The sequence below is a fragment of the Alpinimonas psychrophila genome (assembly GCF_014137865.1).
Lineage (GTDB): Bacteria > Actinomycetota > Actinomycetes > Actinomycetales > Microbacteriaceae > Alpinimonas > Alpinimonas psychrophila.
Window position 1 is genome coordinate 230,687 of sequence record NZ_JACGWU010000001.1, and the last position, 230,686, is coordinate 461,372.

Annotated in this window: 183 protein-coding genes, 2 tRNA genes, 3 rRNA genes and 2 riboswitches (2 of these 190 cut by a window edge); of the genes, 136 read left to right on the forward strand and 52 right to left on the reverse strand. The window is 58.6% G+C overall.

Annotation, left to right across the window (positions count from 1 at the left end):
• Both nadA and FB555_RS01140 read right to left on the reverse strand, forming a co-directional pair.
• Positions 1-1,129 carry the 5' portion of a quinolinate synthase NadA gene (gene nadA / locus FB555_RS01135; RefSeq protein WP_182483611.1) on the reverse strand. 164 nt of this gene lie to the left of the window's left edge, so only the first 1,129 of its 1,293 coding nucleotides appear in the window; the start codon lies at positions 1,127-1,129; its stop codon lies beyond the left edge, outside the window.
• Positions 1,126-1,896 carry an NrtR DNA-binding winged helix domain-containing protein gene (locus FB555_RS01140; RefSeq protein ID WP_182483612.1) on the reverse strand — a complete coding sequence of 257 codons (771 nt, stop codon included), beginning with the start codon at positions 1,894-1,896 and terminating at the stop codon, positions 1,126-1,128. Before FB555_RS01140 ends, nadA begins: the two co-directional genes overlap by 4 nt.
• Before the next feature lie 311 nt (positions 1,897-2,207).
• On the opposite strand from FB555_RS01140, the gene FB555_RS01145 reads away from it, so the two are divergent.
• The 4 genes from FB555_RS01145 to gcvP all read left to right on the forward strand — a co-directional run bounded on the left by FB555_RS01145 (position 2,208) and on the right by gcvP (position 8,756).
• Positions 2,208-3,968 carry an APC family permease gene (locus FB555_RS01145; protein ID WP_182483613.1) on the forward strand — a complete coding sequence of 587 codons (1,761 nt, stop codon included), beginning with the start codon at positions 2,208-2,210 and terminating at the stop codon, positions 3,966-3,968.
• Positions 3,969-4,015: 47 nt separating this feature from the next.
• Positions 4,016-4,104, forward strand: a riboswitch (glycine riboswitch).
• Positions 4,105-4,217: riboswitch (glycine riboswitch) on the forward strand.
• Between the two features lie 34 nt (positions 4,218-4,251).
• Complete coding sequence (gene gcvT, locus FB555_RS01150) at positions 4,252-5,403, forward strand: glycine cleavage system aminomethyltransferase GcvT (RefSeq protein WP_182483614.1); 1,152 nt, start codon at positions 4,252-4,254, stop codon at positions 5,401-5,403.
• A 2-nt stretch (positions 5,404-5,405) separates the two neighbouring features.
• Entirely contained in the window at positions 5,406-5,777 is a 372-nt protein-coding gene (gene gcvH / locus FB555_RS01155) for a glycine cleavage system protein GcvH (protein WP_182483615.1), read from the forward strand.
• Between the two features lie 54 nt (positions 5,778-5,831).
• Positions 5,832-8,756 carry an aminomethyl-transferring glycine dehydrogenase gene (gene gcvP / locus FB555_RS01160; RefSeq protein WP_182483616.1) on the forward strand — a complete coding sequence of 975 codons (2,925 nt, stop codon included), beginning with the start codon at positions 5,832-5,834 and terminating at the stop codon, positions 8,754-8,756.
• Here the strand turns inward: gcvP and FB555_RS01165 are convergent.
• The 6 genes from FB555_RS01165 to FB555_RS01190 all read right to left on the reverse strand — a co-directional run bounded on the left by FB555_RS01165 (position 8,753) and on the right by FB555_RS01190 (position 12,483).
• Complete coding sequence (locus tag FB555_RS01165; RefSeq protein WP_182483617.1) at positions 8,753-9,076, reverse strand: helix-turn-helix domain-containing protein; 324 nt, start codon at positions 9,074-9,076, stop codon at positions 8,753-8,755. The genes gcvP and FB555_RS01165 overlap by 4 nt on opposite strands.
• A 39-nt stretch (positions 9,077-9,115) precedes the next feature.
• Positions 9,116-9,445, reverse strand: coding sequence for a helix-turn-helix transcriptional regulator (locus FB555_RS01170; protein ID WP_220475728.1), 330 nt, complete (start codon positions 9,443-9,445; stop codon positions 9,116-9,118).
• Positions 9,446-9,565: 120 nt separating this feature from the next.
• Entirely contained in the window at positions 9,566-9,886 is a 321-nt protein-coding gene (locus tag FB555_RS01175; RefSeq protein WP_182483619.1) for a helix-turn-helix domain-containing protein, read from the reverse strand.
• A 105-nt stretch (positions 9,887-9,991) separates the two neighbouring features.
• A complete protein-coding gene (locus FB555_RS01180) occupies positions 9,992-10,573 on the reverse strand; it encodes a hypothetical protein (RefSeq protein WP_182483620.1) in 582 nt (193 codons plus the stop codon).
• Entirely contained in the window at positions 10,570-11,616 is a 1,047-nt protein-coding gene (locus FB555_RS01185; protein WP_182483621.1) for an NADPH:quinone reductase, read from the reverse strand. Before FB555_RS01185 ends, FB555_RS01180 begins: the two co-directional genes overlap by 4 nt.
• A gap of 60 nt (positions 11,617-11,676) precedes the next feature.
• Complete coding sequence (locus FB555_RS01190; RefSeq protein WP_425485589.1) at positions 11,677-12,483, reverse strand: CPBP family intramembrane glutamic endopeptidase; 807 nt, start codon at positions 12,481-12,483, stop codon at positions 11,677-11,679.
• 238 nt (positions 12,484-12,721) lie between these two features.
• On the opposite strand from FB555_RS01190, the gene FB555_RS01195 reads away from it, so the two are divergent.
• The 5 genes from FB555_RS01195 to typA all read left to right on the forward strand — a co-directional run bounded on the left by FB555_RS01195 (position 12,722) and on the right by typA (position 20,035).
• Positions 12,722-14,323 (forward strand): ABC transporter substrate-binding protein, encoded by a 1,602-nt coding sequence (locus FB555_RS01195; RefSeq protein ID WP_182483622.1) that lies wholly within the window; start codon positions 12,722-12,724, stop codon positions 14,321-14,323.
• Between the two features lie 72 nt (positions 14,324-14,395).
• A complete protein-coding gene (locus FB555_RS01200; protein ID WP_182483623.1) occupies positions 14,396-15,325 on the forward strand; it encodes an ABC transporter permease subunit in 930 nt (309 codons plus the stop codon).
• Positions 15,315-16,256: an ABC transporter permease gene (locus tag FB555_RS01205; protein WP_182483624.1), complete on the forward strand. Its 942-nt coding sequence runs from the start codon at positions 15,315-15,317 to the stop codon at positions 16,254-16,256. The genes FB555_RS01200 and FB555_RS01205 overlap by 11 nt, the downstream gene beginning before the upstream one ends.
• A complete protein-coding gene (locus FB555_RS01210; protein ID WP_182483625.1) occupies positions 16,253-18,055 on the forward strand; it encodes a dipeptide ABC transporter ATP-binding protein in 1,803 nt (600 codons plus the stop codon). Before FB555_RS01205 ends, FB555_RS01210 begins: the two co-directional genes overlap by 4 nt.
• Before the next feature lie 72 nt (positions 18,056-18,127).
• Positions 18,128-20,035, forward strand: a complete 1,908-nt coding sequence (typA, locus tag FB555_RS01215; RefSeq protein WP_182483626.1) for a translational GTPase TypA — start codon at positions 18,128-18,130, stop codon at positions 20,033-20,035.
• A 212-nt stretch (positions 20,036-20,247) separates the two neighbouring features.
• Here the strand turns inward: typA and efeU (FB555_RS01220) are convergent, their stop codons facing one another.
• From efeU (FB555_RS01220) to efeU (FB555_RS01235), 4 genes are all read right to left on the reverse strand, one after another.
• Positions 20,248-21,144, reverse strand: a complete 897-nt coding sequence (efeU, locus tag FB555_RS01220) for an iron uptake transporter permease EfeU (RefSeq protein ID WP_182483627.1) — start codon at positions 21,142-21,144, stop codon at positions 20,248-20,250.
• Between the two features lie 127 nt (positions 21,145-21,271).
• The gene (gene efeB, locus FB555_RS01225) at positions 21,272-22,564 is read right to left on the reverse strand and encodes an iron uptake transporter deferrochelatase/peroxidase subunit (RefSeq protein ID WP_182483628.1); all 1,293 of its coding nucleotides are present in this window, start codon (positions 22,562-22,564) and stop codon (positions 21,272-21,274) included.
• Positions 22,561-23,751 carry an iron uptake system protein EfeO gene (gene efeO / locus FB555_RS01230; protein ID WP_182483629.1) on the reverse strand — a complete coding sequence of 397 codons (1,191 nt, stop codon included), beginning with the start codon at positions 23,749-23,751 and terminating at the stop codon, positions 22,561-22,563. The genes efeB and efeO overlap by 4 nt, the downstream gene beginning before the upstream one ends.
• Entirely contained in the window at positions 23,748-24,626 is an 879-nt protein-coding gene (efeU, locus tag FB555_RS01235; RefSeq protein ID WP_182483630.1) for an iron uptake transporter permease EfeU, read from the reverse strand. Before efeU (FB555_RS01235) ends, efeO begins: the two co-directional genes overlap by 4 nt.
• Positions 24,627-24,727: 101 nt before the next feature.
• Here efeU (FB555_RS01235) and FB555_RS01240 point away from each other — a divergent pair, with 101 nt between their 5' ends.
• Genes FB555_RS01240 through dapC form a run of 3 tightly spaced genes read left to right on the forward strand, consistent with a single transcriptional unit; the run spans position 24,728 to position 26,610 of the window.
• Complete coding sequence (locus FB555_RS01240; RefSeq protein WP_182483631.1) at positions 24,728-25,141, forward strand: hypothetical protein; 414 nt, start codon at positions 24,728-24,730, stop codon at positions 25,139-25,141.
• A 39-nt stretch (positions 25,142-25,180) separates the two neighbouring features.
• The gene (fdxA, locus tag FB555_RS01245) at positions 25,181-25,498 is read left to right on the forward strand and encodes a ferredoxin (RefSeq protein ID WP_182483632.1); all 318 of its coding nucleotides are present in this window, start codon (positions 25,181-25,183) and stop codon (positions 25,496-25,498) included.
• 5 nt (positions 25,499-25,503) lie between these two features.
• Positions 25,504-26,610 carry a succinyldiaminopimelate transaminase gene (gene dapC / locus FB555_RS01250; RefSeq protein ID WP_343046364.1) on the forward strand — a complete coding sequence of 369 codons (1,107 nt, stop codon included), beginning with the start codon at positions 25,504-25,506 and terminating at the stop codon, positions 26,608-26,610.
• A gap of 33 nt (positions 26,611-26,643) precedes the next feature.
• Here dapC and FB555_RS01255 read toward each other — a convergent pair whose 3' ends face one another.
• Positions 26,644-27,990, reverse strand: a complete 1,347-nt coding sequence (locus FB555_RS01255) for a glycosyltransferase 87 family protein (RefSeq protein ID WP_182483633.1) — start codon at positions 27,988-27,990, stop codon at positions 26,644-26,646.
• Positions 27,991-28,178: 188 nt separating this feature from the next.
• Between FB555_RS01255 and FB555_RS01260 the strand changes: the two genes are divergently transcribed.
• Positions 28,179-29,489 carry a citrate synthase gene (locus FB555_RS01260; protein WP_182483634.1) on the forward strand — a complete coding sequence of 437 codons (1,311 nt, stop codon included), beginning with the start codon at positions 28,179-28,181 and terminating at the stop codon, positions 29,487-29,489.
• Positions 29,490-29,497: 8 nt separating this feature from the next.
• On the opposite strand, the gene dapD is transcribed toward FB555_RS01260, so the two are convergent.
• Entirely contained in the window at positions 29,498-30,445 is a 948-nt protein-coding gene (gene dapD, locus FB555_RS01265) for a 2,3,4,5-tetrahydropyridine-2,6-dicarboxylate N-succinyltransferase (RefSeq protein ID WP_182483635.1), read from the reverse strand.
• Positions 30,446-30,504: 59 nt separating this feature from the next.
• Between dapD and dapE the strand changes: the two genes are divergently transcribed.
• From dapE to FB555_RS01280, 3 genes are all read left to right on the forward strand, one after another.
• The gene (gene dapE / locus FB555_RS01270; RefSeq protein WP_182483636.1) at positions 30,505-31,596 is read left to right on the forward strand and encodes a succinyl-diaminopimelate desuccinylase; all 1,092 of its coding nucleotides are present in this window, start codon (positions 30,505-30,507) and stop codon (positions 31,594-31,596) included.
• A 37-nt stretch (positions 31,597-31,633) separates the two neighbouring features.
• Positions 31,634-32,818, forward strand: coding sequence for a hypothetical protein (locus FB555_RS01275; RefSeq protein ID WP_343046365.1), 1,185 nt, complete (start codon positions 31,634-31,636; stop codon positions 32,816-32,818).
• 121 nt (positions 32,819-32,939) lie between these two features.
• Positions 32,940-33,119 (forward strand): DUF3117 domain-containing protein, encoded by a 180-nt coding sequence (locus FB555_RS01280; protein ID WP_182483637.1) that lies wholly within the window; start codon positions 32,940-32,942, stop codon positions 33,117-33,119.
• A 142-nt stretch (positions 33,120-33,261) separates the two neighbouring features.
• Here FB555_RS01280 and FB555_RS01285 read toward each other — a convergent pair whose 3' ends face one another.
• Complete coding sequence (locus FB555_RS01285) at positions 33,262-33,891, reverse strand: O-methyltransferase (RefSeq protein ID WP_182483638.1); 630 nt, start codon at positions 33,889-33,891, stop codon at positions 33,262-33,264.
• A 62-nt stretch (positions 33,892-33,953) separates the two neighbouring features.
• Between FB555_RS01285 and FB555_RS01290 the strand changes: the two genes are divergently transcribed.
• Positions 33,954-34,355 carry a twin-arginine translocase TatA/TatE family subunit gene (locus tag FB555_RS01290; protein WP_182483639.1) on the forward strand — a complete coding sequence of 134 codons (402 nt, stop codon included), beginning with the start codon at positions 33,954-33,956 and terminating at the stop codon, positions 34,353-34,355.
• A gap of 52 nt (positions 34,356-34,407) precedes the next feature.
• On the opposite strand, the gene FB555_RS01295 is transcribed toward FB555_RS01290, so the two are convergent.
• From FB555_RS01295 to FB555_RS01320, 6 genes are all read right to left on the reverse strand, one after another.
• Entirely contained in the window at positions 34,408-35,589 is a 1,182-nt protein-coding gene (locus FB555_RS01295) for an Mrp/NBP35 family ATP-binding protein (RefSeq protein ID WP_182483640.1), read from the reverse strand.
• Complete coding sequence (locus FB555_RS01300) at positions 35,555-36,073, reverse strand: DUF1003 domain-containing protein (RefSeq protein WP_182483641.1); 519 nt, start codon at positions 36,071-36,073, stop codon at positions 35,555-35,557. Before FB555_RS01300 ends, FB555_RS01295 begins: the two co-directional genes overlap by 35 nt.
• Positions 36,060-37,397, reverse strand: a complete 1,338-nt coding sequence (locus FB555_RS01305) for a magnesium transporter MgtE N-terminal domain-containing protein (protein WP_182483642.1) — start codon at positions 37,395-37,397, stop codon at positions 36,060-36,062. Before FB555_RS01305 ends, FB555_RS01300 begins: the two co-directional genes overlap by 14 nt.
• A 48-nt stretch (positions 37,398-37,445) precedes the next feature.
• The gene (locus FB555_RS01310) at positions 37,446-40,886 is read right to left on the reverse strand and encodes a bifunctional proline dehydrogenase/L-glutamate gamma-semialdehyde dehydrogenase (RefSeq protein ID WP_182483643.1); all 3,441 of its coding nucleotides are present in this window, start codon (positions 40,884-40,886) and stop codon (positions 37,446-37,448) included.
• 13 nt (positions 40,887-40,899) lie between these two features.
• Positions 40,900-42,348, reverse strand: coding sequence for an aminopeptidase P family protein (locus FB555_RS01315; RefSeq protein ID WP_182483644.1), 1,449 nt, complete (start codon positions 42,346-42,348; stop codon positions 40,900-40,902).
• Positions 42,349-42,443: 95 nt separating this feature from the next.
• A complete protein-coding gene (locus FB555_RS01320; RefSeq protein ID WP_182483645.1) occupies positions 42,444-43,481 on the reverse strand; it encodes an endonuclease/exonuclease/phosphatase family protein in 1,038 nt (345 codons plus the stop codon).
• Positions 43,482-43,500: 19 nt separating this feature from the next.
• Between FB555_RS01320 and FB555_RS01325 the strand changes: the two genes are divergently transcribed.
• The gene (locus tag FB555_RS01325; protein ID WP_182483646.1) at positions 43,501-44,373 is read left to right on the forward strand and encodes a PHP domain-containing protein; all 873 of its coding nucleotides are present in this window, start codon (positions 43,501-43,503) and stop codon (positions 44,371-44,373) included.
• Between the two features lie 12 nt (positions 44,374-44,385).
• On the opposite strand, the gene FB555_RS01330 is transcribed toward FB555_RS01325, so the two are convergent.
• Positions 44,386-45,849, reverse strand: a complete 1,464-nt coding sequence (locus tag FB555_RS01330) for a DEAD/DEAH box helicase (protein ID WP_182483647.1) — start codon at positions 45,847-45,849, stop codon at positions 44,386-44,388.
• Between the two features lie 123 nt (positions 45,850-45,972).
• On the opposite strand from FB555_RS01330, the gene FB555_RS01335 reads away from it, so the two are divergent.
• Entirely contained in the window at positions 45,973-46,692 is a 720-nt protein-coding gene (locus FB555_RS01335) for a ferritin-like fold-containing protein (RefSeq protein ID WP_343046366.1), read from the forward strand.
• 68 nt (positions 46,693-46,760) lie between these two features.
• Here the strand turns inward: FB555_RS01335 and FB555_RS01340 are convergent, their stop codons facing one another.
• Both FB555_RS01340 and FB555_RS01345 read right to left on the reverse strand, forming a co-directional pair.
• A complete protein-coding gene (locus tag FB555_RS01340) occupies positions 46,761-47,063 on the reverse strand; it encodes a hypothetical protein (protein WP_182483648.1) in 303 nt (100 codons plus the stop codon).
• A 2-nt stretch (positions 47,064-47,065) separates the two neighbouring features.
• Positions 47,066-47,290, reverse strand: coding sequence for a DUF3107 family protein (locus FB555_RS01345; RefSeq protein ID WP_182483649.1), 225 nt, complete (start codon positions 47,288-47,290; stop codon positions 47,066-47,068).
• A gap of 135 nt (positions 47,291-47,425) precedes the next feature.
• Here FB555_RS01345 and FB555_RS01350 point away from each other — a divergent pair, with 135 nt between their 5' ends.
• Complete coding sequence (locus tag FB555_RS01350) at positions 47,426-50,758, forward strand: PD-(D/E)XK nuclease family protein (protein ID WP_182483650.1); 3,333 nt, start codon at positions 47,426-47,428, stop codon at positions 50,756-50,758.
• Positions 50,755-54,156 (forward strand): ATP-dependent DNA helicase, encoded by a 3,402-nt coding sequence (locus tag FB555_RS01355; RefSeq protein ID WP_182483651.1) that lies wholly within the window; start codon positions 50,755-50,757, stop codon positions 54,154-54,156. Before FB555_RS01350 ends, FB555_RS01355 begins: the two co-directional genes overlap by 4 nt.
• Here FB555_RS01355 and FB555_RS01360 read toward each other — a convergent pair.
• Complete coding sequence (locus FB555_RS01360) at positions 54,096-55,175, reverse strand: phosphotransferase (RefSeq protein ID WP_182483652.1); 1,080 nt, start codon at positions 55,173-55,175, stop codon at positions 54,096-54,098. The two genes, FB555_RS01355 and FB555_RS01360, sit on opposite strands and share 61 nt — an antisense overlap.
• Before the next feature lie 83 nt (positions 55,176-55,258).
• Between FB555_RS01360 and nudC the strand changes: the two genes are divergently transcribed.
• Both nudC and FB555_RS01370 read left to right on the forward strand, forming a co-directional pair.
• On the forward strand, positions 55,259-56,242 hold the full coding sequence (gene nudC / locus FB555_RS01365; protein ID WP_182483653.1) for an NAD(+) diphosphatase: 984 nt from the start codon (positions 55,259-55,261) through the stop codon (positions 56,240-56,242).
• A 56-nt stretch (positions 56,243-56,298) separates the two neighbouring features.
• Positions 56,299-58,038, forward strand: coding sequence for an ATP-dependent helicase (locus FB555_RS01370; protein WP_182483654.1), 1,740 nt, complete (start codon positions 56,299-56,301; stop codon positions 58,036-58,038).
• 786 nt (positions 58,039-58,824) lie between these two features.
• Here the strand turns inward: FB555_RS01370 and FB555_RS01375 are convergent.
• The gene (locus FB555_RS01375) at positions 58,825-60,168 is read right to left on the reverse strand and encodes a zinc-dependent metalloprotease (RefSeq protein ID WP_182483655.1); all 1,344 of its coding nucleotides are present in this window, start codon (positions 60,166-60,168) and stop codon (positions 58,825-58,827) included.
• A gap of 183 nt (positions 60,169-60,351) precedes the next feature.
• Here FB555_RS01375 and FB555_RS01380 point away from each other — a divergent pair, with 183 nt between their 5' ends.
• Positions 60,352-61,563, forward strand: a complete 1,212-nt coding sequence (locus FB555_RS01380; RefSeq protein ID WP_246323496.1) for a YlbL family protein — start codon at positions 60,352-60,354, stop codon at positions 61,561-61,563.
• Between the two features lie 35 nt (positions 61,564-61,598).
• On the forward strand, positions 61,599-64,457 hold the full coding sequence (locus tag FB555_RS01385; RefSeq protein ID WP_182483656.1) for a UPF0182 family protein: 2,859 nt from the start codon (positions 61,599-61,601) through the stop codon (positions 64,455-64,457).
• An 83-nt stretch (positions 64,458-64,540) separates the two neighbouring features.
• On the opposite strand, the gene FB555_RS01390 is transcribed toward FB555_RS01385, so the two are convergent.
• Together FB555_RS01390 and FB555_RS01395 are read right to left on the reverse strand one after the other, a co-directional pair.
• Positions 64,541-65,854 (reverse strand): ABC transporter permease, encoded by a 1,314-nt coding sequence (locus FB555_RS01390; RefSeq protein WP_182483657.1) that lies wholly within the window; start codon positions 65,852-65,854, stop codon positions 64,541-64,543.
• Positions 65,851-66,549 (reverse strand): ABC transporter ATP-binding protein, encoded by a 699-nt coding sequence (locus tag FB555_RS01395; RefSeq protein ID WP_182483658.1) that lies wholly within the window; start codon positions 66,547-66,549, stop codon positions 65,851-65,853. The genes FB555_RS01390 and FB555_RS01395 overlap by 4 nt, the downstream gene beginning before the upstream one ends.
• Before the next feature lie 259 nt (positions 66,550-66,808).
• On the opposite strand from FB555_RS01395, the gene FB555_RS01400 reads away from it, so the two are divergent.
• The 5 genes from FB555_RS01400 (at position 66,809) to FB555_RS01420 (ending at position 72,951) form a co-directional block, all read left to right on the forward strand.
• Positions 66,809-68,221, forward strand: coding sequence for a cytochrome ubiquinol oxidase subunit I (locus FB555_RS01400; RefSeq protein ID WP_182483659.1), 1,413 nt, complete (start codon positions 66,809-66,811; stop codon positions 68,219-68,221).
• 10 nt (positions 68,222-68,231) lie between these two features.
• Entirely contained in the window at positions 68,232-69,236 is a 1,005-nt protein-coding gene (cydB, locus tag FB555_RS01405) for a cytochrome d ubiquinol oxidase subunit II (protein WP_182483660.1), read from the forward strand.
• 10 nt (positions 69,237-69,246) lie between these two features.
• A complete protein-coding gene (gene cydD / locus FB555_RS01410) occupies positions 69,247-71,058 on the forward strand; it encodes a thiol reductant ABC exporter subunit CydD (RefSeq protein ID WP_182483661.1) in 1,812 nt (603 codons plus the stop codon).
• Entirely contained in the window at positions 71,055-72,824 is a 1,770-nt protein-coding gene (gene cydC, locus FB555_RS01415; protein ID WP_182483662.1) for a thiol reductant ABC exporter subunit CydC, read from the forward strand. The genes cydD and cydC overlap by 4 nt, the downstream gene beginning before the upstream one ends.
• Before the next feature lie 53 nt (positions 72,825-72,877).
• Positions 72,878-72,951, forward strand: a tRNA-Met gene (locus FB555_RS01420).
• A 211-nt stretch (positions 72,952-73,162) separates the two neighbouring features.
• On the opposite strand, the gene FB555_RS01425 is transcribed toward FB555_RS01420, so the two are convergent.
• The gene (locus tag FB555_RS01425; RefSeq protein ID WP_182483663.1) at positions 73,163-75,079 is read right to left on the reverse strand and encodes a DEAD/DEAH box helicase; all 1,917 of its coding nucleotides are present in this window, start codon (positions 75,077-75,079) and stop codon (positions 73,163-73,165) included.
• 46 nt (positions 75,080-75,125) lie between these two features.
• Entirely contained in the window at positions 75,126-75,725 is a 600-nt protein-coding gene (locus tag FB555_RS01430; RefSeq protein WP_182483664.1) for a hypothetical protein, read from the reverse strand.
• Positions 75,726-75,865: 140 nt separating this feature from the next.
• Between FB555_RS01430 and FB555_RS01435 the strand changes: the two genes are divergently transcribed.
• Both FB555_RS01435 and FB555_RS01440 read left to right on the forward strand, forming a co-directional pair.
• A complete protein-coding gene (locus FB555_RS01435) occupies positions 75,866-76,816 on the forward strand; it encodes an arginase family protein (protein ID WP_343046367.1) in 951 nt (316 codons plus the stop codon).
• 9 nt (positions 76,817-76,825) lie between these two features.
• Positions 76,826-77,449, forward strand: coding sequence for a DUF998 domain-containing protein (locus FB555_RS01440; RefSeq protein WP_182483665.1), 624 nt, complete (start codon positions 76,826-76,828; stop codon positions 77,447-77,449).
• A 19-nt stretch (positions 77,450-77,468) separates the two neighbouring features.
• Here the strand turns inward: FB555_RS01440 and hutI are convergent, their stop codons facing one another.
• The 3 genes from hutI to hutH all read right to left on the reverse strand — a co-directional run bounded on the left by hutI (position 77,469) and on the right by hutH (position 81,994).
• Positions 77,469-78,701 carry an imidazolonepropionase gene (gene hutI, locus FB555_RS01445; protein ID WP_182483666.1) on the reverse strand — a complete coding sequence of 411 codons (1,233 nt, stop codon included), beginning with the start codon at positions 78,699-78,701 and terminating at the stop codon, positions 77,469-77,471.
• Positions 78,702-78,710: 9 nt separating this feature from the next.
• Positions 78,711-80,378 (reverse strand): urocanate hydratase, encoded by a 1,668-nt coding sequence (hutU, locus tag FB555_RS01450; RefSeq protein WP_182484238.1) that lies wholly within the window; start codon positions 80,376-80,378, stop codon positions 78,711-78,713.
• A gap of 62 nt (positions 80,379-80,440) precedes the next feature.
• The gene (hutH, locus tag FB555_RS01455) at positions 80,441-81,994 is read right to left on the reverse strand and encodes a histidine ammonia-lyase (RefSeq protein ID WP_182483667.1); all 1,554 of its coding nucleotides are present in this window, start codon (positions 81,992-81,994) and stop codon (positions 80,441-80,443) included.
• A gap of 91 nt (positions 81,995-82,085) precedes the next feature.
• Between hutH and FB555_RS01460 the strand changes: the two genes are divergently transcribed.
• Together FB555_RS01460 and FB555_RS01465 are read left to right on the forward strand one after the other, a co-directional pair.
• A complete protein-coding gene (locus FB555_RS01460) occupies positions 82,086-82,886 on the forward strand; it encodes an IclR family transcriptional regulator (RefSeq protein WP_182483668.1) in 801 nt (266 codons plus the stop codon).
• Positions 82,887-82,936: 50 nt separating this feature from the next.
• Complete coding sequence (locus FB555_RS01465) at positions 82,937-83,266, forward strand: DMT family transporter (RefSeq protein ID WP_182483669.1); 330 nt, start codon at positions 82,937-82,939, stop codon at positions 83,264-83,266.
• A gap of 127 nt (positions 83,267-83,393) precedes the next feature.
• Here the strand turns inward: FB555_RS01465 and FB555_RS01470 are convergent, their stop codons facing one another.
• The gene (locus tag FB555_RS01470; protein ID WP_182483670.1) at positions 83,394-84,041 is read right to left on the reverse strand and encodes a DUF305 domain-containing protein; all 648 of its coding nucleotides are present in this window, start codon (positions 84,039-84,041) and stop codon (positions 83,394-83,396) included.
• Between the two features lie 277 nt (positions 84,042-84,318).
• Between FB555_RS01470 and FB555_RS01475 the strand changes: the two genes are divergently transcribed.
• The 10 genes from FB555_RS01475 to FB555_RS01520 all read left to right on the forward strand — a co-directional run bounded on the left by FB555_RS01475 (position 84,319) and on the right by FB555_RS01520 (position 102,092).
• Entirely contained in the window at positions 84,319-84,630 is a 312-nt protein-coding gene (locus tag FB555_RS01475) for a hypothetical protein (RefSeq protein ID WP_220475730.1), read from the forward strand.
• Between the two features lie 249 nt (positions 84,631-84,879).
• A complete protein-coding gene (locus FB555_RS01480; RefSeq protein ID WP_182483672.1) occupies positions 84,880-90,771 on the forward strand; it encodes an Ig-like domain-containing protein in 5,892 nt (1,963 codons plus the stop codon).
• Positions 90,772-90,825: 54 nt separating this feature from the next.
• Positions 90,826-91,440, forward strand: a complete 615-nt coding sequence (locus FB555_RS01485) for an SOS response-associated peptidase (RefSeq protein ID WP_343046402.1) — start codon at positions 90,826-90,828, stop codon at positions 91,438-91,440.
• Between the two features lie 360 nt (positions 91,441-91,800).
• Complete coding sequence (locus FB555_RS01490; protein ID WP_182483674.1) at positions 91,801-93,291, forward strand: SDR family oxidoreductase; 1,491 nt, start codon at positions 91,801-91,803, stop codon at positions 93,289-93,291.
• A 109-nt stretch (positions 93,292-93,400) separates the two neighbouring features.
• Positions 93,401-93,922 (forward strand): hypothetical protein, encoded by a 522-nt coding sequence (locus tag FB555_RS01495; RefSeq protein ID WP_182483675.1) that lies wholly within the window; start codon positions 93,401-93,403, stop codon positions 93,920-93,922.
• A 138-nt stretch (positions 93,923-94,060) separates the two neighbouring features.
• Positions 94,061-96,301, forward strand: coding sequence for a heavy metal translocating P-type ATPase (locus FB555_RS01500; RefSeq protein ID WP_246323497.1), 2,241 nt, complete (start codon positions 94,061-94,063; stop codon positions 96,299-96,301).
• Between the two features lie 137 nt (positions 96,302-96,438).
• Positions 96,439-97,539 (forward strand): fatty acid desaturase family protein, encoded by a 1,101-nt coding sequence (locus FB555_RS01505; RefSeq protein WP_182483676.1) that lies wholly within the window; start codon positions 96,439-96,441, stop codon positions 97,537-97,539.
• Between the two features lie 38 nt (positions 97,540-97,577).
• Positions 97,578-99,434, forward strand: coding sequence for a DUF2207 domain-containing protein (locus FB555_RS01510; RefSeq protein WP_182483677.1), 1,857 nt, complete (start codon positions 97,578-97,580; stop codon positions 99,432-99,434).
• 38 nt (positions 99,435-99,472) lie between these two features.
• Positions 99,473-99,829: a DUF6804 family protein gene (locus tag FB555_RS01515; protein WP_182483678.1), complete on the forward strand. Its 357-nt coding sequence runs from the start codon at positions 99,473-99,475 to the stop codon at positions 99,827-99,829.
• A gap of 139 nt (positions 99,830-99,968) precedes the next feature.
• The gene (locus FB555_RS01520; protein WP_182483679.1) at positions 99,969-102,092 is read left to right on the forward strand and encodes an SNF2-related protein; all 2,124 of its coding nucleotides are present in this window, start codon (positions 99,969-99,971) and stop codon (positions 102,090-102,092) included.
• Positions 102,093-102,140: 48 nt separating this feature from the next.
• Here FB555_RS01520 and FB555_RS01525 read toward each other — a convergent pair whose 3' ends face one another.
• The 6 genes from FB555_RS01525 to FB555_RS01550 all read right to left on the reverse strand — a co-directional run bounded on the left by FB555_RS01525 (position 102,141) and on the right by FB555_RS01550 (position 108,195).
• A complete protein-coding gene (locus FB555_RS01525; protein ID WP_182483680.1) occupies positions 102,141-103,070 on the reverse strand; it encodes an alpha/beta fold hydrolase in 930 nt (309 codons plus the stop codon).
• A 63-nt stretch (positions 103,071-103,133) separates the two neighbouring features.
• Complete coding sequence (locus FB555_RS01530) at positions 103,134-103,856, reverse strand: FadR/GntR family transcriptional regulator (protein ID WP_182483681.1); 723 nt, start codon at positions 103,854-103,856, stop codon at positions 103,134-103,136.
• 5 nt (positions 103,857-103,861) lie between these two features.
• The gene (locus FB555_RS01535) at positions 103,862-104,650 is read right to left on the reverse strand and encodes a 3-oxoacyl-ACP reductase (RefSeq protein WP_182483682.1); all 789 of its coding nucleotides are present in this window, start codon (positions 104,648-104,650) and stop codon (positions 103,862-103,864) included.
• Between the two features lie 29 nt (positions 104,651-104,679).
• The gene (locus FB555_RS01540) at positions 104,680-106,038 is read right to left on the reverse strand and encodes an aldehyde dehydrogenase family protein (protein WP_182483683.1); all 1,359 of its coding nucleotides are present in this window, start codon (positions 106,036-106,038) and stop codon (positions 104,680-104,682) included.
• Positions 106,035-106,826, reverse strand: a complete 792-nt coding sequence (locus FB555_RS01545) for a gamma-glutamyl-gamma-aminobutyrate hydrolase family protein (RefSeq protein ID WP_220475731.1) — start codon at positions 106,824-106,826, stop codon at positions 106,035-106,037. Before FB555_RS01545 ends, FB555_RS01540 begins: the two co-directional genes overlap by 4 nt.
• A gap of 1 nt (position 106,827) precedes the next feature.
• A complete protein-coding gene (locus tag FB555_RS01550) occupies positions 106,828-108,195 on the reverse strand; it encodes a glutamine synthetase family protein (RefSeq protein ID WP_182483684.1) in 1,368 nt (455 codons plus the stop codon).
• A gap of 226 nt (positions 108,196-108,421) precedes the next feature.
• On the opposite strand from FB555_RS01550, the gene FB555_RS01555 reads away from it, so the two are divergent.
• The 3 genes from FB555_RS01555 to FB555_RS01565 all read left to right on the forward strand — a co-directional run bounded on the left by FB555_RS01555 (position 108,422) and on the right by FB555_RS01565 (position 113,027).
• Entirely contained in the window at positions 108,422-109,963 is a 1,542-nt protein-coding gene (locus FB555_RS01555) for an amino acid permease (protein ID WP_182483685.1), read from the forward strand.
• Positions 109,964-110,065: 102 nt separating this feature from the next.
• Positions 110,066-111,472, forward strand: a complete 1,407-nt coding sequence (locus FB555_RS01560) for an aldehyde dehydrogenase family protein (RefSeq protein ID WP_182483686.1) — start codon at positions 110,066-110,068, stop codon at positions 111,470-111,472.
• A gap of 163 nt (positions 111,473-111,635) precedes the next feature.
• Positions 111,636-113,027 (forward strand): aspartate ammonia-lyase, encoded by a 1,392-nt coding sequence (locus FB555_RS01565; protein ID WP_343046368.1) that lies wholly within the window; start codon positions 111,636-111,638, stop codon positions 113,025-113,027.
• Positions 113,028-113,109: 82 nt separating this feature from the next.
• Here the strand turns inward: FB555_RS01565 and FB555_RS01570 are convergent, their stop codons facing one another.
• Both FB555_RS01570 and FB555_RS01575 read right to left on the reverse strand, forming a co-directional pair.
• Positions 113,110-114,015, reverse strand: a complete 906-nt coding sequence (locus tag FB555_RS01570) for a fumarylacetoacetate hydrolase family protein (protein ID WP_182483687.1) — start codon at positions 114,013-114,015, stop codon at positions 113,110-113,112.
• A 21-nt stretch (positions 114,016-114,036) separates the two neighbouring features.
• Entirely contained in the window at positions 114,037-114,537 is a 501-nt protein-coding gene (locus tag FB555_RS01575; protein ID WP_182483688.1) for a DUF6328 family protein, read from the reverse strand.
• Positions 114,538-114,737: 200 nt separating this feature from the next.
• On the opposite strand from FB555_RS01575, the gene FB555_RS01580 reads away from it, so the two are divergent.
• Positions 114,738-115,580 carry an aldo/keto reductase gene (locus FB555_RS01580; protein ID WP_182483689.1) on the forward strand — a complete coding sequence of 281 codons (843 nt, stop codon included), beginning with the start codon at positions 114,738-114,740 and terminating at the stop codon, positions 115,578-115,580.
• A gap of 39 nt (positions 115,581-115,619) precedes the next feature.
• Here FB555_RS01580 and FB555_RS01585 read toward each other — a convergent pair whose 3' ends face one another.
• Positions 115,620-116,927, reverse strand: coding sequence for an amino acid permease (locus FB555_RS01585; RefSeq protein WP_182483690.1), 1,308 nt, complete (start codon positions 116,925-116,927; stop codon positions 115,620-115,622).
• Between the two features lie 40 nt (positions 116,928-116,967).
• On the opposite strand from FB555_RS01585, the gene FB555_RS01590 reads away from it, so the two are divergent.
• From FB555_RS01590 to FB555_RS01690, 21 genes are all read left to right on the forward strand, one after another.
• On the forward strand, positions 116,968-117,342 hold the full coding sequence (locus FB555_RS01590; RefSeq protein WP_182483691.1) for an FKBP-type peptidyl-prolyl cis-trans isomerase: 375 nt from the start codon (positions 116,968-116,970) through the stop codon (positions 117,340-117,342).
• A 3-nt stretch (positions 117,343-117,345) separates the two neighbouring features.
• Positions 117,346-118,029 (forward strand): alpha/beta hydrolase, encoded by a 684-nt coding sequence (locus FB555_RS01595; RefSeq protein ID WP_182483692.1) that lies wholly within the window; start codon positions 117,346-117,348, stop codon positions 118,027-118,029.
• Positions 118,030-118,127: 98 nt separating this feature from the next.
• Entirely contained in the window at positions 118,128-118,364 is a 237-nt protein-coding gene (locus FB555_RS01600) for a hypothetical protein (protein ID WP_182483693.1), read from the forward strand.
• A complete protein-coding gene (locus tag FB555_RS01605; protein WP_182483694.1) occupies positions 118,357-118,734 on the forward strand; it encodes a type II toxin-antitoxin system PemK/MazF family toxin in 378 nt (125 codons plus the stop codon). Before FB555_RS01600 ends, FB555_RS01605 begins: the two co-directional genes overlap by 8 nt.
• Positions 118,735-118,745: 11 nt before the next feature.
• Positions 118,746-119,786, forward strand: a complete 1,041-nt coding sequence (gene pheS, locus FB555_RS01610; RefSeq protein ID WP_182483695.1) for a phenylalanine--tRNA ligase subunit alpha — start codon at positions 118,746-118,748, stop codon at positions 119,784-119,786.
• A complete protein-coding gene (gene pheT, locus FB555_RS01615; protein WP_182483696.1) occupies positions 119,786-122,371 on the forward strand; it encodes a phenylalanine--tRNA ligase subunit beta in 2,586 nt (861 codons plus the stop codon). The genes pheS and pheT overlap by 1 nt, the downstream gene beginning before the upstream one ends.
• 381 nt (positions 122,372-122,752) lie before the next feature.
• On the forward strand, positions 122,753-123,763 hold the full coding sequence (locus tag FB555_RS01620; protein ID WP_182484242.1) for an IS30 family transposase: 1,011 nt from the start codon (positions 122,753-122,755) through the stop codon (positions 123,761-123,763).
• 210 nt (positions 123,764-123,973) lie between these two features.
• The gene (locus tag FB555_RS01625) at positions 123,974-125,212 is read left to right on the forward strand and encodes an MFS transporter (protein WP_182483697.1); all 1,239 of its coding nucleotides are present in this window, start codon (positions 123,974-123,976) and stop codon (positions 125,210-125,212) included.
• A 19-nt stretch (positions 125,213-125,231) separates the two neighbouring features.
• A complete protein-coding gene (gene argC, locus FB555_RS01630; RefSeq protein ID WP_182483698.1) occupies positions 125,232-126,278 on the forward strand; it encodes an N-acetyl-gamma-glutamyl-phosphate reductase in 1,047 nt (348 codons plus the stop codon).
• Positions 126,279-126,309: 31 nt separating this feature from the next.
• On the forward strand, positions 126,310-127,518 hold the full coding sequence (gene argJ / locus FB555_RS01635; RefSeq protein ID WP_182483699.1) for a bifunctional glutamate N-acetyltransferase/amino-acid acetyltransferase ArgJ: 1,209 nt from the start codon (positions 126,310-126,312) through the stop codon (positions 127,516-127,518).
• Between the two features lie 28 nt (positions 127,519-127,546).
• Positions 127,547-128,446 carry an acetylglutamate kinase gene (gene argB, locus FB555_RS01640; protein ID WP_182483700.1) on the forward strand — a complete coding sequence of 300 codons (900 nt, stop codon included), beginning with the start codon at positions 127,547-127,549 and terminating at the stop codon, positions 128,444-128,446.
• Between the two features lie 48 nt (positions 128,447-128,494).
• Positions 128,495-129,421, forward strand: coding sequence for an ornithine carbamoyltransferase (gene argF / locus FB555_RS01645; protein ID WP_182483701.1), 927 nt, complete (start codon positions 128,495-128,497; stop codon positions 129,419-129,421).
• A 33-nt stretch (positions 129,422-129,454) separates the two neighbouring features.
• Positions 129,455-130,657 carry an argininosuccinate synthase gene (locus FB555_RS01650; protein WP_182483702.1) on the forward strand — a complete coding sequence of 401 codons (1,203 nt, stop codon included), beginning with the start codon at positions 129,455-129,457 and terminating at the stop codon, positions 130,655-130,657.
• A gap of 12 nt (positions 130,658-130,669) precedes the next feature.
• A complete protein-coding gene (gene argH, locus FB555_RS01655; protein WP_182483703.1) occupies positions 130,670-132,115 on the forward strand; it encodes an argininosuccinate lyase in 1,446 nt (481 codons plus the stop codon).
• A gap of 82 nt (positions 132,116-132,197) precedes the next feature.
• A complete protein-coding gene (gene tyrS, locus FB555_RS01660; protein WP_182483704.1) occupies positions 132,198-133,508 on the forward strand; it encodes a tyrosine--tRNA ligase in 1,311 nt (436 codons plus the stop codon).
• A 610-nt stretch (positions 133,509-134,118) separates the two neighbouring features.
• Positions 134,119-135,639, forward strand: a 16S ribosomal RNA gene (locus tag FB555_RS01665).
• 482 nt (positions 135,640-136,121) lie between these two features.
• Positions 136,122-139,235: ribosomal RNA gene (locus FB555_RS01670) — 23S ribosomal RNA — on the forward strand.
• A 142-nt stretch (positions 139,236-139,377) separates the two neighbouring features.
• Positions 139,378-139,494, forward strand: a 5S ribosomal RNA gene (rrf, locus tag FB555_RS01675).
• The 16S, 23S and 5S rRNA genes sit together here, the layout of an rRNA operon.
• Before the next feature lie 470 nt (positions 139,495-139,964).
• A complete protein-coding gene (locus tag FB555_RS01680; RefSeq protein WP_182483705.1) occupies positions 139,965-140,651 on the forward strand; it encodes a hypothetical protein in 687 nt (228 codons plus the stop codon).
• On the forward strand, positions 140,648-141,757 hold the full coding sequence (locus FB555_RS01685; RefSeq protein ID WP_182483706.1) for a hypothetical protein: 1,110 nt from the start codon (positions 140,648-140,650) through the stop codon (positions 141,755-141,757). The genes FB555_RS01680 and FB555_RS01685 overlap by 4 nt, the downstream gene beginning before the upstream one ends.
• The gene (locus tag FB555_RS01690; protein WP_182483707.1) at positions 141,754-142,794 is read left to right on the forward strand and encodes an HAD-IIA family hydrolase; all 1,041 of its coding nucleotides are present in this window, start codon (positions 141,754-141,756) and stop codon (positions 142,792-142,794) included. Before FB555_RS01685 ends, FB555_RS01690 begins: the two co-directional genes overlap by 4 nt.
• A gap of 88 nt (positions 142,795-142,882) precedes the next feature.
• Here the strand turns inward: FB555_RS01690 and FB555_RS01695 are convergent, their stop codons facing one another.
• From FB555_RS01695 to FB555_RS01705, 3 genes are read right to left on the reverse strand one after another with little or no spacing between them, the layout of a single operon-like run.
• Entirely contained in the window at positions 142,883-144,448 is a 1,566-nt protein-coding gene (locus FB555_RS01695) for a solute symporter family protein (protein WP_182484243.1), read from the reverse strand.
• Positions 144,449-144,507: 59 nt separating this feature from the next.
• On the reverse strand, positions 144,508-144,864 hold the full coding sequence (locus FB555_RS01700) for a DUF485 domain-containing protein (RefSeq protein WP_182483708.1): 357 nt from the start codon (positions 144,862-144,864) through the stop codon (positions 144,508-144,510).
• 46 nt (positions 144,865-144,910) lie between these two features.
• Positions 144,911-146,875 carry an AMP-binding protein gene (locus FB555_RS01705; protein ID WP_182483709.1) on the reverse strand — a complete coding sequence of 655 codons (1,965 nt, stop codon included), beginning with the start codon at positions 146,873-146,875 and terminating at the stop codon, positions 144,911-144,913.
• A gap of 163 nt (positions 146,876-147,038) precedes the next feature.
• Here FB555_RS01705 and FB555_RS01710 point away from each other — a divergent pair, with 163 nt between their 5' ends.
• The 52 genes from FB555_RS01710 to FB555_RS01960 all read left to right on the forward strand — a co-directional run bounded on the left by FB555_RS01710 (position 147,039) and on the right by FB555_RS01960 (position 205,582).
• The gene (locus tag FB555_RS01710) at positions 147,039-147,725 is read left to right on the forward strand and encodes a GntR family transcriptional regulator (protein ID WP_182483710.1); all 687 of its coding nucleotides are present in this window, start codon (positions 147,039-147,041) and stop codon (positions 147,723-147,725) included.
• A complete protein-coding gene (locus FB555_RS01715) occupies positions 147,722-149,245 on the forward strand; it encodes an MmgE/PrpD family protein (protein WP_182483711.1) in 1,524 nt (507 codons plus the stop codon). The genes FB555_RS01710 and FB555_RS01715 overlap by 4 nt, the downstream gene beginning before the upstream one ends.
• Entirely contained in the window at positions 149,245-150,159 is a 915-nt protein-coding gene (gene prpB, locus FB555_RS01720; RefSeq protein WP_182483712.1) for a methylisocitrate lyase, read from the forward strand. Before FB555_RS01715 ends, prpB begins: the two co-directional genes overlap by 1 nt.
• Positions 150,160-150,208: 49 nt before the next feature.
• The gene (locus FB555_RS01725) at positions 150,209-151,336 is read left to right on the forward strand and encodes a bifunctional 2-methylcitrate synthase/citrate synthase (protein ID WP_182483713.1); all 1,128 of its coding nucleotides are present in this window, start codon (positions 150,209-150,211) and stop codon (positions 151,334-151,336) included.
• 307 nt (positions 151,337-151,643) lie between these two features.
• A complete protein-coding gene (locus FB555_RS01730; RefSeq protein WP_182483714.1) occupies positions 151,644-152,450 on the forward strand; it encodes a tryptophan synthase subunit alpha in 807 nt (268 codons plus the stop codon).
• Positions 152,447-153,295 (forward strand): GntR family transcriptional regulator, encoded by an 849-nt coding sequence (locus tag FB555_RS01735; RefSeq protein ID WP_182483715.1) that lies wholly within the window; start codon positions 152,447-152,449, stop codon positions 153,293-153,295. The genes FB555_RS01730 and FB555_RS01735 overlap by 4 nt, the downstream gene beginning before the upstream one ends.
• 31 nt (positions 153,296-153,326) lie before the next feature.
• Complete coding sequence (locus FB555_RS01740) at positions 153,327-154,841, forward strand: sugar ABC transporter ATP-binding protein (RefSeq protein WP_182483716.1); 1,515 nt, start codon at positions 153,327-153,329, stop codon at positions 154,839-154,841.
• The gene (locus FB555_RS01745; protein WP_220475733.1) at positions 154,838-155,842 is read left to right on the forward strand and encodes an ABC transporter permease; all 1,005 of its coding nucleotides are present in this window, start codon (positions 154,838-154,840) and stop codon (positions 155,840-155,842) included. The genes FB555_RS01740 and FB555_RS01745 overlap by 4 nt, the downstream gene beginning before the upstream one ends.
• Entirely contained in the window at positions 155,839-157,311 is a 1,473-nt protein-coding gene (locus tag FB555_RS01750) for an FGGY family carbohydrate kinase (RefSeq protein WP_182483717.1), read from the forward strand. The genes FB555_RS01745 and FB555_RS01750 overlap by 4 nt, the downstream gene beginning before the upstream one ends.
• A gap of 43 nt (positions 157,312-157,354) precedes the next feature.
• Positions 157,355-158,287, forward strand: a complete 933-nt coding sequence (locus FB555_RS01755) for a sugar ABC transporter substrate-binding protein (protein WP_182483718.1) — start codon at positions 157,355-157,357, stop codon at positions 158,285-158,287.
• 290 nt (positions 158,288-158,577) lie between these two features.
• On the forward strand, positions 158,578-158,706 hold the full coding sequence (locus FB555_RS11000) for a hypothetical protein (RefSeq protein WP_281362531.1): 129 nt from the start codon (positions 158,578-158,580) through the stop codon (positions 158,704-158,706).
• Positions 158,707-158,719: 13 nt separating this feature from the next.
• Positions 158,720-159,547, forward strand: coding sequence for a TlyA family RNA methyltransferase (locus tag FB555_RS01760; protein WP_343046369.1), 828 nt, complete (start codon positions 158,720-158,722; stop codon positions 159,545-159,547).
• A gap of 2 nt (positions 159,548-159,549) precedes the next feature.
• Positions 159,550-160,479: an NAD kinase gene (locus tag FB555_RS01765; RefSeq protein WP_182483719.1), complete on the forward strand. Its 930-nt coding sequence runs from the start codon at positions 159,550-159,552 to the stop codon at positions 160,477-160,479.
• Positions 160,448-162,160, forward strand: coding sequence for a DNA repair protein RecN (gene recN, locus FB555_RS01770; RefSeq protein WP_220475734.1), 1,713 nt, complete (start codon positions 160,448-160,450; stop codon positions 162,158-162,160). The genes FB555_RS01765 and recN overlap by 32 nt, the downstream gene beginning before the upstream one ends.
• 14 nt (positions 162,161-162,174) lie before the next feature.
• Positions 162,175-163,851, forward strand: a complete 1,677-nt coding sequence (pyrG, locus tag FB555_RS01775; protein ID WP_343046370.1) for a CTP synthase — start codon at positions 162,175-162,177, stop codon at positions 163,849-163,851.
• Positions 163,852-163,860: 9 nt separating this feature from the next.
• A complete protein-coding gene (locus tag FB555_RS01780; RefSeq protein WP_182483720.1) occupies positions 163,861-164,529 on the forward strand; it encodes an NUDIX domain-containing protein in 669 nt (222 codons plus the stop codon).
• Positions 164,526-165,434, forward strand: a complete 909-nt coding sequence (xerD, locus tag FB555_RS01785) for a site-specific tyrosine recombinase XerD (RefSeq protein ID WP_182483721.1) — start codon at positions 164,526-164,528, stop codon at positions 165,432-165,434. Before FB555_RS01780 ends, xerD begins: the two co-directional genes overlap by 4 nt.
• Positions 165,435-165,517: 83 nt before the next feature.
• Positions 165,518-166,381 carry a ParA family protein gene (locus FB555_RS01790; protein WP_425485570.1) on the forward strand — a complete coding sequence of 288 codons (864 nt, stop codon included), beginning with the start codon at positions 165,518-165,520 and terminating at the stop codon, positions 166,379-166,381.
• Positions 166,365-167,210, forward strand: a complete 846-nt coding sequence (locus FB555_RS01795; RefSeq protein ID WP_343046371.1) for a segregation and condensation protein A — start codon at positions 166,365-166,367, stop codon at positions 167,208-167,210. Before FB555_RS01790 ends, FB555_RS01795 begins: the two co-directional genes overlap by 17 nt.
• Positions 167,211-167,229: 19 nt before the next feature.
• Entirely contained in the window at positions 167,230-167,823 is a 594-nt protein-coding gene (gene scpB / locus FB555_RS01800) for an SMC-Scp complex subunit ScpB (protein WP_246323544.1), read from the forward strand.
• A complete protein-coding gene (locus FB555_RS01805) occupies positions 167,807-168,754 on the forward strand; it encodes a pseudouridine synthase (protein ID WP_182483723.1) in 948 nt (315 codons plus the stop codon). Before scpB ends, FB555_RS01805 begins: the two co-directional genes overlap by 17 nt.
• A 1-nt stretch (position 168,755) precedes the next feature.
• Entirely contained in the window at positions 168,756-169,868 is a 1,113-nt protein-coding gene (locus FB555_RS01810; protein WP_343046372.1) for a prephenate dehydrogenase, read from the forward strand.
• On the forward strand, positions 169,865-170,530 hold the full coding sequence (cmk, locus tag FB555_RS01815) for a (d)CMP kinase (RefSeq protein ID WP_182483724.1): 666 nt from the start codon (positions 169,865-169,867) through the stop codon (positions 170,528-170,530). The genes FB555_RS01810 and cmk overlap by 4 nt, the downstream gene beginning before the upstream one ends.
• Before the next feature lie 21 nt (positions 170,531-170,551).
• Positions 170,552-172,081, forward strand: a complete 1,530-nt coding sequence (der, locus tag FB555_RS01820) for a ribosome biogenesis GTPase Der (RefSeq protein ID WP_182483725.1) — start codon at positions 170,552-170,554, stop codon at positions 172,079-172,081.
• Positions 172,081-172,566, forward strand: a complete 486-nt coding sequence (locus FB555_RS01825; protein ID WP_182483726.1) for an NUDIX domain-containing protein — start codon at positions 172,081-172,083, stop codon at positions 172,564-172,566. Before der ends, FB555_RS01825 begins: the two co-directional genes overlap by 1 nt.
• A gap of 40 nt (positions 172,567-172,606) precedes the next feature.
• Positions 172,607-172,683 (forward strand) — tRNA-Pro (locus tag FB555_RS01830).
• A gap of 498 nt (positions 172,684-173,181) precedes the next feature.
• Positions 173,182-173,382 (forward strand): helix-turn-helix domain-containing protein, encoded by a 201-nt coding sequence (locus FB555_RS01835; RefSeq protein WP_182483727.1) that lies wholly within the window; start codon positions 173,182-173,184, stop codon positions 173,380-173,382.
• A gap of 4 nt (positions 173,383-173,386) precedes the next feature.
• Positions 173,387-176,680 (forward strand): helicase-related protein, encoded by a 3,294-nt coding sequence (locus FB555_RS01840; protein WP_182483728.1) that lies wholly within the window; start codon positions 173,387-173,389, stop codon positions 176,678-176,680.
• Entirely contained in the window at positions 176,673-177,338 is a 666-nt protein-coding gene (locus FB555_RS01845) for a DUF4391 domain-containing protein (RefSeq protein ID WP_182483729.1), read from the forward strand. The genes FB555_RS01840 and FB555_RS01845 overlap by 8 nt, the downstream gene beginning before the upstream one ends.
• A gap of 18 nt (positions 177,339-177,356) precedes the next feature.
• Positions 177,357-179,336 (forward strand): site-specific DNA-methyltransferase, encoded by a 1,980-nt coding sequence (locus tag FB555_RS01850; RefSeq protein WP_220475737.1) that lies wholly within the window; start codon positions 177,357-177,359, stop codon positions 179,334-179,336.
• A gap of 5 nt (positions 179,337-179,341) precedes the next feature.
• Complete coding sequence (locus tag FB555_RS01855; RefSeq protein ID WP_182483731.1) at positions 179,342-182,422, forward strand: type III restriction-modification system endonuclease; 3,081 nt, start codon at positions 179,342-179,344, stop codon at positions 182,420-182,422.
• A 45-nt stretch (positions 182,423-182,467) separates the two neighbouring features.
• Positions 182,468-184,207, forward strand: a complete 1,740-nt coding sequence (locus FB555_RS01860; protein ID WP_220475738.1) for a DUF262 domain-containing protein — start codon at positions 182,468-182,470, stop codon at positions 184,205-184,207.
• A gap of 1 nt (position 184,208) precedes the next feature.
• Positions 184,209-185,054 (forward strand): hypothetical protein, encoded by an 846-nt coding sequence (locus FB555_RS01865; RefSeq protein WP_220475739.1) that lies wholly within the window; start codon positions 184,209-184,211, stop codon positions 185,052-185,054.
• A gap of 612 nt (positions 185,055-185,666) precedes the next feature.
• A complete protein-coding gene (locus tag FB555_RS01870; RefSeq protein ID WP_182483733.1) occupies positions 185,667-186,413 on the forward strand; it encodes a hypothetical protein in 747 nt (248 codons plus the stop codon).
• A gap of 2 nt (positions 186,414-186,415) precedes the next feature.
• The gene (locus tag FB555_RS01875) at positions 186,416-187,570 is read left to right on the forward strand and encodes an ImmA/IrrE family metallo-endopeptidase (protein ID WP_182483734.1); all 1,155 of its coding nucleotides are present in this window, start codon (positions 186,416-186,418) and stop codon (positions 187,568-187,570) included.
• A gap of 38 nt (positions 187,571-187,608) precedes the next feature.
• Entirely contained in the window at positions 187,609-187,848 is a 240-nt protein-coding gene (locus FB555_RS01880; RefSeq protein WP_182483735.1) for a DUF2188 domain-containing protein, read from the forward strand.
• A gap of 10 nt (positions 187,849-187,858) precedes the next feature.
• Positions 187,859-189,469, forward strand: coding sequence for a DUF6119 family protein (locus FB555_RS01885; RefSeq protein ID WP_182483736.1), 1,611 nt, complete (start codon positions 187,859-187,861; stop codon positions 189,467-189,469).
• Between the two features lie 330 nt (positions 189,470-189,799).
• Entirely contained in the window at positions 189,800-190,315 is a 516-nt protein-coding gene (locus FB555_RS01890) for a TIR domain-containing protein (protein WP_182483737.1), read from the forward strand.
• Entirely contained in the window at positions 190,315-191,154 is an 840-nt protein-coding gene (locus FB555_RS01895) for a macro domain-containing protein (protein WP_182483738.1), read from the forward strand. Before FB555_RS01890 ends, FB555_RS01895 begins: the two co-directional genes overlap by 1 nt.
• Positions 191,151-191,621 carry an HIT family protein gene (locus FB555_RS01900; RefSeq protein ID WP_182483739.1) on the forward strand — a complete coding sequence of 157 codons (471 nt, stop codon included), beginning with the start codon at positions 191,151-191,153 and terminating at the stop codon, positions 191,619-191,621. Before FB555_RS01895 ends, FB555_RS01900 begins: the two co-directional genes overlap by 4 nt.
• Positions 191,614-191,880 carry a hypothetical protein gene (locus FB555_RS01905; RefSeq protein WP_182483740.1) on the forward strand — a complete coding sequence of 89 codons (267 nt, stop codon included), beginning with the start codon at positions 191,614-191,616 and terminating at the stop codon, positions 191,878-191,880. Before FB555_RS01900 ends, FB555_RS01905 begins: the two co-directional genes overlap by 8 nt.
• Positions 191,877-193,244, forward strand: a complete 1,368-nt coding sequence (locus FB555_RS01910; protein WP_182483741.1) for a hypothetical protein — start codon at positions 191,877-191,879, stop codon at positions 193,242-193,244. Before FB555_RS01905 ends, FB555_RS01910 begins: the two co-directional genes overlap by 4 nt.
• Before the next feature lie 396 nt (positions 193,245-193,640).
• On the forward strand, positions 193,641-194,969 hold the full coding sequence (locus FB555_RS01915) for an MFS transporter (protein WP_182483742.1): 1,329 nt from the start codon (positions 193,641-193,643) through the stop codon (positions 194,967-194,969).
• Positions 194,970-195,577: 608 nt separating this feature from the next.
• Positions 195,578-195,790: a heavy-metal-associated domain-containing protein gene (locus FB555_RS01920; RefSeq protein WP_182483743.1), complete on the forward strand. Its 213-nt coding sequence runs from the start codon at positions 195,578-195,580 to the stop codon at positions 195,788-195,790.
• The gene (locus FB555_RS01925) at positions 195,787-196,743 is read left to right on the forward strand and encodes a heavy-metal-associated domain-containing protein (protein ID WP_182483744.1); all 957 of its coding nucleotides are present in this window, start codon (positions 195,787-195,789) and stop codon (positions 196,741-196,743) included. The genes FB555_RS01920 and FB555_RS01925 overlap by 4 nt, the downstream gene beginning before the upstream one ends.
• 56 nt (positions 196,744-196,799) lie before the next feature.
• Positions 196,800-199,064, forward strand: coding sequence for a heavy metal translocating P-type ATPase (locus FB555_RS01930; protein WP_182483745.1), 2,265 nt, complete (start codon positions 196,800-196,802; stop codon positions 199,062-199,064).
• Positions 199,065-199,117: 53 nt separating this feature from the next.
• Complete coding sequence (locus FB555_RS01935) at positions 199,118-199,393, forward strand: YHS domain-containing protein (protein ID WP_182483746.1); 276 nt, start codon at positions 199,118-199,120, stop codon at positions 199,391-199,393.
• A gap of 122 nt (positions 199,394-199,515) precedes the next feature.
• The gene (locus FB555_RS01940; RefSeq protein WP_182483747.1) at positions 199,516-199,827 is read left to right on the forward strand and encodes a metal-sensitive transcriptional regulator; all 312 of its coding nucleotides are present in this window, start codon (positions 199,516-199,518) and stop codon (positions 199,825-199,827) included.
• 54 nt (positions 199,828-199,881) lie between these two features.
• Complete coding sequence (locus FB555_RS01945; RefSeq protein WP_425485590.1) at positions 199,882-201,975, forward strand: heavy metal translocating P-type ATPase; 2,094 nt, start codon at positions 199,882-199,884, stop codon at positions 201,973-201,975.
• A gap of 18 nt (positions 201,976-201,993) precedes the next feature.
• The gene (locus tag FB555_RS01950; RefSeq protein ID WP_182483749.1) at positions 201,994-202,305 is read left to right on the forward strand and encodes a metal-sensitive transcriptional regulator; all 312 of its coding nucleotides are present in this window, start codon (positions 201,994-201,996) and stop codon (positions 202,303-202,305) included.
• 188 nt (positions 202,306-202,493) lie between these two features.
• Positions 202,494-204,473 (forward strand): aconitate hydratase, encoded by a 1,980-nt coding sequence (locus FB555_RS01955; protein ID WP_182483750.1) that lies wholly within the window; start codon positions 202,494-202,496, stop codon positions 204,471-204,473.
• 167 nt (positions 204,474-204,640) lie between these two features.
• Positions 204,641-205,582, forward strand: a complete 942-nt coding sequence (locus FB555_RS01960) for a DUF368 domain-containing protein (protein ID WP_182483751.1) — start codon at positions 204,641-204,643, stop codon at positions 205,580-205,582.
• Between the two features lie 77 nt (positions 205,583-205,659).
• Here FB555_RS01960 and FB555_RS01965 read toward each other — a convergent pair whose 3' ends face one another.
• Positions 205,660-206,460: a DUF1295 domain-containing protein gene (locus tag FB555_RS01965; protein ID WP_182483752.1), complete on the reverse strand. Its 801-nt coding sequence runs from the start codon at positions 206,458-206,460 to the stop codon at positions 205,660-205,662.
• A 104-nt stretch (positions 206,461-206,564) separates the two neighbouring features.
• On the opposite strand from FB555_RS01965, the gene FB555_RS01970 reads away from it, so the two are divergent.
• The 3 genes from FB555_RS01970 to FB555_RS01980 all read left to right on the forward strand — a co-directional run bounded on the left by FB555_RS01970 (position 206,565) and on the right by FB555_RS01980 (position 210,300).
• Entirely contained in the window at positions 206,565-206,966 is a 402-nt protein-coding gene (locus tag FB555_RS01970) for a RidA family protein (protein WP_182483753.1), read from the forward strand.
• A 15-nt stretch (positions 206,967-206,981) separates the two neighbouring features.
• Positions 206,982-207,989 carry a linear amide C-N hydrolase gene (locus FB555_RS01975; protein WP_182483754.1) on the forward strand — a complete coding sequence of 336 codons (1,008 nt, stop codon included), beginning with the start codon at positions 206,982-206,984 and terminating at the stop codon, positions 207,987-207,989.
• A 436-nt stretch (positions 207,990-208,425) separates the two neighbouring features.
• Positions 208,426-210,300, forward strand: coding sequence for an ABC transporter ATP-binding protein (locus FB555_RS01980; protein ID WP_182483755.1), 1,875 nt, complete (start codon positions 208,426-208,428; stop codon positions 210,298-210,300).
• A gap of 7 nt (positions 210,301-210,307) precedes the next feature.
• On the opposite strand, the gene FB555_RS01985 is transcribed toward FB555_RS01980, so the two are convergent.
• Entirely contained in the window at positions 210,308-211,207 is a 900-nt protein-coding gene (locus FB555_RS01985) for a LysR family transcriptional regulator (protein ID WP_182483756.1), read from the reverse strand.
• Between the two features lie 113 nt (positions 211,208-211,320).
• On the opposite strand from FB555_RS01985, the gene FB555_RS01990 reads away from it, so the two are divergent.
• The 3 genes from FB555_RS01990 (at position 211,321) to FB555_RS02000 (ending at position 214,886) form a co-directional block, all read left to right on the forward strand.
• Entirely contained in the window at positions 211,321-212,253 is a 933-nt protein-coding gene (locus FB555_RS01990) for an EamA family transporter (RefSeq protein WP_220475740.1), read from the forward strand.
• Between the two features lie 159 nt (positions 212,254-212,412).
• The gene (locus tag FB555_RS01995; RefSeq protein WP_182483757.1) at positions 212,413-213,873 is read left to right on the forward strand and encodes a glyceraldehyde-3-phosphate dehydrogenase; all 1,461 of its coding nucleotides are present in this window, start codon (positions 212,413-212,415) and stop codon (positions 213,871-213,873) included.
• Between the two features lie 50 nt (positions 213,874-213,923).
• Positions 213,924-214,886, forward strand: a complete 963-nt coding sequence (locus FB555_RS02000) for an EamA family transporter (protein ID WP_182483758.1) — start codon at positions 213,924-213,926, stop codon at positions 214,884-214,886.
• A gap of 160 nt (positions 214,887-215,046) precedes the next feature.
• On the opposite strand, the gene FB555_RS02005 is transcribed toward FB555_RS02000, so the two are convergent.
• Positions 215,047-216,669, reverse strand: a complete 1,623-nt coding sequence (locus FB555_RS02005) for a DEAD/DEAH box helicase (protein ID WP_182483759.1) — start codon at positions 216,667-216,669, stop codon at positions 215,047-215,049.
• Positions 216,670-216,936: 267 nt separating this feature from the next.
• Between FB555_RS02005 and FB555_RS02010 the strand changes: the two genes are divergently transcribed.
• The 3 genes from FB555_RS02010 to FB555_RS02020 all read left to right on the forward strand — a co-directional run bounded on the left by FB555_RS02010 (position 216,937) and on the right by FB555_RS02020 (position 218,887).
• Entirely contained in the window at positions 216,937-217,449 is a 513-nt protein-coding gene (locus FB555_RS02010; RefSeq protein ID WP_182483760.1) for an FHA domain-containing protein, read from the forward strand.
• On the forward strand, positions 217,450-218,148 hold the full coding sequence (gene ftsR, locus FB555_RS02015; protein WP_182483761.1) for a transcriptional regulator FtsR: 699 nt from the start codon (positions 217,450-217,452) through the stop codon (positions 218,146-218,148). It begins immediately after the preceding gene.
• Between the two features lie 193 nt (positions 218,149-218,341).
• On the forward strand, positions 218,342-218,887 hold the full coding sequence (locus tag FB555_RS02020) for a MerR family transcriptional regulator (RefSeq protein ID WP_182483762.1): 546 nt from the start codon (positions 218,342-218,344) through the stop codon (positions 218,885-218,887).
• A 54-nt stretch (positions 218,888-218,941) separates the two neighbouring features.
• Here the strand turns inward: FB555_RS02020 and FB555_RS02025 are convergent, their stop codons facing one another.
• On the reverse strand, positions 218,942-219,742 hold the full coding sequence (locus tag FB555_RS02025; protein WP_182483763.1) for an AAA family ATPase: 801 nt from the start codon (positions 219,740-219,742) through the stop codon (positions 218,942-218,944).
• Positions 219,743-219,817: 75 nt separating this feature from the next.
• Between FB555_RS02025 and FB555_RS02030 the strand changes: the two genes are divergently transcribed.
• From FB555_RS02030 to def, 3 genes are all read left to right on the forward strand, one after another.
• Positions 219,818-223,225, forward strand: coding sequence for a pyruvate carboxylase (locus tag FB555_RS02030; RefSeq protein ID WP_182483764.1), 3,408 nt, complete (start codon positions 219,818-219,820; stop codon positions 223,223-223,225).
• Positions 223,226-223,364: 139 nt separating this feature from the next.
• Positions 223,365-224,780 (forward strand): MinD/ParA family ATP-binding protein, encoded by a 1,416-nt coding sequence (locus FB555_RS02035; protein ID WP_343046374.1) that lies wholly within the window; start codon positions 223,365-223,367, stop codon positions 224,778-224,780.
• Positions 224,781-224,838: 58 nt separating this feature from the next.
• A complete protein-coding gene (gene def, locus FB555_RS02040; protein ID WP_182483765.1) occupies positions 224,839-225,330 on the forward strand; it encodes a peptide deformylase in 492 nt (163 codons plus the stop codon).
• Positions 225,331-225,376: 46 nt separating this feature from the next.
• Here def and FB555_RS02045 read toward each other — a convergent pair whose 3' ends face one another.
• Positions 225,377-227,185, reverse strand: coding sequence for an AMP-dependent synthetase/ligase (locus tag FB555_RS02045; RefSeq protein ID WP_182483766.1), 1,809 nt, complete (start codon positions 227,183-227,185; stop codon positions 225,377-225,379).
• A gap of 126 nt (positions 227,186-227,311) precedes the next feature.
• On the opposite strand from FB555_RS02045, the gene FB555_RS02050 reads away from it, so the two are divergent.
• The 3 genes from FB555_RS02050 (at position 227,312) to FB555_RS02060 (ending at position 230,444) form a co-directional block, all read left to right on the forward strand.
• Complete coding sequence (locus tag FB555_RS02050; RefSeq protein WP_182484254.1) at positions 227,312-228,259, forward strand: ROK family glucokinase; 948 nt, start codon at positions 227,312-227,314, stop codon at positions 228,257-228,259.
• 57 nt (positions 228,260-228,316) lie between these two features.
• Positions 228,317-229,006, forward strand: a complete 690-nt coding sequence (locus FB555_RS02055) for a lysophospholipid acyltransferase family protein (protein WP_182483767.1) — start codon at positions 228,317-228,319, stop codon at positions 229,004-229,006.
• A 106-nt stretch (positions 229,007-229,112) separates the two neighbouring features.
• On the forward strand, positions 229,113-230,444 hold the full coding sequence (locus tag FB555_RS02060; RefSeq protein WP_182484255.1) for a class II 3-deoxy-7-phosphoheptulonate synthase: 1,332 nt from the start codon (positions 229,113-229,115) through the stop codon (positions 230,442-230,444).
• 39 nt (positions 230,445-230,483) lie between these two features.
• Here the strand turns inward: FB555_RS02060 and pknB are convergent, their stop codons facing one another.
• A protein-coding gene (gene pknB, locus FB555_RS02065) for a Stk1 family PASTA domain-containing Ser/Thr kinase (RefSeq protein WP_343046375.1) crosses the window boundary here: on the reverse strand, positions 230,484-230,686 show its end. It continues 1,711 nt past the right edge of the window; 203 of the gene's 1,914 nt are visible here — the last part of the coding sequence; its start codon lies beyond the right edge, outside the window — the gene reads right to left on this strand; it ends in the stop codon at positions 230,484-230,486.

The following is a 230,686-nucleotide window of genomic DNA, read 5'->3' on the forward strand; positions in this document are numbered from 1 at the left end:
CCACGGGATCCAGGCAAAAAATGGTGTGCTGCGGGTACTGGGCGGCGAGCCGTTGCACCATGTTTATTTCGGTACCGATGGCAAACGTGGTGGGTTCAGTCGCTTCGGCTACAGCCTTGCGAATGTACTCAGTCGAACCATATTCGTCGGCGGCATCGACAACCGGCATGGGACATTCGGGATGCACAATCACGCGAACGCCCGGGTGATCCCTGCGGGCCTGTTCGATCTGGCCCACGTTGAATCTCTTGTGAACCGAGCAGAATCCGTTCCACAAAATAACCCGAGCCTCGGCCAATTCCACTGCAGTGTTGCCCCCGAGAGGCTTGCGCCCGTGCCATAGCGGCATTGCTTCCAGCGGCACGCCCATGGCTTTGGCCGTGTTGCGCCCTAGGTGCTGGTCAGGAAAAAACAGCACGCGCTGACCGCGTTCGAATGCCCACTTCAGAACGGTTTCGGCGTTGGAAGAGGTGCACACGATCCCCCCGTTTTCACCGCAGAAACCCTTGAGCGCGGCGGAGGAGTTCATGTAGGTCACCGGGATAATCGGAACGCGACCATCGGCATCCGGCTCGGTGCCGTAGAGCGCAGTGAGCTCTTCCCAGCACTGCGTGACCGAGTCAATGTCAGCCATGTCAGCCATGGAGCATCCGGCGGCAAGGTTCGGCAAAATCACGGCTTGATTCGCCGAGGACAAGATGTCGGCGGTCTCCGCCATGAAATGCACGCCACAAAAGATGATGGCTTCCGCTTCGGGGCGATTCTTTGCCTGCACGGCCAACTGGTAAGAGTCGCCCAGATAGTCGGCGTGACGCACTACCTCTTCGCGTTGGTAGAAGTGGCCTAGGATGACGACGCGTTCGCCGAGCGTTTCTTTGGCCACCCGGATGCGCTCGTGCAGTTCGTCGTTTGTTGCCGTCTTGTACTCGGTTGGCAGTCCCCCCTGCACGGGCGAACCCGTGGGGATGACGTCGCCCATCGAGGAGCCGGGCCCATAGCCGGGGGGTTGCGCGTCAAACTCCCACGGACCCTTGGCAAGATCAGGGCTACACGCGGCTACGCCAGCTTCAGCTGTTGCACCATTCACGATTAACTGGATGCGGTCGTTAACAGAGGCTGTTGGATTCATGCGGACACTCCTGAGGCAGATGCGTGGGTCGTGGTTCGGAAGCTTGTGGTGGAGGGATTCGCGGGCACCAGTGTGCAGGGCGCGGTGAGGTGTGAAAGCGGTCCCTGATCGGCAGGGTTGACGGATGTGTCGTACTTATAGAGCTGGGGTGGCCGGTGGCGCGTGCCCGAGAGCCGCTCACCTGTTGCAACGACTGCGCCGGAGCCCTCCATGGTGCGACGAAAATTGCCGGGATCAAGCGGTTTTTGGAGCACGGCTTCGTAGACCTCGCGCAACTGAGCGAGGGTGAACGTCTCTCCCAAAAATCCGTGTGCAATCTGGCTGTACTCGAGCTTGGTGCGCAGTCTCCACAGGGCGTATTCGACGATGAGCTTGTGATCGAAGGCCAGTTCGGGCAGTTCATCCGCAACAAACCAGCGCACGTTGTCGTTCTCAATAGTGCGTTCGGCTTCATCGCTGGCCACAAGGGCCCAATACACAATCGAAACAACGCGTTCGTCGGGGGAGCGGTCTAACTGTCCAAATGCGTAAAGCTGTTCAAGATACCGAGGTTGCAGACTCGTGGTCGCCAAGAGTGTGCGCGAAGCCGCTTGAGCCAAATCTTCGTGTGCGGTGAGCGGTCCACCGGGGAGCGCCCACCGGCCTTCATAGGGGGCACGAATACGACGCACCAAGGGCAACGCCAATTCGCTCGTACCGTCGGCGCCTGGGCGCAACCTAAAGATCACGGTGGAGACGGCCAAATTCGGCGACACAACCTCACTCACAGAATCACCTCCATCAATAAAAGAGTCAAAGCGACTCTAAGTAGATATATCTTAGTGTCAATGTGACTTGAACGCCACTGCGAAGAGCAAACCGGTGAAAGTATGAAGATTTTCAACCGTTTTCGTCGGAATTTCTATAAAAACAGGGAATATTATCCGTAAAAATGTTGCAAGAAAGAAACGTTTGAGCGCTAAAGTGATTCCTGCGAGTCAAGGTTTTTTCTGGGGGCATCAAAGATGATTGCCACCTGACGGGTAATTTCCGTCATCAGATTCTCTCGCGCATCACGGCATCGAACAGGAGCACATTCATGTCCGCTACGACCTCACCTTCAGGCCAAACTCAGCATGGACGGCAGCAACCAGGTGAGAAACAGGCGAGTAAGGGTCTCAAGACTGGCGCACTCGGACTTTTCTCTAGTGTCGTCGTCGGTATGGCCTCGACGGCACCAGCATATTCCTTGGCGGCAAGCCTCGGCTTCATCGTCGCCAGCGGCGGTGCATTATTGGCAGGTGTGAAGGCTCCGGGCATCATGTTGCTCGCGTTTATCCCTATGTATTTGATTGCCGTCGCGTACCAAGAACTCAACAAGGCCGAACCCGACTGTGGTACCACATTTACCTGGGCTACCCGCGCCTTCGGCTCGGTTACCGGTTGGATGGGAGGCTGGGGCATCATTGCTGCCGATGTCATTGTCATGGCCAACTTGGCCCAAATCGCCGGGTCCTACTCCTTTACCTTCATGGGAGAAATCGGCATTCCTGGGGTCTCCAACCTCTCGGGTGATGTCTTCTGGTCTACTCTTGCAGGCCTCATTTGGATCGCTCTGATGACATGGATTGCGTTCCGGGGTATCGAAGTTTCTGCCAAGTTGCAGTATGCATTGCTCGGAATCGAGGTTGTGATTCTTGTTGTTTTCGCTATCACGGCTTTGGTGCGCGTCTACTCTGGTTCCGCCGAAAGCTATTCGTTGGTGCCCACCCTCGACTGGTTCAACCCCTTCACTCTTGACTTTGGCAGTGTCATCGCGCCCTCGATTTTGGTCGCCATCTTCATTTACTGGGGCTGGGACACGGCCGTCTCCATTAACGAAGAAACAGCAGACCCCGAAAAAACGCCAGGTCGCGCCGCCATTATCAGTACCCTTCTCCTACTGGTAACGTACGCGCTAGTCGCCACCGCGGCCGTCGCTTTTGCGGGTGTCGGTACCGACGGCGTGGGGTTGGGTAACCCCGACAATGCCAGTGATATTTTCTCGGCCATAGGGCCGGCCCTGTTTGGTGACAGCCCCATTGGCAAGATCATGTTGCTTCTCTTAGCCGCATCCATTTTGACCTCGGCTGCTGCGTCGACACAGACGACCATTCTGCCGACCGCGCGCACTGCCCTCTCCATGGCTGTGTTCAAGGCTCTTCCCGAGAAGTTTGCCAAAATTCATCCCAAGTTTCTGACCCCCACCTGGGCCACGATCGGTATGGGCATTATCTCTGCGGCTTTCTATCTACTCTTCACTATGATCAGTCCCAACCTGCTGACCGCACTGATTGGATCAATCGGTCTCATGATTGCGTTCTATTACGGGCTCACCGGGTTTGCCGCCGTGTGGTTCTACCGCCGCACGCTTACTTCCTCGTTCCGTAACTTCATCATGCGAGGACTCTTCCCCTTCCTCGGCGGTGGAATGCTCTTCGCTGTCTTTTTCTACGGTCTGTTCCAGTTCGCCATGCCTAACTGGCTGACCGATGCTGACGGCAACAACGTCACCATCTTTGGCATGGGCGCCGTGGCCGTTGTCGGTATCGGTGCTCTCGTGTTGGGCTTCGTGCTCATGCTGGTCTGGCGCGGGATTAAGCCTGACTTCTTCAAGGGACAAACTCTGACGAAGCGAACGCACATGCTGGTGTTAGAGCGCCTTGGAGAAGCCGAGCCCACGTTTGGCTTGCCCGACTCTAATCTAGGAACCGACGTAATTGCACCAGATCTATCTAACCTGCCGACGGGCGCCATCGCGATCGATATCGTGACCGGCGAGAAGCTCAAAAAGCAGAAGAAGAGCCCACCGCGGCACTAGATTTCGACGGTATGCTGAAAGCAACAAATAACTGAACACGTGGCTAATTGCACGATGCGGGAGAGTTCGCGTTAGCGAACACCGAAGGAGCAATCCTCCCCGACAATCTCTCAGGTACTCGTACCGCATCGAACAGGCCGCTCTGAAAAGAAGACGATGTCTCTAGTCGTCTCGCCCAAGGTGAAAGTTGTGTCGCGCTGAGAGGTGCGAACGGTGAAACTCTCAGGCACAAATGACAGAGGGGGAGTTCCTACTCGTTGGTCTCGTACCGAACGGAGAACTCATGTCTGATTCCCCTCGCTATTCCCCGCTGAATGCCCTGCATGAAGAGTTGGGTGCCAGCTTCACTGATTTTGCCGGATGGCAGATGCCGGTGCGCTACGACAGTGACCTCGCTGAGCACCATGCCGTGCGAACATCCGCCGGTATTTTTGACATCTCGCACATGGCTGAGATTGCTGTCTATGGGCCCGCGGCTGGTGCGTTCCTCGACTATGCGCTCGCCGGCAAGCTCTCGGCGATTAGCCTCGGGCAAGCAAAGTACAGCCTGTTGCTCAACGAAGACGGCGGCATCATCGATGATCTCGTGGTCTACCGCCTCGGAGAGACCCGCTTTCTCGTCGTGGCCAACGCGGGCAATCGCTTTGCCGCGGTCGATGCTCTGATTGCACGCGTCGGTGATTTTGATGTCACTGTCATAGACGAATCGGATGCGACCTCGCTCATCGCGGTGCAAGGTCCCGCCTCGCTCCAGATTTTGCTCCACACCGTGGGGCTCTCTCTCGCCGAAGACGCCCACGCGCGCCCGGAGCCTACGCTTGAGACCCTCAAGTACTACGCCTCACTGCCCGCAGTATTTCTGGGGCATCCCGTTCTGATCGGTCGCACCGGGTATACCGGCGAAGACGGTTTTGAGCTCTACATTGACCAAAGCGAAGCGGCGGCCCTGTGGATTGCGCTGAGCGAAGCCGGGGAGGGCCGCGGGCTCGTGCCCACGGGCCTTGCCTGCCGGGACACCTTGCGTCTAGAGGCTGGAATGCCGCTATACGGTCACGAACTTGGTCTCGAAACTGCTCCCGTTCAGGCCGGCCTCGGTCGCGTTGTCGCGTTGACTAAAGAAGGCGACTTCGTTGGTCGCACCGCTATCGAGCGCGGTGTGTCTGCCGATGCTCCCGTGTTGGTCGGACTCGTGGGCGAAGGAAAGCGTGCCGCCCGTGCCAACTATGAGGTTTTCAGCGCCAATGCCAGCGCCGACACCCGCGTGGGCGTCATCACCTCGGGGGCCTTGTCTCCCACCCTGGGTTATCCGGTAGCCATGGCCTACGTGCATCCGTCAGTATCGGCTCTCGGCACTGTCGTCTTCGTTGATATTCGCGGAACACGACTTCCCTACACTGTCACTCAATTGCCCTTTTATCGCAGAGAGAAGAACTGATCATGGCTAACCCACAGGAACTGAAATACACCGAAGAACACGAGTGGCTGAAAGTCGACGGCGACAGTGCTGTCGTGGGCATCACGGCGTACGCCGCGGAGAAACTCGGCGACGTTGTCTATGTCGAGTTGCCCAAGGTCGGGGCCGCAGTCGTGGCCGGCACCGTCGTGGGCGAGATCGAGTCCACCAAGTCTGTCGGCGAGCTCTACGCCCCCGCCACAGGAACCGTCCTCGAGGTCAACGATGCTGTTGTCTCCAACCCCGAACTCGTCAACGACGACCCCTTCGGTGGCGGTTGGCTCATCAAAATCAGCATCACCGACTTGCCTGCCCTGCTGAACGCGGATGAGTACACCGCGCTCACGGGTGAGTAACCGGCGTTTCACCACCTATAACACCAATTAACACCAACAACGTTTAAGGAACACATGTCGAACGCGTTCGCCCAACGCCACATTGGAACAGACTCCGTCGCACAGGCCACAATGCTCGCGCACCTGGGATATGACAGCATCGAGCACCTCATCGAAGCAGCCATCCCGGAGTCCATCCACGTGGATCGCTTCCGCGCCCCCGGCACGACCCTCCTGCCGGCACCCGCCACCGAGCGGGAGGCGCTCGCCGAGTTGCGCGAGCTGGCAAGCCTCAACACTGTTCGCCGCTCGCTGATCGGCCAGGGGTACTACGACACGATCACTCCCGCGGTCATCAAGCGCAACGTGTTTGAAAACCCCAGCTGGTACACGGCCTACACGCCCTACCAACCTGAAATATCGCAGGGTCGTCTCGAAGCCATCATTAACTTTCAGACGATGGTCACGGATCTCACGGGACTCGCCACGGCGAACGGTTCCATGCTGGATGAGAGCACCGCAGTCGTCGAAGCGATGATGTTGGCTCGGCGCTCCTCGAAGTCTTCCTCGAACGTGTTTGTTGTCGACGCCGATACTTTTGCGCAGTCCAAGTCTCTGTTGGCTGGGCGCGTGCACGCCATGGGCATCGAACTCGTCGAAGTTGACTTTGCTGCTGCTGCTACTGCTGCCGGTGCTGAGGGTGTCGAGATTCCCGAGTGCTTTGGCCTTTTGGTGCAGTACCCCGGAGCGTCCGGTCGCATCTTTGACCCCACCGCCGTTATTGCCTCCGCCAAAGAAATGGGCGCTATCGCTATCGTGGCCGCCGACCTGCTCGCGCTCACCTTGATCACCTCGCCAGGAGAACTTGGCGCCGATGTTGCCGTGGGCACCAGCCAACGTTTTGGAGTTCCCATGGGCTTCGGCGGCCCGCACGCCGGGTACCTCGCGGTGCGTGCGGGGCTCGAGCGCAGCATGCCCGGTCGCCTCGTCGGTGTCTCGGTCGATGCTAACGGTGAGCCCGCGTATCGCCTCACGCTCCAGGCCCGTGAGCAGCACATCCGTCGCGACAAAGCCACCTCGAACATCTGCACGGCGCAGGTACTTCTCGCGGTCATGGCCGGCATGTACGCCGTCTATCACGGACCCCAAGGGCTCAAAGATATTGCCCAGGAGGTTCATTCCAAAGCCACCGCCCTCGACGCCCTCTTGCGGGCTGGCGGTTCTGAGCTCGCGCACGAGCAGTTCTTTGACACGCTCGAGGTGCGGGTTGCTGGTCGAGCATCCGTCATTTTTGACATTGCCAAGGATGCAGGATTCCTGCTCAATGTGGTCGACGATGACACCCTGCGCATCTCGCTCGATGAGACCACGACCCGCGGTGAGGTTGAGGCTGTCGCACGATTCTTCGGAGAGACCGACGAGTACCTTAACGCTCCGGATGCCCTGCCCACCGCCCTCGTGCGCACCAGTACTTACCTCACCCACGAGGTCTTCAACTCGTACCATTCTGAGACCGCCATGATGCGCTACCTCAAGCGTCTGGCCGACTATGACTACGCGCTGGACCGCGGCATGATTCCGTTGGGCTCCTGCACCATGAAGCTCAACGCTGCGAGCGAAATGGAGGCCGTCTCCTGGCCCGAATACGCGGGACTGCATCCTTTTGCTCCCGCAGGCGACGCCGCAGGTTACCTCGAGCTCATCGCGCAGCTCGAGAAGTGGCTCGTGGACGTCACCGGGTACGACACCGTTTCCCTGCAACCCAACGCCGGGAGCCAGGGCGAACTCGCGGGCTTGTTGGCCATCCGTGGCTTCCATCATGCCAACGGTCACGCCCAGCGCACCGTTTGTCTCATTCCCTCAAGTGCGCACGGCACGAACGCGGCCAGCGCTGTTCTGGCAGGCATGACGGTTGTCGTCGTGGCCTGTGATGAGGCCGGAAATGTCGACCTCGGCGATCTACGCGCCAAGATTGGTGCCGCGGGCGAGCACCTTGCCGCTCTCATGATCACGTATCCCTCCACACACGGGGTGTATGAGCACGAAGTTCTCGAGATCACGAACCTAGTGCACACCGCCGGTGGGCAGGTCTACGTGGATGGCGCCAACTTCAACGCCCTCACGGGTTTCGCCCGCTACGGTGACTTCGGCGGCGACGTCTCCCACCTCAATTTGCACAAAACCTTCTGCATCCCGCACGGTGGTGGCGGCCCTGGTGTGGGCCCTGTCGCTGCCAAGGCGCATCTCGCCCCCTTCCTGCCCGGACACTTCGCTATGCAGTCCTCGGATCACGTTCTCGTGTTGGATGGCGTCGTCTCCACAATCGAGCACGGCGGATACCAAATCTCGGCAGCACCCTACGGCAGCCCCAGTATTCTGCCGATATCGTGGGCGTACATTCGCATGATGGGTGAAGATGGCATTCGGGCCGCAACGGCCAGCGCCGTTCTGGCCGCGAACTACATGGCGCGCCGCCTCGGGGAGTATTACCCCGTGCTCTACACCGGCGACAGCGGCCTCGTGGCCCACGAGTGCATCCTCGATGTGCGACCCCTCACCGACGCCACGGGAATCACCGTGGACGATGTTGCCAAACGTCTCGTCGACTTCGGTTTCCACGCGCCCACCATGAGCTTCCCGGTTCCCGGCACCCTCATGATTGAGCCCACCGAAAGCGAAGACCTGATCGAGATTGAGCGCTTCATCGAGGCCATGATTACGATCAAGGCCGAAGCGGATGCGGTTGCCGCCGGATTCTGGCCAGCGGATGACAACCCCCTTGTGAACGCCCCGCACACGGCCGCAACGATCGCGGGGGAGTGGGAGCATCCGTACTCCCGCGAGACGGCCGTGTATCCCTTCGCTCCGGGCCTGGATGCCGTGGCGCGCACCACGCGCATTCGCAGCAAGTACTGGCCGCCCGTGCGCCGCGTGGACAACGCGTTTGGTGACCGCAACTTGGTGTGCTCCTGCCCACCGCCGGAGGCCTTCGAGAGCTAAGCGCGCGCGCTGTCCTCTTTCGAGGCAGACTTCGGTGAGACAGGATTGAGGAAGTCATCCCTGACCGTGGTGACTTTGCCTGTCACGACCGAGAAAATTTCATCGAACCCAATCTCGAGCGCGGTCGACAAACGCAACCACGTTTCCATTGACCCAGGGGACTTGCCGGTTTCGACGGCGACAATCGCGCGGCGACTGACACCGCTCAACTCAGCCAGCTGGTCGTACGTCAAATTCATCGCACTACGGCGCGAACTCAGGAATCGCCGGAGCACGTCGAGGTCGGGAAAAGGGATGGGTTTTTTGTCTACAGGGGGCACGAGTGCAGTCCACCACGGCGTTGCCGGGATTGTGAAATCCTAGGTCTCGTACGACGGGGTTTCGTTTTGCACGATATATTCTGCGAGCGGCATTTCGGGGTACAAATTCTTGGAATTTTCAAGAGGCGGGGGATTCTTTAGACCATGCAAGAAGGCGCCAAAATCGGTGTCCAGTGCGTTGTAGATGCGCATCCAACTGTCGAGCGATCCCCGGGAAGTACCGGTCTCAATCGAGATGAGAGTTCGCCGGCTCACGCCAGATTTTGTCGCCAAAGCATCGTACGTGAGGCCGCTATTGGCGCGTTTCATACTCATCTGCAACTGGAGAGCAGAGATATCTTGCTCGGAAAGTGCCCCGTGGCTTGCCATGCCATCAGTACATCATCTAGGACTGACAACGCGAGGTCATTAAGTTCCCGTGACGGTGAAGATTTTTGCACTAATTTCCTCAAACGAACTTGCACAAGCGTAGAGTTTTTCTTTGGTTCTTTAGAGCTCAGCGCTCTGCATAGTGCCGGCTACCGGTTCGGCAGGTTTCCCAATAAGGGGTACGTCTAGGGTGACGACGTGTGCGGCAGCAGAATCTTCCAAGAACTGGGAAAAGGTTGTTCCAAACGCGGCGCAGATGCGCATCCATGTTTCTACCGAGCCGCGTGAAGTGCCTCCCTCGATCGCCACGAGGGTTCGCCGGCTAACCCCGGAGGACTTCGCGAGGTCATCGTAGGTCAACCCCCGAAGATTTCGCTGAATACTCATCTCGAGGCGAATCGCCGAAAGATGTTGTTCTGCAAAGTGGGCGTAAAAAGACACAGCGCATCTTACCATATTTTTTAATTGACTTTCCTGAATCAATTTCTAAGAATTTTAGTTTAGTTTGAGCTAATAGTGCGGAAGCTTTAGTTTGACCATCAATTATTACTGCGATGACAGAGATGGTTTGGGAGTGTTCACAACCGCATCCGTGAGCATTTTCCTCGCAATGTCGCTGAGGGCATACGTGGTGGCTACCAACTGAGGTGTTGACGAGGCCCCGGCCGTAATGGCCGAACCCTCTATGAGGTCATTCTTGACCATGAGAACAATCGTGGTGTCGCCGTTATGAATTGTGAAGGACGTGCCGTCGTACGTGACCGTTCCCAGAGAGTCGCCGACGCTGTCGAGATACGTCTTCAACTTGTTCAGCGACAGGGCGGCAGGGGTGTCGTAATAGGCAACCGACTGGGTCGTGTTCATGCCCGCTACTTGCTTACCTTCGGGGGCCGCGGCGTCGTATACGAGAATGAACTTCGTGTCGCCGATCGTGTGTTGCTCGGTAACGCCCGCTTCCTGTTCCTTGGCAAGAGAAGCCGCGAGTACCTGATGCATGGCCGTGGTGGCGGCCACGCCGGATAACGCCTGCGAACCGACGATCGGGGCGGAACAGGCCGCCAAGGTCGCCGCAAGAACGCCGGCAGCAACAACCGCGAGAACCCGAGAAAAGCGTGGATGTGTGATCACGAAAACCTCTGAAATGTTGGGGACAAGGTAATAAGCACCTTGCCCACAATGTCGTTCTCCACGGCAGCATGAGCGGCGGCGGTCTCCTCAAGGGTGAAATGATGCAGGGGCAACCCAGCGCCCTCGCCAATCGGCAGAGCATCATCCAATAACGCCGCGGTGATGTCTTCGGCAGCAGCATCCAAAGCCGCCTGACCCACGGTATAAAGCAACAAGAATTGATACCGGATGTTCAGGCTAAAGTGACTCCGAATATCCAGAATCAGAGCATCCCCGCCATTATTGGCGTAGACCGCGATGGAGCCCCGATTGGCGATGACCGCAAGGTTGAGAGCAGAATTCTGCACCGGGCTGACCTCAACGATCAGGTCCACACCGTTGGGGGCAAGTGCTCTGATTTCGGTGGCCGCGTTGCCCTCGCGGTAGTTCACGACATGGTGGGCTCCCGCAGCAGTGGCGAGATCGGCCTTTGCGCTCGAACTAATCGTCGTAATGACGGTTGCTCCGGCCCACCTCGCCAACTGGATGGCGGCGTGCCCGACAGCTCCCGCGCCTCCGGCAACAAGGACGGTCTTGCCCGCCAAAGCGCCCGGCGCCAAGCGCGAGGGACCATCCTCGGAGACGGTCAAAGCGCGATGAGCGGTGACTGCGGGAACACCCAAGCTAGCGCCGAGCTCGAAACTTACGCCGTCGGGAAGGTGGCGAACGCGGTCAATCGAGACCACCGTGTGGTCTTGAGCCGTACCGCCGGATGCGCGTTGCCACGCCGCCAACATGAGCCAGACCCTGTCGCCCACGGCAAACTCGGTGACCCCTTCACCGATGGCATCGATGACCCCCGCGCCGTCCTGGTTGGGAACAACCTCGGCAAAGGGCAAGGCCTCGCCATCCTTGGACCCGCGCCGCGATTTCCAGTCCGTCGGGTTGACGCCTGAGACCATGACGCACACACGAACCTCGTCCGCGGCCGGAAACTGAATGTCGCGTTCCACCAGGTGAAGAACTTCGGGGGCGCCGGTCACGTTGTACACAATTTGTCTCATGTCAGGACTAACGCAGGAGTCGCCCAATTTGTTCCGTTGGTCGGCGCATCCGCCCGTCTCCTAGGTTCCCGGCAGGAAGCCAGGAACGAAGGCCTTCACCAATCCGTAACCGGTGAACGAGACGATATCCAGAATCCAGTGGGCAATCACCAGCGGCATGGTGCGGCCCCAGCGTTGGTAGGCCATGCCAAAAACTACGCCCATGACGACATTGCCAATGAACGGCCCGAAGCCTTGGTAGAGGTGATAGCTTCCGCGCAAAAGCGCGCTCACGCCAATAATCTGCCACGTGCGCCACCCCAACTCGCGCAGGCGCGTGAAGAGATAGCCGACGACGATGACTTCCTCAACGAGAGCAGCTCGCAGTGCCGACAGAACGAGAATCGGGAGCGTCCACCAGTAGGTGTCCAGCGCTGTCGGCACGATCGTGACCGTGATGCCGATGGCGTTGCCCACGAGATACAGCCCGAGCCCCGGAATGCCGATCAGGGCGGCGAGAGAAAACCCACGGCCGATGTCGCGCCAGGGTTGCGTCAGAGTAAAACCGAGTGCGGTGAAGGCGTTGGTGCCTGGCTTCGTGAGCAGGAACAACACCAGAACCACAGGAACGAGCCCGAAGAAAATGCCGAGTAGCTGGTAGATCAGGTCAAATATCGGCTCTGTGGCGAGCGGGGCATTCAGCGTCGCGGTCTGCGCGTTCAGTGCCTCGGTGGCGGCCAACCGCCTCAGCAGGGCCACAATTGAGTACACCGCTGAGGCGCCGAGGGACAGCGCCAGTACGATGGCAATTTCGAGCCACGCTCGTTTACGTTCGTAGGTCACGATCCACAGCCTAGAACCACGAGCCGCATCTAATCCGTGGGGGATCCCCGACATTGTGGTCGACATGAATGCTCAAATGTTGCGAATATGCGTTGCGTCTTGCGCGCGAAAATGTTGCTCAGGAGGGTATCGACAAAGGAAATCGGCGTTGTGGCAAGATTTGTGTAACGAACATGCATCGAAGGACCACTTAAACGCTGAGGCTGAATAGTCTCAAGTAACGCTATATTTGGGCCCCCCGTCATCTGCTTGGGGCTTCCAATGAAAATTCAGGAGGCAAAACGTGCGTATTTCACGACTTGGAACAGGGGTCATCGCTCTCGCAGCGGCAACGGCCCTCGTTCTCACAGGGTGTTCTGCCGGAGGTACAGCGGCAGGTAACTCCAACATCATCTCCGCCAACGGTTCCGAACCGCAGAACCCGCTTATTCCGACCAACACCAATGAGACCGGCGGCGGCAAGATCATCGACTCAGTCTTTGCAGGCCTGGTTTACTACGACGCGGTCGGGGCACCGGTCAACGAGGTTGCCAAGGCGATTACGACCACAGACAACACGACCTACAAGATTGAACTCAACGACGGCTGGAAATTCACCAACGGCGAAAAAGTGACGGCACAGTCCTTCGTCGATGCGTGGCAGTATGGAGCATTGCTCTCGAACGCCCAGCTCAATAGCTACTTCTTTGATGTCATTGAGGGCTTTAGCTACGACGTCGACCAGCCTCTGACGGGATTGACCGTTCAGGATGACCTCAACTTCACGGTGAAGCTCACATCAGCCCAGTCGGACTTCCCGTTGCGCCTCGGCTACACGGCGTTCTTCCCCCTGCCCAAGGTCGCTTATGACGATATCGCCGCATTCGGTGAGAACCCGATCGGCAACGGCCCCTACAAACTCGCTGAGGCTGGCGCGTGGAAGCACAACGTTGACATCAATCTCATCGCGAACTCCGAATACACTGGCGGTCGCAAGCCCGTCAACGGCGGCGTGAAGTTCGTCTTCTATGCGTCCCTTGATGCAGCTTATGCCGACCTCGTGAGCGAGAACCTCGACGTTCTGGATGCTATCCCGGACAGTGCGATGAAGAGCTACGCTGCTGACTTGGGGGACCGTGCGGTCAACCAGCCTGCGGCAATCTTCCAGTCCTTCACGATTGGCGAAAACCTTCCCCACTTCTCCGGTGCCGAGGGCCAGCTTCGTCGTCAGGCCCTTTCGTTGGCCATCAACCGCGATGAAATCACGAACGTGATCTTCGATGGAACGCGTACCCCTGCTCGTGACTTCACTTCTCCCGTTATCGACGGATGGTCGGGCTCACTGGATGGTTCTGATGTCCTCGACTTCAATGCCACGAAGTCCAAAGAGCTGTGGGCTCAGGCCAATGCCATTGCGCCCTGGACCGGCAGCTTCCAGATTGCCTATAACGCCGATGGCGGCCACCAGCCGTGGGTTGATGCGGTAACCAACAGCATCAAGAACACCCTCGGTATCGAGGCCTCGGGTGCGCCATTCCCGACGTTCAAGGAACTCCGCACCTTGATCACAAATCGCACGGTCACGACGGCATTCCGAACCGGATGGCAGGCAGACTACCCAGCCTTGGCCAACTTCTTGGAGCCTTTGTACCAGACAAAAGCTGGCGCTAACGATGGGGATTATTCCAACCCCGCGGTTGACGCTCTCTTCCTAAAGGGTAATGAGGCAACCTCGCTGGCCGATGCCAACAAGGCCTTCCAAGATGCGCAGGTCATCATGCTCAAAGATCTTCCGGCAGTGCCCCTGTGGTACGCCAACGTCAACGGCGGTTCTTCCACGCTGGTGAGCGACGTTGTCTTCGGTTGGAATTCCGTGCCCCTGTACTACTCGATTATGAAGAAGTAGGGATAGTCACCTAAAGGATCCGTGGGGTGACGATGCGCAAGCATCGTCACCCCACCCTCCTAGGCTCATATTGTGTTCGGATACATTCTTCGTCGCCTGCTCCAGGCCATCCCTGTCTTCTTTGGGACGACATTTCTGATTTACTTCATGGTCTTTGCCATGCCCGGAGACCCCGTTGTGGCTCTTTTCGGTCAACACGGTGTGAACGAGGCCGTGGCTGCTCAACTTCGTGCGCAATACCATCTGGACCAGCCGTTCATCATTCAGTACTTCATCTACATTGGCGGAATTTTTCGCGGCGATTTCGGCGTTTCGTTCTCCGGTCAACCTGTTTCAGAGATTTTGCTGTCAACGTTCCCCGTCACTTTGCGCCTGGCAACCATCGCTTTGTTTCTCGAGATGGTTCTCGGTATCACCATTGGTTTGATCTCCGGGCTTCGCAAGGGCAAGCTGTTTGACTCCTCGACGCTGGTCGTCAGCCTCATTTTGATTTCGCTGCCTATCTTCGTGATCGCCTTCGTAGCGCAACTCGTCATTGGGATCAACCTTGGCTGGGTGAGACCGACTGTTAGTGGCACGGCCCCGTGGAATGAACTCATTCTCCCCGGCATCGTGCTGGCCACTGTGAGCGTGGCCTACATCATCAGGCTCACCCGTGAATCCGTTATCGAAACACGCGGTCAGGACTTCGTGCGGACCGCCTATAGCAAGGGCCTCACCTCGGGGCGAATCGTGCGCGTGCACATTCTTCGCAACTCGCTTATTCCTGTTGTCACGTTTCTGGCGGTTGACTTTGGGGTACTCATGGTGGGGGCAACAGTCACTGAGGGTATCTTCAACATCCCCGGAGTGGGCCGAACCTTGTACCAGGCGATTATTCGCGGCGAGGGCCCCACGGTGGTGTCTTTTGTCACCGTCATGGTAATCATTTACCTCGTCGTCAATCTCTTAACTGACTTGCTCTACGCAGCGCTCGACCCAAGGATCCGTTATGGCAAATAGTTCGAACCATTACGTAGCGCCACTTGATGAGACGCCCCTAGCTGAAGTTGACTCGGTCAATATCTCAGCTCAGGCGAGCAACCTTTGGCTGGATGCATGGCGTGACATGCGTGGACGCCCCATGTTTTACATTTCCGGCTTCATCATTATTCTGGTCGCGCTCGTGGCGCTTTTTCCGGGATGGTTTACGCAGGTCCCACCCAACAACGACTGTTTGCTGGTTAACAGCAACGGGGCGCCGATCACCGGTCACCCCTTGGGCTTCACCAAGCAGGGCTGCGATGTCTATAGCCGCATTATTCATGGAACCTCCACCTCGCTGAGCGTGGGAATTATCGTCACGATTTTGACGGCAGGCCTCGGCGTCTTATTCGGTGCTTTTGCCGGTTTCTACGGCCGTTGGCTCGATGCCATCCTCTCGCGCGTCGGCGATATTTTCTTCGCGATTCCTTACATTTTGGCTGCTGTCGTGATCATGTCGGTCTTCTCTTCCTACCGAAACATCATCATCATTTCCCTCGCGATTGGCCTCTTCGCGTGGCCATCTACAGCGCGAGTTTTGCGAGCGGAGATTCTACGGGTCAAGAACGCGGACTTTGTGATGGCCTCCACCGCGATTGGCGTGAGCCGTTTTAAGATATTGATGCGCCACGTGTTGCCCAACTCGATTGCTCCCGTCATCGTCATCACGACGTTGTCGCTCGCCGCTGCCATTGTCGCTGAAGCCACTCTGTCGTTTCTGGGTGTTGGGCTCCCGACCAGTTTCATGTCGTGGGGCAACGACATCAGCCAGGCTCAAAGTGATCTCCGCAACGCGCCGCAGACTCTGATTTATCCTTCTCTCGCCTTGACCATCACGGCGCTGAGTTTCATCATGATGGGCGAAGTTATTCGAAACGCGCTCGACCCGAAAGCGAGGGCGAGACGATGAGCATTGCCACACCGACTTCTGCTGTAACCCCCGGATCTGGGGCGCGTTCAGCGATCACACCATTGCTGGAGATTCGTGGTCTCAAGGTTGAATTCTCGACCCAGCGAGATTCCGTGACCGCGGTCGATGGTATCGACCTCACGCTCATGCCGGGCCAAACTCTGGCCATCGTAGGCGAATCTGGTTCGGGCAAATCCACGCTCGCGCACTCCATCATCAACTTGTTGCCGGGCACCGGAGCCATCACGGCCGGAAGTATTCTTTTCGACGGCCAAGACCTCACGACCATCTCCGAAAAAGAGCTGCAGGGCATTCGAGGCCGTGACATTGGTTTCGTTCCCCAAGATCCTATGTCCAACCTCAACCCCGTGTGGAGCGTCGGGTTTCAAGTGGAAGAATCTGTTCGAGCCAACGGCGTCGCTGTCGGCCGCAAGGAAATTCGGGCTAAGGCCATCGAGGTGCTGCGCAAGGCCGGTCTTGATGACGCGGATGCACGCATGCGCCAATTCCCGCACCAGTTCTCGGGCGGAATGCGTCAGCGCGTGCTCATTGGTATGGCACTCTCGGCCAGCCCCAAGTTGCTCATTGCCGACGAGCCCACCTCCGCCCTCGATGTGACGGTGCAACGCACCATCCTCGACTATCTCGACTCGCTGACGCGCGACTCCGGCACGGCCGTCGTCTTGATCACGCACGACCTTGGCCTCGCCGCCGAGCGCGCGGAGCAGCTCGTCGTGATGTATCGCGGAAAGGTTGTGGAGGCCGGACCGAGCCTTGAAATCTTGCGCAACCCCCTGCATCCCTACACTCAGCGCCTCGTCGCCGCGGCGCCGAGCCTGGCCTCACGGCGTTTGACGGCGGCAGCAAAAGGTGTTGAGTCAACGTTGACGTCTCCCGTTGTTGCGGTGCCCGCCACCGCTGCGGCGTTCGACCTCGCCGCCATCGCGGACCGTCCGAGAGCGGGGATCGCCGAAAACACGGCCCTTCAGAACAATGCCCTTGCCGACAATGCGATTGTGGTCGACGGACTCACGAAGGTGTACTCGATTCGTGGTCGCGGATTCAAGACCGTGCCGTTCACCGCGGTGGACAACGTGTCGTTTAGCATTGCGCGCGGCACGACCATGGCCTTGGTGGGGGAGTCCGGTTCGGGCAAGTCGACGGTCGCAAAGATGCTGTTGGGGCTCGAGAAGCTCACGTCCGGCCGCATCGAAATCGACGGTGCTGACACAGGGGAGCTTTCGCCCAAAGAGCTTTTCAACCTTCGCCGACGCATGCAACCTGTCTTCCAAGACCCCTATGGTTCGCTGGACCCGCTACGCAACATCGAGAACACCATTGCTGAGCCACTGGATACCCACCGCGTTGGCACGAAAGCAGAGCGACGCAAGCGTGTCTATGAGCTTCTGGATCAGGTATCGCTTCCTCGAGCCATCGCCACCCGTTATCCCAACGAGCTCTCCGGAGGTCAGCGCCAACGTGTTGCTGTGGCGCGGGCGCTTGCGTTGAAGCCCGCCATTGTCATTCTGGATGAGGCCGTTTCGGCCTTGGACGTTCTCGTGCAGGCGCAGATTTTGCAGTTGCTGCATGAACTTCAGACCGAACTTTCGCTCACGTACCTGTTCATCACACATGATCTCGCCGTGGTTCGCGTCATCGCCGACAACGTCGCTGTCATGAACAAAGGGCGAATTGTCGAGGCCGCGACGACGAGTGAAGTCTTCGAGAATCCGAAGCAGGAGTATACTAAGAGACTGCTGGACGCTATTCCTGGGGCCAACATTCGTTTGGGTGCCTGAGGCCGTTTAAGTCTCAGCAAGTTATTATTCTGACCCAACGTCGACCGAGCTGGTCGCCGAGAGGATTTTTTCATGGCGCACGCCCTCCGCACGGACCGACGCAACGTAGCAATTGTCGCCCACGTTGACCACGGCAAGACTACGCTTGTTGACGCGATGCTCAAGCAGACCAACTCCTTCGACGCCCACTTTGCGGGCGAAGAGCGCATGATGGACTCGAACGACCTCGAACGCGAAAAGGGCATCACGATCCTCGCGAAGAACACCTCGGTGAGCTACGAGGGAATTCACGCGGTCGACGGCCCCATCATCATTAACGTGATTGACACCCCTGGCCACGCCGACTTCGGTGGCGAGGTTGAGCGCGGACTGTCCATGGTGGACGGCGTCGTCCTCCTCGTTGACGCTTCCGAGGGCCCACTGCCGCAGACTCGCTTTGTTTTGCGTAAGGCCCTTGAGGCTAACCTCCCCGTCATCCTTTTGGTCAACAAGACCGACCGTCCCGATGCTCGCATTGATGAGGTCGTCGGCGAAAGCCAAGACCTCCTGTTGGGTCTCGCATCCGACATGGCTGATGACTTTCCTGATCTCGACCTGGACGCCATCCTTGATGTGCCGATTGTCTACGCTTCCGGTCGTAACGGTGCGGCATCGTGGAACAAGCCCGAAAACGGATCTCTTCCCGATAACGATGACCTCGAGCCTTTGTTCGACGCCATCCTGAAGCATGTTCCGGCACCTTCCTACGATGACCAGCACCCGCTGCAGGCGCACGTCACCAACCTTGACGCATCGCCTTTCTTGGGTCGCCTCGCGCTCCTCCGCATCTTCAACGGCCACATCAAAAAGGGCCAGCAAGTTGCCTGGGTCAAGAACGATGGCACCGTCACCACCGTGAAAGTAACCGAGCTGCTGATCACGAAGGCACTCGACCGTTTCCCCACAGAAACTGCAGGCCCCGGCGACATCGTCGCTATCGCTGGTATCGACGAGATCACCATCGGTGAGACCATCGCTGACCCTCACGACGTTCGCCCATTGCCCACCATCACGGTGGACGACCCCGCGATCTCGATGACCATCGGCACCAACACCTCGCCCGTCATCGGCAAGGTCAAGGGCCACAAGCTCACCGCCCGTATGGTCAAGGACCGTCTGGACCGCGAGCTGGTAGGTAACGTCTCGATCAAGCTTGTTGACATCGGTCGCCCGGACGCGTGGGAGATCCAGGGTCGTGGAGAGCTTGCTCTGGCCATCCTCGTGGAGAACATGCGTCGCGAGGGCTTCGAGCTCACCGTGGGCAAGCCTCAGGTTGTCGTCAAGAAAGTGGATGGCAAGGTACACGAGCCATTCGAGCACCTCACCATTGATGCTCCCGAAGAGTACCTCGGTGGCATCACGCAACTCCTGGCCGCTCGCAAGGGCCGCATGGAGTCCATGAGCAACCACGGCACTGGCTGGGTCCGCATGGAGTTCATCGTTCCTTCGCGTGGCCTCATCGGTTTCCGCACCGAGTTTTTGACCATCACGCGTGGTTCCGGCATCGCGAACGCCGTCTCGCACGGCTATGAGGCCTGGGCGGGCGCCATCGTTACCCGCACCAACGGTTCCATCGTGGCTGACCGCGCCGGCGTGGCAACCCCCTTCGCCATGGTCGCTTTGCAGGAGCGCATGTCGTTCTTCGTGGAGCCCACGCAGGAGGTCTACGAAGGAATGGTGGTCGGCGAAAACTCCCGTGCCGACGACATGGACGTCAACATCACGAAAGAAAAGCAACTCACGAACATGCGCCAGTCCACTTCGGACAGCTTTGAGCGCATGACGCCTTCGCGCAAGCTCACACTCGAAGAGTGCCTCGAGTTCGCTCGTGAAGACGAGTGCGTTGAGGTCACTCCTGAATTCGTTCGCATCCGCAAGGTTGAGCTCGCTGCTGCCGCTCGAGCGCGCAACACGAGCCGTTTGAAGAAGCAGAACGAATAACCCTGACTGCAAGATTTAGGCAGCTTTTTTGCTGGCAAAATCCCTCACCCCCGTCAGGGGCGTGAGGGATTTTTGTTCACCGTTGGGCGTCTAATTTTTCTCGGCATTTACCGCCCACGATGAGTACGATTTGCGGTACAGACCAGACGGACGATTCGCGGACCTGGAGTGTGACAATAACGGTCAGAAACGCGGACCAGGCGCTTTTACTGCTATCTGCGTAGTGTCGCCGGTGACGACGTCGCAGTAGACATCGCAGTAGTCGTCGCCGTGGAAGAAGGTGCCGACGGAGAGGGTTTCGGGAGCGTCTTCTTGAGTGACATGCGCAGGAATAAGGTCAGCGTTGTGCCCACGAAGGCAACCCAAAGAATCACTTGACTCCAGTTCATGATGGCAGAGAACCCGAAGATTCCCTTGAGGAGCGAGCCGTACCAGCTCTCTTCCGGCACGGCGCCCGAGATATCGAACGCGAGAGCGTTGGCACCGGGAAAGACACCAACTTCTTGAAGGTCACCAAAACCATTGATGAGAACGCCGGCCGCCACAATGATGAGCAAGGCACCAGACCACGTAAAGAACTTTGCGAGGTTGAGGCGCACCATGCCCCGATAGATGAAGTAGCCCAAGGTGATGGAGATGCCCAATCCGATGACGGCTCCGAGAAGAGGGAGGACAGTGTCTTGGGTTGCTTGAGCGGCAGCCCAAATAAAGACGGCGGTCTCGATGCCCTCACGGCCAACGGCGAGGAAAGCAAGGAGGACGAGACCCCAGCCGGCGCCGGCCAAATTCTTGTCGATGTCGCTCTGCAGGTTGCCGCGTAAGTCGCGAGCTGTTCGGGCCATCCAGAAGATCATCCATGTCACAAGGCCCGTGGCCAGAATCGACATTGTTCCCGCGATGAGCGGTTCAACGTTCGGGGGCAACGTCGTTAGTCCGAAGGCGAGAAGAGCTCCGATGGCCAAAGAAACAGCAACCGCAACCGCTACGCCAACCCAAATCTTGGAAAGGACATCACGGCGATCAATTTTCACGACGTAAGCGATGAGAATGCCCACAATGAGTGATGCTTCTAAACCTTCGCGGAGGCCAATCAAGAGATTCGCGAGCATGGCACAACTTCTTTCACAAAACCTAAGAGTAAGGGTTGCCTTACTTAGGTAATCCTAACCCCTGGCATTCCAGCAGGGCCATCATTTCATTCCGTCGATTGGAAGGACGGGCGATATCGGCCTGACCTTACGTCAGGAAGAGGGAGGATCCGATAAAACTTCCTACAGGCGCTCCCGGCGGAATAGCAAAAATTCCCGACCCCACATGTTTGAGGTACTCGTTCAGAGCGTCGTTCTTGGCCAGATTTTTTTGAATCGTGACGAATTGCTCGGGCGATTTTTGAAAACTGATGAAGAAGAGCCCGGCGTTGAGTCGCCCGAGGGCATCGTTTCCATCGACAAAATTGTAGCCGCGCCGCAACAATTTTGCGCCGCCGTTGTGCGAGGCGTGTGCCTGCGCCACGTGCGATTGAGGGTCAATAGCGCGGGACCCATCCGCTGCGGTGGCGCTGAAGTCAGTCTCTGAGAATTCAGTACCACCGGAAAGGGGAGCGCCTTCCGCCTTCGTGCGACCGGTTACTCGCTCTTGCTCGCGGAGTGAGGCGCGATCCCACGTTTCGAGGGTCATGCGAATGCGTCGCGCCACGAGGTAGGTTCCGCCAGCCATCCAGGGAGAGCTTGGGGAGGAAGCCGTCCAAACGAAGTCAGCGACATCCGAGGCATTCTCGTTCTTGATGTTGGCCGTGCCATCTTTGAACCCGAACAGGTTGCGCTCGGTTTTCTGACTCGTGCTGGTGGAGGAGGTTCGGCCGTAGCCCAGTTGCGACCACTTCAGGACGGCCCGTCCAAAGGCGATTCGGGTGAGATTGCGGATCGCGTGCACCGCCACCTGGGGGTCGTTTGCGCAGGCCTGTATGCACAGGTCACCTCCGCTGGAGGCGGGATCGAGATCATCGGCCGCAAAATGCGGCAAGTTGACAAGCTCGGGGGGCTTGCGCGACAGCAGCCCGAATCGATCCTCGCCCGTAGAGGAAGAAAACAGCGTGGGGCCGAAGCCAATGGTGACCGTGAGGCCGGCAACAGGGAGTCCCACGGCCTCGCCGGTGTCTTCTGGCGGAGCGTCGTAGTTTGCGGAACCCGCCCCGAACTCCCCTAATTCCTTGCCCTGGGTCATCGCTGCTGCCGCAACGGTCCAATCTTGGAGGAGTTCAATCAGGTCCGCCCGGCTGGTCCCGGGAGCCACATCAAATGCGGCAAAATGGAGTCGATCTTGCGCGGGGGTCGTGATGCCGGCTTGGTGCGTGCCGTAAAAGTCATACCGCAGTCCGGGAGGATCGTTCGCGGCGTTCCGACTGGCAATCCCGCCGCCCGTCACACCGTCGACTCCCACCGCGATTCCGGCGCCGAGGCCCGCACCGGCTAATCCCACACCGGCTAAGCCAAGGAGACCCCGGCGGGAGAGCTTGAGGGGTTCTTTCATTTCAGTACCAGCGCGGCGGTTAGTTTATTGAGGGGCTCACCGAGGGCATTCACCTGGTCAGCAAGCGCTTTAACCTCCGCGACCCCAAGCTCCGTGTACAGGCGAAATCCGCTTTCCGTGCGTTGCCCGTCGAGGAGTCCCTGCAGAGTAGAGAACTCCGTGTCGAGTTGAGCGGCGAGCGCGGGGTCTTTTTGTAACAAAACCTCGCGAACGCCGCCAAAGAGAACGAGAGCTCCATCAACATTGGCCTGGAAGTCCCAGAGGTCCGTGTGCGACCAAGCTTCTTCTTCACCCGTTACTTTTCCGGTGGCAACCTCGTCGAGGAGCCCGATGGCTCCATTGGTGAGTTGAGGAAGTGTGAACGTGAGAGTGTGAACGTTGGTTTTCAGCGTGGCGGTGTCTGCGACGAGGAGACCAGCGAGGTGATCTCGTTTTGTCTGGTTATAGGCAATGAAGCCTGATTCGGCATTCTGCGGCCATAAGTCCTTCTCAATGGCATGCCATCCTGTCCACTCTTGGCCCTCCTCAAGGTCAGCTTCTCGCAGGTCGAGTTTGGGATCAAGGTCTCCGAATGATTCAGCCACGGTCTCGACGCGCTCCCAATGCATGCGGGTCGACGGGTAGAGAGTACGCGCCCCGTCAAAATCTCCGGATACGTAGGCCGCCGCGAAGGCATCCGTTCCCGCGACAAGGAGGTCAATTTCATTGCGCACGTACGAGGCATAGTTAGTGGCGGCAGTATCGATGAGGGCTTGAGTGTCAGCGCTGCGCACAATTTCCGTTCCCGAGTCAGTGACGGTAAAGGCTGCGTTGCCAATTCCGGTACCCACCATGCCGGGCTTGCACACCGTGTAGTAGGTGCCTGGCGACGCTTGAATGACGAGATCGCGGGTGGTTCCGGGGCCGACATTTTCCACCTCGCCCACGATGCGCAGGCCGTCGTTTGCCAAAATATAGAACTCGGTGACCTGACTGCCGGAATTGGTAATCACGAACTGAATATTGCCGCTCGGGGCGCTTGTGATCGAGAGCGAGCAGGCATCGGCAGAGCTGTCGACGGAGATGGGGCCGTTGCCCGCGTCGGTTTGCGTGCCCCTCAAGTTGGGTACGCAACCGGCCAACGAGAGGGCGAGGGCGGTAGCAGCAGTGGAGACGATCAACGTTTTGGCGAGGGAAGCGAAGTTCATGAGGCTATCTGGATGCTTTCGGTTGAAGTTTGGGCGGTCGAGGTGGGAGCGGTCGAGCTGAGGGCCACAGGCGTGGGAGGGCGCAGAGCGCGCCAGAACAGGAGTCCTACCGTGATGATGTATGCCCACCAGGTGAAGAATTCAAACCAGGTCGTGGCGGGCGAGAAGTTGAAGATGCCCTTGAGGAGCGTTCCGTACCAGCTGTCGGGAGGAATGGCCGTCGTTACGTTGAACGCCAGGGCATGGAGTCCGGGAAGCAGGCCCGCTTCTTGCAAGTCGTGCACTCCATAGGCGAGAACGCCAGCGGAGACCGTAATGAGGAGCAGACCGGTCCACCGAAAGAATGCGGTGAGATTGATTCTCAGCATTCCGCGGTAGATCAGGAAACCCAGCAGCACGGCGATTCCAATACCGATGATGGCACCCAATAGGGGCAGGGTCGTTTCACCGGATGCCTGCACTGCCGCCCAGATGAAAAGTGTCGTTTCGATTCCCTCGCGTCCCACGGCAAAAAAGGCCACGAGTGCAATCGACAACCCACCGGCAATGAGCCCTCGGTCGAGGCTGCTGTGGAGCTGTGCCTTGAGGCTTGCGGATGTCTTAGCGAGCCAAAAAATCATCCACGTAATGAGACCCACCGCAAGGATGGAAAGCAACCCTCCGATCATTTCTTGTGCCTGAAAGGACAGGCCGTACGCACCGAAAGTGAGCAGGGCGCCCAGGGCAAGGGACAGCACGATGGCTGCGATAACCCCCAGCCACAGTTTGGGGAGAACATCCCGACGCTGAACCCGAACAAGATACGTGATGAGTATGGACACGACGAGAGCAGCTTCGAGGCCTTCTCGGAGCCCTATCAACAGATTTGCAAACATGGAGACGCGTCAGCTTTCGGTTTGATTAATATAGGTAAGGCTTACCTAACTTAGGTAATCCTAACCACAAACTTTTCAACGGGCCTCGCTACAATTTCTAAGTGATGGAAAATTCAGTGAAGCCTGCTCGGTCTGCCTCGTCATTTTCATGGTCAAATATTGCATCCTGGGTCTTGGCGCTGCTTGTGGGAGCCCTTGTCGGATCCGTCACCACGGTTATTCACCAAAGCTCAATTTCGGTTCTGGGAATCGACATCCCGTGGGGGCTCGTCGCATCCCTGGGCACAGTTGCGGCGTATCTCCTTGGCCTGAGATTGGTTCGCGGCGAGCGGGTGAGCGTCATCTTTGGTGCGTTGGGCGTTCTTATCAGCGTCTACATTTTCAGCCAGCGCAGCACAGGTGGGTCTGTGCTGGTTCCCAATAACCTCGCCGGAAGTATTTGGGCCATTGCCCCCACGCTCATTGCAACCATCATCGTGGCTTGGCCGAAGTTGCCCGAGCGTCAAGCAAAGTAGACTGAAGGCTCGTAAAACCCAAGTAGCTAAGGAGCCCGCGTGACCTACGTCATTGCCCTGCCGTGTGTCGATGTTAAAGACCGCGCGTGCATTGACGAGTGCCCCGTGGACTGCATTTACGAGGGTGAACGCATGCTCTACATTCACCCCGATGAGTGCGTGGACTGCGGAGCGTGCGAGCCGGTGTGTCCTGTTGAAGCCATCTACTACGAGGATGACCTCCCCGAAGAGTGGGCCGACTACTACAAAGCCAACGTCGAGTTTTTCGAAGAGATTGGTTCGCCCGGGGGCGCCGCCAAAATCGGCGTCATCAAGAGCGACCATGCGGTCATCTTGGCGCTCCCTCCGCAGGTCTAGTTCCCGTGCTCGCGGAGCTTCCCGAATACCCTTGGGACGCCATGGCGCCCTATGCGGCGCAGGCACAGGCCCATCACGATGGCATCGTCGACGTGTCAATTGGGTCCCCGGTTGACCCCACACCCGCACTCATTCGTGCCGCTCTTTCTGAAGCCACGGATGCCCACGCGTACCCGACGACGGTGGGCACGCCCGCTCTTCGCGGCGCAATTGTTGAATGGTTTGAACGTCGCCGGGGTGTTTCTGGGCTGTGTGTCGATAACGTTCTTCCCACCATCGGGTCGAAAGAATTCGTGGCCTGGCTTGCCTTCATGTTGCGTTTGGGCCCTGGCGACGTGGTCGTTCACCCACGCGCTGCTTACCCGACTTATGCCATTGGTGCTGCCATTGCGGGAGCGACGCCGTGGGCTTCGGATGATCCGGACGACTGGCCGGCAGAGACCAAGCTGGTGTGGCTGAACAGTCCCGGGAATCCGGATGGACGTGTTCTTGATGTTGCGGCCCTCAAGGTACGGGTGGACCGAGCGCGAGTGCTGGGCGCTGTCATTGTCAACGACGAGTGTTACGCAGAGTTGGGCTGGGACGGTCGTTGGGCTGATGAGCGAATCCCCAGCATTGTCGACCCGCGCGTGACCGGTGGCTCGCTCAGCGGCATTCTCTGCGCCTATTCCCTCAGCAAGCAATCAAACCTCGCAGGTTATCGCGCAGCCTTTGTGGCGGGCGACAGCGGCCTTGTGGAGCAACTGCTGGTCATTCGCAAGCATGCCGGAATGATGCTGCCCGGCCCGGTTCAGGCCGCTATGGTGGTGGCGCTCGGCGACGACTCTCACGTCGCAGCGCAAAAGGAGCTATATCGCGCTCGTCGAGATGTTCTGTTGCCAGCGCTCATCGCGGCGGGATTTTCTCTGGATGCCAGCGAAGCGGGCCTGTACCTGTGGGTGACGGAGGGCAAAGACGCCTGGGTATCGATCGAACGTCTTGCGTCCTTAGGTATCTTGGCCGGCCCCGGCCACTTTTACGGGGACGTCTATCCCCAGCATGTTCGCCTTTCGCTCACCGCAACGGATGAGCGAATCGCTCAGGCTGCGGCGCGCCTGAGGGCATCCGCGTAAACCTCAAACGGCGGGCCTCACACGGCAGAGCGTCTAATGCGTCGTGGAAGAGACGGGGAAGTCCTTTTGCGAAAATTGTGCTTGCTGCACGGCTGTGAAATCACTCTTCTTCGAGGCCGACTGACCGAGCATCACGAGTCTCATGATGGTCCAGCCGAGGAGGATGACCAGCAGCGCGTTTCGTGACGTGAGGAGCACGGCGGCATAACGACTGCCGTTGACCAGCGGCATGTAGAAAATAGGAAAGACCATTGTGGTCATAATGCTGATGGCCATCATGAGATTCCCTGGCACACGCCAGGAGCGCGTATTCAGTGCAATCCCCACGACAACGATGGGCACCAGCCAGAGCATGTACTGGGGCGAACCAACCTTGTTGAAGACGACCATTGACGTTGCGAGGGCCAGTGACCCCACGAGGAGTAACTCCTGAGAGGGCGCCCCTCTTTTGCGGGCACGCCACAACAATCCCATGATGGCAACCACGGCGATTGCCATAAGTGGTGTCATGAGCTTGGCCACGAAAGCCGAGCCGGGGCCGGTGACCTCCCAGGTTTCCAGGCTTTCGCCGTAAAACCGAAGGAATCCGGGCTGTTCGGCGACGGACATCCACAGCCACGGAGCGGCGACGGGAGCCTCGAGTTGCAGATTGCGTGTTGACTGCATCGTGATGAAGCTAGAAATGTTGTCGCCGGCGCCGACCGCCAGAATGGCCGCAACGAAAGCGGCCGACGTGATGATGCCGGCCATGACAACAGCGAGCCAGTTTCGCGAGGTCGCAACGATGGCCAAAAATATTGCCGCCGGCCACACCTTGATCCAAGTCGCTGTCGCGAGAATAAAACCGGTTGCCAAAGGCCAACGCGCCAACAAGGCGAGGGCGATAACGACCATGGGGGCAGTTAAACCGTCGAGACGCAGGAGTGCCACGGGGCTAAGGACAAAAAGAATAGCAAGCCACCACCATGCGGCAATCATGCGTGAACGTGAGGTTCGTCGGCCCAGAAGAACGATAAAAGAGGCGATGTTCAGCACGGAAATCATGCACAGCCAGACGAAGAGGTAGAAGCCAAAACCCCACAACCCGGCAAAAACAATGGGCCCTAGTGCAATTTCGGGATAGACCCACGCGAAGTCGATGCCAGGCCAGGATCCGTGAACGAGTCCCTGAAAAGCCCAGTGACGATAAATCTGGAGGTCGCCTTGGACGTTTCCCGCCAGCATGGTTCCCGAGAGCCCGATAAAGAAGACGGCATGCGTGCCAAGGATGGCGAGCCACAGGTTTCTCTTTGCGAGGTACCAACGCTTTTTTGCGGGAACACCGAATCTGTCACCAAAGGTTCGGGGCACAACACCGAGATTGCGGTCACTAATGGTCACAAGGCTAATGATTGCCTGTCTTAGCTGAGAAACTCCTGACAGTACGACGTCTAGCGGAAGACAGTTAAATGGACTGCTCGGTCACTGAGGGCCGTTTTTGCCCATAAACTTAATGAAACCCCCGCTGTGCCAACACAAAAGGCATTCGGGTAGACCGCTCACCCAGGCAGTTAGTACTAGGAGTCTTCGTGGCCGACGCTGGCAACATTCCCATCACTGTGACCGACCGGGTTACCCTGACCTATAACGGGGTCAGTACCGATTTTCCGGTGTTGCGCAGCAGTCAAGGCGCCAACGCTATCGACCTGTCGACGCTCACCAAGCAGACCGGTTTGACCGCTCTTGACTATGGGTTTGTGAACACAGCTTCCACCAAGTCGAATATCACCTACATCGACGGCGATGCGGGAATCCTTCGGTATCGCGGGTATCCCATTGATCAGGTTGCCAAAAACCTTTCGTTCCTCGAGACCGCGTGGCTCCTCATCTATGGCGAGGTTCCCTCCGCCACTGAGCTCGAAGGGTTCGAAGAGAACATTCGCCGGCACACTCTGCTGCACGAAGACCTCAAGGATTTCTTCTCGGGATTTCCGCGCAATGCGCATCCCATGCCCGTACTCTCAGCGGGAGTTTCGGCGCTCTCCACGTACTACGAAGATTCTCTTGACCCGAATAACCCCGAGCACGTTGAGATTGCGACCTACCGCCTGCTCGCGAAGTTGCCCGTTATGGCAGCCTACGCTCACAAGAAGAGCATTGGTCAGGCATTCCTGTATCCCGATAACTCGCTCTCCTACGTCGAAAACTTTTTGCGACTCACATTCGGCAATCGTGCCGAAAACTATGAGATGAACCCCGTCGTCGTGAACGCCCTCGAACGGCTGCTCATTTTGCACGAGGACCACGAGCAGAACGCTTCGACCTCCACGGTTCGCTTAGTCGGTTCCACCGACGCCAATCTCTTTGCTTCGGTCTCTGCCGGCATAAATGCCCTTTTTGGTCCCCTTCACGGCGGCGCAAACGAGGCGGTTCTCACCATGCTGGGTGAAATCAAGAATTCGGGCGAGTCCGTTGCCAAGTACGTGGAGCGTGTGAAGAACAAAGAAGACGGTGTTCGTCTCATGGGCTTCGGGCACCGCGTCTACAAGAACTTCGACCCTCGGGCCGTTCTCGTCAAGGAGAGTGCCGACGAGGTTCTCGTGGCTTTGGGCGTCAAGAATGATCTCCTTGACATCGCCAAGGAACTTGAAGGCATCGCCTTAAACGACGACTATTTCCGCGAGCGCAAGCTCTATCCGAACGTGGACTTCTACACGGGCGTTATTTATAAGGCCATGGGCTTCCCTCCGCGCATGTTCACGGTATTATTCGCCATTGGGCGCCTCCCTGGCTGGATCGGCCACTGGCGTGAGATGAACGAAGACCCCCAGACCAAGATTGGTCGTCCCCAGCAGCTCTACACGGGCGAGGTTCAGCGCAACCTCCCCGGCTTGAGCTAGCAAGCCTCTTAGTGCAGGGCTGAGTTCAGGGTGATTCCCGCGCCCGTTCGCGAGAGGCACTCTACGGCGCCGGTTGCGGAGTTGCGGCGAAAGAGCAGCCCGGCCTTACCCGAAAGCTCAACGGCCTTGACCTCCACCGTTCCCTCGTCGCTGATGACAAGCACCTTGGTTCCAGCCGTGACATAGAGGCCGGCTTCGACGACGGTATCGTCACCGATCGAGATCCCGATGCCAGAATTCGCGCCGAGCAGCGCGCGCTGCCCGACGGAGACCCGCTGGGTTCCCCCGCCCGAGAGGGTTCCCATTATCGATGCGCCACCGCCGATGTCACTACCGTCGCCCACGACGACCCCCTGCGAGATGCGCCCTTCAACCATGGAAGTGCCGAGCGTGCCAGCATTGAAGTTGACGAACCCCTCGTGCATGACCACGGTTCCTGGAGCCAGGTGGGCGCCGAGGCGCACGCGCGAGGCATCCGCAATGCGCACGCGATCGGGGGTGACGTAATCGGTGAGACGGGGAAAGCGATCTATCCCCGAGGCCTGAATACCGGCCCGCAGGAGTTGTGGGCGCAGGCGAGTAAAGACATCTGGATGCACAGGGCCAGCGTTCGTCCACACCACGTTGTTCAGCTGCCCGAAGATGCCCTCCAGGTTGATCGTGTTGGGGGCAACGAGCAAGTGGGAGAGGAGGTGCAGGCGAAGGTAGGAATCGGAAGCACCGACGGGAGGCTCGCGAAGGTCAATCTCCACCGTGACAATCTCAATGGTCACCTCACGGCGGTTGTCTTCGCCGGCAAGGTTTTCGAGCGCTGCGGGAGCGATCCACTTCTCACGGCCCGCGGGCAGGGTGCCGAGCATTGGTTCAGGGAACCACGTGTCGAGAATGGTGCCGTCGCGCGAAATGGTTGCTAGGCCGTAGCCCCAAGCATGCGTATGAATGTCTGTCGAAGCCATGACTCAAGGTTACTGGCCAGGAGTTACCCGGCAGAAGTTCTCGGCGATAAAGTAGGGGCATGTCCGCGTCGCAAGTGCTTCTTGACCTCACCGCCGGAAGTGTCGCTTTAACCGCCGCCATCTGCGACATTGAGTCCGTTTCGGGTAACGAAGAGGCCCTTGCCAACGCCATTATGGATGCCCTTTCGACCTACTCGCACCTAGAGCTCACTCGCGCTGGCAACACGATTGTGGCCCGCACACATTTCGGACTCCCACAGCGGGTCATCATCGCGGGACACCTCGACACCGTTCCCCTCAACGACAATCTGCCGACCCACTGGGAGCAAGATTCCCTCGGGGACGACTGGTTGTGGGGCCGCGGCACCGTGGACATGAAGGCGGGCGTGGCCGTTCAATTGACGCTTGCCGTCGAACTGACGGCGCCGGCCTTCGATATCACCTGGATCTGGTACGACCTTGAAGAAGTCGATGCGGAGCGGAACGGACTCAGGCGACTCGCGCATACGCATCCGGAATTTTTTGTGGGGGACTTTGCGATCTTGGGCGAGCCCAGTAACTCCACGGTCGAAGGCGGCTGCAACGGCACTATTCGGGTGGATATTCGAGCACGTGGCTTGCGCGCTCACTCGGCTCGCGCCTGGGCAGGCGAGAACGCTATTCACAAGCTCGCGTCGGCGCTCGCCATCTTGAGTGCGTACGAACCGCGTCAGGTTGAGGTCGAGGGCCTTCTTTATCGCGAGGGTTTGAACGCCGTGGGCGTCAGTGGGGGAGTGGCTACCAATGTCATCCCCGACGAGGCCACCCTTCACGTGAATTACCGATTTGCCCCCAGTCGCTCGGCGGCCGAGGCGATTGTGCACATGCGCGAGATCTTTGCCGGCTTTGATGTAGTCGTCATCGATCAGGCGGAAGGTGCCCGTCCTGGATTGACGTCTCCGATTGCCCTCAACTTCGTGAACGCGGTGGGCGCCGCACCGACCCCCAAATACGGTTGGACCGACGTCGCGAGATTTTCGGCCATGGGGATTCCCGCCGTGAACTTTGGTCCAGGCGATGCGACGTTGGCTCACGCTGATGATGAACGTGTCGCCGTGCGCCAGATTACTGAGTGCGAAAACGCGCTTCGAACGTGGCTGTTGGGTGAATAACAGTCGCGAAGCCTCGCGAGGAACGGGGAGTGCGCGCGTGCGCCGACGCCCGACGCCCGGCCCCCGCGTTCCGTGGTGGCTTGCTGTCTTCCTCATTTTTGCCGGGGGGCGCATCGTCACCACCGTCATGTTGGCAATTTTGGCCAACAACCAGGCCGCTAACGCCTGGACCGGTGCCCAACCCTCCCTCCTAGATTTTTCGTCATTGTGGGACGGCCGGTGGTACAACATCATCGCCGTGTCGGGGTACCCGAGTGAACTTCCCATCACGGCCGAGGGCCACGTGGGTGAAAGTGCGTGGGCGTTCCTTCCTGCTTATCCGGCGATTGTTCGCGGGGTCATGGTGATCGGATCCGTACCCTGGAACGTCGCGGCCGTCGGAGTATCGCTGGTTTTTGCCCTTGCCGCCACACTTGTTTTCTATAAGCTTCTCGCGCGGGTCGTCCCCGTTCAGCAGGCACTTTTCGCTGTGGTGCTCTTCTCGATCGCGCCTGTTTCGCCGTTGTTCCAGTTGGCCTATGCGGAGTCGATGCAGCTTTTCCTGATTGCGGTGGCGCTCTATCTTCTGATGCTCCGGAGATACGGCTGGATGATTCCCGTCATCCTGGTGCTGTCGTTCACCCGCCCGGCGGCGTTGGCTCTGGCACTCGCGCTGGGGTTTCACTGGATTTATCGCTTTGGCAAACGCAGCCGTGGCCGTTTTCCGATGCGTGAGCGCGTTTTGGTGGCGGTTGTGGCCTTCATCGCGGCTGTCGGCGGTCTGTTGTGGTTGGTCATTGCCGGGGTCGTAACGGGTGTTCCGGATGCCTACCTCAGCACCGAGTTAGCATGGCGTTCGGCCTATATCGGCTATCAAGATTTGCTCCCGTTCATGCCGTGGGTGTTGTCATCGCAATGGTGGTTACCGGGACTGTGGGGCTACCTCGCGTTGGCCGGTATCGTTCTGGTCTTCATCGTGTTCATGCTGACGCCCGCCGTCAAAAAACTTGGTGTCGACGTCCGTTTTTGGCTCGCCAGCTATGGCCTGTACCTCATTGCTGTTTTCTTTCCGCAATCGAGCACGTTTCGGCTCTTGGCGCCACTGTTCCCCGCGCTGGGTGCTCTTGCGGCTCCGCGGTCGCGCGTGTACCGAATTGTGCTGGTCTTGGTGAGTTTGGCCCTGCAATGGGGCTGGCTGTTGATTTGTTGGCGTGTGGATGGATACGACTGGACGCCACCATAAACATGCACCTCGCTGCTCAAATGAGCACACATTCGTGTGCTGAGGGACGTCCGCTTGGTTATGAGAGGCCCCTTCCATCGGGGATAATAGAGACATACCAATATGTGAAAGGGGAAAACACATGGCTGCAATGAAGCCACGAACCGGAGACGGACCCATGGAGGCCGTCAAGGAGGGTCGCCTCATAATTGTGCGCGTGCCTCTCGAAGGTGGCGGACGCCTCGTAGTGTCGGTCAACCCTGACGAGGCAAAAGAGTTGCACGGCGTCCTCGACGCGGTCGTCAACCCGGCCGTTGCCTAGTCCTTCAGAAGTATTTTTGCTTTAACAACGTCGTCTTTTTTTGCCGCCAATGATTGCCGGACAACGTGAGCCGATTGCTTTAACGTATGAGAGCCCCGCTGCGTGCGGGGCTCTCATACGTTAAATGGCTCGCGCAACAGGGCTAAGCGATCTTGGTGACCTGCAAGAGTCCATCGCCGGCGGGGGAGAGCGCGGTAATGACCGCGTCAGAAGAATTAACTTCGTTCAGCACTGCGCGGAAAGCGCTGGCCAGGGCGTTCCTTTTGGCGGGGTCTGCGACCTCACCGCGCCAGAGCGCGTGCGGGAGTAAGACCGTCCCACCGATGCGCACGAGGCGCAGGGCGTGCTCGATATTCTCCAGGAGTTGCTTGGGATCCCCATCGATGACAACGATGTCGTAGGAGTTTTCATTCATGCGTGGCAGGACATCCAGCGCACGCCCGGTGATGAGGCGAACACGGGAGCTGGGGTAACCGGCCTCCGTGAAGAGGGTGCGGGCGAGTTCGTGATATTCAAATTCCTCATCAATGGACGTGAGGGTCGCCAGAGGGGCACCGCTTAAGAGCCACAGGCCCGAGACGCCAAGACCGGTACCTATTTCGACGATGTTGGTGGCACCCGTTGCCGCGGCGATGAGACCAAGCTGCGCGCCAATGGCCAGAGCCACGGGTTCGATTCCATGCTCCAGCGAGAGCGCCCGAGCCTTGGCTCCGACCTCGGATTCGGGCACGAACTCGTTCGCGAACATCCAATTCAATTCATTGTGTGACATAGCGCTCTCCTTGGCCTCCAGACTAGGGGCGGGCAGACAATTCGGGGCGGTAGTCTCGTAGTGTGTTTGGTTTGACGTTCGATAAACTCCTCGTGATCGGGGTCATAGCCGTCTTCTTGCTAGGCCCGGAACGCTTGCCGCATTACGCGTCGCAGCTGGCTCGGCTGGTCCGAAGCTTGCGCGACATGGCCACGGGAGCCAAAGCGCGCATGAAAGACGAGCTGGGTGATGACTTTGATGAAGTTGAGTGGCAAAAACTCGATCCCCGCCAATATGACCCTCGGCGGATCATTCGCGAGGCACTCCTAGACGTCGTTAATCCGGACGAGCCTGCCGCCACGGTGAAGTCCCCGTTGAAGGCACCCCCGATTTCGGAGTCGGCTTACGTCAAACGGCAGGAACGAAAGCTGCGCGATGAAGCGGATCGGGCGCTACCCACACCCTTTGACCTCGAATCGACTTAGCACCAAGCACAACTACACCGTAAAGCCAACTTTCCGTCGCCACGGTATGTCATTATTTTGGGCTGAGCCCGAGTGAGGTGCCCACGCGCGACGGACCGGCCGTCAAGATGATTCGGGCCAAAGCGACAATCGCCTGACTAGCAGGGTCAGTCGGGTGCGCCGCCACAACGGGGTCTCCGACGTCGCCACCGGCGCGCAGGGCGATGCTGAGCGGAATCTCGCCCAACACGGCAACGGGGGTGTCCTGCCCCGCGGAGAGGGCCTGGGCAACCTCGGCTGCACCACCGGAACCGAAGAGCTCGAGAACGGAGCCGTCCGGCAACGGAAGCCCCGCCATGTTCTCCACGACACCGAGAATCCGTTGGCCGGTTTGGCGAGCCACGACACCGGCGCGCACGGCAACATCTGCGGCCGCGGACTGCGGGGTGGTGACGACGAGCACCTCGGCGTTGGGTAGCAATTGCCCGACCGAAATAGCCACGTCACCGGTGCCGGGAGGAAGATCCAGCAGCAGGATATCGAGATCGCCGAAGTAAACATCCGTCAAAAACTGCGTGATCGTGCGATGCAACATGGGGCCACGCCACGCAACGGCAACGGAGGCATCTTCGACGAACATGCCAATTGAGATCACCTTCACATCGTGAGCGATGGGCGGAAGTATCATGTCATCGAGGCGGGTCGGTTTGACGGCGATGCCCGCGGGGGCGAGGCCCAGGAGTCCGGGGATGGAGAAGCCGTACACGTCCGCATCCAAAATACCGACCGACATGCCCTGGGCGGCGAGGGCCACCGCGAGGTTGGCGGTGAGCGTGGATTTTCCGACGCCCCCTTTGCCGCTGGTAACCGCAATAACGCGGGTCAAGGTTCCCGGGCCAAAGGGATTCTCCCGGCGGCCGCCGGGCTTGAGACGAGCGAGGAGGGCTGCCCGCTCATCCGGGGTCATGACCTGCACGTCAACCGTGGTGGTTTCGATTCCCACGATTCCCGTAGAGGCCGCTTCGACATCACGTTCGATGGAGCGCGCTGCTGGGCATCCGGCAATGGTGAGGCGAACCTGCACGGTCGCGGTCGTTCCTTCGACGCTGACCGGTCCGATCATTCCCAGCTCGGCAAGGCTTAAACGGAGTTCGGGATCACGAACGGCACCGACTGCGGCTGTCACGGCAGTTGTCAGCGCAATGGCGAGGGAGGATGTGCTATTCACGCGTGGGGGAAGCCGCGGGTTCGTCATCGGCTTCTAAATCTTCGAGGAGTGAGCGCAATTCCGAGCGGATAAAATCCTTGGTCGCGACGTCTTTGAGGGCGAGCCGCAGGGCGACAACTTCGCGAGCGAGGTACTCGGTATCGGCGAGGGTGCGCTCGGCACGCTGGCGGTCCTGTTCGAACTGAACGCGGTCCCGGTCGTCTTGGCGGTTCTGGGCGAGCAGAATCATGGGCGCAGCATAGGAAGCCTGGAGGGAGAGAATTAGTGTGAGGGCAGTGAAGCCGATGGCGGCAGAGTCAAAGCGCCATGCCTCGGGAGCAAAAGAGTTGAAAACGATCCAGGCGACCGCAAAAATAGACAGCCCAACGAGGAACCAGGGCGTTCCCATTCCGCGGGCGATGGACTCTGTCAACCGACCAAAACGGTCATTGCTCTGCCCGGGGCGAGACGAGAGGACGCGCAAGCCTTTGGGCGTGTCAAAGCGCTCATCGTAACGATTATTTCTTGCCACGGGAGCCCCTCCTCACGGTGATGCGGGCGGCCGCCGAGGTAAGGCGAGAAACCGGTATGGCGGCTGTGTCAGTTTTCACCGAGCCGCCGTCATCATGACTGCGCCAGTCGTTGGGCAGCAGGTAGTCGAGCACGTCATCCACCGTCACGACACCGACAAGGCGGTGGTTTTCGTCAATGACGGGTACAGAAACGAGATTGTAGCTCGCCAAAATTCGCGAAACCTCGGCGGCCGAAGTATTGACGGAGATGGGCTCCAGGCCGGTGTCCAGCAGGGTACCGATGCGCTCGTGGGGCGGGTAGCGCAACAGGCGCTGAAAATGAACCATGCCCAAGAAACGGCCGGTGGGGGCTTCAAAAGGAGGCAATGTAACGCAAATCGCCGCCGCCAACGTTGGGGCAGTTTCATGACGACGAATCAGCGCCAACGCCTCGGCGACGGTGGCATCAGCAGAGAGAATGATGGGTTCGGTGGTCATCAAACCACCGGCCGTGTCGGCGCCGAACATGAGCAGCATGCGCACGTCTTCTGCTTCTTCAGGTTCCATGAGCGCGAGAAGTTCTTCACCCCGTGAACCGGGCAGCTGGGCAATGAGGTCGGCGGCGTCGTCCGGCTCCATCTGATCAAGCACGTCGGCGGCGCGATCGTTGTCGAGCTGCGCCATGATTTCGATCTGGTCACTCTCGTCCATCTCCTCGAGCACGTCGGCAAGACGGTCATCGGGCAGCTCTTCGGCGACCTCGAGTCGACGTTCCTGAGGCAGGTCGAGGAGAGTGTTGGCGAGGTCAGCGGGTCGCAGTTCGGAGTAGCTGGCAATGAGCTGTTCTGCGGACTGAGCTTCACCCTCGGCTTGTACCTCCGTGATGAGATTCCATGGAACGAGAGCCGTTGCTCCCTTGGAGAGCGGGGCTGCACCGTTGCGTGGACGGCGGACGAAAAGCTGACTGATCGCCCATTCTCCGGGAGCCGTCTCTTCGATGGCCGAATCCTCGATGGTGGCCTCGCCACTACCGTCATTGAAGTCAACTTTGCGCCCCAAGAATTCGGCGAGCAGACGAACTTCGCCACCACGCTGCTCGAAACGCCGTGGGTTGATTTCGCCCGTGGTGATAACTTGGCCGTTGGCCATCGACTGCACGCGACCAATCGAGACGAAAACGCGGCGTTTCTTGCCGGAAATCTCAACAATCAAGCCCACAACGCGCGGCGCCATTTCGTTGCGGTACACGACCATGACGTCGCGAACTCGGCCCACCTTGTCTCCCGCGGGGTCAAAAACGCCACACCCGGCTAAACGGGCAACAAATACTCTCTGGCCACTCACACCTCTAACTTACCCGCCCAAGATGTTCGTGAGGTTGAGCACAGGGAGCTAAATCAGAGCATCCGTTAGATGGTTGGGAGAACCAAAACGATGCGCAGTGATGCTGATTGCTTGCTCCCGGAGGAAAATGAGTGATTCGATGCGGCCGGCCAGAACAACATTGCCCGCGTAGACGGCGATATCTGGTCGTCCTGCGGTGGCTCGCGTAACAGATTCCCCTGATCCGCCAATGAGTCGAATACGGGTACCTGAGAGCTCCCGTCCGCCTTCTTTGAGAACCGTGAGCCATGACTCATCGGATCGTTGATCCACACGGAGCGAGGAGGCATTCAGTGCCCACAAGATGCCATCGGGAAGTGTGGTTGGAGCGGATATTGTGAAGTCGGATCCGGCTCGCAGCCCGGCAAGCACAACCCGCATGAGTTCCACGGGGTTCCCCGTCTCGGTGAGTCGAATCTGCACGGGTAGGGGGCGATAACGGAAGACGTTGCGTTCCACTCCGAGCTGTGATACGTCTGTTGCTATGCCCAGTTCTGTCGACCAGGAATATTGATCAAGGCTCGCTGCCTGCCGAATCCAGGCCAGTTCGCCTCCGGATAGTAACCCCGACCGGTTGAGTGCATCGATGACGGTCAGCACGTGCTCGTGCACCGGAGCGACTCCGCCATCGGACGACGCGGCGATGCCCCAGGTTCCGAGGCCAAAAAGATAGTTGGGACCGCCCGCTTTACTGCCTGCGCCGACGGCAGATTTCTTCCAGCCTCCGAATGGTTGACGCTGAACGACGGCGCCGGTGGTCCCACGGTTGACGTAAAGGTTTCCCGCCTGGATCTCTTGCAACCAGAGTCCGATTTCTTGGCGATCGAGCGAGTGAATACCGGCAGTGAGACCAAACTCGACGGCGTTGGCCAGCCCGATAGCCTCGTCAAGCGTTGTGGCTGTCATGATGCCCAAAACCGGACCGAAGTACTCGGTTAGGTGAAAATGTGAACCGGCAGCGACGCCTTCACGTACTCCCGGTGTCCAGAGTGTGCCCGTGCCATCGAGTTGCTGTGGTGCGACCAACCATGTCTCACCCGTATCCAGGGTTGTGAGGGCATCCAAGAGTTTTCCGTGTGCCGGTTCGATGAGAGGCCCCATCTGCGCCAACGGATTGGTGGCATAGGCGACGGTCAAACTGGTCACGCCGTCGATGAGTTGGTGTCTAAAACGTTCGGAGGTGGCGACGGAGCCGACCAGAATCACCAAGGATGTAGCCGAGCACTTTTGACCCGCATGCCCAAACGCTGAAGAAATGACATCTTTGGCGGCCAAATCGAGGTCGGCGCTTGGCGTGACGATGATGGAGTTCTTGCCACTTGTCTCGGCGAGGAGCGGCAGATCTTCGCGAAGCGATCGGAAGTGTTCTGCGGTCTCGTACCCACCCGTGAGAATCACGCGTTCGACACGGGGGTCAGCTACGAGTGCGCTCGCAAGCTCTCGCGTGGTCACATTTACGAGTTGTAGGGCTGAGCGAGGAACGCCCGCTTCCCAGAGCGCCTCCACCATCACAGCCCCGCAGCGACGAGCCAGAGCGGCCGGTTTGATGATGACGGGGGATCCGGCAGCCAGGGCAGCCAGCGTAGATCCGGCGGGAATTGCGAGGGGGAAGTTCCACGGGGGAATAACCGCAATGAGCTTGGCGGGGGTAAAGTCTGCACCGGAGATGCGCCCCAATTTCTTCGCCTGCTCCGCGTAGTAGTGGGCAAAATCAATTGCCTCACTGACTTCTGGGTCTGATTGATCTAGGGTCTTTCCGGCCTCAGTAGCCATGACCTCCATCAAATCGGCTCTCCGTACCTCCAGAATCTCGCCCGCACGGTGCAAAATTTCTGCACGCGCCTCGGCGCTCAGCGCAGACCAGTGCGCTCCTTCCGATGTAGCGATAGCGAAAACTGCGTCTAACTGGTCGTGATCACGGACCATCGAGGTTTCGACCGTGTTAATGCCCAGAGTGGAGGCGCCCGCCCGGGCAAGAATTGCTCGCCCCCAGACACGATTCGCGGCGATTGCGGGATCGGTGTCGGCCGTGTTGTGAAAAGCGTTTGTGGGCATGGGTGCAGCTGGGAGGAAACGATTCTGTACGCGATGCGACGCTGGCACGACATCGTCTAGCGCCGCTAGAGAAGCTCGAAAACGGCCCTCTTCGCGTTGGAACAATGGTTCGTTGACGGCGAGCTCAAAAACAGCCGACATGAAGTTGTCCTGGCTTGCGCCCTCCTCTAACCGACGGATGAGGTAGGAGATTGCGACGTCAAACTCAGCCGGGTGGACAACGGGGGTGTACAACAGAAGGCCGCCCACATCCTTTTTAACAGCTTCGGCTTGGCCCTGAGCCATCCCCAACAACATTTCGAACTCGATCCCGTGCGTCACGCTCCTTTCTTGGGCGAGAAGCCATGCAAAGGCAATGTCAAAGAGATTCTGGCCAGCGACACCAACGCGCACGTTATCGATTCGATTGGGGTCAAGGGCGTAGTCGAGGACGCGCTTGTAGTTTGTGTCGGTCTCTTGCTTGCTGTGCATCGTAGCCAGCGGCCAATCGTGCAGGGTCGCTTCCGCACGCTCCATAGGGAGATTGGCGCCCTTGACAACACGCACCTTGATGCCTGCCCCGCCGTGGGTACGGCGAGCAGCAGAAAACGTTTGCAAGCGCATCATCGAGGCCAGAGCATCTGGCAGGTAGGCCTGCAGAACAATGCCGGCTTCCAGCCCCACAAGATGAGGGTGATTCAGGATGCGCATGAAAACCTCCAACGTGATGTCGAGGTCCTTGAATTCTTCCATGTCAAGGTTGATGAACTTGGGGGTGGCGCTGGCGGCGGCAAGTTCGTAGAGAGGGAGCAGGTGCCCCACGAGGTGTTCGACTGTTTCGTCGAAGGCCCACGGGGAATGTGGTGCCTCGGTGGAAGAGACTTTAAGAGAGACGTAATCGACATCATCGCGGCGAAGTAAAGTTCGTGTGCCCTCCAGACGTCGTGTCGCTTCGCGCTCGCCAAGAACCGCCTCCCCGAGGAGATTGATGTTGAGGCGGATGCCTTCACGACGCAGGGTTGAAATGGCGTCGCCGAGCTTGGCATCAGTTGCGTCCACAATGAGGTGGCCGACCATGTTGCGCAGTACTCGTCGAGACAAGGGGATGATGAGAGCGGGCATCAGTGGCGCGAGGAGACCACCCAAGCGCACCGCGGCACGCAAATACAAGGGCAAAAAAGACGGCACAGTGGGCGCCAGAATAGCGAGGTTTCGCGCTGCCACGTGAAGATCTTCGGGGCGCACGACGCCGTCAACGAAACCCACCGTAAAGGCAAGACCGTTGGGGTCCTTGAGCACTCCCGCCAGTTGTTTGGCCGAAGAATCCACGGGGTAGTTCTGGGCTTCAGCGAGCCATTTTCGCACTAAGACAACAGCGTCATTGGCGAGACGCGAGCTCAGGTTCTCCGAGATCATTTGCTCAGTATGCCTAGGCGTTCATGGGGCGAACCCACTTCTCGACCTCGTCGGCAGTTCGGGGTATTCCCGCGGAGAGGTTTTCGGCCCCGGTCGCGGTGACCAGAATGTCGTCTTCGATGCGCACGCCAATTCCACGAAATTCGGCCGGAACGGTGAGATCATCCGGCTGAAAATATAGCCCCGGCTCAATGGTGAAGATCATGCCCGGCTCAAGAATGCCATCCATGTACATGTCGCGCCGGGCCTGCGAGCAGTCGTGCACGTCAAGCCCCAGGTGGTGACTCGTGCCGTGCACCATGTAGCGACGGTGATGTTGGTTATCGGGCAATTTTGCTTCCTCGGCGCTCACGGGGAGCATGCCCCACGCGGCCGTTTTCTCGGCAATAACAGCCATCGCCGCGGCATGAATATCTTTAAACCGGATGCCCGGCTTCACAATCGCAAACGCCGCATCCGCGGCCGCTCGTACCGCTTCGTAGACGTCACGTTGCACGGGGCTGAACGTACCCGAGACGGGAATCGTGCGCGTGATGTCGGCCGTGTAGTAGCTGTCGAGTTCTACGCCGGCGTCGATGAGAATCAGGTCTCCATCGTTGACGGTGCCGTCATTGGTGGTCCAGTGCAAGATGCACGCGTGGGCCCCGCTTGCGGCGATGGTGTCGTAACCAACGCCGTTGCCTTCAAGCCGCGCACGGGAGGAAAAGGCACCCTCGACGAGGCGTTCTCCGCGAACGTTGCCGGCGATAGAGGGCAAAACCCTCGCGATATCAGCAAAGCCCAGCGCCGTCGCGGCGATTGCCTTGCGCATTTCTGCGATCTCCCACTCGTCTTTCACGAGGCGCATCTCACTGAGGTCACGGGCCAGGTCTTCGCTCAGGGGAAGCTCGGCGAGGGCGAGGTCCTCGGGAGAGAGTTCGGAAAGGTCGACGGTAGCGATCCCTAAGTCGGCAGCAACCTGCGCCAGGGAGGGGCGGGGGCCAATCCAGAATTCACCAATCGTGGAGTTCGCGTAGAACTCGTCGGAGTCGCGCCCGGCGCGCTCGCGGAAGTACAGGGTGGCTGTGTGACTCAGGCCGTCGATACCGGGGGTGTCAAGCGGCGCCATCACGAGCACGGCGTCGGGTTCACTATCGGAACCCCATCCGGTCAGCCAGCTGAAAGCGGTATGCGCCCGAAACGGATACTCGGTGTCGTTGCTGCGTTGCTTGAGCGCTCCGGCGGCAACGATTATGCGCTCACCCGCGTGGGTTGCACTGAGTTTCTCGCGGCGAGCGGCGGCAAACGGAGCCTGCTCGCGGAGGGCAGGAACGACCTCTTCGCGCTCCGCCCAGCCACTCGCAATGTACTGTCGAAAACGCTCGGAACTCGGTGTCGTTGATCGATTTGCGTCTTGGTCAGGGACAATGTTCGTGGCATCGGTGCGGGCATCGGTTGCGGGGGATGTGTCTTTGCCGGTCATAGCTCTAGTCTGTCACGGAGCCTGAGGTAAGGACCCTTCTGCGAGGGCATTCTTCCCCTTCAGAAACGCGGGGTAAGGCACCCACGTACCCACCGTCAGGGAGTGCGAGTGAGCGTGGAAACGACCGGCCGATGATCGGCACCCCCGGTGTCAACATCGGTGAGAACACGAAATGCCGAGACTGTCCACGACGGGGATGCCATCACGTGGTCAATGGGGGCGCCTAACCAGGCCGGCACCCACGAAGGCCAGGTGCCGACCCCCGCATTTTTCGTCGTCAATGCCGCGTCGACGCATGAACCGAGTTGCGTACCGGTCGTTCCAGGAGTTGTCATTCCGCTGAGGTTATCGACCGTTGCGTTCAGGTCCCCTGCCAGAATCACGTTGTCGCGCTCGCAGGCAGCCTTGAGCCAGTTAAGGTCGCTGCGCCACAGGCCCATCGAGAGCGCATTGGGCGAGACGGCATGCGCCGCCACAAGGGTTGGGCCCTGCCCGCTCACGGGTACAGCAATGATGCTGGGCGATATCGCCGTGTTGCCGACGCTGTCGTCGATCTCGTACTCGCCCAGAGAATCTGCAATGAGAATCACGGTCGAGTGGGCAATGTAGTCGCTGTCGAAGGCGATAGCGTGCTCCGTGACGGGAATGCCGCCCTGCCCAATGATGAGGGCCACGTTATGGGCCGTCTCTGCACTGGTCTCGACGAGCACGACAACGTTCGCCTGGTTTTCGAGGGCGAGGTTCGCGATGGCGAGCGCCGCAGGTTTGTCGCCCATTGTGTTCCAGGACAGCACCGTGACGTCACCCGGTTGGGCGTTCGAAGCACTCGCCGTTGTGGAGCCATTGTCGAATCCCAACCCGCGGTCGTATAACACCCATCCGGATGCGGCTATGAAGACCACCAACCAAAAACCGACGGGCTTGGTTAGGGTCCGAATTGGCCGGCCGAGTCTGCCCAGGAGGAGGAGCCCAATGGCCAGGAGTAGGGCGACGATCACGGCGGATCCGCGCAACGCGACGATCCCGGCCCACGGCCAGGTTCGTGAAAGTCCGACAAGTTCGGGCCAGAATGCGAGGCCAAGAAATGCCATGGAGGCCAGGCCGACAAGGGGGGCAAGAAAACGAGAGAACATCGACAACTAGCATGGCAGTATGGATGGCTTTATTCGGGCTCACGGGCCCATCGATCTTCATCTTCACAGCAATATCTCGGATGGCACCGGCACCCCCGCTCAGGTTGTGCGCGATGCCTTCGACGCGGGAGTTCGCACGATGGCGCTCACCGACCACGACACCGTTGATGGCTGGGATGAAGCGGCCAAGGAATGTCAGAGACTCGACATGACCTTCATTCCGGGCATGGAATTTTCCACCAGGGTTGGTGGCGGTAGCGTGCACATGTTGGCCTACCTATTTGACCCCAGCGACGAAGGGCTGCGGGTCGAGATGGCACGTCTGGTTCACGAACGTAGTGGGCGTCTAGAAGAGATGACCACACTTCTGGCGGAAGACTATGACATCACGTGGGATGACGTGTTGGCCCAGTCTCAGGATGGCAGCACTCTCGGCCGCCCGCACCTCGCGGACGCGCTCATCCAGAACTCTATTGTTCAGAGCCGTCAAGAAGCCTTTGCGACCATGCTCCACAGTAAGGAGCGGTATTACGTTCCCACGCCCGCCACGGATCCCGTTGCGGCAGTGAAACTCATTCGCGCAGCGGGAGGGGTTCCGATCATCGCGCATCCGGCAACGAATCGACACGGCGGTGTCGTTCCCCGCGAGTACTTCCTGCAGCTGCATGCTGCCGGGCTCGCGGGTTTTGAGTTGGGGCATCGCGAAAATGTTCCGACGGGAGTCGCCAAGTTGCAGGAGTTTGTTGATGAATTCGACCTCATCGCCACCGGTTCGAGCGACTATCACGGCACGGGAAAGCCCAATCAGCCGGGCGAAAGAGCCACCCTGCCCGAGATGCTGGTTCGCATCATCGAGCAGGGCGTGGGAGCCGACCCGGTTTATCCCGGGTAGTCCACTTCTTTCTTAGACGGCATTACCACCGGCAAGTCCTGGGCCGCGACGACGGTTGCGTGACCTCGGCCGGGGTGGGTTGTTGCCATCGTGATGCTCGTTACCGCCACCGTCGTGCGTTCCGCCGGCCGGCGCACCGTGGGTGCCTTCGGGGCTGACATGCTTGGGTGCATTGTTGACTCGGCGACGCGAGTTGGCGCCACCGTCACTACCCTGCTTGTTGTCGGAACCACGCTCTCTTCCGCCACGAATGCTGTCCGCACCCTTCATCGGTGGGGTCGACTTGAGGCGGCCCTTGGCGGTGGTGGGAATGTTGAGGTCGGTGAAGAAATGGGGGGAAGACGAATACGTTTCGGTGGGGTCGGGCTGGCCAAACTCCAAGGCTTTGTTGATGAGAGCCCACTTGTGCAGGTCTTCCCAATCGACGAAGGTCACGGCGATACCAGTCTTGCCGGCACGACCCGTGCGGCCTGCGCGGTGCAGGTACGTCTTGTCGTCATCTGGGATGGTGTGGTTGATCACGTGGGTGACGTCATCGACGTCGATACCGCGCGCCGCGACATCCGTGGCTACCAGGATCTCTTTCTTGCCTGCCTTGAACGCGGCCATTCCGCGCTCACGTTGTTCCTGGCTGAGGTCACCGTGAACAGCAACAGCGGGGAAACCGCGGTCGGTAAGCTCCTCGGTCAAACGCGAGGCAGCACGCTTGGTGCGCGTAAAGATAACGGTCTTACCGCGACCCTCAGCTTGCAGGATGCGTGCAATCACCTCGTCCTTATCGAGCGCGTGAGCCCGATAGACCAGGTGCTTGATGTTGGCCTGCATGAGACCCTCGTCGGGGTCGGTAGCGCGAATGTGCACGGGCTTGTTCATGAAGCGACGCGCCATGGCAACGATCGGGCCGGGCATTGTGGCAGAGAACAACATGGTGTGACGCGTGGCGGGAATCTGAGCGAAGATTTTCTCGATGTCGGCGAGGAAGCCCAAGTCGAGCATTTTGTCGGCCTCATCCAGAACTATTTCAGAGACATTAGCGAGGCTCAAGAGGCGCTGGCCGGCAAGGTCGAGAAGACGGCCGGGGGTACCGACCACAATCTGGGCGCCCGCTTTGAGCTGCTCAATCTGACCTTCGTACGACTTCCCACCGTAGATGGAGACAATTTTGGTCGCTCGATTGGAGGTGGCAATTTCGAGGTCTTCGGTGACCTGAATGCACAATTCGCGGGTTGGCACGACAACGAGGGCTTTGACGCCGGGCTCAGGGTTTAGGCCGAGGCGCTGGATGATGGGCAAGCCAAAGCCGAAGGTTTTTCCCGTGCCGGTCTTTGCCTGGCCGATGATGTCCTGGCCAGCTAAGGCGAGCGGGATGGTTTGGGTCTGGATGGGGAATGGTTCGAGGATGCCCTTTGCGGCAAGAGCCTCGGCAATATCTGCATCAATTGCAAGGTCAAGAAAAGTCACGGTACGCCTGTTCATAAAAAAGATCCACGCCGGTTCTTTTTAGTCTGCGGCGTAGGGTCAGCGGTCCAATGCCGGTGACAACTCTTCAACTCTACCCCGGCAACGCCGGATATGCCGGTAAAGGCATAGGCTATCAAGGTGTTTGAGTGGTTGAAAAAACGTCGCGCGTCTGCGACTGTCCCCGTTGTCCGACCGCGCTCGGAGGGCATCCCTCGGGGTACGCGCGTTGACTTGGCTGACATGTCTCCTGATCCCGTGGCGTACCTCGGCCAGGTTGCCTATTTTGAGCTGGCCGTCTTCGAGTCCCTGACGAGAGCCATTAATTCTGCGCCCGATCTCGCGGCGAAAGAGGGGCTGACCGCCGCTGCGGGAGAAGTTCTGGCCAAACACCAGGGGGTTGTGGCCGAATTGCGTGCGCTGGACGTCGATCCCGCCGTTGCCATGCAGCCCTTTGCTCCGGCTATCGACCAGTTTGAAAAACTTACTCATGGCCGGGACTGGTATGAAATGTTGCTCGGCGTGTATCTCACGGCCGGGTTCCTTGATGACTTCTTCATCCGCCTTTTGGCTGGTTTGCCGTCGGATATGGGCAAACGTCTCGAAGTCTTGTTGGAACCGGATAGATCGGCAGAGGTTATCGTGGCGGAACTTCGCGCCGGAATTCAAGCCGACGAGAAACTTTCCTCGCGGTTAGCCCTGTGGGGTCGTCGCCTCGTGGGTGATACGCAACTGGTTGCGCGGAGCGCCCTGCACGTTTCCGGCAATCGTGCCACCGACGAAGAGCGCATCGAACCGGTATTCACGGACCTCATTGCCGCCCACACGCGACGGATGGACGGCCTCGGTCTCACGGCGTAGGTCTCACGGCGTAAAACAGTTGCGCGAGTGAGCTCAGGTTCTTGGAGTCAGACCGTATGTTCCTAGGTTTAGGCCGTGCGGCCCGTCCTGGAGAGTTTTGAGAAGAATTCGTCGTCAGAGACGGTCCGGCGGCGACCGAGGATGACGCCCGCACCGAACGTGACGATGATCGTTATGCCAAAGGCGATTCCCCAAATGAGAAAGTCACCGTAGGCGAGGCCGGCCCAGGTCAGTCCCTCCCACAGAACGCTGATGAGCGCCGTGGCAAGGGCAGGGAGGAGAACCACACCCCGACGAACCTGGCCCGAGAGTGCGTAGTGAGCAATCAAGCCAATGATGGCGCCGCCGAGAGCGACGAACAACAACTCCATTACTAGCCGACGAAACCGACGCGGCGGGACTGGTCGTTGCCCAGTTCCACAAAGCCGATGGTCGCTGTGGGGATGATGTACATTTTGCCTTTGTCATCGGAGAGCTTCAGGTAAGGGGCCTTGCCGGCCAGAGCATCAGCGACGAGCGCTTCGATGTCGGCGGGCGACTGGGCGGTCTCAAACCCAATTTCACGAGGTGCGTTGACAATGCCGATGCGGATTTCCACGGAAGTTTCCCTTTCGATGACGATGCCTCAACCCTACACAGCTGAGGGGTCTTCCTCGCGGCGGTTCCGCCCAGAGCGGAGATGACGGCCCCGCCACCATCGCCCCTGTCAGTGGCAACCGCTACCGTTGGGAGCGTGGCAGAGACACGATTTATCCCAACGGCTCACGAGCAGCTCAGCGCGCACACTCTTGATGCATCCCAGCGTGCCGTCCTGGACGCCCCCTTGACGCAATCCGCTGTTGTTGTTGGTGCTCCTGGCTCAGGAAAAACATCCCTTGTGAAAGCGCTTATTGCTCATCGTGTGGAGGGCGGGCTCAGCCCCGACGACATCATCATCCTGACGCCCGGGCGTCAGGCGGCAAATCGCCTCCGAGACGTATTGGCGACCATTTTGCACAGCGCTACCAACGGTGCGATGGCGCGCACGCCCATGTCCCTTGCCTTTTCTCTCGCGGCCGAGAAGGCCGCCCGTGACGGGATGGAGGCACCGCGTCTGCTGACGGGCTCGGAACAAGATCAGATTCTGCGCGATCTTCTAGAAGGAGACATTGCCGATGGTACGGGCCCTCGGTGGCCCGAGAGCCTGTCACCCGAAGTGCGGGCGAGTCGTATTTTTCGAACCGAACTTCGTGAACTTTTTGCCCGCTGTGTTGACACGCAACGGTTGCCGGGCTCCGATGACCTCCCCACGCGACTGAGGGAGCTTGGTACTCGTGCCGGCCGCGAAGAGTGGGTGGCGGCTAGCGAGTTCTGGCGCACCTACATTGACACGATCTCCCAGGCAAAAACGCACTACTTTGATTCTTCAGAAATGGTGGCGATCGCCGCTCTCGCCCTCAGAGATCCCGCGACGATGCCCCAGACAAAACTAGTCGTGGTTGATGATGCCCAGGAACTCACCTACGGGGCGGCAAATATGCTGCGCGCTTTCGCCGATCGAGGCGTTCCCATACTCCTTTTTGGTGACCCCGATGTAGCTTCGACCACGTTTCGAGGTGCCGTTCCGAACTTGTTGGGCGAGGCCAGTACGTATTTGGGGGTGGCGGTCGCCACCCACGTGCTGAAAAACGTTCATCGTCATTCCACCACCATTCGAATGGCTGTGTCTGCCGTAACCGACCGCATAGGAACGGCTTCAGCGGGCACTCAACGCCAGGCCGCGGCGCTGACTCCTTCAGGGAGGGGCTTGGTAGCGGCACCGTCCTCGGCTGCCGCCGTCACCCTGCTCGAACGTGGTAGCCAGTCCACTGAATGGGCGGCCGTTGCCCGCATTCTTCGCGAACATCACATTTTTGGTGACATCCCCTACTCCAGAATGGTCGTCATCGTTCGAAATGGTGGCCTCGTTTCCCACGTGGCCCGGGCCCTAGCGGTCCATGAAGTTCCCAGCCGCACGTTGGTGTCCGATCGTTCGTTGCGCGATCAACCGATCGTGCGCGCCCTCATCTCGGTTGTCGATGTCGCTCTCAACCGGTCGCCCCTGACGTTGGCGCTGACAAATGAGTTGTTGCTGAGTTCGCTCGGCGGTCTGAGCATCCTTGATCTTCGCCGGTTGCGACTGTCACTGCGCCACGAAGAATTGCTGGCCGGAGGAACGAGGACCGGCGAGGAGCTACTTCCTGAGTCCATCGCTGCCGCAGGCCGTCTCGTGAGCATTGACTCGCGACCTGCGCGACGGGCCGCACGTTTCTCCCAGCTTCTGGCCGATACTGCTGCTCTTGGGGCAACGGGGGGTTCCATCGAAGAGTTGCTGTGGTGTGTCTGGGAGGGAAGCAAACTATCTGATCTCTGGGCAGCAGATGCGTTGGGTTCAGGTCTGGTTGCCGACGATGCTAATCGCAATCTCGATAGTGTCATGGCCCTGTTTACCTCCGCCAAGCGTTTCGTCGAGCGCGAACCGGATCGACCGGCGGCCGACTTTATCTCTGAGCTTCTTGCCGCCGATATTCCTGAAGACACCTTGGCACCCCAGTCGTTGGGGCAGTCCGTTCTCGTCTGCACGCCAACCGCTGTCGTGGGGGCCGAATACGACGTTGTCGTCGTGGCCTCACTCCAAGAGGGCATCTGGCCCAACCTCCGTCTGCGCGGCTCACTGCTCCACCCGCAAGACATTGTCGAGGCGCATTATGCCGAGAGTCCGCCGGTGGAGGATCCGCGCCGGCAGGTCGTGGAAGACGAACTGCGAATGTTTGCTCTGTCACTTTCCCGTGCCACGTGCCACGTCTTGGTCACTGCCACGCGCAACGAAGATGCCCAACCATCCCCCTTTTTTCGCCTACTGGCTTCCCTCGAAGCGAAGGCAAATCCCGACCTGCCGGCAGGGTTTCCTTCAGCACCGTCCACGGAATGGCGCCGCGATCTTCCCCAAGGCCGCGACGTTCCTCTGTCCCTGCGCGGCCTGGTCGGAGAACTGCGACGCTCCCTCGTTGAAGAGAGTGGTCGAGAGTCGGCGGATCGCGAAACAGAACCTGTGAGTGCAGCCCTCGTGGAGCTTGCTTTCGCCCAGGTTCCCGGGGCCAACCCCGACGGGTGGTACGGCCTCCGAGGGCCGTCCACGGATAAACCTCTGGTCGACTTTTTGGCAGAACCCGACCAGCTTGTCAACGTCTCACCTTCGAAGCTCGAAGCCTGGGAGAAAAATCAACTCGGATGGTTCATTTCCTCGACCGTCGGCAGTCAATCCAGCACGGCAATGGGGGTCGGTTCACTCTTTCACAGTGTGATCGAGGCTGTTGGCGACAAGAGAATGACCGCTCTTGCTCCTCAGGACCTCTGGCAGCCGATCCATGATCGGTGGCACGAATTGTCTTTCGAAGCGCCTTGGGAATCCGTTCGCGAACAACGGCGTGCCTTCAAAATGGTCGGGGCACTCTCCGCGTATCTTCAAGAATTCGAAGCGTCGGGCGCGCAGGTCGTTGCGGTTGAATGTGAATTTACGGTGCCAGTTGGGCAGGCTCGGCTGCATGGGTTTATCGACCGCGTTGAAAAAGACAGGGATGGCAACATTGTCATCGTCGATCTCAAGACCGGTGCCGTTCCGAGTGGAAAGAATGCCGAAGATCATCCGCAGCTGCTGTGCTACCAGTTTGCGCTTGTGCATGACGGAGTAGATAACGTTGAGCCTGGTTCCTCCTTGGGCGGGGCGCGGTTGCTCTACTTACGGGGCAAAGAGAAGACTGCTTCGGCGCAGGCGACCGAACGTGAGAAGAATCCCGAGGTTTCGGCTGATTCAGCCAGCGAGGTCCCTCCGTACACCTACAAAACACTTAATCAGTCGGCGTTGACCCATGAGCTCAACGTCGAAGGAATCGACCCCATTGTGAACATGGAAGAACGAATTAAAAAAGCTGCCACGGGAATGGCCGGCAGCTCCTTTACCTTTGTTGTCTACACGCGGGAGGAACGAGGCGAATACGACTCGAAGTATGAGAGCCGAATTCACGTTGTTAAGGCGGTATCGGCATGATTGGCGCGACCGAAAGTGATGCCGGAGTGAGCCAGTCGGGCACGAGAACTCCCAGAATTTCGGCCAAGGAAATAGCCGAGAAACTCCATTATCCGATGCCGACCAAAGAGCAAATTCGTATCATCGAGTCACCCCTCACCTCGAGCATTGTTATCGCGGCCGCGGGAAGCGGGAAGACGGAAACGATGGCAAACCGCGTGGTCTGGTTGGTGTCCAACGGCCTCGTCACCATCGATCAGGTTCTGGGCATGACCTTTACGCGCAAAGCGGCGGGAGAACTTGCCGAGCGCATCCGCCTTCGCCTGGCTGATCTCGCCGCGAACGGACTCCTGCCGTCAACCGATGATTTTGATGACATGTTTGGGGCGAGCGTCACCACCTACAACGCTTTCGCTAACCGTATTTTTATTGAGAACGCGCACCTGATCGGCCGCGATTCTGAAGCCCACGTCATGAGCGATGCTTCGGCTTGGCAGCTGGCCCGTCAGGTTGCTAGAGACGGTGCGGTCGACGAAATTACGGACCTTGATCAACGCCTCGACGACGTCACGAAAGCAATCCTTTCGCTGAGTCGGGCAATGAACGACAATTTGACATCGCCGCAACAGGTTTTGGAGCTTGCTGTGGAACTGCGCCGCGAACTTCCTGAAAATCTGCCTATTAGCGTGAATCCTAAGAGCCGTGCCAAGAATCCCAAAGACAGCTTCCTCAAGGGGCGACAGGTAAGTCAATCCCTTCCGGTTTTGGTGGCGTTGGCTCAGCGTTATGACAGCGAAAAGCGTCGCCGCGGCCTCATCGAGTTCAGTGACCAGGTTGCTCTGGCCTATCAAATTTGCACATCTTTCGAATCCGTAGCGAGTGCTTTTCGCGCGCAATACCGCGTTGTTTTGCTCGATGAATATCAAGACACTTCTGTCGTGCAGGCTCGGCTCCTCGCCAAGATTTTCCACTCGGTCGCTGTCACTGCTGTGGGGGACCCTAATCAGGCAATTTATGGCTGGCGTGGGGCGAGCGCCTCCAGCATGGACACTAAAAAGTTTTTTGGCGATTTTGGGTTTGGCGACGGCTCGAAGATTGTCTTTCCCCTGCCTCACAGCTGGCGCAACCCGCAGATTGTTCTCGATGCGGCCAACACGGTTGCCCGGGGTCTCGCGTCTCCGGCCGCGAAGGTTCAAGACCTCATTTTGGGAGATGACCGCAAAACGGGCACCTTGAGCGTGGAGTATCTGCCCACCATCGAGGCCGAGGCCGAGAGTGTGGCCCAGTGGTTTGCCGCTCAATTCGCAACATGGAAGGCCTGTCCGGGAGACAACGCACCGCGTCCCACGGCGGCGCTGCTGAGCCGACGCATCGCCGATCTCGAGCCGTTCAAACAAGCCCTTGATTCGGCGGGGATCCGTTTTCATGTCGTTGGCCTCGGCGGCCTCCTCGAGGAACCTCTCGTGGTAGATCTCGTCAGCGCCCTTCGAGTGATGCACGATGCCACGGCCGATTCTGAACTGATCCGACTGCTTTCGGGCGCACGGTGGCAAATTGCGCCCCGGGATCTCATGGGCCTCAAGCGCACAGCGGTCTGGCTCGCGGCGCGAGATTACTCGCAACACGTTCTGAGCGACGATGTCAAACAGGCTTTGCGTGATTCTGTCGTGCCCGAAGACGGTGCTTCTCTCGTTGACGCTGTCGATTACCTTGCTGAACGCGCGAAAATTCCCGCAACGGCTGTGGAACACATTAGCGAGGAGGGCCTTCGTCGCTTGAAGCTGGCGGGAGAGCAATTGGCTCGGCTTCGGCAGCGCTCCAGTAACGACCTGCGGGAGCTTGTCACCGTCGTCATTCAAGAGCTCGAACTTGATATTGAAACCGAAGCCAACGAAAGATCGACTTCCGGTCAGGCCAGTATCGATGCCTTCATGGATGCAGTGGCGACGTATCTCCAGGCTGACGAGGTGGCAACCCTCGGAGGTTTTCTTGGATGGCTCAAAGAAGCTGAGAAGCGCGAGCGCATGAGTCCTTCCAGCGCGAAGCCTGAGGGTGACGTCGTGCAGTTGATGACGGTTCATGGAGCCAAGGGCCTTGAGTGGCATCTTGTTGCCGTCGTTCGCCAGTATCAAGAACTACCGGGAGTGCAAAGCTCCAAAGCTCAGCCATGGTTGACGTTCGGAGCCCTTCCCGACGAACTACGGGGCGATTTTTCCGACCTGCAACCCCCCTGGAATTGGCGGGCGGCGGATAGCCAGGAGGATCTCGAAGAGTCCTATACCGCGTACAAAGGAGGCCTCCTTATGCGGTACCAGCTCGAGGCGAGGCGTTTGGCCTACGTGGCAATCACCCGCGCTAAGCAGCACCTTCTCCTCAGTGGTTCGTTCAAGTCGTCTGGTAAGACTCTCCTCGGCCCCAACGAATTTCTTCGCGAAATAGAGCACGCAGGATTCTGTGAGAAATTGCCAGCGATGCCCGTTGATGATGAGGTTTCGGCTGAACGTCTGGCATCCGCCAAAGGTGACGTTTCCGCCGGAGTCGAGGCACGCGACGCGGGGGACCAGCCGACGTGGCCCCTTCCCCCGCTCGGAACGCGACGGAAAAGCGTGGAGGGTGCCGCCCAGTGCGTTCGTGACGGCCTCGCTCGTCGACAGTCAGACGGCCTCTCTGGCCCCCTTGCCTATGCCCGCGAGATCGAGCTTCTCCTCGCCGAACGTGCTCGAACGGGAGAAGGAGTGGAAATAGCCTTACCCACTCGGATTCCTGCTTCACGGTTTAAGGACTTCGTCAGCGATCCTGAAGGGGTCGCCCGCCAACTTCGTCGTCCGCTTCCGCAAAAGCCATACCGGGCCACCCTTCTCGGAACTATTTTTCATTCGTGGGTAGAGAATAGGTCGGCCATGACGGGCATGAGCGACGTCCTCGATGCGCATCCGGGAGAACGTGATGTGGCAGAACATGGCGACGAAGGGGTATTCGCGGGCTCGCGGGGGCCTGTTGATGAGGCGAAATTGGCGGAGCTCACCTCAACCTTCCTCGCCTCGCCGTGGGGCCAACGAAAACCTACCGCGGTAGAAATCGAAATTTTGGTTCCGCTTGGGGGGAACACGATCGTCTGCAAGATCGACGCGGTTTACGAGATTGAGTCAAGTCGTAATGATCCGGCTGGACTGCGATACGAAATCGTCGACTGGAAGACGGGAAAAGCGCCGGCCTCTGCGCGCGATCTCGAACTCAAGCAATATCAGCTAGCGCTCTACCGGCTCGCCTATTCGCAGTGGGCCAATGTCGACCTTGAGCGAATTGACGCGTGCCTTTACTTTGTGGCCGAAGACAAAATCGTGCGCCCCGAACGGCTCTATTCCGAAAGCGAACTGGAAGACCGTTGGTTATCGGTCACGGGCGGCATTCCCCGGTAGTCACCTCGCGGGTCGGCACTCTGTGAACCACCGGGGGTGTCCTCTAGGAGCTCGACAACTTGCGTCACAGTGAGAGCCTCATCCAGACCCGGTGCAATGGGGCTCGACGTTTCGGCATGAACGCTGTCGACAAGGCGATCGAGCATGTTGATTGCGTCATCGACGATTTCAGGACTCTTTTGCTCGACACCGTGCAGCAACCAACGGGCAAGCTCAAGCTCGGAATAAAGCGTTGCGCGCTGGCGGAGTTTGGGATCTGCCGCGGATCGCCGTGCCGCCGAGTACGCCCCGAAAGCAATGTCCTGAGCGTCGAGATCAACGTTAATCATCCAGTGCAAGTCCCACGCTGGGTCTCCCACGCGAAGCGTTGCCCAGCCGAGCACCGCGGTCAAGGAGTCTTCGCCGACCAGGAAAGAATCTGCATTCAAAGATCCGTGTGTGACTGTCGGCTCGAACATCCACAGTGCGGCGTCATCAACCGCATTCTGCCAACGCGCCACCAAGGCGGCGGGAAGTAGGTTTGTCGCTCGGGCTTTGTCGACGAGCTCGCGAGTCTGTTTTTGCACCTCAGGCGCATAAAAAACCGGCAGGGAGGCATCGACGACGAAGCTCGTCGGTAACGCGTGGATGGCCGCTATTCCGCGCCCCACCGAAACGGGAACATCGCTGTCTTGGCGAAAGTCGGCCAACGAGACGGAGGTGCCTTTTAAGAAGTCAAAAATGAGCCCAAAGGTTTTGCCGATGGTGGCGCGGCCGATGACAGTAGGGACCTCAAAGGCGAGGCGTGAACGGATGCCGGCACTCATGTGTTCGAGGGCATAGAGTTCGCTGCTCAGCTGCGCTTCGGCTTCGGCGGAGTTCGGGACGCGCACGAGAAGTTCACGTCCGGCGGCGTTTTCAACCACGGCTGCAAAAAAATCTCCATGCTCGCCTGTGGAAAAACTTGCGGACCGAACGGGGTCGAAATCAGCTACGGCCGATGTCGCTAACGCCGCTAGAGTGAGATGAGATCTGGCCATGAATACAGGCTAGGTCGACTCGGCGCTTCAGTGGCCTAACGCCACGCCTTGAGGCGCTCCCCGTTCTCGATTGAGTGAGTGCCATGTCCCGCGATTTCAGTAGCCGCCTTGCTCTTTCGCGACACTCCACGGACCGCAACGGTGTGGCACGAACGCGGCCCGACCTGTTGGCCGAACTGTGGGCGGATGAGGCCACCCGCGTTATCGTGATGTGGAAGGGCCGGACGCGTCTGGCACAGGGGGCACTTGTCCTGCTGGCCCCGAGTGACATGGATTCCCTGGGCTTTGTTCTGCGCAGCGACGATGATTCGCTCCGTCTGTACCTTGGAGAATCCATCGAAGAGGCGCCCGGGGAAGCCGCGGGCACTTCTTTTATTGCGGTGATCCTGACCGACGAACAAGCGGCCATTTTGGGTGCGCCCGAGGAAGACTGGTCTGATCTACGCGTCGTGGCTCCCGTACTCACCGACCGCGATGCTGGGCTCTTCACGCAGGCTCTTGCCCTCGCAAACTGGCACGTCTCCTACGGTCATTCCCCTAAAACGGGGTCGAGAACCATTCCCGATCAGGCCGGCTGGATTCGAGCATCCACCGTCGATGGCGCCCAAGTTTTTCCCCGGACTGATCCGGCCGTGATTGTCATGATCACCGATCACGACGACCGCTTGCTGCTCGGAAACAATGCCCTGTGGGAAGCGAACCGCTACTCGCTGTTGGCTGGTTATGTTGAGCCCGGTGAGTCGCTTGAATCGGCCGTGATTCGCGAAGTTTTTGAAGAATCCGGTATTGACGTTGTCGACCCCGTCTATCTTGGGTCGCAGCCGTGGCCTTTTCCGGCGTCCCTCATGTTGGGCTTTCACGCCAAGCTTGCCCCGGGAGCCGACCCCGAGAAGCTGACCCCGGATGGCGAAGAAATTCTGGCCGTTCGGTGGTTCACGCGCGACGAATTGCGTGCCTCTACCGAGAGCATTATTTTGCCGGGACCCGTCTCAATCGCGCGGGCCATGATCGAACATTGGTTGGGCGAAACCCTTGATCAAGACGTCACGTGGTTGGGAACACGCTAGGTGACGCACCAGACTGACATGACCGCGATCGAGACTGAGACCGAGAGCGTGATGCAATGACGGGATCGCTCGTTCCCGCCACGCCGGAAGAACTTTTGGCCGCGCTCGACCCTGAACAACGTCAGGCTGCCGAAGAATTGCGGGGTCCCGTTCGTGTGCTCGCCGGGGCTGGAACCGGAAAGACTCGGGCCATCACACATCGGATTGCCTACGGCGTTGCCACGGGAACGTATTCTCCCGATCGCGTCTTGGCGCTCACCTTCACGGCCCGGGCCGCGGGCGAGATGCGCACCCGACTACGTCACCTTGGTGCGGGGCCGGTGCAGTCCGTCACCTTTCACTCGGCGGCGCTGAAGCAACTCGGCTATTTTTGGCCCCAGGTAGTCGGTGGGCAGACACCGAGAATCCTGGAGAAAAAGAGTCGAGCATTAGCCGAAGCAGCCAATGTGGCGGGCACGAAAGTTGATACCGCGACCATCCGTGACCTTGCGACGGAGGTCGAGTGGCGCAAGGTGAGCAACCTGACGCTTGCGGCGTACGAAGTTCGCGCTCATGGGCGATCCATGCCCGGCGGATTGGCGGTGTCCCAAGTTATGGCCATTCAGCAGGCCTACGAAAACCTCAAAGATGAGCGGGCCCAAATAGATTTTGAGGATGTTCTCCTGCTGACCGCCGGAATGATCGAGAGCGAACCAGCCGTTGCGATGGAGGTGCGCGAACGCTATCGATTCTTTGTCGTTGATGAGTACCAAGACGTTTCGCCCCTTCAGCATCATTTGTTGAATCTGTGGCTGGGCGACCGCCAAGACCTCTGTGTCGTGGGGGACGCCAGTCAAACAATTTATTCTTTTACCGGGGCCACCAGCGATTACCTTCTCGAATTTCCTTCGGCCTTTCCCGATGCGACTCTCGTGCGGTTAGAAACCAATTACCGGTCGACAGGACCCATTGTCACCGCGGCGAACGCTCTCATGCGTGATCGCGCGGGGGCTCTGCAACTCACTGCCCAAACGGCTAATGGTCCCGCTCCTGACGTGAGTACGTATCCTAATGATGCTGCCGAAGCACGAGGGGTGGCCGCCCGCATCGCGGGTGAAATTGCGTCGGGTACGAAACCCGAAGACATCGCGGTGCTCTATCGAATCAACGTTCAGGGTGCCGCGCTTGAGCAGGCCCTCTCGGATGAGGGAATTAACTACCTGGTCCACGGTGCGACACGGTTCTTCGACCTTCCCGAAGTGAAACAGGCCATTCTTGCCCTTCGGGGTGCCTCTGTTTCAATCTCGGGGGAGCCGCTATTTAAATCGGTCAGTGACGTGCTGCGGTCTCTCGGTTGGACGCAAACGGCTCCCGATACTCTGGGTGCCGTGCGCGCAAAATGGGAGGCGCTGAACGCCCTCATGGTCCTGGCGGATGAGGCGAGAACGGGAATGAGTTTTCGGGCCTTCACCGATGAGCTGATGGCTCGCCAAGAAGCCCGTCACGAGCCCACCATGCACGCTGTTACGCTGGCTTCGGTGCATTCGGCTAAGGGCCTGGAGTGGGAATCCGTGCACATCATTGGAATGTCTGAGGGTCTGATACCGATCAGTTATGCCACAGGTATCGAATCGATCGCCGAGGAACGACGACTGGTGTACGTTGCCGTTACGCGGGCGAGAAAACGCCTTTCAGTGTCCTGGTCGGAACAGGGGTCTCAGCGCGCCGGCTCGCGATCGGTGTCACGTTTTGTGGCAGAGCTTGGCATGCGCATTCCGGCCGGCGGCGGTAAGTCGCGCGTGTCGTCCGGCCAGTAGCGCCCTCCACGTGAACGACCTCACCACTGTTGAGACCGTCGCAAAGGTGGTGGCGATTACGGAGGCCTGTTGGCATTCCTGGGCCCGCTGCATTGTCAATCCATCGGGTAATCATGGCGGCCACCTCCAGGCTGGTGCGTGCTGTCTCAAGGTGGCTTCGACGATTCAATAATTGCGTGGCGAGAATGGGCCACGTGGTGTCTCGATCTGCGTGGTCAAGGTAGACGCAATGTAAACAGGGCCCCACCCCCGGCGTCACAAAAGGTCCGATTCGAACGAGTGTGTCTCCAAAGAGAACAGGGAGGTGGGCAACATCACGTCGAAGCCAGGCGCCGCTTTGGTCGGGGCGGAGGACGTGATGTCCGAAGATAATGGCGAGGTCTGGCTCCGCGGTCACAACGAGGTGTCCACTGGCAATCAACATTGATCTCACGTGATCGGCGGCACGGCCGCTGCCGTCGATGCTGACGCGCCAATAGGGAATCGCATCCACGTCATAGAGGGCAGGAGCAATCATCTCCAGCAACGTTTCGAGCGCATCCGGGTTCATCCCAGCGTCGCGGGCAATGGCGTGCAGTGAAACCTCACTCACCCCGGCGCTCAAAGCGGTGAGGACGCGTTCGGAGGCCGTCGTCATGACGGGAACGTGCGCCACCGCTTCGTCAGCGCCAAATTGCACGCTGGAGGGAGAGCGCCAGAGCATGATGTGGGATGGATCGAGCTTGAGCATGTGGCCATCGTGGCCCACCGGAGAGAAGTCGCGCGCGAATCCTCCACAGCCCGTGACTACGGTGTCGGTTCGTCGAAGTCTTTGCCGTTGAGGAGGTCTTCCAAAGCACGGTCCATCTCGTCTGGTTCCGCTACCTCACCGAGCGCCTGGGCCGTCAACCTCGCAACGAGGGCGCCGGGGTTATCAAGGTCCTCGGCGGTGGGCATCAAGTCCGGATGGGACCAGAGGGCATCCCGTGCCTGGGCTCCGATGGCCTCAGTGATGAGCTGCCACAAAACAGCTGCTTCTCGGAGACGACGGGGACGCAGTTCCAAACCCACAAGAGTGGCAAAGGCAGATTCGGCCGGTCCCCCTGAAGCTCGACGCCGCCGCACCGTTTCCGCCATGGCGCTCGCGCGGGGGAGCCTATTCGTGGCGGCTGAGGTCACGACATCTACCCACCCTTCAATGAGGGCCAACTGTGTCTCCAAGCGCGCGAGAGCGGCCAGTTGCGCCTCACTTTTTGGCGGGATCAGGGCACCATTTGCCATGGCGTCGCGAAGTTCTTCGGGGTTCGCTGGATCGAAGTTTCCGGCGAGTTCCTCGAGACGCGTCACGTCGATCGAAATACCGCGGGAAAAGTCGCTAATGGAAGAGATGAGGTTCAGGCGCAACCACCGTGCGTGGCGAAAGAGTCGAGCGTGGGCGAGCTCGCGCACCGCGAGGTAGAGGTGGACTTGGTCCATCGGGATATCAAGTCCCTCGCCAAACTCGGCCATGTTCTGGGGGACAAGAGCTGCTTGGCCGTCGTCGAAGAGAGGGATGCCGACGTCGCCACCGGAGACAACTTCGGTGGAGAGCTGGCCGACGACGTGACCCAATTGCATGGCAAAGAGGGTTCCGCCGATTTGTTTCATGAGCTGGGACGCTCCGGCAATCATGCCCTTCATTTCTTCGGGAGCCTGATCCGTGAGCACGTTGGTCAGAGCGTTCGCGATGCTGTTGGCAACGGGTTCAGCGAGCTGAATCCAGAGTGGCATCGTGGCGTCGATCCATTCCAGGCGAGTGATGAGACGCGGGGCTTGCACGAGGTCAGTCACGTCGGTGACGTCGGCCAACCAGAGTGAGGCAACGTGGAAGGCCTGATCAATTTCGGCACGTTGGATAGCGGTCACGCGCTCAACGCCCGTTTCGGCAATGGATTTCGCTTGGTCCGTTGCCTGCCCCCAATTGATCGCGTCACCCCCGGCGTTCATGGCGGCCTGAAGCTGGCTCATGAGGCGCGCCAAGCTTTCCGGGTCATTAGGCAACCCTGCGGCGCCTGCCAGCTTGCCAGCATCCACCCCTTCTTTACCTGACAGGATGTCACGCAACATGTCCCGAAATTCATCTTCGGGTGTCGGATTGTTGTCATCCGTCATGATGGGCATCCTTAAATAAAAAATGGAGGAATTGGGCAAAACGCCGATGTCATAACCAGCTGATTCTCAGGGCGTGAATCTACGCTAGCAATAGTGCCTGTGTAAGCCCCCTCTCCTTTAGGTTCTTTGCGTGCGCTACGCGCGAACATTGCCCACGACAAGAGATCAGTGAAAGGATCTGCGTTGACGCTGTTCCACACCGATGAAAATGGTGAACCCACGGCGTCGAATCAGACCCGGAGCACGCGAGAGGAACGTCGACGGTCGGCCGGAATCGGCTTGTTGGTGGGGTCGGTGATTGTCGCTTTGACTCTCGCCGTAGTGCCGTCCCCTTACGTAGTTGAACAGCCTGGTCCGGTCTTTGACACCCTGGGCGTGGTCACGGTTAATGCTCCCGTAGATGCTGCCACGAGCTCGCAAACAAGCGCCCAGACGGCTACCGGCGAGACGCAAAAGACAAAAATTCCTCTCATCACAATTTCGGGTGCCACAACGTTCTCCACTACGGGCGCGCTGGATTTGCTCACGGTTTCCGTGTTGGGCAACCCAGAGAACCTTCCGTCGTGGATGGAAATTATAGGCGCGTGGTTCGACCCGTCGAAGGCCGTCGTTCCCGCTAGTGCAATTTTCCCGTCGAACGAGTCTCAACAGGAACGCGACGCGGCCAACACCACGCTCATGACGGACTCGCAGCAGGATGCGATTGCCGCAGCTCTCACCCAGCTCGGCTACGACGTTGTCGCCGGAATCGAAGTCGATGGGTTCTCCGAGAATTCACCGGCGGAATCGGTGTTGCAATCTGGCGATGTTATTACGGCATTCGCGGGAACCACCGTCAGGAGTGTGCAAGGACTTCGTGATGCTGTGGCCGCTAGCGGCGCCGGCGTTCCAGCGACGCTGAACTTCATTCACCTCGGTGTGACAACCGAGGGCACAGTTACCCCCATTGATAACGGCGGTAACGCCATCATCGGTATCGGCGCCAAAGCAAAATATGATTTCCCGTTTGACGTCACCATCCGGTTAGATGATGTCGGCGGACCGAGCGCCGGCATGATGTTTGCCCTCGGAATCATCGACAAGTTGACCCCTCAAGACATTGCGGGAGGCGCGCATGTTGCCGGCACCGGCACCATCGATTCGATGGGAATAGTCGGCCCTATCGGTGGCATTCGGCAGAAACTTTACGGTGCGAGAGCCGCCGGAGCAACAGTTTTCTTGGCTCCGTCGTCAAACTGTGACGAAGTCGTCGGACATATTCCGAGCGGACTCGATGTCTATGCCGTCACCACTCTTCAAGATTCTCTCAATGTTCTGGCCTTCACTAACCAGTACGGCGATAAAGCCGGGGAGATGAACGCCAAGACAAGCACGCTGGCAACATGTCAGAATTGATCCACAACGATACGCGACACCATTAAGGGTTATACGTGACTAATTCCAACACTGTTCGGCGCAAGTCCTCGCGCACACCGCTCGCCATTACCATCGGTGTGTTGGTGGTGCTTCTGATTGCATTCTTTGTCTTTGCGAGTGTCTATTCCGAAGTGCTCTGGTTCGAGCAGCTCGGCTTCTTGAACGTGCTCTTGACGCAGTGGTTTGCCAGCGCGGGTTTCTTCGTCGCCGGATTCATCGCCATGGCCGTTCCGGTGTGGCTGAGCATCGAAATTGCCTACCGCCGCCGCCCTGTCTACGCGCGTTTGAGCTCTCAGCTCGACCGGTACCAAGAGATCATTGAGCCGCTTCGCCGGTTGCTCACCTTCGGCGTTCCGGCGCTTCTTGGGCTTTTTGCCGGAATTTCGACGGCGACCCGCTGGCAGACAACGATGCTGTACGTGAACAGCACGCCCACAGGAACCGTTGACCCACAATTCGGGCTTGACATCTCGTTCTTCCTCTTTGAGCTCCCCTTCTATCAGGCAGTGATTGGCTTGTTCTCGGCGATCATCTTGCTGAGCGCCATTGCGGCATTGCTCACGAGCTATGTCTATGGTTCAATTTCGGTTGCCAAGCGTGAACTTCGGGTGGCCAAGGCCGCGCGCATTCAACTGGCAATCTTGGGTGCCGTGTATATCGCGCTTCAAGGCGTGAGCATTTGGGTTGACCAGTTTGCTACTCTCACCAGCGCGAGTGGCTTGATGACCGGTGCTGATTACGCGGATGTGAATGCCAAGATCCCGGGCCTTCAAATTTTGTCGGTTGTGGCGATCCTTGTCGCCCTCCTGTTTGTGGTCACGGCATTTACCGGGCGGTGGCGACTGCCAGTCGTCGGAACGGCGCTCCTAGTCGTGACCGGCCTTGTTTTGAGCATGGGGTACCCCTGGGTCGTTCAGCGATTCGTGGTTGCCCCGAGCGAGCGAAGCCTCGAAGCCCCCTACATTGCCCGCAACATTGACATGACGCGTGAAGCGTATGGTGTGGCTAATGTTCAAGAGATCCCGTACAACGCGACGACAGATGCGACTCCCGGTGCATTGCGCGCGGATGCAGAAACAACCGCGAGTATCCGCATCATCGACCCTGCTCTCGTCACGGCATCATTTGCGCAGCTTGAGCAGTTCAAGCAGTACTACAGCTTCCCCGCTGAGTTGGATGTTGACCGCTACCAAATCGACGGCAAGAGTCAAGACTCCGTGGTCGCCGTCCGTGAGCTGAACCAAGCCGGTATTGGTTCCTCGCAGTCGTGGTACAACAACACCGTTGTCTACACCCACGGGTATGGCCTCGTAGCCGCCTACGGCACCGAGAACTCCACCGATGGACAACCGGTCTTCCTCGAAGCGGGAATCCCAACTTCCGGTTCACTTGGCACGTTTGAACCTCGTGTCTACTTTGGCGAGAAATCCCCTCAGTACTCAATTGTTGGCGGCGCTGCGGGCAGCAGTCCGGTTGAGCTGGATTACCCTGCAGCGGGAGACACGAACCAGCAGACGTATACGACTTTTGCTGGCGATGGCGGTCCCAAGCTCGACAACATCTTCAAGCGCCTCGTGTATGCCCTGAAGTTCCAGAGCGAAGAAATCATTCTCTCGGATGCTGTTTCCAACGACTCTCAGATCCTGTACGACCGCGATCCCCGTACCCGGGTAGCAAAGGTTGCCCCATATCTCACCCTCGACTCCGACCCCTATCCCTCGGTGGTAGACGGCAAGATGGTGTGGATTATTGACGGATACACCACGAGCCAGAACTACCCGTATTCTCGGGTGGAGAGCCTCTCCGCCGCAATTTCTGACAGTGCAACGACCTCGTCAACTTTTGCGATCGACAATGTGAACTACATCCGTAACTCGGTGAAGGCCACTGTCGATGCTTATGACGGCAAGGTCACGCTATACGCGTGGGATGAAAACGATGCCGTCTTGAAGACTTGGCAGAAGATTTATCCGGCCAACACAAAGCCCATGAGCGAGATGAGCGGTGACCTGCTCAGCCACGTTCGCTACCCAGCGGACCTGTTCAAGGCGCAGCGTGCGATTCTTGGTCAGTACCACGTGACCGATGCAGGCTCGTTCTACTCGCGTGATGACGCGTGGATCACGCCGAATAACCCGACAGCGGTCGATACGTCGGTCTTCCAGCCCCCGTATTACTTGACCATGCAGGCTCCCGGTCAAGATGCACCGGCCTACTCGATTTACTCCACCTTCATTCCGGATGCGACCGGTACCAATAGTCGTAACGTTTTGACGGGGTACTTGGTGGCAGATTCGGATGCTGGGTCAACGGCGGGCAAGCCTTCTGCGGGTTACGGCACGTTGAGGCTCTTGACGCTTCCCAAGGACGTCACGGTTCCGGGACCGGGCCAGGTGCAGAATAACTTCAACGCTGACCCGAACGTTTCGAAGGAGCTGAACCTGCTGAGCCAGGGGTCAACCAACGTGCTGAAGGGTAACCTTCTTACCCTTCCTGTCGGTGGCGGATTGCTGTACGTTCAGCCGGTCTACGTGCAGTCCACGGGTAATACGAGCTATCCTCTGCTGAAGAAAATCTTGGTCGCTTTCGGCGACAAGATTGCGTTCCAGGACACGTTGCCGCAGGCACTTGATGTTCTCTTCGGTGGGAATTCAGGAGTGGGCACGCCGACAAAAGCCACGGATACTCCCTCTACCGATACGGGCACCACAACGACGACACCCAACGCAGCACTTAACGCCGCATTGCAGGATGCCAAGTCGGCTATTGCCGACCGTGAAGCAGCGCGCATTGCGGGTGACTGGACGGCCTTTGGCGCGGCAGATGCTCGCCTGACCGCTGCCTTGGATCGGGCGTTGGCTGCCAGCATGTAATGCACGCCAGCCAATAACAGTCGAAGGCCCCCTCCCAGAACGGAGGGGGCCTTCGACTGTTATTGCCCGTGCCGGTGGGAACGTTACTCGTACCGGAGGGCCTCGATGGGATTCTGGCGGGCGGCTTTCGAGGCCGGCAGCGTGCCGGCGACAAAAGCGATGAACATGACGATTCCCATGATGGTAGCGATGGATGCCGGTGCAAACTGCAGGATGTTCAAGCCGGGAAGTCCTGACAGCACCGTTGTCGAGAGGAAGGAGCTCAGGGGCGTGCCGATACCGATGGCAACGAGGGCTCCGATGGCGCTGCCCAAGAAGCCAATAAAGACAGCTTCGAGGCTGAAGAGTGCGTAGATTGCTCCCGAGCCCATGCCCATTGCCTTCATGAGACCGATTTCGCGGGTGCGCTCCTGAACACTCATGAGCAGGGTGTTGATGATGCCGAACCCCGCGGCCAGTAGGGCGATTCCAGCAAAGGCATTCAGCACGCCGACAATGCCATCGATTACTGCCTGGAACGTGCCTATTTGGTCTGCCACCGTTTTTGCGCTGTAACCGGAATCGGCCAAAGTCTTCTGAAGGACCTGCACGTCGGTCGCACTCAGAGCTGGGTCAAAGTTTGCTGTTGCCGCCGAGTACCCTTCCGCAGTTGTAGCAGGCTTCCCCGAATTCTGGATGGAGTCAAGCTCGTTCAGGAGGGCCGTATTCAGCTCCGCACCGCTGCCCAATAATGTGTCATTCTGCACGCCCACTACGGTGGCTGTCACGGTGTGTGCCACGCGCTGGTAATCCTTGATCCCGATGGTCACCACAGACCCGGCGGCGCTGACGGCATCCGTATAGCCCAAGTTCTCAAGATAGGTATTGGGGATGAGCAATTGGTAATCGGCGGTGGAATTGTCGAGTTGCGCTCCAGCCGCCAGACTCGCCTTGGAAATCGCCGCATTGGTGTTGACCCGCAATTTGTAGGTTCCATTATTGGCATATTGGATGTAGTCGGCGGTGACGGCGATCAAAGGGTTCACGGCCGTGATGCCCGGTACGGCGCCGATGGTCGCCAAATCTTCTTTGCTGAGGGCTGGGAGCGACCCGTTGAGACCCGTCGGGCCGTTCGGGCCAATGACGCTTCCGCCAGACGAGACGGCAGCGTTGGGATCGTAGGTCGCCGGCCCAGTACTGACAATGCCCGGTGTAGTTGCCTTCGAAATTGTGAAGATCCCGGGTGTTCCGATGGCGGTCACCTGGGTGTCGATGTAGTCGGAAACTCCCGTCCCAATAGCACTGGTGATGGTGAGGGTGAAGGCGCCGATAAAGATGGCAATAACCGTCAAAGTTGTTCGCAGTTTGTTGCGAAAGCTGTTGCGAACCGCGCTGGCGACGACGTCTTGAATTCTCATTTTGCGGTTCCTGTCGTTTCTTCGCGGCCGTCGCGCATGAATATCTGGCGGTCGCATCGGGCGGCCAGATCTGCGTCATGCGTCACGATGATAAGCGTGATGCCTTTTTCGCGATTGAGCTTAAAAAGGATGTCCTCAACGACGAGGCCCGTTGCGCTATCAAGATTTCCGGTCGGCTCGTCGGCGAAAATTACCTTGGGGTTGTTGACGAGCGCGCGGGCAATGACGACGCGCTGTTTCTGGCCCCCGGAGAGGTTGATGGCCTTGCTCTTGGCTTTGTCGGCGAGTTCGAGTTGTTCCAGGGCTGCCATGCCACGCTCACGACGCTCTCTCGCACCGACGCCGGCAATGGTGAGGGGCAACATGACGTTATCCAACACCGTGGCGTTCGGAATCAGAAAGAACTGCTGAAACACGAACCCAAAGTCTTCGTTGCGGAAGCGGTTCAGCTCGTTCTTCTTGAACGTCACGGCGTCCTTCCCGTGAACGAGGAGGTGGCCACCGTCAGGTTCGTCGAGCAGTGCTAGGAGATGCATGAGGGTTGACTTCCCCGATCCGCTCTTGCCAATGATGGCAATACTTTCTCCTGCTGTCACTGCAAGGGAGACGCCCGAAAGTGCATCAAACTTGCTGGATCCTTGACCGTAGGACTTGGCGATATCTTGCGCTTCCAAAATGAGGTTCACGTGCGCCATTATTGTCCTGCCGCTCCCAGCATCGCTGGGAATTTGGTGTGAGGCTTGTTTGCGGGTCGTGGGGGTCTCCTGAAGGGCCCTCCCGGTGAAAAGGGCTTGCTGGGCGCATCCAGTGAATCTGTGCTGATGAATGGAAATACTCTTGCGCTTAATGGTGGTCCATGTTCTCTACGAGTCGTAGAATCAGATTGTTCTCAGAACAACCCAAAATTTTTTGCGTTAACCGCGAGAACGAGATGCAACACCAGGGGAGTCACTAATGGAATGGCTTGATCCGCTTGCACTGGCACGGTGGCAGTTTGGTCTCACCACCGTTTATCATTTTCTTTTCGTTCCCATCACCATTGGCATGGCTCTCGTCGTGGCCATTTTTCAGACGGCCTGGTATCGCACCGACAAGACGCAGTACCTGCAGCTGACGCGTTTTTTTGGCGGACTCTTCCTCATCAACTTCGCCATGGGTGTCGTCACGGGAATCGTTCAGGAGTTCCAGTTCGGCATGAATTGGTCTGACTACTCGCGATTCGTCGGCGACATTTTCGGAGCGCCGTTAGCTTTCGAGGGCCTGCTGGCCTTCTTCTTTGAGGCAACGTTTATTGGACTCTGGATCTTTGGGTGGGACAAGCTACCGCGTGGACTGCACCTTGCCACTATCTGGTGTGCTTCCATGGGGGCCATCCTTTCGGCATATTTCATTCTCGCCGCCAACGCTTTCATGCAGAATCCCGTTGGATACGCCATGAACCCGGAGAAGGGGAGGGCTGAGCTCGTTGATATTGTCGCTGTGCTCTTCAACCCCATCGCCTTGGCCCAATTCCCGCACACAATTCTGGGCAGCATCATGGTGGCCACGGCCATCATCGTCTCGGTAGCTGCCTGGCATATCTCTCGCGGTCAACACTTTGAAACCATGCGACCGGCATTGCGACTGGGCTTGTGGGGCCTCTTGGCCTCAGGAGTGCTGATGTTCATCAGCGGCGACTCTCTGGGATTGGCCATGGTCCAAGCGCAACCGATGAAGATGGCGGCTGCTGAATCTCTGTACTCCACGACGGCCGGGGCAAGCTTCTCGATCTTCAGTATTGGAACACCGGACGGCTCGTCGGAAATCTGGTCGGTTCGTGTTCCGGGCCTGCTGTCCTTCCTCTCCACGCATACCTTCAACGGCACCGTTGAAGGCATCAATGACCTTCAGGTTGCCTACGTCAAGGCTTACGGCCCCGGCGACTATTCCCCCATTACTTGGGTCACGTACTGGGCCTTCCGTTGGATGATTGGCCTCGGAGCTGTCGCTGCCATCGTCGCAACAGCGGGATTGTTCTTCACACGTGGGCACCGTCTGCCGAAAAACAAGTGGATCTGGAAAATCGCCATCTGGTCATGGCCTTTACCTCTCATCGCCATGAGCGTGGGATGGATCTTCACCGAAATGGGTCGTCAGCCGTGGATTGTCTTTGGTCTGCTCAAGACAGAAGCGGGAGTTTCTCCCGGGGTATCCGGACTCGACGTTCTTATCTCGCTCATAGCCTTTACCCTCGTCTACGGCATTCTCGCTGTGGTGGAAGTGAAGCTATTCCTCAAGACGGCCCAGGCCGGACCTGCACCCATTGAAATGACGAAGGTGGACGGCTCAGATGATGAGCAGCCCGTTCTCGTCGGAACTGTTTACTAGGAGCTGACCCATGGATCTCGCATACCTTTGGTTCTTTATTGTCGGCTTCTTATTTATCGGCTATTTTGTCCTCGACGGCTTCGACTTTGGAGTCGGAATGAGCCTGCCTTTCTTGAGCAAGGATGACACCGATCGTCGTGTTCTCATCAATACGATCGGCCCCATCTGGGATCTCAACGAAACCTGGGTCATTGTGGCTGGGGCTAGTCTCTTTGCCGCTTTCCCCGAGTGGTACGCCACGCTCTTCAGCGGTTTCTACCTCGCGCTCCTTCTGATTCTTCTCGCCTTGATCGTGCGTGGGGTGTCGTTTGAGTACCGTCACAAGAACCCTGACTCGCGCTGGAAGAAATGGTTCGACGGCATGATTATCGTTGGCTCGGCCGTTCCCGCCCTGCTGTGGGGTGTCGCCTTCGCGAACATCGTTCAAGGTGTCGAGCTTGACGCCTCCTTTACGTATTCGGGTGGATTGTTGCCCCTGCTGAACCCCTACGCCCTGCTGGGCGGGCTCACCACGTTGCTGTTGTTTTTCACGCACGGCGTTATCTTCGTCTCATTGAAAACCGACGGTGAGCTTCGTGAGTGTGCTCGTGTTCTGGCCACCAAGTCCGGCATTCTGACGATTGTGGTTGCGGCTACTTTCTTGGTCTGGACGACGTTGGCTTACGGGAGCTTCCTCTCCGGTGCTGTCGCGGTAATAGCGGCGGTTGCGCTCATCGCGTCGTACGTGTTGAACCTTCGTGGGCGCGAGGGATGGGCTTTCGGATTCATGGCTTTCACCATTGCCACCGCTGTCCTGAGTCTGTTCCTGGCTCTGTTCCCCGATGTCATGCCCGCGAGCAACAATCCGGCCTACAGCCTCACCATCGAGAACGCATCGTCATCGAATTACACCTTGACGGTCATGACGTGGACCGCTTTGTTTGCCTTGCCGTTGGTGCTGGCCTATCAAGGATGGACGTACTGGATATTCCGCAAGCGCGTGACCCGGGCGACGGTGCTAGTCTCGGCGCACTAGGCTCCGAGGCATGGCTACTTCGCCGCTCGATCCGCGGCTTGTCAGATATGCGTCGGCGGCAAGGGTATTCCTTGTCGTCGGCGCCTTTCTCGCGCTCGCACAAACCGCAACAACGCTCCTTTTTGCCTGGGGCGTCGCGAATGCGGTCGGACTTGCCGTTGCCGGGGCCCCTTTTGCGGAGGTTCTTCACTACGTTGTCATGGTCGCTGCAGCAGTGCTGGCACGATCGGCTGTTCTGTGGCTCAATGATGTCGTAGCCGCTCGCGGGGCTGCATCCGTTAAATCTCAGTTACGTCTCAAGCTCATGCAAGCCCTCTCCAAGCTTGGGCCCTCGTGGTTGTCAACGCGCAATACCGTTCACCTCACTACGGTCGTGGGGCGGGGGCTTGAGGCTCTCGATAAGTACTTCGCCAATTACGTCCCCCAACTCATCTTGACGGCGATCGCGACCCCCATCATCGTTGTCATCCTCTTCACCCAGGATCTGTTCACGGGCTTTGTTGTTCTCATCACCTTGCCCCTCATTCCACTGTTCATGGCGCTCATCGGGCGAGCCACAAAGGCCGTTCAGGCCCAGCAATGGCGACAACTGACAAAATTGTCCTCCGGTTTTCTCGATGTCGTTGAGGGCCTCTCGACACTGACAATTTTTGGCCGCGCCCGTCGACAGGAGCAGCGCATCGCCAGCCTCACGAACGAGTATCGGCTCCGCACCATGAAGGTGTTGCGCATGTCGTTTTTGTCCGGTTTTGTGCTCGAGTTGGTTGCGTCGCTCTCGGTAGCTCTCGTTGCCGTGTCCATCGGCGTTCGGTTGGTGGACGGGACCCTCACGCTCGCCATCGGGCTTTTCGTCTTGTTGCTGACTCCTGAGGCTTACCTCCCCCTTCGCAACGTGGGCACACAGTTTCACGCTGCTGCTGAGGGTGTAGCCGCTGCCGAAGATGTATTCGAGGTTCTCGATGCCGCATCCGGGATGAGCTCTGGTCGTTCTCGGAAACAAGGAGCCTTGGACTCCTCCATGACGGATTCCCTGGGGGTGCGGCGTGACGACCAGGAAGCGAGCGCTAACGGGCGGGAGTTTATGGTCACCCTTTCTGGAATGGCCCCCGCGACATTGATGACGGATATTCCTGCTTTCACCGTTCGTGGCTTGACGGTGGCCCACGGTGACATTGTTGTGCTGGATCGTCTCACGACCTCCTTCCCCGCCGGGTCCCTGACAGTGATCACCGGCCCCAGCGGAGTGGGCAAGACCACCCTCTTCTCGGCACTTCTCGGCTTTGTGAAATACACGGGTGATATCGGTTGGGGAGATACGTTCTTCACGGGAGCCGCCGCCGCCCGTGCCGATATCTCCTGGGCTTCTCAAAAACCAAGCCTCGTGGCCGGAACGATTGCCGCCAATGTCAGTCTCGGTCAACCCGAGGTAGATCCCGCGGTCCTTGCACAGTCTTTAACGTTGGCGGCAGCGGAGTCTCTCGATCCGGAACTCCTGTTGGGCGTTGGGGGAAGTGGCCTGTCCGGCGGGCAAGCACAACGGGTTGCCATTGCTCGCGCCTACTATCGTGCAATCGTGTGCAAGACACCGGTCATTATCCTGGATGAGCCTACCTCGGCCCTAGACGCCGTGACGGAGGACCTCGTCATTTCGGGTGCTCGGCACTTTGTTGATGAAGGAAGAACCGTGATCATCGTGAGTCACCGTCGCTCGGTCATTGCCGCTGCAGACGTGATTCTCGACCTGACACCTCCGGTAGCCTCCTCCCTCCTCGCGACCGACGCTCGTGCCGCCCAGATTCATGAAGCCGAGGTAAGCGCGTGAGAGGTGTCAGTGCCGAGACACGTGAGGTGCTTCGCCTTGCCCAGCCCTCGCCGCGTCAGTTTGCCCCCGGCCTCATCATGGCTGTCGTCACCGGACTTGCGGCGGTGGGACTGCTGGCAACCGCGGCGTGGCTCATAACCCGTGCTTCGGATATGCCTCCGATCATGTATCTCAACGTCGCCATCGTGGGGGTGCGATTCTTTGCGCTGTCGCGGGCCGGCTTTCGGTATGGGGAACGCCTCGCCAGTCACGATGCGGCCTTTCGTTCGTTGGCTCGCTTGCGCGTGGCCATCTATCGGCGCCTCGTTCCCCTGGCTCCTGACGGATTAGCGGGGACGCGACGTGGTGACTTGCTATCCAGGCTCGTCTCCGATGTTGACCAGCTGCAGGACCTTCCCCTGCGGGTGGTTTCCCCAGCGTTGACCGCCGTTATTGTCGCCGCCCTCAGCGTGACGACAGTCTGGATAATTCTTCCCCTAGCCGGCGTCACCTTACTGATATCGCTCATCCTGGCAGCTGTTGTGGGATCGCTCGTGCAGTCGCGGATCTCCTCCGCTGTCGATGAGGAGATTGCACCGCGGCGGGCGGCCCTAGATGACGCCGTCATGGATACCCTCGGTCGAATCGATGTTCTCACGGCATTCTCGGCACTCGATTCTCGTGTTGCCACAATCCAAGCCGCCGATGCGAGCCTACGGACGGCTCAACTGCGCCGCGCCCTGGGCTCGGGGGTTGTCGCCGCTCTGGTCTCCCTTCTCGCGGGACTAGCAACCGTGGCTGCTCTCTACTATGGGGTTCCCGCACTCGTTTTCGTCGCAAATTCCAATGAGATTCCGGGCCTTGGCTGGGGCGTCTTTACGGGTCCTTACCTGGCCATGGTCGTCTTGATTCCCATTGCCGTTTTTGAGGTATTCCAGTCTCTTCCACAAGCACTGAGTGCGTGGCGCGTTGTTCGAACCAGTGCCGAACGTGTTGCCTCCGTCGCCCCCACGACCGTTCCGCCTGAGATTCCTGGCTTCGTCACGGTGGATGTTGCCGGCTCGGCCGGCACTCGACGCGACTCCACTCGAAGCCATCTTTCTGTCTTTACCGGTCTGACGCTAGACAATGCCGGGGCATCATGGCCGGGAGCAACCAGCCCGGCGTTGAACGGGTTTTCCCTCACTCTCAATCCGGGCGACCGCCTTCTGCTTGAGGGCACCAGCGGTTCCGGCAAAACGACACTCGCGCATCTTCTTGTTCGATTTCTTGAATTCACCGGCACCTACCGGATCAACAATGTTGACGTTCATAGCCTCGATGCGGATGACGTCCGCAGCGTTGTGGGCCTCGTGGAACAAAGTCCCCATCTGTTTGATGACAGCATTCGCCAGAATCTTGTCTTCGCTCTCCCGGATGCGACGGATGCTCAATTGCACAGTGTTCTCGTGCGCGTCGGCCTGGATGCCTGGGTTGCCGAACGAGGTGGGCTTGATTCCCCGGTGGGGGAGCGCGGGACACTCGTCTCTGGCGGGCAGGCTCAGCGCTTGGGGCTGGCCCGAGCCTTGCTTCACAACTTTCCCGTTCTGATCCTCGATGAGCCCACGGCCAACGTGGATCCTGGCTTCGCCGATGAACTCGTTCGTGACATTTTGACGGCGGCATCGGACACCAACCGAGCCATCATCCTGATTTCGCACGTGCCGGTAGACCCCGCACTGGTGACCGTAAGAATGAGTCTTTCGTCGGTCGATTCAGCCTCTGTGTCGCGGACCACAGTTGGGTGATTGCCACGCGTGTAAACGGGTACCACTGCGGCATGGTAAAGTTGAAACAACGACGCGGGGTGGAGCAGCTCGGTAGCTCGCTGGGCTCATAACCCAGAGGTCGCAGGTTCAAATCCTGTCCCCGCAACTGATGTCGCAACTAAGAATCCCTCTCAGAAATGAGAGGGATTCTTAGTTTTATCTTCCGCACTTCGCTCCTGCGTTTCGCACCAAATTTGGCGTCATGTCAAAGCTGGGTCCCGCCGATCGCAGCCGAACCCAGACCTTCAGTCAACGGCAAATGCCGACTCAGCCCTCTTTCGAGCATGGGTTGAGCCGGCATCGGCAGCGGTGACCGCCTATTCGTGACGGGGCTTGCGCTCGGGGCGCTCTTCCCGCTCGTCGCGACGGCCAGCACCTGGATGGTCCGCGCGAAGCTCGATGAGCTTGCCGCTGATGCGTGTGTTCTCAAGCTTGGCAAAGACATCACGAGAGAGGTCCGCCGGTAGCTGCACGATGGAGTGATCGGGAAGGATTTGGATTGCACCAAAGTCTTCGCGGCTGAGTCCACCTTCATTGGCGAGGGCCCCTACGATTTGACGAGGCTCGACTTTTTGGCGCTTTCCAACCTCAAGGCGGTAGGACGCCATAACCCGGCTGTTATCACGCGGGCGTCGCTCCGGGCGCTCGCCACGAGATTCGCTGAAATCGCGCGGAGGGCGATCATCGCGGCTAAAGCGGTCACGAGGAGGTCGATCGTCACGGCTGTACCGGTCGTCCCGCGAGGGGCGTCCACCACGGTCGCCACGATCATTGCGGTCATTACGTCCGCCGCGCGAATCTCCACGGTCACCGCGTTCGGCACGATCCTTGCGCGTTTGTTCCTCGCGCTCGTAGCGCGCCGCACGCTCGTCTTCAGCCGACAGCAAGAGCGGAATATCGCCTTGAGCAACGACAGCAAGGGCGGCGGCAACATCGGCTTCGGGAACATCGTGATGCTCGATGTAGTGGCCGACAATTTCACGGAACTTGAGGATCCGGTCCGTTTGGCCAAGAGCCTCGGTGATGGCGTCGTCAAAACGAGCGAGACGCGTCACGTTGACGTCCTCGACGCTGGGAAGTTGCATTTGCGTCAAGGGCTGACGCGTGGCGCGCTCAATGGCATCCAGCAGGCGACGCTCACGGGGGGTGACGAAGCTGATAGCCGCACCCGATCGGCCGGCGCGGCCGGTGCGACCAATGCGGTGAACGTAGGACTCGGTGTCGATCGGGATGTCGTAGTTGATGACATGGCTGATGCGCTCAACATCGAGACCGCGTGCGGCAACGTCTGTGGCGACGAGAATATCGAGCTTGCCGGACTTCAACTGCTCCACGGTGCGCTCACGAGTCGCCTGGGGAACGTCACCATTGATGGCCATGGCCGAGTAACCGCGGGCACGAAGCTTCTCGGCCAGAGTCTCGGTCTCATTCTTGGTACGGGTGAAGACGATCATGCCCTCAAAATTTTCGACCTCGAGGATGCGCGTCAACGCATCCACCTTTTGGGGATACGACACCAGGAGGTAACGCTGGGTGGTGTTCGCCGAGGTTGTTGTCTTGTTCTTGACGGTAATTTCTTCAGGTTCGTTGAGGTACTTCTTCGAGATGCGACGAATCTGAGAAGGCATCGTTGCCGAGAAGAGAGCGACCTGCTTGTCGGCAGGTGTGTCGGCCAAGATCGTTTCTACGTCTTCGGCAAAGCCCATCTTGAGCATTTCGTCGGCCTCGTCAAGAACCAAGAACTTCAACTGCGTGAGGTCAAGCGTTTTCTTTTCAAGGTGGTCCATGATGCGGCCGGGAGTACCGACAACAATGTGAACGCCGCGGCGAAGGGCCGAGAGCTGAACACCGTATCCTTGGCCGCCATAGACGGGCAGTACGTGCACCCCCTTCATGTGGGAGGCGTACTTCTCAAATGCTTCACAGACCTGCAGGGCAAGCTCGCGCGTGGGAGCGAGAACGAGAGCCTGCGGGCTCTTCTGGGAGAGGTCGAGGCGCGAAAGGATAGGCAAGGCAAAAGCTGCTGTCTTTCCGGTTCCGGTTTGAGCGAGACCGACAACATCTTTTCCTGCTAGCAGCGGCGGAATGGTGGCGGCTTGGATTGCGGAGGGCGTTTCGTAGCCCACGTCCTTGAGTGCCTTGAGGACTGCGTCAGCGAGGCCGAGCTCAGTAAACATAATAGATTCGGGGGCAGTTTCTGCCTGGGTCGGTGCTGTTGTTTCCGGGGGTGTCATGGATTAAATCTACCGTGACTATATGTACGTCTCCTCCGTGACATTTTTAGAGGTCTCCTGGGCCGGAAACGAAGACAGTTGAAATTTGGGTGCCTGTGAAGGTAAATGAAATCTTGTCTTCTTCAGCGTCAAAGCCAACGAGAGCACCGACGGGAAAATACTGCTCATAGAAAGTGGCCCGCCAGCTGTCGAGTTGCGCTGGTGTTGGGTCGAAATTCCATTCTGTTTTGTTGGCCAATCTTTGCGCCAAGAACACAGCCGCGGCATCCGGAGTCATTGGTCCGATGCCGTCACTGGCAGCCAAGATGACCATGACAGGATTCGTGAAGTGGCTGACCAGTGCTTGGGTGTTCCCCGTCACAATGGCAGCTTTGATGTTCTCAATATCCGCGGCACTGGGGCCGACAGGATCGGGGGGTGGCGCCTGAGTCGGTGCAGGAATTGGCGATGGCGTTGAAGTGGGTGAAGCCGTCGAAGTGGGGGTTGGCGTTGGCGACATCGATGTTGCCGAGGGAGTTGGGGCCGCTTTCCCGGTTCCCGGCCCGGCCACGAGCATCCAGATCAACACCCCCGCTAGAGCCAGAATAATGGCACCCGCCGTAATGAGTGTTGGAAGCACCCAACGTCGTGACTTTTCCCCCGTCATGACCCTAATACTGCTCTCGTTTTAGGGAGAAGGCAACGAAAAGTATTGGGGCGCGCTCACCCATGGCCTGTCTGACATTACAGACAGCCGACCAGAGCTGACTCTGGCCTCGACGTCAGGGAATTGTTAGCGTCAACCCTGTGAACACACCAGCTAGGGCACCCCTTTCGCACGATGACCTGTGGCCACGGGCGGGGAACTGGCCCGCCCCGATTTACCGCGCGGAATCTGCTCCACTGCACAGAGATATTGATGTCGCCCTCGTGGGCATTCCGGCGTCGCTCACCTCGCTTTCGGTGACAAACGCGCACCTCACTCCGGCCGCGATCCGAGAGGCGCTTCGGCGGTACAGTCCGGCACTGATCCCCGATCGGGGGCGTGGTGAGATCTCCGACCTCACAGAGGTCGTTTCCGTCGATTTCGGTGATGTTGTGGAGCCCGATGGAGCGGGCGGGGAGACGCGCACGATGGCGTTGGTGGGTCGGGCATCCGCTCGTTCGAAACTCGTTATTGCCCTCGGCGGTGATAACTCAGTGACGGTGGCGACCGCCTTGGGGGTGTGGGGGAGTGCCATCGGCGTGGCGGGGCTGATCACCTTGGATGCGCATTACGACCTGCGGGACGGCATCAGCAACGGATCTCCTGTGCGGCGACTGATTGAGGCCGGCCTTGATCCCCGTCGCATCGTTCAAATCGGCATTCAAGATTTCGCGAATTCCGCTGCCTATGCGCGCCGAGCGAAAGATCTGGGCATAACCGTGATTCACCGGCACGAACTTGAGCGGCGTTCTATGGCTGACGTCATGGCAGAGGCTTTTGACATTGCGGGTGTGAGCGGAGGCCCGATCCACGTTGACCTCGACGTCGATGTCTGCGACCGTTCCGTTGTACCGGCCTGTCCTGCTGCGCTACCTGGGGGAATTAGCGCCTACCAGCTTCGGCAGGCGGCACGGTTAGCGGCCTCGGATAAACGGGTTTACTCTCTCGATCTCACGGAAGTTGATGCTTCCGCCGATTCACCCGACGGCCGCACCATTCGCCTCGCCGCCCTGTGCGTGTTGGAAGCCGTTGCAGGGGTAAACGCCCGTTAGCGTAGCGCCATGACGAAAATCGTTCTCGTGCGTCGCCCGGCGATTATTTCCAGCCTGTTGGCGCCGGTCCTCTTCATCGGGGGCACCGTCATATCTGAGGCCGTGACACCAACGTACGACCCCATCAAGCAAACCATCAGCGAGCTTGCCGCGCTCGATACCTCGACCCATCTTTTTCTCACGACTCTGTTCGTGATGACGGGAATTTGTCATCTCATCACCGCCGTTTACGCCACGGGAATCGGCTTGCCAGGCCGAACAGCCATCTTCATTGCCGGTCTCATGACGTTTGCGGTTGCTATTTTTCCCCTGCCAACGATGGCCGGAAGTACTCCAGAGCATCGCTACAGCGCCATGATTGGTTTCATCCTGTTGGCCATCTGGCCGGTCCTCGGCATGAGGCGGTCAAAGAAGTACCCGTGGCTGATTCGCCCGTGGGGTGCGATTTTTGGCACCGCGCTATTGGGCGTGTTCTGCTTTTGGTTCCTTGGCGTTTGGGCCGACCTCAGCCAGCCCAACATCGGTCTGGTCGAGCGGTTCGCTGCCGACATGGAATCGCTGTGGCCAGCCGTGGTCGTCGTGGCCTTATGGCGCCGCAGTCGCCGCGATCACCGCGCAATTCCTGTGGCCTAAGAGTGGCCAAGGAGTGGCGTCACGCCGTGAGGAGCTCTCCGTCTTTCCACACACGCCGCACGAGCGGCACCCCCGGACGGTAGGCCAGGTGAACATAGCTTGGGGCGATGAGCTCCACGAGATCAGCGCGGGAACCAATGGTGAGGCGGCCCACGTCCTCCCGACGCAACGCCTGAGCCCCACCCGCCGTTGCCGCCCACAGTGCTTCCGCTGGTGTCATCCCCATTTCGCGCACGGCAAGAGCGATACAAAATGACATGGATGAGGTGAAGCTCGACCCAGGGTTGCAGTCGGTAGAGAGGGCCACACTCACGCCCGCATCGATGAGACGGCGAGCGTTCGGATACGGCTGTTGTGTGGAAAACTCGACGCCCGGTAAGAGAGTCGCCACGGTCTCGGAGCGAGCGAGGGCGGCCACATCGAGGTCGGTGAGATACGTGCAGTGATCGACGGAGGCGGCGGCCAAATCAACGGCGAGACGTATGCCTTCCCCCTCGCCGAGTTGAGAGGCATGCACGCGGGGCATCAAACCGGCGTGAATACCCGCCTCCAGAATCCGGCGGCTCTCCTCGATTGTGAACGCGCCTTCTTCGCAAAACACGTCGATCCACTTGGCAAACGGCGCGCACGCGTCGAGCATGGGGCCGACGACGAGGTCGACGTAGTCTTCGCGTGTGCCGAGTTCGCCGTCCCTCAACAATCTCACGCCGGCACTGGCCGCGCCGCGATACTCACGGGGCACGACGTGAGCCCCGAGAAAGGTGACCTCGTCCGTCACCTCGCTGGCGAGGCGAACGAGCCGCTCCTCGTCGTGCACGGTGAGCCCATAGCCACTCTTGATCTCGATTGTGGTGGTGCCCTGAGCCTGAGTTTCTTTGATGAGAGCGGCAAGGCGCTTTCGGAGTTCATCGTCGGAGGCGGCCCGTGTGGCTGCCACGGTGGAAAGTATGCCGCCAGCGGAATACTTTCTTCCGCTCATGCGCGCCTCGAAATCGGCGCTCCTCTCGCCGGCGAAAATGAGGTGTGAATGGGAGTCCACGAATCCCGGCACCAAACAGCGCCCCCCGAGGTCGATGACGTGGTCGATATCGAAACCACCCGCGACTTCTGCGGCGGCCGATGTTCCCACCCAAGCGATGCGGCCGAGGTCCACCAGCAGGGCGGCATCCTTAATCTCACCGGTTATGCCCGCACCAACATCGGGGTCGTTCGTGACCAGGAGCCCAATATTGGTGAAGAGCGTTCGTGTCATGAATGGAGCTTACTTTTCCCACATGGGAACGCGCAGGCCTCGTTCGACGGCAATTTCTGCCGCCCGCTGGTAGCCCGCATCCACGTGGCGCATGACGCCCGTTCCAGGATCATTGGTGAGGACCCGCTCGAGTTTCTGGGCAGCGAGGGCAGTACCATCGGCCACCGTGACTTGGCCCGAGTGAATCGAACGGCCAATTCCCACACCCCCACCGTGATGGATGGAGACCCAGGTGGCACCGGATGCCGTGTTCAGGAGAGCATTCAAGAGAGGCCAGTCGGCGATCGCATCAGAGCCGTCGGCCATCGCTTCAGTTTCCCGGTAGGGGGAGGCGACGGAGCCCGAGTCGAGATGATCGCGCCCGATGACGATGGGCGCCGAGAGCTCGCCTGAGGCCACCATTTCGTTGAACTTGAGCCCGGCCAGATGGCGTTCTTTGTAGCCGAGCCAACAGATGCGTGCCGGCAGCCCCTCGAAATGGACTTTCTCGCCGGCCTTGGTTATCCAACGTCGGAGATGTTCGTTTTCGGGGAAAAGCTCGAGAATCGCTTTGTCGGTCTTGGCAATGTCCTCGGGGTCCCCGGAGAGGGCAACCCAGCGAAACGGGCCGTTTCCTTCGCAAAAGAGCGGGCGGATATAGGCCGGCACGAAACCGGGAAATTCGAACGCCCGGTCGTAGCCGCCGAGGATGGCTTCGGCGCGAATGGAGTTTCCGTAGTCAAAGACCACGGCTCCGGCATCCTGAAATTCGACCATAGCTTTGACCTGCTTGGCCATGGAAAGTCGCGATTGGCCGGTGAACCACTCCGAGTCCGCTTCGGCCTTGGAATGCCACTCCTCGACCGTCACACCCTCGGGGAGGTAGGAAAGCGGGTCATGAGCGCTGGTCTGATCTGTGACGATGTCGATGGCGACACCGCGGGCCAACAACTCGGGAAAGACGGTAGCAGCATTGCCCACGAGCCCAACCGAGAGAGGGATGCGAGCTTCTTTGGCGGCGAGCACGCGCGCGATGGCTTCGTCGATGTTGTGCGTGAACTCATCGAGGTAACCGCGTTGGACGCGGCGAGCAAGGCGGGCCGGGTCGACATCCACAATCAAGACAACGCCGTCATTCATGGTTACAGCCAACGGCTGAGCGCCGCCCATTCCACCGCATCCGCCGGTGAGAGTGAGTGTTCCGGCCAGGGTGCCGTCAAAATGTCGGGTGGCAACTGCGCCAAAAGTTTCGTAGGTGCCCTGCAAAATACCTTGCGTGCCGATATAGATCCAAGACCCGGCCGTCATCTGGCCATACATGGTGAGGCCCTCGGCCTCGAGCTTTCGAAAAGCGGGCCAGTTTGCCCAGTCCCCGACAAGGTTGGAATTGGCAATCAGCACACGGGGCGCCCATTCGTGCGTGCGAAACACGCCGACGGGTTTACCGGACTGTACGAGAAGCGTCTCATCAGACTCGAGTCCCTCGAGGGTGCGCACGATGGCATCGTAGGCTTCCCAGTTGCGAGCGGCCTTGCCAGTTCCTCCGTAGACGATGAGATCGTCCGGGCGTTCCGCAACCTCGGGGTCGAGATTGTTCATGAGCATGCGCAAGGGCGCCTCTGTCTGCCAACTCTTGGCAGTGAGCGTGGTGCCGCGGGCGGCGCGAACGGGGCGAGGTCCGGATGCTGCAGGTGACATCGAGGTGTTCATTTCAATTCCTCCAAAATGGGAATGAGCGTCAAAGGGATAAGGTGCCGGTGTTAGGAAAGCTCGATGGGTGACGAAGCGCGGGCAACGCGCGCAACATCTCCGTCAAGAACGGCAGCGGAAGCCGCTTCAATCTCAGGGGAGAGAAAGCGGTCGGGCCCGGGGCCCTGCACGCCAACAGATCGCAGGTGGGCGATGACGGCGGCCGAGACAATGCCTGGAGCGAGCGGTGTGCGCAGTTCAATACCTCGCGCAGACGTCATGAGTTCAATCGCGAGAACGCGACTGAGCGCATCCACTGATCGCCGCAGTTTGCGACCGGCATGCCAACCCATTGAGACGTGATCCTCCTGCATGGCGGAGGAAGGAATCGAATCGACCGAGGCGGGGGTAGCGAGACGCTTCATTTCAGATACCAGGCCAGCCGACGTGTACTGGGCAATCATCAAGCCCGAGTCCACCCCAACCTCATGAGCCAGAAACGGGGGCAAGCCTTGGTTCCGTGCGCGGTCTAAGAAACGGTCCGTACGGCGCTCGCTCATGGAGGCGACATCGGCGGCGACGATCGCTAGAAAATCGAGAACGTAGGCCACTGGGGCTCCGTGGAAGTTACCGTTCGACTCAACGCGACCGTTTACGGTGAGCACGGGATTATCGACGGCGGAAGCGAGCTCGCGCTCGGCAATTGTGACGGCGTGGGTGACGGTGTCGCGTGCACCGCCATGAACTTGAGGGGCGCACCGCAGCGAATACGCATCCTGAACGCGACCGTCATCCGGGCCAGCGTGAGATCCCACAATAGGGGAGTTTGCCAGAACAGCGCGAATGTTCGCCGCGGAAACGGCTTGCCCTTCCTGCGGGCGCAAAGCCTGCAAATCCGAAGCGAAAACTTGGTCGGTTCCTAGCAGTCCTTCCACGCTCATCGCCGCGGCAACATCGGCCGTGGTGATCAGCATGGACAGGTCAGTGAGGGCGAGGACCAGCATGCCCAGCATGCCATCCGTCCCATTAATGAGCGCGAGACCCTCTTTCTCGGCGAGCACGAGCGGGGCGATCTTGGCGGCTGCAAGAGCTTGAGCGGCGGACATTAATATGCCGGATGCGTCCCGAACATCCCCCTCCCCAATGGCCGCCAGCGCACAGTGAGACAGTGGTGCGAGGTCGCCGGAGCACCCGAGCGAACCATACTCGCGAACCACGGGGGTGATTCCGGCGTTCAGCATGGCGGCATACGTTTCGGCCACGACGGGGCGAACTCCTGTGCGACCGGTCATCAGCGTCGAAAGTCGCAGAAGCATGAGGGCGCGCACAACTTCGCGCTCCACCTCGGGACCGCTTCCTGCGGCGTGGGATCGAATGAGACTGGTCTGTAATTGCGCGCGCCGATCGCCCTCGATGTAGGTCGTTGCTAGGGCTCCGAAGCCTGTGGAAATGCCATAGTGAGGATGCGGGTCAGACGCCAGATTCTCGATGATCTGCCGACTATCGGCCACCGTTATGAGAGCCGCTGCGTCGAGTGAGACGGGGGAATTGAAACGGGCAACATCAACGACGCTGTCGATGCTGACCGGGCCTCGTCCGATTGTGATCGGTGAAAGATTACTCATGCAACGATTCCACACCCCGCCGCAGATCGCAAACGCGGGTCTACACTCATGACTGTCCGGTATTACAGACTTCATGAAAGTGTTGTGTCGCATGGTCAGCCGAAAATCCGAGATATCCTCCAAGGTTCCCGCCGCGGATGCCACCCTGCGAATCCTGCAACATCTGTCTCGCCAGCGTGGTCCTGTTCCCGCCAGCACGATTGCCACGGCGCTCGATTTGCCGCGTTCGACGGTGTACCACCTGCTCACAGTGCTCGTCGAACGCAGTTTCGTCGTGCACATACCTGAGGAACGCCGCTACGGTTTGGGCCTTGCCGCCTACGAACTCTCTTCCGGTTTCTCTCGTCAGCAACCGCTGACCCGGCTCGGCACACCACTTCTGGACAAACTCGTCGATCGGCTGGGGGAAAGCGCTCACCTCGCTGTTTTACATGGCACGGATGTCCTCTACCTCGTCGAAGAACGCGCTCCTCGCCGTCCCAGCCTTGTCACTGATGTTGGGGTGCGACTGCCTGCCCCCCTCACGGCCAGCGGGCGGGCGCTCCTTTCTGCGCTACCACCGGCTCAACTTCGAGCTCTCTATCCCGACAAAGGTGCCTTCACTCAGCGTGAGGGGCGTGGGCCTCAGTCGTATGGTGAACTCAAGGTACTCTTGGCCCAAGCCCAGCGCGACGGGTACGCCGTGGAGAACGGCGAGATTACTCCTGGCCTTGCCTCAATCGGTGTCGTCGTGCGCGATCATGCGGGATGGCCGGCGGCGGGCATCGCCGTCACCTTCCCCATTAGTGAACCCGAGGGGGACGCTCGCCTGAAGCTCATGATCGACGCTCTCCTTCCCGCGTTGGCACAGACCGCTCAGGAACTTGGCCGTCGCATTCATGGTGCTAAATAGGTATCACGAGACTTCGTCAATCAGTGCTGAAGGACTGCCATGATTAACCCATGGTTTACCTCTTGCTCGTTGGCGCGATTCTGTTTGAAGTCGTCGGAACGATTTCGCTCAAACTCAGTGAGGGCTTCTCCAAGGTCATTCCGTCGGTCGTCGTGGTCATCGGCTACCTAGGAGCCTTCGTGCTGTTGGGTATTGGACTCAACAAGGGGCTGAGCGTGTCTGTCTCTTATGCAATTTGGGCCGGGGCCGGAACGGCCCTCGTTGCTATTGCCGGCGTCGTCCTGTTCAAGGAACAAATTTCGACACTTGGATTCGTTGGCATTGGCCTCATTATCGCCGGCGTCGTCATGCTGGAACTTGGCAGCGGCGCCACGCACTAACAGCACCGCCCCCAAACTCCGTGCGTTAGGCCAATCGCCCCACGTAACCGGCCGTCGTGACCGAATTGATGCAGTGCTGACAGGTCATGCCTTCATCAAGAAACGTTGTCGTTGTCATGTGCACGCCTTACTTTGCCAACATTGTTTTCATCTGGGCAATCTCTGCTGTCTGGCCCGTCACGATGGCATCGCCCAACTTCTTGACCTCCGCGTTGCCTGAGTTTGAAATCATCTTTACCATTTGCAGAGCACCCTCGTGATGAGCAATCATTCCCTCTAGGTACAGAGTGTCGAAGGCCGTTCCGGTGGCGTTATTCAACGCCGTCATCTCATCATCCGACATCATGCCGCCCATTCCCATGCCCATGTCATCCGTTCCATGACCCATGGTCGTTGTTGCCCCGGCCTTCTCGATCCAGCTCGTCATGAGTGTGATTTCGGGCGCTTGAGCATCACGAATCTTTTGAGCCAGTGCCAATACTTCTGGGTTCGCGGATATCGCCAGAGCGAGATCCGACATGTCCACGGCTTGCTGGTGATGGGGAATCATCATTTGCGCGAACATGACATCGGTATTGCTGAACTCACTCGAGTTCGAGGACCCCATCATGGAGGTTGTGGAGCCGTTGCCCATCATGCCGTTATCAGGTGTGCCCACGTTGATCGTGCATCCGGACAAGGCCACGGTGGTAGCGAGTGCAGCGGCCAGGATGCCCGCGGTGCGGACATTTGTTCCAGTCAAAATAGTCTGTGAAAAATTGGTGCGTGAAAACATTGTTAATCCTTATAAGTAGTGGAGTAAAAGTAATAGTTGGAAGGGGCTGACTTTTTGTGTATGGGTTCGCCAATGAGGGCCCGAACACTCCACGACCGTTTACGTTCTACTAATGCCCAAAGAATCGAGACTCACGGCATAGGGCCGAAGGAGGAATCGCCCGGGCCAGTGGTCGGTGCCGGTAGGAGGACCCGTGGCCCTGGAAGTAAGTATTGACGGGGTCTTCGCGCACCGACGAAGGCCGAAGAAGGTCAGGACTGCGAGGCCGACCGCCACAATGACGGACCCGAGTGTCGAGGGGGCGACCGTCAGGGGTGTGGATGCTGATGCTGATGCTGATGCTGATGCTGATGCTGCCGACGACGCTGATGTGCCACTGGAGGCCGTCGTTGAATTGCCCATCACCATGGAGCTGCCGTCCGCCATGATGTGCACCATGGATGATGCAGAGGTTACCGGGGCAACGCAGAGAGCGTGGACCAACGGGGCCAAGCCAACGAAAAGAGCACCGAGCACGAGAGCAAGGATTCTTTTCTTGAGAGCATGGCGACGCATGAGAAAAATACTAATCTTTATTTCTTTGCGCTAGCTGAAAGAAATTCTGCGAGCAAACTCTGGACTTGCGCAAAAATTAACGCAATTAACACCCGAAATTGGAGAAAATCGGGTATTAACCTGCACTATTTGCGGGGGAAAGCTGCACTATCGCCGACACGAGGGCGTATTTCGCAATTTATCGCCGCGCAATCCCATACTTTAGACGAGGTGGACCAGTTAGTCCTCCACATTGGGGTGTTTTTTGCGTATACGCACAAGCAAGATGGTACGACCCCGATCAGTGAAGATTTTTACTCTTCCTCACGTTTCCTCTTTCGCATCCTTGGCTCTCGTCGGGGCCTTACTCTTCGCTGTGCCCGGTGGTATCGCCGCCGCTACAACTAACGGCCCCATTGCTCTCGGCTCGGCTGCGTCGTTCTCGGCGCTGAGTCCTGCCGGGTTGACAATCAGCGGTAATAGCACGTTCCCCGGCGACGTTGGTGTGGCTGCACCGGATGGGATTCTGACAAGCGATGGCGCGGCCACCATTGGCGGACAGACCCACAATCTTGACGCCGTTTCGCTGCAGGCTCTCGCCGATGCTCGCACCGCCTACACGGAGGCACGATCGCGCACGGCAACACAGGTCCTTCCCGGAGACCTTATTGGCCTGACTCTAACCCCAGGCGTGTACCACTCAGTCGCCGCCGTAGGCCAGACGGGCGCACTGACCCTCGACGCCGGTGGAGACGCGAACGCCGTCTTCATTTTCCAGATTGATGCCGCTCTCAACACAACGGCCGGCGTCTCAATGAACTTAGCCAACGGGGCAAAGGCTTCCAACGTTTTTTGGCAGGTGGCTGGCGCTGTAACGACCGGTGCAGGGTCTCATGTCGTCGGCACATTCTTGGCTAAAGCTGCTGTGACCCTTGGGGCGGGCACCAATGTTGCTGGGCGCACAATTTCGACCGACGCCGCCGTCACAATTCCGGCGAGCTTCTTCACGGGCGCCATGTCGCAATCCATTACAACGGTTTCTCTTGTCAACGCGAGCAGCGTAACAACAAACAATGCCACCCCCACGATCTCGGGAACGACGGATGCCCAGCCAGGCGATTCGGTGAGTGTTTCCGTTGAAAATCAGAATCTCAACGCCACCGTGACTGCTTCTGGAACGTGGTCCGTTAACGTGCCGACGCCGCTCAGCGATGGTACTCACGCTGTCGTCGTGACGGTTTCCAATAGTGCCGGCAGTTCTGTTTCGGCGAATCAAGCCTTGACGATCGATACGACCCCAGACTCCATTACGTTAAGTGGAGCTGCAAGTCGCTCAGTCGGCACTCAGAACCCAACAGTCTCGGGCACAACAACGGCTCCCGTTAGTTCGAACGTCAGTGTGACGGTCGGCGTTCACAGTTTGACGACAACGGTTCAACCTGACGGTTCATTTTCTGTTGCTCTTCCCTCGCTAGTCGATGGCGTGTATACAGTGACAGCAACGGTCACGGATACGGTCGGTAACACGGGGTCGGCCACTCAGGCATTGACTGTTGACACAACTGTTGACACGGTCAGTGTTGACGGTGGCTTTGAGCGTCTCGTTGCGAGCACGACACCGACTATTTCTGGTACCACGGGCCTCACCGCTGGTGCTTTTGTGGGCGTGACGGTTGCCGGTCAGAGTTTCACAGCCCTGGTTGGTGCCGAGGGGCACTGGTCGATCCAGGCGGCAACCTTGTCGCAGGGCGCCCATGACGTTGTTGCCACGGCTACCGATGCCGCAGGCAACGTGGGATCCTTCACTCAGGTGCTGACGGTTGACACTGTTGCTGACGCGGTGACCATTGATGGCGGCGTGACTGTGAACGTCATCAGTGCAACCCCCACAGTTTCTGGAACGAGCACGGCTCCAGCCGGAACTACCGTCACGCTCACTGTCTCCCCTGCGCTTTCCGTTGTGACGACGACGGTTCTCGCCGATTCAACATTCTCTGTTGCTCTACCTGCGCTTTCTGAAGGTCAGCATGACGTTGTGGCTTCGGTTACCGATGCTGCCGGCAATGTCGGAACATTCACGCAGGCTTTGACCGTTGATACAACCGCCGACACTGTTGCCATTGATGGTGGTCTGACACGCAGTGTGAACACGGCGACGTCCACTGTTGCTGGAACAACCTCGGCTCCTGATGGCTCAACTGTTGTGGTGAGTGTTGCGGGTCAGGTTGTGACGGCTACAGTTACGGCCGGTCTTTGGTCAGTTCAGATTGCTGCTCTGACGGACGGCATCCATGATGTTGTGGCGTCAGTTACCGATGCTGCCGGCAATGTCGGAACATTCACGCAGGCTTTGACCGTTGATACGACGGCCGACACTGTTGCTCTTGATGGTGGCGCGACGTTGACGGTCACCACTGCTACTCCTCACGTTTCTGGAACGACGTCGGCTCCGGTCGGCTCGACTGTGACGGTCGCTGTTACCCCTGGTTTGACGGTTGTCACGGCGACGGTCCTCGCTGATTCAACATTCTCTGTTGCCCTTCCCTCGCTTGTCGATGGCATGTACGCGGTGACGGTGTCGGTCACTGATGCTGCCGGTAACACGGGTTCGGCAACACAAACGTTGACCATCGATACGACAGCGGAGACTATCGGTATTGATGGTGGCTTTGAGCGTCTCGTTGCGAGCACGACACCGACTATTTCTGGTACCACGGGCCTCACGGCTGGTGCTTTTGTGGGCGTGACGGTTGCCGGTCAAAGTTTCACGGCCCTTGTTGGTGCCGGCGGCCACTGGTCGATACAGGCGGCAGTGCTGACGCAGGGCGCCCATGACGTTGTTGCCACGGCTACCGATGCAGCGGGCAATATTGGAACCTCTACACAAACTTTGACCGTTGACACGATCGCGGACAATGTCACTATTGATGGCGGTCTGACCGTGAACGTCACAAGTGCGACGCCCACCGTTTCGGGAACATCCTCGGCTCCGGCTGGCTCTACTGTTGTCGTGACTGCTGCGGGTCAGGTTGTGTCGACCACGGTCACGGCTGGTCTTTGGTCAGTTCAGGTTGCTGCGCTTACTGATGGTGCCCATGACGTTGTTGCTTCGGTAACTGATGCTGCTGGCAATGTCGCAACAGTCACGCAGACTTTGACGGTTGACACCGCAACGGCTCCGCCTGCTGTTGACACAACCGCCGACACTGTTGCTATTGATGGTGGTCTGACACGCAGTGTGAACACGGCGACGTCCACTGTTGCTGGAACAACCTCGGCTCCTGATGGCTCAACTGTTGTGGTGAGTGTTGCGGGTCAGGTTGTGACGGCTACAGTTACGGCTGGTCTTTGGTCGGTTCAGGTTGCTGCTCTGACGGACGGCATCCATGATGTTGTGGCGTCAGTTACCGATGCTGCCGGCAATGTCGGAACATTCACGCAGGCTTTGACCGTTGATACGACGGCCGACACTGTTGCTCTTGATGGTGGCGCGACGTTGACGGTCACCACTGCTACTCCTCACGTTTCTGGAACGACGTCGGCTCCGGTCGGCTCGACTGTGACGGTTGCTGTGAGCCCTGGTTTGACGTTTGTCACGGCGACGGTCCTCACTGATTCAACATTCTCTGTTGCCCTTCCCTCGCTTGTCGATGGCGTGTATGCGGTGACTGCCTCGGTTATTGATGCTGCTGGTAACACTGGTTCGGCAACACAAACTTTGACGGTCGACACGGTCGTAGTTCCGCCGGTTGAGTCTGATACGACGGCCGACACTGTTGCTCTTGATGGTGGCGCGACGTTGACGGTCACCACTGCTACTCCTCACGTTTCTGGAACGACGTCGGCTCCGGTCGGCTCGACTGTGACGGTCGCTGTTACCCCTGGTTTGACGGTTGTCACGGCGACGGTCCTCGCTGATTCAACATTCTTTGTGGCTCTTCCCGCGATTTCTGATGGCGTCTATGCAGTGACTGCCTCGGTTATAGATGCTGCAGGTAACACGGGTTCGGCAACCCAAACATTGACGGTCGACACAACGAATGAGTCGGTTGCTCTAGATGGTGGCCTTGCACGCCTCGTTGCCAGCGAGACGCCAACCATCACGGGTACCACGGGTCTTCCCTCTGGTTCCGTTGTTGGGGTGAGTGTTGCGGGTCAGAACCTCACCGCCATCGTTGGTGCTGGCGGCCACTGGTCGATCCAAGCGGCAGCACTAACGCAGGGTGCCCATGACGTTGTTGCGACGGTTACCGATGGTCTGGGCAATATTGGAACTTTCACACAAACTTTGACCGTTGACACGATCGCGGACACGGTCAGTATTGATGGTGGTCTGACGCGCAGTGTGAACACGGCGGCGTCCACCGTTTCTGGAACAACCTCGGCACCGGCAGGCTCAACGGTTGTGGTGAGTGTTGCGGGTCAGGTTGTGACTGCCATGGTTACGGCTGGCCTGTGGTCGGTTCAGGTTCCTGCTGTGACGGACGGCACCCATAATGTTGTTGCTTCGGTCACCGATGCTGCCGGCAATGTCGGAACCTTCACGCAGGCTTTGACGATTGACACGACTGTGACGACTCCAGGGGCTAGGGCTGTCACCGTCACTGGTGGTGCCATTCGTTTGGGCAATGACTCAACCCCCACAATTTCTGGCACCTCAGAGCTTCCCGAGGGAAGCCCGGTCCAGATCAGCATCGATACCAACCACATCACGACAAATGTTGGCCCTGTTGGCACGTGGTCCTATACCCCGGAGCCTTTGACCGACGGTGTCCATATTCTGGTTGTTTCTGTGACGGATACTGATGGCACTGTGAAAACATTCACGCAGGTGTTAACCATCGATACCACTCCGGACCTCCTCACAATTGCTGGCGGCGTGACCCTGGATGTCAACAACACGACGCCCACTGTCTCTGGAACGACGACGGCCCCTGAGGGATCAACGGTTGTCGTGCGTTTTGCTGGACAGGTTTTGACGGCTTCGGTGAACACTTCTGGTACCTGGGCCGTAACGTCGGCTGTGACTCTTGCCGAGGGTTCGTACCGTGTTGAGGCATCGACCACTGATGTGGCAGGTAACACGGCGGTAGCAACACAAACGTTGACCGTCGACACGACAGCCGAGACGATCAGCATTAACGGCGGCGCCGTATTAGCGGGCGATGATGACACTCCAACGCTTTCGGGAACATCGGGCCTACGCGCTGGAAGCATCGTGAACGTTCTCATTGATGACGTCAATCACATCGCACTTGTTCAAGAAGACGGTGGCTGGTCCTACACCTCCGCGCCGCTCGCTGAAGGCGTCCACATCATTGTCATCTCCGCTACAGATGCGGCCGGGAACACGTCCTCACTCACCCAGACGCTGACGATCACTCTCGTGCCTGTCGCGACGCTCACTCTCAACCTTTCCCTCGGGGGTGTCGTTGCAGGAGCGGAAACGCTAGTTTCCGCGAGCAACATGATGCCTGATTCGCCCTGGACCTTGACAATGCATTCCAGTCCCGTCATCGTGGCAACTGGTTTCACTGACGCGACGGGGGCGATTTCCTACCTTGCTCACCTGCCGAACCAGGTTGAGGTCGGCGCTCACCGCCTCATCTTGGATGCTGTCAAGCCCGACGGCGCGCTGGCGCAAATTACGGCGTACCTCAACATCAATAGCTCCGGAAACCTGACCTACTCCAGTGACGTTGCGAATCCAGAGTCAGCGTCGACGGGTAGCGCGACACCGACGACGTCTCCGTCACCAACAACGTCGAGCGCAGCAGCACTTGCCAGCGCTTCCGTAATTCCCACGCCTCAAACAATGCCTTCACCGCAGCCGCCCCAATCAACTCTGGCGACTGCTCAAGCCTCCGCGGCCTGTATCGTCGCTGACAGTGTCAACGTGAACAGTCCTTCTGCGTTGTCGTCCAATATCGGTTCCTCGGGGCACCGTGGAACGTCCCGCCTCGTCAGCGACCAGGCGAATGTTCTCGCGGCGGATGCCATTGCGGCGAACGAGGCCTGCATAACGGCCTCACCTTCGGCCGACCTGGGAAGCACGAAATCATTTGCCTCCGTCGTGCTCGATGCGGGCGGAGTGGCCGGAGCCTTGTCGGCACTGGCTGCCTTCGGATTCATCTTCATACGTCGAAGACGCAACAACGAAGATGAAGAAGAACTTGTGGAGCTTTCTGCAGAGTAATCAGCCCCTTGCGGCTCACTGCAGCACAATTGCAACATGTGAGGAAGATTCGCTATTGCGAGAACCGTCAGCACTGCTTTGCCTGAACTCTTCGCAGGGATAGCAGAGTGGTCGAACGTCCCCGAGAACTTCAATGGTGCTCCCTCAGTGCAAGTGTCGCATATTCGCGATGCACCAGATCTTCCCAACCAGGAGGCCCACCACGTCCTTGATGCCGCGCACTGGGGCTTCGTTGCGGCGTGGAAAGAGTCTATTAGTGAGCGTCCCCAGCCCTTCAACGCGCGTATCGAAAGCGTCTCTACAAACGGCATGTTTCGGGAGGCGTTTCGACGCCGTCGCGGCATCATTCCCGCACTCGGCTATTACGAATGGCGTGTCATGGGAGACGGAACGAAAGTGCCGTATTTCATCAGCGCACCGACGGCCATCATCACGAGGGACGCCCTTGGTCACTCTGCAGAAATCCATGACCGCATGCCGGTCATGTTGATGCCCAGCGCCTATGACGCTTGGCTAGGGGATACCTTGAGTTCGGCCGCGAGTGCTGTCTCGCTGCTCTCAGATTCTTCCGCGGTCATTGCCGAAACGATTGAACTCAGGCCCGTGAACAAACGAGTGGGTAATGTGCGGAATAACGATCCAGACTTGATAAACCCGGTCGAGGCGTGAATGGCCCCACAGAAAAGGCGTGCCGTGAGCGAACGCATGTTGACCCAAACCGAAACTAGGCGCACACTGGTAGCAGACCTTGACTCGGCGGGGAAAAATTTCTCGGTTGGGTCACCCCTTAACGAAGGAGAACACATGGCAATCGCGGACATCAAGCTTGAGACCCCTTCCGCTACCGTAGGTGGCGGCGAAGAGGGCGGCTGCTGCGGCGGCGCGTGCTGCGGCGGAAAATAAGCGTCAACACAGCGCACAAGGGCTTGGCATCGACTAGATGTCAGGTCCTTGTCTCGTTAAAAAGGGAGTGTTGGCTGCTGACGCTGGGGCCGAAAGATACTCAGCTTGCCAGCGTAGAATTTTTGCATGAGTAAACGTCTCGCACTGGTTACTGGCGCCACGGGGTACATCGGTGGACGAATTGTCCCCCGCCTCCTTGAAGCCGGTTTTGCCGTTCGTGTCTTTGTGCGTAATTCCGAGAAACTCCGCGACGTTCCTTGGGCATCAGACGTCGAAGTTTTTGAGGGCGATCTTGCCGATGCAACGGCGGTAATGTTGGCATGTTCTGGTGTTGACGTGGTCTACTACCTTGTTCACTCCATGGGTCAAAAGGGTGACTTTGAGGAGACAGAGCTCGTGTGTGCGCGCAACGTAGCGCAGGCATCGGCGTCCTCCGGCGTCTCCAGAATCGTCTACCTAGGCGGACTGCATCCTGCTGACGAAAATCTCTCCAAACACCTTCGATCCCGCGCAGAGGTGGGTGAGATTCTTCTGGAGTCCGGCGTTCCTACGGCGGCGTTGCAGGCCGGCGTCATCATTGGCTCGGGTTCCACGAGTTTCGAGATGATTCGCCACCTCACCGATGTCTTGCCCGTGATGACGGCACCGAAGTGGGTGGGTAACCTTATTCAGCCCATTGCTGTTCGAGATGTCCTTTACTACCTCATTGCGGCGGCTGACCTGCCGTCGAAGGTCAATCGCACCTTTGATATTGGCGGCCCGGATGTCTTGAAGTACAGCGCCATGATGAATGGCTACGCCGTTGAAGTCGGGATGAAGGAACGTGCAATCCTGAAACTCCCCGTTCTTACCCCGTACCTCGCAAGCCAATGGGTCAATCTAGTGACTCCAATTCCCCGCGCTTTGGCCGTTCCCATCATTGCCAGCTTGCAACACGATTGTGTGGTGACCGAACGCGACATCAACGATTTCATTCCCGAGCCTGAAGGCGGCCTTACGCCGTATCGTCGTTCCGTCCACTTGGCACTGGAGAAGCTTCAGTCGGGCGAGGTTGAGACGAGTTGGAAGAACACGAGCGTTGATGGCGCTCCGAGTAATCCTTTGCCCAGCGACCCGGATTGGGCACGCCAGACGGTCTACGTTGACCTCAAAGAACAAGACACCACTGCACCCGCAGAGGACGTGTGGGCGATCATTGAGGGGATTGGTGGAGACAACGGTTGGTATTCTCTTCCCGTTGCTTGGGCGGCGCGTGGTCTCATGGACAAAATGGTCGGGGGAGTCGGGCTCCGCCGGGGCCGCATTAACTCGACGAGTCTTCGAGTCGGGGAAGCCCTCGACTTCTGGAGAGTGGAGCGGGTTGACCACGGATCATTCCTCCGCTTGCGTGCGGAGATGAAGTTACCAGGGTTGGCTTGGCTTGAACTCTCAGTGACACCCAGTGAGTCCGGTTCGGGTTCTCACTACAAGCAGCGGGCCATCTTCTTCCCGAAGGGTCTAGGAGGGCGGCTTTACTGGTTCTCAATCCTGCCGTTTCACGGGCTGATCTTCAACGGCATGGCCAAGAGCATTACGGCGGCAGCCCTCAAGCGGTCTCAGAGCTCACGGGTCGCGTAGGGCTTCCTCATAGCATCCCCATAGGGAGAGCCTCCAAAGTGTACCTATCGGCCAGAACGGTCGAGCGGATCTTTCACAGATCTTTCGAAGACATGAAGGAGGCATGAGAATGCCAAAGAACGTTGAAAACGACAAGAACAAAAACAAAAGTGACAAAATAGGTAGCGCAGAGGCCGCTGCTGCGACGATTCCAGTATCAGCACAAGCTGCAGCGTACATCCCGCCCGCTGAAAGCGGGGAGGCTGGTACGTCGGCTCCGTACGCTTCTGTGACGGCAATTCGGTCCCGCCGCCTCGGCACAGGCGCCATCATTGGAATTTCTGCTGCGGGGGTTGCTCTGCTTGCGGGAGTCTTCGGCGGCGGAATCGCCCTTGGCGCCGTTACCGCTTCGCATGGACCCTTGAGGATTTCCCACGAAATGGATGAAGCTGGTTCGCGCATGCCGGGAGGCCAAATGTCGGCTGACCAAATGCAAGACGGTCGGATGCCCGACGGCCAAAAGCAGCGCGGCCAATTGCAGGGTGGGCCCGGCATGCTTCCCCAAGACCGTGACGCTCAAGGAATGAAAATGATTCCCGGTGTGACCCCAGGTCAGAGTGCCCCCACGGCCGCTCCGATTCCCACAAACTAGTTTATTCCGGTCCCAGATTTCGCACGCCAGCCTTTCCCCGAGGCTGGCGTGCAATTTTTTTTAGTTCGGATGCAAACTGGCCAACACGTGGGAATACTCTGGACGTGGTGAGTGTTTTACTGCTCGAGGAAAGGCACGATGATGACGTCAGGATCCGAATCCACCGTAGTTCTCGACATAGAAGGTATGACCTGTTCGAGTTGCGTCTCACGCGTCGAAAAGAGTCTGACCCAGTTGCCGGGCGTTTCTGCGGCGGTGAATCTGGCCACCAATACGGCTCGGGTTGATTTTCCGGCAACCATTAGCACCGAAGATCTCTTGGTCGCGGTGGCGAAAACCGGTTACACGGCTCATGTCCCAGTATCCGTTTCGAAGCGCGATGCCCATGAGCATGACCATTCGGCTCCTGCAGGATCGGCACCGCTCGCGGTCCGCCTCATTGTTTCGGTAATTCTCACGCTACCCATTGTCGCGATGGCAATGGTTCCGGCCTGGCAGTTTGACTATTGGCAGTGGGTTTCGCTGGTACTGGCAACGCCCGTGGTTTTTTGGGCAGGGTGGCTCTTTCACCGCGCCACGTTTATCAACCTGCGGCACGGCACCCTCACCATGGACACCCTTATCACACTGGGAACATTTGCGGCCTTCGGATGGTCCGTCTTCGCACTGTTCTTTGGAATGGCAGGCCATATTGGCATGCGCCACGGTCTCGAATTGTTTGCATGGCAACAAGACCCAACTGGCAACATTTACTTTGAGGCCGCGGCTGGTGTGACGACATTCTTGCTTCTGGGACGTTACCTTGAGGATCGTTCCAAGCGCAGTGCCGGAGCAGCATTACGAGCCTTAGCGGCGCTGGGTGCTTATGAAGTATCTGTCATGCGCAACGGTGTCGAGTCACGGATTCCCATTGAAGAGCTGAACGTAGGCGATGTTTTTGTTGTTCGGCCAGGTGACGTCATTGCGACGGACGGCACGGTCATCGAGGGGAGCACTGCCGTCGACGAGAGCGCCCTGACCGGTGAGTCTATTCCCGTGGAGGTTCAGGCCAATTCGGCGGTAACGGGTGCCACAATTGCTCTGGATGGTCGCCTCCTCGTGATGGCAACGCGCGTTGGGCAAAATACTCGCATAGCGCAGTTGGCCAAGTTGGTCGAGGATGCCCAGCTCCACAAGGCGGGCGTGCAGCGTCTCGCCGACAAAATTTCCGCAATTTTTGTGCCCATCGTTATCGTGATTGCCTTTGCGACACTGGCCGGATGGCTCCTTCTGGGGCAGCCGCTTGCCGGCGGGTTCACCGCCGCGGTGGCGGTGCTCGTGATCGCCTGCCCCTGCGCCTTGGGGCTTGCCACTCCGGTGGCCCTTCTCGTCGGCACAGGCCGCGCGGCACAAATGGGAATCATTATCTCCGGCCCTGAGGCGATTGAAAGCTCGTCACGAATCGACACTGTCGTTCTCGATAAGACGGGTACTGTCACCAGCGGGCTCATGAGCGTCGCCGAGATTCGAGTCTCCGTGGGAACGGATGAAAGCGAGGCGATTCAACGTGTGGGGGCGCTGGAACGATTGTCCGAGCATCCGGTGGCAAAAGCAATTGCCCGGGAAACTGATCGTCAGAATGTCACAAACAGCAGCCTGGTGGTGGATTTCCGTTCCACTGCCGGAGTTGGTGTTTATGGAAAGGTTGGCGGGATCGATGTATGGGCCGGCACTGTGGAATGGATGGAACGCAATGACCTGCTGTTGAGCGCCGACCAGCGTCAGTTCATCGCGTCAACTCATAGCGCCGGAGGGACCGCTATTTTGGCCGGATGGAACAGTTGTGTGCGCGCAATTTTTGCCGTCACTGACACTGTGCGCGACGACTCCGTTGCCGCGATCAGCCGTCTCAACGCCATGGGGCTTCAGACAATTCTCCTGACGGGGGATCATGAAGGCGTCGCCCGCACGGTTGCGGACCACGTTGGAATTTCCCGAGTCATCGCGGGTGCCAGCCCTGAACGTAAAGTTGCCGTGATTCAGGAGTTGATGGCCGATGGGCGTCACGTGGCTATGGTCGGTGACGGGGTAAATGATGCTGCGGCTCTGGCTCAGGCAGACCTCGGGCTGGCGATGGGGACGGGCACTGATGTGGCCATTGCCGCCAGTGACATCACGTTGGTGCGCGGAACCCTTTCCGCGGCGGCGGACGCCCTGAGCCTGTCACGGCGAACCCTGGGAATAATTCGCGGGAATCTTTTTTGGGCTTTTGCGTACAACGTGGCCGCCATACCGCTGGCCGCACTCGGGTTCCTGAACCCCATGTTGGCGGGGGCGGCCATGGCATTCTCGAGCCTCTTTGTGGTACTGAACTCATTACGCCTGAAAAGTTTTCGGTGATAGTTCCGCGGCGCGGTTGAACACTCGGCTCGTCCCCAGAAATGAAGGGTACATTTGTCATTAGTGTTCTTTGTATCTCGCAAGTGGCACCGCCCCCCCGCGACTGAAAAGTTGCTTCAAGCTTTAGAAATGGCGATATGACCCTGCAGAGTGCAACTCTCGGCCCCATCCGAAACACCATTACTCGTGACCCAAATGCCCCCTCACTTGTCAATAGCTACAGTGTCCTTCTGAAGTCAGTGAAAGAAGCGGGGCTTCTTCGGCGGACTCGCGGTTTCTATATTGCCCTCTTTGCTCTTCTCGTCGTGGCCCTCGGCGGGCTCATGACCGGGTTCATCATGATCGGCGATTCGTGGTTCCAACTTCTCATTGCCGGTGGTTTAGGAATCCTTCTGACCCAGTTTGCATTCATCACCCATGAGGCGTCTCATCGCCAAGTGTTCGATTCTGGCCGAGCCAATGACCGCATTGGTCGTTTTCTTGCCGCTGGAGTTGTGGGCATTAGCTACGCCTGGTGGATGACCAAGCACACTCGCCATCACGCCAACCCGAACACCATTGGCAAAGACCCCGACATCGAATACGACACCATTGCGTTTCTCGAAGAAGATGCTGCCAAGCAGCGTGGTTTAATGCGCTGGATTGCCCAACGCCAGGGTTACCTATTCTTCCCTCTGCTCACTCTTGAGGGTCTGAACTTGCATTACCTGTCCATTCGCACGCTTTTTGAAAAGAAGGAGCGCATTCAGGGTCGCGCCCTGGAACTCTCTCTCATCGGTGTTCGGTTGGCCGCGTACGTTGCCGTCTTGTTCCTGATGCTCCCCATGGGAATGGCTTTTGCGTTCCTGGGTGTGCAACTCGCCGTCTTTGGCGTGTACATGGGCGCATCCTTCGCTCCGAACCACAAGGGCATGCCTATGATCGCCAAAGACGCCAAAGTGGACTTTTTGAGCAAGCAAGTTCTGACCTCGCGTAACATCCGCGGCCGCGGAATGGCGACCTTCATGGGGGGGCTCAATTACCAGATTGAGCATCACTTATTTCCCAATATGCCCCGTCCTCACTTGGCCAGGGCTCGTGAAATGGTCATCGCTCATTGCGAGGCGCAGAACATTATGTACACCGAGACGACGCTAATGCGTTCCTACGGCATCGTCATTCAATATCTGAACCGCGTCGGCCTCGCTGCCCGCGATCCCTTTGACTGTCCAGAGGTCGCTCGCTACCGACGCCCGTAGTTTCCCTGCGCCCACAGAATGTGGCGCAGAATAGAGTCATGAACAACTGGTTTCGAAAAGTCGTTGTCGGAATATTGCTCGCAGGAGCCACTATTCTAGGCGGCGGCTTTTCTGTTTCTACAGCTGCTGCCGACGTCAATGATTTCTCATTTTCATCGATGCACGCCACCTATCTTCTCGGCGTTGATGGGACGGGTCGTTCCACTCTGACGACCATAGAGAAACTGACGGCGGTTTTTCCCGAGTCTGATCAAAACCATGGTATTCAGCGGGCGATTCCTGTCGACTATGACGGCCATGGCACCAATCTCCGACTTGAATCCGTTGAAGACGGCAACGGGGTTGCGCTGCCCTACACGGCAGAAGAGTCACGGGGATTCTTGGTCGTGACCATTGCCTCAGAAAACTTCGTTCACGGCGATAACACGTACGTTCTCACGTACACGCAGCGCGACGTGATTCTTAAGCCGGCTGATGGCGGGGGTAAGCAGGAATTCTACTGGGACGTAAACGGCACGGGATGGGCGCAACCCTTCGATAATGTCGTCGCGGTCGTCTTGATGCCGGGATGGCTCGCAAGTTCCCTCACCGGCCCGGCGGCATGCTATCAAGGGGCGGCCAATTCACATCTGGCCTGCTCGGCTCTCGATCGGGCTGCCCTGGGCGTGACTGCACAATTCACGGCCAGGGCAAAACGATTGGCTCCGGGCGAGAACCTCACGGTGGCCATCGAGTTTGCCCCGGGGACCTTCGCACAGCGTCAAACGGCCTATTTCGCCTCACCCTGGGCCATCCCGTTACTAGCCTTGGCCATTGTGAGCGTGGGAATATTTGCTCTCACCCTGATCATTCGGCGCACCCGGTGGCGTGACCACCCGGGGCGTGGCATCATTGTCGCCGAATATGGTCCGCCGCCGACAATCACACCCCTCATGGCGGCAACGGTCTTTGGGCGTTCCAGCAAGGCTGTCGCCGCGGCAATCATGAGCCTCGCGGTCTCGGGTAACCTCCGCATCTTGGACGAAGGCGAAATCACCTTATCTGGACCGAGCGCGTGGGGGCGCCGGGGAACTAAGGCCGGGCAGGAATTTGTTCTTGAACTGATTTCGCCGGAGGGGGTGCAGTCGGAGGAACGGGAGCTTTTGGCGGCACTCTTTGGGGACCAACTGGTTCCGGGGGCGCAACGTGGACTCAGCGCGGTCGATGTGGGCGTGAATCGTAAACTATCGAAGCTTCGGTCCCGCGTTGCCGGCTCGTCGCGAAATTCCGGCATTCGCGGGTCTATCGGCACGATAGTCCCGAGCGTCCTCATTGGCGTTTCCGGTCTCGTCGCGATAACGGCAATTCTCTTGGCAATTTCTATGGCCGCCGAGGAGCTGGGTGGGGCGACTCCCTTCTTATTAGCCATGCTGGTCGTCGTGGCAGCGCTGTTGACCCTCGTCTTTAGTGTCAATGTTCACCCCCTCACGGCATCCGGCGCAGCTTTACGCGACCACCTGAAAGGGTTACGCGAGTATATTTCCCTGGCGGAGACGGATCGCCTTCGCGTCCTCCAATCTCCTAAGGGAACGTTGAGGGTTCCCGTCGATACCACTGACCTGCGACTGCGGCTAAAGCTCACCGAAAAAGTCTTGCCCTACGCGGTTCTTTTCGGTCTTGAAAAAGAGTGGTCCACAGAGTTAGCGAACCTCTACGCGGCCAGTGATACGCAACCCACGTGGTACGGAGGCACTTCGGGATTCAATGCGATGTTGTTCGCGGCCTCACTTTCGACGTTCGCATCGACGGCCAGTTCATCCTGGGCGGGAGCATCTTCCAGCTCCAGCATGGGGGGTAGTGGTGGCGGCGGTTTCTCGGGCGGTGGCGGTGGCGGCGGTGGTGGCGGCGGGGTTTAGGGCCAACACCCAGCTCTGGTCGATAGAATTCGAAGATAATGAGCACTCAACATTCACGCCAACCGGACATGATTCGTCCGGGCATCGTCCCCGGAATCTTGGGTGTGAGCGCCGTCTTTATCGGCATGGTTGTCATGGGAAGCGAATGGTTTCTCACGGTCCTCTTCGCTGTCAGCATTCTGGCCGCGATTATGTGTGTTTTTGCCGTTCAGGCTCACAACCCCAAGACGGCGGTATTCATCGTTCTGTTCGGAATCGTGGCGGTCGTCTTTAACCCCATCGTGCGCATTAGCGACAATTTTTCGGGACAACCCTGGTTGCTGGGGCAAGCCGCCGCGGCGGCAATTTTTTTCCTGGGGGGCTTCATGATTAAGACGCCCGCCCCAAAGGGCTAGAATAAAGCGGAACCAGAACCGCGTTTTTTACGTCGCCCTCGCTTTATGCGAGTTGCGCAACGTCAGTGGGTTGGTTTGGAAAGGCATCGTTGGGGGCGAATAGTCCAGACGTTGCTGTCGCACATAAACAGGAGATCACGTGGCTCGCATCGGCACTCGCCGCAACGCCCTCGATAACTCGGGGCTCATTCCCATTCTCGCTCGCAAGGTGCGCGAGGTGGAAGCCAAGGCCCAAACGGGCAAAAAAGTTGGACCGACCAACCGCACCAAGTTTCAAGTCATAGCGTTCCTCGTCCGAGAGGAACGCGCCCGCGTCAAGGCCGACGTTGAGCTTTCTGATTCCTCCCGCGCGGAGCAAATGAAGCGTCTCGATGGCGTTGCAACGATTTTGGCCAAGACTGCTGGTCGTGACACCTCACTGATTAGTCTGCTTGAAGAAGACCACGCCACATCCTCTGTGGCCCAGAAAATGCGCCGCGACTGGCTCGTCGAGTCGGGAACGGTCGTAGCCCCAGAAGATCTCATCATCACAACCGAAATGCACGTGCCAAAGGTTGCGCACAAGCTTTCTCCCGAACTTGCGGTGAAGCAGGTTCTGCCAATATCAGTCAAGGCGCGTCTGCGGTCGATGCCCTTTCTCGAACCGGATTTTGAGAAATCTCACGTAACTGTGGCGCCAATGGTGCGACTCTCCAATTGGGAACTTTTGGGCCCGCTCTTCAAGTCCTTCGAAACCGGTGCCGGCGGGGGTGCCGCCTGCATGCCCATGCCGAACGTTCCCAAGCTCGATCGCTATTCGCCCAAGGGGCGAGAACTCATGCCTCACCAGATTCGCTTCATCGAGAGCGTCCGTGAGGGACATCGCACATTCCTTCTGGCTGATGAGCCCGGACTCGGCAAGACGGCCCAGAGCCTGATTGCGGCCTCTGTTGCGGGGGCTTTTCCGCTTCTCGCCGTCGTCCCAAATGTGGTCAAGATGAACTGGGCGCGAGAAGTCGAGCGTTGGATTCCCGGTCGCCGGGCAACGGTCATCCACGGTGACGGTCAAGAAGTGGATGCGTTCGCCGATGTCATTATCGTCAACTACGAGGTCATCGATCGCCATCTTTCGTGGATCGGCGAGATGGGCTTCAAAGGCATGGTCGTTGATGAAGCGCACTTCATCAAAAACCTCGCGTCTCAACGGTCGAAGAACGTTCTGGCCCTCGCCAACCGCATTGTGGCAGGGTCCCCCGGCCATAATCCTCTGCGAATCGCGTTGACCGGCACACCACTGATCAACGATATAGATGATTTCCGAGCAATTTGGCAGTTCTTGGGTTGGATCGACGGCGACAAGCCCTCGGCCGAACTCCTGGCCAAGCTTGAGTCCGTGGGCCTCACACCGGCCGACAAGGGCTTCTACGCCTCGGCTCGCGAGACTGTTATTGACCTTGGAATTGTTCGCCGCAAGAAGATTGACGTGGCCAAGGACCTCCCGGCAAAGCGCGTTGTCGACTTACCTGTTGAACTCGATGACGAGTTGGGAAGCTCAATTCGGGCTGCCGAAGAAGAATTGGCAAAACGACTGCTGGAAAAGTACAACCGAATGGGCCTGGCCGGTGGTTTCCGCGGTTCTTCCGCCGACCTCATCCGTCTGGTGGCTCAGAACGAGCTCGACGAGTCCAAGGGCGCGAAAACAGGCGAAAACGTCTTCACGATGGTGCGCAAGATTGGCCAAGCGAAGGCGGGGCTGGCATCGGACTACGCTGCTCAACTGGCTCGTTCCGTGGGCAAGGTTGTCTTCTTTGCTAAGCACATCGATGTCATGGACCGGGCCGAACGAGCATTCACCGCTCAAGGTATTAAGCACGTCTCCATTCGCGGTGACCAGACAACACCCGCACGCCAGATCGCCATTGATGCATTCAATAAGGATGAAACGGTTCAAATCGCGGTCTGTTCGTTGACGGCAGCCGGTGTGGGCCTGAATCTTCAGGCGTCCTCCAATGTCGTCTTGGCGGAGTTGTCATGGACCTCCGCGGAGCAGACGCAAGCAATTGACCGGGTTCACCGTATCGGTCAAGAAATGCCGGTCACCGCCTGGCGCATCATCGCCGCTCAGACCATTGACGCGAAGATTGCCGAGCTCATTGACAGTAAGCAGGGCCTGGCCGTTCGGGCTCTTGAGGGCATCAATGTCGAGCCCGGATCTCAGGATTCAGTGCAGCTCGAGGCTCTGATGCACGTTCTGAAACGGGCCATCGACCGCCAAGACGGCTAGCGACACATCGATCCACATCGCGATCGACGTCACGATCCACCGGCAAACCTAGAGTGCGGTGTCCCAGAAGGTCGCTAACAGTTGGGCGCTAATGTAGGAACGATCGGCGTGCGCGGAGTGACCGGCATTGGCGATGACCCAATACTCGGCATTCAACGCCTGCGCCATTTCGCGTTGCCACTCAATCGGCCACGCGTCATCTTGCGCGCCGTGGGAAATCAGCACGGGAAGGCCGGTCTCCGTTCGTATCTCGGCCAGTGCTTCTGTACGGTCCTGCTGGGTTGCGAGAATCGTGAGGGCAGCCTCGAGCTGGGCGGGGTTGGTCGCCATGAGGCGATCAAAATAGTACTGTTCGATATTATTGAGGGTCCCGTTGAGGTCGGCATCGGGGTCAAGACCTGCATCGGTTCGGTCTTTCACCCAGAGGGCTCGGGGACCTTGGGTATGCAGGGCCTTGATCAGGCCGGCGAAATCATCATCCATTTTCTTCGGACCGGAGTTCCACAGGGTCAACGATGCAAATTGCGTGGGGTGCGTGAGGATGGCCTCGGTCGCCACGACGCCGCCAAAGCTGTGGCCCAAAAGATGAACGGGAGTCGAGGCGAAGCCGAGCTCATCTAGGAGGACGATGATGTCATTACCCAAAGCGGACAACGGATAGTCCTCAGGGTGTGACGGCCCTGACGAGCCGGGCTGGCCGCGCTGAGAGAACGTGATGCACCGGTATCCGCGCTCGGCGAGAAACCCCATGATGGGGTAAAACGTTGCCTGTGAGCTCGTAAAACCGGGCGTGAACAGGACGACGCCGCGTTCAGCAACACCATTCGGCGGAGCGAGCAGTGTCGTTGTGAGCGTGACATTTTCGGTCGTACCTATGAGGGGGACATCGCGAATGACGGCGTGGGCCGGAATTTGCTGATCTAGGGTAATTCCCTGGGCTTCGAGGTCTACTGCTGAAGGAGGATTCGCCCGTGTCATGGTTCAATGCTACGCACCAAAATCAGATGTGACGACGCAAAGATTCAGGTGATGCTTGGGCTATTAGGCCAAGAATCCCCGAAGGAGAGACGCCGAACCCGACACGTGGTCACGCATCGCCGCTTCTGCCCCCTGCGCGTCACCGGTCAGAATCGCCAGCACAATTTGTTCGTGCTGTTCGTTGGAGTGCGCGATGTTGGGAGAAAGCAGGGGGATGCCGTCCAATAATTCGTTTATGCGCATTCGACAGTGGGCAACCTGGGCCAGAAGGGTGGAGGAACCGGTCAGCTCCGCTATGAAGAGATGAAGGCGCGAATCGAGTCGGCGATAATCCGAATCATTCGCCGTGCGACTTTCTCCCAATACGGCCCAGAGTTGCTCCCGCTCCGCCGCTGAAAGAGCCCGAACGCTCGCGTGCCGCGCGGCACCGGTCTCAAGAATTTCGCGGAGCACGAGAATGTCGGCAATCTCGGCGGGCGTGAAGTGTGTGCGGGTAAGGAGTTCGCCGTCCCGCCCTAACGTAATTGCACCGGAGGGAACAACGTCTACAACGAATGTTCCGCCGTATCTCCCGCGACGAACAACGAGATAGTGGGCGTCGACCAGCGAAGAAATTGCCTCCCGAACAGTATCGCGGCTGACTTCCAGCATGGCCGCCAACTCACGTTCGGGGGGCAATTGGTCACCAGGCGAAGCCAACCCTAAGCGAATCGTTTGCAAGAGTCGCTCTATTGTTTCCTCGAAAGCGTTGCCCCCGCGCACGGGGCGAAGAAGCAGTTCTTTCATTCTCGTTATAGGGGAGTGACGTAGGCCGCGGAAATTCCACCGTCCACGAGGAATGTTGATCCGGTGATGAAGGAGGAATCATCGCTGGCCAAAAACGCTACCGCGGCCGCGAGCTCCGAGGGCTTGGCAAATCGGCCAATGGGAATGTGGACAAGGCGGCGCTGGGCACGTTCCGGATCCTTCGAAAATAGCTCCTGCAAGAGCGGAGTGTCAGCGGGACCTGGGCACAGAGCATTGACGCGAATCCCTTGGCGTGCAAACTGAACACCAAGTTCACGACTCATCGCTAGAACGCCACCTTTGGAGGCGGTGTAGGAGATTTGCGACGTGGCGGATCCGAGAACCGCAACGAAAGAGGCGGTATTAATAATGGAGCCGCTTTGCTGGCGAACCATGTGGCGAAGGGCCGAACGGCAGCACAGGTAGACGGACTTCAAGTTGACGTCTTGTACTTTTTGCCAAGCTGGGAGCTCGGTAGTTTCGATGGAGTCGTCTTCTGGGGGTGATATTCCGGCATTATTGAAGGCGATATCAACGGAACCGTAGACCTTGTAGGCGGTGTTGAAGAGATTGTCGACTTGATCCTCTTCGGTTACGTTGACCTGCACGAATAATCCGCCCACGGCCGCGGCGGCCTTCTCGCCTGCGGCGACATCCATGTCGCCAATAACGACGATGGCCCCTTCCGCCGCAAAACGCTGGGCGGTGGCAAAGCCAATACCGCTCGCGCCCCCGGTGATGACCGCTACCTTGCCGGCCAAACGTTGGGTGAGATCTATTTTTTCAATGCTCATAATGGCTCTCTTCTTGGGTGAGGGTGGGGTTAGTCGGCGGGAATAAAGACGTTTTTTGTTTCGGTGAAAGCAAGCGCGGCATCGGGCCCCAACTCGCGCCCCAACCCCGACTGCTTGAAACCGCCGAAGGGCGTGTTGTAGCGAACGGAGGAGTGGGAGTTCACTGAAAGGTTGCCCGACTCGACACCGCGAGCGATTCGGAGCGCGCGGCCAACATCTCGGGTCCAAATCGAACCGGAGAGACCATAGTCTGAGGCGTTTGCCAAGGCAATCGCGTCATCGTCATCGTCAAAGGGCAACACGGTGACGACGGGACCGAAGATTTCCTCTACGGCACTGGGATGCAATCGAGAAGTCGGCGTGAGTACGGTGGGAGCGAACCAGTAGCCGGCCCCGCTGGGGGCCGAGCCTTGGAACGCAATGGGGGCATCGTTGGGCACAAACGACGTGACGCTGTCGAAGTGTGTTTTTGAAACCAAGGGCCCCATTTCGGTCGCCTCATCGTTCGGGTCGCCAACCTTCACGCCCTTAACGGCGGGTTCCAAGAGCTCCATGAATTTCTCGTAGACGTTTCGATGAACCAGGATGCGACTCCGAGCGCAGCAGTCTTGGCCGGCATTTTCAAAGACTCCGTAGGGAGCGGCAGCGGCGGCTTTTTCGAGGTCGGCATCGGCGAAGATAATGTTGGCGCTTTTGCCGCCGAGTTCAAGCGTCACGCGCTTGATCTGGTCGGCGCATCCGGCCATGATGTGTTTACCGACCGCTGTCGAGCCCGTAAACACAACCTTTCGAACGGTTTTGTTTGTGACGAAGCGTTCGCCCACAACTGATCCTCGACCGGGAAGAACTTGAAAGAGGCCCACCGGCATTCCGGACTTCAGTGCCAGCTCTCCTAAGCGAATGCTCGTCAGCGGCGTCCACTCGGCAGGCTTGAGGAGGACGGCGTTTCCCGCGGCCAGTGCAGGCGCAAAACCCCAGGAGGCAATGGTCATGGGAAAATTCCATGGCGTGATGATACCGACCACACCGAGGGGCTCTTGGAACGTGACATTGAGACCACCGGCCACGGGAATTTGCTTGCCGAAGAGTCGTTCGGGAGTGGCGGAGTAGTACTCGAGAACGTTGCGCACGTGCTCCGCTTCCCAGCGTGCTTGGCTGATGGGATGACCCGAGTTGCGCACCTCGAGTCGGGCCAAGTTCTCGGTGTCGCTATCCACGGCATCGGCAAATAAACGGAGCGCGGCAGCGCGATCGGCGGGATTACGGGCGGCCCACTCCTTTTGCGCGATGGCTGCCCTCGCAATGGCCTCGTCCACCTGCTCGAGGTCGAGGTGCTCGATCGTCTCGCCGACTTCTTCCGTGGCGGGATTGATGATGGTGTAACTCATGAGGGACTCCCGGATCGTGAAGTGCTGGCAGAGGTTTTAGCAGCATGGGTTTTTGCGGCGTAGGTTTTAGCAGCGTCGACGAGCCCCTCGAAAAGACGAATGTCATCGAGGCGTTGTTCCGGATGCCACTGCACGGCAAGCCCGAAGGGAACGCCTTCCAGTTGGATGGCTTCAATCACGGCATCGCTCGTTGAACCCACGACCGTGAGCCCAGTTCCTAACACGCCGATCGCCTGGTGATGGTACATGTCACCGGCCACGGGCTCCGTTGAGCCAAGGACTGTTGCGAGCAGGGAATCCTTGGCGACCTCCACATCCACGCTATTGAACTCCGCCTTGCCCTTTTGATACGTGTCGGCGCCAATCACGTCGGGGAGGTGCTGGATCAGGGTGCCGCCGCGGTTCACGTTCAATATTTGAGCGCCTCGGCAGATTCCTAGGAAGGGAACGCCTCGAATGATGGCGGCACTGAGAAGTTCGTCCTCGAGGGCGTCGCGGTCAGGACGGGGATCGTCATTCTTGGGATGAGCTTCTTGGCCATAGCGCGCAGCATCGACATCTTTGCCGCCGCAAATAATGAGGCCATCGAGGCCATCCAGCATGCGGTTGGCGATGCCGGCATCGACGGGCTGGGGCGGAATGAGCACAGCAATTCCGCCTGCTAAGTTCACTGCTTCAAAATAGATCTTCGGTAAAAAAGCAGCCTGAACATCCCAGACCCCGGTCGTAGCCTGCTCGAGGTAGGTCGTGAGGCCGATCATCGGCCGAAATGATGGGGCAAGGGTCATGTTAGAGCCTTTCAAAGCCACGGATGCGTTCCCAATCGGTCACGGCACTGTCATAGGCGGCAAGCTCGACCCGGGCATAGTTGAGGTAGTGATCGACGACCTCGTTGCCGAAGGCTTCGCGGGCAATGGCCGATTGTGACAGCAGGGCTGCCGCCTCACGAAGGGTCGTGGGAACGCGCGGGGCGTCTCCAACGTAGGCATTTCCCTCGGTGAGGGGCTCAAGTTCGAGTTCGTTTTCGATGCCGTGGAGGCCGGCGGCAATGAGAGCTGCAACGGCGAGGTACTGGTTGACATCGCCGCCCGGCACGCGCTGTTCTACTCGCATCCCTGGGCCATGCCCCACTACCCGCAAGGAACACGTGCGGTTATCAAGACCCCAGGCCACAGCCGTGGGGGCAAAGCTGCCGTCTACGTAGCGCTTGTAGGAGTTGATGTTGGGGGCGAAGAACATGGACAGTTCGCGCATCGCGGCGATTTGACCGGCGAGGAAGTGCCGGAACAGCTTGCTCATGCCGTGCTCGGCAGTTTTGTCCGCGAAGACGGGAGTACCGTCGGTTCCCTGCAGACTGATGTGAATGTGGCAGCTGTTGCCTTCACGCTCGTTGAACTTGGCCATAAAAGTAAGGGACTTGCCGTGTTTCTCGGCGATGACCTTAGCACCGCTCTTGTAAATCGAGTGGTTGTCACACGTGACCATGGCCTGGGCGTAGCGAAAGCCAATCTCCTGCTGGCCCAAGTTGCACTCGCCTTTGACGCCTTCGCAGTACATGCCGGCGCCATCCATGGAGTTTCGAATATCGCGCAGCATCGGTTCCATGCGCGTTGAGGCTAGTAAGTCGTAGTCAATGTTGTAATCGGTGGCCGGGCGCAGATCGCGGTAGCCCTTGGCCCACGCCTCGCGGTACGTGTCATCGAAGACGATGAACTCCAGTTCTGTAGCAACAAAGGGAACGAGGCCGTGGACGGCCAACCGATCAATCTGGGCCTGCAAAATTTGGCGCGGTGACTGCACGACGGGTTCGTGATCCAACCATTTGAGGTCGGCGGTGACGAGGGCAGTGCCGGGTAACCAGGGGGCCAACCGCAGTGTTGAGATATCGGGAATCATCTCCATGTCGCCGTAGCCACGTTCCCAGCTCGAAATTTCAAAACCAGTAACTGTATTCATCTCAACATCAACAGCAAGGAGGTAGTTGCAGCATTCTGCACCGTGATCGAGCGTGTCCTCCACGAAAAGTCGCGCCGAGATGCGCTTGCCGACGAGGCGTCCTTGCATGTCGGTAAAAGCCACGATGACGGTGTCGATTTCTCCGTTAGCGACGAGCGCTTTCAGAGCATCGGGGGTCAGGTATCCGGATGCGCGTGTCATGTTGCCTCTCTGCGTTGAGGTTGGGATTCCCACCATTAGAACACAGCTCGGTCTCGAATCACACCATTTCTTGCTCAAGTAGCCAGCGGAGTTAACACAAAGTTTTTGCTAAAGGTAGTTACATCGAGCAAATAGAGCTCTATAGTCATTCCAAGGAAACTCACAGCGTTGTGTGCTCCAGCCTCCCTGGAGTAATCAATCAACCAGAGCGAAAAGGAAAACTTTTATGTCCAAAGACACCTTGAAAGTCTCAGGGGTGACGTACACCACTGCTGAAGCTGGCTATTTCGAGAAACGCACTCTTAAGCGTTCCGCCGGAATCTGGGGCCTGTGGGGTCTCGCCGTTGCTGCGGTCATTTCCGGAGACTTCTCCGGCTGGAACTTCGGTATTGCGTACGCCGGCTTCGGCGGCATGCTCATCGCCTTCATTCTCTTGATCGCAATGTACTACGGAATGATTTTCTCCATCGGAGAAATGGCGTCGGCTATGCCCCACTCCGGCGGCGCTTACTCCTTCGCTCGATCGGCAATGGGGCCGTGGGGCGGATTCGTTACGGGTCTCGCGGAGACCATCGAGTATGTCGCGACGACGGCGGTCATCGTCTACTTCTCAGCCTCCTACGCTGACTCGATCACCTCCACGTTGCTTGGTTTCACCATGCCGCTATGGATGTGGTGGATCGTCTTGTACGTGGTCTTCATTGCGCTGAACGCTGCAGGCTCTGCCATTTCGTTCAAGTTCGCGATTGTCGTCTCCATTATTTCGTTGACAATCTTGGCAGTGTTCTCCGTCATGGCCCTCACCTCGGGCAAGCTCGACTGGGCGTCACTGTGGAACATAACTCCGGATGCTGGCCAGACGGCGTTCTTGCCTCACGGGATCACGCCCATCCTGTTCGCCTTACCGTTTGCGATGTGGTTCTTCTTGGGAATTGAAGAACTCCCCCTCGCTTCAGAAGAGTCGCACAATCCGGTTCGCGACATTCCCAAGGCAGGCCTCTGGGCCCGAACCACCCTCATCATCACGGGTCTCCTCGTCCTCTTCCTCAACACGGCACTGATCGGTGCCGATGCTGCGGGAACGGCCGGCGAACCACTTCTTGATGGGTTCCGCGTAATTGTGGGAGACCAGGCGGCGGCCATCCTGGCATTGTTTGCATTGATCGGCCTGTTGGCATCGCTCCAGGGAATCATGTTCGCGTACGGGCGCAACATGTACTCGCTTTCTCGTGCCGGCTACTACCCCAAGATGCTCTCCCTTACAGGTAAGCGCGAAACTCCCTACGTCGCTCTCATCGTCGGAGCGGTCATTGGTTTCATCGCCCTGGTAGTCGTCGACTCGCTCGGTGGCGCGGGTGGAGTTGCTGGTGCCATCGTGCTGAACATTGCTGTGTGGGGTGCTGTCATTGCCTACGTGCTGCAGATGATTTCGTTCCTGATTCTTCGCAAGAAGTTCCCGAACGCGAAGCGACCCTACGTCAGTCCTTGGGGCGTTCCCGGCGCCATCATCGGTGGCGTTATCTCGGTGGCCATCTTCTTCGGCTTCTTTATCAACGAGCCTGCTCGCCCGGCAATCGCAGCCATTGCTGTGGTTTACGTGGTGATGTTGCTCATCTTCGGTTTCTATGGCCGCAAGCGCCTCGTGCTTTCTCCTGAAGAGGAGTATGCCGTCTCCGGCGGGCTCCACGGAGACCCTCAGGCTGAGGGTTACGGCGGCAAAATTGAGGAAGAACTGTTGGCTTCGGACGGGGTTGACGGGGCAAAATAGCCGCCTTAGCTTCACTGCAGTAATCAGGGGGTCGGGCCATCGAGGTCCGGCCCCTTTTGCGTGTCCCCAAGAGTCTGGGCGCGGGAGCGTAAAGTATCGTGCATGACCACGCTTATCAAGAAGTCGGATGCCGCTACTGCGGTCCTTTCCCTGCGCGCAACGTTCGATTCTGGAGTAACAAAAAGACGTGAATGGCGTGAGAACCAACTCGGCGCATTACGCAACATGATCGTTGAGAACGAAAGCGTCTTGGAAGCCGCCCTTTTCTCCGACCTCGGCAAGAGCGCCACCGAAGCGCAGCTGACAGAAATTGGAATTGTCATCGGGGAGATCACGAACGCCCTGAAGAATCTAGGGGAGTGGCTCTCGCGTGAACGGGTTCGGGTTCCCCTAGCTATGATGCCGGCCCGGGCCTCCATCGTGAGCGAACCGCTGGGAGTCGCCTTGGTCATCGCCCCCTGGAACTATCCCCTCATGCTCGCTCTAGCCCCCGTGGTGGGGGCGCTCGCGGCAGGCAACTGTGTCCTCTTGAAGCCCAGCGAATTGAGTCCGGCAACCTCCGCCGCACTCGCGGCCTTGATTCCGGTCTATCTGGATACGCGCGCTGTGCATGTCATTGAGGGTGCGGCCAAAGAAACCGGCTGGTTGCTGGAACAGCGTTTCGATCACATCTTTTACACAGGCAATGGCCGAGTTGGTCGCATTGTTGCGGCCGCTGCGGCCGTCAATCTCACCCCCGTCACGTTGGAGTTGGGAGGAAAATCGCCGTTGTATATCGACGACTCGGTAGACCTTGAAGCCGCCGCCCAGCGCATTGTCTGGGCAAAGTTTCTCAATGCCGGTCAGACCTGCGTGGCCCCAGATTACATTCTGGTGAGTGCATCGATTCAGGCGGCCCTCGAAGCCCATTTCGTGGCGGCAATCGCCTCCTTGTTTGGCGCTGAACCGGAGAAGAGCCCTGACTATGGCCGCATCGTCAATGGAGCCCACTACGACAGGCTTGTCGAATATTTGAGCGACGGTCGCGTCGTCGCTGACGGTCGCTGCAACCCCGACACGCGTTTCATTCCGCCCACCATTCTCGCCGATGTTGAGAGGCGCGCCCCGATCATGGCGGAGGAAATTTTTGGCCCCGTCTTGCCGATGATCACAGTGGAAGGCATCGATGACGCGATTGCCTTCATTTTGACGCTCGACAAGCCGCTTGCACTTTACGTCTTTTCAGATGATGCTGCGGTTCGCAAGGCCTTCCTCGAGAGGACCAGCTCAGGAGCCATCGACTTCAACACGGCCGTCATGCACCTGAGCGTCCCTGAGCTGCCGTTCGGTGGCGTTGGCGCCAGTGGCATGGGCTCTTACCTCGGTAAAGGATCCTTCGATACCTTCAGCCATCGCAAAGCGATCTTTTCCAAGCCGTTGCGGCCCGAAACTCTGAGGCTCATTTTTCCGCCCTACACGGAGGGCAAGAAGAAGTTCATTCGCGGCATGTTGCGGCGACTTTCGTCCTAGACTCGGGACTGTAGCCGCCGCCGAATGAGCGACGTCGCCTCTGGAGCCGATATCCGTGTTCGATGCCACCCCATCCACCAGGCCAATAGACACTCTGTCTCTTTCCTCCACCGATAGTGTGGGAAACTTTGCGGGGAATGCTCAAATACCCGTCGATCCGAGCGTGACCCGAACGGAAACCGACTCGTTGGGATCGCTCGAAGTTCCCGCAGACGCGTATTACGGGGTGCACACCGCACGGGCTATGGAGAATTTTCCCATTGCCAAGCGGCCCATTTCCGTTTTTCCTGAACTCATCATCGCGCTTGCCTGTGTGAAGCAGGCCGCGGCAAGGGCCAACGCCGAAATCGGCGTTTTAGATGAGCACAAAGCAAACGTCATTGATCACGTCTGCCAAGAGATCATTGAAGGCCATTGGCATGACCAATTCGTCGTCGGTGTGATTCAGGGCGGCGCGGGGACCTCGACCAACATGAATGCCAACGAGGTCATTGCAAATCGCGGCCTGGAGTTGATGGGGCACGCCAAGGGCGAGTACCACTTCCTTCACCCGATTGATGACGTGAATAGGTCTCAGTCGACGAATGATTCATACCCGACGGCCGTGAAAATTTCCCTTGCCTTCTCGCTACGCCACCTTCTTGAGGAACTGGGTCTTTTGCGGGACGCCTTCTTTGCCAAGGGGGTCGAGTTCAAGCATGTTTTGAAGGTCGGGCGCACGCAGATGCAAGACGCTGTTCCGATGACATTAGGACAGGAGTTTCATGGCTTCGGCACCACCCTCGGCGAAGATTACGACAGGCTGACCGAGACGATCTGGATGCTGTCCGAGGTGAACTTAGGCGCCACGGCGATTGGCACGGGAATTACCGCGGATGCACGCTATTCCGCCGTTGTCGTCAAATACCTCAGCAAAATCACCGGGCTCAAGCTCGAAACTGCCCCGGACCTGATCGAAGCAACGAGCGATGTTGGCGGGTTTATGTCGTTCAGCGGTGCTCTCAAACGCTCCGCCATAAAGCTCTCCAAAATCTGCAATGACCTTCGCCTGCTTTCCTCCGGCCCTCAAGCCGGGTTCGGCGAAATCAACTTGCCGGCACGTCAAGCGGGGTCGTCCATCATGCCTGGCAAAGTGAACCCCGTCATTCCTGAAGCCGTAAGTCAGGTGGCGTATGCCATTGTGGGTGCCGATGTTACGGTCACGATGGCGGCCGAAGCCGGCCAACTGCAGCTCAACGCCTTCGAACCCGTGATCGCCTACTCACTCCTTCAGAGCGTGAGCTGGATGTCGCAGGCCTGCCTCACCCTCCGCGTGAACTGCATCGACGGTATCACCGCGAACGTCGAACGGCTTGAGGGCATGGTCTCCACAAGTGTGGGGGTCATCACGGCCCTCATCCCGTTTATTGGCTATGGACCCGCCTCGGAACTCGCAAAGCAAGCGCTGAAGTCCGGTCGCCCGGTCGCAGATCTTGTGGTCGAGGCAGGCCTCATGACGCGCGAGGACGTGTTGCGCGAAATGTCGCCGGCCAAAATATCGGGCATGCAAGCGTAGGACTGACGTCCCGAAGTCCCCGACTTCTGAAGTCCCGAAGTCCTGACGTCCCGAAGTCCCGAAGTCCCGGAGACCAGAAGTTCTAGTTCTCGTGCGTGACGTGGCAGGTCGTTGAAATCGAGCCAATTTGCTCAATAGTGACCACGACGGTATCGCCTTCACCGAGCAAAACCTTCGGTTCGCGTGAGAACCCTGCTCCTGCCGGGGTTCCGGTCGAAATCAGCGTTCCTGCCTTCAGTGTGATGCCTTGTGAAAGGAAGCTGACCAACTCCGCGACCGAGCGAATCATCTTCGCCGAATTGCTGTCCTGAAAAACAACCCCGTTGACGGTCGTGAGGAGCCGCAGGTTTTGGGGGTCCGCAATCTCGTCAGAGGTTACGACAACGGGCCCCACCGGCGTGAATCCATCGAATGATTTGCAGCGGATCCACTGTTGTTCCCGAAATTGGATATCTCGAGCCGTAATGTCATTGACAACCGTGTACCCAAAAACGCTTTGGAGGGCCGTTTCTACCGTTGCGTTTTTGACATCGCGCCCGATGACGACACCGAGTTCAACCTCAAAGTCCACGGCGGCGCTCAGAGTTTCCGGCCAGGAAAGATCGTCTCCATCGGCGGCCAACGAGTTCGGCCAGAGCCCAAAGATTGTCGGATCGGCGGCGAGATCCAGCCCGAGTTCCGCGGCATGGTCAGCGTAATTCAAGCCAATCGCAATGATCGCCGGTGGGCGAAGAATGGCCGGCCCGACGGAAAACTCCGCGGGGGGAGTCAGGGAAGCGCCGCTCTTCAGGGCGACGGAAATGGTGTCGCGTACCCGGCGCTGCGTCACGGGGTCACTTTCAAGAAACTCTTGAAGGTCGCGGGGCGCCTCGTCGAGGAGTTCGTCAACAAAAAGTGCCCCGGTCAAAGAACCGTCAGCGGCACTGATAAGGGCGGCAAAACGAGGTGTGGCATCGGAAGGAGGGCTATAAAGATGTGAAAACCGCATACCTTCAAGGGTAACGGTGTATTAGCGGGGGAGACCTCGCAGTGCACGGTACGGAGTTACGACCCACGCGATTCCGATGCCGATGAAAGCGATGATTCCGGCGATGATTCCGGCGGACTCGTCAACCGCAATTGCGAAAACAAAGGCCACCGTTCCGGAAAGCACGAGCGAGATGACGACCAACGTCAAGCGAAGAATCAAATGCGTCGAAGCCACAATGGATGCCTTGGCTCCCGGGCGGCCAAAGACAGCTCGATGAAAACTCACTGGGGCAATGGCCAGCACTGTTGCCAAAACGGCAAGAATAACGAGGCACAGATAAAGAAGCTTTTCGCCCGCGGTGATGCTCTGGAAGAGCGGTTGAAGCACGAGGGAAAGTAAGAAACCCGTCAATATTTGAGTGCCGGTTTGGGCTACCCGAAGCTCACTCAGGAGCTCAGTCCAGCGCCGTTCAAGCCGAACCAAATCTGACTCGGTCTGCTCGGGGTCGTTCGCAAAATTTGGGTTTGTCATCGTACTCATAAAACTACTCACCGCCCGGGATCGAGGCAATGCCATCCAGATCAACCGGGCGATGAGTAAATCAGTTCTTTCAGTGTGCGCCACATATTTCGAACGCACAATGATTTTTTACATCCAAGGTCAAACGCACCGGGCCACGCGCACCGGGCCATGCGCACTCCGGCCAATGGAGATGTCGTCTCCCTCATTAGAATTTAGGAATGACCTCCTCCGGCACAATCCCTATTCGCACTCTCAACGACGGCCTTGTTCTTCCACAGATTGGCCTCGGCACGTACAAGTTGGTGGGTGATGAGGGGGTGGCATCCATTGTCGCTGGTATTCACAGCGGTTACCGCCTGCTCGATACCGCGGCAAGTTATGACAACGAGGGTGAGGTGGGGCGCGCAATCGGGGAGTCTGGTGTCGCGCGCGAAGACCTCATTATTACGACCAAACTTCCGGGGTCTGGGCACGGCTTCGACGAATGTATGAACGCGTTTGAGACCTCGCGAGCGAAGCTCGGCATTGACGTTGTTGACCTGTACCTCATTCACTGGCCGAACCCCAGTGTCGATCGTTACATGGATGCCTGGCAGGCCATGATGGAGCTCAAGGAAGATGGTCTGATCCGGTCTATCGGTGTGTGCAACTTCACCCAGGAACACCTCACGCGACTGATCGACGAAACCGGCATTGTGCCTTCTGTCAATCAGGTTGAACTTCACCCCTACTTTCCGCAGGCAGAGTTGCGGGCGTTCCACGCTACGCACAACATCGTCACAGAATGCTGGAGCCCCCTCGGAAGGGGAACAGATCTCCTCGCTGAACCTGCTGTTCTCGCCGCTGCAACGGCTCATGGTGTTAGCCCAGCTCAAGCAGTGCTGCGCTGGCACACCCAAATGGGGCTCATAGCGATCCCCAAGTCCGGCATGCCCAGTCGACAAAAGGAAAACCTCGACGTGTTTGGCTTCACGCTGTCAGAAGACGAAATGACAGCATTGACCGGTCTGGAACGTGGCCGACTCTGGGGCGGAGACCCCAACACCCACGAGGAGCTCTAAGCTTCACGCCCGAAGCTTCACGCGCTCAGGCTTGACGTTCTAACCCGCCATATCGCCATGAACGCGAAGAGTGCGGTGTTTCACGAGCCCCACCATCACGGCGACGAGAGCTATGCCGAGAGGCACATAGAGATTTGCCCAGGCAAGGGCGAGGAGTCCGGCGGTCATGACGGTCGCGATGACGGCAAGCCACCAAGAGAAACTCCAGCGGTCAAAGATGCGAACCGCGGCGACCATTCCGAGGGCATAAATCGAAATCATGCTCGAGAGATGAATAGGGATGAGGACCAACAGGTTAAAGTCTTGCGCCACGAGAACGCCAAAGAAAAAGACGGAGATCGCGAGAACAATCAGCAGGCTGCGCCGAGGCACCTCGTTGGCTTCGGATCCGGGGGAGAGGCACTGGGGGAGATCGCCATCGCGCCCCAGCGCCGCACCGAGTTTTCCCACGGCGGCGAGGTAGGCGTTCAGTACCCCGAGCGAGACAATGGCAGCGATACTGGCGATGATGACGGCGCCGGCTTTCGGGGCGGTTGCATCCACCAGCGCCAGCAGAGGAACCGTGCCCTCACCGGCTTTTTCGCCGAGAACGCCGACGGTAATCCACTGCAGCGCTAGGTAGGCGACGCCCACGACAACGAGGGCGATGCCGGTGGCAAGGGGGATAACTTTACGCGGATTTTTGAACTCCGCCGCGATGTGCGTGCCGACTTCCCAGCCGGCGAAAGCCCAGACAAAAAGGCTGATGGCCTGACCGATACCCGTTATTCCGTGGGGGAAGAACGGCTGAAAATTCCCCGGGCGCACGGCGGGCATCCCGTAGGCCACGACACCAATAACGACGACGATAAGCAATGCCGTGAGCCCCAATTGCACCCAGCCTGCCAGTCGCACGCCAAACAGGTTAAGCACAAAAGGGGGAAGGTAAATGACGGCCGCAACGATAAGCAATGCCGTTCGATCCGCGCCGATGATGGCCACAACGTACTCCGCACCCAGAACGGCCACTACGGGCATTCCGGCGGCTACCCCGAAATAAAACCAGTAGCCCGTCATGCGGGCGAACGTGTTGCCCATCGTGCGGCGAACGTAGCTGGCTACTCCGCCGGAATCGGGATACCGAGCAGCCAGAACGGCAAAAGTTCCGGCCAAGGGGATCGACAGAACAAAGACGGCCAGCACAGAAATGATGGATGCGGGCCCGGCAACACTCGCCGCCAACCCGGGGAGTACCAAGATTCCGGTGCCGAGCACGGAGGCGATGTACAACGCGGTTCCCTGGGCCAAACCGAGCGTTCCCACGTGTTGGGCGTTTACGCGGGAGTCTTCTCCAACGGGGTCGGTCACGGGGGAGCCATTCACAGCTCCACTCTGCCAGTATTAACGCATGACTGAATCCAAACTTACGAAGCCAGAAATCGATGCCCCTTCGGGCCCAGCCCCCGCCGAGCTCGAAATTGTCGACATGGTTGTCGGAGACGGCGCCGAAGCCCTCGCCGGCTCAACCGTTGACGTTCACTACGTTGGCGTCGAATACGAAACCGGCGAAGAGTTCGACGCTTCCTGGAACCGCGGTGCCTCCATCAACTTCCCTCTTCGCTCGCTCATTTCGGGGTGGCAAGAAGGCATCCCCGGCATGAAGGTCGGCGGCCGTCGCATGTTGGTCTGTCCTCCCGCACAGGCATACGGCCCCGCTGGTGGCGGTCACAACCTTTCCGGCAAGACGCTCATTTTCGTCATCGACCTTCTGGGTGTGAGCTAAAAAATGATCACACCGCCCATCGATAGCTCCGTTGTTCGGTGGTCGGTTCCTCGGAACGAGGTCGCCTCCGCTCTGGCCGATCGCCCGCTGCTCATCATGATGCACGGCTACGGTTCAAACGAGGGCGACCTCTTTTCGTTGGCACAGTTTTTGCCCCCGGAATTTGTCGTTGCGTCTCTTCGTGGGCAAAACGCCTCGGGTCCCGGCTTCACTTGGTTTCACATCACTCCTGACCCGATTACCGGCATGCTCAACCGGGATATCAACGAGGTCAACTCGTCTACCGAGTCATTGCTGGCGTGGATTGATGACCTCGAAGCTGAGGTGGGCGAACTTCCGAGCATCGCCGTGCTCGGGTTTTCGCAGGGTGGCGTCATGGCCCTTCAGCTGTTGCGCCATGCCCCCGAGCGTTTCAACGCGGGCATTGTGCTCGCCGGTTTTGCCGTGGATGACGAGACGCCGTCGGGTCGCGAGCGGGATGCCCGGCTCGCCGCCGTTCTCCCACCAGTCTTCTGGGCGCGCGATCCCCACGATCCCGTCATTCATCCAGACCTCGTCGCCTTCACACGCCAGTGGCTTCCGGAGCACAGCGATCTCGACGCGCGACTGTATTCCAACGTCGGGCACTCGATTTCGGTTGAAGAAATCGAAGACGTCGCGGAGTTCTTGCGCCTCCACGCGCTGTAATCCGACTCCGCGTAACGTGACAACACCTGCGAGCATAATGCTTGGCAAGAATCATCGAAGAGTATGCCTTTTGGTATACTCAAAGTATGACTACCGCAATGACGACGATTAAGGTCACGCCGGTGACCCGTGATCGGCTGAAGAGTCATGCCCAGCGCGCTAAGCGCACCATTAACGAGTACCTCGACATGCTGATCGATCTCGCGGATCGCGAACTTCGCTTCGACGCGCTGCGCGCGGCGATCGCCAACACGTCCGAGGCGGACATGCAATCTTGGCGTGAAGAAACAGAAATGTGGGAAACCGTGGAGCTAACGGATGCCGGTAATGCCTGAGCTCTCGCTGATCCCAGGCGCGATTGTCTGGGCGGATTTGGATCCCATACAAGGCAGAGAGCAGGGGGGCCGCCGGCCAATGCTGGTTGTATCGAGTGATATTCATCTTGAATTGGCGACCCGCCTCGTATCCGTTATTCCCATCACGAGTCGAAACCGGCGCTGGCCCAATCACATCCCAATTTCAGTGAATGCCGGTCTCGGTCAAGAGTCGTGGGCTATGACGGAGCAGGTGCGCACGATTTCGCGCGAACGCATCTCTTCTCGAGCCGGAACGATCTCGGCTCGTTCCTTGGCGGATGTGCGAATGTGGCTCGGCGATTTCTTAGGCTCGTCTTTCAGTACCGAGCTCCCGCACCGCACAAAGTAAGATTGGGTCTCGTGTCTGCCCCTATAGAAATCAACGAATCTGCCGTAAAAGCTGCTGTCAGTTCGGCGCTCGCCGCCATCGCCGTGGCCGCCGACTCCGCCGCGCTGAAGGTAGTGCGAACCGCTCACCTCGGTGAGGCATCCCCGCTGTCACAATTGAACGCGTTGATGCGCTCCGTAGCCCCCGAGGCCAAGGCCGAAGCGGGCAAATTGATGGGCCAGGCCAAGGGTCACGTTGCCGTAGCCTTTGCCGTGCGCGAAGAAGAGATTCTCGTTGTGGAACAGCAGGCGCAGCTTGCGGCCGAGAGTGTTGACGTAACCGCAGCCGCAAGTCGCTGGAGTGCCGGAGCACGGCATCCGCTGATGTTATTGCAAGAGAGCATCTGCGACGCCTTCGTGGGCATGGGCTGGGAAATTTCTGAGGGACCCGAGCTGGAAAGCGAGTGGTTCAACTTCGACGCCCTGAACTTTGATGAGGATCACCCCGCGCGCGCCATGCAAGACACCTTCTTTGTGGAGCCCGCTGAAGCGCACCTTGTTCTGCGCACCCACACCTCGCCCGTGCAGGTCCGCACCATGCTTGAGCGTGAGGTACCGATTTACATTCTGGCTCCCGGTCGCGTGTACCGCACAGACGAACTGGATGCCACGCACACTCCGGTCTTTACCCAGTTTGAAGGCCTCGCCATCGACAAGGGTCTGACCATGGCGCATCTGCGCGGCACACTCGAGCACGCTGCCCGCCTCATGTTTGGCGAGGGCGCCAAGATTCGCCTGCGCCCCAACTATTTCCCCTTCACTGAGCCCAGCGCCGAACTCGACGTGTGGCACCCAACTTTCGTTGGCGGTGCTCGCTGGATTGAGTGGGGTGGCTGCGGCATGATCAACCAGAACGTCTTGCGTTCGGCGGGAATTGATCCCGAGGTTTACTCGGGCTTTGCTTTTGGTATGGGCGTGGAACGCACGCTCATGTTCCGCAACGAGGTCGGCGACATGCACGACATGGTCGAGGGCGACGTTCGCTTCAGCCAGCAGTTTGGAATGGTTGTCTGATGCGTATCCCGTTGAGTTGGCTTGCCGAGTACGTTGATCTCGAGCCAGGAACGACCCCGGAGCAGGTTCACGCCGCCCTGGTGAAGGTTGGTTTTGAAGAAGAAGACCTGCACGATTTTGCACTGAGTGGCCCCATCGTTGTAGGGGAGGTTCTCTCGTTTGAGGAAGAACCTCAGAGCAACGGCAAGACTATTCGCTGGTGCCAGGTTCGAGTGGCGGCCGATGGTCAGAAAGCAGCCGATGGCGGGGATCCCGTGCACGGTATCGTCTGCGGTGCCGGCAACTTCTTCGTGGGTGACAAAGTCGTCGTTACCCTTCCCGGATCGGTCCTTCCTGGCCCGTTCCCGATTGCGGCTCGTAAAACCTATGGCCACGTTTCCGATGGCATGATGGCGTCGGCCAAAGAACTAGGCCTCGGCGAAGGTCACGACGGAATCGTTCGTCTGGCCGAAATGGGCGTGGACCCGGAGGTCGGCACCGACGCGCTCGAACTCCTGGGGTTGAACGACGCCGCCGTTGAAATTAACGTGACTCCCGACCGTGGCTACGCCTTCTCGGTTCGAGGTGTCGCCCGAGAGTACGCCCACTCCACTGGTGCCGCCTTCCGCGACCCAGCATTGTACTTGCCGGCGACCGGCGCAGCCCCTGTAGCCACCTCTTTTGGCACCGAGTTTCCCGTGACTATCGCTGATGATGCCCCCATTCGCGGGCGCGCGGGGGCATCCGCTTTCGTTACTCGTGTCGTACGCGGCGTAGATGCGACCAAGCCGACGCCACCATGGATGGTGGCTCGCCTCAGGCTGGTCGGCGTGCGCTCAATCTCCCTCATCGTGGACATCACCAACTACGTGATGTTTGAGCTCGGTCAACCACTGCATGGCTACGATCTCGACACCCTTTCCGGGGGCATCGTGGTGCGCCGGGCGACGGAGGGAGAGAAAATTACGACCCTCGACAACCAGGTGCGTAGCCTTTCTGTCGAAGACTTGCTCATTACCGACAATTCCGGTCCCATCGGTCTGGCGGGGATCATGGGCGGGGCCACCACCGAGATAACGGATGCGACCCACAACGTTCTGATTGAGGCTGCCAACTTCGATCCCGTCACTATTGCCCGTTCCGCTCGGCGCCACAAGCTCCCCTCGGAGGCGTCGCGTCGTTTCGAGCGCGGTGTCGACCCCGAGGTTGCCGTGGTTGCGGTTGGCCGGGTTGCGCAATTATTGGTTGATCTCGCGGGCGGAACCATTGACGACGCCGGCTCGAACCTCAACGCGTCTGTAGCGGCATCCGCTATCGAACTTCCGACCGGTTTCGTCTCTGGCCTGATCGGCTACGAATACACCGCCGATCAAGTGAGTTCCTCGCTGAGTGAAATTGGGGCAACGCTCACGTCTTCCCCAACGGGGCTCAGTGTCACCCCACCGTCCTGGCGCCCCGACCTCACCGACAAGTGGACACTGGCCGAAGAAGTTGCCCGTATCGTCGGCTATGACCTCATTCCCGCTGTCCTGCCGGTTGCCCCTCCCGGCCGCGGCTACACGGTGGCCCAGCAGGTTCGCCGCCGCGTGAGCGAGACCTTGGCCGCGACCGGACACACGGAAATCTTGAGCTACCCGTTCCTCGACGAGACCACGAATAACCTCTTCGGCGATGCTGTCGCGGCGAGCATCCCGCAGGTCACCCTCGTGAATCCGTTGGATAGCGAGCAGGGCAACATGCGCACCTCGCTGCTTCCCGGATTGCTGGCAACGGCCGCGCGCAATCGATCCCGCGGGCTCACCAGCGTGTCGCTGTTTGAGACCGGTCTCGTGTTCCTGCCGGCCGCTGGGGTTACCTACGGTCACGGCTTGCTCGCCGGTGCCGTTCGGCCCACCTCCGAGCAGGAAGCCGCCCTCCACGCCGCGATTCCTCCCCAGCCTCGGTTCGTCTCCGGGGTTCTCATTGGTGATGCTCTCGAGCGCCAGCCCGGCCAGAAGCCGGTTGCTTTCGATTGGCAGGATGCGCTTGCCTCCATCCAGCAGATTGCGTTGGCCTCGGGCGTGAAGCTCGCCGTTCGTCAGGGAGCGCATCGGGCATTCCATCCTGGTCGCACGGCTGAGATCGTGATTGCGAGTTCAGCGAATAACGTTTCGAATAACGGTTCGAATAACGGCTCGGATGAGGTCGTCGGCTTTGCCGGTGAGCTCGTGCCATCGGTCACCGAGGAGTTCCACTTGCCGCGCGTTGTGGCCGCCTTCGAGATCAACCTCGATGTGATCATCGCGCACGCTGGGGTTCCCCATCGGGCGCATGATATCCAGACCATGCCCGCGGCCACTCAGGACTTGAGCCTGGTTGTCGTCTCGACGGTGCCTGCCCGCGATGTCTTGGCTGCCGTCATTGAAGGCGCGGGAGATCTTCTCGAAGATGCCCAACTCGTCGATGTCTACGAGGGCCCCGGCGTCACCGACGGCTCGCGCTCCCTTACCTTTGCTCTCAGATTCCGTGCCAAGGACCGCACGCTCACGGCGGCCGAGGCAACGGTGTCTAAGGATGCTGGCGTTGCCCTGGCTCATTCCCGTTTCGGAGCGACCCTCCGCGAGTAGCAGCAGCCTCCACGTGGCGCGAGCCTGTCCATATCTCCGGCCTGCCCTTGGCGGGCTGTCTAGTGTTCTGCTTCTCGGGCGGTGGCGAGACGCCACGAACGACGGCCGAGACCCCACGAAATCCGACCCGGGAAGAGTCATGACGCGTCCAAATACCACGAAATCCGGGTTGCCAAAACGCGGGTCCAAGCGGTCAATGCAACACCTGAGAATTGAAGGGTGTTGATTGATATCGCGGATCCATATTCTGAGCGGATGCTCGGAAACGTTGTCCACAAGTTATGGGACTTGAAACAGGCCGGGCTTTCAGCTGAAGACATAGGTCCTCTTATCGGTTGGAATGCCTCGACCGTGCGCAAACACGTGAAGGAGAACGGTGGCATGCGCCCCCGATGGGGGCGCAATCTGAAGGGCCGATCTTTGACGATGGGAGAACGCCAAACGATTTTGGCGTTGCACGCGACGCAGGGCATTCGAGCGATTGCCCGCGAGTTGGGTCGTTCACCGTCAACGGTCTCGCGGGAGTTGAAGCGACACGCTGCCGCGTATTCCAGTCGTCGGGCAACAACGGCTCATGCGCGGGCTTTCGAGAATGCTCGGCGTCCCAAGGTCGCTAAGCTCACCACGAATGAAGCTCTCCGTGAACGCGTTCAGGCGGACTTGAAACAATGTTTCTCCCCGGAGCAGATCTCTGGCCGCCTGCGACGAGACTTCCCAAACGATGCGGAGATGCAGGTGTCACACGAAACGATTTACCAATCCTTGTATTTACTGGCCCGCGGGGGCCTTAAACGCGAGCTGGTAACCCAGTTGCGAACGGGGCGGACCACGCGTCAACCCAATAGGCGACCGGGCGAGCGTCGAGGAAAAATCCCGGACATGATCATGATTGTTGACCGCCCGCCTGAAGCCGCTGATCGGGCTGTTCCCGGGCATTGGGAAGGCGATCTCATCGTTGGCAAAGACATGAAGAGTGCTATCGGCACCGTCGTTGAACGTCGCTCCGGCTCTGTGATCCTTGTTCATCTACCCCCGGGCCAAAACCGGGTTGAATCCGTCCGTGACGGGCTTATCGAAAAGATGGGTGCTCTCCCTGATCAGATACGGCGCACCCTGACCTGGGACCAAGGAAAAGAAATGCACCGCCACAAGGAAGTCAGTATCGCCGCCGATATCGATATCTACTTCTGTGACCCTCACTCGCCTTGGCAGCGCCCTACGAACGAAAACACTAACGGGTTACTTCGACAATATTTTCCCAAGGGCACTGACCTGAATATTTATTCTCAGGATGACCTTGACCGTGTTGCTTTTGAAATGAACGAACGCCCCCGCAAACGATTGGACTTCGCAACCCCGAATGAGATGATGACGGAACTACTGTTGCGCTGACCGCAAGAATCCGCCAAAAAATAAGTCGGATTTCGTGTGGTCTCGATGAAGGGATCAACAACTGGGTCGGATTTGGTGGTGTTTCGACGCAAGGCACCGTGCTGGATAACTCTTTCATCGTGAAGTAACTCACAACCAGCCTGGCACAGAGGGGCCGACGGCACTTTCGCTGACTCCAAATGCAGCTCGTCCGCGAGTAGCATCTTTGGCATGAGCCTAAAACGGCCGCGCTGGTTGAGTCGCAACGTCTGGACGTTGTCGTGGGTGTCGTTCCTGCAAGATGCCGCCAGTGAAATGCTGTATCCGATCATGCCGATCTTTCTCTATAGTGTTTTGGGAGCTCCCGCCGCTGTTGTCGGAATCATTGAAGGACTGGCCGAGGGCACCGCCGCCACGACCAAACTCTTCAGCGATCAGATCAACCGTTTTTTGCCGCGCAAGGTTGCCGTCTTTCTTGGTTACACGGGGGCGGCGGTCGGCAAGGTCATCATCGCCCTGTCGTTCTCCTGGCCCGTCGTTCTTCTCGGACGCGTAACGGATCGCTTTGGCAAGGGACTGAGATCCGCCCCTCGTGACACCATTCTGTTTCTCGGCACACAGCGCAGCGAAAGAGGACGAGTCCTCGGATTTCACCGCACGGCCGATACCTTGGGCGCAGTGGTTGGTCCAGCGCTAGCCCTCCTTCTTCTGAGCTTGTTTGATCAAAACCTCAGAATCATCCTGTGGATAGCAGTCATCCCTGCCGTGATTTCGCCCATTCTTGTTCTGCTCGTTAAAGACAGCGAGAAGCGACCTCCGCGCGCGACGCCGGCCACAATCACACCCCCACCCACAACTAAATTCTCATCCGCCACAGTGCCCGCCACAGCGTCTCCCTCTGCCCGATTGCCCGCCCCGCTGGCCCGTCTCATCACGGTGCTCAGTGTTTTTTCTTTGGCTAACTTTCCGGATGCCCTGATCCTTTTGCACTTGAGCCTGCAGGGATTCTCGGTCACCTCGGTGGTCGGGGCTTACCTCATCTTCAATATCTCGTACGCTCTGCTCAGCTTTCCCGCGGGTGCGCTGGCCGACCGTTTTCCGCCGCAATTCGTTTATGCGCTGGGCCTGGCTTGCTTTGCTATCGCCTATGGAGGGCTTGCTCTCACCTCCGATCCGGCCGTAGCGATTGCCTTGGTTATTGTGTATGGCGGGTTTGCCGCAGTCAACGACACGGTCGGAAAATCGTGGGCGTCCAAGCTTGCTCCCGAACACCAGCAACTTCAGGCGCAGGCCCGACTGCAAGGATTCGCTGGTTTTGCGATTCTGTTGGCGTCCATCTGGGCGGGCCTTCTGTGGGAGATGGGCCCGGGGGATGGCATCATCCCGCTGGGAATCTCTTCGGCCGTCGCCGTCGTTGCCGGTATCTACATTGCGGTGTTTACGCCGCGGATGAAGGCGGGAGACACCTAAGCACCGCTAGATTTGAGTCATGACGTTCTCGGTTGCTGTTGCTGGTGCCTCTGGTTATGCCGGTGGCGAGGTGTTGCGTTTGCTCGCCGGGCATCCGGAGTTTGACGTGCGCACCATTACGGCTCATTCGAATGCTGGTCAACGGCTTGTTGATGTGCAGCCCCATCTCCGCAGTTTTGGCAACATTGTGTTGCAAGAAACCACCGCTGAGAACCTTACCGACCACGATGTTGTCTTCTTGGCACTCCCGCATGGTGCCTCTGCCGCCCTCGCGGCCCAGTTTTCGCACGAGACTTTGGTTGTCGATTGTGGAGCCGATCATCGCCTCGATGACCCTAACGATTGGAAGGCGTTTTATGGCGGGGATCACACGCCATCCTGGGCCTATGGCATTCCCGAACTTCCGCTCGCCAATGAAGGCACCCAGCGGGACAACCTTCGGGGAATCAAGCGCATCGCGGCCCCCGGCTGCAATGCCTCCGCTGTCTCTCTCGCGCTAGCCCCGGGAATCCGGGCGAATCTCATCGAATCTACGGACCTTGTCTCGGTGCTCGCAGTTGGTCCCTCCGGAGCCGGCAAAAGCCTCAAAGCTGAACTTTTGGCAAGTGAAATCATGGGTTCCGCCAGTGCGTATGCCGTGGGGGGAATACATCGTCACACCCCGGAGATTTTGCAAAACCTTCGCAAAGCGGGCGCTCACGAGGTGTCTATCTCAATGACCCCGGTTCTCGTGCCCATGGCGCGCGGAATTCTGGCAACATCAACTGCCCGGATCAAGCCCGGGGTCACGCTCGACCAGCTTCATTCCGCCTGGTGCGCGGCATATGAAAACGAACCATTCGTGAAAGTATTGCCCCTCGGCCAATTCCCGCGCACCGCTGACACCCTCGGCGCGAACACCTGCCTCATCGGGCTCGCCCTAGACACCACGGTTGGTCGTGTCGTTGTGGTGAGTGCCCTCGACAACCTTGTCAAGGGAACGGCCGGCGCTGCCATCCAATCCGCCAATATCGCTTTGGGGCTTCCCGAGGCAACGGGGCTCCCCGTCAACGGAGTCGCCCCGTGATCGTAAGTTCCGCTGTGAAGGGAGTGCAAAAATGAGTGTGACTGCCGCCGCCGGATTTCTGGCCGCAGGGGTCGCTTGCGGCCTGAAGACAACAGGCAAGAGGGACCTTGCCATTGTGCAGAACCGAGGACCCTTGAAAAACGTGGCTTCGGTCTTTACGAGCAACCGCTGCAAGGCAAATCCTGTTCTGTGGAGCCAGCAGGTGATGGCCGATGGCATTGCGGATGCGATTGTGCTGAACTCCGGCGGCGCCAACTGCTACACCGGCGCGCGAGGTTTTCAAACAACCCACGCCACGGCAGAAGCGGTAGCCGAGCGCCTCGACATCTCCGCCGGGGACGTACTGGTGTGTTCCACCGGCCTCATTGGCGAGCAACTCGATCTAGACAAGCTGAAGACGGGCGTGTGGGATGCGGGGCTCGCGATTCTCACCGGCGGTGCCACCTCCGAGCAAGCCGGCCTCGACGCCGCCCACGCGATCATGACCACCGACTCTGTTCCCAAACTTTCCGTGCGCACGGTTGCGGCGACTGCGGCAGCGACAGCATCCGCCGCTACCAACGTGGCGTACACCATTGGCGGAATGGCGAAAGGTGCCGGAATGCTGGCGCCCGGGCTTGCTACCATGCTCGTCGTCATCACCACCGATGCCATGCTCTCGAGCGAACAGCTTGATGTGGCTTTGCGCCAGGCCACGCGGGTCACCTTTGATCGCCTCGACTCCGACGGTTGCATGTCCACCAATGACACGGTCACGCTGATGGCGTCCGGTGCATCCGGTCATGAACCCGGCATCGAAGACTTCACCCTCGAGTTGACCGCGTTATGCAAAGACCTGGCGTTGCAATTACAGGCGGATGCCGAAGGCTCCAGCCACGACATCGCCATCACCGTCACCGGCGCGATCAGCGAAGACGAAGCAGTGGATGTTGCCCGCACCGTGGCCCGCAGCAACCTGTTCAAAGCGGCCATGTTCGGAAATGACCCCAACTGGGGTCGCGTTTTGGCCGCAGTGGGAACGACCCAGGCAACTTTTGATCCTTATAACGTGGATGTTGCCTTCAACGGTGTGAAGCTCTGCATTGCCGGGGAACCGGGGGAGTCTCGAACTCTGGTAGACCTGTCGCCGCGCGCGGTCGACGTCGTCATCGATATCAAAGCGGGTCCCGCATCCGCCACCATTTGGACCAACGACTTGACGCACGACTACGTGCACGAAAACAGCGCCTACGCGAGCTAAGCGCGCGCTCCACAGCTAAGGGTTCATCATGACTGAGATTCGTACCGAAGAAGACGCCGCTGCCGCGGTCAAAGCCGCGACCCTCATTGAGTCCCTCACGTGGCTGAAGAAGTTCCGCGACGAAATCATCGTCGTCAAGTTCGGTGGCAACGCCATGGTGAGTGAAGAACTTACCCGAGCCTTCGCCGAAGACATGGTCTACCTGCGCACCGTCGGCATCAAGCCCGTCGTCGTGCACGGCGGTGGACCGCAAATCTCCAAGATGCTCGAGCGCCTTGGAATTGAGAGCGAGTTTCGTGGTGGATACCGGGTCACCAGCCCCGAAGCCATGGATGTTGTGCGCATGGTGCTCACCGGCCAAGTCAGTCGTGACCTCGTCGGTCACATGAACGAACATGGCCCCCTCGCCGCTGGAATCTCGGGAGAAGACGCCGGGCTGTTTGTGGGGGAGCGCCGCGGTGTGCTCATCGATGGCGAAATGGTGGATCTCGGACTCGTCGGCGACGTCGTAGGGGTGAACCCCGATGCCGTGCACGCGCTCATCGACGCCGGGCGCATCCCCGTTGTTTCGTCCATTGCTCCGGATAAAGACACTGCAGGCCAATCCCTGAATGTCAATGCGGATGCCGCTGCCGCAGCGCTCGCCGTGGCCCTCGGTGCTGCCAAGCTCGTCATCCTCACCGATGTTCAAGGCCTCTACAGCGATTGGCCGAACCGCGACTCGCTCGTGTCGATGATTACCGCCTCGGAGCTCGACACGCTTCTTCCCAATCTTGAATCAGGAATGATCCCCAAGATGAGCGCGTGCCTCGAAGCCGTTCGTGGGGGAGTGGCCAAAGCCGCCATCATCGACGGGCGCATCCCTCACTCCATCCTTCTCGAAATCTTTACACAATCGGGTAGCGGCACCGAAGTCGTCCCCGACTAGCTCTGGCGTTCTAGACTGGCCCTTTATCCCGAGCACGAAAGTAGCATCATGACCCGGCATTTTCTTCGCGATGACGACATCACTGCCGCCGAGCAGTCCGAGATCCTGGATCTCGCCGCCCGTCTGAAGGCCGACCGCTGGAGCGAACGCCCCCTTGCCGGGCCCCAGACCGTTGCCGTGATCTTCGACAAGACCTCCACGCGCACCCGGGTCTCCTTTGCGGTGGGCATCACCGATTTGGGTGGCTCACCGCTCATTATTTCCACGGCCGATAGTCAGCTGAACAGCAAAGAAAGCGCCTCCGACACGGCTCGCGTGCTCGAGCGTCAGGTTGCTGCCATCGTGTGGCGAACGTTCGCCCAGAGTGGCCTCGAGGAGATTTCGCGCGGCACGACCGTACCTGTTGTCAATGCACTGTCCGATGACTTCCACCCCTGCCAGCTCTTGGCTGACCTCCTCACCATTCGCGAGCACAAGGGCTCTTTGGCTGGCTTGACTGTTGCCTTCCTGGGCGATGGCCGCTCCAACATGGCGCAGTCCTATCTTTTGGCGTGCGCCACGGCGGGAATGCACGTTCGTATTGGCGCTCCTGTGGGCTACCACCCCACCGAGGAGGTAGTCGCAAAAGCCGTCTCGATTGCCGCGACAACGGGCGGTTCTGCCGTTGTCACCACGTTCGCTGAGGACGCCGTTGCCGGTGCCGATGTCGTCGTGACGGACACCTGGGTTTCCATGGGCAAAGAGAACGAAAAGGCGGAACGCGTTGCCGTCTTCGGGGCATACCAAGTGGATGCTGCGCTGATGGCCCACGCCAAGCCAGATGCTGCCTTCATGCACTGTCTCCCTGCCGACCGCGGTTACGAAGTTTCTGCGGAAGTTATCGACGGACCCCAGAGCATTATTTGGGATGAAGCCGAAAACCGCACGCACGCGCAGAAGGCCCTGCTCGTCTGGCTCCTGCGCTCCAACGCCTAGAATTGTCCCACCGAAGTTTTCGTAAGGAGAACCATGTCTGATCGCGTCGTACTCGCCTATTCTGGTGGCCTCGATACCTCTGTGGGTATTGGTTGGCTCAAAGATGCCACTGGTAAAGAGGTCGTGGCCATGGCCATTGACGTCGGCCAAGAGGGCGAAGACATGGAAGATATCCGACAGCGGGCTCTTGCGTGTGGCGCGGTGGAAGCCGTCGTTATCGATGCGCGCGACGAGTTCGCCAACGACTACATTGTTCCTGCTATCAAGGCCAACGGTCTATACCAGAAGCGTTACCCCTTGGTGTCGGCCCTCAGCCGCCCCATCATCGCCAAGTATCTGGCGCAAACCGCCAAGGAACTCGGGGCTGATTCAATCGCCCACGGTTGCACGGGAATGGGCAACGACCAGGTACGTTTCGAGGCCGCTGTTGCCGCCCTTGCCCCTGACCTTCTGTGCATTGCCCCCATTCGCGACCTCGCGCTCACGCGTGACAAGGCACTCGAATACGCGGCCAAGCACAACCTTCCTATTGCGCAGAGTAAAAAGAGCCCATACTCCGTTGACCAAAACGTGTGGGGTCGCGCGGTCGAGACCGGCTTCTTGGAAGACCCCTGGAATGCTCCCATCGAGGATATTTACACCTACACGGCAGACCCTTCGGTCCCTCGTGAAGCCACCGAAATCACGATCACGTTCACGCAGGGCGTTCCCACTGCTATTGATGGCAAGGCCGTCACCCCACTTCAGGCCGTTGTTCTCTTGAACAAGCTTGCCGGCGCCCAAGGCGTTGGCCGCATCGACATGGTCGAAGATCGACTTGTCGGCATCAAGAGCCGTGAGGTGTACGAGTCTCCTGCGGGAATCACGCTGATCAACGCTCACGAAGAGCTCGAGAACCTCACCATCGAGCGCGACTTGGCCCGCTACAAGCGTCGCGTCGAAGCAGAGTGGGCTGAACTGGTCTACGACGGCCTCTGGTTCTCCGGTCTCAAGCGTTCACTTGATGTGTTCATCAACGACACCCAGAAGTACGTTTCCGGCGAAGTACGCGTCAAGCTCCATGGTGGCCAAGCTGTCATCACCGGGCGCCGCTCCGACCAGAGCCTGTACGACTTCGATTTGGCCACCTACGACACCGGCGGAACCTTCGACCAGTCGCAGGCTAAGGGGTTCATCGAAATCTGGTCACTTCCCAGCAAGATTTCGGCTCGCCGCGATCAGGCAACTCAAGGCTAAGTAGACCTCTTTATGACCGCTTCCAACGACAGCACATCGCGCGCTTCTGAAGCTGGCGCCTTGTGGGGTGGCCGTTTCACCAGTGGTCCATCACCGGAGTTGCTTGCCCTCAGCAAGTCGACCCAGTTTGACTGGGTGCTCGCCGAATATGACATTAACGGATCCCGAGCGCACGCCACCGCTTTGGCAGCAGCCGGGTACCTCACTCAGGCCGAGCTGACCATCATGCTCGACTCGCTAGAGACACTGCGCGAGCAGTTGCGTAGCGGCGAGTTCGTGGCCCTGGAATCCGATGAGGATGTGCACTCGGCGCTGGAGCGTGGCCTCATTGCCATCTCCGGTGTCGAGGTGGGTGGCAAGCTTCGGGCTGGCCGCAGTCGAAACGACCAGATTGCGACCCTCATTCGGCTGTACATGCTGGATCACGCCCGCATTATTGGTCATGACGTCATCGACCTGATCGATGCCCTCGCGGCCCAGGCGGCAGCTCATCCGCACGCCATCATGCCCGGCCGCACACACCTGCAACACGCGCAGCCCGTCCTGCTCGCGCATCACTTGCTGGCCCACGCGTGGCCACTCGTGCGCGATCTTGAGCGCCTGCGAGACTGGAGCATCCGCGCGGCAGTTTCTCCCTACGGTTCTGGCGCCCTTGCGGGTAGTTCTCTCGGCCTCGACCCCCAGATCGTAGCTGACGAATTGAGCCTGTCCAGCCCCGCCGAGAACTCGATTGATGCCACCGCCAGCCGCGACGTTGTGGCCGAGTTTGCCTTCATCACGTCATTGATTGGCATCAACCTGTCGCGGCAGGCCGAAGAGATCATCATGTGGGCCACCCGCGAATTTGGGTTTGTCACGTTGCACGACGGGTACTCCACCGGGTCTTCGATTATGCCGCAAAAGAAGAACCCTGATATCGCCGAACTTGCGCGCGGAAAATCCGGTCGCCTGATTGGCAACCTTTCCGGGCTTCTGGCAACCCTCAAGGGTCTCCCGTTGGCGTACAACCGCGACCTCCAAGAGGACAAAGAACCCGTCTTCGACTCCGTCAACACTCTCGAGGTTTTGCTTCCGGCTTTCACCGGCATGGTCGCAACACTCACGTACAACACGGACCGCATGGCCGAGTTGGCACCTCAAGGGTTCTCTTTGGCCACAGATGTTGCAGAATGGCTGGTCAAACAAGGCGTCGCCTTCCGGGATGCTCACGAGATCAGCGGAGACTTGGTTCGCTTCTGTGAATCCACAGGTCTCGAGTTGCATCAACCCACGGATGCCGAATACGCAACCGTTTCACCTCATCTCACCGCTGTCGTTCGTGGGGTTCTCACCGCCAAGGGTTCTGTCGAGAGCCGCGATGGCGCCGGTGGCACCGCCCCGGTTCGCGTGGCCGACCAGTTGGCAGCCCTGACCGAGCGCGTGCGGGAACTGACGTTCGCTCTTGGTATCGATTCTTAAGTTTTTTTCTCGCAACATCTGGTACCAGCGTGTTTTCTGCACCGCACGTTCCTGAACGACACTGACGCAAGGAGACCCGGCCGTGACGCTGAGCCCGCAATCCGAGGCACTGATCCATCAGCGCAATGACCCCAGCTTTGACACCCTGTGGGACGAGCTGGTGTGGCGAGGCCTGGTGCATGTCTCCACCGATGCGGATGCCCTGCGAAAGCTGTTCGCCGGCCCCCCCATCACGTATTACTGCGGGTTCGACCCCACCGCCCCCAGCCTGCATCTGGGCAACCTCGTACAACTGCTCTTGCTGCGTCGAATCCAGCTTGCCGGCCACAAGCCACTTGGTCTCGTCGGAGGCTCCACGGGCCTTGTAGGGGATCCGCGTCCCACCGCCGAGCGCACGCTCAACACCAAGGAAACGGTGAACGAGTGGGTCGGCTACCTCAGCACTCAGATCTCCAAGTTCCTGAGCTTCGAGGGGGATAACGCCGCTCGAATGGTGAACAACCTCGACTGGACGGCCCCGATGTCGGCCATCGACCTGTTGCGCGATATCGGCAAGTACTTTCGGGTCGGTGCCATGCTCAAAAAGGATGCCGTCAGCGCCCGCTTGAACTCCGAGGCCGGCATCAGTTACACCGAGTTCAGCTACCAGATCCTGCAGGGGCTCGACTTCCTGGAGTTATGGCGCACCTACGACTGCCAACTCCAGACCGGTGGCAGTGACCAGTGGGGTAACCTCACCAGCGGAATCGATCTGATCCACCGCGCCGAGGGCGTCAGTGTGCATGCCATTGGCACGCCGCTGATTACCAATAGCGACGGCACCAAGTTTGGCAAGAGCGAGGGCAACGCCGTGTGGCTCGATTCCTCGATGACATCGCCTTACGCCTTCTACCAGTTTTGGCTCAATACCGACGATGCTGATGTCATTGCGCGAATGAAGATATTCACGTTCCTCACCCGTGTCGACATGGCCGTGTACGAGACGGCGGTAGCTGAGGAACCCTTCAAACGAGCAGCCCAGCGCCGCCTCGCCCACGAGGTCACCTCTCTCGTGCACGGTCTCGCCGCCACGGAGGCCGCCATCGCTGCCGCCGGAGCCCTCTTTGGTCAGGGTGATCTCGCCTTGCTTGATGCTGACACTCTCGAGGCGGCTCTCCGGGAGTTGCCGCACACCACGACGCCCTCGAATACTCCGGTCGCCCAACTTCTGGTCGACACGGGACTCTCGGCGAGTTTGGGTGCCGCACGCCGCTCGATTGCCGAGGGCGGGGTCTACCTCAACAACCAGAAGGTTGTCGAGCAAGACGCCCTCCTCGAGTCCAGCATCCTGCCCTCGCGAATGGCTGTACTTCGTCGTGGCAAGAAGACTCTCGCGGGCATTTTCGTCGAGTAGCAACCTCCTTCCGAAACGCCCCCACGGGGGGCGTTTCGGGCCCCCCATCGGGAGGCAACCGGTCGGTTGAAGCTCGACACGCCCGGGCTGTTTGCCTGATTTGCCCCCTCCCGTAATCTCCGCGTAATCTAAACACTTGTCACCCCAAAGGTGCGAAACACAGTCACTGTGAATCGGCCTCAAGCGGGACAAGTTATTTAGCCAAGTGAGAGTCTGCAAAGACTTGCCCAGGCCTGAATAACATGACTTAAACATCACGTCGCTGGCGACTTCTACTGAGTACTCAACTTGGTCGTAAAAGTTAGTCTGCGTGGTGTCATCGGAAAGTAGCCTCACACCGCCTCGTCAAGGTTGTGGAGTGGGAGCGCCCGATCCTTGAGAACTCAACAGCGTGCACAATGTCAAATGCCAAAAACCCTGTGGCATCAAATTACGCATCTTTTCTAGATGTTGTGTTGGTGTTCAGGATTCCTTTGGAATAACAAATTAAACAACAAAGCAAGTCAGTAATGATTTGTTCTGTCAGTTTCAAACTTGTGGTTTCTTCGCCCATTCCGGCGGGTTACCACACTAGATGTGCCCGGTACTTCGGTTCCGAGGCTATTAAACATTTACGGAGAGTTTGATCCTGGCTCAGGACGAACGCTGGCGGCGTGCTTAACACATGCAAGTCGAACGATGAAGCTGGGGCTTGCTCTGGTGGATTAGTGGCGAACGGGTGAGTAACACGTGAGTAACCTGCCCTTGACTCTGGGATAACTGCTAGAAATGGTAGCTAATACCGGATACGACCCTCGGAGGCATCTTCAGGGGGTGGAAAGAATTTCGGTCAAGGATGGACTCGCGGCCTATCAGCTAGTTGGTGAGGTAATGGCTCACCAAGGCGACGACGGGTAGCCGGCCTGAGAGGGTGACCGGCCACACTGGGACTGAGACACGGCCCAGACTCCTACGGGAGGCAGCAGTGGGGAATATTGCACAATGGGCGAAAGCCTGATGCAGCAACGCCGCGTGAGGGACGAAGGCCTTCGGGTTGTAAACCTCTTTTAGTAGGGAAGAAGCGAAAGTGACGGTACCTGCAGAAAAAGCACCGGCTAACTACGTGCCAGCAGCCGCGGTAATACGTAGGGTGCAAGCGTTGTCCGGAATTATTGGGCGTAAAGAGCTCGTAGGCGGTTTGTCGCGTCTGCTGTGAAATCTGGGGGCTCAACCCCCAGCCTGCAGTGGGTACGGGCAGACTAGAGTGCGGTAGGGGAGATTGGAATTCCTGGTGTAGCGGTGGAATGCGCAGATATCAGGAGGAACACCAATGGCGAAGGCAGATCTCTGGGCCGTTACTGACGCTGAGGAGCGAAAGCATGGGGAGCAAACAGGATTAGATACCCTGGTAGTCCATGCCGTAAACGTTGGGAACTAGATGTAGGGGCCATTCCACGGTTTCTGTGTCGCAGCTAACGCATTAAGTTCCCCGCCTGGGGAGTACGGCCGCAAGGCTAAAACTCAAAGGAATTGACGGGGGCCCGCACAAGCGGCGGAGCATGCGGATTAATTCGATGCAACGCGAAGAACCTTACCAAGGCTTGACATATACAGGAAAAGCGTAGAAATACGCTCCCCGCAAGGTCTGTATACAGGTGGTGCATGGTTGTCGTCAGCTCGTGTCGTGAGATGTTGGGTTAAGTCCCGCAACGAGCGCAACCCTCGTCCTATGTTGCCAGCACGTAATGGTGGGAACTCATGGGAGACTGCCGGGGTCAACTCGGAGGAAGGTGGGGATGACGTCAAATCATCATGCCCCTTATGTCTTGGGCTTCACGCATGCTACAATGGCCGATACAGAGGGCTGCAATACCGTAAGGTGGAGCGAATCCCACAAAGTCGGTCTCAGTTCGGATTGAGGTCTGCAACTCGACCTCATGAAGTCGGAGTCGCTAGTAATCGCAGATCAGCAACGCTGCGGTGAATACGTTCCCGGGCCTTGTACACACCGCCCGTCAAGTCATGAAAGTCGGTAACACCCGAAGCCAGTGGCCTAACCGTAAGGGAGGAGCTGTCGAAGGTGGGATTGGTAATTAGGACTAAGTCGTAACAAGGTAGCCGTACCGGAAGGTGCGGCTGGATCACCTCCTTTCTAAGGAGCACGTTCTCCTCGGTCTGTATACAGCCGGTTATAGGAGACAGCCGTTTGTAACCCAGTTAGGGTTGCACGGCGCTCATGGGTGGAACATTGACATTGATGCAGAGCCGAATGGTTCACGATTAGTACGATTCTTTAGGGAATTTGGAATGTTGTGTCTCAGGGTGTTTTGTATGACGCACGCTGTTGGGTCCTGAGGGACCGGTACTTACTCGCACGTCTTTAGGGGCGTGAAAGTCTTTATTGACTTGTTGAGTATGAACCTTTCCTCTGGACCTTTCTTTCGTTGGCAAAAGCCCAATGATAAGAAGGGTACCGCCCGTACTTTGAGAACTACACAGTGGACGCGAGCATCTTATACTCAGGCCTTTATTGGCCTGGTGTATTAAAGATCATAAAGGCACTCAATTTATTGAGTGTCAGATAGATCATTGGTCAATTTCTTTTATAAGAGATCGATTCAAAACTCATGTGATTTTCAAATTTATAAGAGCAAACAGTGGATGCCTTGGCATCTGGAGCCGAAGAAGGACGTAGTAATCTGCGATAAGCCTCGGGGAGCTGATAAACGAGCTTTGATCCGAGGATGTCCGAATGGGGAAACCCCGCCAGGCCCGCAAGGTGACCTGGTGACTCCCGCCTGAATATATAGGGCGGGTAGAGGGAACGTGGGGAAGTGAAACATCTCAGTACCCACAGGAAGAGAAAACAAAAGTGATTCCGTAAGTAGTGGCGAGCGAACGCGGAAGAGGCTAAACCGATCATGTGTGATATCCGGTAGGAGTTGCATGGTCGGGGTTGCGGGACTTTTCATTTAGTTCTACCGAGCTATAAGGATTACAACGTTGTATAGACGAATGGTATTGAAAGGCCAGTCATAGAGGGTGCAAACCCCGTAGTCGAAATGCAGCAATGGTCCGAGAAGTATCCCAAGTAGGACGGGGCCCGAGAAATCCCGTTTGAATCCGTCAGGACCACCTGATAAGCCTAAATACTCCCAGATGACCGATAGCGGACAAGTACCGTGAGGGAAAGGTGAAAAGTACCCCGGGAGGGGAGTGAAATAGTACCTGAAACTGTTTGCTTACAAACCGTTGGAGCCTCCTTGTTGGGGTGACAGCGTGCCTTTTGAAGAATGAGCCTGCGAGTTAGTGATATGTGGCGAGGTTAACCCGTGAGGGGAAGCCGTAGCGAAAGCGAGTCTTAATAGGGCGATACAGTCGCATGTTCTAGACCCGAAGCGAAGTGATCTATCCATGGCCAGGTTGAAGCGACGGTAAGACGTCGTGGAGGACCGAACCCACTTAGGTTGAAAACTGAGGGGATGAGCTGTGGATAGGGGTGAAAGGCCAATCAAACTTCGTGATAGCTGGTTCTCTCCGAAATGCATTTAGGTGCAGCGTTGCGTGTTTCTTACTGGAGGTAGAGCTACTGGATGGCCGATGGGCCCCACCGGGTTACTGACGTCAGCCAAACTCCGAATGCCAGTAAGTGAGAGCGCAGCAGTGAGACAGTGGGGGATAAGCTTCATTGTCGAGAGGGAAACAACCCAGACCACCAACTAAGGTCCCAAAGCGCGTGCTAAGTGGGAAAGGATGTGGAGTTGCCGTGACAACCAGGAGGTTGGCTTAGAAGCAGCCACCCTTGAAAGAGTGCGTAATAGCTCACTGGTCAAGTGATTCCGCGCCGACAATGTAACGGGGCTCAAGCACGCCACCGAAGTTGTGGCATTGATATATTTTGGTAGGCCTTCGTGGTCCAGCCATATTGATGGGTAGGAGAGCGTCGTGTGGCCAGCGAAGCGGCGGTGTAAACCAGCCGTGGAGGCTACACGAGTGAGAATGCAGGCATGAGTAGCGAAAGACGGGCGAGAAACCCGTCCTCCGGAAGACCAAGGGTTCCAGGGTCAAGCTAATCTTCCCTGGGTAAGTCGGGACCTAAGGCGAGGCCGACAGGCGTAGTCGATGGACAACGGGTTGATATTCCCGTACTGATGAAGAACCGCCCAAACTAATCCCGTAATGCTAAGAGTCTGAATACTCAAGTTGATCCCTTCGGGGTGATGTTTGGGGGCTAGCACTCGACCCTATGCTGGTGCGGTTAGCGTATTAACAGGTGTGACGCAGGAAGGTAGTCAAGCCGGGCGATGGTTGTCCCGGTCTAAGGATGTAGGGCGAGAGATAGGCAAATCCGTCTCTCATGAAGCCTGAGACCCGATGGGTAGCACGCAAGTGCGAAATTGATGATCCTATGCTGCCAAGAAAAGCATCGACGCGAGGTTCAAGTCACCCGTACCCCAAACCGACTCAGGTGGTCAGGTAGAGAATACTAAGGAGATCGAGAGAATCATGGTTAAGGAACTCGGCAAAATGCCCCCGTAACTTCGGGAGAAGGGGGGCCTGAGGCGTGTAGGGATTTACTCCTGAAGCGTTCGAAGGCCGCAGAGACCAGTGGGAAGCGACTGTTTACTAAAAACACAGGTCCGTGCTAAGTCGCAAGACGATGTATACGGACTGACGCCTGCCCGGTGCTGGAAGGTTAAGAGGAGCGGTTAGCGTAAGCGAGGCTGCGAATTTAAGCCCCAGTAAACGGCGGTGGTAACTATAACCATCCTAAGGTAGCGAAATTCCTTGTCGGGTAAGTTCCGACCTGCACGAATGGCGTAACGACTTCCCAGCTGTCTCAACCGTGAACTCGGCGAAATTGCACTACGAGTAAAGATGCTCGTTACGCGCAGAAGGACGGAAAGACCCCGTGACCTTTACTACAGCTTGGTATTGGTGTTTGGTGTGACTTGTGTAGGATAGGTGGGAGACTGTGAAGCTTGGACGCTAGTTCAGGTGGAGTCATTGTTGAAATACCACTCTGGTCACTCTAGACATCTAACTACGAACCGTAATCCGGTTCTGGGACAGTGCCTGGTGGGTAGTTTAACTGGGGCGGTTGCCTCCCAAAAAGTAACGGAGGCGCCCAAAGGTTCCCTCAACCTGGTTGGTAATCAGGTGTCGAGTGTAAGTGCACAAGGGAGCTTGACTGCGAGACTGACAAGTCAAGCAGGGACGAAAGTCGGGACTAGTGATCCGGCAGTGGCTTGTGGAAGCGCTGTCGCTCAACGGATAAAAGGTACCTCGGGGATAACAGGCTGATCTTGCCCAAGAGTCCATATCGACGGCATGGTTTGGCACCTCGATGTCGGCTCGTCGCATCCTGGGGCTGGAGTAGGTCCCAAGGGTTGGGCTGTTCGCCCATTAAAGCGGTACGCGAGCTGGGTTTAGAACGTCGTGAGACAGTTCGGTCCCTATCCTCTGCGCGCGCAGGAAATTTGAGAAGATCTATCCCTAGTACGAGAGGACCGGGATGGACGAACCTCTGGTGTGTCAGTTGTTCTGCCAAGGGCACCGCTGATTAGCTACGTTCGGAACGGATAACCGCTGAAAGCATCTAAGCGGGAAGCCGGCTTCAAGATGAGATTTCCATCCCTTTGGGGGAGAGGCTCGCAGCTAGACTACTGCGTTGATAGGCCGGATGTGGAAGCGAGGACTAAAGACTCGTGAAGCTGACCGGTACTAATAAGCCGATAATTTGATAATCACTACACACACTTATGTTGTAAGGCTGAAGTGTGTGGCATGAAGATTGCTTGCGTCCACTGAGTGGTTCTCGATGTACGGTCGAGAACGACGAACAATACGTTTTGTTTTTCGTTTCACATTTGATTGACATCAATAGTGTTTCGGCGGCCATAGCGAGAGGGAAACGCCCGGTTACATTCCGAACCCGGAAGCTAAGACTCTCAGCGCCGATGGTACTGCAGGGGGGACCCTGTGGGAGAGTAGGTCACCGCCGGACTTATTTGTAAAATAGCCACCCATTCATTTGGGTGGCTATTTTGCGTTAAGCTTGACCCTTGCGTCAAGATTTTTACTGCATCTAAATAGAGGACTCCGCCATGAGCGACAACGACAGCAATTCTGGCCAGGACAAGCGCCCCCAACGCGATGGATCTGGCAAGCGGTCGGAGCGACCCCGCACAGGTGATCGCAATTCCCGTCCCGAACGTGGCAGTGCCCCTCGCGGCGACCGTCCTTCCTATGGCGATCGTCCGAACCGTGATTCTGCTCCTCGCGGAGACCGTCCGTCGTACGGCAACCGCGATGGTGGTGCTCCTCGTGGCGATCGTTCGAGCTATGGCGACCGCGCCAACCGCGATTCTGCTCCCCGTGGTGATCGGCCTTCATACGGGGATCGTCCGGGCCGTCCTTCTTATGGTGACTCTGGTGCGCGTAGCGACCGTCCGTCCTATGGGGATCGTCCGAACCGTGATTCCGCTCCGCGCGGAGACCGCCCGTCGTATGGTGACCGCCCAGCGCGTCCTTCGTATGGAGATCGTCCCCAGCACGACAGTGCGCCTCGCGGCGACCGTCCTTCCTATGGTGACCGCCCACAGAGGGACTCCGCGCCTCGCGGCGACCGTCCTTCGTATGGCAACCGTTCCGATCGACCCGCACGTCCTCCCTATGGTGACCGCCCGCAGCGTGATTCTGCCCCGCGCGGGGACCGTCCCAGCTACGGCAATCGCGACGCAGGTGCTCCCCGCGGGGATCGGCCCTCGTACGGTAATCGCGACTCAGCCCCTCGAGGCGATCGTCCTTCGTACGGCAACCGTGATGGTGGTGCTCCTCGTGGCGACCGCCCTTCATATGGTGACCGTTCGGATCGCCCTGCTCGTCCCGCCTACGGGGATCGTCCGCAAAGGGATTCGGCACCTCGTGGAGACCGTCCCTCATACGGTGACCGGCCAGTTCGCCCGTCTTATGGGGACTCTGGTGCGCGTAGCGACCGTCCATCATATGGTGACCGTCCCAACCGGGATTCCGCTCCTCGTGGAGATCGTCCTTCCTACGGTGACCGCCCCCAGCGGTCGGGTACCCCTGACAACACACGCTTTGGTGCACGCGGTGAGCGTCCGGAGCGTGTTCGTGGCGGCTTCGTCGAAGAGGAGATGACGGAAGAGCAGCGTATGGCGCGCGAACTTCGTTCCGTTCGTGCCCACCACGAAGATCCCATCATTGATTTTGATGTTGACGTCAATGAGCTGGATCGCGTCGCGCGAAACGAACTCAAGACGCTCACAAAAGAGAACGCTGAAACAGTGGCGAAGCACCTGGTGATGGCGGTGCGACTCATTGATTCAGACCCCGAGCTGGCCCACCAGCATGTGTTGTCGGCATCGCGCCGTGCCGGTCGCATCGCGGTCGTACGCGAGACCCTTGGCATTACTGCTTACGCCACAGGTGATTTTGCTTTGGCTTTGCGTGAAATGCGTACGTTCCGTCGAATCTCAGGGTCCAACGAGCAGATTGCATTGATGGTCGATAGCGAACGCGGTGTTGGTCGCTCAGACAAGGCTCTTGAACTCGGTCGTTCCGTCGACCGTTCTACTCTCACCGAGGCGACGCAGGTTGCCTTGGCGGTTGCAATGTCAGGTGCACGCCTTGACCTTGATCAGCCCGACCTCGCTTTGGGTGAGCTAGAAATTTCTCAGCTCGACCCCACCAAGGCATTCAGCTACAGCCCTGAACTCTTTCGTGCCTACGCAGAAGTTCTTGAGGAACTCGGCCGCACCGAAGAATCCGCGGAATGGTTGACGTGCGCCGAGGTCGCAGAGAAGGCGCTAGAAATGTCGCCGCCAGCAGGCGAAGATGAATCTGATGAGGACATCATCGTTATTGAAGAGGAGCTTGAAGGCTTCGACGACGATTTTGACGGCGAGGCCGACGGCGAGTCTGAAGCAGATGCTGGCGACGCTTCGCAAGCAGAAGAGATTCTCGTCGAGGACGTCAGTGCGGTGGATATAAGTGTCGAGGACGTCAGCCTTCAGGGGGCTCCTCTCGAGGATGTCACTCTAGAGGACGTGCATGCTGAAGAGTTGAGCGCTGATGACGTGGCCAACCTATTTGATGAGGTCGTAGAAAGGTCCGCTGAAGAAGTAGTCCTGACTTCCGTTGCCATGGATTTCGACGAGGACTTGCTTGAGGACGATGTGGCTCAGGTGCTGCGCGACACTGCACACCTTGCCGGCGAAGAGGGCGGCACGGAGAGTCGCGCGTGAGCGCACTCTTTTCGCCCAAACGCGTTACAGCAACTCCCATTGATGGCGTCGACGTCATTTTGGCTGACCTCGATGGGGTGGTGTACGCGGGACGACAGGCGATTGAGCATGCCATCGAATCTCTGAACCGCGTGCAACAGACGAAGCGCGTTGGATACATCACAAATAACGCGTCGCGAACGGATGCTCAGGTGGGCGATCACCTGCGTGAGCTGGGGTTGACATTGGAAACCGAAGATGTGGTGACCTCCCCGCAAGCCGCCACCGCATTACTCAAGACAATGGTCACGCCTGGGGCAACGATCCTTGTAATTGGGGGAGAGGGTCTCCGAGACGAGGTCGTCAAAGCTGGTTTCATCGTGACGGACTCGGCGAACGATAGCCCGGCTGCCGTCGTGCAGGGTTTTTCGCCAGATCTGGGCTGGAAGCATCTTGCCGAAGCATCTTTTGCCCTCAATGCTCGCGACGAACAAGGTGAGCCTCTCAACACTCCATGGGTTGCCACCAACATGGACTGGACCATTCCGGTGGAGCGCGGTATTGCTCCGGGAAACGGAACGATGGTTTCTGCCGTGCACCTCGCGGTCGGGCGCCTACCGGTGGTAGCCGGCAAGCCGGAGGTACCTATTTTTGACGAGGCTATGCGGCGCTTTGAGACCAGAAGCGTTCTCTTCATTGGCGATCGTCTCGACACCGACATCCTGGGCGCTAATCGTGCGGGTATCGCGTCGGCAGTCGTTCTTACAGGAATTGACCGGGCTAAGCAGCTCTTGGCTGCCCCCGAAGGCTCTCGTCCCACCTACATTTTGGGTGACCTTCGCGAACTTCACGAGCCGTATCCCGAGAGCGTTACGAGCAAGAACGGTTCGGTGACGGTGCGGGGTTCTCGAGTGCGAAAGCAGGGCATGGAGATTGTCATTGAGCGCGAAGGTGACGATGAGCTCGACCTTCTTCGGGCGGCTTGTCGTGTGATCTGGGACAGTGGCTTGGCCATCTACGGCTTCAACGTCCCCGAGCGTCTCTACGCGAAGAAGTAGCAAACTCGATCGATATAGATGACGAAACTCCTCGAACCCGTGGGTTCGAGGAGTTTCGCTGTTTAGTGCACTCGCGTGAGCACCGAGTCTAGTGGTGCACTTCTTTTTCGGCGCCGTGACCGGTGAGGGACCGAACATCCATCTCCGCGGCGATCCAGGAGTTCTCCTTCTTACCGCCCGGGAGGATCGACCCGAGGATTCCCAGCGCGAAAGCGAGGGGGATCGAGACGATACCGGGGTTATTGAGCGGGAAGATGGCGAAGTTCGCATCCGGAATCATCGATGTTGGCGTACCCGAGACAACGGGGGATAACGCGATGAGAATAATGGACGAAGCCAGTCCGCCGTACATGCTCCACAACGCACCACGGGTGCGGAAGCCGCGCCAGTAGAGCGAGTAGATAATGGTGGGCAGGTTTGCGCTGGCAGCAACGGCGAAGGCCAGTGCAACGAGGAATGCGATGTTCTGCCCCTGAACGCCGATGCCACCGGCAATGGCAAGAAAACCAATGACGAGAACGGTTCGACGCGCAATCTTGACTTCAGCGTTGGGAGTAACCGTTCCCCGCTTGATCACGTTCGCATAGATGTCATGCGCAAACGATGTCGCGGCCGTGATGGTGAGACCAGCGACCACCGCCAAAATGGTGGCGAACGCAATGGCCGAGACGATTCCCATGAGAATCGGTCCGCCAAGGTGAAGTGCCAGGAGCGGTGCAGCGGAGTTCACACCGCCGGGAGCCTTTGCAATGGCATCAGGACCGACGAGCACAAGCGCGCCAAAACCGAGAACCAGTGTGAAGAGGTAGAAGATCCCAATCAACCAGATAGCCCACACGACAGACTTGCGAGCTTCCTTGGCGGTCGGAACCGTGTAGAAACGCATGAGCACGTGGGGCAACCCAGCGGTACCCAGAACGAGGGCCAGGCCCAACGAGATGAAGTCAAGCGGGTTAGCGCCGTACTTGTGCCCCGGTACCAGAGCGTCGTAGGCCTTTTCGGGCAACGTGGTTGAAATCTGCTGCGCCTGCGCCAGCAGGTGTGACAGGTCGAACCCGTTGAGGGCCAGCACCCAGACCGTCATGATGGCGGCGCCAGCAATGAGCAGTCCCGCCTTGATGATCTGAACCCAGGTAGTGCCCTTCATTCCACCGACGAGAACGTAGACCACCATCAGCACACCCACCACGGCAACCACGAGGGATTGACCGAGCTTGTCGCTAATGCCGAGCAGGAGTGAAACGAGGCCTCCGGCGCCGGCCATCTGTGCCAGGAGGTAGAAGAAGCACACTACGAGAGTCGAAATTGCGGCCGCCAAGCGCACGGGACGCTGGTGCAAGCGGAACGACAAGACGTCGGCCATCGTGAACTTGCCCGTGTTGCGCATCAGCTCAGCGACGAGCAGCAAGGCGACCAACCACGCGACCAAGAACCCGATGGAGTAGAGGAAGCCGTCATAGCCGCTCAAGGCGATGGCGCCGGTGATTCCGAGGAACGAGGCAGCCGAGAGGTAGTCGCCGGCGATAGCCATACCGTTTTGGCTACCGGTGAAGGATCGCCCGCCGGTGTAGTAGTCGGCAGCAGATTTGTTGTTCTTGCTGGCACGGATAACGACAAACATCGTGACGGCCACGAAGGCTAAGAAGATGCTCATGTTCAGGAGAGGATTGTTCTCCGCGGTGGTCGCCTCTGCGGCGAAGATTAGGCCGGCGTTCACGCGACACCTGCTTTCTGCTTAGCTTCAAGCTCGTGGCGCAACTCTGCGGCAAGAGGATCAAGTTTCTTGTTGGCATAACTGACATACCAAGACGTCACGCCAAAGGTTGTGACGAACTGGAGAAGACCCATGATCAGGCCAATGTTAATGACGCCGATGACGGGCGTTGCCATCCACGCGGAGGCATAGGTGGCCAAAATCACGTAGAGCAGGTACCACAGCATGGCCGCGATGAGAACGGGAATGACGAAGCTACGGTGACGCTTCTTCAACTCCACGAACTTCGGGGTTGCTTCGAAAGCCGGATAGTCAATCCGGTGGTGTTCTTTTTGGGGAATGTCTTCGGTAGACATGCGGCCTCCTTGCCGTTAGGGAATTGTGCGAATTATTGGTGCGGTATTAGGCAGGTTTCATGGCTCCGGGATGGCCGACCAAGGCGAGCGTCAGGTCTTCGAGAACGGTAACGTCCTCGATGGTCGGCGGCACGATGAAGGGCTCTCCATCGACGATTTGACGCATCGTTTTGCGCAAAATCTTGCCGGAACGGGTTTTGGGGAGTCGCTCGAGAACGACGACATCACGAAAGGAGGCCACGGGGCCGACTTTATCGCGCACGAGAGCAATGAGTTCAGCGCACAGCACAGAATTCTCAATAAAGACCCCAGCCTTTAACGTCACGAATCCGCTCGCGCGTTGGCCCTTGAGTTCATCTTTGACACCGATGACCGCGCATTCGGCTACCGCGGGATGTCCCGCGAGGGCCTCCTCGAGCTGGCCGGTTGACAGCCGGTGCCCGGCAACATTGATGACGTCATCGGTGCGGCCCATCACGAAAATGTAACCGTCATCGTCAATAAAGCCAGAGTCGCCCGTGGCGTAGTGCCCCGGGAAGACCTGCAGGTAGGACTTTTCGTAACCGTCGGCACGGCCCCACAGACCAGCGAGCGTTCCGGGAGGCATCGGCAGGCGGATAGCGATATTGCCTTCCTTGCCGGCGGCGACGGGCACTCCCTTGCCGTTAAGAACCTCAATTTGGTATCCCGGAACCGGCACGGTGGGGGAGCCGGGCTTGATCGCCAGTGGAGCGAGGCCCCGCAGGTTGGCCGCAATCGGCCATCCGGTTTCGGTCTGCCACCAGTGGTCGACAACAGGGCAATGCAACCCGTCATTCGCCCAGTGGTACGTCTCCGTATCGAGGCGTTCTCCGGCGAGAAATAAGGTCTCCAAGCTGGAGACGTCATAGCGTGCGGACTCAATCAGGTTCGGGTCCACGCGACGGATGGCCCGCAATGCGGTAGGGGCGGTAAAGAGAACTTTGACCTTGTAGTCCTCGACGATGCGCCAGAAGACTCCCGCATCCGGCGTTCCGACGGGCTTCCCCTCGTACAAAACGGTGGTGGCCCCGGCCAGCAGCGGTGCATACACAATGTAGGAATGACCAACGACCCACCCCACATCGGAGGCGGTCCACATGACGTCACCGGGATGCACGTTGTAGATGTTCTTCATGCTCCACGCGAGGGCTACGGCGTGACCACCATTGTCGCGGACGATGCCCTTGGGGTTTCCTGTCGTGCCTGAGGTGTACAAAATATAGAGGGGATCCGTCGCGGCTACGGCGACCGGGGCGGAGGGGGAGGCTCGCGCCATTTCGTCATCCCATGTCACCCAGGTCACGGGCTGATCATTCGCGGGGCTGTGAGTCGAGTCATGAGCTGTTGTCTGCGCGAAGTCGGCAGCCAAACCGGCAACATGACGACGTTCCTTCACGATGACGGTGCGGATGGAGCCGTGGGAGAGGGCCAAAGCCTTCTCGACGATAGGCAAATACTCTACGGTGCGGCCGGGTTCAAGGCCACCGGATGCGGTCACCATCACCGTGGGAGTGGCGTCATCGATGCGAACGGCAAGTTCATTCGCGGCAAAACCGCCGAAGACAACGGAGTGGACAGCGCCGATACGAGCGCAGGCCAGCATTGCGATGAGCGCCTCAGGGATCATGGGCAAGTAGATGATGACGCGGTCACCCTTGGTGACGCCTTGTGCGAACAAGACTCCCGCGAACGAGCTGACCTCCGTGAGGAGCTGGTCGTAGGTGAACTGCTTTTTGACGCCGGTCATGGCCGAGTCGTAAATCAAGGCCGTTGTGGAGCCGCGCCCGGCCAGCACATGGCGATCGAGGGCGTTGAAGCACGTGTTCAACTCTGCGCCCGGGAACCAGCGGTACACCGGAGCGTTGCTCTCGTCTAGGGCGGTGACCGGGGGTGTGATCCAGTCGATGGCGGATGCGGCGTCGAGCCAAAAGCCGGCGGGGTTTGTGGCGCTCTCGTTGTAGATCTCGCGATAAGCCGGTGGTTTCACCATGTGCGCATCTCTCCAATGAGTCACGATAACTCGACGATGAGCGACCATGTAACCGTTACTGTATACATAGATAACGAAAACATGCAATTTTTGCAAAATATTGCGCTGAATCGTTATGTTGTGTATACACTGGCCAGACGCACCGATGCGTAAGGAGAACATTATGAAGGCAAGCGATCGCGCCTACCGTGTACTCCTGGCAGAAATCGTCGAGGGAACACTTGCCCCGGGTACTGTTCTCGGCGAAGTCGAGCAATCCACGCGCCTCGGTGTCTCCCGTACTCCTGTTCGTGAGGCGCTTTCACGGCTCGTCGCCGACGGCCTCGTCGAACCGCAAGCGGGCCGTGGCCTCATCGTGACCGAAGTTTCGCTCGACAATATTTCCGAACTGTACGAACTCCGTGAAGCCCTCGAAGAACAGGCAGCACGGCTGGCGGCTCAGCGGGGGAGCTCGAAGAAATTCCAAGCGCTCGCCGCAGCGTTCGATGACATGGCTACGCTCATTGATTCCGGACCGGATGGCATTCGCACCTACTACGACCTCAACCGTCAATTTGATGAAGCCATCGATGCGGCGATTCAGAACCCGTACCTCGTGGGAGCGCTGCGCAACGTGCGCATGCACTTGGGGCGCGTGCGCCGCATCGCCAAAGACAACCCGCAGCGACTGCGCGAAGCTGCCCGCGAAACGCACCTCATTCTCGAGGCGATCATTGCTGGCGATTCCGCTTTAGCTGCGCACGCCACGCACGTTCATCTCCACCGGAGCCTCACTAATATTCGTGCCTCCGTTGCCCCACTTTTGACACAGAATGGGGTCACCGGATCCCAGAAAAGGAACCGCCAGTGAAACTGAATCACGTTCGCGTCTATCGCAGCGAAGAAACCCTGAACCGTGCCGACCAGCTGGCCTTCAAGATTGCGGAGGTCGCAGCCGACCCCGTTGCCGTAACGGATGAGGTGACCGAGATGGTCATCAACCGCATGATTGACAATGCCTCCGTTGCAACGGCCTCCCTCACCCGCAAGCCCGTCGTGGCGGCTAGGTCGCAGGCGCTGGCGCATCCAGCATCCACCGGCGGTCACGGTGCCAACGTTTTCGGCGAAGGCCAGAACACAAGGGTTTCCCCCGAGTGGGCGGCCTGGGCCAACGGCGTTGCCGTGCGCGAGCTCGACTACCACGACACCTTCTTGGCCGCCGAGTATTCGCACCCCGGCGACAACATCCCGCCCATCTTGGCGGTTGCCCAGCACGTCGGAAGCACCGGCCACGATCTCGTTCGCGGCATCGCTACCGGCTACGAAATCCAGGTTGATTTGGTGAAGTCGATCTGCCTGCACGAGCACAAGATCGACCATGTTGCCCACCTCGGCCCCTCAGCGGCCGCCGGGATCGGAACCATGCTCGGGCTGAGCCCCGAGGTTATTTTTCAGGCCATCGGCCAGGCGTTGCACACCACGACGGCGACCCGCCAATCCCGCAAGGGCGAGATCTCCAGCTGGAAGGCGCACGCCCCCGCATTCGCCGGCAAGATGGCGGTTGAAGCCATTGACCGTGCCATGCGCGGCGAGACCAGCCCCACCCCCATATACGAGGGCGAAGATGGCGTCATTGCCTGGATGCTGGACGGCCCCAAAGCCGCCTACGAGGTTCCGCTCCCCGAACGCGGCGAGGCAAAACGCGCCATTCTCGACACGTATACCAAGGAGCACTCGGCCGAATATCAGGCCCAAGCCTTGATTGACCTCGCGCGCAAGCTGCACCGTGAACATCCTGAAATTGGGCAGGGGGAGAACGTGGCATCCGTCGTTATTCACACCTCACACCACACGCACTACGTCATCGGTTCCGGCGCAAATGATCCGCAGAAATATGACCCCAACGCGAGCCGTGAGACTTTGGATCACTCGATTCCGTATATCTTCACGGTGGCGTTGCAGGACGGTGCGTGGCACCACGTTGACAGTTACACCCCCGAGCGCGCGAAGCGTGCCGACACCGTGGCCCTGTGGAACAAGACCACCACCCGCGAGGATGCCAACTGGACCAAGCGCTACCACTCCATTGACCCGGCGGAGAAGGCGTTTGGCGGACGTGTTGAAATCACCTTGACCAATGGCACGGTCATCGTGGATGAGCTGGCAGTCGCCGACGCGCATCCTCTCGGTGCCAAGCCGTTCTCCCGCGAACAGTACATCGGCAAGTTCCGCACCCTGGCCGACGGTGTTCTCGAGAAGACCGAAATCGAGCGTTTCTTGGAGCTGGTTCAACGCTTGCCACTGCTGACGGCCGCCGACATCGGTGGCCTCACCGTCACCGCCAAGCCGGGGCTGCTGGCCGCCATTGCCACCCCGAAGGGACTCTTCTAATGTTGTATGCGACCCAGACTCCGGCCGAAAAGCGTCGCCTCTTTCGCGCGTCGCTCGCCACGGGCGAGCTCATCCAGATGCCTGGTGCTTTCAACCCGCTCTCGGCCCGGCTCATCGAGAGCAAGGGGTTCGGCGGGGTGTACATCTCCGGCGCCGTACTGTCGGCCGATCTGGGGCTTCCCGACATTGGCTTGACTACCCTCACCGAGGTTGCCGGCCGCGCGGCTCAGATCTCGCGCATGACGGATCTGCCCACGCTGGTGGATGCCGACACTGGCTTTGGCGAACCCATGAACCTGGCGCGCACTGTGCAAACGCTGGAGGATGCGGGCGTTGCCGGACTTCACGTTGAAGACCAGGTCAACCCGAAGCGCTGCGGTCACCTTGACGGCAAGGTTGTCGTTGACGATGACACCATGATCAAACGGATTCGTTCGGCTGTCTCCGCCCGCCGTGACCCGAACCTTCTCATCATGGCCCGCACCGATATTCGTTCGGTTGACGGACTGGACGCCGCGGTCGAACGCGCCAAGAAACTGGCAGATGCTGGTGCCGATGCCATCTTCCCCGAAGCCATGAAAGACCTCAGCGAGTTTGCGGCCATTCGTGCCGCCGTCGATATTCCCGTTTTGGCGAACATGACGGAGTTTGGCAAGAGCGAGCTCTTCACGAAGCAGCAGCTGGCCGATGTGGGCATCAACATTGTGATCTACCCCGTCTCGTTCCTTCGCCTAGCCATGGGCGCGGCAATGCGTGGCTTGGATGCCCTGCTGGAGACAGGCACACTGCAAAGCGTTGTTCCTGAAATGCAGACGCGCGCCGAACTCTATGAGCTTCTCGATTACGAGGCGTACAGCCAGTTCGACTCCTCTATCTTCAACTTCAGCCTCGACGCCCACGTGCGGCACGACTAGGTTCGGTAGTTCGGGCTTCGCTTCACCTCTTGACGGATAGGGATTACGCATGACTGACACGCAACCACAGATTTTCAAGGGCCTCGCCGGCGTTGTCGTCGATGTCACGGCCGTCTCCAAGGTCAACCCCGAGACGAACTCACTGTTGTATCGCGGGTATCCCGTGCAGGAACTCGCGGCGTCGAAGAGTTTCGAAGAGGTGGCGCTGCTGTTGTGGAACGGGGAACTCCCCACGGCAACAGAGTTGGCCGCGTTCACCGCAATCGAGCGAGCTTCGCGCGGCCTTGACCCCGAAGTCAAGCTCGTTATCGACGAGTTGCCGCTCACGGCGCACCCCATGGACGTGGTGCGCACGGCCGTCAGCGTTCTGGGCGCTCTGGATGCGACCACCGCCGACACGAGCCCTGCCGGAAACCTGGCCAAGAGCATGCTTTTATTTGCTAAGGTTCCTGCCGTGGTGGCGTACGACCAGCGCCGCCGCCACGGTGAGGATGTTATCGAACCCCGTGCCGATCTGGATTATTCGGCGAACTTCTTGTGGATGACGTTCGGTGAGGTTCCGGATGCGGTCGTCGTCGACGCCTTCCGCGTCTCCCTGATCTTGTACGCGGAGCACTCCTTCAACGCTTCCACGTTCACGGCCCGGGTGATTACCTCGACGCTGTCGGACCTGTACTCGGCAGTCACCGGTGCCATAGGGGCGCTCAAGGGAGCCTTGCATGGCGGGGCCAACGAGGCTGTGCTGCATATCTTCACCGAGATTGGTTTCGGGCCGGATGCTGAGCGTCGGTCGAAGGAATGGCTTGCCGCGGCGCTCGCCGAGAAGCGCAAAATCATGGGCTTCGGTCACCGCGTTTACAAGAAGGGCGACTCGCGCGTTCCCACCATGCGCGACTCGATGGTGCGCCTCACCGAGTATTACGACCGCCCCGACGTTCTCGAGCTATACAACGGGCTAGAAGCCGCCATGACAGAACGCACCGGCATCTTGCCCAACCTGGATTACCCCTCGGGCCCGGCATTCCACCTGATGGGTTTTGACACCCTCACGTTTACGCCACTTTTCGTGGCCGCACGTGTGACGGGCTGGACCGCGCATATCATGGAGCAGACCGCATCTAACGCTTTGATTCGCCCGCTGTCGGCCTACAACGGTGTGGACGAGCGCCACTTCTAGTTTTGTTCTCAACCCGGCCGTTGAGGATCTGGTCAAATTTGTTATTTATCCAATGGTTTGCGGGAGTTGCCACTGAATGAATTGGCTATTTCGCCGAACATGGTTCTTCAGCTGTCACGGTGATGTTATTACCTAAGACCGGTTCTGCAAGTAATCCTTGGGACAGATCGTTCCTTATCAGGAGCGCGAAGGACTAAGGAGCGTTGCCGCAACCCTATTTATTGTCTTGCGGAACGTACAGTTGCACTCCAGGCGCGTAGCTCATATAGTGATCTAGTCATCTAGAAGTTACTTGAGGGGATTGCACGTGCCGACAAGATTGAAGCGGCGAGTTAAGCAGGCTAGGGCAGAACAACGTGGGTTGCTCGTTGGTTTCTTACCCGCAGGTTATCCCACCCCCGCGGCGTTCACTGCAGCGGCCCATGCAGCCTTTAGTGCGGGTCTTGACGTGTTGGAGGTCAGCATGCCTGGCCCCGCGCCAGCTCTCGATGGACCTCTTATACAGGCAGCTGCGAGCCAGATCAGCCGAGGAATTACGACAGTTGCTGAGGCTCTCAAACTTGCAGCAGAAAGTAGAAACTCGCCCGACGACACGATCGTGGCGCTCGCGTATGCCAGCACTTTCGACACAATGACTGTCGAGGATTTTATCGATGCCCTCCACCTAGCCGACATCGATGCCCTCCTTCTTCCGCAGCATCCAGTCTCAGAACAACTGAGAATTGGCTTACTAGCAAAGTCTGTAGGTATTGAACCGTTTATTTTCCTGCATCTTGAGGAGGACCTCTCTAAATTAGCTGCCACGGATATCGAAGAGCCGGTCATTTATCTTCAGTCCTCTGACTTGCAGACTGGCGGAGAGTTTAATTCGGCCAAAGCGCTCGAGCGCCTAGACGAACTTGCAGCGGCATTTGGAGAAAAACCATATGCCGTGTGTGTAGGTTTCGGCGTTCGAGGGTTCAGCGAAGCGCAAACGCTAATGTCGGCTGGGGCAGATGGCGTAATTATCGGCACTCGCCTCGTAGCTGCAGTAGCTATTGATATTGATTCAGTGGTCGCAATCGTCGATGAGGTTGCGCCAGCCCTTGTCCGGCGCCTTGCGGTGGACGCATGAACATTAGCCCGGGGTTGCCGTGGAGCCCCCAAAGAATTTCATTTAACCGTAACGACGGTACTCCCAAATATGTCGCTATTTCTCGAGCAATTGCTTCCGCAATTGTCGAGCATGAGCTCACGTCCGGCGAGAGCCTGCCGTCGCAAAAAGAGCTGGCAGAGAGTTTCGGAGTCACCGTGATGACTGTTCGTCAAGCCATTCAAGTCCTCATTGAACAGGGCCTACTGAGCGCCGAGCAGGGAAAAGGTACCTACGTTAGCGGGCGACCGTACCGATTACCACTTGGCCCCCTCTCAAGCTTTGCCGCGCAAATTGAAGCGAGTGGACGGACACTCCGTACAGAAGTGCTTGGTTACGCAGCAATCGAAGTATCTCCAATCGAACAAGCACGCATGGGGCTTCGTACCCCGGAGGCATTCGAGCTCGTTCGACTTCGTTTTGTGGATCGCGAGCCCTTAGTTCTCCAAACCTCACTCTTGCCGCGCGAAATCGGTATCGGCTTGGATATTGCCGCGCTCAAGACCCGATCTCTATACGACTTGCTTTACTCTGATGCTGGTATCCGGATTGAGAGGGCAACCGAAACAATTCAGGCCACGAATCTTGACGCCGAGTCAGCTGACCTTCTCCGCAAGAAGGCTGGCGACGCTGCCCTCCTCAGTTCTCGGCTTACTTTCAGCATCGAGGGACACACCGTGGTCGATGACCGCGCCCTCACTGCGGGGAACAGTGTTGTGGTGTCCGCAGATCGTCGCGCCGACGAACCGGGACTTCCCCTGAGACCTTCTCGTGATGTCGCGTCGGTACCAGACGTCTCCGTTCCATTCGTTCGGGGCCGACGTTAACCGTTTCAACACTTTGACTCTAGGGATGACAATGAAGACAACCCCTCACGCTGAGGCTTTAGCAGCAGTGTTGACCACTAACTCAATCAGCAAGGACTACGGTCCCGTGCGGGTTGTGTCTGACATCAGTCTCGACTTATTGCCAGGAAGCATCCATGCACTTCTTGGTGAAAACGGCGCCGGCAAGTCCACCCTCATCAAAATCCTCGCCGGCATTATCGCCCCCAGCGAGGGCTTTATAGAGATTGACGGAATGCCTCGCGAGCTCCGTTCCGTTCGTGACGGGCAGGCGCGAGGCATCGTCGCCCTTCCCCAAGAGCTCACTCTTGTCCCAACACTGGCGGCCGCAGAGAACATCTACCTTGGAATGCGACGGACTGGCTGGCCTGGAATTTCTAACCGACGTGGACTGGATCGGGATGCACGCGTGCAGCTAGAACGTCTCGGCCAAGAGATTTCCCTCGACGTTCCAGTCGGAGAGCTTTCGGCAGTGCAACAAACAATGATTGCCCTGGCTCGAGCCATTGTGCGTGACGCGCGGGTTTTGATTCTCGACGAGCCGACTGCAGCGCTAACAGATGCCGAGACCGAGCAATTGTTCACTGTTCTTCGTGCACTCCGCGACGAAGGAACCGCAATTCTCTACGTGTCGCACCGATTGGAGGAGGTCTTTTCGCTTGCAGACACCGCCACGGTCCTCCGTAACGGCCACCACGTTTGGACGAAACCAATCAGCGAAACCAACACGAATGATGTGGTTGCGGCGATGATTGGGCGCGAACATGGACAAGTCTTCCCAGCGCGATCTACCAATGCAGGAATACCTTTGCTCGCCCTAAATAAGGTTCAAGGTCACCGTGTACGGGGAATCAGCCTAGAAGCGCGAGCTGGCCGGGTGCTCGGGATTGCCGGCCTCGCTGGGTCGGGACGAAGCGAACTATTGAAGATTATCGCAGGAGTTGAACGTGCTCAAGGGGGCTCGGTCCTGCTTGACGGGATTGATATTACCCGGCGCTCCCTTGCCGCCACGATGAATGCCGGAATTGTCTATGTGCCGGAAGAACGGCGGAGTCAGGGGCTTGTCATGAGCGATACTATCGAGGCAAATATTGCGCTCGCAAACTTGAGGTCGCTCAGCGTGGCTGGCGTCGCGCTTCGCTCTAGAGAGAGCGCAACTGCCAAACGTCGTGTGGCCGAGCTGCAGATCAAGACCACGTCAGTACGCCAGTTAGTTGCTGAGTTATCCGGCGGTAACCAACAGAAGGTCGTACTGGCCAAATATCTCGAGCGGGAACCAAAAATCTTGCTTCTCGACGAACCAACCCGAGGAATAGACATCGGGACCAAGGCCGAAATCTACCAACTCATCCGTCGTTTAACTAACAACGGTATGGCCGTCATCGTTGTGTCGAGCGAGATTCCAGAACTTCTCGGTATCGCTGACGAAATCGTTGTCCTCCACGAGGGACATCTGACTGAAATTGTCTCGGCTGATCAATCCTCCAACGAGTCCATCCTCCACCTTTGCTATAGGAAGCCAGAATGATGACACTGTTCCCACCACTTCGTTCCCCAAAAACGAGCAAAAATCAGGGTGCTTTTCCACGAAAATCTTTCTTGTCGCGGCGGCTTGCGTCTTCAGGCACGCTAATCGGTCTTGTCGGACTGATCGCGCTCTTCGCGGTTCTGAGACCAAAGATTTTTCTCACCCCGCTCAACTTCACGAACATCCTTGAGCAGATTGCAATTCTTGCGATGGTCGCGGCTGTGCAGACCATCGTGATGGTGGTGGGAGACTTCGATCTCTCCGTCGGCTCTCTTGCAAGCCTCGTTGGCGTAATTACGGCGCAGCTGCTCGTTGGTGGGATGGACCCAGTTTTAGCCATTTTTCTAGCGCTCTGCTCCGGCATTATTGCGGGCGCCATCAATGGATTTCTTGTGGCCTACCTGGGGCTGTCCGCATTTATTTCTACTCTCGCCACAATGACGTCATTCACAGGCTTAGCGCTACTCCTTTCGAATGGAACCACCGTATTCGGACTGCCTGACGCATTTATTTGGCTTGGCCAAGGCCGCGTTGGTCCGGTTCCTATGCCCGTAATCATTGCAGTCATTCTCGTTATCTTGGTCTGGTTCGTTCTATCAAAGACTGTCCTCGGAAGGAGCTGGTACGCCGTCGGGGGTAACTCCGAGGCAGCTAGGCTTTCGGGAGTCAACACTAATCTCGTGCGTTTCTCAGCATTTCTTGCCTCCGGATTTGGTGCGGCGCTCGCAGGCATCGTCCTAACTGCGCGACTTGCTTCTGGTCACCCCTCGGCAGCCGACCCCCTAATGTTGAGCTCGATCGCAGCTGTTTTCCTTGGAATTACGCTTTCGCGCACCGGGCAACCCACCATCGGTGGAACTATTGTTGGCCTCGGCATCGTGGGAGTTCTGAACAATGGTCTTAACATCCTCCAGGTAAATAGCTACGTGCAACAGGTCCTTACAGGCGTAATTATTATCCTCGCAGTCAGCCTCAGCCTCTTCAGCAAGAAGCGACGATGAGTTCCCGAGGAATTGTGATCGCCGGCTTAGACTTCGGCACATCGAGCGTCAAGCTCGTGGTTGTAACTTCCGACGGCGCAGTGCTTTTTCGCGCACAGCAGTCGTATCCCACCTTCGTTGGTGACAACGGTGAGGTAGAGCAAGACCCGGAGGACTGGTGGGAAGCCGCCAAGGCGGTGATGAGCAAGTGCCCATTAGCATCCGAGATCGCAGCCATTGGTCTGACAGGGCAGATGCAAAACCTCATCTTGGTCGATCACAAGAGTGCAATCCGTCCGGCGCTTCTCTATTCAGACACACGTGCAAGAGTTCAGCACGATCGCGTACATGCGGCGCTCCCAAATTGGGAGCGCGAGACTCTCAATGTTCAAGACGTGACGAACGTAGCGGCCAAGTTTGCTTGGCTGCTAGACAACGAGAAGAATTCGATCGCCCGAGCAGAGAGTGCTTTCTTTAGCGCATCAGGATATGTCGCATGGCGGGCCGGCGGAATGGCGGCCTGTGATCTGACAACGGCCTCGACGACCGGACTCCTCGACGTTGGTAACCAAGACTGGTTACGATCGGTCCTTGAGGAGGTAGGCATCAACCGCAAGTTGCTTCCAGACATTGTCGGTTTAGTCCCAAACGATAACATCCTAGGAGTTGTGTCCGGGAAGGCAGCCGCTGAACTGGGCGTGACCACTGGTATTCCAATTGTGCTCGCCCCGGGTGATGCTGCTTCCACTACGGATGGGCTCATCGGAAGCAGCCCGGGTGATGCCTACCTCTATCTCGGAACGACCGGGTGGTTAGCTGCGGTAACTGAGACTATTCCGACAGCCCCGTCACCAATCCATACTCTGGCAATGCCAGGTTGGGAATCTTGGCTCCGTATTGGAGCTGTGCAGTCGGCCGGATCTGCCGCAGCCTGGGCTCGCGATATATTCCTTCCGGGACTTGATTTTCATTCCGTAGAGGCACGCATTGCTCCGCGTGTGCGTGAAATGCATGCACGTCCGCTCTGCCTCCCCGGAATTTCCGGAGAGCGTACTCCGATTCGCGATGGGGCGTTTCGCGGTGCATTTGTCGGGATCCACAAATTGACCGATGGAGTTGACTTTTATTTGGCGGTGCTCACAGGCATCGCAATGGGTCTCCGGCATGCTGCCGACGACATGGGCATTGGGCAGAACCGTATCCCGCTCGTCGGCGGTGCGGCAACATCTGAGGCTTGGCGGTGCATCCTCGCTGACGTTTTTGACGCAACCATAGTGACACATTCCGCTACCGACCCGGGAAGCTGGTCAGCTGCCCGCTCGGCAGCAAATGCACTCGGCGTTCAGAATAATTTGCACCCATTCTTTACGCCGACCACCACCGACGTGAAAACTACTCCCGCCGCAAACCGTTCAAACTACGACCCTCTCATCGCCGTCCACCGACCGCTTTATGATGCGCTCGCACCGACTTTTCACCAACTGGCCTGATCCACTTTCAGCAAATTCAATTCCCTCCTAGAAAGGCAACAAAATGAAGTTAAAAAGAACACTCACGGCACTGAGCTTGGCGACGGTCGCCAGTCTCATGCTGGCATCCTGTGCGCCCGGTGACGGCGGTGCAACAGGTGGAGAAAACGCAGTCACGGTCACCGTTATCACTCCCTATCTCGCAAATGCGGCAACCAAAGAAGTAATCGAACTCTTCAGTGCAGAAGGCGAGAAACTAGGCTGGCAGGTGAATGTCGTCGATACCGCGGGGGATATGAACAAACTCAACAGTGCCTTCCAAGACGCAGCGGCTCAGAAACCTGACGCCATCGTGCTCGGGACAGGTGACCCCACCCAGATTTCACTGGGACTAAAAGCAGCGGCCGACGCTGGAGTGCCGGTTTTCTCGATCGATGCGGGCGAGGCCGACGGCATCGCAGCCAACGTAACGAGTGACAACACCGATCTCGGCGAACAAAGTGCGAACGCGCTCATTGAAGCTATGGGCGGGCAAGGAGCCGTTGTCATGTTGACTCATGATCCTCATCCGGGCGTGCGGGCCCGAGCTGAAGGAGCTCGCAAGGTCTTCAAACAAGCAGGAATTGAAGTACTCGAAGAAAAGCACGTCAACGTTCCAGGGCCCGTTGATGACGCTCGCACGTCAGTGCAGGACATCATTTCCGCTAGAGGCTCGGAAGTCAGCGGTATTTGGGCTGGCTGGGATGAACCTGCGCTCGGTGCAACTCAAGCAATTGACGCTGCCGGGATCACTGATATTTCGGTCGTTGGCGTAGATGGACAAGACTTCGCAATTGCAGAAATTGAAAAAGGAGGACCGTTCGTTGCGACAGTGAAACAAGACTGGAAATCAATCTCAGCCAAGGTTGTCGCGTTGATATCGGCACTCTTGTTAGACGGCACCCAGCCGGACCAAAAACAATACGAACTGCCAGGAACCCTAGTGACCAAAAAGTAGTCCACCGTTCAAGCTGGCCAATGCACAAGAATATTGGCCAGCTTGAACTACCTCGATACCCGGTTAAAAAATTTAGTTACATGTTTTCAATGAGTCAAAACCCCAAGAACTGACCAGTTCTCACATTCATCTTGTCCTTTGCGGCGTTGACGAACGCTACGTCTTATAGCCACGTCAATTAGACACTTCTTGGTGCCAATGTCGAGGGCATTCGGCTGACTGTGCATGGCGCGTCGGGTAACCTAGGAAGCGTGAATGTGCATCCCGAATCTGAGGCCAACGAGGGCCTAATGTCGACTCTGTCGGTCGTCGAAGATCAGCCGCTCGATCAGCGCGCCGAGGGTTACACCCAGCTTTATGATGCTCTGCGAACGCAGCTCGAGGGCGGCGACCTGCCGTCACGTGAGCTGAAAAATTGATCGGTGCTCTAGCGTGATTGGTGCTCCTGACGTTCCTGAACCCGTAGGTCAGCGATTAGATACGGCTCTGACAGAGCGTGGAATTGCGCGTTCCCGAACGCATGCCGCCGAGTTGATTGCCACTGGGCGCGTGCGCATCGGCGGCAAGGCCGTTATTAAGGCCTCCTACCGGGTTCCCGAGGGCACCGAGATAACGGTAGACCGTCTCGATCACTACGTTTCCCGCGCTGCCCACAAGCTCATGGCCGGGCTTGATGCTTTTGCTGTGGATGTTGCGGGGCGCGATTGCCTCGACATCGGGGCGTCAACCGGTGGTTTCACGCAGGTCTTGCTGGAGCGGGGCGCCCGAGAAGTTGTCGCGCTCGACGTTGGTCACACTCAGATTTCTCCCCTTCTGCGCAGTGACGAGCGCGTGAAAGTACTTGAGGGTGTCAACGCCCGTTATCTCACACCCGAAAATTTGACGGGACTGCTCGGGGTACCGTTCGCGGCCACCGTGGTGGTCGCTGACCTTTCCTTCATCTCCTTGACCATGGTGATTCCTGCACTGAAAGCGACGGCAGCGCCGGATACCGACTTCATTTTCTTGATCAAGCCCCAGTTCGAGGTCGGTAAGACGCGCATCCGCGAGGGCATCGTAACGAATCCAGCATTGCGCAGTGACGCCGTCACCAAGGTGCTGTGGGCAGCGTTCGACAACGGTCTCGGTACGGCGGGACTCATTTCCTCCCCCATCATTGGGGCGCTCGGAAACCACGAATTTGTTGTCTGGTTTTCTGCTTCGCGGGGCACGAATCCGACAGAATGGTTAGACACGGTCACCAAGCTGGCGGGAGCCTAGGGATGTCGCAAGACACGCGCTATATCCTCGTCGTCTCCCATGCCACGCAGGCCGCACCACTGGAGGCCTCCGTTCAGGTGTGCCGCCTTTTGCGTGATGCTGGTGTCGTACCGGTGCTTCGTGAGGTGGAACTGGCGGCCGTTGCCGCAGTGGCCCCCGATCTCGACTCGATTGCCGTGCTGGAGCACGACGTCTCGATCGCCGACATTGAGTGCGCAATTGTCGTGGGCGGCGATGGAACCATCCTGCGCGCCGCCGAGCTGTTGAGGGGCGCTACCGTTCCTCTTCTGGGAGTGAACCTTGGCCACGTTGGTTTCCTGGCCGAGACCGAGAGCGACGGCATCGCCGACACCGTCCAGCGGGTGCTGGCACGTGAGTACACCGTTGAAGAGCGTTTGACCCTTTCGGTGCGCGTGAAATTGGGCACGACGGTTGTCTTTCAATCGTGGGCGCTCAACGAAGCGACCGTGGAGAAGGCCAGTCGGGAGCGCATGCTCGAAGTTGTGATCGAAGTGGACCGCCGGCCACTTTCTTCTTTTGGCTGCGACGGCATCATCATGGCGACCCCCACCGGTTCAACGGCCTACGCCTTCTCGGCGGGAGGCCCCGTCATTTGGCCCACCGTCGACGCGCTGCTTCTCGTTCCAATGTCGGCCCATGCCCTTTTTGCTCGTCCTCTCGTCGTTGGCCCGGAGTCGTCGCTAGCGGTAGAAATCATCAAACGCGGCACGGCTGAGAACGGTGTCAACGGTGTGCTGTGGTGTGACGGGCGTCGCACCTTCGACCTTCCTGCCGGCGCCCGTGTCATCGTGAAGCGTTCGCCGATTCCCGTCCTGCTTGCCCGCTTGCACCCGGGGCCGTTCACCGATCGGCTCGTGACGAAGTTCACGCTTCCCGTCAATGGCTGGAGAGGCCCCGCCGCTCGTGATTGAGGAGATTCGCATCCGCAATCTTGGTGTTATCTCGGAGGCCATACTGCCCCTCGGCCCCGGATTTACGGCCATCACGGGTGAAACTGGCGCCGGCAAAACCATGGTTGTTACAGCTCTAGCCTTGCTCCGGGGAGCCCGCGCCGATGCGACCACCGTGCGTTCCGGAACCGACACGGCGTGGGTAGAAGGGCGCTGGCGCCTGCGCGATCCCGATGCGATTCGCGAACTTGTCACCGATGCCGGCGCCGAACTCGAAGTGGATGAGCTTTTATTGGGGCGCTCCGTCTCAGCTGAAGGGCGTTCGCGCGCGGTTGTGGGTGGCCGGTCCACTCCCGTTTCTGTACTGACCGAGCTGGGGGAGCGACTGGTTGCCGTTCACGGTCAATCGGATCAATCGCGGCTGCGTTCCACCGCTGCTCAGCGGGAGGCTCTCGACCGTTTTGCCGGCCCGGTTTTTGCTGGTGCGCTTGCCGACTATCAGCATGCTTTCCGCCGTTGGCAGGCCAACACCACCGAATTGCGTGAGATCGTCATCGCCCAGGAGACGCGGGCCCACGAGGCGGACGAACTTCGTTTAGCGGTCTCTGAAATTGAAGCCGCGGCCCCGCAGTCCGGAGAAGACGCCACCCTCACGCTATTGGCGGAGCGTCTCACCCACACGGAGGAATTGCGAACCGCAACCGCGCTGGCGCGCGAGGCCTTGAATTCTGAGGAGGTCGATGGCACGGATGCCCTCGCCCTGGTAGATACCTCTCAGCGTCAGCTGACGCGGGTGACAGGTGTTGACCCAATTCTTGACGTCTTGGCCATAGAGCTGGCTCAGATTTCCTTCCAGGTTGCCGATGTGGCGCACCGCCTATCGAGTCATCTCGCCAATCTTGAGGGAGAGGGCGAGAACGACCTTGACCTCATTCAGGAGCGCCGGGCCGAGCTCGCCACGCTCCTGCGCAAGTTTGGCCCCACGCTCGATGACGTTATCGCGCACGCCGAATCCGGGAGCGCCCGGCTCAGCGAGTTGGAAAGCGACGGGGAACGCATCACCGAACTCACCACCATCGTCAACACCGATCTGACCCTGCTGGTGGACGGCGCCATCGCTCTTCATGACATTCGCGTGGAGGCCTCCACCCGCCTCGCCGCCCTTGTCACGGCCGAGCTTGCGGCCCTCGCCATGCCCGATGCGGAGCTTTTTGTGACCGTCACCGAGGTTCCCGAACCCACTTTGCAGGGTGCCGACGCGGTGGAGTTTTTGCTCCGCCCTCACCCGGGGGCAGAGCCTCGGCCGGTAGCGCGCAGCGCCTCCGGCGGCGAACTTTCTCGTGTGATGCTCGCTCTCGAAGTTGTCATTGCGGGCGAAGACACCGTTCCTACTTTTGTTTTCGACGAGGTTGATGCCGGTGTCGGCGGCGCTGCTGCCATTGAGGTGGGCCGCCGTTTGGCCAGGCTTTCGGAGAAGGCCCAAGTCATTGTGGTGACGCACCTGGCTCAGGTGGCGGCCTTTGCAACCAACCACCTCCGCGTTGTCAAAGACACCGGCGGCGAGGTTACGGTCAGTAGCGTGCAGGCACTTCGTGGTGAGGATCGCGTTGCAGAAATGGCGAGGTTGCTCTCGGGGCTCCCCGATTCAGCGAGCGGTCTCGCACACGCCCGCGAATTGATCGAACTGGCTGCCGCTCGCTGATAGAGTTGAACCCCGTGGCGGACACTTCGGAAATCAGCGTAACCAAGCACATTTTTGTCACCGGGGGCGTCGTTTCGTCGCTCGGTAAAGGTCTTACGGCCGCAAGTCTGGGCAATCTTCTTACCGCACGTGGTCTCCGCGTTGTCATGCAGAAACTTGACCCTTACCTTAACGTTGATCCCGGCACGATGAACCCGTTTCAACACGGCGAAGTCTTTGTCACCGATGACGGCGCCGAGACCGACCTCGACATCGGCCACTACGAGCGTTTTCTCAACATCAACCTCGGTCAGGCCGCCAACGTCACCACGGGCCAGATTTACTCGCAGGTTATTGCCAAGGAACGCCGCGGCGAGTACTTAGGCGACACCGTTCAGGTTATCCCGCACATCACCGATGAGATCAAGCGCCGCATGCGCTTGCAGGCTGAAGATGCCGTCAAGCCCGATGTCATCATCACTGAAATTGGTGGCACCGTCGGCGACATTGAAAGCCAGCCTTTCATTGAGGCTGCCCGTCAGGTTCGTCATGAACTTGGTCGTAAGAATGTGTTCTTTGTGCACGTTTCCCTGGTTCCATTCATGGGCGCCTCGGGGGAGCAAAAGACCAAGCCCACCCAGCACTCGGTTGCCGCATTGCGCTCCATCGGGATCCAACCCGACGCTCTGGTTCTTCGCAGCGACCGCCCCGTCACCGATTCCAATAAGCGCAAAATTGCGCTCATGTGCGACGTTGACGAAGACGCGGTTGTCAACGCCATTGATGTCTCGTCGATCTATGACATCCCCACCATGCTGCACACGCAGGGCCTCGACAGCTACATTGTCGCGCAGCTCGGGCTCGTCTGTGGTGAGGTCAATTGGAACGGTTGGGCTGAACTGCTCGCGGCCGTTCACGATCCCTCGCACGAGGTCACGATCGGTCTGGTTGGAAAATACATCGACTTGCCCGACGCTTATCTCTCCGTCACCGAAGCTTTGCGTGCCGGCGGTTTTGCCCACCGCACCAAGGTCAACATCCGTTGGATTCCATCCGACGATTGCGAAGATCCCGAGGAAGCGGCCAAGAACCTTGGCGACCTCGACGGCATCTGTGTGCCCGGTGGTTTCGGCATCCGCGGCATCGAAGGCAAGCTGGGCGCGCTCACGTTCGCGCGGGAGAACGGTATTCCCACGCTTGGTTTGTGCCTCGGGCTCCAGTGCATGGTCATTGAATACGCACGCACGCGAGCTGGCCTCGCCGACGCGTCTTCCTCGGAATTCGACCCAGAAACCCCCACTCCGGTGATCGCCACGATGGCCGAGCAGATTGACATCATCAACGCGGGAGATATGGGCGGAACAATGCGCCTTGGCCTCTACCCTGCAGCCCTCACCAAGGGGTCTTTGGCGGCGGAGTTGTATGGTTCCGAACTGATCGACGAGCGTCACCGTCACCGCTACGAGGTCAACAACGCTTACCGTAGCCAGATCGAAGCGGCCGGCCTTGTCTTCTCCGGAACGTCCCCCGACGGCCAGCTCGTGGAGTTCGTTGAGTTACCGCGCGCGATTCACCCGTTCTACATCGCAACCCAGGCGCACCCCGAGCTTCGCTCGCGCCCCAACCACGCTCACCCTCTCTTTGCTGGATTGGTGGAGGCATCGTTGGCACGTCAACAGGCCAGTCGCTTGTTTGACATCGACGAAGCCTAAACCGACGCCATGCGAGAAGCTATCGAGGCCTCGGGGCTCAACGATGACGAGGCCCTCCTCGACCAGCCCGCCGACGTCGAGATTGTTGATGAGTCGATTGTTTTCACGGGGCGGGTGTGGAACATCCGTCATGAGACTTTTCGCTATAACGCCGAGATCCTTGGGCGCGACTTTGTGGCCCACACGGGAGCCGTTGCCGTGCTGGTTCTCGATGACAGCGACCGAATTCTCGCGATACGCCAATACCGTCACGCCGTTCGCCTGTGCGAGTGGGAGATTCCCGCCGGACTGCTCGATGTGGAGGGTGAAGACCCACTAGCGGCAGCCAAGCGAGAACTCGCCGAAGAAGTGGACCTCGAGGCCGATGACTGGAGTGTGCTCTCCGACTATTCGACGACTCCTGGCGGGAGCAACGAGATTGTGCGCATTTATGTGGCGCGCGGTCTGCGCAAAATTGAGCACGCCTATGTTCGCACGGGCGAAGAGGCCGACATCGAAATGCGCTGGGTGAACCTCGACGACGCGTATGAAGCGGCGCTGAATCGGCAGATCACGAACTCCGTCATTTTGATTGCCGTTTTGAGCGCCTATGCTTCGCGCTCGCGCGGTTGGAGCACGCTGATTCCCGGTGATTCGCCTTGGCCAATGCGTCGCTGGCGGGATGCGACCTCACAATGACTTTCGAGCGCGCGCGGAGTAACTACCTGCGTTATGTCTCGATTGAACGGGGTCTGTCGGCCAACACTGTGGCCGCCTATACGCGTGACCTCAGCGCTTATGCCGAGTGGATGCTTGCCCGCGGCATCACAGACGTAGGCGCCGTGACCCTGCCGCATGTGAGTGCCTACCTGCAGTCTTTGGTCACACGGGCCGAAAAACCGTTGACGGCGTCCAGTCAATCCCGAATGCTGTCCTCGATTCGTGGTTTCCACAAGTTTTTGGTCGAAGAATCCGTTTTGGAGACGGATGTCACCGTCGATCTTGCCCCGCCAAAACTACCCAAACGCCTGCCCAAGGCGATCACGATCGACCAGATGGCGGCACTCCTGGCGGCCGTCGAGGGCGAAGAAGATGTTCAGATGCGGGACCGCGCTCTCCTCGAACTTCTTTATGCCACCGGGGCACGCATCACCGAAGCGGTGTCGCTGAACGTGGATGATGTTTTGGGCGATGATGGGCTCATCCGCCTGCGCGGCAAGGGCGGCAAACAGAGAATCGTGCCGGTCGGTTCCTACGCCCGCGCTGCCCTCGATGCCTACCTCGTTCGTGTTCGACCGGTCTACTCCGCCAATGGCTTGGCCACTCCGGCACTTTTTCTCGGCCCGCGAGGCGCCAGAGTGTCCCGGCAGATGGCATGGCTCATCATTCGGGAGGCGGGGGAGCGCGCCAAGCTGAACATTGAGCTCTCGCCACACACCTTTCGCCACAGTTTTGCGACGCACCTTTTGGCCGGCGGGGCAGACGTGAGAGTCGTGCAGGAACTCCTCGGTCATGCATCCGTTGCCACCACCCAGATCTACACGCTGGTAACGGCCGATACGTTGCGAGAAAGCTACATCACGGCACACCCGCGCGCTCGGTAAGAAGCCTCGGCAAACCCGTAGAATTGCACAGCACCAACGAACGCGGGTTTCCCGCCACAATTTCACCCGGGAGGGCGGCACCAGTGGCATTTGTTTACAAGGATGGCGTGAAAGTCGGCGCAACAGGGCGGCCCCTGCGTGATTTCGCGGTTCCCCCCACGCTGTCATCTCACGGCCCGGCGCGCATTATCGCCATGTGCAACCAAAAAGGCGGTGTCGGCAAAACGACGACCACGATCTCTCTGGCGGCATCGCTGGCCGAATATGGCCGCAAAGTTTTGGCCGTGGACTTCGACCCGCAGGGCGCGCTTTCGGCCGGTCTTGGCGTGCCTACCCACGACGTGCCTACCGTGTACGACCTCCTTCGGGGCATTGAAAAGGATGCCTCCAAGGTGATCCAGCACACCTCGGTTCCTGGTCTCGACGTCATGCCCGCCAACATCGATCTCTCGGCAGCAGAAGTGCACCTCATCAACGAAGTTGCGCGCGAGCAGATTTTGGCCGGCATCTTGCGCCAGGTGCGTAACGACTACGATGTTATTTTCATTGACTGCCAGCCATCCTTGGGGCTGCTGACGGTGAACGCCCTGACCGCGGCTCACGGAGTGCTCATTCCGCTGGAGTGCGAGTTCTTTGCCTTGCGCGGAGTGGCCCTGCTGATTGAGACCATCGACAAGGTGCGGGACCGCCTGAACCCAGCCATCGAGTTGGACGGAATCGTTGCCACCATGTTTGACCCCCGCACCCTGCACTCGCGTGAGGTGATTGACCGCGTCGTCGAAACCTTTGGCGACAAGGTGCTCGATACCGTGATTGGTCGTACCGTCAAATTCCCGGATGCTTCGGTGGCCGGCCAGCCCATCACCCAGTTTGCGCCCGAGCACGCGGCAGCCCACGCCTACCGTCAGCTTGCCCGAGAACTGATCGAACGTGGCGCTGTCGCTTAATTCGCAGCAGCTCATTTCTCAGCCCTCTGAGGAGCCAGGCTTTCGCGTTGCCGTTCACGGGTTCGAGGGTCCGTTTGACCTGCTGCTCTCGCTCATTGCCAAGCACGAATTGGACATTACCGAGATATCGTTGAGCGCCGTCACCGACGAGTTCATCCAGTATCTCAAGGGTCTGAATACGGCTGAAGAACTCGATCAGGCCACAGAATTCTTGGTCGTCGCTGCGACACTCCTTGACCTCAAGGTTGCGGGGTTGCTTCCCCAAGGGGAACTCGTCGACGCCGAAGATGCGGCCTTGTTTGAGGCCCGCGACATGTTGTTTGCCAGACTTTTGCAGTACCGGGCCTTCAAAGACGTGTCAATCTGGTTTGCGAATTCCCTGGAAACCGAATCCACGCGGCACCCCCGAATGGTGCGCCTCGAGGATCGGTTTCGCCGCAGTGTCCCCGAACTCGTGTGGACCGCAAGCCCCGAAGATTTTGCCACGCTCGCCCTTCTCGCTTTAGCCCCCCGCGAGATTCCCGTTGTTGGCTTGGATCACCTACACGCCCCCCTGGTCAGTATTCGGGAGCAGGCCGCGATTGTGGTCGCTGCCCTTCGCCAGGGCCGGCCCCTCACCTTTAGAGAGTTAATTGCGGATGTTGGCCTGGCTGGCATGATGGTCGCCGGCGTCATCGTGGCCCGCTTTTTGGCAGTGCTCGAGCTGTATCGCCACTCCGCTATCACCTTTGAGCAAGACGAACCACTGGGGGAGTTGACCCTCAGTTGGGCCGCCACCAGTTGGTCCGATGAGAACCTCGCCAATCTCGGAGCAGACTATGACCGATAACACGATTACCGATAGCACTATGACCCACAACGCTGCCGCTGCCGATACCGAAGCCGGCATGATCGCGATTGAGCGCGCGCTCGAGGCAATCTTCATGATCGCCGACGAGCCTCAGAGTCTGGTGTCCCTTGCAACGGCTCTCAGCGTGCCGGTCAAGGCGGTGAAAGCAGCCATCGTGGCGCTCGTTCACGATCTCGATGGACATGGCAATGGCCCCGAACGTGGCTTTGAGCTGCGTGAGGTGGGCGGCGGTTGGCGGTTCTACGTTCGTGAAAGTCTCGATTCGGTTGTGGCCGACTTCGTGCTCACCCAGAACCCCACCAAATTGTCGCAGGCCGCGCTCGAGACCCTATCGGTGATCGCCTACAAGCAACCGATAAGCCGCGGTCAAATAGCGTCGATTCGGGCCGTCAATGTGGATTCGGTCGTGCGCACCCTGGTGGGCCGCGGCATGATCACCGAGGTTCAAACCGATTCCGAAACTGGCGCAATTTTGTATGGAACCACCGAGCTTTTGCTCGTTCAACTGGGCATCAATTCTCTTGATGACCTGCCCCACATTTCTCCGTTGCTGTCTGACGGAGCGGAAGGCTTTGATGTCGACGCACGATAGAGACGAACGTCCCCCCATTCCGACGTGGGGAGATGAGCCCACGGGCATCCGGATTCAAAAGGTTATGGCATCGGCTGGTGTTGCCTCGCGTCGTGTCGCCGAAAACATGATTGCTCAAGGCCGTGTCAGCGTGAATGGCACCGTCGTCGTGTCGCCAGGCATGCGAGTGGATCCCGAGGTTGATCAGGTTACGGTAGATGGCGTTGCCGTGCAGACCGACACCAGCAAGGTGTACGTCATGCTGAACAAGCCGGTCGGCATTGTGTCCTCGCTCAGCGATGACCGCGGTCGTCCTGACTTGACGCAGTTTACGAATCAGTTCGATGAGCGCCTCTTCAACGTCGGACGTCTGGATGCCGAGACCAGTGGTCTCCTGATTCTTACGAACGACGGTGATCTGGCTCACGTTCTGGCGCACCCCAAATTTGGGGTCACGAAAACCTATATTGCCAAGGTGACCGGCAAGGTTTCTCCTCAGACGTTGAGCAAACTCACCAAAGGAATTGAGCTCGATGACGGTTTCATTCAGGCGGATCGTGCGCGGTTGTTGACCTATTCTCAGAGTGAGGGCACCTCGTTGGTGGAGCTGACCCTGCACTCAGGCCGCAATCGCATCGTGCGTCGCATGATGGCCGAGGTCGGGCATCCCGTTATCGAACTCGTGCGTCGTCAATTTGGGCCGCTGAACCTCGGCACGTTGCAGGTTGGCCAGTTACGTCGCCTCACGAAGGTCGAGCTGGGGCAACTCTTGACGTTGTCGCGTCCGGTCGAGGAGGCAGCGAGACCAGAGGATTCCGTGCCAACTGACGGCGATTTTGACGCGGACGAGTTCGACGATGATGACGATGATGACGACGGTTTTGAGGCAGATCCCTGGCAAGACGAACAGGACGCCAAAGCCGCTGAAGCGGCACAGAGGCGGGGAAAGTAACGTGAACGAGAGCACATTATCCACCCGACCCAGCCCATCCACCCGCCTGTCTGGCCAGGTACGCATTGTTGGCACGGGACTGCTGGGCGGGAGCATCGCCCTCGCGCTCCGCTCTCAAGGAGTCGATGTGGTTCTTGCCGATGCCTCTCCCTCGAGCGTTCGCCTCGCTGTCGATCTTGGTGCCGGGCGCGCCGCAGAAGAAGGTGATCGCCCGCAGCTGATTGTCGTGTGTGTGCCTCCCGACGTGACTGCCGACACTATTGAGGCCGAGCTTCTTCGTTTTTCCGATGCGGTCGTCACCGATGTGGCCAGCGTTAAGCTGGCTCCTCTGTTCGAACTTCAGAACCGCGGCGTGGACCTGACCCGTTACATCGGCTCGCACCCCCTCGCCGGGCGGGAGCGAGGCGGCACGATTTCGGCCCGCGGCGACCTGTTCCTGGGCCGGCCGTGGGTCATTTGTCGCGACGAGGAAACACCCGGCTGGGTACTTGATCGGGTGGAAGACTTAGCTCATGACGTAGGTGCCCTCACCATCGAGATGACTCCCGAGGCGCACGATGAAGCTGTGGGTCTCGTCTCTCATGTGCCCCAAATCATGGCGTCCTTGATGGCTAAACAGCTTCAGAAGGCTTCGGATGATGCTGTTCGCCTGGCTGGCCAGGGGCTTCGTGATGTTACGCGCATTGCCGCTAGTTCGCCAGAGTTGTGGATCCAAATTTTGAGCGCCAATAGCGAGGCGGTGGTGAACATCCTCGAGCGAATTCAGGATGACCTCGCCGAGATAACCCAAGCCCTTCGCAACGTCGATGCCCCCGGATCCCGCCGTGCCATTGCGCGCGAAATCTCGGCCGGCAACGACGGGGTGGCTCGCCTCCCCGGTAAGCACGGTCAAAACCGCCGCTTCGCTTCCCTTATTGTGTTGATCGATGACACTCCCGGACAGCTCGCGCGGTTACTCACTGAAATCGGTGAACTGGGGATCAACCTCGAAGATCTTCGCCTCGAGCACGCCGAGGGTGCTCAGATGGGATTGGTGGAGTTCTCGGTTCTGCCAGAAGTCGTCGATAAGTTGACCCTCGAGTTGGAAAAACTCGGTTGGAGAATTGCGGCATGAACCCCATTATTGTTGCCCTAGACGGCCCTGCTGGCAGTGGTAAATCCAGCGTCAGCAAGGCGGTTGCGCGCCGCCTTGGTTTCGCCTACCTAGACACCGGGGCCGCCTATCGGGCCCTCGCATGGCACATCCTGAACAACGCTATTGATGCCAGCGACGAAGCCGCCGTGGTTGATTCCCTGCGGACTTTTGACTATTCCATCGGTACCGACCCTGATCACTATTTCGTGCGGGTGGGCGCCGATGACATTACGGATGCCATTCGTGAACCCCGCGTCACGGCCGTTGTCAGCCTGATTGCCCGCGTGCCCGCTGTCCGCGTGCACCTCAATAATGTGTTTCGCAGTCTCATGCAGGCAACGCCCAAACCGGGCATTATTGCCGAGGGTCGCGACATCACCACGGTGGTCGCTCCCGACGCTTCCGTGCGCATCCTGCTGACAGCATCAGAAGAGGCTAGAATGGCAAGGCGTTCCGCGGAATTACCAACGGAAACGCAAGCGAATACGGCGTCACAGTTACGTGCCAGAGATGTGGCTGACTCCCGTGTATCCGACTTCATGACTGCCGCCGATGGCGTTGTGACCGTAGATTCCACGCTCCTCGCCTATGAGGAGACGATTGATGCGGTCGTTGAAGTTATTACATCCCGCACGTCGTGATTCGCACGAAGGAGAACACCCATGGCTGCTAACCAGACCCCCGGCGACGACGACATTCTTGATGTTGAAAATGAAGTAGGCGCCCTCACCGAGCGTCTCGACAGCCTCGATGAAGAACTGGCTGTAGCCCGCGCCGTCTCGCTTCGTGCAAGCCTTGAGGACTATGAGCTCGACGAAGATGACTTCGACTTGCTCGACACCATCACCGAAGACCCCGACCAAATCACGTACCTGCCAGCGATGCCCGTGCTGGCTGTCGTGGGTCGCCCCAACGTGGGCAAGTCGGCTTTGGTCAACCGTATTTTAGGTCGTCGCGAGGCCGTCGTTGAAGACACCCCTGGTGTCACCCGTGACCGCGTTGCCTACAAAGCAGAGTGGAATACCCGCCACTTCACCCTCGTAGACACAGGAGGCTGGGAACCCGATGCCAAGGGCATCAACGCGTCCGTTGCCGCTCAGGCTGAGATCGCGATTGATCTCTGCGACGCAGTGCTCTTCGTTGTCGACGCCAACGTTGGCGCCACCGCCACCGACGAGCACGTCGTGCGGATGCTCCGCAAAGCCAAGAAGCCGGTCTATCTCATTGCCAACAAGGTTGATGACTCGCGTCAAGAGCCCCTCATTGCTGAACTGTGGTCGCTGGGTCTTGGCGAGCCATACCCCGTTTCCGCCTTGCACGGCCGCGGCATTGCTGACCTGCTCGACATGGTGATCACCAAGCTTCCCCTCGTTTCGGCCGTTGCCAAGCAAGAGGTCGGTGGCCCCCGCCGCGTCGCCATTCTGGGACGTCCCAATGTGGGCAAGTCCTCGCTTCTCAACAAGGCCGCCGGCGAAGAACGGGTCGTGGTCAACGAGCTTGCGGGCACCACGCGTGACCCCGTTGATGAGCAAGTCGACATCGGCGGCAAGATCTGGCGTTTCGTTGATACAGCCGGTATTCGTCGCCGCGTGCACCTGCAACAGGGCGCTGACTTCTATGCCACTTTGCGCACCAGCGCCGCATTGGAGAAAGCTGAAGTTGCCGTCGTCATGATTGACGTCAGTCAGCCTATTAGTGAGCAGGATGTTCGCATCATTGACCTCGTTCTCGAATCTGGTCGCGCGCTCGTATTGGCTTTCAATAAATGGGACTTGCTCGATGACGATCGTCGTCGCTACCTTGAGCGTGAGATTGAACAAGACCTCGCACACGTGTCGTGGGCTCCCCGCGTCAATATTTCGGCTACCACGGGCCGCCACCTCGAGAAGTTAGCTCCAGCTCTGGAGCGTGCACTCGAGTCTTGGGATACCCGAATTCCCACCGGAAAGTTTAATGCTCTTCTTGCTGAGCTCACGGCCGCGCATCCGCACCCTGTTCGTGGTGGTAAGCAGCCTCGCGTGCTCTTCGGCACACAGTCCTCGACGCGTCCGCCCACGTTCGTTCTCTTCACCACGGGATTCCTTGACCCCGGATACCGCCGCTACATTACGCGTCGTCTTCGCGAGATTTATGGATTCGATGGCACCCCCATCAACGTCAACATGCGAGTTCGTGAGAAGCGCAAGCGCTAATGTCGCACATTCCTCCAGAACTGCCGCCGGCGCACCTGCGTGATCCGGGTGACGCGTGGGTGGAGAGTCCGGAGGGAACGAAATACTGGGGGCGCTTCGGCGCTGCAGGGCTTCTTGTCTGGCACCCCAGCGCGGGCATCCTTTTGCAGCACCGCGCGCAGTGGAGCCACAACGGTGGAACCTGGGCATTGCCAGGCGGAGCGAGGCGACTGGGGGAGTCAGCGCTAGAGGGCGCGCTGCGTGAGGCGGAGGAAGAAGCAGGTGTTCCTGCAGAACTCGTCGAGGTCCTTTTTGAGAGTGTTGTCGACCTGGGGTTTTGGTCGTACACCACCGTCGTCGTGCGGGCACTCGAGGTTTTTGAGCCGGTGATCGGCGACACCGAGAGCATCGCGCTGGAGTGGGTAGCCGTCGAAGACGTGGCAAACTACGATCTGCACCCCGGGTTTGCCGCTTCGTGGCCTGGGTTGCGCGAGCGCCTGATCTGAAAACCGATATGATTACTAAGTTGTCTTCGTAAGAAGATTGCGGGCTGTGGCGCAGCTTGGTAGCGCACTTGACTGGGGGTCAAGGGGTCGCAGGTTCAAATCCTGTCAGCCCGACCAACAAAAAAACCACCCTTGCCGGGTGGTTTTTTTGTTTGGTTTTGGCCAATAACCCATAACCCCGGGTTCTGGCACTGCGACCTTGAACCGAACGATGAAGTCAGGTCGCGACTCCGCTCTGGTCGGTGGCTGCAGAGCGCAACATGCACGCCCTGCAGCCAGGCGCTACATTCCCGCGCAAACCTTGCAGAGCCTGTAACCGTTGGTCCCAGCTCTCTTGTTGTGTGCGGGGATGCGCTGCCCGGTGGGGCAGTTACCGTGCACGTGGTGTACGTCGGGATCTGACGGGTTGATTGAGTAGTACGGACTGACTCTCATTGCTCCTCCTTGAGCGAGATGATGTCCATCGATTGACGGATATTTGAATGCTACGTCCACGCACCGACATTGCAGCCATGCGTACTGTCCTGCAGGGCCTCCCTATTCAGCTCCCAATTCAGGTCGATAGACTTGTATTTGTTCGGTAAAACTCGGTGAAACCCTGTTGAGAGGTAGATGATGACGGAGTCTTGGTTGTCTGCAGACGAGATCGCCGATCACCTCGGGGTAATCAAAGACACTGTTTACTCCTGGATCGCAAACAAGGGCATGCCAGCCCACAAAGTTGGGCGTCTCTGGAAGTTTCAAGTCAGCGAGGTCGACGAGTGGGTGCGCGGCGATGGCGCCGCTGACTCGGACCGCGACGAGGCGGGGGACTGACAGCTTGCGCATCATCAATAACGTCACCGACCTGCTCGGAGACGATCTGAAGGCCGAGATCACACCGGGTTCCAAAGTCCGTATCGCTGCATCGACGTTCTCGATCTTCGCGTTCGAGGCACTCCGTAAGGAGTTGGAGCAGGTTTCTGAGCTGGAGTTCATTTTCACAACGCCAGCGTTCGTTACGGAGAAGGTCACGGACAAACTCCGCAAAGAGCGTCGAGAATTCTTCATCCCAGGTGGGCGCGCCGAGTCGAGCCTGTCTGGGTCGGAGTTTGAGATTAGGTTGCGCAACCAACTCACCCAGCGCGCAGTCGCGAAAGAATGCGCCGACTGGGTACGCCGCAAGGTCACGTTCCGCTCGAACGCAACCGGCAACCCAATGCAGCAGTTCGCGGTTATTGGCGACAGCGCTGCTTACACTTCCCTGCAAGGCTTCACCACGGCCGACCTCGGTTACGAGCGGGGCAACGCTGTGTCGAACATGGTGCAACGTGTCGACGAGGCGCCAATGACGTCCCAGTATCTCCAACTGTTTGATCAAATTTGGCACAATCCCGAGCAGCTCAACGATGTCACTCAAACGGTCCATGACCACATCGCTAGCGTGTATGCGGAGAATGCCCCAGCGCGTATCTACTTCCTGGTCCTCTACAACCTGTTCGCCGAGTTTCTAGAAGATATCAACGAAGATGTCCTGCCGAACGATCGCACCGGTTACCAGGACACAAAGGTCTGGCAGAGCCTCTACAACTTTCAGCGCGATGCGGCGACCGGGATCATCAACAAGTTAGAAACCTACAACGGGTGCATCCTCGCCGATAGCGTCGGTCTGGGTAAAACGTTCACCGCGCTGGCAGTAATTAAGTATTACGAGCTGCGCAATAAATCGGTGCTCGTGCTTGCGCCGAAGAAGCTCTCTGAGAACTGGACAAACTACAACGCGAACCTCACGACGAACATTTTCGCCTCTGACCGGTTCAACTACGACGTTCTCGCCCACACCGACCTGTCCCGCACCCGCGGTGAGTCGCTCGGCCTGAGACTCGATCGAATCAACTGGGGCAACTACGACTTGGTGGTCATCGATGAGTCGCACAATTTTCGTAACGCCGACTACGCAGAGGAGAAAGAGTCTCGATACCAGCGGCTCATGCGAACGGTCATCCGAGAAGGCGTCAAGACCAAGGTCTTGATGCTCTCGGCAACCCCCGTTAATAACCGGTTCAATGACTTGAAGAACCAGCTCCAGCTCGCCTACGAGGGTGAGTCGGAGAACCTCGCGAAGCACCTGAACCTCTCCACCACTGTGGAGAAAGTCTTCAGCGACGCGCAGCGAGTCTTCAATGAGTGGTCCAAACTCGACACTGAATATCGCACCACGGAACGTATTCTCAAGATGCTCGACTTCGACTTTTTTGAATTACTCGACGCGGTGACGATTGCCCGCTCACGCAAGCACATCCAGGCGTTCTACGACACGACCGAGATTGGTGCCTTTCCCGAACGCCTCCCTCCGGTCTCGATCCGTGCACCACTCACCGACCTACCGGATGTTCCGGACTTCAATGACATCTTCGAGCAGCTCCAAGTGCTTACCCTCGCCGTCTACACTCCGATGGCCTATGTATTTCCCAGCCGGATGAGTAAGTACGAGGATCTGTATAACGTCACAACAGGCAGCGCCCGCTCCAACCTTGGCCAAGCCGGGCGCGAGCAAGGTCTGAAGAAGCTCATGACTGTGAACCTTCTCAAACGACTGGAGAGTTCAGTCGAAGCCTTCCGCCTGACCGTAAGCAAGATCGAGGAGTCAGTGGACCGCACCCTACGGCGTCTCGATTCCCGCGCAGGAGCGCTCACTGACCTGAGCGCCGACCTCACCGGGCTTGATTTGGATCTCGATGATGAGGACGACGCAAACATCGAGGCTATTTCGTTTGGGGCGAAGATCAAGATCGATCTCGACGATATCGATATCGAGTCTTGGCGGCGGGACCTAGGGAACGACCGCGAGACCCTGCGAGAGTTGCTTGACGAGATGCGCAAGGTCATCCCGGCCCACGATCTGAAGCTCCAGAAAATTAAACAACTCATCACTGAGAAGGTGGCACACCCGATCAACCCTGACAACCGTAAGGTGCTGGTCTTTTCGGCGTTCGCTGACACCGCGAACTACCTCTACCGTGAGCTCGCCCCGGTGTTCGCCGATGCCGGGCTGGAGACGGCCGTCATTACCGGCGGCAGCCATGGCGCCAAGGCCACTCTCGGCACCGGATTCGACTACCAGCAGGTCATGGCCATGTTCTCGCCTAAGTCCAAGCAACGGCACCTCACCATGCCGCAAGAGACTCGAGAACTGGATGTTCTCATTGGCACTGATGTCATCAGCGAGGGTCAAAATCTCCAGGACTGTGACTTTCTGATCAACTACGACATTCACTGGAATCCGGTCCGGATCATCCAACGGTTTGGGCGAATCGACCGAATCGGCTCCACCAACGCTCAAATTCAACTGGTTAATTTCTGGCCCGACATCTCACTCGACGAGTACATCAACCTCAAAGAGCGGGTCGAGAACCGCATGGTTATCGCTGACGTGGCCGGTACTGCCGATGACAATGTCCTCACCCTGGAAAACTCCGATGCAGCGTTCCGCAAAGAACAGCTCCGTAAGCTGCAGGACGAAGTCATTGAGCTTGAAGACGTGCGCACCGGTGTCTCGATCACTGACCTCGGGCTCAACGACTTTCGGATGGATCTGCTCGGCTACATCAAGGACAACGGTGACCTCGCTGCGATACCCAAAGGCCTGCACGCCGTCGTTCCTGCCGATCCCGCGAAGGGCCTGAGGCCAGGCGTGATCTTTGCGCTGCGCAGTGTGAACGCAGACGATGCTCAACTCACCGGGAAGAGCGGTAATCGAGGTAATCGGCTACACCCGCACTATCTCGTCTACCTAGACGATCAAGGCAACGTCATCGCCGACCACACAGAGCCAAAGCACCTGCTCGACCTGCTCCGCGCTGGATGCCGCCCCTACGACGAACCAATCGCTGACGTCGTGCACGCGTTCAACACAGCCACGCTGGAGGGCGCTCAGATGAGCAAGTACTCCGGGCTTCTGACAGCCGCCATTCATTCAATGATCGAAGTCACAGAAGAACGCGACATCGACAGCCTCTTTACGGGCGGCCAAACCAGTGCCCTGACCCAGACCATCGCCGGCCTCGACGATTTCGAACTGATCGCATTCGTCGCCATTGTGGACTCCTCCACGACGATTGAGACCAATGGTTGATCTGCTGTACAAGTGGCCTGTTGCATCTAAGTTCGGCAGTCGTGTACCCAAAGAGAAGTTCTACGAGTACGGCAATGTCAGCACCGCAGTGCGTGAGAAGTTTGTGTCCGAGGTCCAGCGCATTACCTGGGCCTATAAGCTTGCCGAATCCACCATCAACCTCCGCGGCAGCACGAGCGTGCCCGAGATCCAGGTCTTCCAGATAGACACGAAGACCGGTGAGGTCGCCGACCAGGTGCTGTCTGCGATCGACAAGGCCATCCAGTACCCGATTATCTTCGAGATCACCAGAGCAACGGTCGGTGAACGGCAGATCCGGATGGTCGCAGCACACAAGCAGCTTGGTTCGGGAGCCCCGAAGATCAGCGCCTACTATTCGACAGGTTGGCTCCCTGCTGACGCAGAACGGCAGTCACTCCCTACAGCGATCAGCCTGCCCGCCCTCTACTCGGCGATCTTGGAGCCCCTGACGCCAGTGATGGTTCGGCCCGGCGAGGAAATGTCACAGGTTGCAGACAGACTGGCAACCGTGCGGAAGCTCGAACGCGAGATCACCGCTTTGGAGCGCAAGCTCCGCACCGAGCCGCAGCTCAACCGCAAGATCGAGCTACGCCGCTCTCTCAAGACCAGACAACAAGAACTCGAACAGCAGAGGTAACCCGTGGAGAAACTACGAATGACGTCGCCAGACCTGACCGATGCCAACATTGAGAAGCTCGCTGAGCTGTTTCCGACCGTTGTGACGGAGTCCGTCGACGCTGACGGTGACGTCAAGATGGCCGTCGACTTCGATCTGTTGCGCCAGGAGCTCTCCGACTACGTCGTTGAAGGGCCGCAGGAGCGCTACCGGCTCGACTGGCCGGGCAAGCGCGCAGCAGCGTTTGCGGCCAACGCGCCCATCGCCAAAACCCTGCGCCCGATGCGTGAAGAGTCTGTGGATTTCGACACCACCAAAAACCTGTTCATCGAGGGCGACAACCTCGACGCGCTCAAGCTGCTCCAAGAGTCCTACTTGGGCAAGGTCAAACTGATCTACATTGACCCGCCGTACAACACGGGTAAGGATTTCATCTACGCCGATGATTTTTCGGAGACGTCCGCTGAATATCTGACGCGATCGGGTCAAACGAACAGTTCAGGTGCGCGTCTGATCGCAAATCCGGAGTCACACGGTAGATTCCACTCCGATTGGCTGAGCATGATGTATTCGCGTCTTAAATTGTCAAGAAACCTTCTGTCAGATGACGGGGTCGTCCTTGTGTCTATTGATGATGCCGAGTCCGCCAACATGAAACGCCTACTAGACGAAGTTTTTGGTGAGGGAAATTTCATCGATACTATCGCCGTTGAAATGTCGACTACGTCTGGCCCCAAGACGGTTAACGCTCAACAAGGCACGATCGTAAAGAATGTCGAGTTCGTCCACGTCTACCGACGCTCGGTTGAGTTTGATCGTTTACCCCACACGCCTCTCCTGGATGGTGTCGAAGGTTATGACACGCATTACTCACTTTGGAAGAATGAAGATGGCTCCCTCGGCTCTCTCGCGGAACAAATGCTAAACAACGTCTATGTCGGGAGTGACATTCGCACTTATGGATTACTGGAGCGAGGTAGTTTCAGCGTAAACAATATGGAAAGGCTACTTGCGGTCTCGGCACCCGCGAAGAAATTCCTTCACGAGAACTTGGACAAGATTGCCCGTGTTGACCGGGCACCGGTTTCAGCCAGTGGTCGTCATACAACCGTGGGCCGATGGGAAGCATTCGAGACTGACCACCGCACGTATTTTCTCACCACGCTGGCCAACGGCAATCTCCAGGCAGTGATTCCTATGGAACTGAATTTCCGTATGTCTGATGATTACAAGCCAAGATTCGGGCGGACCGTGATCCGTGGAGACTTGTGGAAGGGGTTCCACCAGGACATGGGCAATGTCACAAAAGAGGGAGGGACGCCCTATGAGAACGGTAAGAAGCCAGTTCGCCTCATTAAGCAACTAATCCGTTGGGCGAACAATACACAGGACGGAATCGTCATGGACTTCTTTGCCGGATCTGGAACGACGGCCCACGCAGTCATGGAGTTAAACGCAGAAGATGGGGCGAATCGACAGTTCATACTCGTGCAGTTGGATGAGGAGCCTGACGGAGCAAATTACAGCTCCATTGCGGAGATTACCCGGCTACGGATGGGGCGTTCAGGGCAACGGGTTCGTGAAGGCTTGAAAGCGATGGAGAGTTCGGTAGATGTTGGCTTCAGAAGCCTTCGGGTGGACAGTAGCAACATGATTGATGTTTTGCGCACTCCTGACGCTACAGAGCAGCAGGAGCTCGCATTTCTGCAGTCGAATATCAAGGAAGATCGTACAACAGAGGACCTTCTTTTTCAGGTCATGCTTGGGTGGGGGCTCGAACTAGCGATGCCCATCAGCGTTGAGCAAATCGAAGACAAAGAAGTCTTCGTCGTCGAGGATGGCGCCCTGTACGCCTGCTTCGACCAGCACATCAGCCCAGCGGTTGTGCATTCGATCGCGAAGCGACAGCCACTGCGCGTTGTGTTCCGCGACTCCGGTTTCGCATCGGATGACGCGCGGATTAATGCAGAGCAGGTCTTCCGCGAGGTGTCTCCGGCGACCGACGTGAAGGCGATCTGATCGGGATGAAACTACAGTTCAAGGTCCAGAAGTACCAGACCCATGCTGTCGACTCGGTTGTCGAGATATTCGAGGGGCAGCCCAAGCACGACGGCATCTCGTATCGAATTGACCCTGGCAAGGTGACGCCCGCCTCGAACCCGACGCTGTTCGAGACGAACGATACGCCCGACTCTGGGCTTCGGAACGCCGACATCGCACTCTCCTCTACTCAGCTGCTGGACAACGTTCGTAAGGTCCAGCGGTCTCGCAACCTGCCGCTGTCGACGATGCTTATCGATAGCAAGGCGGCCCCGGGGGCTCCGAACTTGGATGTTGAAATGGAGACGGGTACCGGAAAGACGTACGTCTACATCAAGACGATCTTGGAACTTCACAAGCGGTATGGCTGGTCGAAGTACATCATCGTGGTGCCCTCGGTCGCGATCCGTGAGGGCGTCAAAAAATCACTCGATGACACCTCCGAGCACTTCCAGCAGCTTTACGGGACCAAGCCTCGATCGTTCGTCTACAATTCCTCGCAACTGCACGAGATCGAGCGTTTCAGCTCCGATGCCGGGGTGCAGGTGATGATCATCAATATCCAGGCTTTCAACGCGACGGGCAAGGATAACCGTCGCATTTATGACGTGCTCGACGACTTCCAGTCGCGACGTCCAATTGACGTGATCGCGGCGAACCGACCCATCGTCATCATCGATGAACCGCAGAAGATTGGTGCTGAGAAGTCACTCGATGCGCTTTCACGCTTCCACGGCTTGATGATGTTGAGGTACTCGGCAACGCACAAGGTGGAACACACGAAGGTGCACCGCCTCGACGCCTTGGACGCGTACAAGCACAAGTTGGTCAAGAAAATCGCGGTGCGCGGCATCACAGTGAAGGGCTTGGCCGGATCTACTGCTTACCTGTATCTGGACGCTATCGAGATCGCCAAAGGCGCGAAGCCACGTGCTCGAATCGAGATCGAAGTGCAAACCCAGACTGGCATCAAACGTCAGGTCAAGCGCCTCGATGTCGGTGCAAACTTGCACGATGTGTCGAATGGAATTGAGGCGTACAAGGGCTTGTTCATCACTGAAATCGACGCGAACCGCGACGTAATCGAGCTCAGTAATGGCGACGTCGTCATCGCCGGGCAGCTCGCCGACCGTGACGCCACGGAGGAGACGAAGCGGCGCATCCAGATTCGTGAGGTCATCCGTGCACATTTAGACAAGGAACGTGAATTGTTCAGCCAGGGCATCAAGGTGCTCTCACTATTCTTCATCGACGAGGTTGCCAAATATCGCGACTACGGCCGCGAAGATACCCTCGGTGACTATGCCCGCGTGTTTGAGGAAGAGTATTCTGCGATCCGCGACGAGGTACTGGGCGAGCTGGCTATCGATAACATGACCGAGGAGTTCCAGCAGTACTTGCGCCGCGATGAGGTCCGAAAGGTGCACGAGGGATACTTCTCGATCGACAAGAAATCCAAGCATCAAGTTGACGGCAATGTCTCCGGCCGCAGCGAAGACAAAGGTCAGTCCACCGACATTGATGCGTACGACCTGATCCTTAAAGGCAGGGATCGATTGCTTTTGTTCACTGAGCCGGTCCGATTCATCTTCTCCCACTCCGCGCTGCGCGAGGGCTGGGACAATCCCAACGTGTTCGTCATGGGCATGCTCAAGAAGAGCGACAACACCGTCTCCCGTCGCCAAGAGATCGGCCGCGGCCTGCGCCTCGCGGTCAACCAGCTCGGCGAGCGAATGGACAACCCAGCCACCGTTCATGACATCAACGAGCTGACGGTGGTCACTGACGAGTCGTATACCGACTTCGTTGCCGGACTCCAGAAGGAGATCTCGGAGTCCCTAGCTGCCCGACCGCGCAAGGCTACTCCAGAGTATTTTGCTGGCAAGATCGTCGAGGATGTTACGACCGGAACTATTCACACGATCTCGTCAGACGAGGCAAAGCAACTCCAGTACTGGCTAACGGTTAACGCCTTTATCGACTATGAACAGCACCTCACCGACAAGTGGTTCGGTCGGGCCGAATTGCCAGAGATGCCCGAGCTACCGGCCTCGCTGCAGCCGTACTTTTATCAGGTTGCCGAACTAATTGACGCTCTACACGTCGCGGCGCCGGAGATCACCGACGACCGCAAGCCGAAGAGGATCCCGCTCAACGAGGCGAACTTCGCCAAGAAGGAATTCCAAGCGCTCTGGGGTCGGATCAACCACAAGGCGGTCTACCAAGTCGAGTTCGACTCGGCCGAGCTGATCCACAAGTCGATTGGGCATCTGGACAAGCACCTGAACGTCGCCGCGATGCAGTACGTCATCCAAGCAGGGCAGCAGCGCGAGAAATTGGAGGCTGACGACCTCGCGAGCGGCTCGGGGTTCGTGGTGTCGACGACGCAGACTCACACCGAGACCGTGAGTTCGGGCTCGCAAGTGAAGTACGACTTGCTTGGTGAGATTACTGAGAAGACCCAGCTCACCCGTCGCACGGTTTCCGCTATCCTCCGCGGTATTGCACCTGGCACATTCGGTAAGTTCCGTCTCAACCCCGAGCAGTTCATTACGGAGGCGGCGCGGCTGATCAACGAGCAGAAGGCGACCGTCATTGTCGAGCATCTGACCTACGACGCGCTGGAGGAGCGGTTCGACTCAGCGATCTTCACAGAGAATCAAACCGCGCAGGACTTCAGTAAGGCGGGGGACAAGCTCAAGAAACACATCTACGACTTTGTGGTGACTGACTCGAAGATCGAGCGCGCGTTCGTCACCGAGCTGGACACAAGTACGGAGGTCGCTGTTTACGCGAAGCTTCCGCGCGGGTTCTTCATCCCGACTCCGGTGGGTGATTACAACCCCGACTGGGCGATCGCGTTCACCGCAGGCAGCGTCAAGCATGTCTACTTCGTTGCCGAGACCAAGGGCTCGCTTTCGACCCTGCAGCTCAAGGGCGTCGAGGACGCCAAGATCGAGTGTGCCCGCAAATTCTTTGAGTCCTTGAGCGAGAAAAACGGCCAAGACGTCATCTATGACGTGGTTACCGACTACACCGAGCTGATGCAGCTTGTGACGACCTAAGGGAGAAACAAGATGTCGTTCCAGACCCCGCGAAGCATCGAGGAGATGCTTACAGCCATCCACAAGCGTGAATATCTAATGCCCGCGATCCAGCGTGAGTTCGTCTGGGGCGTTGACCAAATCACCAAGCTCGTGGACAGCCTTATGCGCGGATACCCTGTTGGCTCGTTCCTGCTCTGGGACGTCAAACCAGAGACTGCGCAGTCGTACACGTTCTACGAGTTCCTCACGAACTACCACGAGCGCGACAACCCTTATGCCGACAGGGCCACGGTCACAGCGGGCAGTGGCACCATTGCTGTGCTCGACGGGCAGCAGCGTCTGACCTCGCTGAACATCGCCCTCTACGGGAGCTTCGCCGAGAAGAAAAAGTACGCCTGGTGGAACAGCACTGATGCGTTTCCGGTGAAGCGGCTTTACCTCAACCTCGTAGATGACCCCGATGAGGAGGAGCTGGGCCTGAAGTACGACCTGCGCTTCCTCACGGATGCGGAGGCTTCAGCGGAGGAGGGTGGCCAAGACAAGTGGTTCCGAGTCGGGGCCGTGCTCGACCTCACGAACTCGGGCCCAGCGATCATGAAGGAGTTGGAGCGCCGTAACATCGCCAACTCTGGCGACGCGTTCCAGCGAATGTATGACCTCTATGAGGCGGTTCGCATCCTCAAGCCGATGAACTACTTTCTGGTGACGGACCAGGACCCGGATAAGGTACTGGAAATCTTCGTCCGGGTGAACAGCGGCGGGACCACACTCTCTTACTCAGACCTGCTGCTCTCAATGGCCACCAACCAGTGGAGCGAACTCGATGCCCGAGAAGAGGTTCGCTCCCTAGTCAGTGACCTCAACAGCAATGCTGGTCGCCAGTTCTCGTTCTCTAAGGACGTCGTCCTCAAAACCGCGTTGACTATCGCCGGTGTGGACGTTCGGTTTAAAGTCGCCAATTTCACGCAAGTAAACATGGCGAAGGTAGAGACCGCCTGGCCACAGATCAAGAACGCTCTGTTGCGCGCCGCAACCCTGCTTCAGCAGTTCGGGTTCAACGAGCGCAACCTCACTGCCAACAGCGTGATCGTGCCAATCGCCCACTACCTCCATTTGCGAGGCGCCGGGGACTCATATCTCGACTCCACCACGGACTCGACCGACCGTTTGGTGCTCCAGCGGTGGGTCACTCGATCCCTCATCAAGCGCGGCATTTGGGGTTCCGGTCTGGACACGACCCTGACGCGCATCCGCGAAGCGCTCACGGCTAACGAGACGACGGGTTTTCCCGTCGGCGATGTCGAGGCTGCGATGTCTTCGGTCGGCAAGGGCTTGTCATTCGATGCTGCAGAAGTTGACGAGTTGCTGAATCTCAAGTACGCAGGGCAACGCACTTTCTCAGTACTTTCTGTGCTCTACCCCGGGCTGGATCTGGGTAAGAAGTTTCACGAGGACCACATCTTTCCGAAGTCGCGCTTTACCAAGAAGAAGCTAATCGGGGCAGGAGTCGATGCGGACAGGGTTAACGACTACCTCGATGCCTTTAACCTTCTTCCGAACCTCCAGTTGCTGGCGGGGACAGCCAATATCGAGAAGCAAGATGCGTTGCCCGGCGACTGGATCGCGGCGGCGTTCCCTTCCGAGGAAAAGCGTACAACTTACCTCGACGAGAACGACCTCGACGGGCTTCCAGTCGACATTGCCGGCTTCCTCACGTTCTTCGAGCAACGTAAGGCGCGAGTGCGGGACAGGCTCGTGAAGGCGCTCGGGACATCCGCTGTGGCTGTTCTTGCCAAGGAGTGAAATGTCGGAGTCACCCACGGGCTTCGACAATGTCGCGAAGCAGATGTTTGAAGACCTTTTCGGGATGTCGAGCGGCTACCTACTGGATTTCAGCAACGGCACTTTCGCTTCGTTTGTCCAGACGTGTCTCGGATTCAATCCGTATGCGCGATACGACGGTTCGAAAGCTGTCATACTCCGGCAGATCTGGCTGAACGAGCCGTTCGCCGATGTCGCCAAACTCAACCTCGATCTCTTGGAACGGTGGAAGTTGAACAAGCTGAAAACCGATGAGGATCCGACAAAGTATGAGCAACATGTGCTTGAGACGATCACAGCGTTGTTCAGCTCTTCGGAGCGGCCCGCCTTGACGACCGACGACCTCGCCTTTCTCGACATGGCCCTCGGTGCGGTCGATCTCGCCGCGCTACCCAGCGAACTGACTGCCCGGCAGGTCGTTGCCTCCCGACTCGATGAGATCGATCGGGCGCTGGATGCCGGGGCGCCATTGGCCGTGATCTTTTTGGTCGGCAGCACTCTTGAAGGCCTGCTCGCCGAGCTAGCGCAGGCGCAAGCAACGACATTCACTACATCGCCGGTGGCGCCAAGAACTAGAGGGGCTGTAAAGCCGCTGGATACATGGACACTCTCCGAGCTGATCGCAGTTTCTCGTGCCCTCGGAGTCCTCAGTGAGGACGTGGCCAAGCACGCCGATCAGGTTCGGAACTTCCGCAACTACATCCACCCGCGGCAGCAGCTCAAGGAGAGTTTCGAGCCGCGGATGGAGACGGCTCGAATCGCCCAGCAAGTGCTGCGTGCTGCCTTGGTGGACCTCAAGGAACTCACCGGAGCCCCCACACCCAACTGAGCCACCACGCCTCTTGCAGATCGAGGTAGCCGCCTTCGGCGACGGTAGTCCACCTCCTTGTTGAGTGAGGAGAGGTGGCTGTCGATGACGGTCTCGATGTGTGTGATGTCGGCGGGCTACGGCTACAAGTTATCTCCTCCGCACAGTAGTCGCCGGTGACGACGACCGATCTATTTAGACTCCACTGACGAGGTATTACAATGCCGACGGAACCACGCCCGGAAGGCGGATGGGCGACAGTCAGCACGCATCATCGCGGCATACCGAGGCCGCTACCGCATCTCGACGCCTTCTGCGCTCGGTGCACCGTCTGAGTCCGCGATTCAGAAGATCGACTGTGCCCGAGGAGAAGCGGCGCTGTGAGCCACTGAACTTAAGCAACCGGGCGCACCGACTCCGTGTTATCCCGTAAGCCGGGTAGTTCCCGGACGTGGACTCTGACACGGTTGTCGTTGGTAGATGCGAGTAGCTGCCGCGTCTTGAAGTGTAAAGCGCTGAGTACATCACTCAATTTGCCGCTAAAGATGAGCGTACCAGCGCTCTGTTTGACTATATTCGGTTGTATTCTAAAGTTTCGTGCTAGAGTCGCCTTACCGACTAGAGGAGAACGGCATGGAAGCGCAGTACGAGGGTGATGATTGGAGGAGTGAGTTCCTGCCAGAGGAGCTTGCCGCGATACGCGACCGGGTCCCGACCGCTATCCATGAAAGCCAGGATCGCTCCGCTCGCGCTCACACGGCATACAACGATCCCGATGGTGACCAGAATGTGTACGGCGCAGGTATGGCTCGGGGTGTTCAGAAGGAGTTGCGGGCACTCCTCTCAGATCTGCCCTCTTATCGTGAGGCCAAGGTTCCGAACACGCGCCGGACGCTCACCTTCGTCGGAAATACGCTGATCTTTCCACAGCGCGTCGGCAAGCAGATGCCTCGCAATTTCCGTCGTGTTCGCCTGAGCTATCTCCCCGAATCGCGCCGCGAACTTCTCGCGAAGACCAGCAACGTCAAGTATTCAGATCCCGGGCTCTTCGACATCGAGCAGATATTGAGCGATGACCAACCTGCATCGCTGAATGACGCGATCGATCACCTGGAAATTGCCAGCCCTCGGGCGACGCTATTCGTTCCCTACTACAGCAGCACGCCACGAGGAGTAGGCACGATTTACTTCGCTCCGGCGCGACTGAACGGACTCTACCTGGAGTTCACTGACCCCGAGCTCTTCACTTACCAGCAGACCCCTGCTTCGGTCGAGCAGACAAATGTCAAGTTGAAGCCGGTGGCTGGTTTCGCTGGTGGTGAGCGCCCTCGTACCTCAGTAAAGCTACGACAGCTTCCTGCCGAGCTGGAGAGAAGTTGAGGGTGAACGAGGCAAGTGGCTCTGGTCGCGATCTCGTGGACATCGCAAGGCTTTTCGATCCCGCTCGACTCGCACAGGCGCGCCGGATCAGCAAGATGTCGAAGGCTGATCTCCACCGGAAGGTCGGAGTTTCGGCGGCCGCCATCGGGCAGTATGAACGCGGTGAAGTGCGCCCTCGTGCTGAGACGGTAGCGGCACTTGCCCGCGCGTTGCACGTGCCCCCAGAGTTTTTTGCTCTTGGACGCCCGCGCGTGCAGGTGGATATCGCCGAAGCCTCGTTCCGGCGTCTCCGCTCCACAACTGTCACACAACAACAGCAGGCAACTGCCTATGTCGAGCAAACGTGGGAACTCAGTTGCTACCTCGAAGAGAGCGTCGAGTTCCCCGAACTCAACCTCCCTGCCTGGGCGCTTGCAGATTCCGACGATGTGCCGGACCCTGTGACAGCGGCTCGCGCCATACGACAACACTGGAACTTGGGGGCCGGACCAATCCAGCACCTGGTGTACCAGCTGGAACAGCACGGCATTTTAACGGTCTTTTTTTCCATGAAGGAAGACAGCACACTCGATGAGAAGAGCCGTATTGATGCCTTCTCCACCGTCGTGTTGCCGCGTCCGATCATCGTGCTCACACCAGACAAGGCCAACGATGTTATGCGGCACCGGTTCTCAGCAGCGCACGAACTCGGGCATGTAGTGCTGCATCATGGTCGCCAGGGAACGGACAGCCAACTGGAGCGGCAGGCAGATATGTTCGCAGCCGAGTTCCTGACGCCTCGCGAGATTATCCGTGATCAGCTCCCGAATCGTCTGAATTTCAAGAAGTACGAGGAACTTGGGCAGAGGTGGGGGGTCTCAGTTCAATCTCTGATCTACAGATCGCGAGAGCTGGAGCTCATCTCTGAATCCACTGCCCGGCGTGCTTACATCACACTGAGCAGTCTCCCGCGACGCACGATGCCGGTTGAAGATTACGAAGGTGAGCGTCCCGAACTTTTGAAATCCGCCATCGAACTTCTCGCCGGCGTTGGCGTGTCGTTGAGCCAGATAGCGACCGACCTACAGATGACGCCACGGCATATACGACGCCTCGCGGACATCGACGACCCGCAACCGAAGCTCTCCCTCGTGCAGAGCCATCCGAACGGTAAGTAGTCGTAGCGGGATTTCCCCGCGCGAGAAAGGAAACAATCATGGGAGCGCCCAACAAGCGAGTTGTGCAACGTCGAAGTGACGGTGACTGGGAAGTACGCAAGCCTGGCGACGACCGAGCAAGCGCAGTCACATCAACACAGGCCGAAGGAATCAAGCGTGCGCGCACCATCCTCGGCAATGACGGCGGTGGTGAACTCCAGGTTCGATCGGTTAGAGGAACGATTCGTTCGCAGGACACGGTCTCTCCGGGCAACGATCCGCGAGCATCGAAGGGATGACGCCAGACTCATGAAATCACGGCGGCTCACCTTCTACCTTCTGCGTGAAGAAGTAGAAGAGTTCGACGATGCGCTCGATCAAGAGAAGGCGAGCACGAGTGTGAATCTCGCTGCATCGTCTGGGGTCGATGGGCGGTTCCATTATCTGAAGCCCAAGCCATTGATTCCAGCATGGGTTGGGTTTGTCCAGCCTCTGCTCGACGGTCCGCTCGAAAGTATCCGTTCCTCATCGACGTCTGGGCTACTCCTTCTCAGGGCCTCCGGACGCATCTTCGCCTTGACGTTCGGGTATGGTCGCTCCCTTCTCGACCTCTCGAAGATCGAGTATCAGTTCGGTCTTCGTGTCGCCTTGAACCGCATCGACCCTCGCCAGATCCGGAGTCTGGACACAAAGACGTTTGAGGATCTCGTGGTCTCGACCAGCACTCAGGCCAGCAAGAGTGCCGAACTGCCAACATTCGGAGTAGACGTCTCGAAGGACATTCTTAGAGCTGTCACAGGTGAGCCGCGGGATCCGGAGTTCGCGAAACGCATTGCAGGGTCCGACTCGCTGGTCATGAGCGTAAATGCTGCTCCCAGTGATCTTCCTTCGCTCTGCAATGATCTTCTCAGTGCATTCGCCGCGGATGACTATAAGGCGGAGTTTGGGTGGATCGACCAGCTGTCGCTCGTGCGAAACGGCAAGCATATTGCCGCACTCAACGACCTTCTCGTCGCACAGCTTCAGAGCGGTGAAACGGGATCCACACACCTAGCTATGCCGGAGACCATTGACTGGGAAGACATCGACGCCTTCAAAATTGGGGGAACACGAGGCCACATCTATGAAGATCTCGACCTTGATGAGTACCTGCACCGGCTCGGCGACGAACGCCTCGCACTCACCCTCGAGAATCTAAAGTCCCGTCCAGTATCGATCAGGTTCGGACGTTCCGGGAACTTCGACAAGCGATGGAACCTCTTCCAATGCATAGTCACCGAGCAGCGACTCGAAGAAAAGCTCCACGTCCTTATCGAAGGGCGATGGTTCGCCATCAGTGACTCACTCGTGGGAGAGGTCGATCAGTTCGTCAGTGGTCTCCCTGAATCGAGTGTTTCGCTGATTTCCGCGCTGCCGGGTGAGGTGGAGGCGGACTACAACGCTCGCCTCGCAGAAAGTGAACCCGAGCACCTACTCAAGCTAGACGCCCGTATCAAACGTCCCGGTGGAGCGACGAGCGGGATCGAGTTCTGCGATGTCCTCTCCGACAACGGTGACCTCGTTCACGTCAAACGGAAGTCCCGATCATCGACGTTGAGCCACCTATTCGCGCAAGGTGGTGTTTCTGCGACCACCTTCCTCAGCGACGGTCACTACCGTTCGGAGATCCGTCGGCTCATTGAAGACGAAGTCCCTGTTGATACGCGCGATACCTGGCTGAACCTGGTGCCAGCGGCCGACGAAACAGTGAGCAGATCGCGCTACCGGGTGACCTATGCAGTCATAGCGAACTCCGACCGTGACGGACGTGACTGGCTCCCGTTCTTCAGCAAACTAAACCTCATGCAGCAGGGTAGACAGCTTCTCAACATGGGATTCGGAGTGGCCCTTGCGCGAGTCCCGATTGCTGAAGCAACTTGATCGGAACGGGGGCGACGCGCCTCACCCTTCAGCCCTTATAGAAGTTGGTCACCCACAGCGTTGATACCCGGGTTCTTATATCGATCGAGCTTGCCAATCGGGGCTTCTTCAGCCACTCGCATAGAACCAGAGCGCGCACCTGCCTCAACAATCATGCTCGCCCCCGACAACTTCGCAACGATCTGGGCCCGATCCAGAACTCCTCGGCGTAGCGGTAGCGGCTGGGCGCATCTGACGCAAGTGGCCCCGCGCCTGGGGCGGCCGATACCATGGTGACGGCCGGTCCCACCGGTCCGCCGACCCTCTCCAGATGAGCCTAGGAGCCCAACGATGAGCTACCGCAACAAAACTTATGTCGCTTTCGCCAGCGAAGACATCCACAACTACCGGTTGATGACAGCGTGGAAGGCGAGCGACAACATCGATTTCGATTTCACAAACGCTCACGATATCTATGCGGCCTACGACACGAGTACGCCTGAAACGATCAAGCGACGGCTACGCGAACGGTTGAACAACACTAAGCAGGTGATCTTATTGGGAAGCCCGGACGCACGTCGCAAGGGTGGCAACGGTACTTCGTTCCTCGCCTATGAGGTCAATGCGATCATTTCTCTGGGGCTTCCGGTCGTGATCGCGAACTTGGGTGGGGCCCGCGGTCATGTCAGCGGAAACGTTCCGACACCGTTTGCTGATGTCGACTATTACACGATGGCGGTATCGTTCGGGCCCAAGGTCACCAAGTACGCCCTCGATGACTACGCCGCGAACTTCGCCGGATCGGGCGACACGGGACCGTATTGGTACAAGGAATCGGTGTACGAGAGTCTTGGGTTGAACAAATAGTGCGTCGCAAACGCAACCCTCGTCGGTATGCGGCAGGGTTTTTCCGTCGTTTTTTGGAGGCAATTGGTGCGCAGGTTGCGGGCGCGGGCGCGCTCGCCGTGTTTGCTCCTGACATGCTGAAGGACCAATGGTGGCTGGTGGGCGCGGCCGTGCTTGTGGCAGCAGCGTGGGCGGTATTCGAGCAACGTCAGGTGCCACCGTCGCAATGGTACGCCCATGGAAACTTCACGATTCGACTCGTCGTCGGTGACTTGTTTCAGCAGGATGCCTCGGCGATGGTTGGGATGACAACGACGTTCGATACGGACCCGACCATTATCGATGCGGGTAGCGTGCAGGGAAGCTTTCTGCGCACTGTCTACGCGAGCTCGCATACCCGTCTTGACCAGGAGCTGGAGGAATCGCTGGCAACCGCAAAGCCAGTCTCCACTATCGTCAAGGCTGGCAAGGGGCATGCGTATCCTCTGGGGACCACTGCGATTCTCAAAGGCCGCGGTGCTATCCGCTATTACTGTCTCGCATACACTGAGATGGACGTGCACAACCGCGCACAAGGTTCAATTCGCGGCATCGTTCACAGCCTGGACAGGCTGTGGGACGCCGTCGATATTCACAGCAATGGTGCCCCAATCTGTGTGCCGTTGCTTGGCCAAGGTCAATCTCGTGTCCCGGAGTTAACCGCCGAAGCCGCCGTGCGGTTGATGGCGTTCTCGTTTTTCCTGCGCTGTCGCCGGAAACGGGTGTCTTCCGAACTGCGGATCGTCATCCACCCGAAGGAGATCAATAAGATCGACCAGACTGAGTTCCAAGCTTTTCTCCGCTCCTTGGTGACAGAATGACCGACAGCGCCAGTAGTCTCGACATCCCGGATCAGGAGCGGTGTGCGTTCTGTGACTATCTCACGGTGAGTCGCCCGTTCACTATCCTTCGCCGCGACCGCCTCGTGGCGGTGCTCGTAACACGAGAGCAACGCGGGCTCGGACATCTCCTTGTCCTCCCCACGCGGCACTACCCGACGTTGTTGGAGTCACGGCGGGATGAACGCCACGAGTTGATCGATACCGTCACCTGGGCTGCGGCCGCCATCGACGAGGCCTACGAGCGTCCCGGGATTGTTGTGTGGCAGAACAATGGCACCGCAGCTCACCAGGCGATTCCTCACCTCCATTTTCATGTCGCCGCGACGCTTCCAGGAGGCGGTACAAACTTCGACGACGTACCGGAACTCAGCGTCGCCGAAACCGACCAGATCGCCGCGAGGATCCTGAGTACAGCTCCACCTATCGAAGGCTTTCTCCGTGATTGAACGGGCATTTCCACACGTCGGTCCAGTCGAGCGCACGCCCCCTACTGAAGTGGTGAGGTTCATCGACGACCTTCTTACCTGGTATGTGACGAACGTGATGCGATCCGCCAAACTTCGTCAGACCCAACAAAAGTGGGAGCCGAACGGGTTCAACGACATCGTGGCTCTGCCCGTCGCAGCCGTGCAGCGCGAAGGCGTGGATGTCTATATGATCGCTCTCGCTAATCGCGGTAACGATGCTGGCACAATGAATGCATGACAGTGACATCGGGGTTTTACCTGACGATCGGATCCGTGGTAACTGAATCGGTTACTACAAAGATCACCACCGCAGGTAACGAGTACATATCCAAGAAGCTGTCATCTTTGCCCGGGAACTGGTGGACTATCGTAAGTCTCCTTAAGCGCTCAGACCTTATTGGCGTGATCGTGAAGCTCACTGCAAGCGATTTTGAGCGAATTCACAAGGAGCGCTATTCGGCGGTCGCGGCAGTACTATTCGAGAAACTTGCCAGGAAACCCTATCTGATCGTCGTCCATGAGGCGGTTGTTGGTGACTCCGATCTTGAACTGACTACGTCCAGCGAAGAGCAAAACGAGGGCTGGGATGGTTTTACCTGGAACGGTCAGGTGGCCAAAGAGTACTTCGGAACTTTGGATAACCAGATTCGCGAGCACGTTCTTGGCCTATTGGCCAAACGGGGACTGACGATTTCTACTTACAAGCGGAATGCCGAGGCATCGGTTCTCGCGACTTCGTTCGTCGAAGATACTCAGAGCAACCTTCTGTTCCGAATCTACGTTCCGTCAGGACGCCTCTATGAGGAGGAGCTGGCAAAGCTGCTCAGCATGTTTCATGACTGGTTGGGATCAGTGAAGCATCAGACAGTGCGTCAAGGAGGCTACAAGACGCCAAGTGGTCGCGTCATCGAGTTCTATGGCGAACCGGGAATGACGACCGAGTCCGTAGGAACCGAGCTCGAAGAGTTTGCACAGTTCCTGGGCCTACTTTATCAACCAGGTGCCGCGGAGGCGATGTTGCAGGGCTTGGGCCTGGAACGGATGAAGGCAGTCGATCTCGTAGCACGTTACGGCAAGGAGGCTCGCCGCGTCCTCCTTGACACTAAGCATGAGCGGGATCGGAGAATGCTTGCCATCAAACAGCAGCTCGAGTCCGAACTCGTCGATGATCTCGACTCGGTGACCTCAAAGGATATCGAGAGTCTCGTTCAACTGCTGGTGCCTGCTTCGCCGTTCGCGTCAAGCACTATGACCTTGCAGCTCGCTACTGGCGTTGGAACGTTACCCTCCGTGACGATCCAGCAGCAGATTTTTCAACATGTCGAAGGAGTCGTGGCTCAGAACGTAAACGGAGCCGTCGCCCTTGGTGCACCTGCCGAGCAGCTCATCGAGCTGGTGCGCGAGCTCGGTGCGGAGGCAAGGGCTTCTCTCGAAACCGATGCTCGCGAGCTCTCGGACCCGGGCGCGCCATCATCCGCAAGAATCGGTGCGCGTCAGCGATTGAAGGCCTTCCTGGTTCGCAACGGCCAGCGAATTGAATCCGCTACTTTCCAGATGATGTGGAAGTGGATCGAGAGTCAGATCGGTGGTTCGGCCAGCTGACAGAGCGGCACAAACGGCGTCCTCGGGGCAGAGTGAAGTTCATCGCATGGGCTGGTAGGCACTGCGTGAACTGCAAGGCGACCTTAGGCGCGCACGTGGTCAGTACGTAGAGCAAGGGAAGAAGCGAAGTCGTTCCAGGGGGACCAGAATCATGCAACCCATGCAACCCAAGCATCTCGTGACATGCGTTGCATGATCTGACCAGCGGAATCACACGGGCTTTGCTTCTGAGCAGTGCTTATTGACGCCGGGGATCAAGTGGTCACAGGTTCAAATCCTGTCAGCCCGACCAACAAAAATAACCACCTTTGCCGGGTGGTTTTTTTGTTTTGCCATGGCTCCATCAGGTCAGCACGTGTGCGGAGCCGAAGTCAGCCTCGGCGATAGAATCAGCTCGTGAGTGAAGCCAAACGTAGATTCGTTGACCTCGCGCCACTTCGGGCATCGCCGGCCTTCGCCAGGCTCTGGATCGGTGCTACGCTCTCCGGCATCGGCGCGCAAATGACCATCATGGCCGTGGGCCTGCAGATATTCGACATTACCCACAACACTTTCCTCGTTGGCCTGGTGGGTGGGATCGCGCTAATCCCCATGCTTTTTGCTGGCCCGTGGGGCGGAATGCTCGCCGACAGTATGGATCGCAGAACCGTCATTCTCGGCGCCATTACGGTTTTGTGGCTGTCTACCCTCGGGTTGGTTATCCTTTCCGCCATAGATGCCACGCAAAGAACGAGTGGTGGCCATGTTGAGATCTGGCCGTTCTATGTTTTCACCACCATCAATGCCATGGCGTACATCATCTCTGGTGCTGCCAGAACGGCTGTGTATCCGCGCATCCTTGATTTGAATCTCGTTCCCCGAGCAAATGCCCTCAGCGGTATCTCGATGGGGGTTCAATACACCGTTGGTCCCGCGCTGGCGGGGGTGCTAGTCGCAACAGCGGGATTCTCTGCGGCCTTCACTGTTGACCTAGCGTTGGCTCTGGCCGGTTTCTTCGGGGTTGTCACTCTTCCCAAGATTCCGCCGCTGCATGATGCTGTGGCAAAGGGATGGGGTGGCATCAAGCAGGGCTTAGCATTCTTGCGCACCGCCCCCAATATTCGCATGAGTTTCATCGTCGACATCGTTGCGATGAGCTTGGGTCGACCCTATGCGGTTCTTCCCGCTGTCGCCGCGACGGTCATTGGTGGGGGACCGGCCACCGTCGGGGTGCTCACTGCCGCAGCAGCATTGGGAACGTTTTCCACGAGCTTGCTCAGCGGCCCCGTCGCTCACATCAACCGCTATGGACTGGCCATTGGCCGCGCCATCACGATCTATGGGGCCTTTATCGCAGCCTTCGGCGCGGTCGTCCTTGCGGGCATTCTGGGCGCATTCGGTGACGTCGGGAATGACTGGGCGCACGTGAGCTGGTTGGGGCTGACTCTGTCGGCACTCTGCTTCTTTGGTATGGGTGCCTCCGATGAAGTCTCAGCAATCTTTAGATCCACCATTTTGTTGACGGCTGCACCGGATGAGATGCGCGGTCGTCTGCAGGGGGTCTTCTATGCGGTCGTTGCGGGTGGCCCTCGAATTGGTGACTTTTACACAGGTCTGCTCGCCGTTTCAATTGCGCTGTGGGCACCGGCACTGATCGGCGGAATCGCAATCATGGTTGTGATTACCTATCTCCTGCACACCAATCACAGATTTAGAAATTACGACAATCGGCACCCTGAGCTCTAAAACTCAGGCTAGCTGAGTGAGTTCTATTGGTCGTATGCGTTGAGTATCTAACCGAGACGGCGGAACCCGGATTCAAGATGGAAGTGCAACACCTCGTAGGTTATGGGTATTCGGATCACACTGGTTGGATACCCCCGGCCGACGCGGACGCCTGTTTAGGGGGTCATTAAGCCCACTTGCAGGTTGGCTCTCGCAGCGCCCGATCCCATCAGCTAAACCGCATGCAATTGAATCGGTGACACTGATGAAAATCGCCCTGTGCGCAACTAAAGGCGCGATGTGAATAGGACCCTGCGGGTGAGCCCTATCACCGCACGCGAAGCGTCTGGTTCTCGCGCCTGCCCACCACTTCGGTTTGATTCGTTGTTGTGTGTGGAATGGGTCGCCCGAGCAATGCGTATGGGCTGATAGCGTCTTGCGCTGCGCGAGACGATATCGAGACGAGGGCCCCGCCGTCTGAAATTAGCGGGACCGACGAGGGCATTTTTGCATGGCATAACAGTGGCCACCATCCCAACAGCACCTCGTTGCGGAATACCCCAGCGGGGTATATTGTTATATTTACACATACCCGGTAGGGGTACCAGTCTAAAAGAAAAGGATACGTGATGGCCACGAACGAGTACCAGGTGACAGGAATGACCTGCGGGCACTGCGAGATGTCGATCCGTGAAGAGGTCGGCCAGATCGCTGGAGTCGAAGAGATCCAGGTGAATGCGCAGACGGGCAAGCTCGCCGTGACAGGCACCAATGCTGTCGATGATGCGCAGGTTTTGGCAGCAGTAGTAGAGGCGGGCTACTCGGCGGTGCGGACGGCATGAACGCAGGCGCGCGTCTTGCCATTTATGGGCTCGGACTCGTGGTGGCGTTCGGGGGTGCCTTCGGCATCGCAGGGGCTGTCGTTCCAGACAGTGCGGTTGCAGATTGGATGAAAGGAAGCGAAATGAACGGTCATCAAGAAGGTCACGGCGCCGAAAGCGCCGGAATCGAGCCCGCGACCGCGAGCGCTCTCAAGGGCTTGGCGCTCGGCATTGACGGGTATGTACTCTCGTCTGTTCAGGCTCCCGCTGCAGTTGGCGAGCTCGGTGAGTTGAGTTTTCAGATTCAGGATGCCGCTGGCACCCCGGTTACGGAGTACACCACCGCACACGACAAAGATTTGCATTTGATTGTGGCGCGGTCGGACGGCGCCCAGTTCCGCCATGTGCACCCAGTGCTGAACGAGTCAACGGGCACCTGGTCGATACCGTGGGAATGGGCTGCAGCCGGGAGCTACCGCGTGTTTGCGGACTTCACTACGGCGGGCGCAGAAGCATCCGCTTTCACCCTCACGCGCACTATTCAGGTAGCAGGAGAGTTCTCACCCGTGGCGGCGCAGCCCACTCGACATGATGAAGTGGCCGGTTTCACAGTTTCCGTCGACGGTGAAATGGTGGCCGGTTCGTCTAGCGAGCTCACGCTCACTGTCACCCGCGATGGTGAGCCGGTAACCACCTTGGAGCCGTACTTGGGTGCATTCGGTCACCTGGTTGCTCTGCGTGATGGCGATCTCGCGTTCTTGCACGTACACGCCGAGGGCAAAACCCCGAAGGCCGGCGAGACAGCCGGACCGGTGATCGTATTCAACGCAGAGGCCCCCACTGCCGGCCGCTACTTGCTGTACCTGGACTTCCAGGTTAATGGCGAAGTACACACCGCTGAGTTCGTTCTTGACGCAGCCCACAGCGGCGGACCCGCGAGCTCCACGAGCGGATCGCATTCGACAGGGCACTGACCATCGCGGGTCTCGCCCTTTCTGAAGCTAATTGCTAATAAATGAAGGAGTAAAACATGAGCACATCAGCGCCCCCGAGCGTGGGCACAGGCGTCGAGTTAGAGATCGGCGGGATGACCTGCGCCTCCTGCGCGATGCGGATAGAGAAGAAGCTGAACAAGCTCGACGGTGTGACCGCGACCGTGAACTACGCGACCGAAAAGGCAAAGGTCACTGTGCCAGAAGGATACGACCCGGCGCTGTTGATCGCCGAAGTCGAGAAAACTGGGTACACCGCCGCGATGCCCGCGCCTAAGGGCAAAAGGAAGGACAGTGGGGCACCCGGTGATGACGACGCAGACCCGGAGCTGCTTTTGCTGCGCAATCGGCTTGTTGGCGCGATCGTGCTGACCGTGCCCGTGATAGCGATGGCGATGATCCCCGCGTTGCAGTTCACATACTGGCAGTGGGCTTCGCTCGCGCTGGCTGCTCCCGTGATTCTGTGGGCGGCATGGCCGTTTCACACGGCAGCATGGACAAACCTGAAGCATGGCGCAGCGACGATGGACACCCTCATTTCAATGGGTACGTCCGCCGCTTTTCTGTGGTCGCTGTATGCGCTGTTCTTCGGCACAGCCGGAACGCCGGGCATGACACATCCGTTTGAGTTCGCGTTGGCTCCTTCCGATGGGGCGGCGAACATCTACCTCGAGGTTGGCGCCGGTGTGACGATGTTCATTCTCGCCGGTCGGTACTTCGAGAAGCGCTCGAAGAAACAGGCTGGCGCAGCCCTGCGCGCGTTGCTCGAACTCGGCGCGAAAGAGGTTGCGGTACTTCGCGATGGGGTCGAAACGAAGATCCCCGTTGAGGACCTCCAGGTCGGTGACGAGTTCATCGTGCGCCCAGGAGAGAAGATTGCCACCGACGGTGTCGTCGTCTCTGGCACATCAGCAGTGGATGCATCCATGCTTACTGGCGAAGCGGTTCCCGTCGAGGTCTCCCAGGGCGATACCGTCACCGGCGCCACGACGAATGTCGGTGGGCGGTTGGTGGTGCGTGCAACCCGGATCGGCTCTGATACGCAGCTGGCGCAAATGGCCCAACTCGTTGAAGATGCCCAGACCGGTAAAGCCGAGGTGCAGCGCCTCGCCGACAGGATCTCCGGCGTGTTCGTGCCGATCGTGATCGTGATTGCGTTCATCGCGCTCGGCGGTTGGCTCGGCGCGGGATTCCCTGTGACCGCGGCATTCACGGCAGCGGTCGCCGTACTCGTGATCGCGTGTCCCTGCGCGCTAGGCCTAGCGACGCCAACGGCACTGCTAGTTGGCACCGGCCGCGGTGCGCAGATGGGCGTACTCATCAAGGGCCCAGAGGTACTGGAATCCACACGCAAGATCGACACTGTCGTGCTGGACAAGACCGGAACGATCACAACTGGCAAGATGACACTGGTCGACGTGTTCGTCGAGGCCGGCACCGACCGTGCCGAACTGCTGCGCCTGGCCGGGGCGTTGGAGGATGCCTCGGAGCACCCGATTGCGCAGGCGATCGCCAAGGGGGCAACACAAGAAGTCGGAGCGCTGCCGACGCCTGAAGACTTCGCGAACATCCAAGGCAAGGGTGTGCAGGGCATCGTCGATGGCCACGCGGTACTGGTGGGCCGTGACTCGCTCCTCGCCGAGTGGTCACAGAAGCTGAGCCGCGAGCTCGCGTCGACAAAGGCACGCGCTGAGGGCGAGGGGAAAACTGTCGTCGCGGTGGGCTGGGACGGGCAGGCACGAGGCATCCTCGTCGTGGCCGACACCGTCAAGCCAACCAGTGCCGAAGCGATCGCTCAATTCAAGGCGATCGGGTTGACTCCGATCCTTCTCACCGGTGACAACGAGGCTGTGTCCCGGCAGATCGCCGCAGAAGTGGGCATCGAGGAGGTCATTGCCGAAGTGCTCCCAAAGGACAAGGTTGACGTCATCACCCGGCTGCAGCGCGAAGGAAAGATCGTCGCGATGATTGGCGACGGCGTTAACGACGCTCCCGCCCTCGCCCAGGCCGACCTCGGCCTTGCCATGGGCACCGGTGCCGATGTCGCGATCGAAGCATCCGATATCACCCTGGTGCGCGGCGACCTGCGCAGCGCGGTTGACGCGATCCGCCTGTCCCGTAAGACGCTTGGAACGATCAAAACCAACCTGTTCTGGGCGTTCGCCTACAACGTCGCGGCGATCCCCGTCGCGGCGCTCGGCATGCTCAACCCCATGCTTGCCGGGGCGGCGATGGCGCTCTCCAGTGTCTTCGTCGTCGGCAACAGCCTGCGCTTGCGCGGGTTCAAGAGCGTCGCAAAGTAGTAACGCGACAATTCCACATCACTCACAGAAACACACGAAGGGAATCACCCAGCATGACGAACGACACCCAGGCAACCTCCAGCTGTTGCAGTACCAACACACCCAACCCTGCAGCGGCGGGCAACGGCCGTGACAACCTGATGGGCGGCGGCGTGAGTGACGGCATGACTACCTGTCCGGTCATGGTCGGCACGGCTGTCAATAAGGCGGCTGCCAAGGCGGCCGGCCTCTATCGCGACTACGAAGGCGAGCGGTACTACTTCTGCTGCGCCGGGTGCGGGCCCGCCTTTGACTCAGACCCCGCCAAGTACGCCGCCAACATGGCATAACCGCTCAGACGACGGCAGGTACTCTATCATTGGCGAAATGCTCCGAACTTTGACCCGGGGACCTCAAGGCCGCCACCCGTACTCTGCTCCATCCTGAATTGCTAAATCGTTAGGAACGTACGATGCCACATTCATCCGAACCCTCCACGCAACCCCACGGCTACATCAGTGATAAGGACCAATATCTCAAGCGGATGGGGCGCATCGAGGGGCAAGCCCGCGGCATTTCCAAGATGATCGACGATGAGAAATATTGCATCGACATCCTCACCCAGATCAGCGCGCTCACCAGTGCGCTGCAGGTCGTCGCGCTCGGGCTGCTCGAGGACCACCTCACACACTGCGTTCTCGATGCCGCGAAGCTCGGTGAAGACGAGGCTGCGGTAAAGATCAAGGAAGCCAGCGATGCGATCCGTCGTCTCGTTCGTTCCTAATCAACACCAACCTCACCCATATACCCTAACGGGGTATAGCCTAATCGTATGCTGATGCCTCCAGACCACGATGCTCACCACGTTTCCGATCTCACCCGCGAGGAGCATGAAGGACACGAAGCTCCAATGGCGGGTTCCGGTCATGGGGGGCACGGAGCAGGTCATGGCGGTCATGGTGACCATGTGGGGCAGTTCCGCCGGCTGTTCTGGATCAACCTGATCATTGCGGTCCCGGTGGTGACGTTGTCACCCATGTTCGCGATGATCCTTGGTTACGAGGTCCCCGGGTGGGCGACGTTCATCGCCCCCATCCTCGGCACCGTTATGTATGTGTGGGGTGGGTGGCCGTTCCTCAGCGGCGCGGTCAGCGAGATCAAGGGCCGTAAGCCCGGCATGATGCTGCTGATCGGCCTTGCGATCACGGTGGCGTTCCTGGCCTCGTGGGGTGCGACCCTTGGGTTGCTGGACCACGAGCTGGAGTTCTGGTGGGAGCTGGCACTGCTGATCGTCATCATGCTCCTCGGTCACTGGGTCGAGATGCGTTCCCTCGCGCAGACCACCTCCGCCCTCGACTCCCTGGCGGCATTGCTACCGGACGAGGCTGAACGTGTCGAGGGCGACCTGATCGTGAAGGTCGCTCCCGCTGACCTGCAGGTTGGTGACGTTGTCGTCGTTCGGCCTGGCGGCAGCGTCCCCGCGGACGGCAGGATCGTCGACGGCACTGCCTCCATGGACGAATCCATGATCACCGGCGAATCCCGCCCCGTGATGCGTGGTGTCGGAGACACCGTGACCTCGGGCATCGTCGCGACGGACTCGAGCCTGCGGGTGAAGATCACAGCCACCGGTGACGATACCGCGCTGGCGGGGATTCAGCGGTTGGTGACCGAGGCGCAGAACTCCTCCTCTCGTGCGCAGCGGATCGCCGATCGCGCTGCCGGACTGCTGTTCTGGTTCGCGCTCATTGCCGCCGTCATCACGATCGCCGTGTGGACGCTCGTAGGCAACTTTGATGCTGCTGTGGTGCGGGGCATCACCGTCCTGGTGATCGCTTGCCCGCACGCGCTGGGCCTGGCAATCCCGCTGGTGGTGTCGATCGCGACCGAGCGCGCCGCGCGCGGCGGCGTGCTGGTGAAGGATCGTCTTGCGCTGGAGAACATGCGTACTGTTAATGCGGTCCTGTTCGACAAAACGGGCACGCTCACCAAGGGCGACCCCACGGTCACCGCCGTGCAGCCGGCCGGCGATCTGGAAGCGGATCAGGTCCTCGCGATTGCCGCGGCCGCCGAATCCGACAGCGAGCATCCCTTGGCAAAAGCGATCGTACGCGCCGCGCAGGAGAAGAAGCTCTCGCTGCCGAAGGCGTCTGGGTTTTCGTCCTCCCCGGCGGTCGGTGTTACCGCGACAGTGGGCGGACGAGAGGTCCGCGTGGGTGGACCGAAGTTGCTCGACGAGGTCGGTGCCTCGGAGATCGATCAAGCGGACCAGTGGCGAGGCGAGGGCGCGATTATTCTCCACGTCGTCCAGGACGGCGTGGTCATCGGCGGCCTCAAGCTGGCTGACGAGATTCGCCCCGAATCCCGCGAAGCCGTCGATGCCCTCCACAAGCTCGGTATCGAGGTGGTCATGATCACCGGCGACGCGCAGGCCGTGGCGGACGCGGTCGGCGCCGAGCTTGGCATCGACCGCGTCTTTGCCGGAGTCCGTCCCGAGGACAAGTCCGCCAAGATCGCGGAACTGCAGAAGGAAGGCAAGAAGGTGGCGATGGTCGGTGACGGCGTCAACGACGCCCCCGCCCTCGCAAAGGCCGACGTCGGCATCGCGATCGGCGCTGGCACCGACGTCGCGATCGCGTCCGCCGGAGTCATCCTCGCCAGCTCTGACCCACGTTCGGTACTGTCAGTGATCGAGCTGTCCCGCGCCACGTACCGCAAGATGAAGCAGAACCTGTGGTGGGCCGCCGGATACAACCTGTTGTCCGTGCCGCTGGCTGCGGGAGTGCTCGCCCCCATAGGTTTCGTGTTGCCGATGTCGGTGGGAGCGATCCTGATGTCGCTGTCCACGGTCGTGGTCGCTCTCAACGCTCAACTTTTGCGTCGGATCAATCTCGGCCCCGAAGCAAGCACCCGGGCCATCCTAGGCCGCTAGAACGTCAAGGAACTGAAAATGACCACAATGCCCCTCACACACGAACATCCGCACGGGTACATCACGGACAAGGAGAAGTATCTTCAGCGGCTCCGTCGCATCGAAGGCCAAGCCCGTGGGGTTTCTCGGATGGTCGATGAGGAGAAATACTGCATCGACATCCTCACGCAGATAAGGGCGCTCACCAGGGCCCTGCAGGTTGTCGCTTTTGGGCTTCTCGACGACCACCTCAAGCACTGCGTACTCGACGCCGCCCGCTTGGATGGTCCCGATGCGGAAGTGAAGATCAAAGAGGCCAGTGACGCGATCGCCCGCCTCGTCCGGTCCTGACCGGCCAATCGATCAGGCAGCCAGTTGTCCTAGTGCTACTTACGGTGCAGCAGAGGCGCGGACAAATTCTTTCATTACAGAGGGTAGCCATCGTCACAGCGTTGGCTTAGGTTGGAAATTACCGTGGAACTTTTGCCGGATGCCGCGGCTCGAAGAATCCCGGTGACATTCGAGTAAGGAGAATCGCAGTGGCTTACAACGTCGCCCAGAAGCTCATCGCTTCTCACCTGCTGAGCGGGGAGATGACGCCCGGGACTGAAATCGGTCTTCGCATTGATCAGACCCTCACCCAAGATGCAACAGGCACTCTCGTCATGCTCGAGCTGGAAGCGCTGGGACTTGATCATGCGCGCACCGAAGTGTCCGTGCAATATGTCGACCACAACCTGTTGCAAGCCGACAGTAAAAACGCGGAGGACCACGACTTCCTTCGCTCGGCGTGTCAACGGTTCGGCCTGTGGTTCTCCAAAGCTGGAAACGGCGTATCGCACCCGACCCATATGCAACGCTTTGGCATTCCGGGCAAGACGATGGTTGGCTCTGACAGTCACACTCCGGCTGCAGGCTCGCTTGGCATGTTGGCCATCGGCGTGGGGGGAATCGAGGTGGCCCTCGCAATCGCCGGTGAACCGCTCTACATCAGAATGCCCGAAATCTGGGGCGTCCGGCTAACCGGCGAGTTACCGCCATGGACGAGCGCGAAGGATGTCATTTTAGAAATGCTGCGCCGACATGGTGTGAAAGGCGGCGTTAATCGGATTATCGAATACTACGGGCCGGGCCTCTCAACCCTCACCGCCATGGACCGACATGTAATTGCCAATATGGGCGCCGAATTGGGGGCGACCACCACGGTCTTCCCGGCGGACGAGCAAGTAGAGGTTTTTCTTCGTGCAGAACAGCGTGGGGATGACTTCACTGAACTGCTTGCTGATCCGGATGCCGGCTACGACGTCACCGAGGAAATCGACCTGTCTACCATCGTGCCGCTCATCGCCTTGCCCAGTTCACCAGGCAACGTCGTGCCGGTGCGAGAAGTCGCTGGTCGACCGGTTGAGCAGGTCGTGATTGGGTCATCAGCAAACCCAGGATTGCGCGACTTCGCAATCGTTGCGGCAATCATGAAAGGACGTCAGTCATACCCGGGCGTATCCTTCGACGTCAACCCCAGTTCCCGGCAGATTCTCCAAGATCTGACCCGGATGGGAGCTACCCTTGATTTGATTAGCGCCGGAGCGCGGCTGCACCAGTCGGGCTGTATGGGTTGCATCGGTATGGGGCAAGCCCCGGCGAACGGGCGCAACAGCCTGCGCACGATGCCACGCAACTTTCCGGGCCGCTCAGGCACCCAAGAAGACTCGGTCTATCTGTGCTCGCCAGAGACGGCTGCGGCGGCGGCGCTGACAGGAAAGATCACAGACCCTCGAGATCTGGAGGAGCTGTTTAGTTTGAAGTACCCCACGCTCCAATTGCCCGCAATGTCGAGCGTGAATCTGGCCATGCTTGAGGGGCCCTTGCCTCCGAAAGTGGCCGCTCGAGTGAAGCTCGTTAAAGGTGAAAATATCTCCTCACTGCCGGTCTTTCCACCTCTCGCCGATCGCATCGAGGCACCGGTCATTTTGGTGGTGGGCGACGACATATCGACCGATGAGATTCTGCCAGCGGGCGCACGAGTGTTGCCGTACCGGAGCAACATCCCCAAGCTCGCCGAATTCACCTTCGATCAGATTGATGAAACGTACCCGACTCGCGCCGCCACAACCCGTGACAGCTCAGGCCACATTGTTGTCGCGGGGGCCAACTACGGGCAAGGTTCCTCGCGGGAGCATGCCGCGATCACGCCCCGCTTCCTCGGCTTACGTGTGGTGCTGGCCGTTTCATTTGCACGCATCCATTGGCAAAACCTTGCCAACTTTGGCGTGCTCGCTCTCGAGTTCACAGATGCGGCCGATCACGACCGCATCCAGCGTGATGATGTGTTGGTTCTGGTCGGCATTCGCGATGCCCTCTTGGCCGGGTCCGAGATCACCGTCCACAATAAAACTCGCGATGAGGATTATGTCGCGCGGCATCGCCTCTCGACGCGGCAGGTCGACATGCTTCTCGCAGGCGGCCTCATCCCATGGTTACAAAAACGACGAGCGGGCGAGAGTAGCGAGCGAGCCTAAACAGGCCGCTACGTATTGCTTTGCCTAACGGCTTATAGATAGTCGTCAGGTGCATGCGCTGCTTGGTACGTTTCTCCCTAACTCCTGAGAAGTTACGGCATCGGCGACCCCTCATAATGTTCGCTCGATAGTCTGAAAGTTGGTGTAAATTTTGAGGGGCAACAAACATGAACCATGCGGTCGGTCGGGCAATTGTTAACGTTGTTCGTGGGGGACTTATTGGCGTCGCTGAAGTGATTCCCGGGGTGAGTGGCGGCACGATTGCCCTGATTGTTGGTGTCTACGAGAGCCTTATTGACGGCGCGGGGCACCTGGCCCGGGGGGTCGCAAATCTCGTTGTCGATGTTCCACGGGGTCGAGGCGCTCGACGCGCGAGGACGCACTTTTCACTCGTTAAATGGGCCGTCGTTCTTCCCGTGGGCGTTGGCATGTTGGTAGCGATTGTGATTGCTGCAGCGTTGGTGGCGCCACTGATCGAATCGCATCCCGAGGCGACCAAGGCTGTTTTTGCGGGACTCATTGCTACCTCTCTCATCGTCCCCATCCGCATGGCGGGGCTCCCGTGGCGCGTTCGTGACGTTATTTTGGCGTTCGGTGCAGCAGCTCTTACTTTCTTTCTCATGGGGTTCGCGCCGCTTCCGCCAGCGCAACCGTCTCTCATTCTGGTGGGAGTTGCTGCCGCTTTTGCTGTCTGCGCTTTGGTTCTGCCGGGAGTTTCGGGGTCTTTTTTACTCCTAACGGTGGGCATGTATGCGCCAACTTTGGGCGCTGTGAATGACCGTAACTTTGCCTACTTAGGGGTCTTCGTTCTCGGTGCTCTCATCGGGCTGGGATTTTTCGTTTCGGGGCTGCAATGGCTGCTGGCTAACCACCACCGCCTGACGCTGGTGATCATGACGGGACTCATGCTGGGCTCTCTTCGGGCGCTCTGGCCGTGGCAAGACGAGCAGAACGTGCTTCTTGCCCCCAGCGGCAACGTGGGTGCTTATGTTGGTCTCTTTATCGCGGGAGCCGTTGGTGTTCTCGTTTTGATCGTGATTGAGTTGCGTTTGGCCAAGAGCGGCTTGATCGAGATGGATGTACCTGAGAAAACTCTCGCGTCAGCTTGAGGCATTTTCAGGCCGAGTACCCTGCACCAGCAGTGATTGGTCAGGAGAAATTTTCCCCGCTGTCCCAGGGGCACGATTTAGCGATGTGGCCAGGGGATGAGGACGCTGGTTCGGCGCTGGTAATCGGCATACTCCGGGTACTTGGAACGGGAAATCTCTTCTGTAAACCGTGTCGATCCAATGAACAAGACGGTCAGAAGGAGTGCTCCGAGCACGGTTATCTGCAAAATTGTTCCCGCCGCGGCAGCGCCGAAGAAAAAGATAACCCACCACTGAGACTGTTCCGCAAAAAAGTTGGGGTGGCGTGAAAACCTGAAGAGACCCGTCTGTAAGAAGCGCGCTTCCGGGGTCCGCCCGGCAGCGATTTCGGCGTACTTATGCGAGTAAAAGTTCCATTGCTGCTGATCCGCCACGGTCTCAAGGGCGAGAAATGCGAGGAACGCGACGGTCAAGATGATCTCAAGCGGCCCGAACTGGGTGGATCCAGAGGCCAGAACCGTATAAGCGGGTAGGGCAATGAGCAACAAAATGATGTTCTGATACACCACGATGAAGAACAGATTAAAAATCTGAAATTGACCAGAGGACATACGCGCGCGCAAAACTTTCCAGCGATAATCCTCGCCGCCCCGGGCATACCCGCCCTTTCGGGCGAAGTTGAACGTGAGCCGAATTGCCCAGAGGGTAACCAAAACTGCCATGACATTCAGGATTGGATTCGCAAGATTCGCACCGGCGGCGAAAACCCACACATACACCGCGGGAACAATGGACCAAATGCGGTCAACCCATGATGTGTCTTTCGTGATGAGAGAGAGTATCCAGGTCAGCATGCAGGTGCCGACAAGGATCCATAAATTGACGACGACCGTATCCATCCGTTGTTCCTCCGTCACTCATGTTAGAAGAAACCTGCTCAGGAGAGCCGATGATCTTGATTCGCGTGTCTAGGCCACGTAGCACACGGCCCTAGGCTTGCTCAATGACCTACGAACGCACTCTCATTTCCTCGGGCTCCGTTTACGAGCCTGTTGTTGGCTACTCGCGGGCGGTGCGCGCTGGAGACTTCGTCTTTATCGCGGGGACGACCGCAGGTTCTCCAGATGGCGCGATTGGTGGCAACGACGCTGCCCTGCAAACACGCGAAATCTTCGTGCGCTTGGCGGCTGCCCTTGAGCAGGCTGGCGCAACTTTCGCCGATGTTGTGCGCACCCGCATTTATCTCACCAACATGGCTGACTTCGACGCCGTCGGACGCGTGCACGGGGAGTTTTTCGCAGAGATTCGCCCAGCCGCCACTGCCGTTGAGGTCAGTGCCCTCGCAGCCCCCGATATGCTCGTGGAGATTGATGTCGATGCCATCATCGGCTCCGCCGCTAAATAGAGAGAAAGAACTCCTATGTGCACAAACTTCAAGACCCCGACCGCAATCGATGGCACCGTGACAGTTGGGCGTAGCCTCGAGTTCCCTACGCTGTTGCCCACATCCCTTGCGGTTCTTCCCAGCAACCATGCCGGTGCATCCGTCGTTCCCGTTGGTCACAACTCAGCGCTGACGTGGACCGCCTCTTACGGCGTCGTTGGCCTGGCGGCCTTCGGCAACGCTCAATGGATGCTCGATGGCATGAACACCGCCGGTCTCTCAGGCCACTTGCTTTACATGCCTGGTTTCTGCACGTACGCTCCCGCCAAAGATGACGCTACCGATGTCTCTGAAGTCGACCTCCTTGCTTTCCTACTGGGAACGTGTGGTTCGGTCGCCGAGGTGAAGGAAGCGGTGAAGTCCGTCAACGTTTGGGGCTATGACCCGGGCATGGGCTTTGCCCCGCCCAGTCACTTTCTCTTCCACGACACCACCTCCTCGATTGCCATCGAGTTCCGCCCCGAAGGAATGAGCGTGGTGGATAACCCCACGGGCGTTGCCACCAACTCTCCTTTCCTTGACTGGCACCTCGTAAACGTGAACAACTATGTGGGCTTCAGTGCCACGGTTGACGGACCTACCCAGATTGGTGGTCAGACGTTTAAGGCGCTCGGCCAAGGCGAAGGTGTGCGTGGCATGCCCGGTGACTACACGCCACCATCGCGCTTCATTCGCGCGTTGTCTCTGGTGCAGTTGGCCGATCAGCCCAAGACCAGCACCGAAGCCGAGCAGCTTGCACTGCATATCCTGAACACCTTCGATATTCCCGCTGGCCTCATCAAGGAACCGGGCGCCAACGGCGAAATCATCGATTCAATCACCGTGTGGGATGCCATTGCCAACCTGTCGGAACTGCGTTACGCGTATCGCACTCACAGCGACCCCACCGTATATGTTGTAGATCTCAAGACCACCGACTTCACTGCTTCCGCTCGCACGGTTGAACTCTCGTGGGCCGGGGACTTCACTTCCGTCACGGTTTAGTGTTCAGGCGAGCGGCATGTGCTTTTCGGAATTAACAACGTAGAAGCTTAAAAGACGAAGACCTCCGGTACTGGAGTGAGTGGTGTTATCCACTTCAGTACCGGAGGTTCTCGTCCTTATAACTCACACCACGCTGGTTACAGCCTGTCTGGGAGTTAGCGTTAGCCCTGACGGCTCTTCGCGGCGGCCTTGTCTTTCTTGTCGGCGCGCTTTTCCTTCAACGTCTTAGAAGCGGCGGTCTTGCCGGTTTCTTTCTTTTTGTCAACTCGCTCTGCCATGTGATTTCTCCCTCGAGGCCGAGGTGGCCTATTGCTCTAACCGTAGCCCCCTTTGGTGTGTGATGGCCGGGAGTGCATCGGCGAGGCCTTGATGTCTCGTGGGCCCTGGCGATGGCGGTGGAGAAATTGGGAGCATGGGAAGTCGTAGGCTCTTCAGCATGAGTATGCATGGTGGTGGTGGCCAAAGGGGTAGTGGCCGCGGTGGTCGAGTGTCGCGTTCCGACGTCGCTGCTCAGCGCGAAGAAAACAAGGCAGCGCCGCCGATCCCCGATCTCTTCAAACGGATTGTCGCCCTTTTTGCGCCGCACAAAGTTGCCCTGAGCTTTACCGTAACCCTCGTTCTCATCAGCGCGGCGATCACGGTGATCCCCCCGCTACTGATTGAGCAGGCCTTCAACCAAGGCCTCTTTCCGCCCTCGGGCATCCCGAACATGCCCCTTCTCCTCCGCCTGGTGGGAACCATGGTGATGATCTGGATCACCTCAGCCGCCCTGGGCGTGCTGCAGACCTACCTTACGGAGTCCGTGGGGAACAAGGTGATGGGGGCCCTGCGCATCCGTCTCTTCTCGCATTTGCAAGCCATGGAACTGGCGTTCTTCACCAAGACGAAGACCGGCGTTATTCAGTCCCGATTGCAAAATGACGTCGGCGGTGTGGCGAGCGTCTTGAGTAACACCGTTTCCAGCATCCTGGGCAACACGGTCACCGTTATTGCCGCGTTCATCGCCATGCTGATTCTGAGCTGGCAGCTCACCGTTGTGGCGGTCATCATGCTACCGCTCATGGTTTTTGCACAGCGCAAAGTTGGTCAGGTTCGGGCGCGCATCGCGACGAAGACGCAGGAGTCGCTCAGTGAGATGTCCGCCATCACGCAGGAGGCGCTGAGCGTCAGTGGCATTCTTTTGGCCAAAAGTTTCTCGCAGCAGAAGGCCGAGGTCGCTCGTTACGACGCCGAGAACCACGTGCAGATGGACCTGCAGGTTCGCCAGGCCATGAGTGGCCAGTGGTTTTTTGCCACCGTGCAGATCTTTCTCTCCTCCATTCCCGCCGTCATCTACGTGATGAGCGGCTACCTGATTCTGGGTAGCGTACCCGTCACGATCGGAACCGTGGTGGCCTTCACTACTGTTCAAGCCAGGCTGCTTTTCCCCATGATGGGGTTGCTGCGGGTAGCCCTGGACCTGCAGACATCGCAGTCACTTTTTGCCCGAATTTTTCAATACCTCGACTTGTCGCCTGCCATCATCGATGCTCCGAATGCCCGAGCCGTTTCGCCCGCAGCCCTGGGCCGCGTTGAATTTGTGGGGGTCGACTTTCGGTATCCCGACACAGAAGCCCGATCACGCTTGACGCTCAAGAACATCTCCTTTGTTGTGGAGCCCGGCCAGTACGCGGCCTTTGTAGGTCCGTCGGGGTCAGGCAAGACGACGATCTCCTATCTGATTCCGCGCATGTATGAAGCGTCCAAGGGTCACATTATGTTTGCCGGCGAAAACGTCACAGATCTGCAGCAGGATTCCCTTGTGGATCACATCGGTGTCGTCAGTCAAGAGACCTACCTCTTTCACGCCACGATTGCCGACAACCTTCGGTATGCCAAGCCCGACGCGACCGATGCCGAGCTTGAGGCTGCGGCGAGGGCCGCCAATATCCACAAGACCATCGTTTCGTTTCCTGATGGTTACGACACCATGGTGGGGGAGCGCGGATATCGTCTGAGCGGTGGTGAAAAGCAGCGCATCGCGATCGCCCGGGTGTTATTGAAAGACCCCGCGGTGCTGGTGCTGGATGAGGCTACGAGCGCCCTCGATACCGTCTCGGAGCGCATCGTGCAGAAGGCTCTGGATGTCGCCGCGCGCAACCGCACCACCATCGCCATCGCGCACCGCCTCTCCACCGTGATCAATGCTGACGTCATTTTCGTGATCGATGGTGGCGAGATTGTCGACCGGGGAACGCACGTTGAGCTCATGGGGCGCGACGGGGTTTACGCTCGCCTCGTCGCCGAGCAGATTCGCATGACGACCGCCTGATGACCGTCTAGAGATTCTCGGTAGCGAGCGCCGTCAACTCGGCGATCACTCGAGAGACGGATGCCCGTAACCGGGTCTCCGGGCGCGTCAAAATATCTATGTGGCGGCCAATCTCAATCCCGGCAACCGGCCGCAGGACGATTCCGGAATGAGCTTCCGGGGCGCCCGTGTAGCGGGGCATGAGCGAGACAGCGTATCCGCTGGCCACGATCGACGCGGCCACGTAGAACTCGTTGATGCGGTGCGTAATGTTCAGCGGCGCTCCGGCGGCCGAGCCGATTCTATTAAGGGCCCCAGTCAGAGGGAATCCGTCGTGAACAGAGATCCAGTTTTCGCTGACGAGCTGAGCCGGGGTGAGCTCTGTGAAACGCGCCAAAGGATGATCGACCGCGAGCGCAATATCGAGAGGCTCGTAGACGAGCGGCGTGACAGTAACGGAGCTGGGCCAGGCAGGGCTGTCTGGAAGTCGATGGGCCACGACAATGTCGTAGTCGGCAACCAGCAGCGGAAACTCTGCCTGGGCAACGTCTTCGTCGGTGCAACGCAGGGTGGGACCATCAGTTGAGATGAGACGGCGCAGGAGCGGGGCGAAGTACGTCAGCCCGGCACTGTGCAGTGCGGCAATCGAGACACTCTGATTCTCATCGTGGAGGTAAAGGTTGACCGAGCTCTCGGCTGTGGACATAGCCAGTGACACGTCAACGGCTGCCGCCGCCAATGCCCGGCCTGCATCGGTGAGCCCAATCGCTCGACCATTCTTCTGGGTGAGAGCAACGCCAACCTCGTTTTGAAGGGCGCTCAGCTGCTGGGAGACGGCCGAGGGTGTGACGAATAGTGCAGCCGCGACCGCGCTCAAACTGCCGCGCTCGGCAAGCTCGCGAATAATGCGAAGTTGGGTCAGGTCCATGGCGACGTCGTACTCTCAAGGGTGGGGAACATCCGCAAATATTAAGTATTGCTAATGTCTAGGTATAGATAACAGTACTTGACCTAAACTATTTCTCCGAGCAGTGTGGCAGTGTGATTATTCAAAAACTTCGGCGGTATAACGCCGATCTCCTCCTGCTCGGTGTGGCCCTGGTGTGGGGGAGCAGTTACCTGGCAACCAAGGTACTCACGTTGCACGGCAGCGTCTTTGCCATCTTGGCGAGTCGCTTTCTGATCGCCGCCATTGTGATGGTCGCGGTGTGGGCGATGCGCGGTCACCGGGCAGGCGAAGAACCACTCGGTCGACGTGGTTTCGCCGTGGCGGTCATCGTGGGGTGCACGCAGGCCCTTATCCTGAGCTTAGAAACCTGGGGCGTCAGCCTGACCAGTGCCACCAACGCGGGCTTAATTATCAGCATGACCATCGTGTTCACCCCTGTGCTCGAGTCGGTGTGGCTCCGCCGCTGGTTGCCCCGGCCTTATTTCATCGCGGCTACCGTGGCCGTTGTGGGCGTTGCTCTTCTCGTATCGGGAGCGGGGTGGCACGCGCCATCACTGGGGGATGCCCTCATGCTGGCCGCTGCCATCGTTCGTTCCTTCCACGTTACCGCGATGGGGCGGCTGACGGCCGGGCATCGCTACGGCTCCGTGAGCATCACACTGGTTCAGACGTTGGTGTGTGCCGTGCTTTTTACGGCGCTGGATGTTCCGGGCCTATCCTCGGCCATCACGACGTTCACCGGCGACGACTGGCTCATCGTTCTCTATCTCGCCGTAGCGTGCACTGTTTTTGCCTTTTTGGTGCAGCTGTGGGCGATTCGCCGCACCTCGGCGGCCCGTGTCAGTTTGTTACTGGGTACGGAACCCATTTGGGCCGTTGTCATTGGGGTGAGCCTCGGGGGAGAGGCCTTGGGTTGGCTGGGGTTTGTCGGGGCTGCTCTAATAATCGCGGGCAGTTATCGCGCGCAAGCCATCGAGACGCGTTTTCGCCACGGCCGTGGCGCAACCGCCCCTGCTGTGCTCTAGCCGCAGCATTTTCACCCATTGGAAATTGCGGGTGCAGTGACACGCGCATTTGCGCCTCGGGCACGTCTGAAATGGCCCAGAACGACCGGCGACCTTTGTCAGCAAAATAGGATGAGGGCAGCGCAAAGCTGCGCCCTTGAACAGGAGCGAAGCCCCAACATGGCCGTTACCCCCGATTCACATCCCGCAACATTCTCTGACCGCCAAGAACTGGCAGAGCGGCTCATTCCTCTCATCGGTGATCTTTACCGCAGCAATGGCGTAGAGCTCACCATTCACGGGCGAAGTCTGATCAACAGTTCCCCGTTGGCGATCGTCAAGGCTCACCGCTTTGCCCGCCATATCGACGGTGCCGAGCTCGATGTGGCGCGCACGCTCGAATTCGTTCATGCCCTCGTGGCGTTGAATCCTGGTCCTTCGTCAGTGGATGTCGCCCGTCTCCTTGCCGGCTATGTGGCGCTCGCACCCTCGACAACACCCACATCACTCTCCGAGTACCTCGCCGTTGAGCTGTCGAGCGTCGCGGGCAAGGGTGCCCCGCTCTGTGCCGCCGATGGTGCAGACGTTGTGCTCTACGGATTTGGTCGCATCGGTCGTCTGCTGGCCCGCATCCTGATCGGTCAGGCTGAGAACGGTCGAGGTTTGCGTCTTCGCGCCATCGTCGTGCGCAAGGGAGACGAGAAGGACCTCATCAAGCGCGCGAGCTTGCTGCGCCGTGACTCGATTCACGGACCCTTCGATGGCACTATCACGATTGATGCCGAGAAGAACCTCATTATTGCCAACGGCATCCCGATTCAGGTTATTTACTCGAACGACCCCACCACCGTGGATTACGTTTCCTACGGCATCGATAACGCGGTTCTCGTCGATAACACGGGTCGCTGGCGTGACGAAGAGAGCCTCGGGCAACACCTCAAAAACGAGGGTATTTCCCGCGTTTTGCTGACAGCTCCGGGCAAGGGATCGCTCAAGAACATCGTCTATGGCATCAACGAGGGCATGATTACCCCCCAGGACCTCATCGTCACGGCGGCCTCGTGCACGACAAATGCGATCACCCCGGTGCTCAAGGTTCTCAACGATGAATATGGCATCGAGTACGGTCACGTTGAGACCGTGCACTCGTACACCAACGATCAGAACCTGACCGATAACTTTCATAAGGGTGACCGTCGCGGCCGCTCGGCAGCCCTCAACATGGTGCTCACCGAAACGGGGGCGGCCAAGGCTGTAGCCAAGGCGCTTCCCGAGTTGGAGGGCAAGCTGACCGGTAACGCAATTCGGGTTCCCACCGCGGATGTCTCCATGGCCATCCTGAATCTCACTCTCACAAAACCGGCCGAGAAAGAATCGCTCAACGCCTTCTTGCGAAATGCCTCCCTGCACTCGTCGCTGCATGACCAGATTGATTACATCGACTCCCCGGAGGTCGTCTCCACCGACTTCATCGGCTCGAACCGGGCCGGGATCGTCGATGGGCTGGCGACCATCACGAGTGGCAAGCACGTGGTTGTCTACGTTTGGTACGACAACGAATACGGGTACAGCAACCAGGTTGTTCGGGTAATCAAGGAGCTGTCGGGCACGAACCTGCCGCTTATTCCCGCGCGTCGCTAAGGCTGCGGCAACCGCCTTCTAGACTGATCGCAACGAAGGGGATGCCTCGGGTGGATGCTGGGCAGAACCGTGCCGCGAATTCTGCCGGCGTGAGTGCCATCCTGATCGCATCCCTCATGTGGGGAACCACCGGGACCGCGGCCTCGTTCATTCCGGGAATTCCGCCGGCAACTATCGGCGCAGCGGCCATGGGAATTGGTGGTGTCATCTTGGGGCTCACCGCCGTGCGGGGAGTTCGTCGCGTGCTGCGCACTCCGGGCGCCCTTCCTCTTGTATTGCTCGGGGCGTTGGCTCTGGCGAGCTACACGCTTGTCTTTTACGTGGGTATGGCGTGGGCCGGTGTCGCCCTCGGTAACGTGCTGGCGCTCGGGTCAGCGCCTCTCTTTGCTGGCCTCATCGAATGGATCGTGGATCGTCGCCGAGTATCGGGCCGCTGGATTCTCGCCACGGCCATCGCCGTCATCGGGGGAGTCTTGCTCGTTGTGGGCCGTGATCACAGTGCCGATCGTCGGGTCGTGGATCTCGGAGTTCCTGCTGGCGTGCCGCCCGGCGTCGCCCCCAATTATGTTGTGGCGGGAATCGCGATCGCCCTGCTCGCCGGCCTCAGCTACGCCGTCTACACTTTTGTTGCCGCCCGTCTCATTGCCTCCCGCCCTGCGGCAGCACCCGTCAATCACCGTGCCGTGATCTCGTCCATTCAAGTCGTGGCAGCTCTTCCCCTCATTCTTGTGCTTGCTTTCACCGCCGGGCCAGTCATTGCGCAGCCGCTCAGCTGGGGCATCCTGCTGTACCTGGCCATCTTCCCGACGGCCATCGGCCACTCGCTCCTGGCGTTCAGCCTCGGTCGCATGCGGGCTTCGACTTCTACCGTGTTCTCGCTGTTCGAGCCCGTCGTCGCGGTCATGCTCGCCGCCACAATCGTGGGGGAGGCCATTACGCCGGTTGGCTGGCTCGGTCTCGCAGTCGTTATCGCCGGGCTCGCGCTCCTCAGTACTCCGACTCGTCGACCATAACTCTTCGGCATTCGAGCCTGTTTCGGAATCCCAGTCCGGCTTGGCACCCCAGCCCGGCGAGCTCCCGCCCGCGGCGGCCCGATATCCGTTTGCCGAGGGGGTTAACGAAGTTCTGCCCCGAATTTCTCCGGGGCAGAACAGTGATGGAACACAGGTTGCGTTAGCGACCCTGAGGTCGTGAAGCACGGGGTGGCCGTTCGCTGCGGTCGCGGCGAGGCATGCCCACGGGGTCGCCGTAGCCACCACGCGATGAGTTCGAGTCACGCGAACCAGCTTCACGAGTTGCCTGACCGGTGCCGGTGGAAGACGCCCGGCGAGGAGCGCCTGAACCCTGTGAAGTGTTGTCGCTGTAGCCGGTGCTGTAACTCTGGCCGCCACCCGAACGTGAACCTTGACCCGAACGTGCGCCCTGTGAGGAGCCGCCGTCGCGCGAGCCGGAACGTGAACCTTGGCTTGAGCCGCCCTCACGCGAACCCGAACCGGAGCGTGAACGCTGGCCGCCCTCGGAGGGACGACCCGAGCGGTCGGCACGCTTGCGCTGCGCGTTGGCGCCCATCGACTGGCCGCCACCTTGGGGGCGCTCGACACGAATCGATGGCTTGACGTATTCGGCAACCTCACCGATCAAGGCCAAAACCTCGGGGGACGTGGCCGTGACGGCGGTGGGCGTCACCGTGATGTCGGCCTTGCGCAAGAGTTGAGCGAGATCCTTCTTCTGAGGAGGCAAGCAAATGGTGACAACGTCACCTTCAGCGCCGGCGCGAGCGGTACGGCCCGAGCGGTGCAGGTATGCCTTGTGCTCCATGGGAGGGTCTACGTGGATAACGAGTTCAACGTCGTCCACGTGCACTCCACGAGCAGCAACGTCGGTCGCAACGAGCACGCGCACCGAACCTTCACCGAAGGCGGCGAGGTTGCGGTCACGTTGTGGCTGTGAAAGGTTTCCGTGCAGGTCAACCGAGGGGATGCCAGCATCCGTTAGCTTCTTGGCAAGCTTTTTAGCGTGGTGCTTGGTGCGCATGAACAAAATGCGACGACCGGTACCGGATGCGAGTGCCTGAATGAGGTCATTCTTGGCCTCAACCGAGGGCGTCTCGAAAACGTGATGCGTCATCTGGGCAACGGGGGAGTTGGCCTCGTCGACCGAGTGCAGAACTTCGTTGTGCAAGAATCGCGACACGATCTTGTCGACTCCGTTATCCAGCGTTGCGCTGAAAAGAAGACGCTGACCATCTTGAGGGGTTGCATTCAGAATGCGGGTCACAATCGGCAAGAAGCCGAGGTCGGCCATGTGGTCTGCCTCGTCGAGCACGGTGATCTCGATGGCATCGAGCTTCAAGAAGCCCTGCTTCATGAGGTCTTCGAGGCGACCAGGGGTAGCAACGACGATGTCGACGCCATCTTTGAGCGCAGCAACCTGACGATTCTGCGAGATGCCACCGAAGATGGTGGTCACGCGCAGGTCGTAGGCATCAGCCAGAGGGATGAGGACCGCGGTGATTTGCGTGGCAAGCTCACGGGTGGGAGCAAGTACGAGCCCTAAGGGGCGACCCGGGCGGCGACGGCCGCCAGCAAGCTTGGTTCCGAGACGAGCGACCATGGGGATGGAGAACGCAAGCGTCTTACCCGATCCGGTCTTGCCGCGGCCGAGAACGTCGCGGCCAGCCATGGTGTCGGGGAGAGTATCGATTTGGATGGGGAACGCATCCGTCTTGCCGTCGGCGGCAAGCGCCTTAACAAGGGGAGCGGGCACGCCGAGCGCGCCAAATGTGATTTCAGACAAGGTAATACCTTTTCGTTGGTACCCGGCGCGCGAAATGTCGCAAACTCTCCGGGAAAATGTGGCGAACATACCGAGGGGCACATCCGTTCGCCGTAAGAAAAATGTCAACCGATTTCGGTGAGGGAAGCGTTCTACGACGCAGGAGACACGCAAAAGTGGCTCAAGTCCCTCCATCCTAGCAGAAGACCGGATTCTTGTCTTCGATAGGAGAAAAGTGCACGAATTCCCTCCCTTTTTCGGGCGTGCATGCACGCCAAACTTCCGATAATGTTGGAACTCAAAGAAGGGAACCTGGTGGCAGATTCAGCGCAAGAAAAGGACACGAGTACCTCCGCTCAAGGTTTCCCGAGCCCCGATACGACGGCAACGTTTACGTCGCAGTTTGTCTCTCAACTGCAGGCAATTGAAGCTGTTGACGTTACCCCTGATGAGCAGGCGGCCATTGCTGCATTGCCCAGTGGTTCGGCTCTTCTCATCGTTCGCCGGGGCCCCAACATGGGGGCGCGTTTTCTTCTGGATGCCGATATCACAACAGCCGGTCGTCATCCTGACGCCGATATCTTTCTTGACGACGTCACGGTCTCTCGGCGGCACGCAGAATTTCGTCGAAACGGCACGGCATTTGAGGTTCGAGACCTCGCTTCGCTCAACGGCACCTATCGTGAAAATGAACGCATTGAACGTTCGCCGCTCACGGACGCCGATGAAGTTCAAGTTGGCAAGTACCGATTGACGTTCTTTGCTTCTCGCGTCGACCTCGCTCGAAACTCGAGCCTGTAGGTGTCAGCGGCAGCACACGCGACAACGTCAACCGCTCGGTCGTTGCTCAGTATTGGTCAAGTCCTTGCGAAGCTATCGCCTGAATTCACAGACCTGACACCGTCGAAGCTGCGCTTTCTCGAAGAGCAAGGTCTCGTGACCCCCGCTCGCACGGCATCCGGTTATCGCAAATTTTCTCCGGCAGACGTGGATCGCCTTCGCCTCGTGTTATCGATGCAGCGGGATCACTATCTGCCGTTGAAGGTTATCCGGCAGCATCTGGAAGAAATTGATTCTGGGGCGAACCCCGCATTGCCCAACGCCACGTCCCTTGCGGCCGACTCACTGCTGGTCTCCCGGATTCGGTACACCCGTGAAGAGGTTGCCAAAATTGCCGGGGCCAGCCTGAACCTTCTTCAAGACGCCGTATCGGCCGGCATGATCGAGCCAGCGGAAAGCTACGGCGAGGAAACGGTCGCCGTACTGACCGCCATCGCTGAATTACAGCGGTCGGGAATCGAACCCCGCCACATGCGCACGATGCGGGCGTCTGCTGAGCGGGAGTACTCGCTGATTGAACGCGCGCTCGTGCCGGTGACTCATCGGCAGGGAGCTGCCAGCAAAGCGCGGGCGGCCGAGCGTGCGCATGACATTGCCCGCCATATTGAAACGGTTCGGACTCAACTTCTTCGCCAGATCATTTCCCAGGAGTCGCGCTAGGCGTAGGCTCGGGGGATGCTTCTCTCGATTAGTGGGTGAGAGCACATAAGTGCGACACGCCGACAGTGAAAAATCGAATGTTCGGGGTAGGCATCAACTGCCTCGGTAAGTTGATAAAGCTTCAACTAGTGGTTGAGGTTTTATACCTCCCAAGTTTGACCAAAACGTGTATCAACACAGTGAGGAGCGGCCCATGAGCGAAGTGAACCGTAACGAAGAGTCGCGCTATGACCTCGGGGTTCTCTTTACTGACGGTATGCCGGAGCACGATGATTCCACCGGCTACCGTGGAGCCGTCGCGGCCAGTGCCGCCGGCATCAGCTACCGTCAACTCGATTATTGGGCGCGTACCGAACTCGTGCAGCCTACGGTTCGCGGTGCCGCCGGTTCGGGCTCCCAGCGTCTTTATGGCTTTCGCGACATTCTTGTTCTCAAACTAGTGAAGCGCCTCCTCGACACCGGAATCTCCCTCCAGCAGATTCGTGCGGCCGTCGATCAACTTCGGGCCGCCGGCATCTACGATCTTGCCCAGACCACGCTCATGAGCGATGGTGCCAGCGTATATATGTGCACCTCGGACGATGAGGTCATCGACCTCGTTAGCCGCGGCCAAGGCGTCTTTGGCATTGCCATTGGCAAGGTTCTGCGCGAGGTCGAATCTCGCCTTATTGAGCTCGGCTCCGATCAGGCCGATTCGGCCGACGAGCTTTCTGCCCGTCGCGCACGCAAAGTCGGCTAAGAAGCGCCTATAGCAGGATGCCGTCGGCCGCGTGGCTGTCGCACGGCCGCTTCCTTAACGAGCGTCCTGACCAATTTTTCCGGCACGCATCACGCGCTCGAGGAGAAGGTCGAAGTTGTGCGCCATTTCTGCGGCAGCGTCACCGGGCCATGCGTGAACGGGACGCGCGGCGCCTTGGGCTTGCTGAAGGGACGTGCGCTCGGGAAGTAGTGGGGCCAACACCAGCGGGCCAAACATGTCGCGCAACTCGGCGATGCGAAACTGGTGTTCGAGTGACTGGGCACGCACTCTGTTAATGATGAGGCCGAGGGGCTGCAGTCGCGGACTAAGCCCACGGCGAACCTCCTCGATGGCGCGCAGGGCGCGGTCGGCGGCGGCAACGGAGAAAAGACCGGGCTCGGAGACGACGGCGACGCGGTCGCTGGCAGCCCAGGCGGTGCGGGTAAGCGCGTTCAGGCTGGGCGCGCAGTCAATTAAGACGAGGTCGTATTCGCTCTCGATCGTGGCCAACGCCTCTTCAAGTCGCCAAATTTCTCGGGCACTGGGGTGCGGGCCGTCAAAGTTGATGGCCGAGGGGCTACCAATCATGACATCAATAGGGGAGTGACCTGGAGCAGTCCACGAGCTCGGCGCAATCGCCTGACGCACGGTTTTGAGTTTCGGTGACGCCAAAACATCCGCGACATTGAGGTGGTTTCGGGTATCGACGCCGAGGCCGGTCGAGACGTCAGACTGCGGATCTAGGTCAACCACGAGAGTGCGCAGGCCCTTGGAGAAAGCTGCCGACGCCAAACCGAGGGTGACTGTTGTTTTTCCAACGCCGCCCTTGAGGGAGCTCACTGATAGCACGTGCACGAGAGCAAGGTTACCTTGGCTAGTCTTAGAGAACCTAACTCAGACCGAAGCGCTGGCGGCAACTGAAAGGCCTCAATGTTTAAGAAGATTCTTGTTGCAAACCGCGGAGAAATTGCGATTCGGGCTTTTCGTGCAGCTGTGGAGCTGGGCGCGAAGACGGTGGCAGTATTTCCGATTGAAGATCGCAGTTCTCTGCACCGCCAAAAGGCAGATGAGGCCTACCAAATCGGTGAGCCCGGTCACCCCGTGCGCGCCTATCTTGACGTGGCGGAAATTATTCGTGTCGCCAAACTCTCGGGCGCTGATGCCATCTACCCTGGATACGGTTTTCTTTCGGAGAACCCAGAACTAGCGCGTGCCGCGGCAGAAAACGGCATTACCTTCATCGGCCCCCCCGAGCGAGTCTTGGAGATGGCGGGCAACAAAGTCACAGCGAAAGAACACGCCATTGCCGCCGGTGTGCCCGTTCTCAAGTCCACTCCGGCTACCGACAACGTTGAGGAACTCCTCGCCGGAGCCGCGGGAATTGGCTTCCCTATTTTTGCCAAGGCCGTCGCTGGCGGCGGCGGACGTGGAATGCGAAGGGTTGAGACCCAAGAGGAATTGCTTCCCGCTTTGGAAGCAGCCATGCGGGAGGCTTCCAGTGCTTTTGGTGACTCCCGAATGTTCCTCGAGCAAGCGGTGCTTCGTCCGCGGCACATTGAAGTTCAAATCCTCGCCGATTCCACGGGCGAGACCGTTCACTTGTTCGAGCGGGACTGTTCGGTTCAACGTCGTCACCAAAAAGTTGTCGAAATCGCGCCGGCTCCGAACATTAGTGACGAATTGCGCGCGGCCCTTCACCGTGACGCCATTGCTTTCGCCCGGTCGATTGGCTATGTAAACGCGGGCACCGTCGAATTCCTCGTTGACACCGTGGGGGAGCGCGCCGGAGAACACGTATTTATCGAGATGAACCCGCGTATTCAGGTGGAGCATACGGTTACCGAAGAGGTGACGGATGTCGACCTCGTCCAAGCACAAATCCGCATTGCCGCGGGTGAAAGTCTCGGCGACCTCGGACTCCATCAGGAGGACATCCACCTGCGTGGCGTCGCTCTTCAGTGCCGCATTACAACCGAAGACCCTTCGCAAGGTTTCCGCCCCGACACGGGGCGTATCACGACCTACCGTTCACCGGGCGGTGCCGGAATCCGCCTGGACGGTGGAACGATCAACCCGGGCGCCCAGATCAGCCCGCACTTTGACTCCATGCTTGCGAAACTCACATGCCGTGCCCGTGATTACCCGTCGGCAGTGGCCCGTGCCCGCCGCGCTTTGGCGGAGTTTCGCATTCGTGGCGTTTCCACCAACATCCCGTTCCTGCAGGCGGTGCTCGACGACGCATCGTTTGCGGCCGGCGATCTCAGTACGTCGTTCATCGACGAGCGCCCGGAGCTCTTGACCGGCCGTGAGTCCAAGGATCGTGGAACGAAGATTCTCAACTGGCTGACTGACGTCACCGTCAACAAGCCCAATGGTCCACGCCCGATCGCCATTGACCCGGTTGAAAAGCTCCCCGCCATTGACCTGTCGAGCCCCGCCCCGGCGGGAAGTCGTCAGCGACTGCTGACACTAGGCCCCGTCGGTTTTGCGTCAGCCCTGCGCGCCCAGACGGCCCTCGCCGTCACTGAAACGACGTTTCGTGATGCCCACCAGTCGCTTCTGGCAACGCGCGTGCGCACGAAAGATTTGGTCAACGTTGCGCCCCATGTGGCGCGCTTGACGCCGCAACTTCTGTCGGTCGAGGCCTGGGGTGGGGCAACGTACGACGTGGCCCTGAGGTTCTTGGGCGAGGATCCCTGGGAGCGTTTGGTCAAACTCCGGGAAGCTCTGCCCAACGTTGCCATTCAAATGCTGCTTCGTGGCCGTAATACCGTCGGCTACACTCCCTACCCCGCTGAGGTAACGGATGCGTTCATTCGTGAAGCCGCATCCAGTGGTGTCGATATCTTCCGCATTTTTGACGCGCTCAACGACGTGAATCAGATGCGTCCCGCTATTGATGCCGTTCTCGAGACGGGTACCACTGTGGCCGAGGTGGCGGTGTGCTACACGGGCAACCTGCTGGACCCCACGGAGGACCTCTACACGCTGGATTACTATCTGAGACTGGCGGATCAGATTGTGTCTTCGGGCGCTCATATTTTGGCGATCAAGGACATGGCGGGGCTCCTTCGCCCCGCCGCCGCAGTGAAACTTGTCGCCGCTTTCCGCGAGCGTTTTGATGTTCCCGTTCACGTGCACACCCATGACACGGCGGGCGGGCAGCTCGCTACCCTCCTGGCGGCCGCTGCTGCCGGCGCAGACGCTGTAGACGTTGCCAGCGCGCCCATGGCCGGAACAACAAGCCAGCCCTCGGCGTCGGCGCTCGTGGCGGCATTGGCCAACACCGAGCGGGACACGGGGCTCAGCTTGAATGCATTGTGCGACCTAGAACCGTACTGGGAAGCAGTTCGCCGCGTGTACCTGCCCTTTGAGTCGGGATTGCCGGCGCCCACCGGTCGGGTCTACCACCACGAAATCCCGGGGGGGCAGCTCTCCAACCTTCGCCAGCAGGCCATTGCCTTGGGGCTGGCCGACGACTTCGAGCTGGTCGAAGATATGTACGCCGAGGCGAATCGCATCCTGGGTCGTATTCCCAAGGTGACGCCGTCATCCAAAGTCGTCGGTGACCTTGCCTTGCACCTAGCCGCGGTTCACGCGGATCCTCAGGACTTTGAACAGAATCCGAATAAATATGACATCCCAGATTCGGTGATTGGATTTATGGCGGGCGAGCTGGGTGAATTGCCCGGAGGATGGCCTGAACCGTTCCGCACCAAAGTTCTCGAGGGTCGCACGGTCTCCATTGAGGTCACACCCCTCACGACCAGTGACCAGGCTGAACTCGCGGGGTCTTCGCTCGAGCGTCGTGCCGCCCTGAACCGATTGCTCTTCCCCGGGCCCACGCGTCAGTTCGAACAAACGCGAGAAACGTTCGGCGACATCTCTGTTCTCGACACGGTGGATTACCTCTATGGTCTCGATGCGGGCGTTGAACACGTAGTCGAAATTGAACGCGGTGTTCGTCTTTACGTGGGGCTTGAGGCGATTGGTGAGCCGGATGCCAAGGGTATGCGCACCGTCATGGCAACGATGAATGGGCAACTTCGGCCCGTTTTCGTTCGCGATTCTTCAATCGATGACGAGACGAAATCTGCGGAAAAGGCCGACGGGTCCCACTCGGGTCATATTCCGGCACCGTTTGCGGGAGTTGTAAGCCTCAAGGTAGGAGCGGGCGCTGTTGTCGCCGCGGGGGAGGCTGTCGCGTCCATTGAGGCCATGAAGATGGAGGCGGCCATCACAGCACCCATTGCGGGTCGAATTGAACGCATCGCCATTTCGCCCACGCAACAAGTTGAAGCAGGAGACCTTCTGGTCGTCATCGTTCCCATCAGCTAGAACGACCGCCCCTGAGTAGGACAAAATTGCCCCATTTTCTGATCAAAAACTATGCATGACGTGCTCGGGCGGTAAACTGGCAGGCGCACCATGAGAGCAAAGAGGTTTTTCCGTGAGCAATGTGCCACCAAAAAGTACCGTGAAGAAGCCAAGGGCGACGAAGGCTGCCTCGGCGACGACGGCCGCAGCAGCTGCGACGACGGCCGCCCAAGACCTGAAGGACGCGACGGATCCCGTTGTGTCTCCTCAGCGTGTTTCTGATATCGAAAATGCCCCCAAAATTGGCACTGAAGATGTTACGCCGGCCCCTGAAGTTGGCACGATTCCCTCCGGCCACGAACAGATAATCCCAGGCGCAACCAGAGTCATTGAATCTAGCGGCGTTGGCGCGCCCACAGTATCCGTTGTCATCGACACGGGAGAGATCATAATTGCTGAGATTGAGCCAGAGATCACACCCGACCTGCTGACAATCGAGGAACGCGCGGCGTATCAAGCAGCCTTCGCCGATGAGGTACCCGTGACGCCGAGTGAGATCGTGACCACAACCGGAACTGAAGGCGACGTCACGCTTGCTGGCCCGTCACGGCGCGACATGCTCAAAGGCGAGCCCTTCGCGCATCCTGAGCCGGTTTCCATGCTCACTCCCGAACGCATTCTTGAGAAAAGCAACAAGCGTGAGGTTCCATCCCCGGGCTGGAATCGTTTCGTCTACCACGCGACGTTGCATTTAGTTAACCTCGGTGATTCGCCCGCTGAGCGACACCGTAAAGCTGTCGATGCGAGCATTTCGCGGCCGCTGACGGGGGGAACGCGTTTTGTTCCCGTTCTGACCCGCAAAGGTGGCGTGGGTAAAACCACCGTCACGACCATGATTGGCATGGCGCTTGCCAGGACTCGCGAAGATCGCATCATCGCTATTGACGCTAACCCCGATCGGGGAACGCTCGCGGAACGTTTCACTCGAACCACCGAAAAAACAGTGCGGGACTTGGTCGCGAAGACCAACGCGATTACAAGCTTCTCGGAGTTTTCTACCTATGTGACGCGCGATAAATCGCGGCTTGATGTGCTGGCTTCGGACACAGATCCGTTCATTTCCGAGGCCTTCGATGAGAACGACTACAACGTTGTCGCAGATGTAGTTTCGCGGTATTACTCGGTCGCCCTTACGGACTGCGGTACGGGCATCGTGCACTCCGTCATGACGGCAACGCTCAACCGGGCAGACTCACTGGTCATTGTTTCTGGAGGATCATTCGATGAAGCACGCCTCGCGGCGGAAACGTTGACGTGGCTGGAGTCAAATGGCTACGCGGAGCTCGTGCGCAATTCGATCGTTGCTATCAACACGGCAACTCAGGGTACGAACCTCGTGAAGATCAGTGAAATCGAGGCGCATTTCCAGTCGCGTGTTCGCGACATTGTGCGCATTCCTTATGACCCCATGCTGGCCACAGGCTCCGTTATTGACTTTGATAGGCTGATGCCGGCTACTCAGGATGCTGCGCGCACTCTCGCAGCCCTCGTGGTTGATGGTCTTCCCTCGAAATAGTGCCCCACCATGACCGTTGCGGGATGCAGATGCACCGGCGGCGAAGGAGATTTTTGTTGTGACGGAACGCCCCATTCGCCTGTTCGGTGACCCCGTTCTCAAGACGCCAACCGTCGATGTTGGTGTTATCGACCACCGCGTTCGCTCTCTCGTCCAAGATCTTCTGGACACCGTAATGATTCCGGGGCGAGCCGGGGTAGCCGCCACGCAAATTGGTGTCGGGCTTCGTGCTTTTAGCTACAACGTAGACGGGGACGTCGGGTACATCTTGAACCCGCACCTCGTCGAGGTATCGGGGGAACCCGAGCTCGTCGAAGAGGGATGCCTCTCGGTTCCCGAACTGTGGTTTGCCACTAAGCGCTTTCCATTCGCGCGCGTGACGGGCCACGACCTGGAGGGAACTCCGATTGAATTGTCGGGCACCGGTCTCATGGCTCAAGCGCTCCAGCACGAGACCGACCACCTCGATGGATACCTGTATATCGACAAGCTCGAAACGCCGTTGCGGCGGGAAGCCATGAAGCAGATTCGCGAATCCGACTGGTTCTAATCAGACTGGTTCTCATCGGACGGGTCTTTACCCGCCGCAGGCTCACCTAGTCGACGGGCAGGCTCGCGTTACCGTACATCTCATCAATTTGAGCGGCGAAGTCGTGCGTAATGACGTGACGTTTGATACTCATTTTGGGTGTCAGATGTCCCGTCGCTTCCGTGAATTCAAGCGGGAGAATTGTGAATTTACGAATGGATTCAGCCCGCGATACCGTCTTGTTGGCACGATCAATAGCGCGTTGAACCTGGGCACGGACGAGGGGGTGCTCCGTCGCGTCCGGCAGTGTCATCTTTGGATCGAGCTTGTTGTTGGCGAGCCACATGGGTAACATCTCGGGATCAAGCGTGACGAGGGCGGCAACGAAAGGCTTGCCGTCACCCACCACGACAACCTGGCCGATCAGAGGATCCGCCCGGATTGGGTCTTCCAGGAATGCGGGGGCCACATTCTTGCCACTGGCCGTGACGATGATTTCTTTCTTGCGACCGGTAATGGTGAGGTAGCCATCCGCATCGAATTCGCCGATATCGCCCGTCTTGAACCACTCGCCGTCAAAATTCTCCGCCGTTGCCTGCGGGCTGTTCCAGTACCCAGCAAAAACATTAATGCCCTTGACTTGGATCTCGCCGTCGCCGTCGAGGCGCAATGACACACCAGGCAGGGCCGGTCCAACGGTTCCAATCTTGAACTTAGCGGGGCGGTTAATCGTCGCGGGAGCCGTGGTCTCCGTGAGTCCGTAACCCTCAAGGATGACAAGACCGAGACTGTGATAAAAGTGACCCAAGCGTTCCCCCAGAGGGGCGGAGCCGGAAACTGCGAACGAAACACGACCGCCCAAGGCGGCGCGCAATTTGCTGTAAACGAGGCGATCGAACAGGGCAAACTGTAACCGTAATCCGAGAGGAATGTGACCGGCCATGTCTGCTTTCGAGTGCGCGATTGCGACGGCAGCGGCTTTACGGAATATGTTCCCTTTGCCCCCGGCTTCTGCCTTCTGCTCGGCCGAGTTATAAACCTTCTCAAAAACGCGCGGAACGGCAAGAAGAAATGTGGGCTTGAACGATTGCATTGCAGGAAGGAGGCGCGTTGTATCCGGCTGGTGACCCACCTTGACGCCACCTTCAACGCACAGGATGGAGATGTAGCGGGCAAAAATGTGGGCCAGTGTGATGAACAGCAACGTTGAGGACTGAGGGTTCACAACCTCGGGAATTGCCGCCCGCGCATTTCGACAGAGCTCAACGAAGTTGGAGTGGGTCAGGATGCAGCCCTTGGGGCGTCCCGTAGACCCAGAAGTGTAAATGAGCGTTGCGAGGTCGCTGCCAATCGCAAGGCTTCGACGTCGTTCAATTTCGGAATCCTCCACGAGCTTGCCGGCCTCGACGAGCTTGTCTAGATCGTCCAGGTTCATCTGCCAGACCGTTTGCACAAAGGGGAGCTCGGGACGAACCTCATCAAAGCGCGCAAAGTGGTCGGGAGTCTCGACAATGAGGGCCACTGCCTCGGAATCTCCGAGAATCCAGAGAAGCTGGCTCGGGGCGCTGGTCTCATAAATGGGAACCAGGGATGCTCCGGCAAACCACATCGCAAAGTCGATGAGAGTCCACTCGTAGCGTGTCTTGCACATCAGACCAACGCGGTCGCCGGGCATGATGCCAGTGGCCACGAACCCCTTGGCGAGAGCAATCACCTGTGCGTGAAATTCTGAGGCGGTCACGTCGTTCCACAGCTCGCCGTTCGGCACTGAAAATAGCGGTGCATCTGGGGTTTGACGTACACGATCCAGCAATAGGTCTGTCGCGTTTGCTTGGGGGTCTGCGGTGACAACGGCGGGCACATCGAACTGAACCATGGCAACTCCTTTGGTGTTAAGTACACTTTACTTGTCGGTCATGGGGATTGCCCTTAAAGAAAAAAGATGGTTCACATCTGTCTTATTCCGCCAACTATTGCCGTCAAGCCCGAGGAGATTTTGTCTGTGTATGCCGTGGGAATTGACATTGGTGGCACGAAGATTGCCGGAGCGGTCGTCGATAATGAAGGCCACATCCTTGCTCACCTCTCGCGTCCATCACCAGCTTTAGACGCGCAGGCCATGGTTGACACGGTGGTTGACCTGATAGAGGAGCTCTCCCGGGGGCGCCGAATTGTCGCTGCCGGGGTCGCCGCCGCTGGATTCATTGATGCCGACCAGTCCGTGGTTTATTACGCCCCCAACATTGCGTGGCGCAATGAGCCTCTTCGTGAAAAACTCGAACGCCGTGTTGCCTTGCCAATCGTCGTAGAGAATGACGCCAACGCCGCGGGGTGGGCCGAATTTTGTTTCGGTGCCGGGCGCAACGTCACCCACATGACCATGCTGACGATTGGAACGGGAGTGGGCGGTGCCATCATTGTCGATGGTGAGCTCTTCCGCGGCGGTTTTGGTGCCGGGGCCGAAATTGGCCACCTGCGCGTTGAGCGGGACGGCTTGCTGTGTGGATGCGGAGCCCGCGGGTGCCTCGAACAATACGGCTCGGGGCGGGCTCTCTTGCGCTACGCGGCAGAGATCTCGCACGATCCTGTTTTGGGGGGAAAATTAGCGGCGTATCGCCATGGCGATGGAACCATCGATCCAGCGGGGGTGCGTCAGCTCCTCGAACTTCGCGATCCAGGGGCTCTGCGGGCTTTGCGGTCGATCGGGGAATGGTTGGGGAGCGCGTGCGCCAGCTTATCCGCGGTTCTAGATCCGCAACTTTTTGTTATCGGTGGTGGGGTAGCGGCAGCGGGCGACGAACTCTTGTCCCCCATCCGCGCCAGTTTCCTTCAGAATCTTTCGGCAAAGGGCTTTCATCCCGAGCCAGAGTTTGCGATTGCGGAATTGGTCAATGACGCCGGTGTTGTCGGGGCGGCAGATCTGGCGAGGCGGCATGCGGCATCCGTGTAGGCGCTGTGAGGCACGCCAAATGCTGGATAAGCTGAACCTCGTCGAAAGGGTAAGCGCATGTTTTATTGGTTCATGAAGCACATCGTTGCAGGACCGTTGCTCCGTGGAATATTTCGACCCTGGGTTTCTGGCGCAGAAAATATTCCCGCTCACGGCGGCGTCCTATTGGCGAGCAACCATCTTTCCTTCGTCGATTCCATTTTTTTGCCGCTCATTATCGAACGTAATATGGTCTTCTTGGCGAAAAGTGAGTACTTCACCGGCAGGGGGCTCAAGGGTTGGCTGACGAAGATGTTTTTCATTGGCACCGGCATGTTGCCCATCGACCGCTCCGGGGGCAAAGCCTCCGAGGCATCCCTCAACACCGGTCTTCGGGTCTTGGCGGAGGGGCAGATTCTGGGAATTTATCCCGAGGGCACGAGAAGCCCTGACGGTAAAATGTATCGTGGCCGCACAGGGGTTGCTCGCATGATTTTGGAGGCCGGAGTTCCGGTCGTTCCTGTTGCCATGATCGACACCGAGAAGGTCATGCCGATCGGTTCCAAGTGGCCCAAGCTTCGTCGAATCGGCATTATTTTCGGTGAACCGATGGACTTCTCCCGTTTTGAAGGCATGGAAGGTGATCGGTTCATTTTGCGCGCCGTTACCGACGAAATCATGTACGAGCTGGCGGGTCTCAGCGAGCAGGAATACGTTGACGTCTATGCCAGTAGCGTCAAGGAAAAGCGACCCAGTCTTTCTCGATAAACTGGGGGACGTTCGTTTCTCGATCTCGTTTTATCACCGCCCCTCATAGAAAAAGGTTCCTCTCGTGGTTGTCTCTGCCGAACCAAACATTGCCGCCGATGCGTCAGTGATTGCCGGTCTAGATTATTGGCGTGAGCTGCCGATCAAGCAACAGCCGCAGTGGCCAAACGCTGTTGCAGTGGCTGCCGCAAGCGCGAAGATTGCCAGCTACCCACCGCTGGTTTTTGCGGGGGAAGTTGACACACTGCGTGACCGCCTGGCCGCCGCTGCTCAGGGGCACGCATTCCTTCTCCAAGGCGGCGATTGCGCCGAAACCTTCGCCGGCGCCAACGCTGAACAGATTCGCAATCGCGTAAAGACCGTTCTGCAAATGGCCGTCGTTTTGACGTATGCCGCGGAAATGCCGGTCATCAAGATGGGGCGCATGGCGGGTCAGTTCGCCAAACCTCGTTCGAGCGATAATGAGACGCGTGACGGCGTTACGCTTCCGGCTTACCGTGGTGACATCGTCAATGGCTATGACTTCACTCCCGAATCCCGGGAGGCAAATCCCGAACGCCTCGTTCAGGGCTACAACACGGCGGTTGCGACTCTTAACCTGATTCGCGCTTTTACTCAGGGCGGTTTTGCCGATCTCCGTGAGGTTCACAACTGGAACAGGGGCTTCACATCGAATCCCGCTAATGCGCGGTACGAGCGACTTGCCGGCGAAATTGATCGTGCGATTAAGTTCATGTCTGCCTGTGGTGCTGACTTTGAAGCGCTGAAGCGCACGGAGTTCTTTGTCTCCCACGAGGCGCTCCTTATGGACTACGAGCGCCCCATGACACGCATTGATTCGCGTACGGGCACGCCGTACAACACGTCCGCACACTTCGTCTGGATCGGGGAACGCACGCGTGACCTCGACGGTGCACACGTTGATTTCCTTTCCCGCGTGCGGAATCCCCTTGGTGTCAAGCTTGGGCCTGGCACTAGCGGCGATGACGCATTGCGACTCATCGATAAGCTCGACCCCAACCGCGAACCTGGTCGCCTTACCTTCATTACCCGCATGGGCGCCGGTAAAATTCGGGATGCTCTGCCGCCCCTCCTTGAGGCCGTAAAAGCTAGCGGTGCCACCCCCCTCTGGATCACCGATCCTATGCACGGCAATGGCATGACCACCCCCAACGGTTACAAGACGCGACGGTTTGATGACGTTGTTGATGAGGTCAAGGGGTTCTTCGAAGCGCATCGTGCCGTTGGCACGTTCCCCGGCGGTATTCATGTTGAGCTCACAGGGGATGACGTCACGGAATGCCTGGGCGGTTCCGAGATGCTCGATGAGAACTCGCTCGCTACCCGCTACGAGTCGCTGTGCGATCCTCGCCTAAACCATAAGCAGTCCCTGGAATTGGCATTCCTCGTTGCCGAAGAGCTGGGCCGCAGCAAGTAACGAACTTGCACGGAACGAACTCGTAATGAACGACGTAGCCTAGCCGTCGTTGCGAATGTCGATCGTCGATCCGCGCTTCACCTTTGTACCCGCAGCGGGGTTCTGAACGGTCACTTCTAGGCGGTTATACCAAATGGCCGGAACGTTGGTTGTAAAACCAAAGCCCTTTTCTTGCAGCTTCGCCGAGGCCTGAGCAATGGTGAGTCCCATCACATTTGGAACCTCTACGAGGTCTTCGCCTT

What these genes read in the sequence shown, in the direction of transcription:
- FB555_RS01145 (WP_182483613.1), top strand. Translation starts at nt 2,208, where the DNA reads ATGTCCGCTACGACCTCACCTTCAGGCCAAACTCAGCATGGACGGCAG.
- gcvT (WP_182483614.1), top strand. Translation starts at nt 4,252, where the DNA reads ATGTCTGATTCCCCTCGCTATTCCCCGCTGAATGCCCTGCATGAAGAG.
- gcvH (WP_182483615.1), top strand. Translation starts at nt 5,406, where the DNA reads ATGGCTAACCCACAGGAACTGAAATACACCGAAGAACACGAGTGGCTG.
- gcvP (WP_182483616.1), top strand. Translation starts at nt 5,832, where the DNA reads ATGTCGAACGCGTTCGCCCAACGCCACATTGGAACAGACTCCGTCGCA.
- FB555_RS01170 (WP_220475728.1), bottom strand. Translation starts at nt 9,445, where the DNA reads ATGGCAAGCCACGGGGCACTTTCCGAGCAAGATATCTCTGCTCTCCAG.
- FB555_RS01185 (WP_182483621.1), bottom strand. Translation starts at nt 11,616, where the DNA reads ATGAGACAAATTGTGTACAACGTGACCGGCGCCCCCGAAGTTCTTCAC.
- FB555_RS01205 (WP_182483624.1), top strand. Translation starts at nt 15,315, where the DNA reads ATGGCAAATAGTTCGAACCATTACGTAGCGCCACTTGATGAGACGCCC.
- FB555_RS01210 (WP_182483625.1), top strand. Translation starts at nt 16,253, where the DNA reads ATGAGCATTGCCACACCGACTTCTGCTGTAACCCCCGGATCTGGGGCG.
- typA (WP_182483626.1), top strand. Translation starts at nt 18,128, where the DNA reads ATGGCGCACGCCCTCCGCACGGACCGACGCAACGTAGCAATTGTCGCC.
- efeU (WP_182483627.1), bottom strand. Translation starts at nt 21,144, where the DNA reads ATGCTCGCGAATCTCTTGATTGGCCTCCGCGAAGGTTTAGAAGCATCA.
- efeB (WP_182483628.1), bottom strand. Translation starts at nt 22,564, where the DNA reads ATGAAAGAACCCCTCAAGCTCTCCCGCCGGGGTCTCCTTGGCTTAGCC.
- efeO (WP_182483629.1), bottom strand. Translation starts at nt 23,751, where the DNA reads ATGAACTTCGCTTCCCTCGCCAAAACGTTGATCGTCTCCACTGCTGCT.
- efeU (WP_182483630.1), bottom strand. Translation starts at nt 24,626, where the DNA reads ATGTTTGCAAATCTGTTGATAGGGCTCCGAGAAGGCCTCGAAGCTGCT.
- dapD (WP_182483635.1), bottom strand. Translation starts at nt 30,445, where the DNA reads ATGGCTTCGACAGACATTCATACGCATGCTTGGGGCTACGGCCTAGCA.
- dapE (WP_182483636.1), top strand. Translation starts at nt 30,505, where the DNA reads ATGTCCGCGTCGCAAGTGCTTCTTGACCTCACCGCCGGAAGTGTCGCT.
- FB555_RS01280 (WP_182483637.1), top strand. Translation starts at nt 32,940, where the DNA reads ATGGCTGCAATGAAGCCACGAACCGGAGACGGACCCATGGAGGCCGTC.
- FB555_RS01285 (WP_182483638.1), bottom strand. Translation starts at nt 33,891, where the DNA reads ATGTCACACAATGAATTGAATTGGATGTTCGCGAACGAGTTCGTGCCC.
- FB555_RS01295 (WP_182483640.1), bottom strand. Translation starts at nt 35,589, where the DNA reads ATGACGAACCCGCGGCTTCCCCCACGCGTGAATAGCACATCCTCCCTC.
- FB555_RS01310 (WP_182483643.1), bottom strand. Translation starts at nt 40,886, where the DNA reads ATGATCTCGGAGAACCTGAGCTCGCGTCTCGCCAATGACGCTGTTGTC.
- FB555_RS01315 (WP_182483644.1), bottom strand. Translation starts at nt 42,348, where the DNA reads ATGACCGGCAAAGACACATCCCCCGCAACCGATGCCCGCACCGATGCC.
- FB555_RS01320 (WP_182483645.1), bottom strand. Translation starts at nt 43,481, where the DNA reads ATGTTCTCTCGTTTTCTTGCCCCCCTTGTCGGCCTGGCCTCCATGGCA.
- FB555_RS01325 (WP_182483646.1), top strand. Translation starts at nt 43,501, where the DNA reads ATGGATGGCTTTATTCGGGCTCACGGGCCCATCGATCTTCATCTTCAC.
- FB555_RS01330 (WP_182483647.1), bottom strand. Translation starts at nt 45,849, where the DNA reads ATGAACAGGCGTACCGTGACTTTTCTTGACCTTGCAATTGATGCAGAT.
- FB555_RS01340 (WP_182483648.1), bottom strand. Translation starts at nt 47,063, where the DNA reads ATGGAGTTGTTGTTCGTCGCTCTCGGCGGCGCCATCATTGGCTTGATT.
- FB555_RS01355 (WP_182483651.1), top strand. Translation starts at nt 50,755, where the DNA reads ATGATTGGCGCGACCGAAAGTGATGCCGGAGTGAGCCAGTCGGGCACG.
- FB555_RS01360 (WP_182483652.1), bottom strand. Translation starts at nt 55,175, where the DNA reads ATGGCCAGATCTCATCTCACTCTAGCGGCGTTAGCGACATCGGCCGTA.
- nudC (WP_182483653.1), top strand. Translation starts at nt 55,259, where the DNA reads ATGTCCCGCGATTTCAGTAGCCGCCTTGCTCTTTCGCGACACTCCACG.
- FB555_RS01370 (WP_182483654.1), top strand. Translation starts at nt 56,299, where the DNA reads ATGACGGGATCGCTCGTTCCCGCCACGCCGGAAGAACTTTTGGCCGCG.
- FB555_RS01375 (WP_182483655.1), bottom strand. Translation starts at nt 60,168, where the DNA reads ATGACGGATGACAACAATCCGACACCCGAAGATGAATTTCGGGACATG.
- FB555_RS01390 (WP_182483657.1), bottom strand. Translation starts at nt 65,854, where the DNA reads ATGAGAATTCAAGACGTCGTCGCCAGCGCGGTTCGCAACAGCTTTCGC.
- FB555_RS01395 (WP_182483658.1), bottom strand. Translation starts at nt 66,549, where the DNA reads ATGGCGCACGTGAACCTCATTTTGGAAGCGCAAGATATCGCCAAGTCC.
- FB555_RS01400 (WP_182483659.1), top strand. Translation starts at nt 66,809, where the DNA reads ATGGAATGGCTTGATCCGCTTGCACTGGCACGGTGGCAGTTTGGTCTC.
- cydB (WP_182483660.1), top strand. Translation starts at nt 68,232, where the DNA reads ATGGATCTCGCATACCTTTGGTTCTTTATTGTCGGCTTCTTATTTATC.
- cydD (WP_182483661.1), top strand. Translation starts at nt 69,247, where the DNA reads ATGGCTACTTCGCCGCTCGATCCGCGGCTTGTCAGATATGCGTCGGCG.
- FB555_RS01425 (WP_182483663.1), bottom strand. Translation starts at nt 75,079, where the DNA reads ATGACACCCCCGGAAACAACAGCACCGACCCAGGCAGAAACTGCCCCC.
- FB555_RS01430 (WP_182483664.1), bottom strand. Translation starts at nt 75,725, where the DNA reads ATGACGGGGGAAAAGTCACGACGTTGGGTGCTTCCAACACTCATTACG.
- FB555_RS01440 (WP_182483665.1), top strand. Translation starts at nt 76,826, where the DNA reads ATGACGAAAATCGTTCTCGTGCGTCGCCCGGCGATTATTTCCAGCCTG.
- hutI (WP_182483666.1), bottom strand. Translation starts at nt 78,701, where the DNA reads ATGACACGAACGCTCTTCACCAATATTGGGCTCCTGGTCACGAACGAC.
- hutU (WP_182484238.1), bottom strand. Translation starts at nt 80,378, where the DNA reads ATGTCACCTGCAGCATCCGGACCTCGCCCCGTTCGCGCCGCCCGCGGC.
- hutH (WP_182483667.1), bottom strand. Translation starts at nt 81,994, where the DNA reads ATGAGTAATCTTTCACCGATCACAATCGGACGAGGCCCGGTCAGCATC.
- FB555_RS01460 (WP_182483668.1), top strand. Translation starts at nt 82,086, where the DNA reads ATGGTCAGCCGAAAATCCGAGATATCCTCCAAGGTTCCCGCCGCGGAT.
- FB555_RS01465 (WP_182483669.1), top strand. Translation starts at nt 82,937, where the DNA reads ATGGTTTACCTCTTGCTCGTTGGCGCGATTCTGTTTGAAGTCGTCGGA.
- FB555_RS01470 (WP_182483670.1), bottom strand. Translation starts at nt 84,041, where the DNA reads ATGTTTTCACGCACCAATTTTTCACAGACTATTTTGACTGGAACAAAT.
- FB555_RS01475 (WP_220475730.1), top strand. Translation starts at nt 84,319, where the DNA reads ATGACGGACCCGAGTGTCGAGGGGGCGACCGTCAGGGGTGTGGATGCT.
- FB555_RS01490 (WP_182483674.1), top strand. Translation starts at nt 91,801, where the DNA reads ATGAGTAAACGTCTCGCACTGGTTACTGGCGCCACGGGGTACATCGGT.
- FB555_RS01495 (WP_182483675.1), top strand. Translation starts at nt 93,401, where the DNA reads ATGCCAAAGAACGTTGAAAACGACAAGAACAAAAACAAAAGTGACAAA.
- FB555_RS01500 (WP_246323497.1), top strand. Translation starts at nt 94,061, where the DNA reads ATGATGACGTCAGGATCCGAATCCACCGTAGTTCTCGACATAGAAGGT.
- FB555_RS01505 (WP_182483676.1), top strand. Translation starts at nt 96,439, where the DNA reads ATGACCCTGCAGAGTGCAACTCTCGGCCCCATCCGAAACACCATTACT.
- FB555_RS01510 (WP_182483677.1), top strand. Translation starts at nt 97,578, where the DNA reads ATGAACAACTGGTTTCGAAAAGTCGTTGTCGGAATATTGCTCGCAGGA.
- FB555_RS01515 (WP_182483678.1), top strand. Translation starts at nt 99,473, where the DNA reads ATGAGCACTCAACATTCACGCCAACCGGACATGATTCGTCCGGGCATC.
- FB555_RS01525 (WP_182483680.1), bottom strand. Translation starts at nt 103,070, where the DNA reads ATGACACGGGCGAATCCTCCTTCAGCAGTAGACCTCGAAGCCCAGGGA.
- FB555_RS01530 (WP_182483681.1), bottom strand. Translation starts at nt 103,856, where the DNA reads ATGAAAGAACTGCTTCTTCGCCCCGTGCGCGGGGGCAACGCTTTCGAG.
- FB555_RS01535 (WP_182483682.1), bottom strand. Translation starts at nt 104,650, where the DNA reads ATGAGCATTGAAAAAATAGATCTCACCCAACGTTTGGCCGGCAAGGTA.
- FB555_RS01540 (WP_182483683.1), bottom strand. Translation starts at nt 106,038, where the DNA reads ATGAGTTACACCATCATCAATCCCGCCACGGAAGAAGTCGGCGAGACG.
- FB555_RS01545 (WP_220475731.1), bottom strand. Translation starts at nt 106,826, where the DNA reads ATGACCCTTGCCCCATCATTTCGGCCGATGATCGGCCTCACGACCTAC.
- FB555_RS01550 (WP_182483684.1), bottom strand. Translation starts at nt 108,195, where the DNA reads ATGACACGCGCATCCGGATACCTGACCCCCGATGCTCTGAAAGCGCTC.
- FB555_RS01555 (WP_182483685.1), top strand. Translation starts at nt 108,422, where the DNA reads ATGTCCAAAGACACCTTGAAAGTCTCAGGGGTGACGTACACCACTGCT.
- FB555_RS01560 (WP_182483686.1), top strand. Translation starts at nt 110,066, where the DNA reads ATGACCACGCTTATCAAGAAGTCGGATGCCGCTACTGCGGTCCTTTCC.
- FB555_RS01570 (WP_182483687.1), bottom strand. Translation starts at nt 114,015, where the DNA reads ATGCGGTTTTCACATCTTTATAGCCCTCCTTCCGATGCCACACCTCGT.
- FB555_RS01575 (WP_182483688.1), bottom strand. Translation starts at nt 114,537, where the DNA reads ATGAGTACGATGACAAACCCAAATTTTGCGAACGACCCCGAGCAGACC.
- FB555_RS01580 (WP_182483689.1), top strand. Translation starts at nt 114,738, where the DNA reads ATGACCTCCTCCGGCACAATCCCTATTCGCACTCTCAACGACGGCCTT.
- FB555_RS01590 (WP_182483691.1), top strand. Translation starts at nt 116,968, where the DNA reads ATGACTGAATCCAAACTTACGAAGCCAGAAATCGATGCCCCTTCGGGC.
- FB555_RS01595 (WP_182483692.1), top strand. Translation starts at nt 117,346, where the DNA reads ATGATCACACCGCCCATCGATAGCTCCGTTGTTCGGTGGTCGGTTCCT.
- FB555_RS01600 (WP_182483693.1), top strand. Translation starts at nt 118,128, where the DNA reads ATGACGACGATTAAGGTCACGCCGGTGACCCGTGATCGGCTGAAGAGT.
- FB555_RS01605 (WP_182483694.1), top strand. Translation starts at nt 118,357, where the DNA reads ATGCCTGAGCTCTCGCTGATCCCAGGCGCGATTGTCTGGGCGGATTTG.
- pheT (WP_182483696.1), top strand. Translation starts at nt 119,786, where the DNA reads ATGCGTATCCCGTTGAGTTGGCTTGCCGAGTACGTTGATCTCGAGCCA.
- FB555_RS01620 (WP_182484242.1), top strand. Translation starts at nt 122,753, where the DNA reads ATGCGCCCCCGATGGGGGCGCAATCTGAAGGGCCGATCTTTGACGATG.
- FB555_RS01625 (WP_182483697.1), top strand. Translation starts at nt 123,974, where the DNA reads ATGAGCCTAAAACGGCCGCGCTGGTTGAGTCGCAACGTCTGGACGTTG.
- argC (WP_182483698.1), top strand. Translation starts at nt 125,232, where the DNA reads ATGACGTTCTCGGTTGCTGTTGCTGGTGCCTCTGGTTATGCCGGTGGC.
- argJ (WP_182483699.1), top strand. Translation starts at nt 126,310, where the DNA reads ATGAGTGTGACTGCCGCCGCCGGATTTCTGGCCGCAGGGGTCGCTTGC.
- argB (WP_182483700.1), top strand. Translation starts at nt 127,547, where the DNA reads ATGACTGAGATTCGTACCGAAGAAGACGCCGCTGCCGCGGTCAAAGCC.
- argF (WP_182483701.1), top strand. Translation starts at nt 128,495, where the DNA reads ATGACCCGGCATTTTCTTCGCGATGACGACATCACTGCCGCCGAGCAG.
- FB555_RS01650 (WP_182483702.1), top strand. Translation starts at nt 129,455, where the DNA reads ATGTCTGATCGCGTCGTACTCGCCTATTCTGGTGGCCTCGATACCTCT.
- argH (WP_182483703.1), top strand. Translation starts at nt 130,670, where the DNA reads ATGACCGCTTCCAACGACAGCACATCGCGCGCTTCTGAAGCTGGCGCC.
- FB555_RS01685 (WP_182483706.1), top strand. Translation starts at nt 140,648, where the DNA reads ATGACGGAAGAGCAGCGTATGGCGCGCGAACTTCGTTCCGTTCGTGCC.
- FB555_RS01695 (WP_182484243.1), bottom strand. Translation starts at nt 144,448, where the DNA reads ATGAGCATCTTCTTAGCCTTCGTGGCCGTCACGATGTTTGTCGTTATC.
- FB555_RS01700 (WP_182483708.1), bottom strand. Translation starts at nt 144,864, where the DNA reads ATGTCTACCGAAGACATTCCCCAAAAAGAACACCACCGGATTGACTAT.
- FB555_RS01705 (WP_182483709.1), bottom strand. Translation starts at nt 146,875, where the DNA reads ATGGTGAAACCACCGGCTTATCGCGAGATCTACAACGAGAGCGCCACA.
- FB555_RS01710 (WP_182483710.1), top strand. Translation starts at nt 147,039, where the DNA reads ATGAAGGCAAGCGATCGCGCCTACCGTGTACTCCTGGCAGAAATCGTC.
- prpB (WP_182483712.1), top strand. Translation starts at nt 149,245, where the DNA reads ATGTTGTATGCGACCCAGACTCCGGCCGAAAAGCGTCGCCTCTTTCGC.
- FB555_RS01725 (WP_182483713.1), top strand. Translation starts at nt 150,209, where the DNA reads ATGACTGACACGCAACCACAGATTTTCAAGGGCCTCGCCGGCGTTGTC.
- FB555_RS01735 (WP_182483715.1), top strand. Translation starts at nt 152,447, where the DNA reads ATGAACATTAGCCCGGGGTTGCCGTGGAGCCCCCAAAGAATTTCATTT.
- FB555_RS01740 (WP_182483716.1), top strand. Translation starts at nt 153,327, where the DNA reads ATGAAGACAACCCCTCACGCTGAGGCTTTAGCAGCAGTGTTGACCACT.
- FB555_RS01745 (WP_220475733.1), top strand. Translation starts at nt 154,838, where the DNA reads ATGATGACACTGTTCCCACCACTTCGTTCCCCAAAAACGAGCAAAAAT.
- FB555_RS01750 (WP_182483717.1), top strand. Translation starts at nt 155,839, where the DNA reads ATGAGTTCCCGAGGAATTGTGATCGCCGGCTTAGACTTCGGCACATCG.
- FB555_RS01755 (WP_182483718.1), top strand. Translation starts at nt 157,355, where the DNA reads ATGAAGTTAAAAAGAACACTCACGGCACTGAGCTTGGCGACGGTCGCC.
- FB555_RS11000 (WP_281362531.1), top strand. Translation starts at nt 158,578, where the DNA reads ATGTCGACTCTGTCGGTCGTCGAAGATCAGCCGCTCGATCAGCGCGCC.
- FB555_RS01765 (WP_182483719.1), top strand. Translation starts at nt 159,550, where the DNA reads ATGTCGCAAGACACGCGCTATATCCTCGTCGTCTCCCATGCCACGCAG.
- recN (WP_220475734.1), top strand. Translation starts at nt 160,448, where the DNA reads ATGGCTGGAGAGGCCCCGCCGCTCGTGATTGAGGAGATTCGCATCCGC.
- FB555_RS01780 (WP_182483720.1), top strand. Translation starts at nt 163,861, where the DNA reads ATGCGAGAAGCTATCGAGGCCTCGGGGCTCAACGATGACGAGGCCCTC.
- xerD (WP_182483721.1), top strand. Translation starts at nt 164,526, where the DNA reads ATGACTTTCGAGCGCGCGCGGAGTAACTACCTGCGTTATGTCTCGATT.
- scpB (WP_246323544.1), top strand. Translation starts at nt 167,230, where the DNA reads ATGACCCACAACGCTGCCGCTGCCGATACCGAAGCCGGCATGATCGCG.
- FB555_RS01805 (WP_182483723.1), top strand. Translation starts at nt 167,807, where the DNA reads ATGTCGACGCACGATAGAGACGAACGTCCCCCCATTCCGACGTGGGGA.
- cmk (WP_182483724.1), top strand. Translation starts at nt 169,865, where the DNA reads ATGAACCCCATTATTGTTGCCCTAGACGGCCCTGCTGGCAGTGGTAAA.
- der (WP_182483725.1), top strand. Translation starts at nt 170,552, where the DNA reads ATGGCTGCTAACCAGACCCCCGGCGACGACGACATTCTTGATGTTGAA.
- FB555_RS01825 (WP_182483726.1), top strand. Translation starts at nt 172,081, where the DNA reads ATGTCGCACATTCCTCCAGAACTGCCGCCGGCGCACCTGCGTGATCCG.
- FB555_RS01835 (WP_182483727.1), top strand. Translation starts at nt 173,182, where the DNA reads ATGACGGAGTCTTGGTTGTCTGCAGACGAGATCGCCGATCACCTCGGG.
- FB555_RS01845 (WP_182483729.1), top strand. Translation starts at nt 176,673, where the DNA reads ATGGTTGATCTGCTGTACAAGTGGCCTGTTGCATCTAAGTTCGGCAGT.
- FB555_RS01850 (WP_220475737.1), top strand. Translation starts at nt 177,357, where the DNA reads ATGACGTCGCCAGACCTGACCGATGCCAACATTGAGAAGCTCGCTGAG.
- FB555_RS01855 (WP_182483731.1), top strand. Translation starts at nt 179,342, where the DNA reads ATGAAACTACAGTTCAAGGTCCAGAAGTACCAGACCCATGCTGTCGAC.
- FB555_RS01860 (WP_220475738.1), top strand. Translation starts at nt 182,468, where the DNA reads ATGCTTACAGCCATCCACAAGCGTGAATATCTAATGCCCGCGATCCAG.
- FB555_RS01865 (WP_220475739.1), top strand. Translation starts at nt 184,209, where the DNA reads ATGTCGGAGTCACCCACGGGCTTCGACAATGTCGCGAAGCAGATGTTT.
- FB555_RS01870 (WP_182483733.1), top strand. Translation starts at nt 185,667, where the DNA reads ATGGAAGCGCAGTACGAGGGTGATGATTGGAGGAGTGAGTTCCTGCCA.
- FB555_RS01880 (WP_182483735.1), top strand. Translation starts at nt 187,609, where the DNA reads ATGGGAGCGCCCAACAAGCGAGTTGTGCAACGTCGAAGTGACGGTGAC.
- FB555_RS01885 (WP_182483736.1), top strand. Translation starts at nt 187,859, where the DNA reads ATGAAATCACGGCGGCTCACCTTCTACCTTCTGCGTGAAGAAGTAGAA.
- FB555_RS01890 (WP_182483737.1), top strand. Translation starts at nt 189,800, where the DNA reads ATGAGCTACCGCAACAAAACTTATGTCGCTTTCGCCAGCGAAGACATC.
- FB555_RS01900 (WP_182483739.1), top strand. Translation starts at nt 191,151, where the DNA reads ATGACCGACAGCGCCAGTAGTCTCGACATCCCGGATCAGGAGCGGTGT.
- FB555_RS01910 (WP_182483741.1), top strand. Translation starts at nt 191,877, where the DNA reads ATGACAGTGACATCGGGGTTTTACCTGACGATCGGATCCGTGGTAACT.
- FB555_RS01920 (WP_182483743.1), top strand. Translation starts at nt 195,578, where the DNA reads ATGGCCACGAACGAGTACCAGGTGACAGGAATGACCTGCGGGCACTGC.
- FB555_RS01925 (WP_182483744.1), top strand. Translation starts at nt 195,787, where the DNA reads ATGAACGCAGGCGCGCGTCTTGCCATTTATGGGCTCGGACTCGTGGTG.
- FB555_RS01930 (WP_182483745.1), top strand. Translation starts at nt 196,800, where the DNA reads ATGAGCACATCAGCGCCCCCGAGCGTGGGCACAGGCGTCGAGTTAGAG.
- FB555_RS01935 (WP_182483746.1), top strand. Translation starts at nt 199,118, where the DNA reads ATGACGAACGACACCCAGGCAACCTCCAGCTGTTGCAGTACCAACACA.
- FB555_RS01940 (WP_182483747.1), top strand. Translation starts at nt 199,516, where the DNA reads ATGCCACATTCATCCGAACCCTCCACGCAACCCCACGGCTACATCAGT.
- FB555_RS01945 (WP_425485590.1), top strand. Translation starts at nt 199,882, where the DNA reads ATGCCTCCAGACCACGATGCTCACCACGTTTCCGATCTCACCCGCGAG.
- FB555_RS01950 (WP_182483749.1), top strand. Translation starts at nt 201,994, where the DNA reads ATGACCACAATGCCCCTCACACACGAACATCCGCACGGGTACATCACG.
- FB555_RS01960 (WP_182483751.1), top strand. Translation starts at nt 204,641, where the DNA reads ATGAACCATGCGGTCGGTCGGGCAATTGTTAACGTTGTTCGTGGGGGA.
- FB555_RS01965 (WP_182483752.1), bottom strand. Translation starts at nt 206,460, where the DNA reads ATGGATACGGTCGTCGTCAATTTATGGATCCTTGTCGGCACCTGCATG.
- FB555_RS01970 (WP_182483753.1), top strand. Translation starts at nt 206,565, where the DNA reads ATGACCTACGAACGCACTCTCATTTCCTCGGGCTCCGTTTACGAGCCT.
- FB555_RS01975 (WP_182483754.1), top strand. Translation starts at nt 206,982, where the DNA reads ATGTGCACAAACTTCAAGACCCCGACCGCAATCGATGGCACCGTGACA.
- FB555_RS01980 (WP_182483755.1), top strand. Translation starts at nt 208,426, where the DNA reads ATGAGTATGCATGGTGGTGGTGGCCAAAGGGGTAGTGGCCGCGGTGGT.
- FB555_RS01985 (WP_182483756.1), bottom strand. Translation starts at nt 211,207, where the DNA reads ATGGACCTGACCCAACTTCGCATTATTCGCGAGCTTGCCGAGCGCGGC.
- FB555_RS01995 (WP_182483757.1), top strand. Translation starts at nt 212,413, where the DNA reads ATGGCCGTTACCCCCGATTCACATCCCGCAACATTCTCTGACCGCCAA.
- FB555_RS02010 (WP_182483760.1), top strand. Translation starts at nt 216,937, where the DNA reads ATGTTGGAACTCAAAGAAGGGAACCTGGTGGCAGATTCAGCGCAAGAA.
- FB555_RS02020 (WP_182483762.1), top strand. Translation starts at nt 218,342, where the DNA reads ATGAGCGAAGTGAACCGTAACGAAGAGTCGCGCTATGACCTCGGGGTT.
- FB555_RS02030 (WP_182483764.1), top strand. Translation starts at nt 219,818, where the DNA reads ATGTTTAAGAAGATTCTTGTTGCAAACCGCGGAGAAATTGCGATTCGG.
- FB555_RS02045 (WP_182483766.1), bottom strand. Translation starts at nt 227,185, where the DNA reads ATGGTTCAGTTCGATGTGCCCGCCGTTGTCACCGCAGACCCCCAAGCA.
- FB555_RS02055 (WP_182483767.1), top strand. Translation starts at nt 228,317, where the DNA reads ATGTTTTATTGGTTCATGAAGCACATCGTTGCAGGACCGTTGCTCCGT.